The sequence below is a fragment of the Paenibacillus sp. 19GGS1-52 genome (assembly GCF_022369515.1).
GTDB lineage: Bacteria > Bacillota > Bacilli > Paenibacillales > Paenibacillaceae > Paenibacillus_AQ.
On sequence record NZ_CP059724.1, the window covers coordinates 461,374 to 692,059 of the forward strand.

A 230,686-nucleotide genomic window follows, 5' to 3' on the forward strand; every position below is an offset into this window, starting at 1 on the left:
TGGAGAGGAAACAGTGGACAAACCGATATTGGATGTAGCTTATGGAATGATTCTGGTGGGTCATAGAGAGGAATTATATAGATCAGTATTACGTACCTATATAAATGAGAATGAACATGTCGCTACTCAATTACAGGAAAGCTTACAAGTTAAAGACTATTCACAAGCTAAACAAATCGTTCATAAGATCATGGGCAGCTCTGGAAATATTGGCGCAAAAAAAATGTATGAAGTGGCTTCCGCATTACAAAAAGCTATTGTGGAGCAAAGTGAAAGCGAAATCCAGTATCTGCACCCTTTATTTAATAGTGCATTGAGCGAATTATTACAAGAGATGGATGGGTATATTAGGGCGTCCATTGATCGTGAATAATGCCTACGAGAGCATGATCCTCGCCGATTTTCTCAAAGACAAGGCGTAGACTGCGCCAGTCCATGCCTTCATTAAGCGGATCAATACCATCGATATGGTATTCAACGAAATCGTAGCTGTCCTCTGGATACACTTCATTCAAGTTATTGATTGTCGTGCCTTGTCCGAGTCCCTTATTTAACGCGATCTTGGCATCCTGGAAAAAGTCAGCATCGTAGACGAATTGTTTATAATATTGTGCAAAGGTCATCTCGATTAAATCACCCGAGCCCGCAAACGTTCGCCATACACGCTTCGTAGAATCCGCCATTAACCCTTCAAGCTCTTCCCGTGTAAACACGAGGTCAGTCAACGTGTCAACGTAAGCATAGGGAGAGAAGCGGACTCCTTTCTGCGGATGTGCCCAAGCTGCGAGCGTCTTCATATTGCCATCCTTAATCGCCCTCATGACCGTAGTGGCTGCTTCCAGCGCTGTAGGGGGCATTCCTTCTTCTATAGGCTGTTCAGTCGAGCCTGGTGTTTGGGCAACAACCGCTGTTGGTTCAGATGTGGCTATTTCTTGTGTCTGGCTTGGTGTTTGGCTTGGTGTTTGTTGCGGCTTTGTTGCCGCATTGGGCGCTCTATTACAGGCCGTGAGCAGGAATATTACGGAGATCAGGATGATCCATCTCTTATTTTTTGTGGTGTACATAGGCACGCTCCTTTCTTATACTTTCACCTTTTCAGACGTACATTAAACATGAAATGTTGCAAGGTCCAACCTTCCATGGCCTGAAGGGAAATAGCACAAAGCCCGCCTCAGACTAACCTGAGAACGGGCTTTCATATCCTATGGAAATGAAAGCCAGGCATGCTCTGCCCTCCTTCATAACTTGTCTTGTAGAAATTCTTTGATCTTCTCTATTGTAGCTGCCGGTTCAATATTTTGCAGCAGATACTCCGACTCTTTTTTATAGATCACTTGTTCCGTATAATTATGCAGATATTCTTCTACAAGCTCGTCCGGAGCTTCTTCCCGCTCGAGTCGAAGCCGAATATCGTCTTTGGTGACGTACAGGAAGATCCGAATGGCCTTATTTCCATAATGCTTCCGAAAGGCTTGCGCTCCTTCTCGGTTTACAACAACAATGGCTGATGGAGACAGTTCCTCCTCCGAAATTCCATAGTTGCCCCGCTCCAAATGTACAGTCTGGAAGAATACGTGCTTCTCCGCCATACTCTGAAATTGGTCCGTGGAGATGAAATGATAATGTACTCCGTCTTGTTCGTGGGGCCGAATGGCACGGGTTGTGTACGGAAGAATGTAGGGAATCCCCAGATCCGCACTTAGTTTTTTAGCCATCCCTTTGCGGCCCGAGCCGCTCGTTCCGGTAATCACGATCACCTTGAGTTTTGTAGCTTCGTTGTGTTCTGTTTCGAAGACCGCGTTATCCGGCTCCTGTTTGATCGCTAATGTTTTGGATGATTTTAGCCAGTTCCACATCGCTTCTCCCGTACGCTTGTCAGGAAGATTCCTGCCGTACGGGACTCACCTCCTCTACAAGCTAGCTTCTTACTAATTCGACAGGAATCAACAAAATCCCTGCGCAGCGAAGGAAGTAAGGTGAACAATGGGTAGGAGGTCTATCTAAGGGATTTTAGGCTAGTTGGTACGTTTTCGTATCCTCCCAGCTGTTCAATAATTGCTCCAAATTCTCAGCCGCTATCGGCTTGCTGAACAAATAGCCCTGAATTTTATCACAGCCCTGCTCCTGCAAATACTCCAGCTGTTCCTTAGATTCCACACCCTCGGCAATTACGGTCATATTCATTCGCTTGCCAATCATAATAATCTGCTCCACTAGTGTTGCTTGATTGTCTTTTGCGGGAATCGAATCAATAAAGGACTTGTCTATTTTTAAAGTGGAGATTGGCAAATGGGTCAGATAGCTAAGTGAAGAATAACCAGTTCCGAAATCGTCCAGCGCAATCTTAATGTTGTGATCTCTAAGTTGATTCAATTTAGTACTGACATGACTATAGGATTCGACTAATATCGTTTCTGTTATTTCCAATTCAAGGTGCTCAGGCGCAAGATCGAAGAGTTGCAGCGTATCCATGACCAGTGTATTAAAATCAGATTGCAGTAGCTGCAGCATCGAAATATTAACGGACATAGTTAAGTGCTCGAAGCCCTGTTCATGAAGATGTTTCAGAAACTTGCAGGCTTCGACGAGAACCCAGGTTCCCAACGGGATAATCAAATGGGAAGCTTCAGCGACTTTGATGAATTTGAGTGGAGGGATGTACCCCAAATCCGGGCAATTCCAGCGTAAGAGAGCTTCCAGACCCGTCACTTGGTTGGATTCCAAATCTACCTGAGGCTGATAAAAGAGCTCGAACTCATCCTGTTCCATGGCTGCATATAAGCGATGTTCAATCTCCATCCTTTCGGAGAAGGACTCTTTCAAATGATAATCAAAGACAACAAAGCTATCTTTTCCGGCTTCTTTCGCTTTGTACATTGCAATATCTGCACGTTTAACTAACTCCATAATCTCTCTTCCGTGATGTGGATAAATGCTGATTCCAATACTGATGCTAATATGTAGTAGACTGTTGTCTATCTCAATGACCTCTTTAAATCCGGCAAGAACTTGGCCGGCAAACCTGTCTATATCTGTTCTATCCTTCAGGGGACGCATGAGAATAATAAATTCATCGCCACCAAAGCGATATAGCACACCCGCTTGTCCCACGATGGAGAGCAGTCGTTCACTGGTCTTCACAATTAGACGGTCACCAAAGCTATGCCCCATCGTATCGTTGATATATTTAAAGTTATCAATATCAATTAGCATTAAGATCGCATTATGGCTTGAATCCGCAAGTGTTGTTTCAACCTCAGTTGCATAGAGAGCCCGCTTATTAGGTAGTTCTGTCAGAACATCGTGATAGGTCAAGTGCTGCAGCTTGTCCTCCATTTTCTTAACACGCTTGAGAGAGCGCAGCGAAAGAACAAAGATGAGGAGGGCTGTAATGAGCACAAAGGACCCTCCTTTAAACATACTAATGTTAGTAATTACTTTTATATCAGCTGAATATGCGCCTAAACCTTTATCGCTGAGTAAGATCCATAACCAGCCAGCAGTTAAATAAACAGCGGAAATTTTGCAGGCTCCCCAAAGTGGCTTAGAGGAAAACATGAGTATTCCTCCTTCTTATTTGAGTAACCCTAGCTCATGTAGAACAAGAATGAACTTATCTGTATTAATAGGTTTGGCAGCGTAAGCTTCGCATCCATATTCAAAGGATTGCTTAACATTATCTGCTTCTGCTAAGGCCGTGGTCATGATAACTTTGAGGCGATTCTCCGGACTGAATCCTTTTTGTGTCTCATAATCACGAATTACCTTAAGTACCTTCACACCATCTACCCGTGGCATCATAATATCCAGACACAATAGATCATAAGGGGCATTATCTTTCAGGGATAACAGGTACGCATCCAGCGCTTCCAAGCCATCCACAACAGTATCCACTTCCCCATAGGGGGCGAGGAACTTACTTAAAAATTTACGACTAACCAAATCATCTTCTGCAATTAGAATCTTCATCAATCCATCATTCCTTCTTGGTCTAATGATAATACCGAGCATACTCCAGCTGAGCTTGACTAACAAACCCTAATACCTCATCTATTTTCCCTCGTCGGGCCGCTAATTCAATCCGGAAAAAGGTTGCTTTAAGCTCTTCGTTTCCTAACAGAATACACTGATTTTTGATGCAATGAGCCAAATCTTCTATTTGGGTTAACTCAGGGGCCTGTACAATCAGCTCCAGTTCCTCGATACAGCGCTGTAATTCAAGAAGTGCTTCACCATCATTCATCATTTTGGGCGACAGATTTGCTTCGGCTAGGATTAACTCTCCGTCAGCAGAGATCTTTATGGTGGGGCCGGTCCATTTTTCCAGAGATAGCTGCAATTCTTCCATGCGAATCGGTTTGGGAATATAATCATCCATCCCTGCGGATAAGCATTTTTCACGGTCGCCATGTAATGCATAGGCGGTTATGGCGATAATCGGAGTATGGTGAACAGGGCCCTCCGATTGTCTTATCTTGCGAGTCACTTCAATACCATCCATAAGTGGCATTTGGACATCCATAAGGATTAAATCATAGTTCTTGTGTTCTAGATGCTTCAAGACTTCTATCCCATTCTCTGCGATTTCAACTTGATAGTTAAGGGATTTTAGCATTCGTGTTAAGACCAGCCGGTTTACAGGATCATCCTCGGCAACCAGAATAGATAATGAGTTGTGCGGAACGGTTAAGGCGGGCAACCTCGGCTGTTCAACAACAACGGAGAGAGCTGATTTGAACTGTATTGTAAAGAGAAAAGCACTGCCCTGCCCCTTAACACTTTCCACCCAAATGTGCCCGCCCATATTCTCGACAAGCTGCTTGGAGATAGCCAGGCCTAACCCTGTGCCACCATACCTTCTAGTTATAGAACTATCGACCTGACTGAATGTCTTGAACAGCTCTGTTTGTTCATGCTCAGCAATGCCGATACCTGTATCGGTTACTATAAACAACAGCGTTAATGAATCGCCCTGTACTTCCTGGCATTTTACGGAAAGAGAAATACGGCCATTATCCGTAAACTTAATCGCATTGTTCAGCAGATTATTCAGTACTTGCTGCAAGCGGTTTGGGTCCCCGTTCACAAAGGTGGGCACCTCAGAAGAAAAGGTATAATCAAAATTCAACCGTTTGGCGTGGGCCGTAGGAGAAAGCGACTTGATAATCTTTTCGATTAACTCTCTAAGTGAGAAATTGATCTGGTCGATTCGCATTTTACCTACTTCCAGCTTTGAATAATCGAGCACATCATTAATTAATACAAGGAGAGCGTTGGCACAAGACTTTGCCGCATGCAGATTCTCTGCTTGTTCATCATTTATCGGGGTAAGGAGAGTGAGATCGATCATCCCGATCATTCCATTTAGAGGTGTGCGGATTTCGTGACTCATGTTAGCCAAAAACTCACTTTTGGCCTTATTGGCCCGTTCGGCTTCATCACGAGTTACTTTCAACTCGTTTTCAACTTTTGTTCTCTCTGTAGTATCTCTCACCATGGAGAGCAGAACCTTTTTGCCCATGAGATTAAAGCAATGCACATTAATCTCAACAGGGATTTCCCTACCTGACTTAGTGACGTGTGCGGAATCATAGGTGAAATGAGCACCTACCTTCAAGGTGTCTCTCATATTTTTTAGCTTATCACGGTAGGACCCACTATTGATATCATAAGGAGACATGCCAATAAGCTCTTCTCTGGAATAACCAAGCCATAAACAAGCTACTTCATTTACATCAATAAAATGGCTGAATTTTGGGCTAGCCTCGATAATCTCATGCAGGAATATAGCCTCTGTGGAGTTATTGAAGAGCTGACGATATTTCTCTTCGCTATCCCGCAGAGCTACCTCGGAATGCTTACGCTCTGTGATATCCCGAATGATGCTCATAATGACTCGCCGACCACCTATGGTAGTGCCTGTTGAGCTCACTTCGACTGGAAACGAGCTGCCATCTTTTTTATGATGGATGGTCTCGTAAAATGCACTTTCCTGCTCTGCCATATTTAACTGGTCTATAATAATCGATTCATCAATACGCAGCTGAAATGCAGTGAGCTCTAGAAATTCCTGTCGGCTATACCCATATTTATGAGTGGCAGCCTCGTTAACATCTAATATTTGTCCTTTGGAATCCACAAAAAGTATCGTATCATGCGCCTCTTCAGACAATATTCTATACTTATCCAATAACTCCTCGGCCTGTTTCCGCTCAGTGATATCGAATACAGCTCCAATGAACCCGAGGAATACTCCATCCATATCATAGAATGGACTACCTGCATCTAAAACCCAACGATATTCGCCATCGTAACGGAGAAGGCGATGCTCATTTTCAAAGGATTGACGTTGTTCAAAGGCTTGCAGATAGGTATTTAAACTGGTGGACCGATCATCCGGATGAATCAGCTCTGCCCAACCAAAGCCAAGCTCCGTGCGTGGTTTGCGGCCTGTGAACTGACTCCATCTTTTATTGATATAATCATATTTCTTGTCTAAGCCTGATCTCCAGACCAGCGTGGGGAATTTCTCGAACATACTCAAGTAATAATCTTTGGCTTGAATCAGTTGTTCTTCTGTCTTTCGCTGTAGAGTAATATCATCCAGGATGACCAGCACCTGCTTCTCCTTCGGGGAGGCCATCGGTACGATGCTGATCTTATACCAATAGTGTTGAGCAATCCCATTCTCTAGCTGAGTATAGGGGATGACGAGATTTAGCCGGGATAAGCCTGTTTGCATGACCTGCCGGATACTTTTATTCAAATCGCAGTTGCCACAGGCAGTTGCCCTGCCACATTCGCTCTCAAAGCTATGGATACAACCCAGATGATCACCAATTCTCATCTTATTAGCCTCACTTAAGGGATTCCGCTTAACAAAATGTTTTGCGGCTGCATTCGCTTGCTTGAGGTTAAGGCTTCCATCTACCAAAATCATCCCAATAGGTGCAGATTCGAAATAAGCCTGGAAATTATTGCGCTCCAAAAGCAATTGATCTTCCATTTTCTTAATGGTTGTAATATCACGGAATACGACCACAGCTCCGGTTACTTGCTCATCAGAGGTCTTAATGAGGGCACAGCTTGCGGATACGTACATTCTTTTCTCTAGCTTATTGATTAGCATGGAATGTTTATGTAGCCCTTTGAAGGGTTCGTTCTGTTGAATTAGTACAATAGGAGAGATGCACGGTTCTTCGGTGAGCCCATTGATAAGCGGGAAGACATGATCAAAAAGGGCTCCAACAGCCTCTAGCATACTCCAACCCGTTAATTGTTCAGCGACAGGGTTCATATAGTTAATACAACCCGCTAAGTCAGTAGTAATGACTCCATCGCCAATACATGCTAATACAGCGGTAATTTGATCTATATTTAATGTGGATGTCGGTAGATCCGTAAGGTTGTTATCCATTATTATCACCATACTTCTGCATCAGATTAATTATCATTGCTGAACCAGCTTGTTAATGAGCTGGGGAATTTGCTGTAATGGAGCTTGTCGTTCTACAGCTCCAACATCGAAAGCAGCCTTAGGCATGCCATAAACAATGGAGGAATGAGCGTCTTGTCCAATCGTTCTTGCACCCTTGCGTCTCATCATCAATAGGCCCTTTGCGCCATCGTATCCCATACCTGTGAGAATGATGCCGATGGCTTTATTTCCTGCTGCTTTAGCTACGGAATCAAATAATACATCCACTGAAGGGCAATGTCCCGTGATTCTTTCCCCTTCATAGATCTCCACTTTGAAGAGATCTCCTATTCTATGGATTCGCATTTGCTGGTCTCCAGGAGCGATTAAGACAGTTCCAGGCAATACATAATCTCCTGTCTGCGCTTCTTTGACAGAAACCTTGCATAGCTGGTTTAAGCGGTCGGCGAACATTCGGGAGAACCCTGAGGGGATGTGCTGTACAATAACTACTCCAGGCACGGTAACCGGAAGGGTTGTTAGAATACTGCTAATGGCTTCAATTCCTCCAGTAGATGCCCCAATGGCAATGATCCGAATAGAAGAAGGAGTCCCTACCCCTGGTTCTATAGGCTTTATGGTACCTTGCTGCCGTCGTATTTCCTCGAGATGAATGCTTGAGGCTACGATTATCTTTTGAATCAGGTCATCGAAGAAAATATTCGCACTACCTGCTACCAAGTTTGAGGGTTTGGCTACAAAATCAACAGCTCCTGCCTTCAAGGCATCGAACACACTATGACTCATCGTACTAATCATAATGATGGGTATAGGATATTGCGGAAGCAATCTGCGTATGAATTCCAATCCATTCATCTTAGGCATCTCGACATCACAGGTCATCACATCGGGCTCGAAAGCTAATATTTTGTCACGTGCGTCAAAAGCGTCTGCAGCGGTTGCGACCACTTCAATACTTAGATGATTCGATAGCCCTTTTCTTAGCCATTCACGAAAGAGGAGAGAATCGTCTACGATCAGTACTTTTATTTTCTTCATCTACCTATTCCTTTCGATAAACAGCAGGCATCACATATTTAAACGGACTAGTTTCCCGGTTAATAGATTCGGAATGCCCGATGAAGAGATAACCCCCGCTTTCTAAGGATTGGTAGAGTTTCTGCAGCAGCGCTCTTTTGGTTTCCGAATCGAAATAAATCATCACATTTCTACAAAAGATCATATGGAACTTGCGCTTGAAAGGGTAGTGAGTTTCCATCAGATTAAATTTCCGGAAGATGATCTCTTTGCGGATTGAGTCAGTAAACGTAAAATTCCCATTTTCAATCTTCCTAAGATATTGGCTCCTCCAAAGCGCTGGGAGGGGAAGGATCTGATCATGAGTATACTCCGCAGTATTGGCTACTTCCAACACCCGATTTGAAAGGTCAGTAGCAAGAATTTGCTTATCCCAGCTTAGACTCTCATTCTGAAAAAAGTCACTCAGCAGCATAGCCAGCGTATAGGGTTCCTCACCAGTGGAACAGCCAGCACACCATATGCGCAAATCGCTCTCCATCAGCGTGTGTGAAAGCTGAGGAAGAAGGATATCTTTTAAGAATGAAAAATGTGCTGTTTCACGCATGAAATAAGTGTGGTTTGTCGTAATTTTATTTATTAAAGCATTGACTGTGATTCCTGTTCGATCTTCCAACAGCAAATCGATATACTCTCCAAACGATTTCACATGCATGTTAGCTAGCTCATTTTGCAGCCTGCCAACCACAAGGGAACGCTTCTCTTCACTTAGATAGATGCCGAAATGCGTATAAATATACGAACTGAGACGGCTGAACTCTTGATTACTTATAGGGATCACATTAGTACTTCCCGAAGTCATTATCACTTAATGATATTTTTGTAGGCCGTTTGGTTTTACTCGTAGTGTTGGCTCTACTGTAAGATTCGTTAGTCTGGCGTGCATTAGGTCGAGCATCACTGAAGTTTTCCCGAGCATAATCCATTTTTTTAAGCTGGAAGCGATTGACTTGTTCCTGAAGCATTAGCGCTTGATGAGTCAATTCCTCGCTGGAGGCTGCACTTTCTTCAGAGGTTGCCGAATTGGTCTGTACAACATGTGAGACCTGAAGAATTCCCTGATTGATTTGAGCTACTCCGATGGCTTGCTCATTGGATGAAATCGTGATATTGCCTATCAAATCAGCCACTTGGGCAACGTCGTTTACAATATTCTGTAGGGCAACTGCTGTATTATTAGCAATTTTTGTACCAATATCTACTTTTTTAATGGAGCCTTCAATCATTGCAGTTGTTTCCTTCGCAGCATTGGCCGATCTTGCAGCTAGATTGCGCACTTCTTCAGCAACTACGGCAAAACCTTTGCCATGTTGTCCGGCACGCGCAGCTTCAACTGCTGCATTCAGCGCCAGAATGTTGGTTTGAAAAGCGATTTCGTCAATCACCTTAATGATTTTTGAGATATTAATAGATGAATCATTTATTTCTTCCATTGCGCGAAGCATACTGCCCATCTGTTCGTTTCCATGGACTGCATTTTTCTGTGCGGCTTCAGCTAGCTGATTCGCATTATTGGAATGTTGAGCATTTAGTTTCGTTTGGGAGGAGATCTCCTCTAGGGATGCGGATAGTTCTTCCACGGAGCTAGCCTGCTCCGTTGCACCTTCCGACAAAGCGATGCTTGATTCGGACATTTGTCTGGCACCGGAAGCTACTTGATCAGCAGCAGAATTGATATTATTCATAACCTCATTCATATTATTAGACATTCTCAGGAATGCGGTAGCGAGAATACCTACTTCATCTTTAGTATTGGCTTGAATAGTTACATTAAGGTCTCCGTCAGCCATTTGTTCCGCCACAGCCACTAGACGATTGATAGGTTTACTAATGATACGGGAGACAAAGATGCCAATGGAGATCGCCAGAATCATAGTCACAAGAATGATTACGAGCATTGTCTTCACCGTAGTAGTAACGGTAACGGCGTAATCCTCCGACTTTTGCAGTCCTCCCGTTTCCATCAGTTTGATCAGTTTATCCAGATTGTCATTCGCTACAATAGATGGCTGCAGTGCATCGCCGTAGAATAAGGTCTTTGCTGCCTCAACTTTATTTTCTTGTGCCAAGCTGCTTACTTGCTCTCTCACCGTTTTATAATCTTTAAGGGAGGCTGTTAAAGTATTGAAGGCAGCGCGTACGTCCTCTGTTTGAATACTAGTTTCGAATTTGCTGAGATAGCTATCCATATCGGTATCTAATGTTTTGATCTTGGTTATGTAGGATTCTCGCTCTTTGTTGGTTGTCTTAATCAACACATCTCTGATCGCTGCGCGGATATTATGGAAGTCCATGCCTACATGCCCCAAGTCGCCAGAGGCAACACCATAATTTACATATAACTGTGAATAGTCTTTACTTACCTTGTTAATATTGGTGATTCCAACAAATCCAACTACACCCGCCAATAATGCAATCAGTATAAAAGCAGAAATCATCCGGGTACTAATTTTTAAATTGTTAATCCATCTCATTTGTATATCCCCCTTATTTCTCGCCGAGCTGATTAATTTCATCCCATGAAGCTTTTATCAAAAGTGTCTTACAATCGAGTAACAGCTTGACCTCTGCTCCGACTTTGCCAATTCCCTTAATGAAGTTGTTGCCGCCCTTATTCATCTCTGGGGGGGCTACGATTTCAGTGTCAGGTATCGAAAGCACCTCCGAAACGCCGTCTACAATTAGTCCTAACGATATATTTTCGATATCCACTACAATAATGCAGGTTCTGTCGTTATAGTCCCGAAACGTTTTCCCGAAACGCAAGCGAATATCCATGACTGGGATGATCTTGCCCCGCAGATTAATAATTCCCCGGAGATATTCAGGCTGATCCGGGACTTGTGTGATGGGTTGAATCCCAATAATCTCTCTAACATGATTAATTTCAATTCCATAGCAATCTTCACCCATCGTAAACGTTAAGAATTTTCCTTTCTGTGTATCTTCCTCTAGCTCGTCCTGAACTTCTGTGGACATGGACCCATCAACTCCTTTGTGAATGTTATATTGGCTTTATAGTTATCCTGACAATTTCGGAATATCTAGGATGAGACTAATACTCCCATCACCTAGCAAGGTGCAGCCGGCTAGTACCGAGACCTTATGGGAACCTTGAAAGAAGGTTGGAAGTGCTTTAACAACAACTTGTTTTTGACCCAGCAGCTCATCGGCCAGAATACAAAAGCTCTTATCATCATTTTCGAGAATCATAACAATTCCATCCGTTAAACTGCTGCGCACTGCCGAATGATGTAAGCGCTCGTGCAAGCGGATTAAGGGGTAAAAAAGGCCACGCACCATAATCATCTCATTGCCATTCGGGTCAACAATAAGATCCGAGGTTTTGGGTCTCAATGATTCTTTGATGTATGAGGTAGGTATAGTGTACTTAGATTGGCCCACCCGAATATTCATCGCATCAACAATGGCTAGTGTTATCGGAATCCGGATGGTAATAACCGTTCCTTTATCCTCGGTACTGTCCACTTGAAGGGAGCCGCCAATGGCTTCAACATTATTCGCCACCACATCCATGCCCACACCTCTGCCGGAAAACTCTGTGACTTGTTCTTTGGTAGAGAAGCCGGGATGAAGGATTAGATTGAAAATTTCTTTATTGGTATATTCACTTTCTGGTTTTCTTAGCAGACCGTTGCTTTGCGCTTTTTGTAATATTTTACTTTTGTTTAATCCTCTGCCGTCATCTTTAACAATAATGAGTACATCACTGCCGACATTTTTGGCCTCTAGAGTTAATGTGCCTGCTCGCGGTTTATTATTCTGCTCCCGTTCAGCAGGAGGTTCGAATCCGTGATCCATTGAATTTCGGATCAAATGCATTAGCGGATCAGAGAGGTGTTCGATAATATTCTTATCTACTTCGGTGTCCTCGCCAATGAGAGTCAACTTCACTTCTTTATTCAATTTCTTGCACATATCACGAACAGGCCGGTTCATCTTCTGGAAGGTCGTGGATAACGAAATCATGCGGATAGACATCACCATATCTTGAATCTCACTCGTGATCTTTTTGAGCTGGCGGGCTGCCTTTTGAAAGTTATCTAGTTCCAGATCCATTAGATCGGGGTTCTCGGTGACCATGGCTTCGGCGATGACCATCTCACCCACTAGATCCAGCAAACGGTCCAGCTTTTGAACTTGGACGCTAATGATGGTGGCCGCCGCATTTGTGGTCTTCTGTTCTTCTTGCCCAAGGAACTGCTTCACTGGTGGAGTGCTGCCAGGCTCCGACTCACTATCCTCAAGAACTAGCTCAGTTAATTCCAAATCCCGTAAGAAGATCGTTTGCGAAAAGAATTGAAACATCTCGTCATAGGTTCGATTCGTCTTGAAGGAAACCAAGAAACCCGTTTCTCTTATGATTTCTACGCTGTCCTCAGATTCAATGATGTCACTCGGCTCATACTGCAGGCCAGTCGTGAAATCTTTGAGATTATGAATGATCGTAAATGCCCTGATATTCTCCATCTCGCAACCCTCTTCAAAAAATACACGAGCTTGAAAAGTATGCTGATGGACGGTCTTTTCTACTTTTTTATTATTAGAGATATAGAATTGCTGTTTTTTTGGCGAATCTACTTTTGCCGCTGCGACAATTGCCAGACTTGGATTCAGTTCCTTCAATTGTTCTAGATAATGCTTGATACGTTGGATTAATTCAGAGGCATCGGCAGAGGCGTCAGCCCCTTCTTTGATTTTGAGGATTTCTATCTTGATGAAGTCAATTCCCTCAAAGACAAGGTCAGAGAGTATTGAATAATCGATCTGGACAGGTTTCTCCTCGCGGATCACATAGAAAAGATCCTCAATGGAATGTGCTAGTTTAGAGATCTCATTGAAAAGCATCATCGATGAGGCGCTTTTGATACTATGCATGTGTCGGAAAATTTCATTTATGACTTCCTCTTTATAGAAGGTGTCTTCATTCTCTAACATTTTTTGTTCCAATTGTTCAAGTTGGAGCGAAGTCTCATAAATGAATATTTCCAGCATGGGTTCGTTAATGTATTCCTCCGACATATTGCATCACCTTAACTCTCTTTTGCTATTGATGCTTCACGCTGAAAGCATCCAAGAACATACTTGTTGCTTCATGTACACGATCTCTTAGTGAGAACGCTAATTCACTTATACGCCACTGCATACAGATTTCCCGGAAATCTCCCCACATCATCGTGGCTAACTGTTCACTGTTTACATGAGGGTCAATCTCATTGTTAGTTATGGCATCATCAATTAGTCCCTTCATGAAATTCATGCGCTTCGCTATAAGGCTATCAATCTTGGTCCGCAATTCAGGTTCATAACGAAGAACTTCGTATATTTGTGTAATAGCTGTGATGGCGGAGTAGTTCTCGTAATAGGTAGCATAAGTATTGAAACAATAATGAATCGACTCTGCTGCAGTTAACTTATTTAACTGCACTGTAACAAAAACATCGGAATCATATTTTGAGTAATAATCCAGTACCGCCAGCAAGAGCTCATTTTTAGATTTATAGTGACGAAAGATGGCTCCTTCGGATACTCCTTGCTGCATGGCTACTTTTCGAATGGACAGATTATTAATCCCGATGTCATTGATTACCTCAATCGTAGATAACACTAGTCCTTCTTTTGTATGAATGAGAGATTTACCCATATTTAATTCGCTCCTAATAGAAAGTAAACACTCACTTACTTATACCTTACATGACGAAGTATACCCGACTTTATGGTTAGAAAGGACGATATTTGTCGAATAATGTGTGAACATATTGGGAAATTTTCTCTATTCATATGGAAATTCTAGTTCAAATGGCATAGTGAACGATGTTCTGCACTACAAGTTATATAGAAGAAGGAAATACCCGGGTCATATAGAATAAGTTTTAGTAATAAATCTGATTAGCGCGCTGTATGGGGGTCAAGAGGAATGGATGATTTTGAGCGGTTAATTGAGAAGGAATTTAGGGATAGCCTGCGTGCCTATTTTATCGTACCGCATTTGTACGAACTGGGAATTGCTTGTGTTGAGGAGAAGCTGCGGGAATCGATGCTGTTTGGCAAGCTGACCGTGCTTCACTATCGAATTTTTGAAGGAACCGGGGATGGGATATTCCGTGCGGCGGCGGCTGTAGAGCTGATGGTGCTTAGTCTTGATATTATTGATGATCTTCAGGACAAGGATAATAAGGGCATGGCCTGGAACCAGATGGCCCCGGAAATTGCGCTTAACATCGCACTTGGACTATTAACGTTGTCACAGCAAATGCTGCTAACTAGTAGATTTCCTCTGGAGCGGACGCATGAAGCTGTACAGGTGATGAGTAAACAGATTTTGACGGCGATAAATGGTCAAACGACAGATTTGCAGAATGATATAACGAGCGAAGAGGACTATTTGTGCATGGTTAGGCAGAAGTCAGCGGCACTGCTCGTTGCAGCCTGCATGATCGGAACGCTATTAGCAACCGGTGAATGGAACGCACAGGTAAGGGATTATGCCGAAGAGCTGGGGATCGCTGCACAGATCAAGAATGATATTCGTGATTTGGTGAATTGGGAGAACAAAAATGATTTCTGGAACCGCAAGAAGACGCTGCCTACACTGTATTTGCTGGAGTCCATCTCGGAGGAGGAGAGCTGGATTCTAGATTATTTCGAGCACCGCCTACAGCTGGAGGATGTGCTTCACCGCAAGGAAGAAATTGAGCGGATTCTAGAACAGTCGGGCACTCTTCTCTATACTTCCGTACGAATGAGAACACACTATTACAATTATCTGGATATGGTAAACAAGCTGGGTATTGATTCTTATTGGAAGGAGCAGATTATTGCGCTAGCAGAATGAATTCTGTATAACCCATCCATAAATCTTGCAAATGATGACCGCAATGATGTTTGCGGAAATTACAAGTCTCATTATCGTTTCTAGTGAAAGATGAAACTGTTATATTTGAATTAAGAGGAATATCTCTTATAAACCGATTGGGGGAATGTTACATGTTGAAGGAAATGATTCAGAAGATGATGAAAGATCCGAGTGCATATGTTGGTTTGCAGAGCGGCCAGCTTCAATTGGCGGGTATTAGTGATGTTGAACGCAGAGCATTAGTAGATGTGCTAGGAGACACCGAGGGCAAAATGGAGCCGATGAAATCACACTTTTGGACTATATAAATAGGTAGACTTGGAGGCAACTGGTTTGTCGAAACTATCAAGAGTTGTGGTGCTCCCGCTGCTGATTACTATACTTATGCTCTATTTATCTCGCAGCATTCTGGAGTACCGAATGATTGGGACGAATGTCGCGAAAGATGCAACGGGACAATACGTGGTGCAGCAAGATACTCCCGCCGGACTTTGGGGTTATAAACGTATTCTGGCGGGAGACATTATTGAGAAAGTAGATGGGAAGTCTCCATCTTCATTTTTTTATATCAAGAATTATAATGCTATAGAAGGGGCCTCTACCATAAGCTTAATCCGAATGGGTTTAGACGGCGCTCAGCAAGAAATTAATCTTGTAGTAGACAAAGGAATTGCCTCTGAGAATCTTATGCTGGAGTTTATTATACCCTTTTGCTCAGTATTACTGTTTGCAGGGTTTTCGTGGTTTGTTTACCGTCGGAAGCAGAAAGATAAAGCAGCCATTTATCTCATCTTGTTCTTCTTGTCGACTGGACTGGCTTATTTCAGCTCTTTTTCTTCAGGAAGATTGAACACGGTAGGAATCCTTACGTTCAATATCACCTTCTCGTTAGTCCCTATTTTTTTTCTGCAATTTCTAAATCAATATCTCAAGCGTTATGAGGAGCCATTAGTCCCCAGAGGACTATTTGTGGCTTTGTATTGCGTTGTCACTACGATCCTCTCGCTTCTAGTCATAAGAATGCTGACGGGCTTCGATTTTTATTTTTTTGCAGGCGTTCCGCTGATTCTACCATTTTTTATCATTGTAAATTTGTATATTATTTATAAGCTGATCGAGAAATTCGTTAGACATCGGCGGGATTACCTGAGGACGCTATTTAAGTTCACGTTAATTGGCCATATGATCGGCTTTCTGCCGTTTATTCTCTTGTTCGGTATGCCTCAGCTGGTGGGTGTAAACCTTATTCCTTCGCAGGTGGCCTCTATTTTTCTATTAGGAATTCCAATTGTATATTTGTACATGTTTATGAACCGACAGCTGTTCGATATTGATTTTCTATTAAATCGGTTTTTGTACTTTACGATCATTTCTTTTATTCCAACTTTGCTAATTGCCACCTTTGGTATGCTTATTTTGAGCCGGCATGATTTTTCATGGGTCAAAGGTATGCAGATGTTTCTGGTGGTTTACCTTATGCTCACCCTTTTTCTGTTTAGTAAGGAATATGCGGACTTTCGTCTAAGACCGAATTTCAATAAGGATCTGTATAACTTTCAGGGAAGTCTGGACCGTTTCTCGACCCGCATCTCACGTGTAATGAAGCGCGCAGATCTGGAGCGGGTATTGGAGCAAGAGATTCTTTCTACTCTATTAGTCAAAAAGATGGCCTTTCTGGAAGTGAGCAAAGAGCGCGTGTATGCTTCCCAGTCCAATACAGGGGCTAAGGGTATCCATCCTTCGGTAATATCTGCTCTGCAGAACTCTGTCCATCAGTTGACGGTCGGAGAACCAGTAACGGTTCCCTACGGGTTATGTATCGTCATGGGCCATAAAGGCTCAACCTTTCATGTGCTCTGGCTGGATGATAAAGAGAACCAGACGAAATATAATCTGGATGAGCTGGGCTGGCTGAAGACTTTGGCTAATTATACTGCTATCGTCTATGAGAACTTGTACCTGATTGAAAGCTTGATTGAGGATCTGGAACTGGAGTTCCAGAAGCAGAAGGGTGCCTCTCCATGGGTGATGCGGTTGATTTTTAATTTATCGGAGATTGAACGGCGTAGACTGGCTGCAGACCTGCACGATTCAGCGCTGCAGGACCAGCTTATCTGGTACCGTAAGCTTGAATCTGTCATGCTGGATCATGCCATCTCAGCCGAGCTATATCAGGAGCTTAAGATGATTCATGAGGGCCTGCTGGATGTGATTCACCAGATTCGTGAGACCTGCAACGAGATGAGACCGCCACTGCTCAAGGAAATGGGTATTGTGGAGGCGCTAGGGCATCTGTTCGAACAGACACAGATCCGTTCGAATTATGCCATTGATTTCCGTGTGAAGCAGTTCACCGCAGAATTGAATGATGAACAGACGTTAGCCCTATTTCGTATTGTTCAGGAGTTGCTGCGCAATGCAAGCAAGCATGCGAGTGCCTCAACCGTTATTATTGAGCTGGAGCAGAGGGAGACCATTCGGCTTTTGTATAAAGATAATGGAATTGGCATGGAGCTGGTCGAATTAAGCGACTCCTATCAGCACATGGGCTTATCGGGTATTAAGGAGAGAGTTCGCAGTCTGGAAGGGGAGATTGATTTCCAATCCGTGGTGGGCGAAGGACTGGAAATCAGCATTAGTCTGCCGCTAGAGTCTGTGAGTACGGCAATGGAGGGTAAGGATGAATCGGATGATAAATATCTTGTTGGTTGATGACCATCCTTCCGTAGGCGAAGGAACCAAGAATATGATTGAGCAGGATGCAGAGATGCAGGTGACCGTTATTTTATCGGCCATGGAAGCGCTGGAGCTGGTCAAGACGGAAACCTTCGACGTGATGCTGTTCGATCTGAATATGCCGGTAATCAGCGGTCTCGAATTGACCAAGAGGATGATGAGCGCTCACCCGGACAGCCGGGTATTAATCTATACGGGCTATGAGATTAGCCCTCATTTCAATCTGCTGATTGAATCTGGAGTCTCGGGCTTTGTGAGTAAGACGGTCACCCGGGTGCAGCTTCTTAATGCCATACGCTGCGCTCTCCGGGATGAAGCGGTTATTCCGGTATCGCTGCTGCGGCAGCTTCGTCGCCGGGAGATCCGCTTAAACGAGTCCAGAGAAGAGCGGGCACTGGAAGCTGTATCGATCAATGAGCGTGAGCAGGAGATCCTGCAGGAAGTAGCTAGCGGGAGCGCCAATAAGGATATTGCAGGCAAGCTATTGATGAGCCAACGGACGGTTGAGTATAACCTGACACGGATATTTGAGAAACTGGGTGTTCGTTCCCGGGCAGAAGCGGTAGTTGAAGCCAGGCGGCTCAACCTGATTCATTCCAGTGATTTTTTGTGAGAAGGGAATGAGTTGAACTTAAGAAAGTAAACAAGGGCTGAGCTGAGGAATAGATCCTCTGCTCAGCCCTTGTTTGGAGTATGAGCCAAAATAAATATATTCAGGACTTTTTAGCTGCCAAAAGACTGCAGAATACCCGAGAAGGCCTTCTTCTCGGGAGTAGCGAAGGTTAAGGCTTTGCTCGTCGTAACACCAAGCCCAACTAAGGCTTCACAGAATTTTACTGCTGCTAGAGTGCCATCGATTACGGGTATGCCGCAGGCCTCCTGGATATATTCGCGCTGGGCGGACATGGCGGCACAACCGAGAACAATAGCTTCTGCCTGATCCTCAGTAACGGCCTTACGGCATTCCTCGATAATCTGGCGGACGGAGGTCTCTTTATCATTTTGCACATCCAGCACATGCAGCGGGGTAGTGCGGATATTACGGCATTTGTGCTGCATTCCGTTATGAAGCACTACATGCTCACTCATCAAGCGGGTACGAGGCAAAGTAGTGACAATGGTGAAGGAAGCCGCGATCATGCTGGCCATTTGCATCGCGGCTTCCGCAATTCCTATAACGGGTGCACTTGTAATCTCTCTTGCTCCTAATAATCCTGGATCGCCGAAACAGGCGATCACATAGGCATCGATATCCTCTTCTTGATCCCCCTTGCGAATCTCTTCGAAAATACCAGGAATCGAAAGATAATCATCATAAAAGGACTCAATGGATGCCGGCCCAGACCTTGGACTGACCGAAATGATTTCAGTGGTGGGGAGGGCATACTTCTGCGCCTCGATCTGAAGATCATTTGTCAGTGACCAGGTCGTGTTAGGGTTAATAATCTTGATCTTCATAGCAAGACAATCTCCCTTCCTAACTATAATGAATTTCGATCCCCTTTTCGCTGGACTCATAGATGCCGCATAAGAGCTTCATGATTTCCACGCCATCCTCAACAGGGCACTTTGTCGCCGTTCCTTGCAGGCAGCATTCAACAAAGTGATCAATCTCATTCTGAAAAGCATGGAACATATCGAAGGTGAGATGGTCAATTTGCGGCGTCATATTGAGAATGGTGTCATGTTTCTCGGTCACGATACACAATGCGGGTTCAATTTCCGCACCACCCTTGTCTCCGAATACCTTAATCGATAGTTCATCATTTGCGGCATGAAGTGAATAGCTGACATCGATCAGGAGAGAGGAGCCATTCTCAAAGCGTATAAGTGCATTCGCTAGATCCTCGACGGTATTCATATTGTTAAGCGGATTATAATCGGCTGCTTCATACTTGCTTAGATTCTTGATATGGTCACGGTTGCCGAGCTTATTATACGTATTTCCACTAATCGATTTCACTTTCGGACGGCCCATCATATACCAGCAAAGATCAATAATGTGTACCCCTATATCAATAAGTGGACCCCCGCCAGACAGCTGTTTATCTGCAAACCAGCCACCAGGGTTGCCTAAACGTCTTAAGAACGAAGCTTTGGCATAATAGACTTCGCCCAGATCACCTGCTTCGATAAATTGTTGAAGCACCATGGCATTGGTGCCGAACCGGCGTACAAAACCTACTTGCAATGTTTTGCCGCTGCGTTTCACGGCTGCTTGAATCAGCAGGGCTTCCTCGACGGTCATGCATAAAGGTTTCTCTAGCAATACATGCTTGCCTGCATCCAGAGCGGCAATGGCAATCTCGGCATGGAGATGATTGATGGTACATATGCTGACCGCATCAATAACGGGGTCTGCCAACATTTCCTCGTATAACCTAAAGAAGTGGGATGCACCGTACTTTGTAGCTGCCGCTTCTGCTCTTTCCAGATTAATATCACAAATAGCATAGATTTCGACCTGTTTATTGTTCTGATAGGATTCCAAATGAAATTGAGAAATGGTGCCAGCACCGATAAGGCCAACCTTTAATGTATCCATATTTTAAACCTCGTTCCAAATTTTTCTGGCGTTCACAAGCCCAATTCTTGAGCCTAATCGGCAATCTTCTATACCTTCAAATTCAATCGTGATATAGCCGTCATATCCTGAATCCTTCACTAATTTAACGACCTCTTTCATCGGGATTTCACCCTGTCCGATAATGGCGCCGCGCAGAAAATTATTGTGAACTGTCTTGAAATAGCCTTCACCAGGATCAGCATCGTAGGGGCGGAAATAGAAATCCTTAAGATGAACAAGCGAAGCGTAAGGCAAGTTCTTCATCACTCCTACCAACGAAGGTTCATCTACGCACATAAAGTTGCCGATATCGAGCGTGGTTTTGAAATTGCTGCGATCAACTTCGGCGATTAAGCGCTGAACCCGATCGGCATTTTGGACCAGATGGCCATGGTTCTCCACACTTGTCGTAATCCCGAAATTAGCAGCGTAATCGGCAATTTGACGGCAGGCTTCAGCCATTTGCGGTAAATGCAGTTCAAAGTAGGAAATGGTCGTCTGTTCAACAGGCAAGGAGAAGGTATTCACATCGTGGCGCATATATTTGATGCCTAAGCGATTTGCTACATCGACATGAGATTTTACACGGGCAATTTCAGCGTCGAGTTCTTCTGGCGAGGGTTGGATGAAGTTAGCCGGCAACGAGTAATTGGACAACTCAATGCCTACCTCTTGCGCCTTTGCTTTTAACGCTTCAATTAGCTCGTCATCCCCTAGCAGTGTGTAGCCATAAGGAACAATCTCCATATGCTCCCCACCATGCTGAGCGATCCATTCTACGACATCAAGGATAGACATTTCCTTCTTTTCCAGAGCATCTAGCAAGCTGTATGAGCTAAGTCCTAATTTCATAATGATCTCCTTTGTGAATACGGGATTTGGTGAATCATAGATATACGTCATTTGAGTCCAGTCATCGTAATGCCTTGAATGAATACGCGCTGCATGAGCAAGAACAGGATGATAACAGGCAGCATGAATACCGCGGAACCAGCCATCAAGAGCGACCATTGCAGGCCGTGTGTTGTTAAGAACTGCATAAGCCCGATGGAGATGGTCCAGTGCACTTTATCCGTCAGATAAATTAAGGGACCGAGGAAATCCGTCCATACCCAGATGAAGGAGAACAAAGCAACAGTGACCAAGGCAGGTCGGCATAGCGGAAGTACAATATTCCAATAAATCCGGAACTCGGAGGCGCCATCCACACGTGAGGCTTCGGATAGCTCTTCAGGCAAGGTAAGGAAAAACTGACGAAGCAAAAATATCAAAAAAGGATTGCCGAAAAAAGCAGGGACGACGAGCGGTAGAATGGTATTGATCCAGCCCAATTTAACAAAAGTGGAATAGAGCGGAATCATCGTAACCTGGTAAGGCAGGATCATAGTAGACAACACAATCACGAACAGGGCATTACGGCCCTTCCAATTCAGCTTGGCGAACGCATAGGCAATCGCGGGGTTCACCAGCATCGAGCCAATCATGACCCAGAAGACAATCTCAAACGTATTAAACACATAATCAAAATAGGGGATAACCGTAAGCGCGTGTTTATAGTTAATAAGTTGAAAGGGATCGGGAATCCATTCGGTTGGCCTTTGGAAGATTTGGGTCTCTTTTTTGAGAGAGGTGGAAATCATCCATAATAACGGATAAACAAACAGAATACCCGTACAAATTAAGCAAAAGTGAGCAAATATCGCATATCGAAGCTTCCGGCTGCCCATTGTTATCTCCCCCCATAATGCATCCAGCTTTTAGAAGTTCTGTAGACGACATAGGTAATTAACATGACAATAATTAAGAGGACCCAAGCCAAAGCACTGGCATAACCAAACTTAAGGAACTGAAAGCCCTGCTGATAGATATACACGGAATAGAACAATAAGGAATTGCTAGGTCCGCCAACTGTAGTCTGTCCTGTGGTAAGTACAAAGGCAGGAGTAAAGATGCTGAAGGCTGCAATGATTCCGCTAATCAATTGAAAAAAAGTGACTGGCGAAATGATCGGCAGCGTAATATGGCGAAATTTATCCCAAGATCCGGCTCCGTCCATGTCCATCGCTTCATAATACATTTCAGGCACATCGCTCAAGGAAGCGAGGTAGATAATAGTTGTTGTACCCACCCCCCATAAGGACATCAGGATCAAGGCGGGTTTGGTCCATGCAGCGGATACTAACCAAAGCGGCTCTGGCAGATGCAAAAAATTTAAGAAATGATTGATAATCCCATACTTCGGATTCAGCAGCCATAGCCATAATAAGGATGTGGCTAGTGGAGGCATTACAGATGGCAGGAATACCAAAGTCCGATAAATGGCTTGGCCTCTAACCTTCATGTTAAGCATCAGAGCCGTACTTAACCCTATTAGCAGTTGCAGACCCACGCCAATAACAGCATAAAAGACGGTATTGTACAGAGCTTTATAGAATAAGGCGCTATGCAATAATTCGTTATAGTTCTGCAGCCCGACCCACCGACCAGGCTTGAATAAATTATATTCCGTGAAGCTATAGTAAAAAGAAGAAAGAATCGGATATAAGCTGAAGCCGAGAAATCCGATGATCCAAGGAGCAACGAATACCCAAGCTAATTTTTTTTGTTCAATCAGGACAGGGTTTTTAAGACGTTTGCTACTCATATAAGCCCCCCTTCCTTTCTATGGAATAACAAGGCACCCCGCATACTGGAGGATACCTTGTTACTATTTGAGTTATTTCACTAAAGGCTGGACCTTTTCAACAACGCCCTTCATGGCTTCTTCCGGAGTTTTCTCGAGATTGATAACACTGGTATCTCCTTCGGTCAGTGCTGCAAAGAACTCCGTCATGAATGGCACGGCAGGGAAGGCTTTAATGTTCGGGCCTTGGATATATTTCACAAAGGGTTCCAGCCCTGGATTCTGCTCAATCAATGCAGGATCATTGAGTGCAGATAACGTAGTAGGCAAACTTCCCTTGAGTGCAGAGAATTTAACGTAAGGGTCTTTGGAGACCAGGTAGCTAACGAATTCCCAAGCAGCTTCTTTGTTCTTGGACTGCTCTGGAATGACCAGCATCCCTGGTTGAGCTTCACCAGCGTCCTTCAGCTCTGGATGACCGTCCGGATAAGGAAGTGCAGCGACCCCATAATTTAAGTCAGGCGCATAATCTTTAATAAACGTCTGAAGCCATTGTCCTTCCACGCTCATTGCCAGCTGGCCTTGGAAAAAAGCGTTGTTAGGGGATTGGTAGTTCCCGAATCCGCTCTTGAATTTCAGGACGGCTTCTTTATCATAAGGATCACTATAAAAAGATTTATAGAAATTCATATCGGCGATATTCTCCGGGCTGTCTGCCGTAATAGTCTTTGTATCTGCATCATATAGACTGGCTCCGAATACATTTCGCCATACGACTACATCGAGCCATGGATAATCCGGAATGAATCCTAACTGGCTATAGTCGCTACCATCCTTGATAGTTAGCTTTAACGCGTCTGCTTGTAATTCGCTGATCGTGGTAGGTGGAGCTGTAATTCCAGCTTTTGCAAATAGATCTTTATTGTAATAGAGCATAAAAGTATCCATGGTATACGGAATGGCGAATTGCTTATCATTGTATTGGCCGATGTCCCATACACTTTGTACGACATCCGCAGTATCCATTCCGGTCTTGGCGATGCTGTCATCCAATTGACTCAGCGCACCAACCTCGGCCCATTTCGCTACATTTGAATATTGTGTATATCCGACATCGAATGAATTTCCGCCAGTAATTGCTGTAAGCTCAGTTTGGGTAGTTTGGCTACCCAGTGAATCCACGTGAATATTAGGATGAGTGTTATTGAATTCATCAACGATTTGTTGCATGTACGCATCTTCGCCACCAGCCCAAGTGTGCCAATAAGTGATGTTGACCTTTTCGGCCGGGGCTTCCGTAGCAGCTGGTGCTTCTGTTGCTGAGTTTGAAGGAGAATCCGTCGTACTTGCTGTGTTCGAGTTGTTATTACTGCTGCAGCCTGCGATTGCTAGAGAACTCATGAGGGATAGGGATAAAATAATGAACGCTGGACTTTTTCTCTCCATTTGAATCTCCTCCTTATGATTGTGTTAAAGATTGTCTCTCTATGTGTTATATTATATTACGTTAATATATAAATGCATTATTGAGATCTGCCAAAATACAGGTGATCTTTTGTGGTTTTGTCACAAATTTTAATTATATATATATTTAACCCCTTATATATTGGGATATATTGAAGAGTTTGGAGCTAAAGAAATAGAAATTTTGAAAAGCATGGTGAAGACAGTTGAATTTAGACATGTTAACATAAATAACATTTATCTCTCTTTATCAGGAGGTGGACCGATTATGGATGGCATATCAATGATAGATTTATTGCAAAGAAGAGGTCACTTATTCAATGAACATGCAGTAATAGCGGGAAACAACGGGATTGACCGAATTGCGACTAAGGTTCATGTCATCGAAGAGTGGGATCTTTATAATCAGGCGATAGAAGGGGATTTTCTGCTGACTACCTCTACGGCTTTTATGAAAGCTTTTGCCAAAGAGGGTGAATTGATGTCTGTTATATCTGCTAACAAAGTAACGGCGATTGGCATGCTTATGGATAACCGACATCTAAACATCCCCCGCAGATTCTCATTCAGGCAGACGAGTATCGCATTCCGATTATAGAATTAGCAGGTGATATTCACTTTCCTTATGTAACCTTTGAAGTACTGGACGAGATCCTGAATCAGAAAGCCAAGATGATCGATCTTGTCCATAATCAACTGCAAAATTTGACTTCACTGGTCTTGATGGGAGAGTCTACACTTACTTTTTTGCAAGAAGTATCGGCATACCTGAATTGTGAGGTAGGGCTAATGCTGGATAATGGGAGGAATCTCGGCTCTATACCGGAATGTAATTTTGTATGGCCGTTAAACATGGAGGTGCTTGGCAAACCGGTTGAGCACACCTACCATGGAGTTAACTTATACCAAACCGTGGAGCGCGAGTTGGTCCGCTTATGGATGCCAATAGAGAGAGACGAGCAGGCATTTGGGTACTTGGTGTGTTCTACCAACGAAATCGTTATTTCCACCGCAGATATTATGATTCTTCAGCATGCTTCGCAATTGTTGGTCCTCATTCTTTCCAAGCAACGGGGCCTTATCAATATCGAAGAGAAATATAAAGAGGAATTTCTGCAAAAGTGGATACTTGGTGAATGGAAAGATAAAGATACGCTGATGCTGCAGGCGATCTCAACCAGTCTCTCTTTGGCCGAACATTATGTCCTCTGCAGCTTTTCTGATATGGGGAAGTTGTCCTCCGAAGAATTCTTGCAACTTCGCACTTTTCTTACTCGCAAAGGTTATCTGCTTGCTACCTTGGGTCAGCAGCTGCTCTTTCTTATTCCGTCTAGAAGTAAGACAGGTATTCGGGAAACAGAGTGGACAGAGCTTTATGATTCCATCCGCAAGATTCTAAAGCGCAAGCCCTTTAATCTGGGTATTAGCTCAGTCAAATCGTTGGAGAGGGTATATTTGGCCTATCAGGAGGTCAAGGATGCGCTTGTGATCAACCTTAGCTTGAGACTTGAGCAAAGCCTGATCTTTTATGAGAAACTGGGGATTTATCCGATCCTCTATTCCATAGCCGAAGAAGGTGATTTATCCTCCAAAATGCTCAAGATTCTTGAGCCGCTAATGGGCGAGCAGGTCAAACAAGCGCCTGAGCTGTTAGAGACCCTTCGTTGTTACTTCCAACAGAACCGGAACATTAAGGAAACAGCCGCTGCGCTCTTTTGCCACTATAATTCAGTCGTTTACCGGATGGAACGGCTTGAGAATGTGCTGAATATCTCCTTTCGGAATTCGGAGGATATTTTCCAGTTGGATTTAGGGATTCGGGTTTATGATTTTATGAAAAAAAGCCACCCCCAGAAGTTAACTGAGATGTATAAGAAGCCTTCTCCTTAAACATCCTATAGAAGAACAGGAGCATTTCTGAAGGGAGAGATTCTTATTTATGAAACGCTATGATGCTACGTTGCAGGATAGCAGCACTGCGGCACAGACGAAGAATTCGGTCAATAAGCTGCACGACTCTGTCTCGCAGGCTTTGAGTCATCCGAATGAACAGACCATTGCCCAAGCCAAGAATAGCTTGGAACATGCCGAAGAAGCCGTTCGGGTAGCCGATCGCTCCTTAAGCGATCAAGGTGTAGAATTTGCGGAACAAATATTGGATGACGAGAAGACTAGACTAGCTGCGCTGGATAAGCAAGCTAGTCCACGTAACCGCTAAACTATCCTTACTGCAGCCTGTGAAGCCTAAGTGCTTCGCAGGCTGTTCTTTCTTTCGGCAGGCTGGCGTTGAAAAGGTGTAGTAATCCTAGCGCAATGTTATACTTTATTTAGGGCAAGACTGGCAAAAGATCAGGGAGTGAGCAGGGTGGATAGCAAGAATATTGAAGAGTTGGCCACTCAGGCAGAGGCATTCATCCAGCTTTGTTATGCGGAGCTGGAGAAGTCTGAAGTTGAAATAGAGCAACGGATTCTGGAAATACGCTCTGCGATAGATTCCTCGGGCACCTATCGCCATACAGAGGATGAGTTGATGCACGGCGCACGAATGGCTTGGCGCCATAATAGCCGCTGTATTGGCCGCCTGTTCTGGCACACGCTGGAGGTATTGGATGCACGCGAGGCACAAACGGAGGAGCAGGTGGCAGAGAAACTGCTGCAGCACTTGAAGCAGGCGAATAACGGGGGGCGCATCAGTCCCGTAATCACTGTATTCCATAGTGGTGAAGACGCTGCTCGGCGCATCCGCATCTGGAACCATCAGTTGGTTCGCTATGCCGGTTATCCAGAGACCGCTGATAAGTCCCGTTCCGGCGATCCGGCCTCGGACGCCTTCACTCGTGTCTGTCAGCAGCTCGGTTGGCAGGGAACAGGTGGGGATTTTGATGTGCTGCCGTTGGTTATTAGTATCGGGGATGGACAGCCTCGCTGTTTTCCCATTCCCAAACACCTTGTGCAAGAGGTGCCATTAAGTCATCCTGAGATCTCCCGTTTCCCAGAGCTGCAGCTGCGCTGGTATTCCGTTCCCATCGTTTCGGATATGCAGCTGGAGATCGGTGGAATTGCGTATCCGGCCGCTCCTTTTAATGGCTGGTATATGGAGACCGAGATCGGCTCCCGCAATCTGGGGGATACCGGACGTTACAACCGTCTGCCCGCTGTTGCCGATTTGTTGGGACTGGATCGTTCCACCAACACTTCATTGTGGAAGGACCGAGCCCTGCTTGAATTGAACCGTGCGGTGCTGCATTCTTTCAAACAGGCCGGTGTCAGCATTGTGGATCATCATACGGCAGCTGATCAATTTGTACGGTTCCAGCAACAAGAAGAGGAACGGGGTCGGCAGGTATCTGGCCGCTGGTCCTGGCTAATTCCACCGATGTCACCATCGGCTACTCCAATCTGGCATGACCGCACCTTAAAGGAACTGGATCTCAGCCCCCGCTTTCTTTACCAGAAGTCGGCCTATGCAGGTTGGTTGAAGGAGACAGACCCGCGGCAGGGTGAAGATGGCCTGGAGAAATCCGAGACAGACAACCAGCTAGTGGAAATGGCCTGTCCCTTTCACCATAAGACGGATACATAATAGTGTTCCTTTTGGGAATGAGATTGCTGAAGCATGATACAATGAAGCAAAATAGAATCTGGTGAGGAGAGCTACTTATGATAGGTCGCAGTGGAAATCCGGCTTTAAATGACAAAACCTTTGATCAGACAGATCGTTATTCCGGACAAGAGCAAATGACAATCAATGGAACTGTAAACAGAGCGTTTATAACACTTATTATGCTGCTCGGCGGTGCGTTTAGTATCTGGATGTTGTATTTTGAAGGTCAGAATGTATTTCCTTATGTAATAGGAGGGGCAATTCTCGGCTTTATCCTAGCTTTAATTATCAGCTTCAAGCCAACAGCTGCTCCTTATCTGGTGCCGATCTATGCAATAGCTGAAGGGGTATTTCTAGGCGGACTTTCAGCATCGTATGAGTCTTTATACAACGGGATCACTTTGCAGGCAGCGCTACTAACCATCTGTGTATTCTTCGCTTTATTATTGGCGTACAAGACTAGAGTTATTAAGGCCACAGAGAAATTTAAGCTTGGCGTATTAGCGGCTACAGGCGGAATTGCCTTGGTCTACCTGCTTAGCTTTGTACTTGGGATGTTCGGGGTGACTGTTCCTTATCTGCACGACAACAGTTTAATCGGTATTGGCATATCGGTGGTTATCGTGATCGTTGCCGCCCTAAATCTGGTATTGGATTTCAATTTCATTGAGACCGGAGCGGAGCAAGGTGCGCCGAAGTACATGGAATGGTATGGGGCATTTGGCTTGACGGTTACACTCGTCTGGTTATATGTTGAGATCCTGCGTTTGCTTTCCAAGCTGCGGAGCCGCAACTAAACTATGCTCCTCAATTAACAAAAAAGCCCTCTGGCCTTTGTGAAATATCTTTCACAGGGAGTCAGAGGGCTTTTGAACTTTAACTAGCTAGTATTAAGGCTACCGTACACCCTTCATAAAGCCTTGAATCTTAGAAGAAAGCATGAAGAGCAGTAGGCTCAGTAGGAGCGCGGCTCCGCCGATGACACCAAAGTACAGCATTTCAGTATCAGCGGTGTAGAATTTAACAATCTGGGCATTAATAGCCTGGGCCGCAGCATTGGATAAGAACCACAAACTCATCGTTTGGGCAGAGAAGGCTACAGGTGCCAATTTGGTAGTGACTGACAGTCCGACTGGGGACAGGCATAACTCTCCGATTACAACGATGAGATAGCTTAGAACGAGCCACATCGGATTAACCAACGAGTTATTACCGCCAAAGTAAGCTGGCACAAGAATGACCAGAAAGGATAAGCCAGCAAATAGCAGGCCTAGCGAGAATTTGGTGGGAACGGAGGGCTGTCTAGCCCCAAGCTTCACCCAAAGCCAGGCAAAGACAGGTGCGAGTATAATAATAAACAACGGATTAAGCGATTGGAACCAAGCGGGAGAAAGATGAATTCCAGCAAACTCTAGCTGAGTACGCTTGTCTGCATAATTAGCAAGAATGGTTGAGCCCTGCTCTTGAATCGCCCAGAACATCACCGATGCTATAAATAGCGGAATATAAGCGAGGATTCTTGAACGCTCAATAACAGTTGTCTTAGGGCTGCGGTACATGACAATGAAATATAGAGTCGGAATTAGAATCCCTAAGATACCGATAAGAGCGATAAAGGTATCAAAGGTTAATAATCCCATTGGAATAGCGATAGCGATCAGGATAATAATTACAGCTACACCGATTCCCATAAAGGTGAAGGTTTTTTTCTTTTCTGTGGCGGACAGCGGATTCGCTATGATAGTCCCAGCCAGACCCAGATTTTTTTTCTTAGTTAGGATAAAGATCAGCAATCCCGCAAACATCCCGACAGCAGCAATAGCAAAACCCAAGTGGAAGTTGTCATAGTTCATCCCTATAGTTCCTACAATTAAAGGAGCAAGGAATCCCCCGAGATTAATTCCCATGTAAAAGATGCTGAATCCTGAATCCCGTCGATGGTCCTTTTCACTGTAAATTTCACCTACTACGCTGGATACATTTGGTTTCAGTAGTCCGGTGCCCATTACAATCAAGAGCATGGACAGGAAGAACATCGCAGTGCCGGCAGGGATTGCCAAGGCAATATGCCCGAACATAATCAATATTCCACCGTAAAAAATCGATTTTGAAGGTCCTAATATTCTGTCGGCGAACCAGCCGCCGATAATACCAGACATATACACAAGTGATCCGTAGATGGACATAATTGCTAGAGCGGTATTTTCAGCAAAACCCAATCCGCCTTTTGACACTTCGTAATACATAAAATAAACAAGGATAGCTCGCATCCCATAATAGGAAAAGCGCTCCCAGAACTCTGTGAAGAAAAGAGTGAACAGACCTTTGGGATGTCCAAAAAATCCTTTTTGTGGCACACTCTCTACAATGGTTTGTCTGTTTATATCTGTCAATCGGACAACCTCCCTGTCGTAAATCGAAAAAAGACATCCCTAAAAGGATATGCCTTAGTATCATGTTACTGCCCTGTCAGCTTATCGTCAAGTTCGGTCCCCTTCCAGAAAGTGAATCTAATCCTAGTGTGGAGTGTAAAATAGGGTTGAATTATGAGGAAGCGGCGGTTATAATGAACCCAGATAGTGATTGATCAATAACTAAGTATTTATCCCTGTGAGGAGGATATGATGACTAAAGAAACAAACCTGGTGCAACCGAAAGCGGATGAAGTTATCGCAGTAAATCGTCGGGAGCAGATCCTAGAGGCTGCTGTTATTGTTTTTGCTGAACATGGTTATTTTAGGGCTACAACGGCACAGGTTGCCGAGAAAGTCGGCATTTCGCAGCCCTATATCTTTAAGCTGTTCAAGAACAAAGAAGAGTTGTTTGTCGCTACCCTGGAACGGGCTTTTGAGCGAATTATCCGCTCCTTTAAGGGAGTAAAGGCTCCCGCAGATCTAATCGTCTGGGAAGCGATCAGGGTATATGAACGATTGATGGAGACGCATCCCAATGAGATCATTTTGCAGGTTCAGGCTTTAGGCATCCGGGACGAAGCCATTCGCCAGGTGATGCAGCAGGGAATGCGGAATATAACAGAGCTTGTGCAAGAGATATTTGTATTTGCCGGGATGGAGCATCCAGAGGTGGAGGTAAGCACCTTTATGGCTAACGGCATGCTCTGTAACATTTCTATGGCGCTTGGAATGCCTGATCTGAAGCCCAAGCATTTGGATCGCGGGTAAGAGCTGCTAGGTTTATGTAATATCTAAGGAATATGACCCTAGATATTACTGCAATTTAGGTAGTGATTAATCAATAACTATAAAATGGAGGAATACATGATGATGAAGAAAGCTGTAGTGTTAGGTGCAACAGGAGGGACAGGAACGGTAATTATCGCGGAACTTTTAAGAAGGGGTATTGAAGCCGTAGCCTTTGGACGATCGCTTCACAAGCTGGAGGGGCTGGCAGCAACACTAGGAAATCCAGTGGGCCTTACCCTAAAGACCGGCGACGTATTTAAAGAAAATGATATTACCGCGGCCTCGCTCGGGGCAGATGTTATTTTTCATAGTGCCGCAATGCCGTATAACGAAATGACTACACGGTTGCTACCCATGGGAGAGGCGGTTATGCAGGCGGCGAATAATCTGGGAATCAAGGTCATCGCTGTAGATGGCATTTATGCTTATGGCAAAAGAACAAATGAGCACCCTATAGATGAGGACTATCCGAAGAATCCCCATACTAAGAAGGGAAAAATAAAGCTTGAGTTCGAGCGTATGTTCTTTAGCTCGCGCTGGGATCGGACGCAAAGGATGATCGTGCGCTTGCCGGATTATTACGGCCCTACCGCCAATGAAGCTTCGTATTTAGGTTCAACGCTGGAGTCGATCGCTGCCGGTAAACCGGCACTTTTCGTCGGGAATATGAAGGTTGCCCGTGAATATGTGTATCTGCCGGATGCGGCAGTCATGATTGTAGAGTTAGCCAGCAGAGACGAGGCTTATGGACAGAACTGGAATATTCCGGGAGGGGGCATCCTCTCCGGCCGTGAAATCGTCCACATCGCCCAACAGGCTAGCGGCAAGTCCAAGCTGGTTCTACCTATGGGCAAGATGGGACTGTCATTACTGGGTCTATTCCTCCCGGTAATGAAGGAAGTCGTTGAAATGCTCTATTTGACCGAAGAGCCTTTAGTGTTGAGCGGAAAGAAATATGAACGTTTAGTTGGCCCTATCCCGGCGACCTCCTTTGAGCAAGGGATAACAGAGACGATACAGGCGATTATGAGTCGGGGGGCAAATGCATAGCCTATTCATAATTAACGGCATATTTGTGAAAGATAGAAATAGTCATGTACTCCAATCTGTGATAATATTTAGTCCTATATACAAAGAGGAAGTGAGCTATAAATGATAAACATAACCATTCCCAAGCCGGATGTTAGTATGACCAAACAGGTTGCACCTGAGCTGAGCAATATTTACGGGTTCATTGATTTCCACCTGATCCCTAGAGATTTGGGCGGTATCTTTATGTTCTACAATGACAACGAAGAGCTATTGTTTGTCGGCAAGGCAAGAAAGCTAAGACCGCGCATTAAGAAGTGTTTTGAGGACAGCGTATCGGTCATGAAGATGCATCGAGACGAAGTCTACAAAATTGACGTTTGTCTCATTGAAGATCCGGTCCATAGAGAAATTTATGAGACCTATCTTATCAATACACAAAAGGCTAAATATAACGTAGATAAAGTGTTCTACAAGTAAATAGCTGAAACAGCAAAGAGCGCTATCCTTAGGGATTGCGCTCTTTGCTGTTTCAGCAGGTCAAGCGAATGATTTTGGCGGAATAGTCCATAATACAATAGGTTGTTTAATCCCCAGTTAAAGGAGTAGGAATTCATGAAAAGGATTATGAAGCTAATATGGATAGGGGCGTTCCTAATGGTCAGTTTGTTGCCGATCACGGCCCAGGCCGCAGAGAGTGGGTATGGCCACGTCCGTGAGATGAAAAAGCAATGTTTGAGTCCAGCAGGCGTACAACTACAGGGTGATCTTCGGAAACTCTGGATTGACCATGTGACATGGACGAGGATGTATGCCGTAAGCGCCCTTGCAGGCTTGGAGGATCAGAAGCAGGTACTAGCTAGGCTATTGAGGAATCAGCAGGACATTGGCAATGCTATTAAGCCGTATTACGGAGAGGCGGCAGGTAATAAGCTGGCTGAGTTGCTGCGAGAGCATATTCTTCTTGCCGGTAAGATAGTTGAGGCAGTGAAGACTGGAAATCAGGCAGATGTAGAAAAGTATAATAAAGAGTGGTATAGGAATGCCGATGATATTGCAATGTTTCTCAGCAAAGCAAATCCTAACTGGTCATATAAAGAATTGCAGGCAATGCTCTACAAGCATTTGCAATTGCTTACAGATGATCTCACAGCAAGAGTGAAGAAGGATTATGATGCAGAGAACATAGCTTTTGATAAAGGGGAAGAGCATATGATTAGGTTTGCGGATACCCTGACACAGGGGATCATCAAACAATTCCCAGAGCGTTTTAAATAATTTAAGGAGGGGCACCTGAAAAGGTGCCTTTTTTTTGGTTTTGGAGCCAAATTGTTAATGATATACTCATGCAAAATCGTTCTCAAGACATGGATAATACTTCCGTTAACGGTAAATTAGGCCTTCGGATACATTTGAAAAAGTTAGATATAAAGGCTCACTAACATATAGAATATATATTCTATAATAGACTCGTAAGAGTACTCGACATTTTTTGACATTTGTAACGAGGTGAGAGGATAGATGTCCTTTTTTAAGAAGAAAGAAACTGCTGAGAAACCATTGCAGCCTAATGTGTATCAAATGATACAAATGACAGAAGAACCTGTTCAAGAAGAAGATCATGCGGCGGCTGAAACGATCAGCGGTCTAATCTCCACAGGTAAAGCACAACTCGATAAGAAATCATTAGATTTGATCTTCTCTGTAGAGCAGATCATTCAGGCACGGCAGCATTCCGAGACCCATATTAATGAGCTTCAGGATCGATTGACCCATTCGAGCAGCCATGTTGAGCGATTGAATCGGGACTTGAAGAATCTTAACAAAGTTATTGAAGAGCGTGAGAAGAACATCTTAGAGCTTGAGCACAAATTGATCGAGAAGAACCTTAAAGTAGATCAAGTAATGGAGGATTATCGCGAAATCCAGACGACAATGTCACTTGAGGTCGAAGAATTAAAAAGCACTATTGATCTTGAACAGCAAAAGTACACTAGTCTGGTACAGAAGCATAATGAGGCACATGCAGAAAGAAATAAGAAGATGAATGATCTGGAAGAGAAGATTGGCCGGATAGAAATTGAGAATTCGCATTTAAGACAGAAGTACGATACGGTCCGGCAAGAAAAAGCATACCTCTCCAATATGATCAGTGACTTTACTAATCGGATGACTTTACCCTTTGCCAATACTCTGGCAGAGCGTAAAGGTGGAAACGGAGATACATAAGATTAATGCCATCTATTGAACCCAACACCATTCTGATGCTTGAGTTACTGTCGCTTGAGCATAAGTCAGTTGGTTATCAGCTTGAGGTAGGTCTGACCTGTAATGAAGGATATACTAAATGCGTTCTCACCATCGATGAATTTACATATGATCAGTTGAATCAGTTGGGCCCCTTTTTCGGGGAAAGAGTAAGATTATCGATCTATCCGAAGCGGGACCCTTTTCGACAAACGTATTACAGCACACTTGTCAAAATGAACAGAACCTTCAGTGAAACGTTGTATTTTGCCTGTTCTGAAGACTATGTAGCGCAACTTCTCCAATTCAAACAGTATGAATATACCCCCTTGGAGGACGAGAGGGAATATCAGGCTGTGATTCCTCCTGCAGTAGTTAAGCTTCGAAAGAATAAGTCGGCGTGGCGCGGGGGACATGTCGTTTGGCGCTGCTTAATGTTCAGTTTCCTGTTCTTTGTAATGAGTCTGCGTATGGATCAGAATTTGTTGATGGAAAGCGCTGATGCTCAAGACAATTCGGTGCTTGGAGTAAGCTCCAAAGTGATCAGTTCCAGGCTACTTCCTTATCTAGTCCAGACGGCCTCCATCCAAACCCAGCCCATACTTCCTTCCCTAGAACCTTCGACGCCCTCAAAGGAACAGTCTCAGTCGTATCATGATATTAATATAGATGAGGACAAATTTGAATATGGATTGCCAGATGGGTACGTGGCTTTATCCTTTGATGATGGTCCGTCTCAATATACGAAGCAGATCGTGGATATTCTGACAGAACACAAGGTGGCTGCAACCTTTCTGTTCGTTGGCAAGAATGTATTGAAGCATCAAGATGAGGTGAGATATGCGAACGAGCATGGGATGCCGATCGGAAACCACTCCTGGGATCACAGTGATATGACAGAGAATAGTAATGGGGAGAACGAGGAGAATCTTGCCAAGGCTAATGAGGCACTAGAACAAATTGTTCCTATGCCCATTACTATTTTCCGGCCTCCTTATGGTGCAATTAATGATAAGCTGGCCAATAAGGTGAAAGAGCAGCATATGAAGGTGCTGTTATGGAACCGCGACCCGCAAGATTGGAAAGCTAAGAATACGGAAGAGATTCTGCAATATTTTCAAGTAGAGGACCCTTCTGGCGGGATCTATCTCCTGCATGAGAAGAGTATTACCGTTAAAGTGTTGCCGGAAATCATCGAATATCTACAGAGTAAGAACATGAAGTTCGCAATTTTTAAATAGATTATTAATATTGGAATATCTAAGAAGCGTACCCGTTCAGGGGTGCGCTTTTTAGATATCGCAGCTAGAATACCGCGAACCCTCTTGTTTTAATAAAAAAAATTTGAGACAATAAGCAGAACTGAACTTTAATGTTTTGAAAAGAGGATATGAAATGAATAAACAATCCATTTATGGATTAACTTTAGAACAATTGACGACATGGCTTTTGGAATATGGACATAAAAGATTTCGGGCAACCCAGGTCTGGGATTGGCTGTACCGGAAGCGGATCACAGATTTCGCGGAAATGCTCGATGTAAATAAAGAGTGCATGCTATTATTAGCTGATCATTTCGTAATTGATACGATGGAAGAACATGTGAAGCAGGAATCCGAGGATGGAACTATTAAGTTCCTGTTCCGCTTAAAGGATGGCAACCTGATCGAAACGGTACTCATGAGACAGAAATATGGCTTGTCTGTGTGTGTCACGACCCAGGTAGGCTGCAATATCGGCTGTAGCTTCTGTGCAAGCGGATTGCTAGCCAAGAGCCGGGATCTGTCCAGTGGTGAGATTGTGGAGCAGATCATGAAGGTGCAGCAGTATCTGGATACGGTCAACCCTGAACACAAGGTCAGCCACGTTGTAGTGATGGGAATTGGCGAACCATTTGATAACTTTACGAACCTACTCAACTTTCTAACAATTATTAAGGATCATAAGGGATTAGCGATAGCTGGCAGAGGGATCACTGTATCGACGAGTGGACTTGCTGATAAAATTGTAGAATTCGCCGATGCTAATATGCAGGTGAATCTGGCCGTTTCGCTGCATGCACCTAATAATGAGCTGCGAACACGGATTATGAAGATCAACCGGGCTATTCCTATAGAGAAATTAATGTCAGCCATTGATTACTATCTGGAGAAAAGCAATCGGAGAATTACATTTGAATACATCCTGATGAAGGATGTTAATGACGGCAGGGAGCATGCTCTGGAGCTTGCGGAACTGATTGGCCATCGGCGGCAGCTGGTTAACGTGAACTTAATTCCATATAATCCGGTTGATGAGCACAGCCAATATCAAAGAAGTGAACTGGAATCTATACGGGCCTTTTTTGACACCTTGAAGAAGCAGGATGTGAGCGTGAGTACTCGTCTTGAGCATGGGGTAGATATTGATGCCGCTTGCGGGCAGCTCAGAAGCAAACAAATCAAGAAGTCCAAAGAGAACAGCTTGACTAAGGATAGTATGGTAGCAGGCTGAAATAAGTTCTAGCGACAGAAGCGTATCCCTAAGGATGCGCTTTTTTGCGAGTTCTTTTACAGAATATAGCTTTACAAAAAGATGCTAACCCGGCAGAAGCTCCAGCCATCAAAGAGCAGGCTAGGCAACCGACTGGAACGGAAAGGACTAGTGATTAAGCAACAAGTCCCTGCCAGTCAAAAGGAAGTATGCTTCACTTTAACCCCTATCGGGTATACATTGTGGGAGCTTCATGAAGAGGGTCATCAGAAACCCGTACAGCAGTTGTTGTAGCTCCTTAGCAGATATCGTCCCGATGAGCTTGAGGTTATTGGACGTTTTCTTGATGATTTAGTGAATCGGATAGAGTAGACATGACCGATACGAGGGATAAAGTAGGACTTCACTGGAAAAACTGGTTGATATCATGCTCCAAACCTACAGATTGCGAAGAAATCCTGGCTGTAAGGAATCATTCGCTTATCTTTTTGTGATACAATTACGTTTGGTAGTTATAAGGAAAAGAGGTTGATTGAAGCAATGCTGAAATTTACGAGTTATAAAGTGGACAATCTAAAGGACCCATTTGGTATTCTAACCGGTAAGAGATATGAATTCGTCATCAATCTGGACGTTCCAGAGGATGATGAACTGTACGTAGAGAATGGGGTATCCGCTCGTGTGATCGTTAAAGTGGAAGATGAGCAGACTAGTATCGTTAGCTACGATTTGCAGGAAACAACAACAGGTAATGTTCTGGAATTCGATTTTGAAGAAGACGAGGAAGCAGCACTGGTCCTTTTCTGTAAAGAGCATTTGCCGGAATAAAAAAATGTAAGAAAGCAACGGCTTCACCGTCCTATAGATAGGACGGCGAAGCCGTTGCTTTTGTATTACAGGCAGCTATCCACATAATGATGGATCTGTTTATTCCACCAAGGCCAGTCATGATCGACATCCTTGCCCCAATATTCTATGCGGGCCGGGATTTTTTTGTGGTGCAGCAGGTCCTGAAGGCGGCGAGTTTCGTGCAGCATCTCATCTTCGTAGGCTCCCTGTCCGACGCAAAGGATAATGTTGCTATGTCTGTATTGCTCTAGATAGTATTCATCATGCAGTTCAGGCAAGTAGTTTAGAGGTGAATTCAGATACACTTGTTCACTGACATAGTCACCAAAGAAATAATGGGTGGAATAAACGCCGCTAAGGGCGATTAAGGTATCAAAGTACTGCGGGTAACGGAAGAAGAAGCTGGCACCGTAATAAGCTCCCATCGAGCAGCCGGAGATTAGAATTTTCTGGTCGGCTCCACCATTGTTCCATTTACTTTGGTGAAGGATGCCAGGAATCAATTCCTGTGAGATATATTTATCATATTGCTCGTGCCGGTTGATCTTGTCTTCGACATTCCAGTGGGAAGAGAAGAATGTTTCCTCATCGATACTGTCACAGGCCCAGATCTGCAGCTTGCCTGCTTCGATGAAAGGCTGAAGCGTGTCTACCATTCCTGAATCCTCATACTGATAAAATCTCCCTAACGATGTAGGGAATACAAGCATAGGTTTTCCGGCATGACCATATATTTTATATTCCATCTCTCTATTTAAAAAGTGACTGTACTCTTTGTGGTAGCTGATCTTCATCCCTTAACACACCCTATCCCTCTTCTTGTTGAACATAATTCACGATGTTCCGAACCTCTTCTAATTGGCCTGAGCGGAATTGATATGCGCTATTCCCCATGGCTCTGCTAAATACTTCCTCAATTTCATTATAATTTACGATTTGTGGACCAAAGGTGTGAAGTATATCCTCGTGGCTATGGACATAATGCTTATGTTGTTTGCGGCTGGCATATCCGGTGTAATATTTGCCCTCATAAGGTCCGCCAACCTCATTATGTACGATCATACTGGCCCATTCTTTATAGATATCTACGTCATAGGTGAAATTGATCGCATCGGTCATCCAGGCTCCAGGGGGTCTCATATTAACCTCAAGGGCAATAATCCGACCGTCCTTATTCGACTTGAATAATTCGATATGGAAGAAGCGTTCTTTAATCTCAAAAGCCTTCAAAATGCCTCTGCCGGCGCTCTCAACCTCAGGACTGATGTCCTTCAGACAGTAATAGGTGAGGTGGTCATTGTTATTCACTACATCCATTACGCTGTTCTCGAACAGATGGCTTACTGCAAACCGCACCTCACCGTTAATATCCACCAGTCCGTCATAAGTAAGAATGATCCCGTCGATGAATTCTTCAATAATAAAGGCAACATCAGCTGGTTTTGTGTTGAAAAAGTGGTCTAACTCCTCAAGGTTATTAATCTTATAGGTCATGCTGGCCCCAGAGCCGAGATCCGGTTTGACGACTAATGGGAAACCGGTGTTCTGAATAAACGCCTCTACGCTTTCGCGAGTAGTCCCCGTCGAGAATTGGACTGTACTCACACCACTTTTATGAAAAAATTCCTTCATTTTAGACTTTTGCTTCAGATTATAGACAAAATCCGTTTTGGTGCCATAAATATTAAAGTCTGTACGAATTTGGGCATCCAGCTCCAGCCAATATTCATTGAGAGACTCGAATCGATCGATTTTGCCATATTTATGAGTGAAGAATCCGACTGCTCTCAGAATCTCCTCATAGCTCTCCAGATCATTAACTTTGTAATACTCTGTTAGTGAAGCTTTCAGCTTGTCCTCAAGATGTGTATATTCAATATCTCCGATTCCTAAAACCGTCGCTCCCTGTGCGTGTAAATGGTAACAAAAGTCGGCACTATTCTTAGGGAAATGAGGGGAAAAAAATATAAAGTTAATGCGAACCAGCCCCTTTGCTTAAATGTAATTCCGAGTTAATTTGTATGATTAATTTAATCTACCAGTTTCGTCAACATTCGTCAATCCTCTAGGCTGTTATTCAAGATGTGTTCGGTTTAGCCGGGCTAGCAAGGTTCCAAAGGTCTGACGTTCTTCGGCGGTCCAGTCGGCCAGTAATAGTTTATATCGTTCCAGTCTGACTTTTTTAGCTTCGCTGAGCTTCGCTGCACCTAACTCGGTAATCCGAAAGTTGCTGGATCTCCCATCCTGCGGGTCCGGCAGCCGCACTACGTAACCTTTAGATTCCAGAACACTGGTCTGTCTGCTAAGGGTAGATATATCTAAGCGGAATTCATCGGCTAGGGCCTTCACGCCCAGTGGCTGATGAATAGACAGATGATGGAGCAGGGTATAGGTAGAGCGGTCCAGACCCCCATGTTTCCGATCCAAAGAAGCACGGCGAATGAGCGAGATCAGTTCATTATTAATGAGTTCAAGATTCTTATCCTCCATATGAAAGTTTCCTCCATAATAAATTTCAGTGCTTGTCTAAACATTATAAATGAAGATCATAAATGAAAGCGCACAATGATGTAAAGCATATTGACTTTCATCATTGTGGTTGTATAATACAATTATATATAACTCATTGTATCATACAACTAATTTCAAATATATGTGGTTATTTATGCAGCGATGGAGTACAGAGGAGAGAATTTTGATGAATAAGCAAGCTGTGAAGAATCCGGCCTTTTGGCCGATTATCTTCGCCATCTTTTTTGGGAATTTCATGGCCATCTTAAGCACGACTACAATTAATGTAGCCTTTCCGGTATTTATGAAGGACTTTGATGCAGATATTAGTACCGTTCAATGGATGATTACCGGATATTTGCTGGCTACAGGGATCGTTGCGCCGGTCGTTGGCTATTTTGGTGATAAGTGGAGCTATAAACGACTATATCTATTTGCCTTATCGGGCTTTACGCTATTTTCCGCATTATGTACGATCGCCTGGAATATTGATTCTCTGATTACCTTTCGTATTCTGCAAGGGGTATTCGGCGGGTTAATTATTCCCACAACATTGACGATGATCTATCAATTTATTGGAAAAGGAAAACAGGCCTTTGCGCTGAGCCTATGGAGTCTCTCCTCGATGCTTGCTCCAGCTTTTGGACCTACGCTCGGCGGCTGGCTTACTGGTTATTTTGGCTGGGAATCCTTATTTATTATCAATCTGCCGATTGGCATCATTGCCATCGTTGTAGCATTTAAATGCTTGCCCAATCTCCGGGGTGCTATCGTACCCAAAATATTTGACTTGCCCGGCTTTGTCACTGTCGTGCTGAGCAGTGCCTTCATTATTCTGGCTTTTAGCAAAGGGAATGCTTGGGGCTGGACCTCTTGGAAGACGCTGGGTCTCCTATTTGTTGGAGCGGTTATACTAGCGTATTTCATACGCAGGGAGCTGTCCATTAAGGAACCACTGCTTAATCTGAAAGTGTTTCAACAGAAACAGTTTACGTATAGTCTGATCATTAACTGTATTATTACCATCGCTTTATACGCGGGGACCTTTTTGATTCCGATTTTCTTGCAGGATGTTCAGCAGTCTACTCCTTTAAATACAGCCTTGGTGCTGCTGCCAGGCTCGATAGTAATGGCTATATTGTCTCCCATTGTCGGCAAGCTTTATTCTAGAATTGGACCCTTTTGGCTTATTCTTAGCGGTATGGTGCTGCTGATTATTTCGACCTGGGAGCTAAGCCATATTACACTGAATGCTACGCATGTATATGTGGCGTCATGGATGGGGCTTCGGTCTGTAGGGATTGCTTTGGCCTTTATGCCGGTCACCAATGCAGGAATGTCTGCTATTCCCAAAGAGTATTCGGGTCATGCTTCTTCAGTCACAAGCTGGGTACGTCAGGCCACCGGAGCGTTGTCCATTGCCATCTTTAGCTCTTTGCTCGCCGCCAGAGCGTTGACCCATCAGAAGGAACTAAGCGAAGGTGCCGCCACCACATCAGCTTTTATCAAAGCTCAAGGGATGACCTTTAGTGTACAGGACGTGTTCCTTGTAGCTACGTTTATTGGCGTGGTTGCGATTCCGCTTACGTTCCTCCTGAGAGAGGGAAAGAAACAATCAATTCCGGTACTTAAGGTTACAACAGTAAGAAAGGTACAATGAATCAGGGAATCAGGGAATCAGGGCGATTATTTGAATAACCGTGCAATTGCTCTGGAATGCTAATATTTTGAAGATATTCTTAGATTCTACTTGATTTAGAGGATAAGAAGAGAGAATAGCGAGAAATATGGCGAAATATCGAATATTATGCATGTTTGATATTTAGCTATAATGCGTTATACTCTAGGCATCACCAATGGAACCGTATTCATTACGCTAAAGGCGGTTGCCGAGGTGGTTGTTTTGAAAGGAATAAGCTTTTCAAGCAAGAAACATCTTGCGGTCGAAGGAGCGTGATTCCGTTGCAACAGGTAAGCGAAGCGTACTGAAACGATTGTTCACACTAGGGGAAACGTCCGTGAAAACGTTTTTCGTGAGATCGTGTACGCGGGAACTCATCCCATATGCAAGACATGGAGCAATACTCCGGACAGGAGTGCACGGGTAATTCGAAAACGCACGGTTAACAAGATTAAGTTGAATAATGAATAAGGGTCACCATGTCAAGGATATGGATTGATGTTGGAGGAAATGATTGAATTGAATAGTGGAATGAACACATAAGTCCCCGTTGCCTTATAAATTATAAGGATAGCGGGGATTTATGCGTTTATAAGCATGAAAATAATAGCAGGTAATATATAACTACTCCTAATGCTGGAGTTTGATCTTATAATCTTTCTCTAAATATTTATTTATTCTCTTAAAGTCGGCTTGGTTCAAATCAACTAGGCGCTTATTCTTCTCTCGTCCAAGAATAATACCGATGGTCTGCGCTGCCAAAGCTGTAGTTGGCATAACACGTGCACTGCCATAGGCTTTGATGCTAGCTCCTACGTTTTTACCTACAACTAACACATTATCATAGGATTTGAGTTCAAATGAACGTAGCGGTAGGCCGTAGTGATCAGGTTTACCAAAGCCTATTCCATCTGGAATGGTTTTAGTTCCTTGTAAATCTATTTCATATCCACCAATGCTAACATTATCCCAGAACATTCGCGCTCCCATTAAGTCTGCATAATCAAGTATATACTTGGTTTCATAACGGTTATAGTCGCGGATATATAGGTATTCGGGGAATCCGTCAAGTTCTGCTTTGGCGAAGCCGGGTATATTTTTACGTAAAAAGGTTAAGATTCGGGGTATCTCGGCCTTAGATTTGGTAATTGCTATCTGTACTGATTTAGGGTCAGAAGGATTCACATCATAAATAAGCAGACCGTTAATGGTAACCTCTCCGTCCCTTTGATTGGTTACATTTAAGCCTCGCAGTCTTAACATCTTATCCCGAGTGATATATTTATTAGTGAAATTACTGAATCCAGTGGCGAAATTCCAATCCACATAAGTGGTGAAACCATATTTCTTTCGCACATTTGTTAGTGGGTAATCATCCAGAATGACCTGATGGAGCGTATTCCAATTTATTTTTTTGAAATTCATCATATAAGTAGCTGTCATATAATCTGGCCGTTTACCATGGTAGAGTGATTCCATTCCGGGAATACGTTTGTCACCCAGTTTAGCGCTCAGAGCATTGAAATCGGTATTTTCCACCCAGTACTTAGACTGAATTGTATAAGTTAAGCCATCTGTGGCTCGATAAGTCAGGGTTTGCAGAGATTTTCCCTTATCTGATTTTATGGTATTAACTGAATCAATAACGATTCCACTCTTAATCGGTATTCCTTTAATAAGCTTGTCATAATAGTTACTAAATTCCGCGATTTTTCGAATGGAACCTGCTTTATATTTGGTATAAAGGTTCTTGATCTCTCCTTGAACCAGATTGTTATGCTTATTGTCATTAACATCATCAAGAACCAACATTTGCCCCTGAATTAACTCCCCACCGGGCTTGCTGCGTGGATCGAGGATAATGACTTTGAGTCCTAAATTTCGTGCCTCCTTGGCTAATAATACACCCTGAATCTCACTTCCAATCACGACAACATCATAACTTGCAGCTGCGGATGAAGCTTTGGATTGCGCAATTACTGCGTGCGGATTAGGTACGAGAAACTGCAGGAAAAACATTAATATTAGAATCCCTTGAATACTGCGAAAACCTTTCTTCTTCGTCAACATGTTTGCTCACTCTACCCCTCACCTGTTGTTAGATTTAATAGGTACACGTTGAAAGAAACATACAAGATTGCTTTATGAGTATCATACAACAATTGGGTAAATTTACCTCGATAATTAATTAACTATTTAGTGAAATGATTTGTTCTAAAGCTTATTCAGGAGAAAACTACTAAAGTAATGTAGTTATTACGCATTCTTTTCGCATGTTTGTGTAATATAAGGTAAAATACAATAAAGGCGAGCTAAATAGGAGTTGTAAACATGTCTAACGAAGAAGTATTCTTGACCGAAGAGGGATTGGCAAAATTAGAGGCAGAGCTTAAAGATTTGAAGACTGTCAAACGTAAGGAATTAGCGGCTCGGCTTAAATTGGCAATCAGCTACGGAGATCTGAAGGAGAATAGTGAATACCACTCCGCCAAGAATGATCAGTCGTTCATGGAGACCCGAGTGATCATATTGGAAAAGATGTTAACCAAAGCTCGTGTGGTGGATGCAAAAAGCATAAGCAGTACCTCAGTCAGCGTTGGCTCCATTGTTATTCTGAATGATATTGAATATTCCGAAAAGATTGAGTATAGAATTGTAGGTCCTGCTGAAGCAGATGTTCTGGATAACAAGATTTCCTATGAGAGTCCGTTGGGCAAGGAATTGCTGAACAAAAAAGTCGGCAACATAATCAGTGTCAATGCACCTATGGGCGTTATCAAATATGAACTGCTTGAGATCAGAGCTCTTTAATACGCTATCTTGAAAATCCCTGTCCCCTTATTTCTAAGAGGACAGGGATTTTTTAGAAATATAAGAATTTATATGCTTCACACGATAACTTATCCTTATATTTCTCGAAGAAACTTGTTAAGTCAGGATATGACCACCCTCTACGTGAAGAACCGTTCCGGCTACGAACCCGTTATGAATCAGATAGAGTACACTCTGAGCGACGTCCACGGCTGTGCCAACCCGTTCTGCTGGCAGCTTGGCAGCAATTTTAGTGTAGAAGTCATTTCGCGCTGCTACCGGCATTTTCTCACGGGAGGGTGTATCAATGATTCCTGGAGAAACGATATTCACCCGGAGGGGAGCCAGCTCCAGAGCCAAGGTTTGGCCGAGATTGGAAACGGCCGCATTGACTGCACCGAGGGTGGAAGAGCCGATCATTGCTTTATAGGCAACAACACCGGAGAACAGTGTGATAGAGCCTTGCGGAGATATCTTCGGAGCACCGTATTTGGCTGCATAGTATTGGCCCCAGAATTTATTCTCAAACAGTTGACGCGCAGCGCTAGTAGGAGTTTCCAGAAAAGGCCCTCCACTTGTCTCCGCCGCACTTACTACCAGATGTTGGAATGTTCCTACTTTTTCAAAAAAAGAGTGTACCTGTTCTTCATCGGTTATATCCAGGATATAGGCAGTAATAGCTGCTCCTAACCCTTCTTTGGCCTTCTCCAGCTTATCTTTGGAACGACTGGCAATAATAACTTCCGCACCTTCAGCTGCCGCGAGTCTGGCCGTCTCCAGGCCGATTCCAGAGCTACCTCCAATAATAACAACCCTTTGCCCTATTAACATTAGGTTACCTCCTCCACAAAGTATAATGCTCTCTGGGAAGTAGTATATTCCTGTTACTTCCCTTAGGGAAGTAGTTACAATTAATACATATAGTGTCGAAAAGTATAGTTTTGTGTGGCTGTAGCAATTAAAGCGTGAGACCATAACGTTTTAATTCAATAAAAATCGCTTCCAAGCGCATACCCTTTTCAGTCAATGTATATTCTACTCGTGGCGGAACCTCGGGATAAACGGTCCGTTCCAGAATGCCATGACTTTCCAGCTCTCTAAGCCTTAACGCAAGCGTCTTAGGACTGATACCCTCCAGTGATCTCAAGAGATCACTAAAGCGCTTTGTTCCATCCATCAGTAGGTCGCGGATAATTAAAAAGGTCCATTTCGTCCCGATGACATCCAGAGTTTTGGCAATAGGGCAGGGTTCACCTGGGGTCCCCTTGGTTAGAATAACGGGCTCTACCATACAAGACATCCTCCTGTCCCAATTACGGATTTTCCTAATCATAACCATACTATCCTTGGGAAAGCCAGCGTCGGTCATAGGTAATCACTATTAAACATATTGCTTCCGTGTCTTAGACTTTTCCTTTCTGCTTTGGTTATAGTATGAAGTAACTACAGAACAGAGGGGTCCTGCTTCTTGATCCAGACCGTATTATTGACTTTATATCAAGTCATCGTGCCATTGTCCATCCCTGTTATCGCGGGAGCGCTACTCGGGCGGTTTAAGAATCTGGATACTAAGCCCTTGTTGACCTTATATTTATACTTTTTGAGTCCGGCAATCATTCTGGACACCTTGGCTACGGCGGATATTTCGTTTGATGATGTATATAAGACCTTGGCCTTTTCTCTTCTTAATCTGTTCCTATTGTGGGCGCTCGCGAATGTGTTGGGAACAATATTGAAGCTGGCTCCACCCGAACTAGCGGGGCTGACACTGGTCTCCACCTTTACCAACAGTGTGAATTATGGTTTGCCGCTTGTGTTGCTCGCCTTTGGACAGCTTGGACTAGATAAAGCCTCGGTTTATGTTATTGGACAGATGGTCATCGTTAATACGCTGGGGGTATACTTCGCAGCGAGATCACAGTTCTCTGTGAAAAATGCAGTTAAATCGGTGTTTTCCCTGCCTGCCATCTATGCGGCTATTCTAGCTTTGGGGCTCAGAGCCTTGCATTTGCATATGCCGCATGAGGTTGCGTCAGGGGTCGCTATGGTGGCAGGAGCTTACTCTCCTGTGGTACTGGCGATATTAGGCGCACAGATGGTCAAAGTCAGAGTGGCTCAGGTGGAGCGCAAGCTGCAGTCTGCTTTTTGGACAGGACTTACGGTTCGCTTATTTCTAGCACCGCTGATTGCCTATCTCGGGTTAACCCTCCTGCATATTACAGGGCCTTTATTCTCAGTGCTGCTAATTCTTGCTTCTATGCCTGTTGCGGTAAATGCGGTTGTGCTGGCAGAGCGGTTTAATGCCTCCGCAGATTTGGTCTCCAGATGTATTTTATGGACGACGCTGGCCTCTTTCATAGTACTGCCCATTCTCATTGCCTTGGTGGCGCTTTAGAAATCGAAGTTGTCAGGGTCTGGACCGACCCGTTGGTCTTGGTTAAGGCTGGCAATCAAGGTCATATCCTCTTCCGTTAACTGAAAATCAAACAGGGCAGCATTTTTGATGATCCGCTGCTCTTTGGTAGATTTAGGGATCGTTACAATGCCACGCTGCAAATCCCAACGCAGAATAACCTGAGCCACGGATTTACCGTGTTTAACAGCAATATCTTGTAATAGAGGCTGCTCCAGCAATTGGCCCTGCATCAGTGGGGACCAGGCTTCCAATTGAATACCCTGCTCCTTGCAGAAGCTGAGCAGTTCTTGCTGAGAGAGATACGGATGGAGTTCGACCTGATTGACCATGGGTACAATTTCGCTATCCTTCACAACATCCTCCAGATGATGGATCTGGAAGTTGCTGACACCGATGGCTTTGACCCGGCCTTCTTTATATAATGTCTCCAGCGCTCTCCAGGCTTCTTGGTATTTTTCCTTGACCGGCCAGTGAATGAGATATAAATCAAGATAGTCCAGACCAAGTTTCGCCAGGCTTGTCTCGTAGGCGGCAAGGGTTGATTCGTAGCCCAGATCCGCATTCCATACTTTTGAAGTGACGAAGAGTTCCTCTCTTAACAGCTTGTTCTCCAGCAGGGCTTCACGGATTCCCTGACCAACGCCGGTCTCATTCTCATAAATTGCTGCAGTGTCGATGCTGCGGTAGCCGTGGGCAATGGCCGACTTTACGGCCTCCACTAGCTCTGCGCCTTCTTTTACTTTAAATACTCCGAGTCCAAACCACGGCATCTCCACACCATTGTGCAGTGTAGTTGTATCCTGTAAATGCTTAGCCATATTAAATAACCTCCCAAGTTGTATTGAATAGCAATTCCAAATTTATATCAAAGACTACAGGTTTATAAATAAGCAGGTTCACTCTTAAGCTGAGTCTCATCTTTTCGTTCCAAAGCACGGCTCCAGGCCGTTAGGAATACAGCTCCCAGCACCATAATTCCCCCTACCCAAGCAGTATGAATCAATCCCATATGGTCGGTTACGACGCCTCCGAGGTAAGCGCCAATCGCAATACCTGCGTTAAACGCAGCAATATTAACAGCAGAGGCTATATCCCGGGCTCCTGGGGCAAATCGATCGGCCAGCATGACCACATAAACCTGCAATCCGGGAACGTTCATAAAGGCGAGCAGTCCCATAAAGAAGATAGTAATTAGGGCCGGACCCTTAAAAGGAGCTGTAAAAGCTAAGACGAATAACACGATAGCTTGCAGGGCAAACATGTAGAACAAAGCGTTCATCGGTTTGTGGTTGGCTGCTTTGCCACCTATAACATTGCCAATCGCAATGGCAATTCCATAAACCAGCAGAATGATGGCGACCGTCTGTTCTTGGAAACCACTGATATCATGGAGCAGAGGCGACAAGTAAGTGAAGACAACGAATGTACCCCCATAGCCCAGAGCAGTAATGGTAAAAGCCAGTAGCAAGCGTCCATTGGTCACAAGCTGAACCTGCTCACGTAGCGGTGTGCGGGTTCCTCTGCGCAGACCCGCCGGAATCAGGATCAAGTTAGCGATAAGTGCTACAATGCCTATTCCAACAATGGCCACAAAGGCAGCGCGCCAGCCTAGTTGTTGTCCAAGGAACGTACCCAGCGGGACTCCAGTAACGGTAGCTACAGTCAGCCCGGTGAACATAATCGAGATCGCACTGGCCCTACGATTCTCAGGAACGAGATCGGCTGCAATCGTAGAGGCGATCGACATGAAGAGACCGTGCGCTAAGGCGGATATCACGCGGGCTATCAGCAGTACGATAATTCCATTCGCCCCGGCGGCGAGACTATTGCCGACAATGAACACTAGCATAATCGCTAGTAATAATGTTTTGCGCGAGAAGGTTGTGGTCAGAGAAGTTAGGATGGGGGCCCCAAAGGTTACCCCCAAAGCGTATAAAGTAACGGTTAACCCGGCTGTCGTCACGGATATGTTCAAGTCATTTGAGATGAGCGGCAGCAGTCCAACACTGATAAACTCGGTTGTTCCTATTGCAAAGGCACTAACTGCTAGGGCAAGCAGCGCCAGTGTACTTCTTTTTTTATCCAAAGTCATTTTTCTCACTCCTACACTATGGTAATCATCGGCCGATAAGTGTTATTATGAGTTATAGGTATGACAATGAATAGTACGCACTTTTTGGTGCTGTAGGTACTAAAAAGTACCCATAGATCTAACTTGGATGATGATTACTTAGGAGGAACATAGATATTATGGCGAAGAAATATAATATTTCGGTAGAGGCAACCTTGGAAGTCATCGGCGGGAAGTGGAAATGTGTGATTCTCTGCCATTTAACGCATGGGAAGATGCGGACAAGCGATTTAAAGCGCCATATGCCGAATATCACGCAAAAAATGCTGACCCAACAGCTTAGAGAATTGGAGCAGGATGGCATCGTCAATCGGATCGTCTATAATCAGGTCCCTCCCAAAGTGGAATATGAGCTCAGCGAGTATGGTCAGAGCTTGGGATCCATATTGGATTCCCTCTGTGCATGGGGAGAAAAGCACATCATTAAAGAGTATGGTGATAAATCCAGCATGCTGGAGGATAATGTGCTCAATAACAAGAAGCTAGAGGTAGAAGCATCCAGCGTGGAATAAGCGAATATTGCGGACAAGCGAGTGCATTCACCACTTCAAGAATAGCCCGAGGATCTAGGCGATACTGCGTAGACCCTCGGGCTATTCTTGTAAAGATAAGACTTTATATGTTTCTGCTTCGTAAGGTTGTTTACGTAGACTGCAACTTTTCTAACGTTATTTCGTCTGGAAGAAAGTAGAAGAATTTAAGCAATATAAAAACTTACAAGAGGTGAACGAGATGAAACATACATTAAAAAAACTTACAGTTTCGGCAACAGCACTGCTAACCCTGGCCTTTGCAGGACAGAGCTTTGCGGCTTCGTTACCTTTTGCAGATCTGGCCAATATACCAGCAAAAGATAAAATCGTAGACTTACAGCAAAAGGGAGTTATACATGGTGTGAGTAGCGATAAGTTTCTACCAAATGTATCGATTACAGCCGCACAGGGGATTCAGCTGTTCGTTAATGCCCTGGATCTGAATATTGATCTATTGCGTTTTATTAAAGCGCCCCTAGCAACGGATTATTATGCGAAAGCCAATAATAAGGCTTGGTATGCGGAAGCTCTGATTATTGCTGCCAATAATGATATCGGCTTGCCTGCAGATTTGGACCCGGGAAAGAATTGGAGCCGTGAGGAATTTACGCACCAGCTTATCCAGGCTATAGAGAAACATAGCAATCTGCCCATGATCAAAATCATGCCGGTAGACATTGCGGATGTCTCCGAATTTACGAATGGGTATGACGGTTCCATCCAACTGGCTCTTGCTATCGGCATTGCCCACCTGGATGCTGCAGGTGATTTCAATCCTACGGATGATATTACCCGCGCTGATGCTGCGGAAATGATGTACAATGCGCTGAAATATATTGAAGCACATCCGGCACCGGCCGGTGGTTATCCGGAATAAAGACGGAGTAGCATCGTTCTATGTTCTAAACGGGCAACACTACAACAGCCATCCTCAAGGGATGGCTGTTTCTTGTTTGGAAGCTGAACGTATGGATTTGGCTCACGCTACCCTAAATTTATTGAAGTGATAAGGGCGTTTAAGCTGCAAAATAAACGTCTACCTACTCTTTATGATAACAGCGCTTATAGCAGGGCATTATTCTTAAAATTTTGCTTGTAAGGAGCGGACAGACCGTATAAGATAAACAAAGTATTTATTTTCGATTATTCATATAATCTCATATAATCTTGGGGATATGGCCCATAAGTTTCTACCGGATGACCACTGTAATTGTCCGACTATGAGTGAAATAGCGGGTCTTTGTAGCCCGGAAGGACAGATTCACTTGAGAGAAACGACTCAAGGGATCTGTCCTTTTTGTTTTTCTAACCAAGAAGGAGCGATCAGATTCACAATGAAAGTACTACAAGAACGCATTAGAACAGAAGGCCTCATCCTGTCGGAAACGGTGTTGAAGGTAGACTCGTTTCTGAATCATCAGGTTGATACGGAGCTAGCCTTACAAATCGGGCAGGAATTTAAGCGGGTATTTGGACATCTGCCAATCAATAAAGTGATTACAATTGAAGCCAGCGGGATTCAGTTTGCGATGGCTGTGGCGATAGCGCTGGGCGTTCCGTTTATTTATGCCAAGAAAAAGAAAGCAGTAACTCTCTCCGAAGCGGTATATTCAGCCCCGGTACATTCTTTTACCCGGCAAGAGGATTATCTGATCAGCATTTCACAAAAATACCTTGGACCTAACGATAAAGTGCTTATCGTCGATGATTTCTTGGCTACTGGCGCCGCCCTGGTAGGCTTGGTTGATATTGTGAATGAGGCTGGAGCAGAGCTGCTGGGGGTGGGTTGTGTGATCGAGAAGAGCTTTCAGGAAGGGCGCAGCCTGCTGGAGAAACGGGGCATTCCTGTTTACTCACTGGCCCGGATTGCTTCAATGGCCCCGGGAGAAGTCCACTTTATTGACAATGACCCCGTAGTTGATCCAATCCAGGATAAGGCGATTGCTGCGGTACAGGAAGTGTAATAATCGGCCAACCCGTTCCAGTGGTCATCAATATAGCATCCTACAAGATGAAACGGCTTCGCCGTCCTTTATATGGACGGCACCCGTTTCTTCGAGAAATATAAGGATAAATTCTTGCGTGAAGCATATAAATTCTTATATTTTAAAGAGGACCTGGCCGGTATGCGGTTCAGGTTCTTTTGGTGTAGGATGCTGTCAGAAAATACAGGCTATTTCAATTGCCAAGTTAATTCCAGTCAACTAGAATTAGTATAGTGATTATAGATAAATAGATAGGGATGGAGCAGGAATGAATGATAAAGTCGTAATGCCGCTATGGACCTTCTGTCTCTTTATTGTGGTCATGAACACAACGATGTTTAACGTATCGCTGCCAACCATTATTCAGGATCTGCATATTTCTGCTGATCTCGGCTCATGGGTGATTTCCAGCTACTCTATTGGTTATGCGCTGTCGACCGTTATTTACAGCCGATTATCCGACCTGGTGCCCATCCGGAGACTGCTGACCATCGGACTGACTACGCTTGGGCTATCATCGGTCTTTGGGCTATTTGCCCATGATTTTCAGGCTCTTTTGTTCACAAGAATTTTACAATCGGCTGGTGCCGGAGCTATGGCGGGATTGGGTCTCGTGCTGGCCAGCCGTTACGTCCCTGTTGCAAGACGCGGTGGAGCTATAGCTATGATCTCTGTAGGCAGCGCAATGGCTTTTGGTCTGGGACCGATTGTCGGCGGGATAATCAGCCAATATTTCGGCTGGAATGGATTATTTGGGATTACCTGTCTCGTGCTAATCGTTCTGCCAGTGCTGCTGCGATTACTTCCGAAAGAACAGCCCAAGGCTGGGAAATTTGATATTGTGGGCGCTGCTTTGACTGTTATCAATGCGGCAAGCCTGCTGTTGGCCGTAACTAGCCAGTCTCTGGTGTGGTTAGGCGTAAGTATAGTATCTTTCTTCACTCATGCCTGGCACCTGAAACGGGCCAAGGAGTCGTTCATTAATCCGCAGCTGCTGAGAATGCCCGGATATGGCAAGCTTGTGGCCATCGGCTTTTGCATTCTGGTGCTGAATTTGGGCAATTTGTTCCTAATGCCGCTCGCTTTGGCTAATCTGTTCCATAAATCGGCGTTAATGATCGGGCTATTTATCGCTCCGGGTGCGATTCTTTCTGCCTTTCTAACTAGGTTTGTTGGACACTGGATTGATCGGTATGGAAATCTGCGTTTCTTACTGATTGGCCACGGTATTCTGGTCTCTATTATGGCTGTTTTTGCCTTGAATTTATCTGCGTCTCCGGCCGTATTACTGTTTGGATACCTGTGCTTCTCGCCAGCCTTTTCGGCCACTATGGCCTCCTTGAATAATGAAACCTCAATGATTCTGCCCAGAACATGGATTGGCTCCGGGATGGGCTTGTTACAGCTGGTTCAGTTCTTCGGCGGCTCTGTATCTGTTGCGGTGTGTGGCTTGCTCTTACATGCAGGGCGGGATATTGAGCCGGCAAAAGCCTACAAGCATGTATACGTGCTGTTGTTCATAGTGAGTTTATGTTCTTTGGGCGTAGTATTCTTATATAGACGTTCACGTTCGCGGGAGCCTATTGGGCAATCCACGGAGGCTTGAGATATGAAACGAAACGGTGCTAATACCGTATCAGAAGCATAATAGTGTTGAGGGAGGATGGTAAAAGGTGGATAATGGGATGAGTGTCATCTTGTTCGAGAAAATGCCAGAAGGTGGTCTGCGGCTAATTGAGGAACGTACGTGGAGCATGAATATGATTACTGCACTCCAGCACGTCAATTATCTTGTAGTAGGCAGTCTTGAATATGAGACTGTTGAAGGGCGATTGAATGTAGACGAGGGCAAGCTGGAGCTTCTGCTTGTTCCGATGCGCAGCGAATAATTGATCTTAGGGAAGGAGGACCCCGAGTTGTCTAAAGAAGAGAAAGCTAAAGAACTGGCTGTATCGAAATTGTTCACCCCTGAAGGCAAGCCGCTTCGAGTATTATCTACTTCACTTGGCATTGCCCTATTGGCTAATGCCCTGTTTATTCCAGGGGGTGTAGGCGCCACTGGCAATACGTCAGGAGAGGAACCCAAGCTTGTATCTTGGTCGACTGATGAGGTCAAAGCTTATTTCGATAAAAATGTAGACTGGAACATTCCGTATCCGGATGAAGGGACCGAAGAGGTTGTAGAGCAAGGGCAGGGGGTAGTGACCACTAATGGAACGACAGTAATAAACAATTATGGTGGTTATAATTCCGGCTTCGGTTGGGATGATATGCTGTTGTACCACATGCTGTTTAATAGCGGCTCCAATTACTCTTCAAGAGGTTGGTATAACAACCGCCCAACCTATTATGGAGGGACCCGTACTACTTATAAAGCCCCAACCTATAGCAGCGACAAATTTCAGAACAAGAAGGTTGCTGGCTCTGTAGTCAAACCCAAGACATCGACCTCATCTACGGGATCGATTACTAGGAGATCGACTTCATCCAAGGCCGGAGGGATCGGAGGCACTTCCAGCGGACTTAGTTCCTCGAGCTCCAGCTCCAGCTCCAGTACAAAGTCAAGTTCAGCCTCTAAATCGAGCTCCAAGTCGAGCTCCAGCAAGAGTGGTTTTGGGGGATGATGCACAGCCAGAGTCAGAGTGTGTTCGAGATTCTGGATCAGTCAGCGCTTGAACGTTCACCTCGGGTAGCGCAGCTACAGGAGCTGGGGTTCACCTGGGCAGACCTTGGGGAGGAAGAGTACTGGCTGGATGCAGTGGCAGTGATGAGTGAGCAGACGTATAAAGAGCTCGAAGAAGCGTCCTCGAAGCTGTGGCTCATTCTCGACAAAGCTGTACGTTACGTCCACCGCAAGCATGACTTGTATGAGCTGCTTGGTATTCCCCCAGTGTTGTGGGAGATGCTGGATGAATGTCCTTTACCGGCACAGGGGTTCATTAGCCGTTATGCGAGATTTGATTTTGCCGTATCGGATGCAGGGGTAATCAAGCTGCTGGAGTTGAATGCAGATACGCCTACCGGTTATGTGGAGGCTTCTATCGCTACGCCCTGGATCTGTCAGCAGGCAGGTATATCCAGCCCTAACACGGCCATGCAGGAGCTTCTTGCAGCGGCCTGGCGAGAAGAAAGACCAGATACTGCAGCTTGTGTCGCTTATGGATCTCACTTAGAGGATTCTGGTACGATTGAAGCCTTGGTGAAACACAGCGGTCTGGATATTCAATGTGTGGACTGTCTGGATTTATGGGTTGATAACGGGATCGTGAAGGATGGCGATAGTCGCATCATTGAGCGGATGTTTGCCTTGTACCCCAAGGAATGGATGGCCGTTGACGAAGGTGGCGATGCCCTTGCCTTTGCGGTAGAACAGGGACATCTTCAACTGTTCAACGGGCCGCATAGCATACTCTTGCAATCCAAAGGGCTCATTGCGGCGGTGTGGGGGATGTACGAGCTTGGCCTTCTGTTTGATGAAGAGGAGCGTGCCGCGATCTCAAGTTATATTTTACCCACGTATAACAAGCCTGTATTCTCCGGAAACTTTGTGTCCAAGTCCGTATTTGGTCGTGAGGGAGGCTCTGTACGTCTCTTTGATGAACGTGGGGCGCTGGAGCTGCAGGATGAAGAAGGTTTTGACAGCAGTGTATTATTTCCTTGTGTGTATCAGAAAAGAGCCGAATTAGCCCGGATACAGACCTCAGAAGCTGAGCTTCATCTGTTGACCGGCATGTTCGTCATTAATGGGACGCCTTGCGGGCTGCTCGGCCGGGCAGGCGGACTGATAACAGGCAATGCCAGTCATTTTATCGCGGTGGGAGTGAGATAATTGAATATAAACAAAGGTAGAGAGCTGCGGATTGGCAGATTGGTGATAGCCCGGCTAGGGGCAGCCATAGCTATGATGCTTCTAACAGTGCTGCTGCTAAGCGCATGTTCGAACAATCAGCAGAGTGTATTTCATACCGATACCGCTACAGAAGCTACGGACAGCGTTTCACGGGTGCCGTGGGATTATCGGGTCGTAGAGAGTACGGTAGGTGATTTGATCGGCAGTGATATGACGGTTTTGCCGGATAATGATCTTCTGCCGAATGATGGTAACTATGCAACCGGGGACAAAATTTGGACGTTGCAGTTCATGGATGCCGAGCTTGTCACCGATGCCGATCAGCGTAACGATATCCGCCTGTCCTCATGGTCTACAATCAAATCGTACGGTGACCAGAAGACGGCAACTGAGGATCTGGAGAATCTAAAAGTATCGATCACAACCGATGTCGATCTTGTGGGTGTATATAAGACCCAGTATAAGGATAAGACCAGAAACTTTGCCGTGCTTGAGCTGCCTTCGGGCAACCGGATCAAGCAGCCGATTGACGACAAGCGTTATACGGCATTGGAGAAAGCTAAGACTGTATCAGTAGTGCTGGAGGAAGTTCATGATTTTGCCGATTATGATTCGGCCTATGCTAAATTTCGGGGGTGGGCTAATTGACGACGGTTGTAAATTTATTGGTAAGTGTTGTTGTAATTATTGTGCTGCAATTGTTGGGCGTGTTCATATTCAGCCTGATGACACCATTTAAGGATATGGAAGAACTCAAGAAGGGCAATGTAGCTGTGGCCTTGGCGTTAGGCGGCAAGTTTCTAGCAACGGCAATCATTCTTGGAGTAGCGGCTTATACGAATACATCGATCTGGTTTATGATGCTCTGGTTTGCGGTAGGTTATCTGTGCCTGGTAGCAGCTTATTGGATCTTTGAGCTAGTAACCCCCGGCTTCACCATTTCCGAGCACCTGCAAAAAGGGAATGTGGCCGTAGGGACTATGCTGTGCATGGTATTTATCGGAACGGCGTTTGCGATCAGCAGCTTGATTATTTAAATCCGGAAGAGGGGTGGGCAGGTGCATTTTCTGCTCAGAATATCCACGAGGATGATGCGTTTAAGAAAACAATCCATTGGGTTGATTATCCTGATGTTTATTGTAATTAGTGCAACCATAGCTTTTGTGCTTGAGCCAGATACCTTTCATAACTGGTTTAATGCCTTTTACTGGGTCATGACCACGATGGCTACTGTTGGATACGGTGATTATTTTGCAGAAACGGTAAGCGGTAAGATATTAACTATCTTTCTGTATATTTTCGGAATCGGTCTGCTCAGTTTGGTTATCGGTAAGATCATTGACTCTATCGCAGAGATGCAGAGAAGAAGGGGGGCAGGCACTTTGAGCTTTCGGGGTGGGAATCATGTCATTCTAATCAATTGGAGCAAAAAAACGCAGGCCGCCGTAGAGGAGATTTTGTGCTATTTACCGGACTGCCAGATCGTGATCATTGATGAGACGGGACGACATCCGCTGGAACAGATGGATCAGGTTCATTTCATTAGTGGGGACGCTTCCAGTGATGAGATTCTTCTTAAGGCTAATATTCTTGAGGCCAAGGCGGCGATCGTGTTCGGGGATACGCGGATTGACGAAGCTTCGCTGATCGACGGCAAATCACTGCTTATTGCTTCCAGCATTGAACGTATCGCGCCGCAGGTACATAGCACTGTAGAAATTATGCAGGAGAAGAATATTCGGAATTTCCAGCATATTCATGTCAACGAGTTCGTGCTGTCACATGATGCCATTTCCAGATTGGCTGTGCGGTCTGCTTTGCAGGAAGGAAACTCCGAGGTAATTACGCAGCTACTGAGCCGGCAGCATGGTGATGATATCTATGAAATCCCGCTGAATGCCGCATGGAAGACGTATGGAGAGGCCTTTCAGGATCTGCTGCTTCAAGGAGCCACCTTATTGTCCGACCGCAACGATCTAAGCATCAACCGGAAGCTTGACCAACCCATTCCTAAAGAGGCGAGATTGTATATTGTCACGGATGACGAGACGTATCGACGGATTAAAGGGTAGGGAAAGCTTGCGTACATGGTTTTATCATATTCTAAAGAGCTGTCCTTGGTCTGAAAGACCGAGGGTGGCTTTTTTTCTTTTTTTGAAAAGAAAATTTCTGGGTAAAATGAACATAAAAGAATTCATTGGTTATATTTGACATCAAACTTTCGGAAATAATGATTAACTTTGTGACTTATATTACCGTTATATAATATGATGACAAAATGCGACATTTTCTTTGGGGGTGAGGGGTTGGAAAGTAAGGGCAGTAAGAACAGCAAAGTCATAGTGCTCCTAATGAGCCTTGTCTTGCTGGCAGCCTGCAGCAGCAATAAGGCGGGACCTTCGCCTTCTTCAAGTAATGTCGTTACTCAAAGTGACGAGCAAGTGTTATATAACTTTATTCATACGAAGCTTACAGGCCCCTATGGGGTATATACAAATTTTCAGGAAACCGACCAGATCGGAGAGGCTGCAAGCGGTCATGAGATCTTAAGTGAGTCTGCGGGACTTATGATGAGAGTGGCAGTTCTTATCGGCAATAAGGAGCTATTTGCAGCACAATGGAAGCTTGCTAAGGAAACATTCGACATGAAGGAAGGCTTCAGTTACCGATACAGCCCTAAGCTGCAGAAGCAATATCCTGTGAATGCCGCTGTGGATGACCTGCGCTTGATCCGGGCTTTATATGAAGCGGGTGAGACTTTCGGGGAAGCTCAGTATATAGAGCAGGCAGATAAATATGGTCAAAGATTTTATAAGAATAATGTAAAAAATGGATATATGCATGACTTTTATGACAATGAATACAAAAATGTTAATGATTCAATTACTTTATGCTATATTAATTTAAGCACTTTGCGAAAATTGTCGATTTCTGACGAATTGCGCAGTATATTATTGGATAATATGGACGGAATTTTGCAAGGCGGTTATTTGTCCGATCAGTTCCCTTTCTATGAAACACGATTTGACTATAAGACTGACAAGTATAGTTCTGAGAATATTAATACGGTTGAATCGCTGCTGTCCATTCTATCTTTGGCAGAGGTCGATCAGCAGAAAGCCTCCAGCATTACATATATCAAGCAGCAGGTTGATGCCGGAACGCTGTATGGACAATACACGAAAGAAGGCATACCGACGAATGATATCCGCTCCACGGCTATCTATGCTATTACAGCGATGATTGGCTCGGAAATCGGGGATGAAACACTGTATCACCAAAGCATTGTCAGAATGAACGAGTTTAGAGTATCGGATTCCAGCAGTGTGCTGTACGGAGGATTCGGCGATGTACATAATAAACAGGCCTATTCTTTTGACAACCTTATGGCTTTATTGGCTTATTCCTACTAATTCCAACTGGAAGTAATGAAGGTGACCCGTATGACAGACAACCTTATAGAACCGTCCCTGCGGCCCGGCATAACGCTCGCTAACCTCCCGCTGTCACCCGCATTAATATCAGCCTTTGGAGTGCTGCTCATTTCGGTCATTGCCCTCTTTACTGCTCCTTATGTGGGCATGGCGGACAATGGTGACTTCTTCCGTAACATTTATAGCAACGGGCTCTATTTCAATCTGCCGGATTATGATAGTAAATACTTTGGTTATTTTGTGAAGCAGTATGGAATCTATCAATATTTTAACGAGAATAGCGCAATGCTGGCTTCCTCGCAATCGTTGTTTATCAAGCTGGCTATAGGGCTTAATACACTTTTGTTCAGCAGTAAGGTGTTCGATATTCGTTTTCAGGCGGCTATTTATACCGTTCTATATGTGATCGCTATTTATTTGTTAATAGAATCTATTACCTGGAAGATGTCCCGGAAGCAGGGGCTGGTTGTTGCAGTCATAGCTATTTTTATTTTCGGAGATACGAGCTATACGGCTTATTTCAATTCTTTTTACAGTGAGAGCGTCGTCTTGATTATGATGATCTTCGTGTTCGCTTCATGGCTGGCGTTATATCGCAAAAGATACAATGACTACGTTATGCTGGCTTTGTTCGTGGTCAGTAGTCTCATCCTCACTACCTCCAAACAGCAAAATGCTCCAGTGGGCATGATTATTGCTGTGCTTGCCATAATGCTCATTTGGATTCGCAAAGACCGTATATTCCGCTACCTTATGATCGGTTCTATTGCGCTTATGATGTTCGCCGGAGTGGCAACGTATTTGAACATTTCCAAGGAGTTTGTAGATATTAACCAGTATCATGCGATGACTCGGGGAATGCTGAACCAGTCGTCGAATCCAGAGACTACGTTGAAATCCTTCGGTATTAATGAACAATATGCAATTCTGCAGGGCAGTATTTATTACGAGCAATATGGCACAATTGATGTGAAATCTCCCATTCTTGAACAGGATTTCTACAGTCGCTATGGATTTGGTTCGATTCTCAAATATTATGTTGCTAATCCCGATCAACTTAGCTCCATTCTTAATATAGCTGCCCAAAGTGCGTTCACAATCAGACCCGCCGCTATGGGTAATTACGAGGAATCCGTGGGAAAAGAGTTCCGTGCCCATAGTCACTTTTTCTCTCTTTATAGTTTGCTTAAAGAAAAGCTGGCACCCCGAACATTTGCCTTTATCTTTATCTGGATGTTGGTAGTGATGGGGCTATATATGCCTTCTTTTGTGAGAGCAATGAAGTCGAGGGATTTCAGGGGGATGCAGAGAATGGTGCTGATCCTGGCCACAATAGGTGTCGGTCTATCCGGGATTTTTGTCTCCATTATCGGGGCAGGTGATGCTGATATCTCGAAGCATGAATTTCTGTTTACCTTATCCTTTGATTTGGTAACGTTCCTGACCCTTTCTAGTGTGATTAGCCGCAGATTGTCAAATAAACGCCAGCCTGTCAGCAGCACTACTACAAGTGATTATCCGGCAGAGGCGCAAAAGGGTGTGAGCGCTTGAACAGAGTGCAAGGTTTGCTGTTGCTTCTGGTCCTTGCTGTCTCGCTGCTTACAGCCTCACCTGTACATTCTGCAGCAGCACAAGAGCCGCAAGTTCTGCTGCTATTCGACAGCCTGGCAATAGGAACAAACAGTGAGGGCAATGTTAATGAGCTTCAACGACAACTCGCGGCCCTCAATACTAAGGTAACGCTTCAAAGTCTGGACCAGTACTTAAGGGGTTCCATGGCGTCTTACTCCAACGTAATTACAGTAATTAATCATCCGGAACTCACTATTACAAACAAATCTTATCTGGATGATGTAGCGAGCTATCAGGGACAGTATTTGCACGTCGGATATAACCCTCCTGCCACTTTGAAGAAAGCTTTACAGCTGACTACGGCTGTGATGTACGGTGCAAGTGCCGATCTCCAAATAGGGGAGTCCTTAGAGACAAGCTTGGGGGTCCAAGATATGCCCTATATTGTCGCAAGTAAGGCAACAAAGACCTACGGAACCTTATCGTTTCGGGACAGAAGCCTGCAGGTTCCATATGCCGTGAGCAGTGGGAGATATACCTATGTGCCGTATTTGGTACAAGGGGATGCTAGTACATGGGCCGCAGCCACTGTGCTGAAGGACTGGCTGCCTCCAGACATCGCACCTCAAATGTATTTGGTTATTAAAGAGATCTATCCATTCTCTGATCTGGAGCTGCTGAAGCAAGCCGCCGATCAGCTATACCAGGATGGCATTCCGTTTATAGCCAGTGTGCGGCCCGTGTTCAGCAATACAGACTTTCCAGCGATGCAGCGCTATCTGGAGGCGCTGAAGATTGTGCAATCCCGGAACGGCAGCATTATGGTTAACGTTCCTGTGGTGAGGCCGTCCATTAATAACAGTGACCATACGCTGCAGGAGAAAATGAATGGTTTTATTAATCTGCTAATCCAGAACGGCATTGCTCCGCTCGGTGTCGGTGCAGAATTCTACTGGAGCTATGATAAAGAGTATGCAGGAGCGGGGATGGGCTTTTTTGACTCAGCGGTTCTATATCCAGATGAAGAGATTCGATATCTGGAACAGACGAACACATCCAAGACATTCGCTTCATCCCTGTACAGTGTGCCACTGGAACTCTTGCAGAGCATACAACATAAGGCCAATAAGCCTATCCCGGTTTTCCCGCTGAATACAGCGATTACCGTCGATTTTCCGCAGGATAAAGGTGGACTTGAGGATATGCTGCACAGTCTGGAGCAGGACTGGATTTCTTTTGCCGACTATAAGCAGGGGGTTCATCGGGTAGTTACAGATACAAGTACTATCTCTTCGTTGCAAGGAGTTATTTCGATCAATGGGCAGGAACTGAACATAGACTACACGCCGGAAGTTGTGAATGACGACTTTCAATATACACAAGAGCAGAAGAAAAGCTTTACCAAGCTGTTCAATGTGCAGAATCAATTCTTCATTGTGGTTATTATTATCTCTTTGCTGCTCTTTGGCGGACTGCTGATTATCGGAAACCGGATGTATAGAAAGAAATATTTGAAGTGAGAAAAAGAATTGTGACTAGGAGAAAATGATGAACATACCAGACGTGCTAATGGTGATAGCTGTGATCTGCATTTGGTCCCTGCTGCTGGTGAATGTGACCCTCATTATAGCGGGATACTTGTACTACATTAAATCCGAAAATGAGGAGATGCCAGAGATTAAGGGGGAGTTGCCGTTTGTCACGATCATGGTTCCCGCTCATAACGAGGGTATTGTCATTAGCAAGACGGTAGAATCTCTGCTGGCCCTCGATTATCCGCATGACCGTTATGAGATCATTGTGATTAATGATAATTCCACCGATAACAGCGCTCTTCTGCTGGGTAATATTCAGAGCCGGTATAAGAACCGTAATCTGCTGATCATCAGTACAGATGCGATTACAGGCGGCAAAGGGAAATCGAACGCCCTAAATATAGGATTTGCCCGCAGTAAGGGTGAACTCATTGCCATTTATGATGCGGACAACACTCCGGAAAAAATGGCACTGCGTTATCTGGTGGCTGAGATTATGAACGATTCCAGCCTCGGAGCGGTGATCGGCAAGTTCCGAACCCGCAACCGTGATGCGAGCCTATTGACCCGTTTCATTAATATCGAAACCCTGTCTTTTCAATGGATGGCCCAAGCAGGCCGCTGGAAGCTATTCAAGCTATGCACGATTCCTGGAACCAATTTTATTATGCGCAGATCTATTGTCGAGAGCATCGGCGGCTGGGATGTTAAAGCCATTGCGGAGGATACGGAAATCAGCTTTCGCATCTACATGATGGGCTACCGGATTAAATTCCAACCGAAATCCGTGACCTGGGAGCAGGAACCCCAGACCTTAAAGGTCTGGTTCAAGCAGCGAACGCGTTGGGCTAAGGGGAATATTTATGTCATTGTCAAAAATATCCCCCTGCTTTTCGACAAGTCCGCTTCACGCATTCGTTTCGACATTCTTTATTATCTATCGATCTATTTCCTGCTGCTGTTGTCGCTAATTACCTCTGATACGCTGCTCGTTCTGCATGCACTCGGGTATGTGCATACCACGATAGCCGGACTTAGTGGATTTCTCTGGCTGCTAGCCATTATTTTGTTCGTCGTAGGTACCTTCATTACGCTAACTACCGAGAAAGGCGAAATGAGCTTATCTAATGTATGGATCATCTTATTAATGTATGTCTCTTACTGCCAGTTATGGATGCTCGTCGCCGCTTACGGATTATACAACTACATTAAGGATCTTATCTTTAAAAGAGAAGCAAAATGGTACAAGACCGAGCGTTATTAAAGTGCCAGCGGGAAAGAAAATGTAATTACAGGAGACACAGAACATGAAAAAACAATTGACCATGCTAGTACTCTGCCTCTCACTTTTCTTCATCCAAATCGATGGCGCTGCAGCAGCGGTTCTGCAGAAGGACAGCAGCCTAACGTATGAGACATTATTTACTGGAACGGATGTCTCCTTGTCGGGCTCAGGCTCCCAGCAGCAATATTTTAAAGTCATGGATTATTGGAATGTGGATGAACTAAGAATTAATCTGCATTTTCAAATCTCGCAAATTACCGCGGATCAGAACTCAAGCGTGACCCTCTCACTTAATGGTAGTCCGTTCTATACGTTCAGACCTTCGGTGCAGAACAATGGGGAGCAGCAGCTCACCATCACAGCACCCAAGGGATTTCTGAAAGAGGGCAGCAATACGCTCACCATTCAAGGTTATCTGCGTACAGCAAGAGTAGATAATCAAATCTGCTCCGTGGATAATTCACCTGATAATTGGCTGCACCTTTTTAATACGTCCAGTATCGCTGTACGCTATACGCCGAAAGCGTTAAGCGGAGGTATCAGTGATTTCAGTGAACGATTCTCCGGGATCGATACCCTAACGGACAATCACAGCCTGCTCGCTGTACCGGACAAGAGCAGTGCAGCCGAATTGGAAGCGGCAACCTATGCCCTTTCTGGGCTGGCGAGCAATAATACCTTGAGCGATAGGACAATACCGCTGCTTCCTTACCGCGGGGATACCGTTAAAGCTAAAGAGGCTGTTGTGCTGATCGCTAGGTATGATCATGTGCCAGCCCCGCTGAAGGCTCTACTCAGCCCCGCTGAAGATTTAGGAACCCATGCTTTGATTCAACTGGTGAATAAAGATACTCAGCCGACGCTCGTGGTTACCTCGAAGGATGAGAGCTTATTGATTAAAGCTGGGCGTCTGCTCGGCAATAGGGATTTAATCGGACAGCTCAGCAGTGATCTGTTGGTCATAGATGATGTTACAGAGGTTGCGACTCCAGCGTTTTCCCTCAGCTCTAATATTACCTTCACAGAGACGGGCGATAAACTGACTGGGCCGAATCATCAGGAGCAGACCTATTTTGTCTCGCTGCCGTCCAATCGTTCGATTGCAGATTCCGGCAAAATCAGTCTGGATTTCCGCTACGCCGAAAATCTGGACTTCGGTCGTTCCCTGGTTACAGTGAGCATCAATGGTACTCCGATCGGCAGCAAGAAGCTGACGCAGGAGTTGGCGAATGGGGATTCTCTAAATTTCTCCATTCCGGAAAATCTGAATGTTTCTGGTAACTTTTCAGTGAATGTTGCCTTTGATTTGGAGCTGCCAAGTGCTATATGCACACCTAATTCAGAGCAAATGCCTTGGGCGTATATCAGCAAAGATTCTGTGCTGCATTTGAATACAAAGGACCGGACGGATCTGCTGTTTAATAACTATCCTTACCCTTTCCTGCGTGATGAGGTCTACAACCACGTTGCCGTCGTTCTGCCGGAGGAGATGGATGATTACTCTTATCAAAGCTTGTCGAATATGTTCAATCTGCTGGGCCAATATGCCAGTGGCAATACAGGGGATGTCCACTTTTACACCGACAGTGTTATTGCAGATAACTTAAAGAATAATAATATTATTGCCATTGGTACCTATAAGAATAATAAAGTTATCCGAGATAATAATGAAAAGCTCTATTTTCAATATAACAGCGAAGGGACTACGTTCCACTCCAACGAGAAGATGAGCATTGAAGAGCAATATGGTGCGCAGATTGGCACCCTGCAGCTGATCGATTCGCCTTATGAGAGCGGGCATGGTCTGCTTGCTGTAACGGGCGTCAGCTCAGAAGAGTACTATTTGGCTTCTAAGCTGATCGCCAGCGAGAGTAGTAAGTGGAAAGTATACGGGGACGGTGTAGTTACGGATAAGAATGGCAATATCAATGCCTATCGTTTCAAAACTGCCAGTGGCGCAGCCAAGGACTCGGTGGTACAGAAAATTGTTGACCGCAGTGATGTGCTTGCTTTTGTTGTAGCCATTGTTTTGGTGCTTACCATGGTCATTCTATCGCTGCTGCTGCTGCTTCGTAAACATATGAAGAAACGTGGTGATAAAGAGTGAGACGCAACCGCAGCAACTTAATATCGGATGTCGCCTTTCTGTTATTTCTTGTGTTGATTTATATATGTATTGTCTTCATAGCCGGAACGCCGGACAGTTATATCCAGAATATCATCATTTTGAATGTCGCCTTCTTGCTTGCCATAGTTACCTATTTCACAACAGTAACCGCAGGACTGGTTCTTAATCTAGTATTTATCTTCAGCTATGGTTTCTTTATTCTGTATCAGACCGTATCACAGGGCGCGACAATTGGAGTCAATACGTATTTCTGGTTGCTGATGACTCCGCTGCTTACAGTGGTTGTCTGGATATTCACCTTAAGCGGCCGTCAACTGCAGACAGAGAATGAACGTTTGGAGAAAAAGACGGCCAATCTGGCCACCGTTGACGAGCATACGGACCTGCGGAACAGCTTCTCTTTTCAGAAGGATGCGCTTCTCTTTACCGGCATTTCGACCAGATATAAGATCCCGTTAACGCTGCTCGTCGTCAAAGTGAAATATTGGAACGAGATACGGCGCCTGATTCCGGAAGAGCAGCTTTCAGAGGCCATCTACGATGTCTCCCAGATCAACCAATCCAGTATTCGTACTAATGACGCTCTATATTTACTGGACAAAGAGGATGCCACCTGGGGCTTGCTGCTATTTACGGACAATGATGGGGCCAAAATCGTCATAGAGCGTCTTAAATACAAGCTTCAGGAGCTAAACGATACCGAGTTCTCCCGTAAATACAAAGTTAACCTCGGCCTAAAGATCGGAGCGGTGGAATATCAGTCGGATACCATCGAGAATCCATTTGATTTCATTGTTCAGGCTAAAAAACAATTGGAGTATGATGTATAGGTAAAGCTTCTATAAGGAGGAAGAATTTATGGATCTGGGCCTGACGAACAAATCGGTTTTTGTAGCTGCGGCAAGCAAAGGACTGGGACTCGCAACAGCGCTGGAGTTTGCACGTGAAGGGGCTAGAGTGACGATTGCCAGTCGCAGTCTGGAACAGCTGGAAGCTGCCCAGCAGGCAATTATGGAGGCTACCGGACAAAGGGTTGGCATTGTGCAGATGGATGTGACTAACCCGGAGGATACCAAGCGCGCCATACATGCAGCGGTTGAGCATAACGGCGGTCTGAATGTCTTGGTCACCAATGCAGGTGGTCCTCCCGGTGGAGGATTCGCTGATATGGAGGATGAGGATTGGCATGGCGGTTTTGAGCTTACGCTGATGAGTACCATCCGTCTGATTCGAGAGGCCCTGCCATATCTTCGCTCTGCTGGAGAAGGGCGTATTGTCAATGTGAGCTCAGTCTCCATCAAACAGCCCATTCAGGGGCTTATTCTCTCCAATGTATTCCGTGCCGGTGTAAATGCCTTGACGAAAAGTCTGGCAACAGAGCTTGCTCCGGATGGAATTCTGATCAATACGATTGCACCCGGCCGCATCGGCACCGACCGAATTATGCAATTGGACCGCAAGCGTGCTGACCTGCGTGAGATTCCCGTGGAGCAGATTCAGCAAGAGGCGCTTAGCCAAATTCCGCTCGGTAGAACAGGCACACCGGAGGAGTTTGGCAAAGCTGCTGTGTTCCTGGGATCTTTCGCCAATACGTATATCACAGGACAGGCGCTTCTGGTTGACGGGGGAATGGTCAAATCATTATAATTTCCACTGTATTTGATCTTGACTTTGGCAAGTGATTTAACATATGATGAAGTGGTGGCCTAAATCGTGAGATTTGCTTAATTTTCTACGTATAATAGGTTATACTTATAGATGAACCTAGAGATCCTTTGGTTAAGTTACCATAAAGAATCATTAATTTGTTAAGAAGGAGGACTATCAGAATGAGAGAAGGCATACATCCTAAATACAACCAGGTTATTTTTCTGGATGCAAGCGTAGGTTTCAAATTCCTGAGCGCATCTACTAAATCATCCGGTGAAACAATGGAATGGGAAGATGGCAACACATATCCAGTTATCCGTGTGGACGCTAGTTCCGCATCACACCCTTTCTACACAGGTAAACAAAGAGATTCCGAAACAGGCGGTCGCGTAGACAAGTTCAAACAACGTCTGGCACAGAAGAAATAGGTTTAATTCATTATGTTGAAAAGGGACAACCCCGTATGAAGCATTCGCTTCAAGGGGAGGTCCCTTTTTTTTATCTGGATTTACCAAGAATGATTCATTTGTAGGAAATAGTAGGATATAATGAGTCAAAGTCATCTGATAATAGGGGAAATTTGACATGCCGTGGATGCAAGGTTATCCGTACTATTTATTATTGGGCAGTGTTCTAACTCTCTATATGGGCGTCAGCTCGCACAAATACCGGAAGACACCAGGAAGACGCTATTTATGGATTTTAATGCTGCTGATCAGTTGTATATTTGCCGTAACAGCGGCAGAGATCATGTCCTTATCTTTTCATACCAAGCTATGGTGGAAGAACGTACAGCAACTTCCGCTTTTTTTGAGCACGTTATTTACCTATGCCGTCGTCAAGGAGTATGTTTCCCGTTCCAATGAGGGACTGTCAAGAAGGCTTATTTACTTTTCCATTCCTGTCGTTCTGGATGTTATCCTGATCTTTACAGACTCGTTTCACCACCTCATGCGCAGTGAAGTAGGTGTAGGATCCGTTGCTGGGATTAGCGGGATTGTTGTTCAGCCGACGCTCTTGAGTATGAGTTTCATCGCCTATGATCAGCTGTTTGGTCTATACGCTGCCTATCTGCTGCTGGTTTCCCTATTAAATGCCCCCAAGTATTATTTCAGACGAAATTCACTGCTGATGATCGGGCTGATGATTCCGGTTGTTTGTTCTTTTTTGCTGCCCGTTTTGAAAATCACAATTACAGGATTTACAGCATTCACCTATCTTCCAGCTGTTCTGGCTACTTATTTTTCAATATTCCGTGATTCTCGTCTGTCTATTTATCCTTTGGCTAAGAGTAAAATATTTGAGAATATGAAAGACGGCATCATTCTCACGGACCGTTATGACATCATCATTGATGTGAATGAGGCTGGACATATGATGCTGAGCGATATAATTGGTGAAATGCCAGATACTTGGCAAGGGAGGAGTATCCAGCCCCTGCTTGAGCTTCACCTCGAGATTGGCTACAATTACACCCAAAGATCTGAGGGCCAGTTTGAAATTGAGTCACCCCACTCAGAGGACACCTGCTATGGTGTATCTCTAATTGCGACGGACCAGACCAAAACGGAGACTAAGGGGATGCTGTTCGTCTTCAGTGATCATAGTGAGAAGAAACGTTATGAACGTGAGCTTTTGCATCAGGCAACTGTAGATGATTTAACCGGGCTGTACAACCGCAGGCATTTTATGCGAATGGTCCAAAATCATGGAATACAGGACGGGGCGGGAATGGCCCTGCTGCTGTTCGACATAGACGATTTTAAGTTGATTAATGATACATATGGACATTTGGCTGGCGATCAGGCGCTGGTTAATTTTTCTCAGAAAATACTTAAGGTTTACAAGAATAATGGTATTGCCGGAAGGGTTGGTGGTGAGGAATTCGCGGTCTGCTTCTTTGCCAGCAATGAACGAGCTGCGCTTGAAGAAGCGGAGAACTTTCGGGCGATGATGAGCGACCATGTATGTATCCTGGATGAGGGCCAAAGTATTCAGCTCACGGTAAGCATTGGAATTGCCTTCACAGAGCATAGAAATGTAACCTACGAGGATTTGTACCGGCAAGCTGATGAAGCGTTATATTTATCCAAGGCTACTGGGAAGAATAGAGTTACACTAGGCGGCCAACCCATTCCTAGAGAAGCAATAAAGAGTTAACTATACAAGACCACAGCGCTACATTTTGTAGCAGCTGTGGTCTTTTTAATAGATTGCTTGCTGATTTGTAGTATTATGAAAATAATAACAATACTTGACATTAGGAGGCGCTATGGAGCCATTCAAGGATCGGCTGAGGTATATGAAAATACAGCAGGATAATCTTGTTAAGGAGTACCAGGCTTTAATTGCTGAATATGAAAGCCATGATTTAGTGAATGAAAATGACTTTTTGAAGAAGCAATATGAGGAACATAAGCTGGCTCTTGCGGATTTAAGGCGAGAGGTAGAGCAACTTCGGAAAGAGAACTCAGAGCTAAGGACCACTCTGACGGAACAGATTCTAGACGAGAAGCTTAATATTCTGAGAATATCCCGCCAAAAGCTGCAGACCTATTTTGCCATGAATGGACTAGCCTATACGGATCGGTTGACGGCCTTTGAGCAGGAAGCGAAATACCGTATTAAGCGTCTGCAGACTACAGTTACTCGTCAGTTGAGTGATGATAAAGCGGAATTTGCCGGACGCCTTGGGGCAATTAATGCTGAATTAGATGAGGTTATCCTACTGCGCCGTCAGCAGCAAAAGGAAGCGGAGAAAGGCTTGTTGTCTGGGATAGACAGCCGCTTGAATGAATTCGCCACAGAGGAAGTCACTGAAGAGGTCATGCAGCGTAGACGAAAGCAGAACCAGATTGAGATGAAGATTGGCCTGGGCTGGATTAACCGGCTAGGTATTCTGCTTCTGCTCCTGGCCGTAGGTGCGGCATTCCGATATAGCTACTCCACTTGGTTCAATGGGTATATGAAGGGCAGTGCCTTTTTCCTGCTAGGAGCACTTATGCTGGGTGGTGGAGAGTGGCTATTCCGTAAGGGGAGAGAGACCTTTGCTTTAGGCTTGCTCGGCGGAGGGATTTCCGTGCTGTATGGTTCAATCTTCTACAGCTACTTTTTGCTGGATATCATCAGTATTTATGTCGGCCTGTCGTTATCTGTACTCGTTACACTTACGGCGGTACTGCTGTCGCTAAGATACGAGTCGCGGACGATCTGTTCACTCGGTCTTGTTGGCGGTTACTTGCCGTTATATTCTTACATATTCGCCTTTGGACTTACAGGTAATGCTGTTTATGTGGCAATGGGTTACTTATTTGTGCTGAATATTTTTATTCTGCTGATTTCCTTCCGGAAGCGCTGGAGCATCGTCAACTATATCAGCTTCCTGTTCAATACACCTTCGATGCTGGTGCTGATCTCCTTGTCCGATAATCACGCGCTCAACATGTCATATGCTGTTCTTACCTTTGGAATGTATCTCGGAATAACACTCTGGTATCCGTTTAAATACCGCTCAAAGCTGTCTTGGTGGGATTTTTCATTACTGGGTTGTAACACGTTAATCAGCTGTCTTACCTTGTACAGTTTATTCGTTGATGCAGGTTTGGAAGAGTACAAAGGGGCGCTTGCACTGCTCTTCTGTCTGATGTATCTGGGATTGGGACGGCTGCTTGAGAAGCTAATGCCGCAGGAGAAGCAGAGTATGCTGTTGTTCTATGCGACCTCGTTGACCTTTGCAGTTCTGATGATTCCATTCCAGCTTGGAACAGCATGGTGGTCCATCGGCTGGCTGATAGAGGCAGTGGTTCTAGTTGTTTATGGAAATCTCGGACGATTCAAAGGATTGGAACGGGCAGGTTGGGGGATCCTGCTGCTTTGTCTAGGGGTATTCTTTGGAATGAATGTGCCGCTGCAGGCAGCAGGAGGCAACAGCTTCCTGTATTACAATGATTCGTACTTTCCCTTGAAATATAGCTTCATTACAGCTGGAATGCTTATCGTAGCTGTATTATATGCAGTCCAACACAGTCGGAAAGATTGCCTGCTCTATAGTGGACCACTGGAGATTCAGTTGGCAGTTTGGTTCAAATATGCGGCACTGTTAAATTTCTGGACCTTTATTCTGTATGAATCGGGGCAACTGTACGATTGGGCGGTACCTCAGGATTTCTCTCATATCGTGTTCTATAATTGGCTTATGTACGCACTGGTATCAATACTTCTCGCTTATGTACTCCCCAAGGTGAAGGTACTATTTGACACAGTTGTTAGATATTTTGCGATGTTTCTGTATGGTATCGGCTACATCATTTGTCTCGCAATTACCGCTGGGTTGCCAAGTCTGCAAGGCGACTTCTCCCGGAATACAGGGGCTGATTATATTGCACTAGGTATACTGCTTGTCTTCAATATCTTTGTTTGGTTTAGCGGTCGAGATCTGCTGATCACCGTCATCAACCGGCAATACAAGAGCATTGAGCTGTATCCTGTTATTATGGGTGTCTATCTGCTGGGAATCATTACAGCTTTCCTGGGTGTTCAGCTGCAGCTGAACGATGCGGGCTTAATCTTCAGTCTCGCCTATCTGCTGCTGGCAGTGCTATTTATTATGTATGGCTTCGGCAAACGGTATGTATATATTCGACGCTTCGGCCTTGGTCTGACTCTGCTGGCAACAGGCAAGCTACTGCTCTATGATTTAGGTCTACTGAGTACAGGTAGCAAAATTATCGCATATGCCAGCTTCGGATTATGCCTATTGGGTATTTCATATTTGTATCAAAGGGTATCTAACAGAATGGAGGAGGCCAATGCAGCGGGGCCGAATGATACTAAAGGTTAATCTGTTGGCGTTGTTCTGCATGATCGCTTTGCTCCTTCCTGAACAAAACATTGCTGTCGCCGCTACGATTGATGGCAGTTCCCAGTGGAGGTTCGCGAAACCCATTGAGCTTGCAGGGAAAGCTCCCTATCATGCGGTATATTTGGATAAAGAGGTCTATAGGATGGCTGCCAATGATTTAAAGGACCTGCGTATTGTGGATAGAAACGGGAAATTTATCCCTTTTTATAAGGATAGTGGTATCACGGCTACGGAGGCGCAGACCCTTACGTATTCCTCTGTGTTGATCCATACCACCAAGAAGGGGTTGAATACATCCTTTGACTACAAGATTATCCCGATTCGGGAGGAGGCTGACATTCAGGCGAATAAGCTGGTATTCACGCTTCCAGATGAAGCATTTCTGAAGCATGTGCAGGTGTTTGGAAGCTATGACGGCAACGTATGGGATTTACTAACTAAGGGGGATTTATATTCTGCCAACGGGGAAGAGCAGAACAGTATCGAACTGGGCACAGTTTATAAATTCAGTTATTACCGTCTAGTAGTAACGAATAACAGTGAGAATCTTAACTTCAGCACATTGCTGCTGCTTCATAATAGTACAGAACTGAAGACAACAGACTATAAACGGCTGCGAACCCCTGCCTATGAGATTAAGGAGGTGGGAGATCAGACGCAGATCCTTGTTCATAACAGCGACCGCTTGAAGGTCTCCAAGATAATGCTGAATATTACAGGCAATTTTACCCGTAAGTATGAGTTGCTTGATAATAGTGGGCGGAAAATCGAAACACAAGGAGATGGAACGCTCTATCGGCTGGATTTCCAGGATGCTCAGATTACAGGCACAGTTATTGTGCCTTCCACAACGGTTGCTGCTCCTTCCTTTACAATTGTGATTAATAATCATGATGATGCTCCTCTTCCTATTTCCGGGTTATCAACGGAATATTTGATCGACAAGGTTGTGTTTGCAGAAGAGGGAGCGGGGCCTTACAAGCTGCTCTATGGCAACCCTGAAGCTTCTATACCACAATATGACATTGTTAATTTCAAAACCCATATTGAAGGTGAAGGTATGGTGCTTGCCAAGCTAGGCGCGGAAAGTATTGTAACTGAAGCTAGCGTGGATTCTTCTTCACAGCTTGGCTGGTTTCAGAGTCGAATTTGGTTTAATGGTGTAATAATCGCAGTATCTTTGCTGCTCATTATTATGCTGATACGGAAGATGAATCGGACGTAGGAAAAGAGGACGTTTGAATGTACCAGACCTATATTTTTGATCTGTACGGCACGCTCATTGATATTCAGACCGATGAAGAACACCCTGAAGTGTGGGAACGGTTGGCCCTTCATTTCAGTTATCAGGGGCTGCGCATCACTGGAGTGGAGCTTATGGCGCTTTTTCTGCAGGAAAGAGACAGCCAGCTCGCTGAAGCTGCTAAGACATGCCAATTCCCTGATTTCGTAATGGAGAAGGTCTTCTTGTCTGTGGCTCGGCAACTGGGAGGAGAACCAGCACTACCTTGGCTGCATGAAACCGTAAGGTGGCTACGAACATTATCTATGCAACATATCTCTCTGTATGACGGTGTTGTTGAGATTCTAAGAACACTAAGATCGCGCGGCAAAAAAGTATTCCTGCTCTCCAATGGTCAGAAGACCTTTATCGAGGCGGAGTTAACAATGCTGGGTATTTTGCATTTATTTGATGGCATTGCAATCTCATCAGTGGCTGGCATTAGCAAGCCTGATCCGCTCTTCTACCAATATCTAGCCAGTACTTATGGAGCAGATCTAAGCTCCGCGCTTATGATCGGCAATGATCCACGCACTGATATTGAAGGTGCTAGCGCGATTGGAATGGACTCCTGTTACATTCAGACGGCTTCCTCGCCCTCCAACATCCCGGTGAATAGTACTGTGCAAATATGGGATGGCGATTTGCGGAAGATTCCCGGTTGGAACCAATAGCTGATAGACAAGAGTCCCCCTATCCGGCTGAACAAGAAGCTGGATAGGGGGACTCATTTCATTGTAGACACTGGACTCTTCAGCCCTCTTATAAAGATTAAATAACACCCTCGGCGAGCATGGCCTCGGCTACCTTGATGAATCCGGCAATGTTAGCGCCGACGAGAAGATTGCCAGGTTGTCCGTAGGCCTCAGCCGCTTCGACTGCTTGGCGATAAATATTGCGCATGATTTCATGCAATTTGGCATCGACTTCCTCGAAGGTCCAGGATTGCCGCATGCTGTTCTGGGCCATTTCCAGTGCGGATACGGCTACGCCTCCGGCATTGGTAGCTTTGGCTGGGGCGAAGAGAACCTCCGCTTGTTGGAACAGAGCAATAGCCCCTAGAGTAGAAGGCATATTGGCCCCTTCGCCAACGGCTTTTACACCATTGGTAATCAAGAGCTTAGCTAGCTCCTCATTAATTTCATTCTGAGTAGCACACGGAAGCGCAATATCACAGGGAATCGTCCAGATTTGCGGGGAACCCGCAGTATAGACAGCTCCAGGATGTTCTAGTACATATTCGCTAATTCTCTTTCGTTCCACTTCCTTAATCCGCCGAACTGTATCAATATGAATACCATCCTCATCATGGAGATAGCCGTCAGAATCGCTGCAGGCCACTACTTTTGCTCCTAGCTGTTCTGCCTTCTGCATGGCATAAATGGCCACATTACCAGAGCCCGATACAATCACTCGGCTACCTTTAATCTCTATTCCCTTGGTCTTCAGCATTTCGTTAACAAAATAAACAGCACCGTAACCGGTAGCTTCTGTCCGTGCCTCACTACCCCCATATACAATGCCCTTACCGGTTAATACACCAGCAGGGTAGCCTCCGCGGATTCGTTTGTATTGTCCGAACAAGTACCCGATCTCACGGGCCCCTACGCCAATATCACCTGCAGGCACATCTTGCTCCGACCCGATGTAGCGCTGCAACTCGGTCATGAAGCTTTGGGCAAATCGCATGATTTCCCCATCCGATTTGCCCTTTGGATCAAAGTCTGAACCTCCCTTGCCCCCACCAATGTGCTGGCCGGTCAGAGCGTTCTTAAATATTTGTTCGAAGCCGAGGAATTTAATAATACTGGCATTAACGGATGGATGAAAGCGAAGTCCACCTTTGTAAGGCCCAATCGCACTGCTGAACTGCACACGATAACCACGATTAACTCTTATCTTGCCGACATCATCCGTCCAAGGAACGCGAAAGGAAATCATTCTTTCCGGTTCGACCAGCCGCTCCAGAATGGAATGCTTCTGATATTTCGGCTCTGTGGCAAGAATAGGGAGCAAGGTTTCCAAAAATTCTTTTACAGCCTGATGGAACTCAGTTTCCTGTGGATTGCGCGCAACAACCTCTAAATATGTATTTTCAATGTAACGCTGGGCCTCGCTGCTGTCTTTGTCTGGTTTCAGGGTAGGGACAGAACTCATGAAACTCATGAACGCAACCACCTTTACTTAGAGTGTAGGCTAGATTAGATCATTTCCTGCAGGTACACTTGGGTACCGAAGATACATATATAGCTTGGCATAAGTAGACGCTAGCTACAACTTTTGGCTTAAACAACCTTATTCAAGTGAAATGCTCCTGAAAATAACGTTAAATCAACGTTTGCCAAGTACCCAACTATCTCAACTATATTGTGAAATTGAAGATAAACCCTGTTCTGCCGTATAATGAATCCACACTCTTAATATAGCTAACGGAAAGAAGGGAATCTATGATGAGCTTAATCATCATTTTGGCATCCATCGTGGTCTTAATAGCTGCTGCATATACCATGATGACTTTTTACCCTTCATTTGGGGGTCAGGCATCCAAGAAGGATAAAGCGCTCATTAAGCAATCTGCTCATTATAACCATGGTAAGTTTATCAATCTGCTCCCGGAGGATACCATCAATAGCCTAGGCAGCAATATGTCCATCTTGAAGGACTTTATCAAAGGCAATCCGCGCGCTAAGCCTACTATGCCCTTGCTGCCAAAGTCCATGCTTCCTGCAGCTATCCAGCATAATAAGGAAACCAAGGTAACCTGGTTCGGGCATTCAGCTGTATTGCTGGAGATCAATGGAGTTACATTATTTCTTGATCCCATGCTGGGCCGCTCCCCGTCCCCGTTCCCCTTTATTGGAGGAAAACGTTTCAGCAAGCAATTGCCGATTGAAATCTCGGATCTTCCATTAGTTGATATCATACTGCTGTCTCATGATCACTATGACCATCTGGACTATGGTTCAATTAAGCAACTGATGCATAAAGCTTCTATGTTTATCGTACCGATTGGTGTAGGTGCCCATCTGGAGCGTTGGGGAGTACCGCGCGAGAAGATTCAGGAGCATGATTGGTGGGATGAGTTTCAGTATGCTGGGCTGACTTTTGCCAGCACGCCAGCCCGGCATTTTTCCGGAAGAAGTCTTCTAGACCGTAATTCGACGCTCTGGTGTTCCTGGGTGATTCAAGGAGAGAATACTAAGGTGTTCTTTAGCGGGGATAGTGGTTACGGCCCACACTTCAAGGAGATCGGCAATAAATATGGACCTTTTGATCTGACATTAATGGAGTGTGGCCAATATGATAAGCGTTGGTCTTCTATCCACATGATGCCAGAGCAGACGATTCAAGCGCATTTGGATGTGCAGGGCAAGCTGATGATTCCGATCCATTGGGCGGCCTTTACGCTCTCTATGCATGATTGGAACGATCCAGTGGAGCGTGCCTGGAAGGCTGCGAAGGAACGGGGAGCTTTATTGGCGACGCCTAGGATCGGTGAGACTGTCTATCTAGGTTCAATGGAATATCCCTCCTCAATATGGTGGCGATAAGCAATTAGGACGCAGGCACGGGACAAAGTGTGCTACAATGTTTTTGCAAAATGGACTTGAAGGAGCTGACAAAATGAGTGACGAAGTAAACGAGCAGGAAATGGTAACGGTGATCTCCGCTGAGACGAAGGTTGACCCGACACTGATTAGATTGGTGCTGAAGCATGAGCTGACTTTTATTAATAAGGCCAAGGCCAATGCTAAGGGTGAAGTTGATATCGACAATGATGATCTGGTTGATTATGTCACTTCCCAACGTGATGTACAGCTGGATGAACTGACTGTAGAGACTATACTTGATGCTGAAATGGATTATTTGATGGACAAAGGTTTGGCTGGTTATATCGATTAAACCCTTGCTGCATAAGGCTCATTGCCCAAATTTTAGGGACAGTGAGCCGAGCGTAATAATTAAATTATAAAATAGTTTGCCTTGTCCTTTGCTTTCGCAAAATAAGTGTGGTACAATGAAGTCAGTCATAAATAACCCTTAATTCACATATTGTAAAAGGTTATCATTGTGAGTATGAATCCTTTTCCAATGTGTGAATTTTTATTTGTTCGTACAATACGTAGGAATAAAAGGACATGTGTTAAATAAAATATTGGAGGTAATTATTATGCAAACAGGAACAGTGAAATGGTTTAACGCAGACAAAGGATTTGGCTTTATCGAGGTTGAAGGTGGAAGTGACGTATTCGTACATTTCTCCGCAATCACTGGCGACGGCTTCAAATCTTTGGACGAAGGCCAACGTGTTGAGTTCAACGTAACTCAAGGCGCTCGTGGACCACAGGCAGAAAACGTAGTAAAACTGTAATTTCAAATTCAAGCTGTCCTTAACTCAAGTTGAGGGCAGCTTTTTTTTCTCTGTAATTCTCATCGCAGCATGTCATGGCATCCTGTAGGGATGGTGAAATCGTCTCGATTCGAACCAAGGAGGGGTATTTATGTATTTTCGTAAAAAAGCGCTAGAGGATCTTCCGCAAGAGGACACAGCGATTTGGTCCTGCACAAAGGATGATTGCACAGGTTGGATGCGCGATAATTTTGCGTTCCAATATATTCCTACCTGCTGGCAATGTAACTCTCCTATGACTAGAAGTATGAAGATACTGCCTATGCTTGTGAATACGAATTTTGAAATGAAGGCTATTAAGAAGGGTATTACGATTAAGTAAACTTTTCTTACCCTTTAAAATAGAATTAGAACCTACAAATAGATCCTTCAATGGCCTGTCCCCTTAGTAACGGGCAGTCTTTTTTTTTGCTGTTTAATTGTTTTTTTTGATTGGATTAGCATCTAACCGTGAACCTTAAATAGACCACTTTGCAAAAGGTGCGCTGTTTAAGGTTTTTTTTCTGTTCTTCAATGCAACTAGGCAAGTTTCCCTTGACAATGGATGGTACTTCGGCACAATAGAGTTGGAAGCGCTAACAGTGAAAGAAGCAATTTAGGTGTACGAGAAGGTTAAGCAATTAAATACCTTGCGCCAAATATTTATCGGTTTTTTACTGGTTATGCTCATTATTATTTCTGTAGCGGGTGCTTTTGTGTACGATAGGGTAGCTTATTTGCTCAAAAATAATGCTGAACGGCATATTGAGCGATCATTCATTTAATCGCTATAGGTTCAATTCCCCGCAGCTTTCTGCGTACTAACTAAGTGTTTGAGCTATAATGAGCATAAAAAAGAAACGTAGAGGAAGAAGGACGGCGACGGGAGAAGCTGGAGAGAAGGGTTAACCCGAAGCTGCTAGAGATGGACCCTGAGCAGGTCGGATTCACCTCAATGCCAGTTACTTCAGCGTGCTGTTCAAGGAGCAGACAGGGGTAGCTTTTAGTGAATACCTATCACGGGCCCGGATACAAGGGGCGAAGGAAATGCTGCTGCAGACGCGGCTGTCCATCGGAGAAATTGGTGAGCGGGTTGGCTACAAGACTGACAAATATTTCATCAAAGTATTCAAATCCTTGGAAGATATCAGCCTGAGTCGTTACCGCCAACAGCTAAATGGCCAGCGAGAGGATATCCAATAGAAGTGGTGTTATAGCCATGATAGAACAACTGGGAGAGCGGTTACACAAAACGCACAACCTAAAAATGGGGGTTAAAGTAAATGTCTAAGAACAAATTGACTAAGGGTTTGGTCCTGTCTTTTGTCCTAGCGCTTGTTCTGTCCGGATGTGGCGGTGGAGCGAATAATAATGCAGCAGGAGATTCAACAGCTCCAGCAGCAAATGATGCAGCGAAGAAAGTAACCATTAATATGATGCACTTATGGCCGGCGGGAATTTCGGCTCAACAGAATAAATTGGTCAGCCAGATTCTGGATGATTACCAAAAAGAAAATCCTAACGTAACCATTAAGACAGAAGTTCTGGAGAATGAGCAATATAAAAATAAACTTAAAATATTGTCTGCTTCCAACGAGCTCCCCGATGTAGGGATCACTTGGGCAGCGGGATTCATGGAGCCTTATGTACAAGGCGGACTATTCGCACCACTCGATGATATTCTGAATGGTCCGGAGCTTAAAGATAAATTTGTTTCTGGTACTACAGAAGGCTTCCAAATTGACGGTAAAACTTATGGGTTGCCGATTGAGCTGAGCATCACCCCAATTTACTATAACAAAGAGATCTTCAAAAAATACAATCTGGAAGTACCCACAACGTATGAACAATTTAAGCAAGTTGTGAAAACGTTAACAGATAATGACGTAGCACCTATCGCACTTGGTAATAAAGATCGTTGGACAGGTTCCCTGTGGTATATGTATCTGGCTGACCGGATCGCCGGCACCGATACACTGAAGAAAGCTACTGACGGAACGGGCACGTTTGAAGATCCAGGCTTGATTCGGGCGGCGGCTGAAGTACAGAGTCTGGTAGACATGAACGCTTTCAACAAGGGCTTTAATGGTCTGTCCAATGATGAAGGCAAATCCGAATTCATGAATGAGAAAGCGGCAATGTACTTAACGGGTTCGTGGGAGCTCGCCAATTTCACTACCAATCCAGATATCCCGCAAGAATTTAAAGACAAGGTTGGCTTCTTCAAATTCCCTACAGTGGATGGCGGTAAAGGAAATATTAACAGCTGGGTTGGTGGTCCTGGGGTTGCCTTGTTCGTAGCTGAGAATTCCAAAGTAAAAGAAGAAGCAAAAGCTTTCGTAGAATACTTTGTATCCAAATGGGGCGAAGATGCGGTAACAACAGCAGGCATAATTCCAGCTACTAAAGTGGACACAACAAAAGCTGGTTTACCACAAATGTATGTAGATATTCTCAACGAGCTGAATAACGCTAGCAGCATTACCCTGTTTGCAGACGTACAAATGAAACCGAATGCTGCTCAGGTCCATCTGGATATGATTCAGGCGCTATTCGGCAAAGCGGTAACGCCGGAACAATTCGTAGCTAAACAAAAGGAAGCTGTAGAAAAAGAAAACTGATGAAATAAGAGAAAGTTTAAAGTGGAACGTACCCTGCAGCAGGATACGGAGCGTTCCGCTTCCTCTATAAAGGGAAGGGTAGGGAGTAGACGAGATTATGGATAAAGTAACGTCTAACAAGCTGGTAATTGCCTTATATGTGCTTCCATCCTTGTTGTACTTCATTCTGGCAGAGCGCGTACCATTCCTTGCTGCTTGCCGTATTCTCAGGGATTAGTCTTATCGGGTATTTAGCGATGCACTTGCATCTTGCCAATTCTCATCGTGTTTCTGCTCCTGAGTAACCGGATTGTAGAAGGAATAGCAGCCGGATCGGTTAAAGGATAAAGATAACATAGCAAACAGCCCGGCGCCGTGATGGCGTCGGGCTGTTTTTGGTCGCACATTATAGGCTAATTTACAGTTGCAGCTGGAGGACCACCTGGCTCTACAGTCTCGTGTTGAATAAGCCCGTGTTTCTCCCAAGCTCGGCTCTTCCAGCGGAAGAACATAATGACAGCTCTTACCCATTCATCAAACGCAGTGGCGATCCATACTCCGGCAAGGCCAAGGTGAAGCTGGAATACCAGTACATAGCCAAGTGGCAAGCTCATGCAGACCATGGAGATCAGACCCATATAGACAGGGAACTTGGCATCTCCGGAAGCGCGCAAAGAGTTGATGATGACCAGATTGCAGGTCCGGCCGGTTTCGAGGAAAAAGCTGAGCAGAATGACCTGAGAGCCCAACTTGATAATACTATCGTTATCAGTGAAGAGGCCGAACAACGGTACCCGGAAGAAGATTACTATTGCATCCATGATCACCGTGACCAGTAACGCCCACTTCACACTGGAGAACACACGTGTATAAGCTTCCTGTGGCCGCCTTGCTCCAACCAGATGACCGACGATAATGGAGGTTCCCATCGAAACGGCTACACTGAACAGAAAGATATAACTGGAGATGTTGAGCGCATATTGGCGTGTAGCCATCGCTTCAGCGCCTAAATACGTAATATATAGCGTAAATACTAGCTGGCAGGACTGGTAGGTTATCGATTCAAAAGCGGATGGGATGCCAATCTTGAGAATTTGCAGTACATATTTTCGGGTAAGATGAATGTAATAGCTCCACTTCACCCGCACCTCCAGAATTCTGTAGAGCAGCAGGAAAAATAAGATCAAGCAGATGAAGCGGCTGGTAATCGTAGAGATGGCCGCACCTTGCACACCGAGTGCTGGAAAGCCGAAATGGCCAAAGATTAAGGTGTAATTCCCGACCACATGAATGACGTTCATCAGCAGGGAAACTACCATAGTCTGTTTAGTGAAGCCATGAGTACGGATGGTGGTAGCCAAGGCATTAATCAAGGCCTGAAGAAAAATACCACCCCCGACGATATTTATGTACGCTTTGGCATGGACGAGAATATCACCTTTTACATTCATGGCGGTCAGCAGATTGCCCCCGAATGACAATAAAAATGTACTTAGAATAATACCAACCAACAGATTTAAGGTAATGGCATTGCCGGTCACCTGTGCAGCTTCCTGTGGTTTTTTCGAGCCGAGATATTGGGAGACAACAATGGCTGCTCCGTTTCCGATTACACTGAGTATCAGAATGGCTATGACAATAATCTGATTCGCCGCACCTACACCAGCTACGGCATCGTCAGACACGGAACTGATCATAAATGTATCTACGCTGCCCATGAGCATAAACAGGAACAGCTCCAGAAAAATCGGCCAGGTCAGTTTTAATAGATTAAACTCCTGAAGTTTGTTTTCCTCCATCGTACACCTTCTTATTTTAAAATATATAAATTTATATGCTTCACACGATAACTTATCCTTATATTTCTCGCAGAAACGGGTGCTCTCCATATAAAGGACGGCGAAGCCGTTTCATCTTGTATACTTTGATTTCTTTACTAAACAAATTGTAATGTAGCACAGCTTCTATAATAAATCAGCAAATTAAGCGAAATAATACAAAAAAATATTATAGTTTCCTATTCCCTATGGTGAAGCCTTTGGCAGCACAGTAGTATCCTACAGGTAACTACCTCACAATAAAGTGCCTACTTCCTTTATCGACTGTATAAACCTACAATAAGTATAACACTTACTAAAATACATTAAACGAGGAGATTATACTTAATATGAAATTGCAGTTAGCACTCGATCTAGTGGATATTGCCGGAGCCAAAGAAATTGTAGCTCAAGTAGCCGAATATATAGATGTTGTTGAAATAGGAACACCGATCGTGATAAACGAAGGGTTGCACGCAGTGAGAGCAATCAAGGATGCTTTTCCAGCGCTGACCGTTTTGGCTGACCTGAAAATAATGGATGCAGGTGGATATGAAGTGATGAAGGCTGTTGAAGCGGGCGCAGACATTGTTACTGTATTAGGCGTTTCCGCGGATTCGACCATTAGAGGCGCTGTTCTGGAAGCTAAAAAGACGAATAAATTGATTCTGGTTGACCTGATCAGCGTGAAGGATATTAAGACTAGAGCAGCTGAAGTGGACGCACTTGGCGTAGATTATATCTGTGTCCATTCTGGGTATGACCATCAGGCTGAAGGCAAAAACTCCTTCGCTGATTTGCAAGCGATCAAGAGTGTTGTCAAGAATGCTAAAACGGCGATTGCCGGCGGTATTAAGCTGAGTACGTTGCCGGAAGTTATCGCAGCAAATCCCGATCTTGTGATCGTTGGTGGCGGCATCACTGGCGAAGGTGATATCAAAGCGGCGGCAGCCGAAATGAAACGTCTCGTTAGCCAGGCTTAAAGCTAGTATGAATACGATAGAATACGCACAGGAGATAATAAATGAATTGCAGAGTTCAGTATCTCAGCTTGGTGAAGCAGATACAGAGCAAATGGCTGAGTTACTTCTGCATTCGGACAAGGTGTTCGTGGCTGGTGCAGGCCGGTCTGGATTGATGGGGCGGGCCTTCGCCATGCGGCTCATGCAGGCTGGCAAAGACGCCTATGTCGTTGGTGAAACCGTAACACCGGGCATTGCTGCGGAAGATGTGTTGGTGCTCGGTACAGGCTCTGGTGAAACACAGGGATTGGTCACTATGGCGGGAAAAGCCAAATCGCTGGGTGCAGCGGTTGTTGCGGTCACACTTACGCCGGAATCAACAATCGGGCAGTTGGCAGATTATATCGTGAAGCTGCCGGGTGCGCCCAAGGATCAGACTGGTGGCAGTTATATCACTATTCAGCCCATGGCCTCTTTATTTGAACAGACATTGCTGGTATTCTATGATGCAGTTATCCTACGGATGATGGAGAAGACCGGCCAGACTACCCAGCGAATGTTCGGTAAACATGCCAATCTGGAATAATGCAAAAGACGGATAACCTTCCTCATGGAGTGGTTATTCGTCTTTTGTAGTATGATGAAGTGTGAGAGGAGGTCACTATAATATGGCTACTGAGATTAAAGACCGTATCAATCTGAAGGAAATCAATTGTGAGAAGGAATTGACGCTTGCCGTAATCGGTGGGAAATGGAAGCTGATTATTTTGTGGCATCTCGGCCTTGAAGGAACCAAACGGTTTAGTGAACTCAAGCGGCTGATTCCACATATTACGCAAAAGATGTTAACGAATCAGCTGCGTGAGTTGGAAGAGGATCAGCTTGTGCTAAGGAAAGTATATGCGGAGGTTCCGCCAAAAGTGGAATATTCCTTGACAGAGTATGGTGACAGTTTGCTACCGGTTTTGCGCATGATGTATGATTGGGGTAAAAGCTATGGTGAGAATGTGATTTGGAAGGATGCACCACCCACTAATAAGTGCTGAGTGCATTTATATAAAAGCTTATTCATTCGAAAATGGAGGGATTTATTCAGATGTCGAAAACAGATTATACCCCACTCTTGGAGTCGTTCCAATTTAAGAACGGATTTACATTGAAGAACCGCGTGGTCATGGCGCCCATGACGAATTTCTCTTCTCTTCCTGACGGATCAGTATCCGATGATGAGGTTGCCTACTATATTCGCCGCTCTAAGGGCGCGGGCTTGGTTGTCACAGCTTGTGTATATGTATCCGCTGGCGGTAAAGGTTTCCCAGGTGAATTCGGTGCGGACAAGGATGAAATGCTTCCGAGTCTTCGTAAATTAGCTGCTGCAATTAAGGGTGAGGGAGCCAAGGCGATCCTGCAAATCTTCCATGGCGGCCGTCAATGTCCACCGGAGCTGCTGCCTGATGGACAGACAGTTAGTGCAAGCAACGTTCCGGCAGAATTGCCAAGTGGTGGGAACGGACCGGTTCCCCGTGCCCTAAGTGAAGCTGAAATCTTAAGCATCATCTCTGATTTCGGTGAGGCTACACGCCGGGCTATCACAGCTGGCTTTGATGGTGTGGAAATTCACGGAGCGAACGGTTATTTGCTGCAGCAATTCTTTTCTCCGCATTCCAACACCCGTGAGGATCGTTGGGGTGGAAGTCTGGAGAAACGTCTGACTTTCCCGCTTGCAGTTGTAGATGAAGTGAAACGAGTGGTGAAGGAGCATGCCAAGGTGCCATTTCTCTTGGGCTACCGCTTCTCGCCGGAAGAGCCGGAAACCCCAGGGATCACGATGGCCGAAACCTTTGCGTTGATTGATGCGTTGAGCGGTTATGGACTTGATTATCTGCATGTTTCACTGCAGGATTTCTGGTCTCTGCCCCGTCGTGGAACTGAAGATAGCCGACCGCGCATTGAACAGATTGTTGATCGTGTCGCAGGCCAGTTGCCGGTCATCGGAGTGGGATCGCTCTACAGTGCTGATGATGCACTTAAGGCTATGCAGACGGGGATCGCACTTGTTGCACTTGGTAGACCACTCTTGATTGATCCAGATTGGGTTCAAAAGGTTACTGAAGGACGGCAAGCCGAAATTCAGACTGCATTGGACCTCTCCGCTCAATCAACGCTGGTGATACCTGATCCGCTGTGGGGTGCTTTAACTCATACACCAGGCTGGCTGCCGATCAAGGCCTAAGATAAGTACTATAATAGGAGTTTAGACTCCAATTGCAAGCCAGAATAACCCCTGAATACCGCTGTACTAGGTATTCAAGGGTTATTTGGTCTGCACTCTTAAAGGGAAATAGCGGTATTAGGCTTTCTGTTCAAACAGCTTGGCAATTTCAACGATAACGTTGACGGCTTTAACCATATTATCTGCGGAGACATATTCGAACTTGCCGTGGAAGTTCTCACCACCGGTAAAAATATTAGGCGTCGGCAGTCCCATATAGGACAGCTGTGAGCCGTCTGTTCCTCCGCGAATTGGGCGGATAATCGGCGCTATTCCGAGGTTCTCCATCGCTTCATGGGCAATATCGACGATATGGCGCACCGGTTCTATTTTCTCGCGCATATTGTAATATTGGTCATTCATTTCAAGCACGATATTATTGTCGCCGTAGGTTGTCTTAAATTCATCAACGATAGCTGCGATGTGGCCTTTGCGTGTCTCGAATTGCTGGCGGTCAAAATCGCGGATAATATAATGCAGCTTGCTGTGTTCAGCAGTGCCCTGCATGGAAATCAGATGGTAGAAGCCTTCATAACCTTCTGTGAACTCCGGCGCTTCGCCAGCTGGCAGCCTAAGGTGGAAAGCCATGGCAATCTTCGCGGAATGGATCATTTTTCCTTTTGCTGTACCGGGATGTACGTTAACCCCGTGGAAAGTAATTTTGGCTGCAGCAGCATTGAAGCTTTCATACTCAAGCTCTCCGAGCGGTCCGCCATCCACAGTGTAGGCATAGGTTGCGCCAAAGGTAGCCACATCAAATTTATGCGGTCCGCGTCCAATCTCCTCATCAGGAGTAAAGGCGACTCTAATCTTGCCATGCTTAATTTCCGGATGCTCTAGAAGATAGACCATGGCTGTTATAATCTCAGCAATTCCGGCCTTGTTGTCTGCTCCAAGCAGGGTAGTACCATCCGTGGTAATCAGTGTATGCCCTTTATACTCCGATAGCTCCGGAAAGCTCTCTGTGGACATTATTACATTCAAATCTTTGTTCAAAACAATATCGGCACCGTCATAGTTCTCGATGATTTGCGGTTTTACATCCTTACCGGTAAAATCAGTTGCCGTATCCAGATGCGCCAGGAATCCGAGGGTCGGTACTTCTTTCTCACTGTTAGCCGGAAGAGTGGCCATGACATAACCATGCTCGTCCACTTGTACTTCTACCAGACCGATTTGTTTAAGTTCCTCAACCAGTTTATGCGCAAGCACCAGCTGTCCTGGAGTGGAGGGGCAGACTTCATTATCCTCATTCGATTGTGTATCCATTTGAGCATAGGAAATAAAACGTGCCATAACTTCTTGCTTCAATCTTGTCATCTCCTCTTCATCTTCGTATGTCTATAGTATCACGATCCAGGCAAGGTCTCATCCCTTCCAACCAGTTTAGCTGTAAGCAAATATCGATCCGGGGCTGAGCCCACATAAGAGAAGGGGTAACAAGTAATGAGGGTAAGAATCGGTTCAGCACTTTGCTTGATTGCACCCCGTTCATGCCCATCTACGATGTTGCTGCCTGTGACCTTGTATACAAATTTTCCGTCTATGGATTCTACCTCGATCAGATCATTTTTCTTCAACTCTCCCAAGCCGCGGAATACAGTATCGCGGTGACCAGCCAGCACGCTGTTGCCAATACCCCCTAAAGCTGCACTGCCTTTGTAGTGCCCGGCTCCTTTTTTTAGTTGTCGACTTGCAGTACCTTCCACAATTGCAACCTTCTTATGGATAGAGGGAAACGAGATCTCTCCTATAATTTCTCCTTCGGTATAGCTTGGTGTGGAGCTTGAGTTTTGTTGGATAGGACTGACCATCCCTTCGGGAAGAGGTGTTTCTTCGCGCGACAAGGTATGTGCAGAAGCTTCCTCCCTCTTTTTCGACCATTCATTCAAGGCATTATGTGCTTCTATAGGTGCTTTGATCACCTGAACCACTGAATATAACAACACAAACAAAGAGAGTATGAAGATGAGCTTCACGGCAATTAAGAGACCGGAACGCTTCTTCATACTCTCTCCTCCAGACTTTGAGCTACATGTTTTTTATCTTTTGGTTCTCAGCCTGCGCAGAATCATTACACTAATAATAGCTATTGGCAAGCTGATGAGAATCAGGTTATACCAAGGCTCAGCGGTGTTTGGTAGTTTATCTCCTGCATCAGAGGCACCGAGCGGAAGTTCATCATCGGGCACTGCGATTTCATGATCAGGTGATGGTGTTGTTATAGTGTCGGTAGTGGTGCTGCCTGCGACTGGTGTAGCCGTAGGTGTATTCCCTCCATTATTATCGCTGCCTCCCAGTGGGATTGGTGCGTCGGTGGCGACGATTTCACCTATTATCGGGGAAGCCGAAGGAGAGGGAGTTGGTGCTGGTGTTGGGGTGCTGATTACCGGCGTAACTTGTGGACTGGCCGAACTCCCCGGAGAAACGGTTGCTGTAGGTCCGGTACTAGGCGCTGTTGAAGGAACAGGTGATGCAGTTGCAGTTGGTACAGCACTAGGTTCGGTTGACGGGCCTGGTTCTCCAGAGGCTGAGAAATCAAACGCTACGGTTGCAGTCTTCCCCTGATACTCGTTGCCTGCCTCCGACGGGAAGATCACATTCATTTCGATTACGTTCTGTGCTCCTCCGGCCAAAGAACCAATGGCTACTCTACCGGCAGCCTTGCTCATAACTCCTGAATAGATGATTACTCCCTCTTTTTCAAGCGTCATCTGCAGAATATCGTACATTTCCACATCACCAGACAACAATTTGAAGTCCACGTAATAATTAAAGACCTTATTGCCTGCATTGATGACCGTGTATTCTGATTGCGTCTCGTCACCCGGTTCCATATTATTCATGGTTGCCGTACTTGTCGTATGCGAATTCACGGTAAGTTTAATGGTATCCTCTGCACTTACCCCGCTAGCGTGCCAAATGAGGCCTGCCAGAACGATCAGGACATAAGCGAATATTATCGCCGAGCGATATTTCTTCTTCACTCCCCGCTCCTTTCTGCTGCGGCCCCAAATCCTGCGGGCTTCTGGCAAAATACTCTGTTTAATACAGACGTTTCTGCACACTTTGTCGAAAGGTGGTTCCTACCGGAACTACTATAAATACCAAGTATTATTATTCGCGGCGGAACAGAAGGCGAGTAAGATAGACAAAGGTGAAGATTGTTCGTTATAACGAATACCTCCAGTATAATCAAAATGTAATATAAAGAAAAATAGCATATATGCAAAAAAATAAGCAAATTCAACGATCCTACGGGCAAAATATAATGTTTACTGAAGAATGCTCCGAATTAATCTTTATTTTTACATTTTTATATTATGTATGCGGTTTATAAAGAACACATTCTGGAAGTGGGATTTCAGAAAAAAAGGCAAGACAGATTCCGGAAGCGAAGGCAAACCTTCGCGTTCCATATATCGTCTTGCCTGAACCTTTAGTTGGAAAATAAACTCAAAAATCCTAGCTTTCTTTAATAGCCTCTGCTACCAGCTCATAAGAGCGCAAACGGGCAGAATGGTCATAAATCTGAGAAGCTATAATCCATTCATCGGCATCCGTTTCCTCTTGGATCTGTTGGAGTCTCTCTTTAACAGCAGCCTTATCGCCGGAAATGGAGTACTGCTGCTTCTCCAGCATGATCGCTTTCTCCTGCATAGTCCATAGCCCATCCATGCTATCTACCGGAGGCTGCAGCTTACCAGTACGGCCACGGATAATATTAAGGAATTGCTGCTGCTGGGAGGTAGCTAATTTGCGAGCCTCCTCCGTAGTCTCTGCTGCTGTAATTCCCAGTCCGACCATGACATGCGGTTTAGCAAGAGCTGCTGACGGCTGGAAGCTATTGCGGTATAAATCTAGCGCTGGAAGCAGGTACTCAGGCGCAAAGTGGCTGGCAAAAGCAAACGGCAAGCCCAGTTGACCAGCCAGACGGGCACTGAAGCCGCTGGAGCCGAGCAGCCAGATCGGCACATTCAACCCTTCCCCAGGAACCGCTCGTACACCTGGAGGGCGTGAACCGGCACCTTCAGGGTCGAAATAAGCTCTAAGTTCACTGAGCTGCTCGGAGAATTCACCACCGTCGTGTCCAAGGCCACGACGGAGTGCTCGTGATGCCGGCTGATCAGAACCCGGCGCTCTGCCCAAGCCAAGGTCGATGCGGCCTGGATATAGGGATTCGAGTGTGCCGAACTGTTCAGCTATGACAAGCGGCGCATGGTTGGATAACATGATGCCACCGGAGCCGACGCGTATGCTGCTTGTACCGGCAGCTATATGCCCGATAACAAGTGAAGTGGCTGAGCTGGCTATTCCAGTCATATTATGATGCTCCGCCAGCCAATAACGGTGATAGCCCCACCCTTCGGCATGTCGGGCCAAGTCTAAAGAGTTATGAAAAGAGTCCGCTGCTGTTCCACCTTCCACAATTGGAGCCAGGTCCAGCACGGAGATAGGAATGTCCCGTAATTGTTTCAATGTAATCCCTCCATTAATGATGCGTCCGCATCTTTAATTAGTATTTGCAGACAAATATAGATCTACCCAGTAATTATACCATGTTATTTAATTATTTACACACTTTAAGTAAGCTGATAGTACTTTGAATGTGGATTGATAAGCTTTTCAAATGATCAGTAAAAGTTGGATTTATGTTCAAAAAGGAAAGGTTTTTGAACATCATCGATCCATAAAAATAAAATTGTAAGCGGTTTATATATACTCTTGTCATTTTCTAAAGGCCTTGCTATAATTATTTTGAAAAGGTTTTCTAAAAAGGAAGTTAACATTATGAAGCCAACAATAAGAGATGTCGCCAAAATGGCAGAGGTATCTATCAGCACCGTTTCTCGTGTAATGAACGCACCGAATACAGTAGTGGAGAGCAAGAGAAGTCGTGTAATGGAAGCGATCGAGCAACTGCAATATCAACCGAATGCGTTCGCGCGCGGTCTGATTTATAAGAAGTCTTTTACACTAGGCTTACTTATACCGGATATCGAGAACCTCTATTTCGCGGGTCTGATCCGGGGAATGCAGGATGCATGTATCAAGCTGGGCTATAGTCTAATGATATGTAATACAGACCGTGACAAGGAACGGCTGCTGTCGTACATCGATACCTTCCATGAGAAGCAGGTGGATGGAATTGTGTTCGCTAGTGATGTCCTTTATCCGGAGTACCATGATAAGCTAGTTGGCTGCCGGATTCCTTTTGTGCTAGTATCCTCGCATTCGGATGAGTTCGACATTCCTTCTGTAGAGATTGATGATGAGATGGCTGCGTATGACGCTGTTCGGTTTCTGATTGAACTGGGGCACAAGGAGATTGGCATGATTGGCTTCAATCATGATAACTCTGTTTCAGGTCCACCCCGTTATGACGGATTTAGAAGAGCCTTAACTGAATACGGTCTTCAGCATAATATTGAGAAGATCAGATATGCCAATCACCGTTTTGAACATGCCTATCAAGCTGCTCATGAGTTGTTCACTGCGTATCCTGAATTGACTGCTGTTTTCTGTGTGGCTGATGAGTTTGCGATGGGTACGATTTCTTATTTGAAAGATCGTAACGTTCTTGTTCCAGGGCAGGTGTCAGTTATCGGCTTTGATAATCTGCGGATGTCGAGCATGTTCATTCCAAAGTTAACGACCATCGCACAGCCGATGTACGAATTAGGCTACCGCGCTGCAGAGAAGCTGCACGAGCTGCTAACTACAGGCAAAGTTGGAATACAGCAGGAAAATTTGGAACATAAGCTGATTGTAAGAGAGTCAACACGGGAAAAATGAGATCAACTCATTTTTCTCACTCTAATCTGAAAAGCTTTTCAATAATTCTTGAATAATAGTTTTTTTGGTGCATACTAATATTTCTAGAAGGATAAAATCAATAAAATTTATTCGTAACAATCATAATATTGTAGTTGAAACATGAAATTTATATGATATGATGGAAATGTAAGCGTTATTATTGTATTATTTTGTCGGACTGACTAATGATTAATAGTTTGATTGATCTTTTTGTGAAAAGCTTTGCAAGGGGGTGATCACTAGCCAACCGGAGATTAAGCCTTGATGCTCAGAAGAAGATGTAATTCTCTATTACAAATGATAAGGGGATGTATGAAAAGATGAAAAAAGCTTCAAGACGTACAATGTCATTGGCTTTGGCGCTAGGTTTATCCTTCTCAGTAATGCTGAGTGCATGCGGCGGGGGTAATAATAATAATACTGCTGCAGCGACTGATCCACCAGCAGCAACTAATACACAAACAGCTGATAACAACCAAGCATCGACTGATACTGCGGGTACTCCACTGGAACTAGCGATGAAAGGTGACTATAAAGGAACAAAGGTAACCATGTTCGGACCATTCGTAGATGCCGACCAAGTGAAATTTGAGAGCAGCATCAAAGACTTTGAAGCAAAAACAGGAATTGATATTCAGTATGAAGGCTCCAAAGAGTTCGAAGCTACAATCAACATTCGGGTTGATGGTGGCAATGCGCCTGATATCGCGGATTTCCCACAACCGGGACTGTTAGCCTCTATTGCTAAGACTGGCAAGGTTGTGGATCTGACTAGCGTATTGGATCAAGCAAAACTAAAGGCTAATTACAATAAGAGTTGGCTTGATATGTCGACAATGGATGGCAAAGACGGCAAGATTATGGCCGGTATCTGGAACCGCAGTAATGTGAAGAGCTTAGTATGGTATCCGAAGAAACAATTTGAAGCAGCAGGCTACAAGGTTCCTGAAACTTGGGATGAAATGATGGCTTTGACTGAACAAATTGCCAAAGACGGTGATCCTGCCTGGACGATTGGTATTGAAAGCGGCGCGGCAACAGGCTGGGCAGCAACGGATTGGGTAGAAAACATTATGCTGCGTACAACTACACCAGAGAATTATGACAAATGGGTTAAAGGCGAATTGTCATTTACCTCTCCTGAAGTGAAAAACGCGGTTGAAATCATGTCCAAAATTTGGCTCAACAAGGATTATGTATATGGCGGTACTAAATCAATCGTAACTACAGCATTTGGGGATGCTCCGAAACCGATGTTCGAGAATCCACCTAAAGCTTGGTTCAACTTGATGGGTAACTTCATTACAAGTTTCTTCCCAGAAACGGCGAAGGTTGATGAAGATTATGATTGGTTCTACCTTCCACCCATTGATGCACAATATGGCAAGCCAGTGCTTGTAGCAGGGGATATTTACGCTATGTTCAATGATCGTCCTGAAGTTCGTGCGGTCATGGAATACTTCACAACGGGTGAATCCATCAAGACTTGGGTACAATCCGGTGGTGTAATCGCGCCAATGAACGATGCATCCCTAGACTGGTACAGCTCTGAATCTGACCGTCGGATGGCGAAGCTGGTACAAGATGCCTCTACCCTTCGTTTCGACGGATCTGACTTGATGCCAGGTAAAGTAGGCGCAGGTACGTTCTGGAAAGGTATGACCGACTATGTAAGTGGTACAGCTACGTTGGATCAGGCACTTGAACAAATTCAATCAGGCTGGAAAAACTAAGCGGTAGAAGTAGAAGTTAGAACACTTTATTCAAAAAGAGGGGCAGCGAGCAGCGATGGTAATCCGCCCCTCTTTTTGTTTTTTAAAGATTATCTTCAATGCTTATTTCGAAGAGAGTTTTGCTCTGCAAAACTTAAGTAGATGCTTACGAGGAAAGTTTTGAGAAGCAAAACTTAGAGGAGGAAGCTAATATGGCACAAGCAAAGCAAAGAGTCAGCATTAGGGCGGTGCTGATATCTATTGGAATATTGTTAGCCAATATCGTTGTTAATGGCCTGATCTTTATGTTTTTTCGTGATTCGACCATAAATCCGCTACTGACAGCGGTGCTTGCTGTTCTTTGGGGCGTTCTGGGAGTATATCTGATTTACTATACCCTTACCTGGGCGGTAGAGCAGTACCCTGATTATATCCGCAAAAGGGTTCTTCCTTATGTCTTTATAGGGCCGGCGGTAATAATATTGGGCTGGTTGCTGGTGCTGCCGGCGCTGCGCACCCTGTATTTGAGTTTTTTCGATGCCTCTTCAGAGAAATTTGTAGGCCTCAGCAACTATGCGGCTATCTTCACTGATCATCTGATGGCGACGTCACTGCGTAACAACCTGCTCTGGGTATTCGTAGGAACGTTTTTCTGTGTAGCCTTTGGGTTATTAATTGCCATTCTTGCCGACCGCAGCAGTTATGAGAAACTGGCCAAGTCCATTATTTTCATGCCCATGGCGATCTCCTTTGTAGCTGCGGGTGTAATCTGGAAATTCATTTACTACTATCAACCAGGTGATGAACAAATCGGACTGCTTAATGCAATCGTTACTTATTTCGGTGGTGAACCACAGGCCTGGACAAGTATGATTCAGCCTTGGAATAACTTCTTCCTCATCATTATTCTGATCTGGATGCAGACGGGTTTCGCAATGGTTATCTTCTCAGCAGCAATTAAAGGAGTTCCCGAAGATATTATGGAAGCCGCCCGGGTAGATGGCGCTAAAGAAGTATCCATATTTTTCAAGATTATGATTCCATATATCTCAGCTACAATTCTGACGGTCACAACGACGATTATCGTCTTTACGTTGAAAATATTTGACGTCGTCATAGTGATGACGGGTGGTCAATACGATACAGAAGTGGTAGCGACCCAGTTCTACCGGCAATTCTTTATGTACCGTAATTTCGGTTATGGTTCGACGCTGGCTATCGTTCTGCTGATCGCAGTCTTGCCGGTAATTATTATTAATCTGCGTCAGTTCCGCAAGCAGGGGGGATTCTAATGGTCGGCAAAAAGAAGAAAAAGGGCAGTAAGACGGTTGTTAATATCGTACTTGGAATCATCTGTGTGATCTGGCTGCTTCCGACACTTGGGCTGTTTATCTCTTCCTTCCGTCCAGCGGCTGATATTCTGCAAACGGGTTGGTGGAAAGTATTCCCTCATCAGGAATGGAAGGCCGGGGATACGATCCAGCTGTCCAAGGATGTGGATTTGCGGGGGCCGATTGAAGTTAAGGGCAAGACTTATACAGACGATCAGCTTAAGGCCGGCGTTAAGGCAGACGGTAGCCGTCTAATCTGGGAGAACCGCAGAGCACGAACGGTTAACTCCCAAGTGGAGGGCTGGAAGGTGAAGCCCGATCTTACGCTGGACAATTACAATAATGTGCTGACGGGCAAGGAATACAAACTCAAGGAAGCTGACGGCAGTGAAACTATACAGAAGGGCACAGGGTTGTCGCAAGCCTTCTGGAACACACTCACGATTGCCGTTCCAGCAACGGTTATACCGGTGCTGATCGCCTCTTTTGCCGCATACGCATTTGCTTGGCTGCGTTTTCCAGGCCGCAAAACCTTATTCGTCATCATTATCGCTATGCTGGTAATCCCGATTCAAGTTGCCCTTATTCCGGTGCTTAAGGATTATACCGCGCTAGGACTCAACGGAAGTTATTTAGGGATCTGGTTAGCGCATACCGCCTTTGGTTTGCCGCTCGTTACGTACTTTATGTATAACTTTATTAGCCAATTGCCGAAGGATCTGTTCGAATCGGCATTTATGGACGGTGCCAGTCATTTCACCATCTTTAGCAAGCTGATTCTTCCGTTGTCTGTGCCTGCACTAGCTTCCATCGGGATCTTCCAGTTTCTCTGGGTATGGAATGATTATCTGGTGTCGCTCATTTTCATCGGCAATCAACCGTCCGTGCAGGTCATGTCGATGAAAATCGCCGATCTCGTCGGTTCACGCGGCAATGACTGGCATTTGCTCACTTCGGCTGCATTTATTTCCATGTTAATGCCGTTGGCTATTTTCTTCCTGCTGCAAAAGTATTTCGTCAGAGGCCTTATGGGCGGATCGATCAAAGGCTGATTTCAACTGATTATGTATAAAAGATGTCCGCTATCAGGAGGAGCGTTATAGAGATGAAGATGAAACCATACGACCATCCGGCAGCATTATACCCTTACCGGGAGTGGAGCCTCGGTGAAGATGCCTATGATGATAAGAACAATCAACGAAGCGAGAGCGTGTTCGCTCTCGGCAATGGATATATCGGCCTGCGCGGTAATTTTGAAGAAGGTTATCACGGTCAGGCAGGGTCATCTGTTACAGGGAATTATTTGAATGGGTTTTTCGATTCTGAACCGATTGTATACCCGGAAGGAGCCTATGGGTATCCCTCCCGTAACCAAGCGATGCTTAATGTTACTAATGCGCAGATTATCGAGCTGAGCATTGAGGGCCAGCCTTTTCATCTGAACAGCGGGTGGGTACATCGGTTTGAGCGAACGCTGGATATGAAGAGCGGTATTCTACACCGGGTGATCGAGTGGGAATCGCCTGCGGGTCACCGCGTGTTGCTGCAGATTCGGCGCATGGTGGCGCTGCAGCATAAACATTTGGCTGCGATCCATTATGCGGTAACCGCGCTGAATTTTGCGGGAACCATCACGTTTACCTCGGCAATGGACGGTCATATTGAAAGACCGGAGGTTACGGATGATCCCCGTCTTGGAGCGGGTAGTTCTGAACCCAGCCTGCTGCTTGAAGCTACAGGACTCGGGGATGGCAATTCATTAGTATGGATGAAGCAGCGAACACGGCATACCCAGTTTGCACTGCTAACAGCGATGAATCACCAGCTGCATTCTACTTCCGGTTATGAAATAAGTAAGCACCAGGAGGAAGAACGGCTGTCTGCGCAGTTTGCTGTTTCGGTAACAGGTGGTGAGACCGTCTCGCTAACCAAATACATTACTTATCATACATCCAAGGATTATGGCGAAGAGGAGCTGATGGAGCGGAGTGCAAATGTGCTGCGTCTGGCAGTGGAGAACGGTTTCGAAGCCCTTGCCAAAGAGCAGCAGGGTTATCTGGATACCTTCTGGAGCCATACGGATGTGGAGATTAACGGTGACCCGGCACTTCAGCAGGGGATTCGGTTCAACGCCTTCCAGTTGCTGCAATCGGTAGGACGCGACAGCGTTACGAACATCGGAGCCAAAGGTTTAACTGGTGAAGGTTACGAAGGACATTATTTCTGGGATACAGAAATGTATATGCTGCCCTTCTTCACCTCTACCCAACCAGAGATCAGCCGTTCGCTGCTGGACTTCCGTTATGCTACGCTTGGCAAGGCAAGGGAACGGGCCGTAGTGATGTCACAGAAAGGCGCACTCTATCCTTGGCGTACGATTGACGGGGAAGAGAACTCATCGTATTTCCCGGCAGGCACAGCGCAAGCGCATATCAATGCCGATATCGCGTATGGAATTAAGCAGTATGTGCTTGCTACGGGTGATAATGAATTTCTCGTGACTAAAGGTGCGGAGATGCTATTCGAAACCTCCCGCTTCTGGGCTGATCTGGGCCATTTTAATCCGGCCAGAGACGGAGCCTTTTGCATAGATGCCGTAACGGGTCCTGATGAATACACGGCTATTGTCAACAACAATGCCTATACTAATCTAATGGTACAAGATCAGTTCAACTACGCATATGAGACGGCAAAATTACTGCGACATCAGTACCCGCAGGATTATGAACGCCTGCAGCGTGAACTCGGTCTCACAGAGGAAGAAGTAGAGGGCTGGTTAGAAGCCGCCGCAAAGATGTTTATTCCCTTTGATGAGCAGTTGGGAATCTATGCACAGGACGATACCTTTCTGACCAAGAGAAAATGGGATTTCGACAACACGCCAGCTGATAAATATCCGCTGCTGTTGAACTACCACCCTCTTGTAATCTATCGTCATCAGGTACTGAAGCAGGCGGATTTGGTGATGGCGATGTTTCTGTTGGGTGATCAATTCAGCTTAGCAGATAAGATCCGTAATTATAATTATTACGAGCCGCTTACAACACATGACTCTTCATTATCACCTTGCATCCATAGTATTATGTCTGCGGAAATAGGTGATTTGGAGGGAGCTTACTCCTATTTCGATCGCACGGTACGAATGGATCTGGATGACATTAACCACAATGCCAAGGACGGATTGCACATGGCGGCGATGTCAGGCTCATGGATGTCCATCGTGAATGGCTTTGGGGGCATGCGCCTTTATGATGGACAATTGTCCTTTAATCCAGTGCTGCCTTTACAATGGGATAGCTACCGTTTTAAGATTACCAATCACGGTCAACTGCTCGATATCTTTGTGGACCGGCAGGCAGTAGTCTATACGCTGCTGGAGGGTGACGGATTGGAAATCAGCCATAAGGGACATCCGATTGTGCTATCGCAAGCGGAGCCGATACGATATCCAATTACCAAGCAGCTGGAAGCCGTTATCTTTGATCTTGATGGTGTTATCACTGATTCTGCGGAATATCACTATCAGGCGTGGAAAGCGTTGGCTGACGGGCTGGACGTGCCTTTCGATCGGGACAAGAATGAAAGGCTCAAAGGCGTTAGCCGAATGGAATCACTGGAGATCATTCTGGAGAATAGCGGTCTCAGCTTTACCAAGGCAGAGAAGGAACGGCTAGCGAAGCAGAAGAATGATAACTATAAGCTGATGATCCAGCGCATCACTCCGGCTGATCTGCTGCCAGGTATCGGCGAACTGCTAACTAGCCTTCAGGAGCAGGGCATTGCTGTCGGATTGGCTTCGGCCAGTCAGAATGCAACATTGATCCTGGAACGTCTGGAAGCCGGACATTGGTTTCAGGCGGTAGCAGACCCGGGGGACATTCGTAAGGGCAAGCCTGATCCGGAGATTTTCTTGAGGGCAGCAGAGATGCTGGATGTTCCGCCTTGTAACTGTATCGGAATTGAGGACGCAGCGGCAGGTGTTATGGCGATCCAAGCCGCCGGAATGAAAGCAGTCGGTATTGGAAGCGTTGAGCAGTTGGGAGCTGCAGACTTGCTGCTAGCCTCCACGATTGAATTGAGTGTGGCCAAGCTGCAGAAGCTGCTAGTCTAGTCGAATACCCCGTCTCTTCATCCGACAAGGGAAGAGGAGACGGGGTATTTATGATGTGTCAAATACTAAGCATTCTGCGGGAATATCTGTCCCAGATGGTGCTTCATATGCTGAATATAATCTTCAATTAGCCATTCGAGCGTGACTATATCTCCTTGGGGGAACTGAGAGACCAGGGATAACTGAGCGGGTGTCAGATTTGAAATCACTCTCAGAACCGTTTGATTCAGACTGACCCAAAGATTTAAGATGTCGTCGGGAGAAGCATTGCCATACTGCTGAGCTTCCATCCATTTATTCTGATCATATGGAGTGAGGGGGAAAGGTTGGGGCTCGTACTGTATCTTTATGAAGCGGGATAAATTGTTAATGGCAGAATCGCACAGGTGGCCAAGAATTTGCAGTTTGGACCATTTTCCTTCCGCACGTGGTTGATTTACCTCAGCATAAGTCAAGCTACAAAAGGAAGCGGGTAATTCCGATAATAATAAGTATAGATCGTCGATAGGGGGCATAAACAGCACTACCTCTCTTTTAAGAAATAATTTATTTAAGCAACTATACCTCAAATAAACACATTATTAGAGATGTGAAGCTTTCAATCTATAAAATTTCTTCATATAATTAAATGAAGAGGTACCGAATGAATAGGATGTCGAAACTTCCCGTTTTATACGATAAAAGCATGACTTTGAGCATAGATGAATGGGAGTGTGCTTATGGGTTTAGAAAGAACACATCAGGGGATAACAAAAGTTTGGCTGATACTACTACTAATTTTGCTCAGTGTGACACTCTATCAGCCAATGCCGGCTAGAGCAGAGGAGAACTCTTCCTCCACCCAGAATGTGTTGATTCTTAATTCGTATCACAAAGGTTTTGCCTGGACAGATGATCAGAGTAACGGGATAGAAGAGCAGCTTAAGAGCGCTAACAAGATACCGATTATTTACACTGAATATATGGACTGGAAACGGTATCCGAGCGAAGCCAGCTTGGAGCAGTTCTACGAAATGATCAAATTCAAATATGCAGCTATACATATTGACGTTATCATGACCACAGACGACAGTGCTCTGAATTTCGCCATAAAATACCGTGAAGATCTTCTGGACAATGCGCCTATTATATTTAGTGGTGTTAATCAACTTGGCTATGACGCTATTAAAGACCAAAGTAATATTACTGGGGTCATTGAAGAAGTTGATCCTACTGAAACCATAAGAATGGCGCGGGAGATCAATCCCTCCATCCAGAATGTTTATGTTGTATTTGATAGTTCAGAAAGTGGAATAACTACGGGTAAAATAGTTACAGATAAGCTCTTGTCTCTGAATCTTGGGCTGCAGGTCTTCCCCATGAATCGTTTCTCCAATGAACAAATTATGCAGAAAGCGTCCACACTTACTTCGGACAGCATTATTCTCATGACTACTTATTATAGTGACTCTACCGGTAGAATTACTGAATTCGACCGTTTCTCAAGTGAGCTTGGCAAGAACAGCAGCGTCCCAGTCTATCACATTTATGATTTCGGCTTGAACCATGGAGCCTTTGGCGGGAGCATGATCAGCGGAAGAATTCAAGGACAGACAGCTGCTAACATGGCACTGCGTGTCCTACAGGGCGAAAGTTCCAACAACATCCCTATAGTTACAGACAATATAGTGCGGAAGGTATTCGATTATCGTGAGTTGCAGCGTTTTGGTATTTCACTCCAACAACTGCCAGAGGGAAGCGAAGTAATAAATAAGCCCTTTTCTTTTTATGCGACCTATAAAGGACTAGTACTTAGCATCATCGGCGCCTTTACTGTACTTTTGGCCTTTATCCTCATTTTGCTATTCTATGTACAGTTGGTCAAGCGCATGCGCAAAAATCTGGAAAGAAGCAATGAACGCTTCAGCTTGGCTGCGTTTGGCGCTGATGCGGTAATCTGGGATGTGGATATGTCGACGATGATCTACTATTTCTCGGATAGCTGGTACGAGCTGCTGGGCTACGAACGGGATGAGATTGACGAAAGCCATAAGGGCTGGAAGGATATTATTCATCCTGAAGATGCCGATCAGGACGCCCGTATGAGAAGCGATCATTTGCAGGGTCATTCTATTGATTATTACAGCGAGTATCGGCTGCGGAGCAAGTCGGGTGAATATAAGTGGTTCCAGGCTAGAGGCAAGATTCTGCGGAATGCAGCTGGTGGTTATATCCGCTTCGCCGGCTCCATGACGGATGTAACCGATCGCAAGGGTGTTGAGAACAAGCTGCAGATGAGCTATCAGGAACTGGAATCGACCTACGAGGAGCTTACGGCTCTGCAGGATGAACTGGTGGAGCAGTACAACAAGGTAGTGGAGAACCAGGAGCTACTGCAGAACAGTGAAGAGAAATATCGGGTGCTGGCGTATAATGACGTGGTAAGTGGCCTGCCTAACCGGCTTTCGTTAACCGAGGTATTGAAGAATTTTGTACAGGAGCATTCCGGTGGACACGGCGCTTTGTTCTTTCTGGATATTGATGATTTCAAATATATAAATGATACGATGGGTCACAGCTTTGGCGACGAACTGCTGGTTAAGGTTGGGGAGCGGCTGCTGGAGCTGTCGGATGGAAGATGCAGTCATTTCCGTTTCGGCGGTGATGAATTTGTGATTTTACTAAAAGATTTAAATAATTCGGTCGAACTCATTACCTATGCGGAGTCCCTGGTTCAGGGCTTTAAGGAGCCCTTCCGGCTGCATGAGAGTATTGTTCATATCTCAACGAGTATTGGGATTTCCCAATATCCTGAGGATGGAGATAACGCAGAAGAGCTGCTGAAGAATGCAGATATCGCTATGTACAAAGCAAAAGAGGCGGGAAAAGGCTCTTACATTCTTTATGGAAAAGCAATGCAGCAGCATTTTGATGACCGGATGATCATTGAGAAGAATTTAAGAAATGTGATTTCGAATAATGAGCTTTCCTTGCATTATCAACCGTTAGTTGATGTCAGTTCCGATGAACTCTGGGGATTTGAAGCTTTGTTACGCTGGCATAGTCCGGTGCTTGGGTTTGTGTCGCCACTATCTTTTATCAAAATTGCGGAGGATAGCCGCTTGATCGTACCTATCGGAGAATGGGTGTTGCGGACCGCCTGCCAGTTCATTAAAGATTTGCATGGAAAAGGGTATGAAGGTTATCATATCTCGGTCAATATCTCGGTGATTCAGCTGATGCTGGAGAACTTTACGGATATGGTAATGGCCGTTCTGCAGGAAACGGGATTAGCACCTGGATACCTCGAATTGGAAATTACTGAGTCGATCTTTATGGAATCGTTTGAGATCATCAGCACTAAGTTGGATTTCCTGAAGAAAAAAGGGATCGGGATTGCGCTAGACGATTTCGGAACAGGATATTCCTCCCTTAGCTATTTGAAGCAGTTGCCAATCACCACGCTGAAGATTGATAAATCCTTTATTGACAGCATTGACTCACCGAACAGTATGTCTTTGGCCCGATCAATCGTAACGATTGGACATGATATGGGTCTAAAGGTTACGGCAGAAGGGGTGGAAACGCCAGAACAGTTGGCCTTCCTCGAGCGAACCAGCTGCGATAAGATTCAAGGTTACTTTATCAGCAGACCTATCCCGCAGAACGATGTTATGGAATGGGTTGATGGGAGAAAGGTGAGCTAAGACAATCGGGGTAACGTGGCAAAAGAAACGGGTATTCCTACAGCCAGTTCAGTTATGGCTTAGGGGACACCCGTTTATTTTTGTTGAAATATCCTTATTTCAACAGTCTCCGCACCAACTTTACTTTGTTGCCGCAGGGTGGGTAAACGATGCCGAAGTCTATTCTAGTGCTTCTCTCCACGATGCTTTTGCAAGGGGGAAATACAGCAAAGCTATGTTGCCCATGGTATCCGCCGATGCCCGAATGGCCAACGCCGCCAAAGGGCATATAAGTGTTTGAAACATGCGAGATCGTATCGTTGATACACCCTCCTCCGAAAGAAACCCGGCCAAGCACCTCCTGCTCCACCTGTCTATCCTCTGTGAATAGATATAGTGCCAGTGGTTCGGGTGATCGTTAATACTCTGATTAATAGCGTTCCTTATTCATTGTTCTCCAACCAGTTCTGCATCTGCTTCCGGTCCAACAGAGTAATGATACGACCGCGAAAATCAATCCAGGCGCTATCGCGCAGATGCCCGATTTCACGGGAAAGAGAGGGGCGTGCCGTGTTCAGCTGCTCCGCCCATTCCTTTCGGCCGAAAGGAAGCCTGATCGAGTCAGAGGCTTGGGATTTCGCTTGCTCTAGCAGATAAAAGACAATCCGCCGCCGTAGGGTCCCAGCGGAGAGAATTTCTATTTTTCGATTGACCATCACCAGGCGCTCCGACAGGTTCTCTATATAGTGAGACAGCATATCTGTATCGGCCGTGAACAGTCGCAGCAACTCTTGCTTGCTGATGAACATGACGTGGCACGGTTCCGCTGCAGTTACTGTAGCCGGAAAAAGGTTCTCTTTGCGAAACAATACAGCCTCGCCAAAAGTCTGGCCCTCACCCAAGCGGGCAATCGTTACACTATTGCCGTTAGGATAGATTTTCTGGACTTCTACTCGACCGGATAGCACGATACCCAGCCTATCGGCTGTTTCACCTTCAGAGAGGATCAGCTCCTTCTTATTGTAGGATTTAATATTGTAACTCATGCTTTGCAGCAGAGCTTGAATCTCTTCGACCGACTTTCCGCGGAATAGAAGACAGGCCTGCAATGTGGTGGGGTTAGGGCTCATATATATCCTCCGAGTTTATCCTCTTTGGTAACAACTGTTACCGATTGTTTGACGCCAGTCTACTACAATGGATAACAGATGTAAACATTAGGTTAACAGAGGAGCGAACGTACAATGAGCAGCATGTTTTGTTTTCAATGTCAGGAAGCAGCTAAAGGAACAGGCTGTACCATTCAAGGAGTCTGCGGCAAGACCAGTGAGGTTGCTAATCTGCAAGACCTGCTGCTGTATACGCTGAAGGGGATCTCCATTTATGCAATGCAAGGAAGAGAGCTCGGCATAACAGATTTGGCAACGGAAAGATTCATCGCTGAGAGTATGTTCGCCACGATAACCAATGCTAACTTTGACCGTGAAGGCTTTATTGTAAGAGTAAGAGAGGGTATTGCTCTACGAAACCAGTGGAAGTCCAGATTGGACGGCACGGAAGCAACGATTGCTTTGGGGACTCACGATGCTGCATTATGGACTCCAGGAACCGATGCGGAGCTGGAAGCTAAAGCGGCAAACATAGGTGTTCTGTCCACAGGCGATGAGGATATCCGTTCCTTACGCGAGCTGTTGACCTATGGGCTGAAGGGTATGGCAGCTTATATGGAGCATGCGGCAGTACTAGGCTATCGCGAAGACGGCGTACATGTGTTTATGGAAAAAGGATTAGCTGCCACTTTGGATAACGATTTGGGTGTGGCCGAGCTGATCGATCTTGTTATGGAATGTGGTAAATTTGGTGTTGATGTGATGGCGCTGTTGGACCGGGCCAATACAACCACTTACGGAAATCCGGAAATTACAAAGGTCAACATCGGGGTAGGTAGTCGTCCGGGTATTCTGATCAGCGGGCATGATTTATTGGATATGGAAGAGCTGCTGAAGCAGACGGAAGGCACTGGAGTCGATGTATATACACACAGCGAGATGCTGCCTGGACATTATTATCCGGCTTTCAAGAAATACGATCATCTCGTAGGGAACTACGGCAATGCCTGGTGGAAGCAGACGGAAGAATTCGCAAGCTTTAATGGACCGATTCTGATGACTACGAATTGTATCGTTCCGCCGAAGGATAGCTATATAGACCGCCTGTATACAACAGGTCATACCGGGTTCCCCGGCGTGAAGCATATTCCAGCAGGTGCCGATGGCGTGAAAGATTTCTCTGCTATTATAGAGCAAGCTAAAGGTTGCCTCGCACCAACCGAAATCGAGACCGGCGAAATTATCGGTGGATTTGCCCATGCAGCTGTCATAGGTTTGGCAGATCAGGTCGTGGAAGCCGTGAAGACCGGAGCTATCAAACAGTTCTTTGTGATGGCAGGGTGTGACGGCCGGATGAAGAGCCGGGATTACTACACAGACTTTGCTTCTGAACTGCCGGAAGATACAGTGATTCTTACAGCAGGCTGTGCGAAGTATAAATATAATAAGCTGGAGCTTGGGAGTATCGGTGGCATTCCGCGTGTGCTGGATGCTGGCCAATGTAACGATTCCTACTCCCTAGTCGTCATTGCGATGAAGCTGAAGGAGGTTTTCGGCCTGGAGGATATTAACGAACTGCCGATTTCCTACAACATTGCCTGGTATGAGCAGAAAGCAGTTATTGTATTGCTGGCGCTGCTGCATCTGGGTGTGAAGAACATTCATCTTGGCCCAACTCTGCCAGCCTTCTTATCTCCTAACGTGGCTAAAGTGCTGGTCGATAACTTTGGAATTAGCGGCATTGGTAGCGTAGAAGAGGATATGAAGCAGTTTATGGCTGTGGTCTAACCGTATAACTATAACGAAATCGGCCTGTATTTCTGTACGCTCCCTATTGGAGCTGCAGATCACAGGCCGATTTTTGGAACTATAGGAGCGATAGCGATCGCCTGAAAGCTTTCCGAAGGAAAGCTCGCTTTGAAAGCATAGGCAGTCTCCGGATTTCATCCGCTAAAGCGGAATAAATCAAGGAATCGGGAGACAACAGCGGCCGGAAATCCAAACATTCACCGCAGTTACGATTAAAGCCGATTCTGGAAAATCTTAAGTTAAACTTATATAGCTTATTCCTTAGGAAGGCGGTAGACTGCGAACGGTTCGCCGTGACGGAAAGGTTGGCTGGCTTCATCCAGCTTGTTCATGGTTTCAGTACTTAGAGTAAGCGAGCTGCTCTGCAAATTCTCCTTTAGCTGTTCTACGCGTGTAGCGCCAACAATAACAGTGGAAACAGCGGGCTGATTCATTAGCCAGGCTAAAGATAATGCTGTAGAGGAGGTACCCAGTATCTGGGCCATTCCGCTAACTCTGTCTCCAAGCTCTATTCGGTCAGCACTCAGGAATCTGTTGAAATTAGGGTCGGTATCGGCTCTGGACCCGGCAGGTGCTGTACCGTTAATCGAATATTTCCCTGTAAGAATCCCGCCAGCCAGCGGGAAGTAAGGGATCATACCTACTCCTTGATCAAAGCATAGTGGGATCAGCTCATTCTCTGGTGTACGATCAGCAAGGGAGTAGCTGCACTGAATGGAAATGAATCTGGCGAAATTCCGTGCTTCCGAAATTCCGAGTGCCTTCATCAACTCCCATGCGGCGTAATTGGAGGCACCGATATAGCGTACTTTCCCCGCAGAAACCATATCGTCGAGCGCGCGCAGTGTTTCTTCCAGCGGGGTATTGGGATCAAAGGTATGGATCTGGTATAGATCGACATAGTCCGTCTTCAGACGACGAAGACTGTCCTCCAGTTCATGCAGTAGATGATGGCGGGAGGCGCCACTTCCGTTAGGACCAACACTACGTACCAAGCCTGCTTTGGTGGTCAGAACCGTATGTTGCCGTTTGCCCATAAGGGCCAGACCTATAATCCGCTCCGATTCGGTACCTGCATAAATATTGGCGGTATCGATGAAGTTAATTCCGTGCTCCAGCGCCGCATGAATAATTCCGATTGAAGTCTCCTGATCCGCTCGTTTGCCAAAAGCATTCGTACCCAGACCTAAAGCAGAGACCTGCAGTCCACTATTTCCAAGCCGATGAAATTTCATAGTGTCCACTCCTTTTTTTAAAATAGGGTTCTACTTATTGGTGAACAGCTGCAATGCGGTCTCTATGAACAACTTAACAGCAATCGACGACTCGGCCAGTGAATTTACCGCGAGATGGATATCTCTATAGGCTTCAGGCTCCAGCTCCCGGACCACTACATTAGGGGGCAAGGATAACAATGACAGCTCAGACATCACACCAACAGCCAAGCCCTCCTGGATCATATTAAGCGCTGTAGCGTAATTATTAACCACATATTTCACACTCAGAATGCTGCCGGCTCGGTTGAATAAATCCACAACTGGCGTTTCATAGCCTGCCCTGCAGAGCAGCATCGGTTCATTCGCCAAATCCTGTACACAGACGACAGAGTGGTGCTGCAAGGGGTGATCGTCTCTTATTACCGCATAAAGCTTCTCTTTATATAAGGGAACAGTTTCGAATTCCCCATGCGGGGGAATGATTAAGCCAATATCAATCATGCGGGATTCCAGCCATTCCTTGACCTCGGAGATGGAGCCTTCATGCAATTGGATCTCAATATGCGGATATCTCCCGGCAATCGCGCTGATAATTTTCGGGAAAAAATGAGCGGATGCTGCTGGAAACGCACCAATCCGGATCAGCCCCTGCTCAAGGCCTTTCTCCGCGCAGATCTCCTGATGAACCTTATCGAAGCCCATGAGAATTTCCCGAAAAACAATAAGGATGCGCTTGCCGATATCAGTCAGTATCAGGCCATTGCGACGATCACGCAGCAGCAGCTTCACCTCAAGCTCGGATTCGAGGGAGAGAATAGCCCGACTGACTGCGGGCTGGGTCATATTCAATTCCTGGCCGGCTTTGGTGAAGCTGCCGCTCTCAGCAATTTTGACAAACAAGCGGATTTGATTGTTGTTCATATCAGAAATGGTATGCCCCTTATGAATATAATTCATTTTATTTATGAGTACATTTATTGTATCATTTGAAATGAATCATAGACAAGGAGTGAACACATGTCTCAGCGACAGAAATCCGTTATGCTTCTTATCTTCTTGGTAGTAGTATGGGGCATTAACTGGCCTCTTTCCAAAATTGCTCTGGACTACTCTCCGCCCTTGTTATTTGCAGGAATCCGTACGGTTATTGGCGGTCTCATTTTAATCCTGATCGCACTGCCGAAGCTACAAGCGCTTCGCTTGAAGGAGCTTTGGCCGATTTATCTTACCTCAGCAGTATTAAGTATTGTTTTCTATTATGGTTTTCAGACTATTGGTTTGCAATATGTGCCTGCAGGGCTGTTCTCGTCGATCGTATTTCTGCAGCCTGTGCTGCTTGGTATCTTCTCTTGGCTCTGGCTGGGGGAAAGTATGTACGGGCTCAAAATGACCGGTCTGCTGCTAGGTTTCCTCGGGGTAGCCTCACTCAGTATCGGAGGCATTACCGGCAGCATCTCACTCTCCGGGATTATACTAGCTCTGGCTAGTGCCTTGAGTTGGGCTTTAGGTACGATCTATCTGAAAAAGAACGCAGCAAGAGTGGATATGTTATGGATGACAGCGATGCAGATTACAATCGGTGGGGTAATCCTGCTAATCTTCGGCTCGGCTACAGAGCAATGGACGGATATTACCTGGAATTCTTCATTTGTATTAAACACGCTGTTTATTGCCATTTTCGTTATTGCTTTGGGTTGGCTGGTTTACTTTAAACTGATTAATGAAGGGGAAGCCGGTAAGGTAGGCTCGTTCACTTTTTTGATCCCATTGATTTCCATAGGTGCAAGCGTAGTATTATTAAATGAACAGATCACCTGGAATCTTGTGCTTGGCCTACTGCTGATAGTCAGCAGTATTATTATGGTAAATGTGAGAATAGGACGGACTGCCAAGCAGTCTGTATAAGTTGAACTAAAAACATTCACCGCAGTTGCGATTAAAGCCGATTTAGGAGAATCTTAAGTTTATATAGTTATTAAAAAGGGGGAGCTTCCATGTTTATTCGCACGGACGAGCAAACAGTACATGACAACTACAAGCTGCTAATCGGCAGCATTGTGCCAAGACCGATAGCTTTTGTAACTTCACTAAATGAAGAGGGGGTGGTCAATGCCGCTCCGTTCAGTTTTTTTAATATAGTGAATGATGATCCAGCGATGGTTATGTTCTCTTGTGTGCGGAAGCCAAATGGAGAAATGAAGGATACTGCCCGGAATATTATGGCCAGCAAGGAGTTTATTGTCCATATCGTGGACGAGGATAATGTCGCCGCTATTAACCATACCTCCATTAATGCGCCTAGCGGAATTAGTGAAATTGAACTTGCCGGACTAACTACAACTCCCGGAGAAGCGGTAAAGGTTCCGCGGGTTCTGGAATGCAAAATAGCCATGGAGTGCCGCTTGGCACAGCACGTGGAATTAGGTCACTGCGATATGATTATTGGTGAGGTCATTGGCTTCTATATTGATGAGGAGCTATATGAGAATGGCCGCATCGATATTGGCAAGCTGAAGCCGGTAAGTCGTCTGGCGGGTGCTTCCTATGCTGCGATTGGACGAATCTTTGATATGGACAGACCGCAGTTCAAAGCTTGAAGGAGTCGGACGCTTGATGGTGAAGGCCAATAACTATTTATTGGCAAGATAAAAGACGCTCCCAAGCTATAGATTGGGAGCGTCTTTTGGTTGAAATATAAGAATTTATAAGTTTCACACGATAAAGTCTTCTTCTTACTTCTCTGAGAATCGGGTGCGCCGAGCGAACCCCTTTCTTCTTGTGAAACGTAAGGTGCGTGCGGCTTCAGCCTTAGCTTTTGCTTGCTGCGGTGCGGCCGAAAGTGCAGCGAAATCAGCCTGTTCAACCTCTTCAAGCACGCGGTTCAAGTGAGAGAAGACGGCGCCCAGGTCGCGGATGACACTCAGCGAGCATTGTCCTTGCAGCTCTGAGAAGCAGGCCAGCTGCAGGTCACGGGCACGGTGCAGACATTCTGGCAGGGAACGTTGGCATTCAGCGTCAGACAAGGTTTTGGTACCGAAAAGGGCAATACAATCAGCGGTAGCCTCTACGACCTCAGCCATCCAATCCGTAGCGGCATAACGCGCCGGCAGAAGCTGAAGCTCTGTGGCGATTTCCTTGACATAGGAATGGATCACCTTTAGATGTGTCGTGGCATGTGTCAAGCGGTGTAGCTCACCACGATACTGGTAATGGGACACGGTATAATGCATTTCTTTCTGTTGTTGGCCGCTGCGCGCCAGTCGTTCTCCCGAGCGTTCCAAGATTGCGGAAGCCTGAGCGAACCCACGTCCGCCAGGCACCAAGCCGCTTAAAGCATCGGCCAGCAGCAGACTTCCTTCGAATGCCAGTCCTTTGATCTTGACGAATCCTTTAGGAGGTACAATAATCATATTAATAATGAGGGCAATTGCTACACCGATTAAGGTCTCAGCCACTCTCCACAGTACATAATTATCTTGATAAAAGGTAAGAGCCAGCACAGAAGTCACACCAATCTGCGAGACAGCTTGCATATTTAGACGGCAAGCTGTGGCGATCCCGATTCCGATCAGCAGGATCAGCAGAATGGATAGCCCCCCTACATGGAGAAACTGGCCCACGACCAGGCTGACGGTACCGCCGAGAATGATGCCAAGCAGTCGGTAAACCCCTTTTTCCAGTGAAGCTTTAACGCTCCCTTGGGTGATGAGAATGGCCGCAAGGGGTGCGAAGTATAAAAAGCGGTCGCCATAAAGGCTGTGTACCGCCACCCATGAGAGAGAGGCAGCTAGTGTAACCCGTATCATATAAAGTGAGAATCCATATTTTTCAAGGCGGTCTTGTAACCCCTCGTTCATAACTTTCATCTTCTTTCACAAAAATAAGAAAACACCATCTACTTTCATTCATTTTCATTATAGCACTGCAAATCATGTTGTAAGGACTGAAGTTTTTACGAAGTTGTTAAGTTTCCGGGTTCATTTTAACAATGTAAACTATGGCATAAAAGGGTCTCATCCTATATGCTATAAGTATTGAAGTGTGTCGAATGAAGGAAGCAATTGTCGCTTATCAGCGCTCTGTATGCTCTTGTTCGATTGTTCCCCGCTAGAAACGGGTAAAATAGTTAGTACTACATAAGGTAAGGGAGGTCGTTAGCTATAACTACCCTGGAAGGCACTATTATTTCATTTGACGAAGTTATCAAGCAATATGACGATGAAGAGGCCGTATTAAAAGGAGTCAGTTTCGAGATTGAGCGTGGAAAATTTTATACGCTGCTAGGCCCATCCGGCTGCGGAAAAACGACTATACTGCGTCTGATCGCTGGATTCGCCGAGCCGACTGCCGGCTCTATTTATCTAAACGGTAAAGTCATTAACCACATTCCCGCCAACGAGCGGCAGGTCAATACGGTGTTTCAGGATTATGCGTTGTTTCCGCATCTGAACGTATTCGAGAATGTGGCTTTCGGCCTGCGCATTAAGAAACTTAAGAAGGATGTTATCACGCAAAAGGTGCAGGAAGCGCTGCGCTTTGTTAACCTTGTCGGTTACGAGCAGCGTGGTGTAAGCGAAATGTCCGGTGGACAGCGGCAGCGCGTCGCGATTGCCCGGGCTATCGTCAACGAGCCGCAGGTGCTGCTGCTCGATGAGCCTTTGTCTGCGCTTGATCTGAAGCTGCGCACGGAGATGCAGTATATTTTGCGGGAAATGCAGCAGCGTCTGGGAATTACGTTTATCTTCGTAACTCATGATCAGGAAGAGGCTTTGGCTATGTCGGACTGGATCTTTGTCATGAATGAAGGCCGGATTGAGCAAAGCGGTACACCAAACGATATTTATGATGAGCCCATTAACCGGTTCGTAGCGGATTTCATTGGGGAGTCCAACATTGTACCAGGCGTAATGATTGAAGATTATGTGGTAGAGTGGGGCGGCCACCGTTTTGAATGCGTCGATGCCGGACTTAAAGCTAATGAAGCGGTGGAGGTTGTGATCCGGCCGGAGGATTTGGAGATTGCCACACTTGAGCAGGGCAAACTGAAGGTGCGTGTGGATTCCCAGTTGTTCCGGGGCGTGCATTACGAGATCTGCTGCTATGATGAATCCGGGCATGAATGGCTGGTTCATTCCACACGGAAAGCAACGGTAGGCAGTGAAATTGGTCTCTATTTTGATCCGGAAGCCATTCATGTCATGCGTTTTGGCGAAACGGAGGAAGAGTTCGACAGACGTCTGGAAGCTTACGGCGAGGTGGAGAGTCATGAAGAATAAGGGCCGGTCGTATTATCTCATCCCTTATTATTTATGGATCGCCTTGTTTGTAATTGCGCCGGTGCTGCTCATTATCTATTATTCTCTATTTGATCTGGATGGGCATCTTACCATAGACAATTACGTAAACTTCTTCACACCCGTCTATCTCAAAATGACGCTTAACTCGTTTTGGTATGCGTTTCTGATCACGGCGTTCTCCTTGCTGATCGCTTATCCGGCAGCTTATTTGCTAACAAGAACCAAGCACAAGCAGCTATGGCTGCTGCTGATTATTTTGCCTACATGGATTAATCTGCTGCTGAAGACATATGCATTCATTGGGATCTTCGGCAAATTCGGACCGGTTAATAATTTTTTTGACCTGCTCGGGCTTGGGGAACAACAGATTCTGTTCACGGGCTTCAGCTTTGTATTTGTATCGGTCTATATCTTTATCCCATTCATGATTCTGCCGATTTATAGCGCACTCGAAGAACTTAATTTGTCGTTGCTCGATGCCGCGCGCGATCTGGGCGCTTCCGGTTGGACAACGTTTCGGCGAGTGATTGTGCCCCTGACGATCTCGGGGGTGCGTTCGGGGTGTATGGCGGTATTCATACCGGCACTTTCTCTGTTTATGATCACCCGCCTCATCGCGGGCAGCCAGGTAATTACGCTTGGCACCGCCATTGAGCAACACTTTCTGGTCACACAGGATTGGGGCATGGGCTCCACGGTTGCGGTATTCCTGATTGCCATTATGGCGTTGTTCATGATTGTTACTGGCGGCTCGCGGAAAGGGGTGCAGAAATGAGAAATAAAAATGGATTCTCCAATCTGTATCTGGTTCTGGTATTTGCCGTTCTCTATGCGCCTATCTTCTATTTAATGTACTATTCGTTCAACAGCGGTGGGACCATGCATGAATTCGAAGGCTTTACACTGGATTATTATCGTGAGGTGATTCAGGATACGCGGCTGATTATTATCGTAATAAATACGCTAGTGATCGCACTGTTGTCTTCTGCTATAGCAACCTTGATTGCCATTGTCGGAGCGCTGGCCATTCAACGTACCCGTAGCCGACGGGCCAAAAATAGTCTGCTGTCGCTAAACAACGTGTTAATCGTCAGTCCGGATGTCATTATTGGGGCATCCTTCCTGATTCTGTTCACTATTGTCGGCATCAAGCTTGGATTCGTATCTGTACTGCTCTCGCATGTGGCATTTAGCGTGCCGATTGCAGTACTGATGATTCTGCCGCATTTGCAGGATATGAGTCCAACATTAACCGACGCTGCACATGATCTTGGGGCCAGTCGTCGCGATGTGTTGACCAAAGTCATCCTGCCGATTATTAAGCCAGGGATATTTAGTGGGTTCTTTATGGCACTAACCTATTCACTGGACGACTTTGCGGTTACGTTCTTCGTGACAGGCAACGGCTATTCGACCTTGTCGGTGGAGATTTATTCCCGAGCGCGGCAAGGGGTTTCCTTATCAATCAACGCACTCTCGACGATGATCTTTCTGTTTACGATTCTGCTGGTTGTCGGTTATTACTTTCTGACACGTCGGAAACATCGCCCCCGCATCGCAGAGCCTGTCGCTGAATTGGGGGTGCCAAGATGAAACAACTGGTAAATACTTTTCTGGCGATCTTAGTCGTGGCCTTTGCCTTGATGTATCTGGGGTCATGGATGAACTCCAATGAGGGTTATTCGGGAAGCAATACACTGACTATCTATAATTGGGGCGATTATATCGAGCCTGAGCTACTGAAGGAATTCGAGGCAGAGACCGGCATCACGGTCATCTACCAGACCTTTGATTCCAATGAAGCGATGCTGACCAAAGTAGAGCAGGGTGGAACGACATTTGATGTCGTCATCCCTTCCGACTATGCTATCGCCAAGATGAGAGAAGAGAAGCTCTTGCTGCCGCTGGACCATAGCAAGCTTCCAAATCTGGTCAATATAGATCCACGGTTCATGGACCTTTCGTTCGATCCCGGTAACGAGTATTCGGTACCTTATTTCTGGGGAACGGTAGGTATTATCTATAACCCTGAAATGACCAAGGGGATGAACTTCGACAGCTGGGATTCTCTATGGGACAGCAGGCTGAAGAATAATATCCTGCTGGTTGATGGCGCGCGTGAGGTGATGGGCATGGCACTGAACAGCCTGCATTATTCAGTGAATGACCAGAATGAAGCTCATCTGCAGGCAGCACTTACCAAGCTGAATAAGCTGTCTCCTAACGTGAAGGCAATCGTCGGCGATGAGATCAAAATGCTGCTGGCTAACGAAGAAGCCGCTGTAGGTATTGTCTGGTCGGGTGATGCCGCCGAAATCATGGATGAGAATGACAAGCTGGATTATATCGTGCCCCAGGAAGGCTCGAACAAGTGGTTCGACAATATGGTCATTCCACGCACGGCAGCTAATGTAGATGGGGCGCATCAGTTCATTAACTTTATGCTCCGTCCGGACGTAGCCGCGAAAAATGCCGAATATGTCGGTTATTCTACGCCTAACGTCCCTGCGCTGAAACTGCTGCCAGCAGAGGTCTCCGAGGACACACGCTTCTATCCGCCTGCTACGCTTACAGATCGGCTTGAAGTTTACGACAATCTCGGGAAACGGATGCTTGCCCATTACAATGAGCTGTTCCTAAAGTTCAAGATGAATAAATAATGAGTGTCTGAGTCAAAAAGCGTCTAATTTGCGGGCTTCCGCAGTTGGGCGCTTTTGTTCTGTTCTGCTATTCACCCTGCCACACTATCATCTCAATTCCCGAATACTGGCGCGTCGGACATCGAGCACCGCGAATACTGTGAACGCATCGAACGCCGACGCCGGACCCCGAACGCCGAACGCCGTCAGATTCGCTTTGCTGGGATTATTGACTTTGAATTTAACATGAATTTCTGCTGTTAATTGTGTTGGTTTGGGCTGAGTGACAGGATTAACAGCATTTTGTGCCTCTAAATCGACGTTAAACAGAGTAATCAGCTATTATGGGTAGAATTAGCGGCATTAAATGCCTGTATATGCTCGAAAATCGTGGAAACGAGCGAAATAGAGGCACTAATTGATGCTAATCAAAATAGTCGAATACTCCACGTGCTAACTCGTAGCGGACGATTCTTTTCTGATTGCCACGATAGGAGGGTAACAGCCAACCTTTATCACACATTTTGTGTAGCAGTTGGACTGCGGTTCTATGATGAACCTCAAAATGCAACTCGACATCCTTAGGGCGAAGCGGGTGGGCTAGTCCAAGGGCTAGACGGATGACTTCTTTCTCCTTCAATAGCAAGGGCAATACCGGCACTTGTGAGGTTTGATATTTGCTCAAAACCATGCGCAGCAAGGTGATACAGAGGTCGGGGTGTTGTTCGACATCATCGTAAGCAAAGGAAATGACCTGATATCCCATGGCGTATAGAAAAGTTTCACGATTTAATTCATTGCAATATTTCTGCCGATCCATGTCACGTACGTGCGTGGCAAAGCCTTTTATTTCAATTAAAATCTTAATGTGTCCAGGCAACCAGGCGAAATCAGCGAAATATGATCTGCCTCGCCAATCAGCAACTTCGTATTCGGGATGAAGATCTTCAAAGTCCCCTCGGAGCGGCCACCAAACATTGCGTAGAAACAGTACCTCAGCGTGTCGATGTCCTCTTTCCAGCCGACCCAGCCGCTCACCACTCCTCTTAGCAAGGTGTTTTTCGATGAATTCACTATGTACTTCTTCAAATACCAAATCACTCACCCTCTTCCCCAAAAATAGAAAACGCCCCGACTCTCCTCACTAGAGGAAAATCGGGACGTTCTTCGTCTCATAATTGCCAGTATAGGATAAAATAGAGGCTATGACTAGCCTTGAAATTATTTTATTCCGAGTCTCATTCGATAACTAATCAGAACCTGCAAGGTCCGTCCCTGAAAATATTGCCCCACCGCAGTTGTGAAAGCGGCGATATCCTGAACCAGGCTAGACGGGTCGAGCTTTAGTACAGTTTGTATTCCCCCTTGGCTGAGGGTCAGACCGACATAACGTTCCGCATTACAGGACTCGGTATTGTGGAATACAATTTCTCTGGCGAAGGAGAAGGCTTGACTGGCTTTGATCTGGGTCAGATGTTTCTCTTTGTCCCATTTATGCGCTCTCTCCGTTTCGGGCAGCAGGACAGCTAGAAGTTCATCAGCTTTGCCAATCAGTCGATTGTATTGATCTTCTATATCTTGCTGGAGCACCAGCGGCCAGTCGCAATCATAGGCGGCAAAGACTCCGCCTGGCCGCAAGCAGCGTGCTATTTCCTGCAGTGTACTTACCGGCTCCATCCAATGAAAAGACTGCGAGCAGGTTATAATGTCTACACTTTCGGATACGAGTGGAAGCTGATTGGAATAGCCCTGTACAAAAGATAAAGAAGCAGCAGCCTGTGGATCTTGGCTTAGCTTCTCAAGTGCTTTTCCCAGCATGTCCGTGTTGGGCTCTATACCGATTACAGAGTCGGCAGCCTCCTTCCACAAAAAGGTGGATAGGCCAGTTCCACAGCCAATATCGGCAACACGCGAAGGTCTGCCTCCCAAGTAATTCGTCAGCACTTCTATAACAAGTGCTGGAGCCGTGGGGCGGTAGCGGTCATAGTCATTTTGAAATCCCAAGAAGCGGTCGATGTTCTGCTTTCTGTTTCCTTGTGGCAGCATATTATCCTCCTTTATTCTTCATACAAACCGAAAATAGAATTCATCCTTATATAGTATGAGATATATGCAGTGGAATAAGTAAAAATCCCCAGGGCCCTTTAATAAGGCAGCCTGGGAACTTTTTGAAGGTGAGGGGGTGGGAAAATTGCTTATCTATCTATCGCAGCAGCGCGGGATCAACGGCAGGGACTAATCCAACTGCAGCCGCACGATCCAGCAGAGCTGATATAGCTGCATAGCCGTCCTCGCCCAAATTCATGGAGAAATCATTCACATAAAGATCAATATGTGATTTGGCTACTTCAGGCTCAAGCTCCTGTGCATGGCTCAGGACATACTCTCTGGATTCCAGTGGATGGTCCCAAGCGTATTGCAGAGAGCTGCGAATCCAGCCGGTAATGGCTTCTGTATCGAGATCGCGGCGGGCGATAATAGCGCCAAGCGGTATCGGCAGTCCGGTATCACTCTCCCACCAACTGCCAAGGTCGGTTAGCATGTGTAGTCCATAGGAATGGTAGGTGAAGCGGGCTTCATGGATCACTAGTCCAGCATCGATATGACCGTCCCGTACGGCAGGCATGATCTCATCAAAGGGCATAACGACGATTTCGCCGATGCCACCCGGCACATGCTGGGCGGCCCAGAGCCGGAATAGCAGATAAGCGGTAGAACGTTCACTTGGTACCGCAATCCTGCGTCCAGTTAGTCCTGCTGGACGTTTCACAGATGTTGGTCCGCCAGCGGTCAGCAGCAGAGGGCCACAGCCTCGACCTAGCGCACCGCCGCACGGGAGCAATTTATAGCGATCAAGCACCCAGGGTAGGGCGGCGTAGGAGATTTTGAGCACCTCCGGTCCGACACCCTCAGCAGCGAGGTTATTCGTAATATCAATGTCGGCATAGGTTACATTAAGCTTGGGAGCATTAGGTACAAGACTATGCACCAAAGCGTGGAAGACGAAAGTATCATTAGGGCAAGGCGAGAAAGCGATATTCAGCTCAGTTGTCATTACAGCACCTCCAGTAATATTGCGGCGGCAGCCTCTAAGGCTTCCAAGGCTTCGCCGATCTTCCAAGCTGCGCGGTCGCGTGGTCCGACCGCATTCGAGATCGCGCGGAGCTCCAGCACCGGGAGCCCCAGCGCCATGGCGGCCACGGCTACTCCGTGGCCTTCCATCGCTTCAGCCGCCGCGCCTGGGTGGCGCGCGGCGAGTGCGGCGGCCGTCTCCGCTGTGCCGGTCGCCGTCGAGACGGTCAGCACGGGGCCCGTGCTGACGTTAAGTCCGGCCGCTGCCAGCGCGGCCGTTACCGCCTGCACCGTGCCGGAGTCAGCCGGCACGGACACGCTGCCGAAGCCGAGCTCGGCAGCGGAGCGGAAGCCCTCCGGCGTCTCCGCCCCGAGGTCGGCGGCAATCATCTCGCTGGCTACGACCAGCGAGCCTACGGGTGCCACTCCCGGGAATCCGCCGCCGATCCCGGCGCTGATGACGCAGCCGTAGGCGCCGGCTGCCAGTGCAGCGGCGGTACCCGCCGCTGCTGCGGCTGTGCCAGCGCCAGCCGCCACAACATGGAACCTGCCGCTGCCCTGAAGGCCGCGCAGGACCGCGTCCCGCTCGGCGGCGACCGCAGTCACGATCAGCACTCGCGGCGCCGCGGCTTGTTCCTCCAAAGCTTCGCCGGTGGAGGTATAATGGAATGCTCTCATCGTCCAACCTCCTTCTATCGTATAGAGACGTGCTTCTAGCTGAAAGCTTTCCCCATAGTGAGGACATGCCGACGTGAAGAAATAACAGTTAGCTACTTTCATTGCAGAAAGTACAGTAGAATCCTCCAATTTGACCTGAAAGAACAATTCTGTTGTATTTCATACATTAGATTCTTGCAAATAATGTGTATAAGAGCGATTCTGATTCATTCTACTGTAAGAAATACATTAGAATCATAATTCCTGCTCTTTTGGGTATATTCTACTGTACAAAATACATTAGAATGGGGGCTCAATCGCAAAATGGGGCTCAATCGCAAAATCAGGGATTGACCCAGCGGACCTCAGAAAAGATAAAGTGGCTTATTGAGCTTAAAGAGAGCACAAGACAGGACCGGACTGAGAAGCCGCTATTTGCTCGAAATCAGGCGATTTGGGAGTTTGGCGGACTCGAGGGACGCTATTGCCCCAATTTCTTCCCAAAAGATTCTGTTTCTAATTCAATAGCGTATTCTGAGTCCGCTTCCTATCCCGTAATCCCTTTCGAAAGTGAAATAGCGGATCTACAGTCCGCCTGGGTTGATCTGCAACTATTCAGGCTTTGTATATTTGCCTCGGTATTCGTTCGCTCGAATGCTTCAAACACTAATATTGGTTTTGAGCCAGAAAGGCAGTAGCTCCTTAAGCAATAGCTCCCTGATCACAGCAGCAGCTCCCTGATCTAAGCAGCAGCTCCCTGATCACAGCAGTAGCTACCTAATCACAGCAGTAGCTCCCTGATCTGAGCACTAGCTCTCTGATCTGAGCTGTAGCTCCCTGATCTAAGCAGCAGCTCCCTGATCACAGCAGTAGCTACCTAATCACAGCAGTAGCTCCCTGATCACAGCAGCAGCATTCTTTTCCTAGCTCCCTCAGCAGATCTCCCTAGTAAATGAAGACGCTTGCGAAACCAGTATCGCAAGGAAAAGAATACGCCGTTTTGGAGGTCAGGTCAATTCACGCTTTTTTTTGCAGAAGCTGTTGACAAAGATAGCATTATAGATTATATTTATCTTAACTTAAAGATACTTAACTTAAAGACAAATGGAAGTGGAGCGGAGGTGTGAATGATGAGCGAATTCAAGGAGACATTAAATAAGGCTGGCAGTCCTGCTGATGAGGATAAAGCAGCATCACTGAAATTGTTCGTTGTGTTATCCAAGGCCTACAAGAGCCTGATGGATCACGCGGTTAAGGATATGAAGAGCCACGGATTAGCCTCCGCTGAGTTCATGGTGCTTGAGGTGTTATATCATAGAACGCGTATTCCACTGCAGCAGATTGGCGAGAAGATCCTCGTTACCAGCGGAAGTATTACGTACAATATTGATAAGTTGGAGAGTAAGGGACTGCTGAAGCGTGTACCATGCAGCGATGATCGGCGCGTGACTTATGCAGAGATTACTGAAGCGGGCCGTGCGCTTTTTGATGAAATATTTCCCCAACACGTATCTTCCATCCATAATCTGATGGGCGGGCTGAACAACGATGAGAAGAATCAGGCCATAGAATTGCTGAAGAAACTTGGCAAAGGCGTGTAGAATCGCTAAGTTTGTAAGTTTAAGTGCACAATGGTATTTTAAAAGTATCGAACAGTAACGTATCTATCGTATCAGATGGTTGTCTATTCAATTTATCGGTGTTCCAAATAGTAGCTAACGTGTATCTATAACTTATCGGAATTCATCTCGACAGTATCCAACCAGCACAGAGTAATTTGTAGTTTGTTACTACAGGCTTCTCGCCAAGTACAATAAACTCTGAAGGAAACATAAATTTTTTTACCTAATATCTTAACCTTAAGATAATTAAATCGAAGAGAATGGAGAGTGTTTAAAATGGTTAGTGTAGCATTGTTGTTGTTAAGAGTGGTTATCGGGGTTGCGTTCGTAGGGCATGGGGCACAAAAGCTGTTCGGTTGGTTTGGTGGATATGGTCCAAAAGGGACCGGCGGATATATGGAGTCGATTGGCATGAAACCCGGAGTCGCTATGGCGGTGCTGGCCGGACTGATGGAGTTGGTTGGAGGAATCCTATTTGTAGCGGGTCTGTTTACTCCGGTGGCAGCCGTACTGATTATAGCTACTATGCTTGGAGCAATTATCAAGGTTCATGCACCTAATGGCTTCTGGTCTACATCTAACGGCATTGAATTTCCGCTGACTGTGCTGGTGATTGCACTTGCTGTAGCGCTGGCGGGTCCAGGTTCGATTTCACTCGACGCACTGTTTTTTAACTAAGAAGAAACGACTATGTCGTCCTTTTTAGGAGACAGAAGTTTCTCGTAAAAATATAAGGAGGATTAATAAGGTACAACATATAAATTCTTTTATTTAAGAAAGGGGATTATACTAATGACATTACAAACTTCAGGAATACATCATATTACGGCCTTTGTTGGAGATGCACAGCGCAACGCGGACTTCTATGCAGGGATTCTTGGGCTACGTTTGGTCAAAAAAACGATTAACTTCGACGCTCCAGAGGTCTACCATCTGTATTTTGGTAATGAACAGGGTGCGCCAGGCACGATTATTACCTTCTTCCCTTGGTCCACTGGGCGCAAAGGCAGAATTGGCGGCGGGCAGGTTGGCGTAACCACATACGCGGTACCGGTGGGCTCATTGGACTTCTGGGAGCAGCGGCTTGCTACGTACCGGATACCCGTTACCGAAGTAAGCAGAATCTCGGAATCCTATCTTTCCTTCGCCGATTATGACGGCTTGCGGATAGAACTGGTGGAACGTGAGGAAGGTGCTCCTAGCACGTGGTCCTTCGCCGGAGTACCTGTAGAGCACGCGATCAAAGGTTTCGGTGGCGCGGTTCTCTACAGCACGGACCCGCTGAAAACAGCGGATACTCTTGGTCATACACTGGGCATGGAGCGTATCGCTGAGGGCGACGGGTATATACGGTACAGATCAACTGGAGATATAGGCAATATTATTGACCTAAAGGCTACTCCAGTTCCGCAGGGAGCGGGAGGCACCGGAACGGTACATCATATTGCTTGGCGGGCAATAGATGATGCTGAACAACTGGAGTGGGGCATCCTGGTGCAAAGCCATGGTTATCAGCCTACACCGGTTCAAGACCGCCAGTACTTTAACGCGATCTACTTCCGCGAAGAAGGTGGAATCCTGTTCGAGATCGCTACCGATCCTCCGGGCTTTGCTAATGATGAAGAGCCGGATGCACTGGGTCTGAAGCTGATGCTTCCAGCTTGGTTTGAGCCGCACCGCGCGGCTATCGAAGAGAATCTCAGTCCTTTTCAAATTCGTGAAATTGAGGTGAAGCAGGGATGATCCATGTATTCCGTAAGGGTACAGACGAAACTAAGCCAATCTTAGTATTATTCCATGGCACTGGCGGCAATGAGAACGACCTGCTGCCGCTGGCTGATCTGTTGTCGCCTGAATCCTCCGTGTTAGGCATCCGGGGGAATGTGCTGGAGAACGGGATGCCCCGTTTCTTCCGGCGGTTAGCTGAAGGTGTATTCGATGAACCGGATCTGATCTTCCGCACACATGAGATCAAGCAGTTTCTAGATGAGGCAGCGGCACAATACGGCTTTGACGCTACTAAGCTAGTTGCCGTCGGCTACTCCAATGGCGCGAACATTGCCGGCAGCCTGCTGTTTCATTATAAGGATATCTTCCACGCTTCTATTCTGTTGCATCCGATGGTGCCACTGCGAAATGTGGAGATTCCTTCTCTTAAAGGCCACGCCATCTTCATCGGAGCAGGTAAGAATGATCCGATTATTGCCACTGCGGAAACCCAGGAACTAGAGACCCTATTGCAGGGTGCCGGTGCTGAGGTGACTACACACTGGGGCAATCAGGGCCACCGCCTGAGCGCTGAAGAAGCTGAGGCGGCCAGAGTTTGGCTGCAGCGCGCTTAAGTTGAATGTATAGCACGATGCCCCCTAAGGCAGGCACTTTGTTCAAAGTGTCCGCCTTAGGGGGCATTTTTGTGCAGTGGTAGCAGTAGGTTTGTACTGTCGGATGACAGTCGTTTCTTCTTCCGTTTCTCGTTTCTACTTATTTAGCTGGCGACGGCTGTAGCCGCAGGTAGCTGCGTTCCAGCAAGCTCTTTTTTGCGCGAGAGATCCCACATGATCTTTACCAACAGTACGCACATCGCGAGATTTAGCAGAGAAGCGGCAAACATTGTGAAATTGTAGGCACTTCCACGGCTGAGAGTGCCGTAATAGACGGCATAGGTATTGAGAAAAATCGTTGTACTGAACCCGAATACCAACCATAGTAGGCGTTTATCTCGCCAATAGGTGTAGGCCAGCAAGGCAAGTGCAGCGGCTGGGAATAAATAGCGTTCATGCATGCTGGACGATAGTGTGAAGACACCGGCAATCTGCAGCAGAGCTCCAAGAGCGGCTATGGCCGCATTTTTGCTCCGCAGGTACATCCATCCGGTAAATAACGTAGTCAGTACGATAAATATCATCCCCCAGGTATGGTAGCTGAAGAAGGCCAACATGGAGGAGGATTCGGTATAATTGTCTCCCAGCAAGGCAAATAGATTATAGGCATTAACTGAGGCAAAAGGATATTCATTGACCGTACCCGTATAGAGGTTATACAGCCATAATGGACTCTGCCCGGAAGAGAAGGGCAGGACGACGATCAGGAGGGTCACTATGCCTGCGCCCGCTGCTTTAAGCCACGATTTGAGCGATCCCGAGCGCACTAGCGCGAAGAACAGAACAGGCACATAGATGATTCCTTGCGGCTTCATGAGAACAGACAAGGTCAGCACAGCGGTTGCCCAGCCATATTTGCGTTGACAGAGCAGCCATATGGCCGAAACTACGATCAGCGTGAAGAAGGAATCAACCTGTCCCCAGAAGGTCGCATTGATGAGCACAGCCGGATTAAACATGTAAAAAGCAGCAATGAGCAAGCCCGTCTCGAACGAGAAGTATCGGCGTGCCGCCTTGTAGAGCAAATAAGCGGTTGCCGTATCGGCGAGAATGGAGGGCAGTTTGATCAGTGGCATAAAATAGGGAGCTGCCGCCGGTAGCGTGACGATTTTGCCGGTCAGATAAAGAACATACATATAGAGAGGCGGATAATCGCTTGTGCTGTTCAGATAAAAGCCATTCAGGCTATCCGCAGCCTGCGTTGCCCAGGTCTTGAAGAAATTGATGTCGCTCTGATACCCGCTGATCCATGGAGCTGCGGCTATTTTCAGACAGAGTCCGATAGCGAGAAGCAGACCGACAAGCACTGTTTTGCGATACTCTTTAATCTGAAACTTGCCGCGCAGGGTATAGTAGAAGGCTGCGATAAATAATACGGCAAAAACAACGGCATACCAGGCCAGCGGTGTTCCGTAATCCCTGCTTGCTGAGGCGCTGCCAAAGCTATTGCCACCCATGCCACCACCCATGCCACCGCCGCCCATCTGTCCACCGCCGGATGGACGGGTGAAGCCTGCGCCGCTGCTATCCGTGGTGCCTTGACCACGAGCAGGACGTCCACCGCTACTGTCGGAAGCAGACGTACCGTCCTGCGCTGCGCCGGATGGCGTGGTGCCACCAACTGCGGAAGACGTGCCGTCCTGTGATACTCCGGGTGACTTAGAGGCGCTGCCAGCCGCATCAGGAATTGTTGTGCTTCCGTTCTGTCCTGCGGTTCCCTGTGTCGCGGCTTTGCTGTCTGCACCGGGGGCAGCCATACCGGCAACTCCACTCTCTCGCTGGTTAAAGCCTCCGCCGCTATTTCCCCATTGAGTATCGAGAGTGGCAGAGGTATTCGTTGTATCAACATTCGCTAAGGAGTAGATGCTTAATCCAAGCGAGAGCAGCAGGGCCAAGCCAAGTATGATTTTGAGTTTGTGATTGTTGATAAAAGACAATGGATGCACTCCTCTCTTACATATGATTTTATTATGAACAGCCCACCTGAAGATACACTGAAGAGGTAGGGAAGAGAGTTGTTCATAAAGAAAAAGAGCATACAGTCCTCCACAAAAGCATTGAAAATTCCAGTTCCTTTCAGGTAGTATGAAGAATACAAAAAAAGCCCCAAGGGTTGCAACAGAAAGGTTGACATAAACTACAGTGATTAACAAACTTAGCAATAATAATATTCTTGCCGCTACGGGTCCAACACGGAAGCAGAGATTGCAGCTGGCACTTATTCTGGGTGCTATTGCTACGATCGGCCCTCTGTCGATTGACATGTATTTGCCGGCGCTGCCTGCACTTGCCGTGTATTTTGGGACAACGGCTGCTTTTGTGCAGCTTAGCCTGACCCTCTTTTTGCTAGGATTAGCCTCGGGACAGCTGGTGGCGGGACCACTCAGTGATGTATACGGCCGCCGCCGTCCGCTACTGATTGGAATGTTGATTTATGCTATCTCCTCGTTGCTTTGCGCTTTTAGCCCTTCGATCGGACTGCTAGTCGCGTTGCGCTTTATTCAAGGGCTGGCGGGTTCGGTAGGTGTGGTTATCTCGCGCGCTGCCGTCCGTGACTTGTATAGTGGCTCAGAATTAACAAGGTTCTTCTCTCTATTGATGATTGTTAACGGTCTGGGTCCAATCGTGGCGCCAGTCATTGGTGGCCAGTTACTGCGGCTGACTACATGGCAAGGTGTGTTCATCGTATTATGTATTGTTGGAGTTGTCTTTTTCGTGACGATTCTGCTGCGGCTCCCAGAGACACTGCCGAAGGAAAGGCGCTCCAAGAGTGGAATTAAGGGCACTTTGTTAACCTTCCGGATATTGCTCGGCAATCGGAGATTTATGGGATATGCACTCTCCCAAGGTTTTGTTACTGCGGCTATGTTCGCATATATATCCGGTTCTTCCTTTGTACTGCAAAATATTTTTGGTGTCTCACCGCAAATCTACAGCTTGATCTTTGCCATGAATGGACTGGGCATTATATTCTCGGGCCAATTAGCAGGCAGATTGTCTGGAAGACTGGGTGAGGAAAAATTGCTCGTTAGCGGTCTTCTCCTCAGTACACTGGGTGGTATTCTGCTGTTGGTTACCATTCTGGCTGGAGGAGGCCTGCTGCCCATCCTGTTCTGCTTGTTCGCTGTTGTTTCCAGCGTGGGATTAGTTGGAACAACCAGCTTCTCGCTGGCCATGCAGGATCAAGGGGAAACGGCAGGGAGCGCCTCGGCGTTACTAGGACTACTGCCACTACTGCTCGGTGGTTGCGTAGCTCCACTCGTGGGCCTAGGCGGTGGAGAGACAGCGCTGCCGATGGCGATTGTTATCGCGGCGGCAGGAATCTGCTCTATTTTATCCTATAAGCTGCTTGTTAGAGGAGGAAAGTCATAGAATGAGCCGTAAAGATCTCTCAATGCTGCTGCTGCTCGCTCTAGTCTGGGGCGCTTCCTTCTTATTCATGAGAATCGCTTCCCCTGAATTTGGACCGGTCTTTACAACAGAACTTCGGGTCAGCCTGGCTGCGGCTGCGCTGCTTCTCTACGCTAAGATTACCAGACGGCAGCTGGGTCTTTGGCGACACTGGAAGAAATTCCTCATCCTCGGAGGTCTCAATGCTGCATTGCCCTTTACGCTAATCTGCATGGCGGAGCTGAACCTGAGCGCTTCGCTGGCAGCGATTCTGAACGCGACTACACCGATGTTCACAGCCTTGGCTGCATGGGGCACTCTACAGGAAAGACCTGGCTTTGCCAAAACCATCGGTCTTGGCATTGGGTTGTTCGGAGTTGTCGTTCTCGTCGGCTGGAGTCCGGTACCTATGGAGGGCAAAATCCTGCTGTCCGTGTTCTTTTCACTAGGAGCTGCGTTGTCCTATGGATTTGGCGGGCTGTACGCTTCCCGTGCCAGTCAAGGCTTAGAACCGTTGACACTAGCCGTAGGTCAGCAGCTCGGAGCGAGTGTACTGCTGCTGCCGCTGGCCGTTATTTTTGCTCCCCGGCATATGCCGTCCTCTGCTGCAGTTTTTTCCGTAATTGGCCTCTCGCTCATATGTACTTCCATCGCCTATCTGTTGTATTTCCGTCTCATTCGTAATGTAGGCGCCGTGAAGACGGTAAGTGTAACTTTCCTCGTGCCCATCTTCGGCATACTGTGGGGGGCTATTTTCTTAAATGAAAGGATCTATCTGAACACAATCATAGGACTCATTATCATTCTCCTGAGTGTAACGCTCGTTAACCGCAAGACCCGTCCCAAGGGCGGGAATAGAGTGGAACTGGCGGACTAGGGGATGGTGTAAGTGGCTATTTTCCTGCAACTCTTCCCAACATACTTTCAGCAAACTTTCAGCGGGCATTAACGTTCCTTTCCTGCAAAAGGATTATAGTGGAAGTATGAAAGGGGGGTTAATTATGAATGTATCATCAGTAGCAAGTACTACAACTTATACAGCTTCCAGTGCAACCGACACCAGCGCGCTTGAGAAACAAAAGGCAAAGCTGGAATCCGAGTTAGAAAAAGTGAGTTCTAGCAAGGACGATGAGAAGACCAAGGCAGCAAAGACTAAGCAAATTGAGGCACAGATCAAGCAGATCGAAGCACAAATTGCCCAGAAGGCCCAAAATAGTTCATCCTCGGCCAGCAGTACTGGGAAAGCGCCGGAGAAACCTGTGAATAACAATGCCATTGTCGCAGCGAGTGCTCAAGACATAGCTACCGCAACTACGGATAGTGAAGGAAGATTTGATATTCGGGTATAAGCGGGGTTGTAATTAGTATTACATAAAAAGAGGACATCCTTTGCCGTGAGGGGTGTCCTCTTTTTATGTAATAAAATTGCAGGTATAATGGACAAAGCTGGAATTTGTACACTAACCCTCCAAGTAGGCCAGAATAGCTGACGGTGAATTAATTTCGCTATGCGGGATGTGTGCCAGTAGTAAAGGCAGGTATATAACATGCATTCAATGAAACAGTCATTAGAACGATTCAGAATTGTAAGACTAGTCTTATTCATTTACCGGATACGTGCGGTTAGAGCTCTTTTTCCGCTGGCAATAATAGCTCTTGTGTACTGGGAGGGACAGCATGAGCTGAAGCAGATTCATTTGAGTCGTACTGTACATGAACTAAGAAGCGTACCTGCGTCCGCCATTTTGCAGATGATGGGCATCGCGCTGCTGTCGGTGGCAGTAATGAGTGCCTATGACTATTTAATCCGCTTTCATTTTCGTTTAAAAATAGGTCTATGGAGCACCTTCCGCTATGCATGGATTGCGAACACGTTCAATAATCTGATTGGCTTTGCCGGGTTGGCAGGTGTTGGGTTGCGGACACTTCTATATAAGAAGAGTGGTGTGCCAACCTCGGTGCTGACACCAGCTATAGTCTTTCTTTCACCGTTAATGATTACAGGCTTGTCCCTGCTGTCTTGGGGTAATATCTTCGGTATCCTTCCGGCAACGGAGCTTCTGCATGAGCATCACTGGCTGGTGTTTGCCGTATGGGGCATGGCCCTTTATTTACCTGTATTTGTATTTATCCAGCGCTCATCGCTATATGCGAAATGGATTAACGGAGGGCAAGGGAGAACGCCTTGGATTACGGTAGCCGCTTCAGTCAGTGCCTCATTTCTGGAGTGGAGCTTTGCCGGGTTGACGTTCTGGATGATCGGTCACCACCTGCTGGGTGGAGCCGATTTCGTGACGCTTTTCAGCATTTATACAGTGGCCGCGATTGCTGGCATCCTGAGCATGGCGCCCGGTGGAATTGGTGCTTTTGATCTGATTGCGCTGCTGGGACTTACCCAGCTAGGGCATGGAAGTGACCAGGCGATGGCGGTATTGGTCATTTACAGATTGTTCTACTATGTCATTCCATGGCTCATCGGGCTGGTGCTGGCGGCACTGGAGATCGGACTGCAGGGAAAAAAACAGCTGGATCGAAATGCAGCGGGGCTAGAGCCTTCGCTCAATGTGTGGCAAAGAATTTGGGGATGGCCGGAACAGTATTCCTTCCTGAGCGATCTTGGGATGTGGGCGCTCGGCAAGCTGGTACTGGCCAGCGGTCTCATCCTGCTGCTGTCAGCAGCTACACCTGAACTTCTCTACAGGCTTCGTATCACGGAGGAACTGTTGTCGCTGCCCGTGATGAAGCTCTCGCATCTGCTGTCTGTATTGATCGGCTTTATGCTCATTCTTTTATCGCGAGGGATTTCACTGCGGATTCGCAGGGCCTATATATGGACCAGTATTTTGTTGTTCGGCGGAGCTATATTTACGTTCACCAAAGGCTTCGATTACGAAGAGGCTCTGTTCTTGCTCTTAGTAGCCCTGATCTTGTGGATATCGAAAGCCCGTTTCTATCGGATCAGTGCACCAGTCAGCAAGCAAAGCACGGTCTGGTGGTTTGTGCTGTCCTCTGTTATTGCACTCAGCTACTATTTGCTGGGAAACTATGCGCATCGCGGTTTTATGAAGCATCTTCCTCCGGGTGTGCAGCCCGAGTGGCTGCAGCAGCATAGCAATGTTGCTTTTACGGCAGTAGGAGGACTGGTCTTCTCTTGGTTACTGCTCACGATGCTGCTCACCCTCAGACCCCAGCACAAAGTTGAGGAGCTGTTCGGTACTGCGGATATGGAGAGACTGAGGCTTTTCTTGAACGATGTGCCAGGCAATCCCTTGACCCACATGCTGTTTCTGGGTGACAAAAGCTTCTACTGGGCGCAAGGTGGAACAGTACTTTTTGCTTTTGCCAGAGTAAGGGACAAACTTGTCGTACTGAGTGATCCGTTGGGACAGAAGAGCCTGATAAATGAAGGCATTAGTGAGTTTCGACAGACTGCTGACAATTATGGTTTGTCTGTAGTTTTTTATCAGGCTACACCAGCTCTTTTGCCGATCTATCACGAGCAAGGCTACCGTTTCTTTAAACTGGGTGAGGAGGCCTTGGTGCCTTTGGATACTTTTACGCTTAGCGGTAAGAAGTTCAGTGATTTTCGCAGTATAAGCAAGCGTTTTGAGCGGGAGGGCTACCTGTTTGAGGTTTCAGAAGCGCCGCATGCGGAGAGTTTATTGCGCGAGCTGCGTTCGATCTCGGATGAGTGGCTGAACGGACGTACGGAAAAAGGCTACTCGCTCGGCTGGTTTAAGGAAGCCTATCTGCAGTTAGCACAGATAGCGCTGCTGCGCAGCTCTGAGGGTGCAGTGCTGGCTTTTGCCTCCATTGCACCGGGATATGACGAGCGGCTGACCGTCTCCATTGATCTGATGCGCCACCGGAAGGTGACACCAAACGGAACGATGGATTATTTATTTGTTCGTCTTCTAGATTGGGCGAAGTCGGAAGGTTATCACAGATTTAATCTTGGCAATGCCCCGCTGTCCAGTGTGGGTCAGAATTCGGGCGCGCTGCGCGAGGAGAAGCTGGCCCACCTTGTGTATAAACGGGGAGGACATTGGTACGGCTTCTCCGGTCTGCGCAAGTATAAGGAGAAGTTTGCTCCAGACTGGGAGCCGCGTTATTTGGCTTATCCCGCTACGCTAGCGCTGCCGATCCTGACGCTGGATTTGGTAAGACTTGTATCCCGTCATCCGGAGGCGGAGGAATAAGAACTTATAATGCAAGAAGAGAGGAGTATACGGATATGAGTAGCTCAGTGATCGAAGTGATTGAGAAGCGTAAATCTGTACGTACTTATGAACCGACACCGCTTGATGAGGTTGTGCACAAGTCCCTCATGGATTACCTGAACAATGAGGAGAAGCTGGCTGGACCCCTTGGCGGAAGAGCAGATATCGAATGGATATGGGCTAAAGGGGAAGGGAATGACAAGGGGATTAAGCTGGGGGCTTATGGAATCATTAAGAACCCGCAAGCCTATTTGGTGGGCAGAATAAAAAATGATGAGCAGTCGCTATTAGAATTTGGTTATATATTTCAGAAGCTGATTCTGTATGCGACCAGCCTTGGCCTTGGCACCTGCTGGATCGGTGGAACATTTAACCGTAATTCCTTCGCGCGTGAGATTAAGCTGGGAGACGATGAGCTCATTCCCTGCATTACACCCGTGGGTTATGCCCGGGAGAAACATAGTATGGTGGAATCCACCATGCGCTTTGTAGTAAAGGCGGATCAAAGGAAACCGTGGTCAGAGCTATTTTATGATTCTGAATTCAAAGTGGAATTAACCCGTGAAGAAGCTGGGAATCTGGCTGTTCCGCTGGAGATGGTCCGGCTCGGACCTTCGGCCTCCAATAAGCAGCCATGGAGAGTAGTGCTGTCTCCCGATCGCAAGCATGCACATTTTTATTTAGTGATGACTCCGAACTACAGCGGCAACAAGGTGGGCTTTGAGATGCAGCGGATTGATGTTGGGATTGCGGCCTGTGATTTTGAACTGGCTTGTCAGGAGCTGGGTATTTCAGGCTCATGGGTCATTAATGACCCGCAGATTGAAGCTCCACAAGCTGAATATATGATAAGTTACGCCATTAAGTAGCTAGGGAACACCACCAGAGTAGGCCAGTTACTAGCAAAATGCAGATTAGAACCCTAGTATCGTTTCTTCGCCAGACCAGGACATACGTTGGAGTCCGGTCCTTCTTGGAGTCATAACCACGGGATTCAATCGCTGTCGCCAGCTCATCGCCCATGCTAATGACAAGGATGAGCAAAGGCACAAGGAGCAGGTAGATCTGGCGAGGCGTCCATTGCTTTAGCTTGCTCTGTTGTCCTCCACGTGAGCGCAGCGCTAACTGTAGCTGTGACAGCTTGCCGAGTATCCAGGGGACGAATTGCAGCGTGATCGATACGGCCAGCGACACATTGCGGGTGCGGATACCGAGTTTCTTGAGGGGGGCGATAGCCCATTCCAACCCTTCGCGCAGCGGGGCACCTGTAGTAGTCTCCGTAAAAAGGAACCCGATGGCGACCAGCAGCAGAAACCGGAGCACACTTAAGCCACCCAGAATAATGCCCTCGTTGGAGAATCCAACCGGACCAAGACTGTAATCGGGAGAATTCCAGGATATCGCGGACAGGATCCAGAGAAACAGGAACATCAGGAAGAACGGCTTGAAGAACCATACCGTTCTTGCCCAGGAAAGGCCGGCGGTGCCTAGGAGTCCGGCGATAATACCGGCGGTGAGCAGTAAAGGCAACAAAGAATGCATTCCCAGAATGATAAAAGAGCCCAATACCATCCCCAGCCATTTGACACGGGGGTCCCGCTCCTGCCACCTTGATCTGAGGGTGGCCGTTTTGCTGTGTATTACCTCGCTGTACACCTGAAAGCGATTGTCCTCAGTGGGAAGAACGTCAGCACCTTCAGTTGGAATAACCTCCAGTGTAACACTGGAAAGGACGGGTACAACAAGTGGCTGAGCTTGAAGTTCTTTGAGTACATCCTCCAAGGAAGCGGGCGTATTCTTGAGCAAGCCTTTATCCCGAAGGGCAGCCCCGATTCGCACGTATGCAGGAGCCTCCAGTCCAACTGCGCTGAGTTTGGCGGGATCAGTGGTTAATGAGTGGATGGGGCCGCTGTAATAAACAGTACCCTGAGACATGACAACAGCTTGGTCGGCTATCGGGATGAACGCATCCAAATCATGGGTCCCAATGACAATCGTCAGCCCGCTCTGCTGCAGTTCCTGCACCAAGTTCAAGAGAGCCTGGGCAGCTGGAGGATCGAGACCCGCTGTGGGTTCATCCAGAATAAGCAACCTGGGCTGTGCGGCAATAGCCCCAGCGATACAGAGCCGCCGTTTCTCGCCACCGCTCAAGAGGAAGGGCGAGCGTTCGCTATATTCCTCAAAAGGAAGGCCCACCTGTGCCAGCGCACTCTGAATAAGTCCGGGCCGACTGGATTTCGGAACTCCACGCTGTTCCAGACCATATTCAATATCCTTATAAACACTACTCGCAAATAACTGTGTTTCCGGCTGCTGGAAGACCATGGAGATGTGTTGAGGATTAACGTCTTCCCCATACGAAATACTTCCAGTCGAAGGTTTAACCAGACCTGAAAGTAGACGCAGCAGCGTAGATTTGCCGCTGCCGGTAACTCCGCAGAGGACGGTGAGGCTTCCCTGTGGAATCGCCAGTTGGATATCGTAGAGTGCGCGTGTCTTCTCGTATAGATAAGAAACATCCTTCATCTGAACGATCATAGGATGCCCTCCAGATCAGCCTCTGTCAACGGCAATAGATGAGCAGGCCAATCCTGTGTCTGTAGCAGCCGCCCGATACGGACAACCGGAGGAGATTGCCATCCCAAAGTTTCCGGGAGCGCCGAGCTATAGAAGAGAGTCCTTGGGTCTCCATCATAGATGATCTTCCCGGACTCCATGACCAGGATGCGTGGGCTTTCTGTCAGCTCCTCCATACGTTGGGTAACCCAGAGCACAGTGGTACCCTGCTGCCATAGTTCCTTGGCAAGAGTGAGAATATCCCGCCTTCCGGCAGGGTCCAGCATAGAGGTAACTTCATCGAACAGGATCATCTCTGCCTCCAGAGCAAGACAGCTGGCTATAGCCAGCCGCTGCCGCTCGCCACCGGAAAGGGAAGAAACCTCATCCTCTGCTTTATGAGCTAATCCCACCTGCTGTAAGACACGCTTAATGCGCTCGCCCATCTCAGCGCGAGAAAGGCCCCGGTTCTCCAGGCCAAAGGCGATATCCTCGAACGGAGTAGAGCCAACAGTCTGAGACTCGGGATTCTGGAACACGAGCTGAATCTTCTGTTTGACCGTGGAGCGGTGGGACGGAGAACGCAGATCAAGTCCGGCCGCGAGCAGGCTGCCTCCAGATGGAACATTCAGACCATTAAAGGTACGGATTAGGGCTGATTTACCACAGCCGTTGGGTCCTGTAAGTGCCACCCATTCGCCCGGCTCTATATGTATTGTGACACCTTGCAGCACCGGTAGCCTACGCTGGCCGTCTCGGAAGGACAAGGTCAATTGCTGTGCCTGAATCATTCTCATGCCTGCTTCCCTGCCAGTTTTCTTAACATTTGTAATCGATTATAACAAATATTTAAAGATTGATGTATGTGAAAAGGGATGTTATAGTGATCCTAAAAAATGGGGGTAAGCCTGCAAATGAAGAAATGGACGACTAGAGGCCTGATATTCAGTGCATTATTCGCTGGTATTATGATAGCCATGAGCTATTTGAAATTTATATTACCATTCTCGACGGTGCCAATCACGCTTCAGACCCTGGCCGTTATGCTGGCTGGATCCATCTTGGGAGCACGCTATGGCACACTGGCGGTACTCATAGTAATTGGACTTGCTGCTGTTGGCTTCCCTGTCCTGGGTGGAAGAGGCGGTATCTCTCTGCTGGTAGGGCCGACTGGTGGTTATATTTTCTCCTGGCCATTTGCAGCCTTGTTCATTGGCCTGTTCGCTCAGCGCATGAAGCAGACTAAATATACCTTTGTGAAGCTGTTAGTGGTTAATTTTATCTTCGGAGCGCTGCTTGTCTATCCAGGGGGAGTAAGCTGGCTGGCCTATAATACGGGGATCGATTCTCTAGCCAAGGCACTGACTGCGGGTATGTGGCCCTTCCTGCCAGGAGATTTCGTCAAGGCTGTGTTATGTGCAGCTGTCGTATCTGCGGTATGGAAGGTATATCCTATCGAGCGTATATTAGGTCGGGACAGCGGAGTCTGGCTTGACGAGGAGAAAGCAACGGTCTGAATCCAACAGTCCATTTAAGCAAAAAAGAGTACTCCATGAGCCACGTTGGCCTTTTGGAGTACTCTTTTTGTTTCATGAACTAGAAGTGTGTCGTTATTTCTTATCCTCTGCATCCGGAAGGGCCCAGACCGAAACGCTTCCGCCTTTTACCGGGAAGGTAGCCCAACCATCTTTTTCAATCGTTATCGTTCCTTCATGATTATGGGTGAAATCCACCCAGGCTTCCCCAGCCCGTTGCTCTCCGACAAGCATTCTTTTATTGCCATCATCGCCATTAGAGACCACTACTGCGCAACCGGAATGCTCGATCTCCTCAATGCCGCGGCGCACCCAGCCAATGGTATTAGGGTGATCAAAGTAATCGTCCTGTTCCCCATAGGCTTTGTGATTTCGGGCATACAACAGGGGATCAATCGCCTCTTTTTTACCCGCAATAGGTGTGGGGCCTGCTATTCCATAATAATCTCCGTAAAAGATAACTGGATATCCGTCCCGACGCAACAGGGTGAGCGCATACGCACTTTGCTTGAACCAGTCACCTACCCATGACTCCAACGCTTCATGAGGCTGGGAATCATGATTATCCACGAAGGTCACCGCATTGGCCGGATGTGTCTGTACCAGAGTATCATCAAAAATCTTAGATAGATCAAAGTCCCTGCCCCCCAAGGAAGCAGAATAAAGCTTGTAATGGAGAGAGACATCGAATAGATCAATTTTATAATCGATCGTATTTAAAAACTCCTGGCAGGCCTCCAGATTGGAATTCCAGAATTCTCCGACAATGTAAAAGTCCTCTCCGCGCTTCTTGAGCATCTCCGCCGCGAATTCTTTGATGAAATCATGGTTAATATGCTTGATGGCATCCAGACGGTAACCACTGCACTGAAGGGTATCCACCAGCCATCCTCCCCACCGCAGCATCTCTTCCTGGACTTCCGGCTCACTATAATCAATATTGGCGAACATTAGATAATCATAGTTCCCGAATTCATCATCGACATTTTTGTTCCAGGTCTTATTCTCGCCCGCAATCCGGAATACACCGCTGCGAGCTCCCTTGGCATCATAATCGGTGCCATTAAAATGATTAAAGTTCCACTTAAAGGAGGAATGTTCATCCCCCCGGCCTGGAAAGGTGAATTTGGTCCAGCCCTCAATTTCGAATGGCTCCGAGATTTCCTTCATACGATCATTAGGATCGACCTCGATAACCGTGAACACTTCAGTCTCATCTGCGCCCGCCTTATGGTTCATCACAAGGTCGACATAAACGGCGATGCCGTTTTTTTGACATTCGCCAATCGCATCGATCAGCTCCTGTTTGTTGCCGTATTTAGTGCGTATGGTGCCCTTTTGATCGTATTCGCCGAGATCATAGAGATCGTAGACACCGTAACCGGTATCGTCATCCGAGACTGCTTTGGTAACCGGTGGAACCCACACGGCATCAATTCCAAGTTCCTTTAATTCCGGCGCCATCTCTGCCAGGTGTTTCCAATGATTCCCATCTGCGGCCAAATGCCATTCAAAAAACTGCATCATAGTATGGTTTCTCTTCATGCCCAACTGCCTCCTTCAACATCATGCGTGTATCTGTTCTCTAATGTGTTGTTATGTACACAAATAAAATTTCGTTTCCTAATATACTAATACCCCCAGGGCAGCCTCTTTAAATCATGATGGTAGAAACATTATTCCATCATTGGGTAATATGCATAACCCTGGGAGTCTACCTATTGAAACATATCAAGTTGTAGAGGGGCTAGTCCACCATCAATGCCAAGCAAAGTCTGCAGTTCCTTGGCATTGGCTGTAGCATCGCCACCGGAATTATTATTGAAGACCACGTAGAGCTCGCGACAGGTCTTCTCAAGCTCGAGCAGCCGGTCCCGCCACTCGGTCAGCTCTTCAGTAGTATAACGATAAAGGTAGCGCAGCTTGCGCCAATCCGGGTGATTGCTCTGCTGCCAGCCGCCGATATTGCGGCCATGCAGACGTACGTAGGTAGCTTCTGCTGAGGTGGATATGGCAACTATGGGAATAGAGCCCGTTCCTGCTTGAGGTTCATCGGCCACCGTATGAATCCACCCTTCCCGCTCCATGAACTGTAAGGTCTTCTCTCGCAGTTCGGGGCTATACCAGGAATTATTGCGGAATTCAATGGCACAGGGAACATCCAACATTCGTTCCTTGGTATCGCGCAGCAGTTCAACGTTTTCTTTGGTGCAATCAAACCAAGGCGGAAACTGAAATAAGGCCATGGCCAGCTTGCCGGATTCCCGGACAGGCTGGATGGAGGTATGGAACGCGCTGAACATTTCCTCTGTGGACGCAAAATAATTCTTTTTGTCGCGCAGGTGTCCGGTCATTCCTTGATAAGCTTTAACAATAAATTCAAATCCATCAGGGGTCTCATTGACCCATTTGGCATAATTCTTGACTGGCTGTACTGCGTAAAAAGAACTATCGATCTCTACAATTGAGAAATGCGCACTATACGTGGGCAGGCGCTCGGCGGGTTTGATTTTGCCATACAGCTCTTCATGGTCACCGAAACCGGTTAGCCCAATCTTAATCATAGGACCTCCTCCTTCTTAAGACTTATTGTAAACGACGACTTGGTGCTAAGAGTTGCTTAATGTTCCGATTTGATGCAACATAAAGAATAGATAAAAAGCTGCAGATACGCAGCAAAAACTCCCAAACTGATTGTCCTGTCTGGGAGTTGCTGTGATACAAAGAATGGAAGCTTCTCTTATCAATAAGCTATTCCTTCAGCTTGCCGATTTTTTGTTGAATTGCACCCTTCAGCTTGTCCTTTTTGCCTTCAGCTTGAAGCGATGTATTGTCAGTGGCGTTTCCCACTTGGTCTTTAATTTCACCCTTAACTTTGGATACTCCACCTTTGATCTTGTCGCTAAGTCCGTTTGTATCTGCCATTAGTATTCAGCTCCTCTTAGTAGAATTAGTGTAAACCAAGTTCTAATTACAATTTACCCCCTGTGCTAATAAATTAAACAACCGGGTGGAAGCGGAAGGCATGAAAGCCGCTAGGACAGTCAGTGGGAAAGGAGCTACATAAATGAAGCATAAATTTCAGCTACTTAGTCCGCATATTTTGATTATGCATGCAGAACCTGAGACAGATCGACCCATTTTGGCAGCCATCTTGGGGGAACGACGTACACTCTTGCTGGATGCGGGGAATTCACCTGCCCATGCTGAACTGTTTCGCAAAGAACTGTCTGAATATGGCTATCGGCAGCCAGATATGATTGCCCTGACTCATTGGCATTGGGATCATACCTTTGGGCTGTCTGCTTGGGACTTGCCCACAGTCGCGCACGAGGGAACCGCCGAGGCTTTGACGCGGCTTAGTGGACTGGATTGGTCTGATGAAGGTCTTGAAGGTCTTGCCGCCCAAGGGATAATCAGTGATGAGAGCATCCTGCATATCCGCAAGGAATACGGCAGTCGTAGAACGATCCGCTTTATGAAACCTGATATTGTGTTCGCTGACAGGATCACGATTGATCTAGGCGGAATTACGTGTGAGCTGAACCATGTAGGTGGTGATCATTCCGCAGATTCGTGTGTTCTTTATGTTAAAGAAGACAATGTGCTATTTCTTGGCGATGCGCTAGGTCCTTCCATTTACGGGGGCCCGCGGCAATACAGCAGCACTGGCTTTCTCAAGCTGCTTAACTTAGCCTATAGATATGATGCTCAGTGGTATGTAGAGTCACATGGAGTACCCATGAGCGGGGTGGAATTCCGCGCTGATCTGGCTTCTTGGGAGCGGCTTGCCCGGGTCGTGGATGTTTTCGGGCAAGATCGTGAACGGGTTATGCTGGAAATGAAGACGTACCTGAAGCTTGAAGAGCTCCCGAAGGACTTGCAGCAGGGCGTCGAATATTTTATAGCGGGTACGAAATAAAGAGTATGGCTATCAGCTAATAAAGGCCATCTAACCTAACACCGCAGATGGGCATTAAAAAAGATGACTCCTGATTAATTCAGAAGTCATCTGTTCACTACTAGTTAATTCAAATCCTCATTTAATAGAATACGAAGTTATCGAAGCTTTACCAGATGCGTAATCTAGGAAATAGGCAGTTTTTACACTTGAGTTGTAACTTAAAAATTTAGAAGTGCTATCTTTAGGCCAAGTTTGATTAGCCAAGATTTGACTTCCTTTCTGAGAATATAAAGACCAAGTATGCTTCAATAAGTTCCCTACAAACACTTGGTCATTAATAAACTCCGTTTGCCATCCCGAAATATCGCCTTCTTCTTTGTAAATATCCTTTAACGATGCAATTTCTACTCCACTTACATTATTGATTAATCTAAATACCTTTTGCGAATCAGCAGCTATAGGACGACTTGCGTTACCGGGAGTGGCTTGGTAAGTATACGATGTAAATAAGGCAAGGTTGCCTCCATTATATTTAAGTTTAATGTCAGTATTGAAGTCTTTGATCAGCTGTTCTTTCTTAGTATATAGATTAACTGTTTTTACGAAGAAATCATCACTCATAACGCCTTGCGCCTGATATTTTATAGCTAAATAAGGGTATCCCACAAAATCCCAATCCTGCACGCTAACACTTTCGTATCCTTTATCAATGATTGTAGCATTATAGCTTACACTTGGTTTGCTCCAAGGATACTGATAAAGGTTAAATGAGTTATTGGATTGAACCATTATTCGTTCATTTACTGTTCCAGTAGGAGCAACCCATTTGATTCTATTCCCTGTATTTTTAAGGGCTATTTTAGCTTTGCTAATAACCGTTCCCTTATAAGAAAGGACTGTTTTAGAAATTGTAGTACCATTATCTTTTTTTAGAAGAACAATTTTCTGAGGATTTTTCATAACGTTTAAATCTAAAATAGTATTTGCATCATTAGAAATATTTGTAATCTTATTTGTTGTTAAATCTACTAAATCTGCTTTGTTATTAGCGTAGTCAATTAATACCACTACATTTTCACTAACATAGACTACATCCGTTCTTTCATTACTTGGAGGTAAATAATTCGGACTGGCATAGGACGTATTAGAAAATATCAGTATCCCTATTAGCATAGAAAAAATAAGCATTAATTTCTTACTCATAACAACATTTCCCCTTTTATACAATTTTGTAATCATTTATAAAGACGTTGTAATAAAAAAAAAGTTGCAGAAATACCTTTTCTGCAACTACAGAGAAAATATATTTTAATAAATTTTGTATTGCTCGTCTCTGTCTGTTGTGCTTATTACATTTTTAATATAATCTATTACGCCGCCGTGACTCCATGTATTTTCAACTAACCCACTTACAACGCCTGGATAAACAAAATCGCTTCCATTTTGTTTTAAGAATCTATAATTCCCCCAATTGGCATAAGAGGTGAATCCATTTTTGAATTTTCCTGCAGTTCCCTTTGGCATAGCGATAGCGGTAACACGTTTAACAGCTTTATTATTTGAATCGTAACCGTTAAACCGAACAATGTATATTGTGTTATAACCTAATTGATAAGTAATAGTTAGATATTGATCTCCCGTTTTGTAATAAACCTTATATCCAGTAATAGTTTTATTTCCAGATCCATAGTTTTTCGTATAATCAAAATAATATTCTGCATCATTAGCTACAGTTCCTGGTTGTTGAGTTACAACATGAGTAGCTCTTGCATGGAAAAGTGGGAACCATCCTTGTCCTCCTGATCCATTGTATGTACCAAAACCAACTTCAGCTATTCCAACACCATCTTGATCAATCCCTGTGTACATATATGCGGATTCACCATTCGTATTAGCAAAGTTAAAGCCAGGTAGAGTAACATCGTCTGCGACACCACCTGTATAATTCAAGGCGCTAGTGCTCGCTGGAGTTACTAATCTATGAAAAGCGCCAGTATCTGACCCAGCAGGTGCTGGAGACGTATCACCGAGTATAGATTGAATTGAAGCATTAGAATTAGTAGCAAGTGATGTTTCCCCAAATGATGATTTACTAGTTAATGTCCCTATCCCCTTTTCTAACTCTAATTCTTGAGTATCGCTATCGTTTTCTCGTGTCTCTTTGACAAATCGATTAGTGACTTCCCCACTTTCAGAGCTTTCAGCAGAAGCAAGTGTTCCTAATTCATCAAAATTCATAATGACTATTTCAGCATTTTGAAGCTGTTCAATATGTTGATTAGTAACTTTGTCAATCGTGCTCGACAGTGATGACCTTGCAGAATTTTGACCAAAATAACCTTGTTGAAGTAATTCTTGATTAATAGCATCAGCTCTGTAAGCTTCAAAGTCATTAGAAGCTCTCTCAGTTGCAAATACATTAATAGGGGAAACAGATACTAGTAAAGCTGCGGCTACAGAAACTCTTAAAAATTTTTTTAACAAAAAAATACACTCCTCAAGGTATGGGATATTATTACAAGGTACTTTATATCATATATGGATTATTTTTAATATAGTTCTTTATTTTAATTTTTTGTTATAAAATGACGTTAATTATCTATTTAATATATATAATGTTTAATAATGTCGAATTATGTATTTAAATATTTATTTTTCACAATATGTACATATTATAAATTAGATATATTAATGGGTGGAGTTCTAATTATAGTTCCTTTTATATTATTCCTATAATGGTTTAAAGAGTTTAGAGGTGTGCTTATGAATAAAGAAGTAAGGGAAGACTTACGCACTACTATTCAAAAGAAAGAATGGATCATAGTGTTTTTATCTTCTACTGGCGAATGTATTGAGGGACTCACAAAGCATTCGAATGGTTTAGAGAGAGTCGAAATTTAATAGAAGATGGAGGAGCATAGATGTTGATCAAGGGCGAAAAGTGCATAACGGTACTGAGGTTAAGGATCAAGAAAACTACCTGGGAATGGCAAATGAGGGTCTGTCAATAATTCTGTGTAAACTCTTTTAAGCACAGATTCCCCCGAGGGGGAGTCGCGATTTATCGCAAGTGTTGACCGACCCGATCCGGGAAAAATACCGAAAGCTGAAGGAGCATTTGCCCCCAGTTTTGAACGCGCCCCGTCCATTTGCGAGTCACGTCGACGCTGGCGAGATAGAGCATTTTTAGCAGCGCCTCATCCGTGGGGAAGATACTTTTTCCCTTCGTCACTTTACGTAGCTGGCGGTGGTAACTCTCAATCATGTTTGTCGTGTAGATGAGCTTGCGGATCTCAGGTGGGTACTTGAAAAAGGTTGCTAATTCGTCCCAATTATTCCGCCAGGAACGGAGGAAGAGCGGGTATTTGGTTCCCTACATCTCTTCAAAACGGTCGAGTTCAAGTAAGGCTCCTTCTTCGGTAGCGGCCTTGTAAATGGGCTTTAAATCGGCAGTGACCTTCTTCAGATCCTTGTACGAAACGTACCGTGTGGAACTGCGGATTTGGTGAATAATGCACTTCTGGATTTCTGTTTGGGGGTAGCAGGCCGCAATCGCTTGAGAGAACCCCGACAGGTTGTCCACACAGATGATGAGGATGTCTTGAACTCCCCGATTCTTCAGTTCATTCAGGACACTAAGCCTGTACTTGGAGGATTTGTTCTCGCCAATCCATATGCCCAGCACATCCTTGTTTCCATCCAGATCGATGCCAATGACCATGTAGGCTGCTTTGTTGATAATAGCCCCGTCCTGCTTGACTTTGAAGTGGATGGCATCCAGCTAGACTACTGCGTAGACACCTTGTAAGGGGCGATTCTGCCACTCTTTAATGAGGGGAACAATCTTGTTGGTAACATTGGAAATGAGTGTGGGCGAGACCTCAATCCCGTACATATGCTGTAGATGATCTTGGATATCTCTCGTGCTGACGCCATTGGCATAGAGCGCCACAATCTGCTCCTCGATGCCCGTTACATTCGATTGATGCTTCTTGACCACCAAAGGCTCAAACTCGCCTAAATGGTCTCGAGGGATAATGATTTCCTGTTCGCCGTACTCACTGACTACGGTTTTTCGGCTTTTTCCATTGCGACTGTTTGGAGTGAGTTTCGCCTTCACTTCATACTTTCCATAACCCAGATGGGTATCCATTCGGCTTCTAGCATCTCCTGAATCGTCTCAGCAAATAAATCCTTTAAGGCATTTTGCGCATCTTTTGCGCTGACCAAGTTGTTTTCCTTAAGACGGATTGTAAAATGAAGTGCGACAGGTAAACAGAGAAAGCCCATGGGAGATTCGTGTAGAATGAAGCTACCACACACCATTCACACAAGGAGAATCACACCATGGGTTACAGTCATCTTAGCATAGTCGAGCGTGGACAACTAGAGGCCTTGCATCGGCTGGACTGGTCAGCTCGGGAAATCAGCCGTCAGCTCAATCCCCATCATAGCACCATTGCCCGTGAAATCAAAAGGTCATATTTGAATGCTCTACCTGCTCAAAGAGCCTATCAACAGCGCAGATTCTCCAGCGTACCTACCGGAAAGTTCACTGCTTTACTTGCTGAGGAACTTTAGGAGAAGCTACGACAAACGTGGTCCCCCGAGCAGATCGCAGAGAAGCGAAGGGTAGGCGGTAAGACTTTTGTGTGCTTAAAGACGATTTATAGATGGCTCTATGCTGACCTTCTTGTAGCTGGGGAAGTCACGCCCCTACGCCACAAAGGGAAACGGCGTAAACCCGTGGAAACACGAGGGCGATTCCTCGTTGGAACCCCCACCAATCAGCGCCCAAAAGAGGTTCGTAAACGGGAAACTTTTGATCATTGGGAGCTCGATACGGTGGTTTCTAGTCGTGGTAAAAGCAAGGTTTGTGCGGCTACTTTTATTGAACGGAAGACAAGAATGTACGTAGCCATAAAGATGCCAGACCGCACCGCTCACTCCATGGAGACTGCCTTTGGTAATATCCGCATGCAACTTTTCAGAGTGCTACAACGGATCGAGGAAGGAATTTGCCTGTTATACCGCCCTAGAGAACGTTCATACGATAAAGGTCTACTTCGAAGACCCTTATTCTTCTTGGCAACGCGGGTCGAATGAAAACGGAAACGGGCTTCTACGGGAGTTGTTCCCCAAGGAGCATGACTTCACAGGGGTCACGGATGAAGATCTGGCGAATGCAATTCGCCTCATTAACGACCGTCCTCGAAAATGTCTAGGTTGGAAGTCTGCTCACGAACCTTTTATGGAACAGGTGTCGCACTTAGCTTGACAAACCGTCTTAATAAAAACCATCAGTTGCTGTTTTGTCCAAAGTCCCATGTGTTCTCCCCAGCCTTCCTCTTACTTCCATTTAATGGGTTTGAGAGGTTGCACAATATATTTTACAGACTCGCAAATGACCCTGTCGACCAATTCTTTTGAATTATTGTATTATAAACCTGCAGTTATATCGTTTTGAACGGAGCAATCTTAGAGCCTTTCGACAGATGCACCGTGTTGCGCCCGCTCCGTTTGGAGGTGTAGAGCGCGTGGTCGGCCTCTGAAAGCAGTTCTTCGAGTGAAGTATCGCGGCTGACAGCTTCAACTACTCCAAAACTGGCTGTTACTTTAATGGAGCCAACCAGAGTATGCAGACCGCTCTGCTCAATATCAGCCCGGATGATATCAGACAGCTGCCCAGCCTGCGTAAGCGTGGTGTTGGGCAGACTCATCACAAACTCCTCGCCGCCATAACGGCCGAATATATCCCCATCCCGTAAATTCCTGCTGCAGATCTCAACAATATGTTGAAGTGCTATATCTCCATATTCATGACCATAGCGATCATTGATACCTTTAAAGAAGTCAATATCAAGCAAAATAATCGAGAATGGAGTCTTGTTGTCTACAGATTGTGTGAGCAGGTCGTTGCTCATTTCCAGAAAATGAGTCCGGTTATAAATGCCTGTAAGGCTGTCGATCGTAGCCAACTGCTGTAGCTTCTCCTGAAGCAATGTCCGCTCGGTCACATCAATCAGCATAATCATCCGACCCGCTAAGTGGTCACCCTGCTTCATCACCGGTGAGGAACGAACCTGATAATAGCAGACCTCGGTACCCTTGAGCCAAGGCACTTCCCGTTCTTCGTGTTGAAGTGGATCAGAATCCATCACATATGAGACCGCCTCTTTGCCTGCGGGAAGAAACAGCTGGGCTAGTGGTTTACCGATCGCTGCGGAGTCAAGGCCCTGCATCATTTCTGCGGCGGCCCGATTATAGTCGACGAGCATATCGGACAGGTCTGTGACCAGTACGCCGTCTCGCATGCTCTCGAATAGATTCTCACGGGCAATAGGAGCAGCGGTCAGCATTCCTCTAGAGAGAATTGCCCAAATATACAGTAGAGAGGTCAAACTCATAATTACCGGTACAGGATCCATGCCATATGGAGTTTTGCCTATCAGATACAAAAAGGAACCCAGAGTGGGCATGCAAAGACCGATGAGAAAAGTCGTTAATTGTCTGCGGTATACCCGTTTCATCCGATTCCATTGCCAAAGAATAAGACAAATTGCCGTGAACAAACAGCCAAAGGTGAAGCTGCCATGCACAATATACCAAGGGCCTATTATCACATCAACAAGTGGAGAGGGAGTGCCCTGACGTAAATAAATGGATTGGTAAAATAAATGGTGGTATTCGTTAGTCCATACCATCAATGTTGTGATTAATGGAATCGCAAATAACACGCTCCGCATCCCTCTTTTGATCAACCTCTCCAGTCCCACAAAGTGCAGTACCATAATCAGACTCGCCGGTGCAATGAAGGGTAGACCCAGATACTCCACCTTAATCCAAAGGCTTATTTCCTGCAGTGTATTTCCCGACAACTCTAGCGCAAAGCCAAACGTGTATATGGCAGAAGCCCAGGAGCTCAGTATAAAAGCCTTGATTCCGGCAAAATCCGTTTCTTTATAGTAGGCGAAGAGGGCAAGCAGGGCACTCAGCACACCGGATATAGTAACGATTACAATATAATTCGAGATTAGAGTATCAAACATAAACTTATGGTCTCCTACTTAAGGAAAGATGTAGTGGAATATTATCACAGTGCTCAATACATTACATCTTTATCGGCAGAAATCACAATTCTTAACAATAAAAGCGCAACCCTAGACAAAATGACGGAATTTCACGAGAGCTATTTTACTATTTGTCTAGTGTGAGTCTGAAGAGCAAAGTGTAACATGTTAGTTAATACTACATCGAAGAAGAATATGTATCGAATGACACTCATATATGTTATGTTATATAACATTAAGTAATTTATTCGGGAATCGAGGAGGGCTTTGGAATGTCATTATTAGCGACTAAAATTCCTGAAATACTACTGGAAAATGTTGAGATGCGCTATCAGACTGATACGGCTGATGTGCTTGCACTGCATAATGTGAGTCTTGATATCGCGAAGGGAGAGTTTGTCTCTCTGCTCGGGCCTTCCGGTTGCGGCAAAACAACGCTGCTCAGACTGATGGCAGATCTTATAACACCAACTGGCGGCAACATTACCGTGGCTGGCAAAAGCGCACGAGAAGCCAGGCTAGCTCAGAAGTATGGAATTGTATTCCAGAGTCCAGTGTTATACGACTGGCGGAAGGTGAAGCATAATATCACCTTGCCACTTGAGCTGTTGGGAGTGAAGAAGTCTATCCGCGAGGACAAAGCGATGGAACTACTGGAACTGGTGGGTTTGCAAGGCTTCGCGGACAAGTATCCATGGCAGCTAAGTGGAGGCATGCAGCAGCGGGTAGCTATCGCCAGAGCACTGTCGATGGAGCCGGAAATACTACTAATGGATGAACCGTTCTCCGCGCTTGATGAATTTACACGTGAACGCTTGAATGAAGAGCTGTTGTCTGTCTGGTCCAAGGTGAAGAGCACGATCGTATTTGTAACGCACAGTATTCCTGAATCTATTTTTCTATCGGATCGGGTCTTCGTGCTTTCCCCTCATCCGGGACGATTGTCTGCGATTGTAGATATTCCTCTGCCGCGTCCGCGTACGGCGGAGATGAGAAACAGCCCGCAGTTTTTCGAACTGATCGCGCGTATTCGCGACAGTTTCGAAGGGGTGTAAGGATGAAGGGCAACAGTGTATTTTTGCGGGACCGTGTACTGCCGCTCTTGGTTTGGGTATTTGGACTGCTTATATTATGGGAGGCGGCATCCTGGATGTTGCTGCATGTGGCGAAAGCCCCGCTGGCTCAGTCCAAGCTGCCTTATGTTCATGAAGTAATATCTACCCTCTGGAAGTATGGAGGTACGCTGCTGAAGGAAGGTTCAGCCACCTTCGGCAATGCTGGAGTCGGGTTCTTAATCGGTGCTGTGGCTGGCGTTGTGCTAGCCGTACTGATGAGTCTGTCCAAGACGATAGAACAGTTGACCTTTCCTTATGCCGTTGCCTCACAAATGATTCCGATACTCGGTCTTGCGCCAATTATTTACGGCATTGTGCGTGACGAGCAAATCTCGCGGGTCATTATCTCCGGATATATCACGTTCTTCCCGGTTTCCCTTAATATGCTGCGTGGTTTGCGCAGTGTTGATCTCTCCGCGCTGGAATTAATGCACTCTTATGCCGCCAAACCTTGGGCAGTTTACTGGAAGCTACGTTTTCCTGCTGCATTGCCTGGTTTGTTCAGTGGACTCAAGATTGCTGCTCCGCTCGCTGTAACAGGTGCAATTCTGGTGGAACTCATGGGTGCACAGCATGGGATTGGTGTCATTATGCTGCGCAATCTCTATTATGGTCCTTCTAATACCTACATGTTCTGGTCTACGGTGATTGTAAGTGCTTTGCTCGGTATTGTGAGCTATGGACTGATGACTTTAATAGAACGTCTGGTGGCACCTTGGCAGCCGGAATTCCGCCCGAAAGGAGGTAGCCACTAATGGAAAGCAATGCTGTACGGGAATCCTCACTTCTAGCTGCTTCCGGTAAAGAGGTGCTGCATACTCCCTCCGTAACTGCGAATGAGAAGCATTCTATGGGGCCGGGGCTTGCCGCAGGTCCTGATAAACAAGGGAAAACGCGGCGTCCCTTGAAATGGCTGAACACCGGTGTGATTTTACCTTTGCTCGCTGGCATTCTGTTTCTTGTCTTGTGGGAGGAGCAAATCTTTCATAAAATTTTTGATCTGAAGAAATATCAGTTGCCTATACCGTCAACAATAGCGGCGGCGATGAGGGAAAATTTTAGCTTGCTGTTATCCTTTACGGGTTACACGCTAACAGAAGCTGTACTGGGAATGCTGGTCGGTTCCACCTGTGGCTTCCTGATTGCTTTGGCAGCTACAGCTTGGCCCCGTTGGGGAGGTGGCAGCCTGACAATGGTCGCGGCGTTGAATGCCGTGCCTATCGTTGCACTGGCCCCCATTATGAACCTGTGGTTCGGGGACGGGATTGGGTCGAGAGTGGCAATAGTAACCGCAACAACCATGGCTGCGATGGCAATTAATGCTTACAAAGGGATGGCGGCTGTTGATCCGCTGGCTCTTGACCTAATGCATTCCTACGCTGCGAATAAACCGGCAGTGTTCCGCTACTTGCGTATTCAGAACAGTCTTCCTTATGTCTTCACGGCATTGAAGATTAATGCTACAGCCAGTATGATCGGGGCCATTGTTGGAGAGTTCTTCTTCTCTTCACGCGGTCTTGGGTATTTGCTCTCCAACTCCATCAAAGTAGCCAAAATGCCGCTCGGCTGGTCTTGCATCGTTCTAGCCGCTATTGCCGGAGTAATCTTCTACCTGATCGTTGAACGGCTGGAGAAAGTGTTTATTAAATGGCACCCGTCTCAGCGGGCATAAATCCATAACCTTATTACATCCGGTCACAGTGGATAGGGAATAGAGAAACCTCCCACAGCCGTATGCATAGATCACCACGATGGTAACCATACTGTGCTTTCATCATTACACACTTAAATTTACGGTAGGGGGAGTTCGATTGATGAACGGGAAAAAAAGAAATTTTCGTGGTGGGCTGTTGGCGGTAACAATGATATTGGTGGTCTCTTTGATGGCAGGTTGTGGAGGAAATAATAACAATTCGGCGGCTGAAGCTACGGCTGCTCCGGCAGCGAATGCTACTACTGAACCTACTGCGGCGCCAACGACTGAACCTGCGGCTGATCCAGTGACGGTTAAGCTGCAGCTGAAATGGGTGCCACAGGCGCAATTCGCTGGTTATTTTGTCGCTCAGGATAAAGGTTATTACAAGGATGAAGGGCTTAATGTAGAAATCTTGCCCGGCGGTCCGGATATCGTACCTGAACAACAGGTGGCGGGCGGATCTGCAGACATCGGTGTGGACTGGGTTGCGAGCTTGCTGACCAGCCAAGAACAAGAGATGCCGCTGGTACAGATCGCTCAAATCTTCCAAAAGAGTGGACTTGTCCTGGTTTCCAAGAAGGCTACTGGCATCAGTACACCTGCTGACCTGAAAGGCAAAAAAGTCGGCAACTGGATGGGCGGCAATGAGTTTGAAATTCTGGCTCTCTTTGATAAATACAAGCTGGATTCCAATAAAGATATCAAGTTTACAAAACAAGGCTTCACGATGGACCAGTTCCTGGGTGGCGACATTGATGTAGCTTCGGCAATGACCTATAACGAATATCAGATCGTACTTGAGTCTGGCATCAAGGCTGAAGACCTGAATGTCATTGATATGAATGACGAAGGTGTCGCTATGTTGGAGGATAATCTGTTCGCCAATAAGGAATGGCTTGCTGCCAACAAAGAGACGGCTGCGAAGTTTGTCCGTGCATCCCTGAAAGGCTGGAAAGATGCCATCGCCGATCCGGCAGCGGCTGTGGACAGTGTAATGAAGCTAGCTGAAGCAGGTAGCACGACGAAAGAGCATCAGTTGACCATGATGAATGAAGTCGCTAAGTTGATTTTGCCAGAAGGCTTTGACAGTGCCAAGATGGGCTATACCGATGCTGCTGCATTTAAGCAGACTGCAGACATTGCTCTCCAGTTTGGTGTAATTAAAAAGGCTTCGAATGTGGATGAAGCCTATACGAATGAAATTGTAGAGATGGCGGCTAAATAAAGGGTTTCGCTCATAGGCATAAGGGATGGCCGCCGGTTTTGGCGGTCATCTATTATAATCAGTCCATTCCAGAAGTTTGGTGGCTTATCAGGCTTCTCAGAATATAGAAAGAGGTGCGGACTATGTCCCTATTGGTGACGCAGACCGAAAGGGTTAAGAATTTCGTGAATGGAGTCTGGGTAGAATCTTCGTCTGGACGGGATGAGGAAGTGTTTAATCCGGCAACTGGTGAAGTTATTGCTTATGTACCCATCTCCAGTCGGGAAGAGCTGGATGCCGCGGTAGAAGTTGCTGCACTGGCTTATCAGTCGTGGAAAAGAATAGCCGTACCCCGGCGCGCGCGTTATTTCTTCCAGTATCAGCAGCTGTTGGTGCAGCACTGGAACGAGCTGGCAGCGCTGATTACGCTGGAGAATGGCAAAAGCTTGGAAGAAGCGCAGGGCGAGGTGCTGCGCGGTATTGAATGTGTTGAATTTGCCGCAGGTATTCCTACTCTGATGATGGGTAGCCAACTGCCGGACATTGCCACCGGAGTTGAATCCGGGATGTACCGCTACCCCTTGGGTGTGATTGGTGGGATTGCGCCGTTTAATTTCCCAATGATGGTGCCGTGCTGGATGTTTCCACTGGCCATTGCCTGCGGAAATACCTTTGTGCTGAAGCCTTCAGAACGTACACCGCTCTTGGTAAATCGGCTGGCAGAACTATTCGCGGAGGCAGGTTTTCCGCCTGGTGTCCTGAATGTGGTCCACGGGGCGCATGATGTTGTGAATGGAATGCTGGAGAATGAGGATGTGAAGGCCATCTCCTTTGTGGGCTCACAACCGGTTGCGGAGTATGTATATAAGCATGGAACATCGCAGGGTAAACGTGTTCAAGCGTTAGCTGGAGCCAAGAATCATTCTATTGTACTTCCCGATGCTGATCTCGAGAATGCGGTGAAAAATATTATTTCCGCCGCTTTCGGCTCTGCAGGTGAACGTTGTATGGCTTGTTCGGTGGTTGTTGTGCATGAGGATATCGCTGACGAGCTAGTGGTTCGTCTGAAGTCTGCTGCAGATGAACTCAAGATTGGCAATGGCATGGATAAAGGCGTGTTTCTGGGGCCGGTGATCCGCCAGTCCAATAAGGAACGCACACTCTCTTACATTGAGACAGGCGAACGTGAGGACGCTCTGCTGGTAAGAGATGGAAGGGAAGATGAAGCGGTAGCTGGGGCAGGGTATTTTATCGGGCCTACAATCTTCGATCATGTACAACCGGGGATGACGATTTGGCGTGATGAGATCTTCGCACCGGTGCTGGCGGTGATTCGTGTCAAGGATCTGGGTGAAGCGATTGCGGTAACGAATCAATCGCCATTCGCGAACGGAGCCTGTATCTATACAGATAGTGCCAAGGCGATCCGGGAGTTCCGCGAGGAGATCGACGCGGGGATGCTGGGTGTGAATCTGGGTGTTCCTGCACCTATGGCCTTTTTTCCCTTCTCGGGCTACAAGAAATCGTTCTATGGTGATCTGCATGCTAATGGTCGCGATGGTGTTGAATTTTATACCCGCAAAAAGATGATTACTGCCCGTTACTAGGCAGATATAGGAGTTTGAGAGGAGAGAGTGCTGTGCTCAACCTGGGGACGGATAGCGAACTTGCCATTAAGAAGGATCAGCAATATTTATGGCACAATATTACACCTTACAGTGAAACCAATCCGCCGATGATTGCCACTTCGGCAAGCGGCTCGTGGGTGACAGATATTAATGGTGATAAATTTCTGGATGGCATGTCCGGATTATGGTGTGTGAATGTCGGTTATGGCCGTAAGGAACTGGCGGAAGCGGCTTATAATCAGTTGCTGACCTTGCCATATTTCCCGCTGACGCAGAGTCACTTGCCTGCGATTGCACTGGCGGAGAAGCTGAATGAGTGGCTGGGAGACGACTATGTAATCTTCTTCTCCAACAGTGGCTCGGAAGCGAATGAAGCAGCTTTTAAAATGGCGCGCCAATATCAGCAGCAGATCGGCCAGCATTACCGGCACAAGTTCATTGCCCGCTACCGCGGCTATCACGGCAGTACGCTCGGTTCCCTCTCGGCAACAGGCCAGGCTCAGCGTAAATATAAATACGAACCACTCGCTGGCGGTTTTCTGCATGTTGCTCCACCAGACAGCTACCGCCGTCCGGCAGGCATGACTGTTGAGGAATTCAATCTCCAATGTGCGCAGTCGATAGAGGATACAATTGTCTGGGAGGGCGTAGAAACGGTGGCGGCAGTGATTATGGAACCTGTGATTACGGGCGGTGGTGTGATCGTCCCTCATCAGATTTATCTGGATCGGGTCCAAGAAATCTGTACCAAACATGGTGTGCTGCTCATTATTGATGAAGTGATCTGCGGGTTCGGGCGCTCCGGGCGCAACTTCGGACACCATAATTACAATGTGAAGCCTGATATTGTGACCATGGCTAAAGGACTGACCAGCGCCTACCTTCCATTGTCTGCAACTGCAGTCCGCAAGGATATTTATGAGGCTTTTAAGGATAACAGTGATGACTATGGGCACTTCCGTCATGTGAATACGTTCGGGGGCAATCCGGCGGCATGTGCACTTGCTCTGCGCAACCTCGAAATTCTTGAGCAGGAGAATCTGGTGGAACGTGCGGATATCCTCGGCGAAAGAATATATAGTGAATTCTCCGAGCTGCTCGGTCACAAGCTTGTTGGCGATATTCGCCGCTTCGGGCTGGTGATTGGCATCGAGCTGGTTGAAGATAAAGTGAGCAAGAAGCCTGCTGATCTGGGCACAGTTAAAGGGATTATTGCCGAGTGCAAATCGAAGGGGCTTATTATCGGCAAGAATGGAGATACAGTAGCGGGCTTCAATAATGTACTTACCTTCGCTCCGCCGCTATCCTCCACCGATGAAGATGTGCAGTTTATCGTAGATACCTTTAAATCTGTGCTGAACGGGAGCTGGGCAAAGTGAATTTCTCAGGGTACAGGAACTGGTAAGCGCGGAGTGCGACCTGGATGGAGATGCGGTTCTCGGGCAGCATGAAGTCTTCGCCTAGCAGTTCGGTAATTTTGTCCAAGCGATAATAGAGCGATTGTCTGACAATGAACAGGTTTCGGGCAGCAATCTGCTTGGAGCCGTCATGGTCCAGATAGACGCGCAGGGTGAGCATTAGCTCACTGCCTTTGGACTGATCGTGATCGATCAGTGGACCGAGGTAGCTGCGGATGAAGTTCTCCAGAGTTTTTCCGTCATTCAGGTTCAAGAGCAATTGAAAGACACCAAGCTCTTCGTAGAATAGCAAGGATTTCTGGTAACAAGAGTAGAGGGATAACGCTTGAACGGCCTCCTGATAACCGGCATAAGCGTGCTTCAGACCCCGCTGGGACTTGCTGACTCCGATGATGAGCTGCAGGTCCTTCAGTTTCTCATCAGAACGAATATGCTGCAAGGCATCCAAAGCCTGCTGCAAGCGGAGTTTGCCAGGTAGCTTGGACTGGATATCCAATGCGATGACGGTTAAACGGTTGTTTTTCAACGTGATCAGCGGACGTAGGGAATATTTCTCGAAGATGGAACGCAGAATGAGCGACAGGTGAAAGGTAATGGACTCCCAATCGTTTTCTGAGCTGTTCCATTTGACGTCACGAGGGTTCTCAATCTCTATAAGGCAGACACGGTAAGGCAACTCATTTACAACATTGAAGTCGGGGCCGATCAGGCTTTTGAGACGGTTGTCATCTTCAATTCGGCCATTGATCAGCTCATCCACCCACAGATTCTCGGAAAAGAGCTTGCGCTCTTCCATATATCGTGTGCGCAGCAGTTCCTGGGCAATAGACAGGGAAGCTGAATCGAGCAGCATGCAGTCGAACTCCTGTGGCTTGTGATTACAGACCATCAGGATATAGGCCCAGGTCTGATCCAAGGCGCCTACAGGCTTCACGGCGATCGTCTTATTCCCGTATTCACGGAAGTGAGGAGCGGCATCGGGTTGAGCACCTTCCATCTCTTCACTGAAGGAAGCGAAGAAATTCAGCAGTGGCCCTTGCTCCTCGGGCGAGATAGCTGGAAAGAACAGCGGTTTGCCTTGCAGCTGCATGTAGACAATCTGCGTGCGGGTGCTTTTGCACAATAATTGCAGCACCTTCAGTGTTCCTTGTGAGGTCAGTGTTAGACGGTGGAATTCGCGGGAGATGCTCTCTAGCTCCTGCAGCATCCGGTGATGGCGGTTGATGATAAGGGAGTGCAGGTCGAGTGTGATATCCACAAAACGTACGGTACGCGGGAAGATAATCAACGGGAAATCGTGACTGTTAGCCAGATCGATCATTTCTTGCGGGACAATATTGAAATATACACCTAGCTCAATGCATAGGCAGGCAGCATTCTTATCGATCAGATTCTGCATGAACGCCAAAGAAGAAGGCAGATCCATGCTTACACCGATCCCGGTAGTTAAGATCATCTCTTCCCCGTGGATCAGACTTTCGAAGCTTGCGCTCTCTAGCACATGCACCCAACGAATGGCCCGGTTTAGACCGCTTTTTCCTCCGATGACTTCCGATTCCGCAAACAGTGGTCTCTTCAGTGCATCGCGAATTGTAAATACTAGCTCCCAATCCATTGCTCTTCCCCCCTCGCTCTTCGTTATTGCACAGGCGCCTTGGATTTAGTCCATTCTCGGCCCATTCTCACACGTAAAAAATACAGTTTTGAAATTAGACAAAGTGTCTAATGCAACGAAAATTCGAATTGACTATAGTTTGAATATAATATGTCAGGATATATGACCTAAATAGATAGAATTTAACTATAATTTTTGTATTGATTCTTATTTTACTACATTAACCCTTAGAAGTAAGTAAAATATTAAGGCAATTCTCGTAATAATGTTATATTATATAACATAACACGAACATGAGTAACTTGCCCAGAGGAGGACAACCGATGGATCACACTTCTCCATTAACAACATTTACACCAGATATGTTCATGCGTAACTTTGCCGAGGCTGAGCCAGGCTTGACCCGCAAAGGTGCAATCGAAGAGTCTAATCGATGTTTGTATTGTTATGATGCTCCTTGCATTAAGGCTTGCCCGACTAGCATTAATATTCCTTCCTTTATTAAACGGATTGCCACCGATAATATGAAGGGTTCGGCCCAAACCATTATGGATTCCAATCCCGTAGGTGCGAGCTGTGCACGTGTCTGTCCTACAGATGAATTATGCGAAGGAGCATGTGTACTGAATGATGCTTCGGCACCGATCCAAATTGGATTGCTGCAGCGGTATGCGACCGATTGGGCGATCAATAGTGGTGTGCAATTATTTAAAGCGGGTGTGCCTAATGGTAAGAAAGTGGCCATTATAGGTGGCGGTCCAGCCGGACTGTCCGCAGCAAGAGAGCTGGCGCGTGAAGGCTTTGGAGTGGTGATCTATGAAGCGAAATCGCTGGCTGGAGGTCTCGATACGCATGGTATTGTGTCGTTCCGACTGCCACAGTCGATCTCACTCTGGGAAGTAGAGCAGGTAGAGAAGCTGGGCGTTGAGATACGCACAGGTGTGAAGGTTGGTATTGATATTACTGTAGAAGAGCTAAAGTCTAACTATGATGCCATTGTACTGGCGGCTGGTATGGGTTATGTTCCTCCGATCGGTATCGAGGGCGAGAAGCTGGCAGGCGTGTACGACGCAATTGAGCTGGTAGAGTCCACTAAGACAGGTATTCCAACCCTGGAGCTTATGGGTCAGCGGGTGGCTGTCATCGGTGCAGGCAACACGGCCATTGATGCGGCTACCTGTTCTGTAAGGCTGGGAGCTTCTAATGTGAAGATGGTTTATCGCCGGACCCGCGAAGAGATGACGGCTTATGACTTTGAATATGAATTCGCTAAACAGGATGGTGTGGAATTTAGCTGGCTTACCTTGCCTAAGCGTATCGTTGGCGACGAGCTGGGCCATGTGACCGGACTGGAATGCGTACAGATGAAGCTGACAGGAGAGACCGGGAAGGACGGCAGACTTGTGCCGATGCCGGTAGAGGGTTCCGAGTTCATCATGCCTCTAGAGGCAGTAGTAGTGGCTATTGGACAAAAGCGGCGCACCGATCTGATCGATGCTCTCGGCCTTACGCATAACTGGGGTATCGTGGATATTGACGAAGCCACCTATAGAACCTCCGACCCGCAGATCTATGCTGCCGGCGATATTGTCTTTGGCTCCGGCAAAGGTGAAGCGATGGTAGTATCCGCAGCCCAGCAGGGCAAGGAAGCCGCTTATGCGATCGTTAAGCAATACTTGGGGCAGCAGGATAGCGTTGTTGGATCAGCAGTCTAGGCAGTTAGACCATGAATTTAAAAGTCTGGTGTCTTCATACAGACTTTACATGATAGGGAGGGAACATCAATGGCAGATTTGAGTATTAATCTCGCAGGAATCAAGTCACCCAATCCGTTCTGGCTGGCCTCAGCGCCACCTACCAACACAGGTTATCAAGTGCAGCGGGCATTTGAAGCCGGTTGGGGAGGTGCTGTATGGAAGACGCTCGGTGAGCCGATCATTAATGTCTCTTCCCGTTTTGCAGCAGTACATTTCAATGGTCAACGGGTAGCAGGCTTCAATAATATTGAACTGATTACGGATCGCCCGCTCGAGGTGAACCTGAAGGAAATATACGAAACGAAGAAAAAATTTCCCAATCATGCGATTATCGCTTCTCTGATGGTGGAACCCACTCAGGAGAAATGGCATGAGATTGTCAAGCGTGTAGAAGCTATCGGGGTAGATGGGCTGGAGCTGAACTTTGGCTGTCCGCACGGTATGGCAGAACGCGGGATGGGGGCGGCCTCAGGGCAGCAGCCCGATCTGGTCCAGGCGCAGACGACCTGGGTGAAGGAAGTGGCAACGACACCTGTTATTGTGAAGCTTACCCCGAACATTACGGATATTACGGTTGTTGCCCGGAGCGCTGTTCAAGGCGGCGCCGATGCAATCAGTATGATCAATACGATCAACAGTCTGGCAGGCGTTGATATTCATAGCTGGAATACACTGCCTAATGTTGGGGGTCAAGGGGCGCATGGCGGTTATTGTGGACCTGCTGTGAAGCCGATTGCACTAAGTATGGTAGCAGAGTGTGCGCGCGATCTTGGTGTGGGCGTACCCATTTCTGGAATTGGCGGTATTTCCACTTGGCAGGATGTGGTGGAATTTATGCTGATGGGTGCCACAGGTATTCAGGTATGTACAGCAGTTATGCATCACGGTTTCCGGATTGTGGAGGAAATGATCGATGGGTTGAACAACTATCTGGATGATAAGGGCTTAGCCTCCGTGACTGAGTTGATCGGAAAGTCTGTGTCAAGATACTCCAATTGGGGCGATCTGGATCTCAACTATAAAGTGGTAGCGCGGATTAATGAGGATAACTGCATCAATTGCAACAAATGCCACATTGCTTGCGAGGATGCTTCGCATCAATGTATAGATATGTTAACGAATGCCGAAGGCAAAGCTATTTTGCAGGTGCGTGAAGAAGACTGTGTGGGTTGTAATCTCTGTTCTATTGTCTGTCCGGCTGAGGGTGCGATTGATATGATCCCGCTGGAAAATGGGGCTGCACCCTTAACTTGGAATGAGCGCCAAAAGGTGATCAGCTCGTTGAATGGCTCTTATTCAGAAGCGGAGGTGGTGTAAGGATGAAGAAGATCATCAAGAACGGAATTATTGTTACTGCAGCAGACACTTATACAGGGGATGTAGCCCTAGAGGACGGTATTATTACAGAGATCGGTCTCAACCTGATGGCCGAGGGTGCAGAGATTATTGATGCGTCTGGGTGTTATGTATTTCCTGGAGGCATTGACCCGCACACGCATCTGGATATGCCCTTTGGCGGAACGGTTACTGCAGATGATTTCGAGACCGGGACCATTGCCGCTGCTTACGGCGGAACGACAACCGTTATAGATTTCTGTCTGACCACCAAAGGCCAACCGCTGCAACAGGCCGTGGATACTTGGCATCATAAATCGCAGGATAAGGCTGTCATTGATTACAGTTTCCACCTTATGGTCTCCGAGTTGAACGATACGGTGCTTGGGGAACTTCCGCAGATCATCGAGAAGGAAGGCATCACCTCGCTCAAGGTGTTTATGGCCTATAAGAACACCTTTCAAGCGGATGATGGAACACTCTTTAAGACCTTGCAAGTTGCCAAAAGAGAAGGTGCACTGGTCATGGTCCATGCCGAGAACGGCGATGTGATCGAGTATTTGGTAGAGCAGGCTTTAGCTGCGGGCAATACTGACCCTATCTACCATGCGTTAACCCGCCCACCGGAGCTGGAAGGCGAAGCTACCGGCCGGGCTGCCTATTTGACAGAGCTGACCGATTCGCAGTTGTATGTTGTGCATGTGACCTGCGCTGAAGCAGTAGGGAAGATTGCTGAAGCGCGTAAAAAAGGGCTGCGTATTTACGGCGAGACCTGCCCACAATATTTGGTGCTGGATCAGACGGCATTAGAGAAGCCTAACTTCGAAGGTGCAAAATATGTATGGTCTCCACCGCTACGTGAGCAGTGGAATCAGGATGTACTCTGGGATGCACTATGGAGTGGAAGTCTGCAAACGATCGGCTCTGATCAGTGTTCTTTTAACTTCAAGGGACAGAAGGATCTTGGGCTGGGCGATTTCTCCAAAATTCCGAACGGCGGACCGACCATTGAGGACAGGTTCAGCATTTTATATTCGGAAGGTGTGCAAAAGGGTCGGATTTCATTGAATAAATTCGTAGATATCATTTCAACCTCCAGTGCCAAGCTGTTTGGTCTGTTTCCGCAAAAGGGAACTATCGCCGTAGGCAGTGACGCTGACATCGTCATCTTTGATCCGTCCATAGAAAGAATAATTTCTGCCGAAAGCCATCATATGAACGTCGATTATAATGCCTTTGAAGGCTTAGAAGTCAAAGGTGAGCCGGTCTCCGTGCTGAGCCGGGGTGAATTTGTGATCCGCAACAAGGAATTTGTCGGCAAAGCAGGCTCCGGCAAATACCTGCAACGGAAACGGTTTGCAGCGGAGGCTCCTCGTCCGTCCAAAACAGCAATTAGTGGAGGAGTGGTATAATGTCCGCGTTCGCTGAGTTTGCCAAGGAACAGCAGGAAGTTGATGGGCTACTGTTCAAAGGATATACTATTGCCGGTATCCTGGAGGATCTGGACGGTGCCAGAATTAAATTCGTTCGCGCCGAACCTGCGAAGAGCGCGGTGGAACTTCTGCTCCTTACTGCAGATGCACGAAAGTATGTGACTACACTTATTTTTGCCGGGCATGGAGCTTCAGGGAAATAAAGGGACTAATCTGAATTTACACTTCTATCTGTACAAATGGACAAAGAAACGTCTATCGCCCTCAAAGGACGACAGGCGTTTCTTCTTGTTGTGTCTTTGAAACATTCAGAATGGTGATGCGAAAAATACGATTGACAGTTATCTACAAGTGTCCTATATTAATCCTATGTATTTAATCGGAATAAAATTGATTGACCAGAAAGCTGGAGATCAAGTCCTACCGTCGTATGCGGTGAGGCTTGATCTTTTTTTTATTGAAATATAAGAGATAGCGCAAGCGGGTTGTAGTATCCAATGGAGGATGGAGTGAGTGGGCATATGATTGTTGTTAAACATTTGACCAAAAGTTACCTTTCTCGGGATGGGGCAGTATCTGCCTTAGAAGATGTTAATCTACATATCAAAAAAGGTGAGATATTCGGCATTATCGGTTCCAGCGGGGCCGGTAAATCCTCCTTAATTCGTTGCCTTAACCGTCTGGAGGAACCAGATTCAGGCAGTATTGAAATAGGAGGCACCGTAATTACAGACTTAAAAGGAAAAGACTTGCGGTTAGCCCGACGCAGAATCGGCATGATCTTCCAACAGTTTAATCTGCTGGATTCCAAGACAGTGTATGGAAACGTAGCGTTCCCGCTAAAAGTAGCTGGTTATTCTAGGCAGGATATTCAGCGGCGTGTGTATGACATCCTTGAATTGGTACAGCTAAGTGACAAAGCGAATGCCTACCCGTCACAGCTCAGCGGAGGCCAGAAGCAAAGAGTAGGCATTGCCCGTGCGCTCGCTGTTGAGCCAGACGTATTGCTCTCCGATGAGGCTACGTCTGCGCTAGATCCGCAGACAACCTTTTCCATTCTAGAGCTGCTGCAGGATATTAACCGAAAGCTGCAACTTACCATTGTACTCATTACGCATGAAATGGATGTGCTGCGGCATATTTGCAGTGAAGCGGCTGTTATTGAGGGTGGGCGTATTGTGGAGACGGGTTCGGTAGAACAGCTATTTCACCGTCCTGAGAGCGAAACGGCCAAGCAATTTGTGAACATATTCAACTACTACAAGGCTGGGAGCGAAGCGGAGAAGGTGGTGATGCTGCGATGAAGGAGGATATGGTTGAACTGCTGTGGGGAGGGCTGCTGCAGACGCTATATATGGTGTTATGGTCTTCTGTATTCGCACTGTTACTTGGCCTTGTGCTCGGTGTTACTTTAGTAGTCACCGATAAGGGCGGTGTTCTGCCTGCTTCACAGATCAACAGAATACTTAGCACAGTAATCAATGGCGTGCGCTCCATTCCGTTTATTATTCTGATCGTGCTGCTTCTCCCTCTGTCGCGTCTGATTGTGGGGACCTCGCTCGGACCGACTGCGGCTATTGTCTCCCTTTCCATTGGGGCAGCGCCCTTCCTGGGCCGAATTATTGAGAATTCACTCCGGGAAGTGGAGGCGGGGAAGATCGAAGCTGCTAAATCTGTGGGCGCCACTCCCTTTACCATTATTTTTCAGGTGATTATTCCAGAGGCGTTACCAGCATTAGTGCGGGGCATAACGATAGCTGTGATCTCTATTACGGAGTTTACTGCGGTTGCCGGTGCAATAGGTGCTGGTGGGCTAGGCAGTCTTGCTATTCGCTTCGGGTATCAGCGTTTTCGTACAGATATTCTGCTGGGCACAGTCCTCCTGATTATTCTTATTGTCCAGATCCTGCAGTGGTCCGGTGATCATATTGCCAGATCTATAGATAGGAAACGCTGTAAAAGTGAATAGACCAAGCTTTACTTAATGTAGCGAATTCTACAGTTTCTACGGTTTCAATGTTATGAAATATATATATTTTAGGGAGAGGCAGGGGATTAGGGTGAAGAAAAAAGGAAGCTTGTTGATGGCAGTAATGATTATTCTAGCGGGGGCGCTAGCCGGATGCAGCTCTGACAAAGGGGATAACTCTGCTGCTGCAGAGGGTGCGAAAAGTGGGAATGCCGTAAAAGAAGTTACGCTCAAAGTTGGCGCTGCTGCTGTCCCGCATGCGGAAATATTGGAGTTCATCAAACCAAAACTGAAGGAAGAAGGAGTTAATCTGGATATAGTTGTTCTAGATGATGAGGGTCAGCTTAATCCGGCGCTTCAGGAGAAACAAATAGATGCCAACTATTTTCAGCATGTGCCTTATCTGGATTCGATCAAGGACGAAAAGGGCTATGATTTTGTCGTCACGGCTAAAGTGCATGTAGAGCCGATTGGCTTTTATTCGGAGAAGCTGAAATCTAAGGAAGAACTGCCGGACGGGGCCAAGATCGGCATCCCAAACAACCCATCCAACGAATACAGAGCACTGGTTCTGCTGCAGCAGCAGGGATTAATTAAGCTCAAGGATGGACTGACCACCTATGAAGCAACACCGAAGGATATCGTGGACAATCCGCATAAGTTTGAATTCGTTGAAGCAGATGCTGCTACATTGCCGCGTGCACTGCCCGATCTAGACGGAGCTGTAATTAATACGAACGTAGTGCTTGAGGCAAAAATCGATCCAAACTCGGCCTTGTTCCGCGAGGATGCCAATTCACCCTATGCAAATATCGTAGTTGTCCGCAAAGGGGATGAGAACCGCGATGAGATTAAGAAGCTTGATGCAGCGCTCAACAGCCCTGATGTAAAGAAATTTATTGAGGACAAATATGGGGTAGCTGTAGTTCCAGCATTCTAACGTAAGGCTATATTAAAGCTATAATTAAAAATAGACTGTCCATGTAAGCCTGATTTTCAAGGCATGGGCAGTCTTTTTTTGATACCTAAAGCGATGTCGAGTAATTCCACTCATACCCGCTCCAGAAACTCCTGCCGTAGGATAGACATCATTTGCAGGGATTCGAAGGATTCTCCTACCTTTACGCACTCACGCAGTGTACCTTCAAGTGTAAAGCCAACACCTTCATACACGTGGCGTGCTCTAAGGTTATGATCCTTGACATCCAGCCACAGCCGATGCGTCTCGGTATGGACAAAGATCCAATCGATCAGTAGTCGTAACGTCATGGTGCCGTAGCCGCGCCCTTTGGACTGGATGACGATTCGTTTAATGCAAACGGTAAGATTTGGGTCCTGAAGCCCTGTTAGAATAACATATCCCGTCTGTTCTCCTGAAGTCTCCTGAATAATGAAATGTAGGATGTCCTCGTCATCAATGGCAGCCGCGTGCTCCTCCCTGCTCCATTGACCAATAAAGCTGCGGTTAGGCTCACCCTGCTCAGCTGCGAGCACGAAATCCAAATCCTGCTTGGTAGTACTTCGTAAATCCAGACCCACTGAATGCAGTATCATAATGCGCCTCTTTCTTAGACGTTTTATTACATATTATACGGGTTCAAACCTAAATTGTAGTTGATGAATTCGAGTAAACGAACAAAGAGGCAAAATACAAAGTCTGAATAGTTGCAGATTAAGACTGGCGGACTGTATAGCTGCTATTTCACTTGAAAGGCTGGGGGAAAGCAGGAAGCGGACTCAGGAGACGCTATTGAGGTGAAAACAGGTTTTATTAGGAAAGAATTTGGTTAATAGCGTACATGGAGTCCGTCAAACTCCCAAATAGCCCGATTTCGAGAAAATAGAGGCTTCTCAGTCCGGTCCCGACTTTACTCTCTTTACTTCTTATCATTTCAAAAAAACCGACCAGTAAATTAGTCGGTCTTACAAATGAAGTCTATTATAAAGACTTAGCTCTTAGGCCACTGGGTTGTTAGGTAAATATTGTGAATAAGTTGAGACTGTTATCGAAGGAAGGATGCTCGTAGGTTCTGAAGAAATGGATGTAACGTCAGGTGAGTACAGATAGACGCTGCTATTGGATATAGACGTTCTAATTCTTGTGAATTCGTTGGCCAGACTGATCAGTGATGTGGAAGCGAGTGTATTCTCTTTGATGCGCAGCTTGAAGGTTACCAGCGTCTGATCGACTGCTGGGATGTAGGATTGTTTATTATTGGCTTCAACCTGAATATCAATTCCGCGCATACTGGTATTTTTGCCGAAATATATACTTCCGTCGACCGGACTGATGAAATTAAATTCAAATGAATTGTCAACCTCATTCCCAGCAGTGTAGCAGTCCTCTTTATAGCAGGATTGATGAAGATATTCGGAATTGTCGAATATATTGCTGTCATATTGTACTATGAAATTCAAATAACTGTAGCCATGGTCATTTGCTGAGAAATTTTTTAAATGAACCTGCACAGTTACTTCCTCTCCGGGGGTGTAAGCAGGTTTATCTGTAGTCACCTCAACGGACATGGCAGGAGGTGTGGTGTCTGCGGTTACTTCGTGCATCGTAGTGAACATGAGGGTAAGAAGCCTCGAACTTCTAAAATAATTTTTGAAATTAAATAATTTTATCATGTTACTACCTCCGTATAATATGAATACAATCAGGTATGTGATCTTGTTGTCTATGTCTATAGTAGCGGGTGTCACTGATAGATCGCTGATAAAATGTCGAAGATTAGCAAAAAAAGAAAGAAATAAAAACTCAAAAAAGCCCGAAAAGCCCTGTAAACGGCTTTCAGGGCTTTTTTTAGACTTTTTTTAGACTTTTTTTATTTTAAATTAGTGATTTGGTGCAACTATATACCTAGCCGGCTATACTCTACCTGAAACCGTTCTGGCAATTTCTCACCCAGCTCTGCCTCATAGATATCTCTGAACTGAGTAAACCTACGCTGTGCTTTGAAAGGCTTTCCGATACGATAATAAATCGAGATTAACTGCAGACAATATCCCTCTTCAAGTGGTTCCAGCTCAGCAAGGCGTATAGCATACTCTTCAGCTTCATAAGTGCGTCCATGCTGCAGAAGGCTTAGTGTAAGCTGTTCCAATAGATTGATGTAGAGTGTGCGGAATTTGTCACGGATGGAATAAAGCCACAAGCTGTCATTGGATAGCAGAAGTTCTCCTGCATATAGAGCGGCTGCAGCCTGCAGCCCATCAGTGTGGTTGTCATGAAGGGCGGTCGTTGCAGCCTCCAGAAATATCTCAGTATCGCTTATAATTCCTTTGGACTCCAGTCTGTAGTTCTCTCTGTCAAAGATTAGCTCTATATTCTCACCAAGATTTGCATTCTTAAGTGTTTTACGGATCTGATAGACGGTGGTATGCAGATACTGCTTGCCCTTCTCGTAATTAGATTGAGGGAATAAGTCATTCAGGATTACGCCTACATTTCCTTGTCTATGGATCCATAAGTAAGCAAATAATTCACCTGCTTTATGTGTACTCCACTTCACTACACCATGAGGGCCGGTTAATTCATAACCTCCCAGGAGTTGAAACTGAATTTTAGTATTTTGCTGCTCCACAGATTCGATCGGCAATCTCTTGGCCAAGAATTTAGTCCATGTCTTCAGTAGACGTGAGGGGTCGACAGGCTTGAGTAAATAGTCTACAGCCGACAATTCAAAGGCTTCGACAGCATAATTCCGATATGCAGAAACGAACACAATGTCAGTTGCCGGAGAGAACGGTAGCAGCTTCTCGGCAAAAGCTAAGCCTGAAAGCTCAGGCATTTGGATATCCAGAAATAGAATATCCGGCTTCAGCTCAACGGCGGCTATAAAAGCCTCCCGTGGGTTATCGTGTATATGCACGAAGGAGATCCCTTCACACCGCAACAGTAACTCCTGCATTTGTTCAAGCGCAGGCCATTCGTCATCTACTACCATTACTGTATAATTCAGGAGAGATCATCCTTCCATGGAATTGTAATTTTCACCTCTATGCCGCCATTTCCCCTCCGGGCAATCTGTAATGGCTGGCCAAACTGCTTCAATAATCTACGATTAATATTCTTGAGACCAATTCCCGTCCCGTCCCCTTGAGTGGAAACATAGCCGTCTTTCATCAAGGAGGTTAGCTTGTCGTCGCTCATTCCCTTTCCGTTATCTGAAACCGTAATAATCGCCTGATCTCCCACCCGCCTCGTTGCCAGAGTCACCGTACCTCCGTCCATCTTCTCCATGAGGCCATGCCGAACCGCATTCTCGACAATAGGCTGGACGATTAACGGAGGAAGGGAGAATTCAGAAATTCCAATATCGTATTGAACCGTGAGTCTTTTACCGAAACGAGCCTTCTCCAGTGACAAGTAAGCCTCAATCAACTCAAGCTCCTTCTCGAACGGGACCGCCGTCTCCTGATTGCCGAAATCGAAGCTTCCCCGCAGAAAATGACTAAGATCATAGAGTAATTGCTGTGTTTTATCGTTATCTCGTGAGCTCATCCAAATAATGGTATTGATTGCATTATAGAGAAAATGTGGTTTGATCTGCGCGCGCAGCATGGAAATTTCGGAGTCGAGACGATCGGATACGGATCTTCTCAACTGCACAAGTGTCTTAACCCGACCCTTAAGATCGCTCCAGGCATAGGGCTTATGGATAAAATCATTTGCTCCTGCACTGAAGGCGGCTTCATTAAAGTGAAGCTGCTGTCCTGCCGTAGCCATAAGAATGGGCAGATCCAACGGACTATAGGTCCGGCGGATGATCCGGCATAATTCAAGACCAGACATTTCGGGCATCATTACATCCAGAATACAGAGATCGAAATCACGTTCGTCGGTGAGGATAGTAAGTGCCTCTTTGCCGCTTCTTGCACTTGAAATTATATAATTTTCCAATGACAACAGATTGGTCAAAGCCTTCAAGTTGGCATAATCGTCATCTACAATGAGAATTCGTGGAGCATAATAGTTCACGTCTTCAGTCCGCGCCGTTGTAGCCGCGCTCTCCTGGAATGCTACGCCATCGACTAGAGCTTCCATTGGTAATATTACCGGAGTTAGAAGCAACTGGCGGTCTTCCGGCTCCTCCCAGTAGGTCCCCTGTTGTGAGAAAGGTATGGTAAAGGTGAAGCAGCTGCCCCGGCCTAAGGCGGAAGAAACTTCGATCGTGCCTCCGTGCAGTTCAATCAGCTTCCTCGAAATGGCAAGTCCAAGGCCAAGTCCACCGTTTTCCAGCGAATCGGCTTCATTGACCTGTTCATAGTCGCGGAAGATACTCTCCAGTCGTTCTTTAGGAATGCCCCGTCCGGTATCTGTGACGCTAACGTGGACGTAATCATCAATCTGCTCGGCTTCGAATACTACGCTGCCGCGATCGGTGAATTTGAGTGCATTATCCAGCAGATTATATAAGACCTGCATTAGCCGATGTTCGTCTGCTTCGACAATGAAGACGCCGGGTGGGATGCGGTTTTTAATGCGTATTTCACCCTTTTTGTTCAGGAATTGAAAGACCTCAATCACGATGTTGGCGACGCCCTGAATATCAATCGGCTTCCAGTAAAGCTTGATGCGCTGTCCTCGAATCTGCTCATAATCCAGAATGTCCCGCACCAGAAAGGCAAGCCGTCTTCCGGTACCAAGAATGAGCCTAATGTCGTCACGCTGTGACGGGCTCATAGCGGCGTTAGCATCTTCAAACAACGATAATGAAATATTAATAATTGCATTTAGCGGAGTGCGCAGTTCATTTGAGATTTTGAGCAGGAACTCATCCTTGTCCTTATCCTTGCGCTCCAATTGCTGTGACAATTCCTTGATTGTCTCATAGGCATGAGCGTGGCGGGTGGAAATAAACAAGCCTTGGGTCAAGACGAAAATCGGTCCTGCTACAGGTAAGGTTGAATATAGATCAGTGCCATAGGCTAGGTTGGCAAATAGGGAAAATGAAAATACCCCTAAAGCAAAGATACTTATGAGCAGATAAGAGGAGCCTATTTCTTTGTGCAGAGTGGCCCGAATCATCACGTAAATAGCGTACCCGATGGGCAGCATGTAAAGAGCAAGGAAATATTCGAATGGCTGGGAGTAATAGTGGATTTGGCTGAGTAAGGTAAAGATGCAAAAGATAAAGGAAGTGCCAAGTGCGATTCTCAGCATCCAACGGGAGTACAGCTTAGGAAATAGAGAATAGGTATAGCTGCATAGCGAATAGCATCCTATAAGGGTAGAGAGGATTTGCAGTTTACTGAACCATTCATAGGAGATCGCAGGAATAAGGTTAAAAAGCAGTTTTTCACTATGTGTTATTAGATACACCGCTAAAGCGATACAGAACAAGGCAAGTTCTAAAGAAGGGCGGTCTTCTTTGCGCTGAAGGCCCTGACCTAAGAAATAGAATCCCATGAAGGCAAAACCGGATAAACGGATCGTATCGTATGTTCTATTTCGTTGTTCAAGACGCAGGATAGCTTTTGAGGTTCCGACCTGAATGGAGTTGGCAATACCTCCATTTGTATAAGTGAAATTGGAGGCCTGGATAACAATTTCAGCCCTTCCTTCGGGAGCTTTAAACTGGACGACGTTAGGAGCATTTTTAGGATTAGTATTTTGTCGGGATAACCCTGGCTGACCGCTTCCTCCAAGCCGCTCTCCATTCACATAGACAATACTTGCCGTACGGACGCTGCTCACTTTGAGTGCGTAGTCTTGGGCTCCTGAGGGCAGGATAAGGAGAAGCTTATAAGTGGCGGCTCCATACTTGGGATAGTCTTCCCCGTGTGGGAGAGAGGACCAAACTGCGGGTACGGGGATATAATTGATATCCTGTTTAACCGCAGAGTCAATAGAGGAGGGGGACAGCAGCTGATTCCAATAGAACTCCCATTTTCCGTCCAGATTGACGTTCAGAGAGTCATTGAAGGGACATCCCGTCAAGTCTATTATACCTGGGTTATTACGGGAACAGGCTGCGGATGAGCGCAGTAGAGGCAGCAGCAAGGTAACGGCAAGCAAGCAAATACAAACCAAGCCAAAGCTCCGTTTAGCTAGCATTCTATAATTGAAGAATTTCATAGAGACCTCTCTTTGGTGATGCTCAACATAAATTTTGTCAGTATTCATCATAGCCTTCACAGCTTCTGCTTGTCTAGGCTTATTACAGCTGCTGCTTCGAGCTTTGGGTAAAAAACTATTGTATAATCGTGATTAGATGTTAAGAATTTGGAACCAGATAGGGAGAACGCCAAGCTATGTACCTTTTAGATGTAATGTCATGGCTGACTGAGGACAAGCTACGGCACATGCTGGAACAATATCGTTCTCTTGGACCGCTGCCTGGTATCGGGCTGGCCTTTATGAAATCTTTTGTGCCACCACTGCCTACAATCGCTATTGTGGGTTTGAACGCAGCTGTGTATGGATTATGGCTGGGCTTTCTGTACTCCTGGATTGGCTTGTTGGCTGGTTGTGTAACCACCTTCCTGATTATCCGAAAAATAGCTTCCCATCCGTATCTACGGAAATGGGCCTTGCGCCCAAAGGTTGCCAAGAGTATGACTTGGGTACGTCAGAGTGGCTTTAGCTATGTTTTTCTGCTTAGTCTTTTTCCTGTGGGGCCGTTTGTGGTCATTAATATGGCTGCTGGACTTGCTAGAATGAAGTTGCGTTCCTATTTAATAGCACTATTTGCAGGCAAAGCCATCATGGTATTCGCAGTTTCATATATTGGGAATGATGTTGAACGGTTTATCCGCCACCCGGGTGAAGTGATCTATGTATTACTGTTTATTGGATTGTCACTTTGGGGAGTTAAGGCCATCGAGGCCCGCTTTGCCAAAGCGGCAGCGGATAGTGATAAAGTTAATCTGTAACGGTTAGAACAGTATGTATGAACTAGAGCTGAATATAAATTTTGCGGAAGAGGTGTTCTATGAAATATCGTAAGCTCGGAAGTACAGGGATGGATATATCGGTTATTGGTCTGGGAACTTGGCAGTTTGGTGGCGAGTGGGGCAAGGATTTTACGCAAGTCGAAGTGGATGCCATGCTGGATAAGGCAGGGGAGCTTGGTATTAATCTGTTGGATACTGCAGAGTGCTATGGGGATCATCTGTCGGAAAGCTTCATCGGTAACTATCTGGCCCGGCGGAAGCGCGCGGACTGGAAGGTAGCTACGAAATTCGGACACCATTTCGAGGGCCATCTGCAACGCGGGCAACTGTGGAGTGCGGCAGATGTGTTGAAGCAGCTGGATGACTCCTTGCGAGCACTCCAGAGTGAATATGTAGATCTGTATCAATTCCACTCTGGAACGGATAATGAGTTTGACAATGACAAACTATGGAGCATGCTGGACAGACAAGTGCAGGCCGGTAAGATCCGCCATTTGGGAGTGTCCATTAGTGCCTCCAACGATGGTGTATTTCAGACGGGTTCGGCGCCTGACGTCAAGGCAGAGGCGATTCAGGTAGTCTATAACCGTTTGGATCGTAAGCCGGAGGAAAACATATTTCCGCTGTGCATCGAGCATAACTTGGGAGTGTTGGCTCGTGTTCCCCTGGCGAGTGGTTATTTAAGTGGCAAGTATAAACCAGATGCGGTCTTCCAGCCGGGCGATGTGCGGGCTAACCATAATGCCGATACGAGAAACAAGCAGTTGAAGGCTGTGGCTGAGATTGCTGCTAATGAGGTGCCGCGTGATATTCCTATGGCACAGTGGGCGCTGGCTTGGTGCCTTCAGCATCCTGCAGTAACCAGTGTAATTCCGGGCTGCAAAAATGTGGAGCAGGTTATCTCCAACGCTGAGGCTGCTGATTTGGTAGGAAGTCTCTAAAAAGTGAACATGCTGCGAACCTGCGCTTCGGTTTCATCCCTGCTGCGCGTATGAACCCAGCTATTGGTTGAGGGATTATAACCATAATCTTGTTGCCAATCTTTAATATGGCTGACGATGCAACGGACGGCCATTACAATCCGTTCCACTTCTTTGTTAGTCATAATCGGATGAAGCGAGAGGCGGACCCATCCTGGTTTTAGGGATTGGTTACCGGCATTCAATGCATCTACGAAGAGTGAGGAGAACTCTGGACTAAGTCCCAGCAGATGATGGCCATATGGACCAGCGCAAGAGCAGCCTCCGCGGGCCTGAATGCCGAAACGGTCATTCAGCAGCTTGACCGCGAGGTTGTAATGGATATTTTGCAGGTTGAAAGATACAATTCCGTGACGTTGGGTTTGGTTGCCGGCCAATAGCGTTAGGCCGGGTATCCTGCGGAGACCACTTAATAAAGTCTGGCACAGCTCCTGCTCACGGAGCGTCATATAATGTCCAACCCCATTCATTTGCTCTTTCAGATTCAGGCACAGTGCGGTCCGGAAGGCTTGCATAAAGCCAGGTGTTCCTCCGTCCTCACGGATCTCAACAGTATCTATGTAACGGCGCCCACCCCATGGGTTTACCCATACCACCGTACCTCCACCAGGTTCATCCGGTAGTTGATTTCGGCAAAGGGCAGCATCAAATAACAGGACTCCACCTGAACCTGGGCCACCGAGGAATTTATGCGGAGAGAAGAAAATGGCATCCAGCTTCTCAAGTGGAGCAGCTGGATGCATGTCAATAGGTTCATAGGGAGCACTGGCAGCGAAATCGACAAAACAAACCCCACCATGCCGATGCATGGCTGCAGCCAGCTTAGGATAAGGGGTTTGAATCCCGGTAACGTTGGAGCAGGCGGTAAACGAGCCGATCTTAAAGCGGCGGTGCCGATAGGCGACCAGCAATGCCTCCAACTGCTGAACATCTATATTTCCCTCCGCATCGGGAGGTACGGTGACAACATCGCCCAACCCCTCCTGCCAAGGCAGCAGATTGGAATGATGCTCCATATGGCTAATGAAGATTACCGGACGTTCTTCTGCAGAGGCAGCTTGATCCTCTGTGAGCCATTCCGGCAACTTTAAACCCATTAGGCGCTGCAGCTTGTTCACGGCCCCAGTGGTCCCATTGCCGCAAAAGAGCAAAACGTCCTGCGGTCTCGCATTGACATGCTTTTTGATGATACGGCGAGCTTCGGCGTAAGCCAAGGTTATGGTTAATCCAGTAGTATTGGACTCTGTATGCGGATTGCTAACATAGGGACCAAAGCTCTCCTGCAATCTGCGCTCAATCGGCTCATATAAGCGACCACTTGCCGTCCAATCAGCATACAGCAGCGGTTGTCTGCCATAGGGAGTGGTAATATATTGGCCGATGCCGATGGTATGTTCACGAAAAGTTTCAAAGTGCTCTTGCAGTGAAGCTGGCGTCTCTTCCGAAGAGGCGCGGATGATACTCAGCACGGACAATCCCCTCCAGCCGTTTCTTTCTTGAATATAAGAAAGAAGAAGGTACACGATATCCTTTATCCTTATATTTCTCGAAGAAATGGGAGCCGTCCTTATAAAGGACAGCAAAGCCGTTTCTCCTTGCCTCAGTATATGCAAGCAGGGAGGAATAGGTTAAAGCCCATGACAGGGATCTAAATGAACAGCTGCATATCGCTTTCCAGCGCATCTTTCAAATACGTAGCAGCATCAATGATTTCTACCTCAGGCAGCAGTTCCTCGGGCTTGAAGCCCATAATCTCTACGGATAGCTTGCAGGCGTAGAACTTGATGTTCTTTTTGCGAGCGCCTTTGAGAAAATGAATGAGCTTGGGTGCGCCTTGATCCTCCATCATTTCCTCCAGCATCATCCGTCCCAAGCCACTGAAATTCAGATGTGAGAGTGGCAACTGCTGAGGACCCTTCGGCGTGATGACGTCCATCAGCTTTTCATAAATAGTCTTGTCCTCCAATGACATCTTCTCCGGATCACGGACGAGAAACAGCCCCCAGAAAGAGAAGAACATCGTCACCTCCACATCAATATCCCGTGCTGCATTGGCAAGGATCAGCCCGGCCATCGCTTTGTCATATTCCCCACTGAACATCAGCAGATTGATTTTTTTGCCCACATTAAGTTCCCTCCATGATCATTATGGAATGTACATAGTATGGTTGGTGCATCTGAGAAGTATGCTTCGATCGATCTAGTGAACTTTTGAGGGGTTCTATTGAAAAAAAGCCCCCTTGCGGGAGCTTAAATATTCGCTGCTATTCGTGTTTAGTTATTTAGTTATTTTAATGTATTTTCGGAATCGGTTGACTCCAGATCAGTAGGGCGGAGGCGATCATAGTGGCGGGCTGCATACCAGACGCTGCCAGTAAACAGCACAATGAGTCCCAGGATAATAGCAAACCGCCAATCGCCTGCTTTGAAATTCAGCTGGAGTACTGTCAGTACGAGCGCAACCTGGGTCCACACAAGCGTTCTTTTGCGAAAAGCCGAAATATCTCCAGTCATCTTTGGCATGCCGCGGATAACACGATAAGCAATAAGGGCCAGGATCAGCGCAAATATCGCGGTTCCAGCTAATTCTGCAGGTGATAATACATTCATCGTCTCAAAATCCTTTCAGGTTATCTAATCTTTATTATAGCGATCCTATGGTGTTTTACCAACTCGCTCTAGTGTCAATTATGAGACTAGTTTCCGAATTTCTGCCGGAGGGAGCCCTGGGTAGAATAGAAAACCCTGAATATAAGGGCAATTATGCTGAATTAAGAAATCAGCTTGTTCCACAGTCTCCACACCTTCAGCAATAAGATCATAGCCTAGCTGTGAGGCAACATAGACGATCGACTTAATAATGGTCTCATCAATCGTGCTGACTCCAATGCCTGTAATAAACGTTCGATCAATCTTAATTTTGTTGACTGGAAAATGCTTCAAATAGTTCAAAGAGGAATATTTGGTGCCAAAATCGTCAATGGACACCACAATTCCGCGATCGCGCATTTGCTGCAACAGCGGATAATGCTCTTCCAAAAGGGCAGTGCTTTCCGTAATCTCAAACTCCAGTACTTCCGTCCCTAATTGATATTGATCGAGTACGGCGAAGAGGTTCTCCAGGAGATTGCGATTGTAGAACCAGCTGTTGGAGATATTGATGGATGTACGCAGCAGGGTCATTCCATCTGCTCTCCACGCACAAAGCTGTCTGCATACTTCACGCAGCACCCAATCTGTAAGCTGAATCATTAATCCAGCTTCTTCTACGGCAGCAATGAAGGTTCCTGGTCCGATCAGCCCCTTCTCCGGATGATTCCAACGGATCAGGGCTTCCATACCAATCATTTCTCCGGTTATGGCATTGATCTGCGGTTGATAATGGAGCACGAACTCGTTACGCTCGAGCGCAAAATGCAAGTATTTAGAAATCATCGTCCGCTGCAGCAGCTTTTCCCGCAGTTCCCAGTTGAAGAGGAAATAATCGGCATCTTCCTGAGATTTGGCCTGATACATGGACATGTCGGCAAATTTCAATAGATCATCCTTATCTAGCGAGTGCTCCGGGTATAGAGAAACTCCTATACTGGTAGACAAGTTAAGCTGGGCCCCGGCGATATTCAGCGTTTCCGAGATGAGGACACTAATCTTCCCGGCAATATCAGGGATACTCTCTGGAGGGATATCTTCAAACAGCATGATGAATTCATCACCGCCTGTGCGTGCGAACATGGTGAAGGGCAGATTTCCATTTGCCAGTCGTCCAGCCAATGCTTTAATCACCTGATCGCCAATGGAATGGCCGAGAGTATCGTTAATTTCCTTGAATCGATTCAGATCGAAGAAGAACAAGGTGTAGGTCTGAGTGGGTTCGGCAGACTGCAGAAGGCGCTCAAATTCCTCCATAAAATAACGTCGATTCGGTATATCTGTCAGAGAGTCATAGTGAGCCAGCTTCTCATATAATCGTTTGGAAATACGCAAATCCCGGGTGCGAATACTGACTATACGCTCCAGATCTCGGTTAAAGCGATTCTGATGCCACAGGATATAGAGGATGAACGCAATGATAAGCAGGCAGGCAAGGTCGATCAAGAGAAGGCTTCTCAGTACCTCCCATTTCTTATGCGTATTCAAGGCGACGCCCATCAACCAATGTTGATTATAAATTTCGAGAGGCGCGGTAAGCTGTTGCTCGGGGTTATGGTTCTGGTTGCCGAACAGGAAGGTGTGATCCACTTTAGTCACATATACCTCAGAACTGGTGAGCAGGAAGTCCACGATATCATCTATCCGCATAGTAACCGACACGATGCCCTTAAAGGAGTCGCCGTTATACAAAGCCTGCCTGATCACCATGCCATAATCACCCTGAGCTAGCGTCCGGGGACCATCCACTGTTATTTTACGAGAGCGGAGGGTCTCTTGGATCAAGCCCGGTGAGGATAATGTAGAATCCAGAAACAGACTTTTATTCAGAATCGCAGTATTGCCTGCGAGGGGATACACATAGTGGATGAGACCGTCCGGAGCGATCATAATATTCATGATATCGCTTGAATTGCCGTAGGCTGCGGCGAGATATTGATTAATAACAGCAGGATCAGCATCAAAGCCGACCGCCTGGATAAAAGCACTGACGCCTTTTACAATCGAGACTCTCTCTTCAATGTTCGATGTTAGCATAACCGCCTGAGCCGACAGGTCAGCTTGTTCAGCCCGGTATTCACGATCTACCGATAAAGAATAGTAGTAAAAAAGTGAGAGCTGAAGCGCAACTATGAAGCCGAGGATGATTGTTAAGGGCTTTTTACTAATAAAAGCCATGGAGTGCCTCCGATATCGGAAAAGTTCAACATGAGTACTGGAATGAATAGAGGATAGATTACCATGCTGGTGTAAAATATGTCGAGAAATGTCGTAGGTGTTGTTATAGCATGTCATTTTTATGGGCTTTGCGCAAGGGAAATCATACTAAATATAGATTAGAATTAAAAACGGATAAACACATTCCGCCAAAGGGCGGTGTTGCGCTTATCCGTCGCTCATGATATATGCAATTTCTTAAGATTACGACAAGACAGTTACCTACTTCTTGAAAATACCAAGTGGAGCTCCAACAGGCAGGAAGGTACGTCCAAAATGGGCGTTAAGTACAGATGCACCACAGCCGTAAAGTGAAACAATACCAATCGCAAGCTCGGCACAAGCAGCAAGTTTATGGAATGCTTCAGCAGCAATACCAAAGGAATCGAAAGTCAGGCCAAGGAAGAGCAGATCGATTAGTGCAAAGATGATGAGCAGTACTTTATTGGCCTCTACCGCGCCAAGCGTCATAAATAGCGTAAAGACCAGATAACCTAGAAATACAAAGCCAAGCTGCTTGGGGTCAATACCAGCGGCCAGGGTTGCACCGAATACGCCGAGTTTGATTAACCAGCTAGCCGCCATACCGAACCAGAAGAAGGCATAAGCGGAAAATGCGGTCATTCCGAAAGTGTTATTGTGTTTGGCATCCTGGATCGCAGCGAACAGTTGGGCAAAGGCGCCAAGGAAAATTGCCCATGGAATCGCATAGCTGAGACCTGTAGTGATTTCGAGCTTTTGTGAAGAAGCGACCAAGGTGACGATAGCCAGTCCGAATAGGCCGATGGCACTGGGATCCGCAGTGATGATTTTGACGGATTGAGTAGATGGGGATTGCGCTGACATGACAGTTAAAGCCTCCAATATTTAAAAGTGTTCGCTCATAGCAACAGCACCCTGAGGGTGCTGTATAAGCTTGGCCTATCATATCATATCGCTAAGAACTTGCCTATAAATTTGGAATCATTTTTTGTCATGAAATAGAGCATCTTGTGACAAAAAAGCAGGAATGGCCGATGAGTTAATCGGCTTGCTAATATAGTAACCTTGTAGCTCATCGCTGCCCAACTGGCGCAGCAGGTCAAATTGTTCCTGCAGTTCAATGCCTTCGGAGATAACCTTGAGGCCAAGGTCATGACTTAGCTCAATAATAGCCTTGACTAGCACATCACCCTTAGGCTCCGATGTAATTTCGGATACGAAGGATCGGTCGATCTTGATAACGTCAACTGGGAAGCGTCGTAGATAACTTAGAGAAGAAAAGCCAGTGCCGAAGTCATCCAATGAAATGCGGAATCCATGCTCTCTAAGCTGCTGCAGCGACTGGAAGATATTGTCCCCGGATACCAATACACTTTCTGTGATTTCCAGCTCGAGACAGGAGGAGGGAAGATTATATTCCTGAAGCAGCTTCAACAGGATTTCTAAGAGTCCAGGCTGCATCAGCTGCCTAGCCGAAATATTGACCGCAGCACTTAACTCAAGACCCTGGAGTCGGAACTCGCGCATATCGGAGCATACCTGAGCGAGCACCCAATTGCCAATGCCGATAATGGAGGCACTGGTTTCGGCCAGTGGGATGAACTCTGAGGGAGGCACTGCACCATAAGTTGGACTTGTCCAGCGAAGCAGCGCCTCTACCTTGACTATCTTAAGTGTGTCTGAGGATAAAATCGGTTGGTAATGAACTTCAAATTCGTTGTTTGCTATGGCGGATAGCAGCTGCTGCACGATTACCTTTTTACGTCTTACGCTTTCCTCCAGCACCGTTGAGTACTGAAATATATTGTTGCGGCCTGATTCTTTAACATGGAACATCGCCAGGTCTGCCTGCTTGACGAGTAAGTTAGCATCCTCACCATTCTGAGGATAGACGCTGATACCAATACTGGCCGTATTATACAGGAGATGCCCATGAATCTGATGTGGCACAGCTAATGCTTCTTGAATTCGCGACAGCTGTTCGGTAACCTCACCATTCTCCGAAATGTCTGCTAAAAGAATAGTGAACTCATCGCCGCCAAGGCGGGAGACCACATCATTCTGACCAATGACGCTTGAGATTCGGGTGGCTATTTCCCTTAACATCACATCACCAAAATCATGTCCCAAGGTGTCGTTGACGGTCTTGAAATGATCAAGATCAATAAAGAGCAGCACAATTTGTTGCTGTTCTTCTTTTGCTACCGCAATGGCTTGATTTAGCTTTGTGAAAAAGAGGGAGCGGTTAGGTAAGTGGGTCAGCGGGTCGAGCATCGTTTGTAGTCGCAGTTCTTCCTGCGCTTCCTCGAGGGACGAGAGCATGCGATTGAATTCATGCTCCACATCGCTAAATTCATCATTACCCTTGCTGCGGATACGGATGGATAAATCCTGACTGCTGCCGATGCTGCGGATATTTCTTACTAATGAAGACATCCGCTGCAGAACGAATCGGTTGACAAAGACCAGGCTGGCGATACACATCAGCAATGTTGTTCCTAGAAAGAACAGGCGGAAGTTAATGATAGATCGCATACCGTTGTTATAAATTTCACGTGGCTGTTCCACTGTAATGACTATACCGGGATTGCCGAATAGGTCATAAATAACAGTATGAATAGAATTGAAATTCTTAGAAGCGGTGGTAATCCATGTATCTTTTCCCTCGCTCTTGGCAAGCGATAAGGAGGTAGCCGGAACCATCGTGGCTCCGTACCCGATTCGAATAATTTCTTCCTGGTTCAGCATTCTTCCGGCAATGGCCGTTCCTCCCAGCGGTAGCACCTTCTCATTATTTAATATAGGTGTAAGGGTGATCAGCATGGGACCCTCGTCTAACATCACAATTCCTGTCCTGCTATCCTCTGATCCCGCAAAAGGCGGCAAATGGCGGTTGATCAAGGAAATTTGATTTAGAAGCTCGGGGGTTAGTGGAGAAATAACTCCGGAATGTTGATTATATGTACCTCCATAGACCGGCTGCCCTAACTTGTTCAACAGCGCAATCATATCGAAATGATTAATTTCATAGGTGAGCCCGTCATAATTACTTTTAATGTAGGGAGCGTTATTAACTCAACTTTCGCAGAGTCAAAATTGAGTTGACCCCAAGCTGGGGTTAAGGTGGAGTCGGTTTAAGTAAGGATCTTGCCAACATAGAAAAACACCACTTCGTTTGGTAAAGTGAGATTGTCGAGATCCACTAAACCACAGAAGAGGTGTCCCTTCTATGATAAATCAAAAGTCGTCCCTAGATCAACTCCCACCTGAAATGAGACCTGCTTTTCAAGAGCTCGGTGTGCTGAAGCATCTGAGGAATGCCGGGTTCAAAAAGACGTTTGGCTATACCTGTTCCCATCTGTTCATGCTCGTTTTTGTCTTGCTCTTTCATCAGAAGAATTGGTTTCGTCTGCTCGAAAGTGCCAAGGGTGAAGCCTTTCCTGGCAAAGATGCCGTCTATCGCTTTCTCAATCACAGCGGATTCGCTTGGCGGCGTTTCTTGTCTTCTCTAAGTAGTGACACTGTGCAGCGAGTCGAAACCTTGACCTCCGTCACGCGGACCTCCGTATTCATTGTGGATGATTCCATGTTTGAGCGGAATCGGAGCAAAGCTGTGGAATTGTTGGCTCGCTTTAAGGATCACGCGACGGGGGCTTACTATAAAGGCTTTCGCATGCTCACCTTGGGCTGGTCAGACGGTCATACGTTTCTCCCTTTGGACTTCGCCTTGCTGAGTTCCGTGAAGGCTGGACTCACCGGCATACATCCGGGAATCGACAAGCGATCCTCTGGATACAAACGCCGGAAAGAAGCTCTGCTTTCTGCTCCGCATCTGGTTTCTGAACTGCTGGATCGAGCCATTACTTCCGGGGTTTCTGCGGCTTACGTACTTATGGATAGCTGGTTCACGCATGCCCCCCTGATTCAGCGGATTATAGATCGCAAACTGCATGTGATTGGCATGGTGAAAAACGACAACAAGCGATATCTCGTTCACGGTCAACGGGTGGATCTTAAAGGTCTTTACCGAGCTGCTTTGCGCGTCGAAGGAAAGCACCGGAACCTCTTGCGTCAGATTCACACCGAACTTGTTCCTGGCATTCCAGTAGTCGTGGTCTTTGTTCGCCATCGCTCCAAGAAAAACGAGTGGCTCGCGATTCTATCGACGGATCTAACGCTGACGGCACCGGAAGTCATTCAAATCTACGCTCTTCGCTGGGACATCGAAGTCTTTTTCAAATGCGCTAAATCCTTGCTGCGCCTGCAAAAAGAGTTTCAAGGCCGCTCCTATGATTTGCTCATTAGCCATACAACGATTGTCTTTTCCCGCTATATTCTGCTGGCTTGGCAGCATCGACAAAGCACGGATCAGCGGACGCTCGGTGGACTCTTTTATTTGCTTTGCGATGAAGTCGGTACCTTGGACTGGGCCGTAGCATTACAACAATTGGTGGAATTGATGAACGAAATCGCCAATCAAGTCGGTAAGAAACTATCCGCTATGATTAAAAGTCAACTCCAGCACTGGATCTCTGCTTTGCCCAGCTACATCAAGGCTTATCTGCCGATTTCATGCTGCGAAAGTTGAGTTATTAATATCTTTTTTAGGGATGGATGATTCCACGAAATGGTAGGTTTCATCCCAAACTGAATAATTGAGCAGGTTGGACTTCATAGTCTTGAGTTCATTCTGGTAGGAAGAGACTGCAGTTGTCATCTTGTCCTCTAATAGGACCTTATCAAGCTTATCGAAGCGGTTTAATAATATAAAATGCACCAGTATGTAAATCACGCTTATTCCAAAAAAACCCACAATAGAGATGAATATCAGTATCTTTTTGCGCAACTTCATGATGCTCTCCTTAAAATTATTTAGATTCAATAGGGAAAAAGTTCCAACTAGGACAGTGTACCATGATTAGGGAACAATTTGTATCGTGAACTCACCCCCAAATTGTCGAAATTTGATGTATAATAATAGCTATTAATAATCATTATTAAATGATAATAGGAGGCGTTAAGCTCAATATGAAGAAGTGGATGTTATTTAAGAATGCCTCCCGGTTTGGAGTAATTCCGGTTATGCTCATACCCATTGTCCTAGGAACCGTTGGAGCATATGTATGGGAAGGAACATTCCATCCGTTGTTGTTCATCATAACCTTTGTAGGTGGGGCAGCCGCACATTTATTCTCCAATATGGTGAATGATCTTTGGGATTTTCGCAATGGAGCAGATGTAGAGGCTCATAATACACCAGATGTAATCACAACAAACTCGGGCTTTCTGTCTGGTGGAGTGCTCTCTGAGTCCATATTCGCGTTTATGACGTGGAGTTTGCTTGCTATTGCTGTGCTTTGTGGTGCAGTCCTTAGTATATATAGCGGCTTAGAGCTTCTCTGGTTTGTAGCTGGCGGCGCATTAATCGCCTATTTCTATGTAGCCCCACCGTTGCGCTTTGGCTATCGGGGCAAAGGATATAGCGAGTTGTCCATCTTTATCGCCTTTGGCTTGATGCCTGTTCTTGGTGCTTATTTCGTACAGACAGGGGAGTTCAGCATCAAGCCTGTACTTTTGTCGTTTCCTGTAGGTCTTCTGACCACTTTGCTGCTGTTCAATCATCATTTTTTACACTGGAAATCGGATAAACAGGCTGGCAAGCGCACGTTGGTTGTGGTCTGGGGAGAGCGGAGAGCACTGGTCTTCTCGCATGTACTGCTCTATATCTCTTATGCTTCCTTGGTAGCCTGTGTAATTCTCGGGGTGCTGCCGGTCTATGCCTTGCTTGCTCTGCTTACAGCGATTGCACCGGTGCATGTCTACCGCAGTCTGCAGCCGCAGAATGCCTCTCCAGCCTATTTACCGCTAATGGGGGCGTCTCTGCAAGCGTCTGTACGCTGTGGCGCGATTATGGCCGTGGCTTTGCTGATCCAGGGATTGATTTGATGTAGTGCTCATTTGACAGATAAGGGTGAATGCTGTGAATGTACGAAGTTTTCTGAGGTTTGTTGAGCTCCCCACGAAGGTTGCCAGTATTATACCATTACTAATGGGAACGTTGTATGCCCTGTACCGGTTCGAGGATTTCTATGTTCTGCGCTTTATTCTGATGTTCGTTTCGCTGCTAAGCTTTGATATGGCCACAACGGCCATTAACAACTATTATGATTTCAAAAAAGCAAGAAAAACCAAAGGCTACGGCTATGAAACTCATAACGCGATTGTTCACTTTAAGCTGAAGGAAAGCGTTGTGGTTGCGACTATAGTAATTCTACTGGTGCTAGCGGTGGGCTGTGGAATCGCACTCGTTGCCCAGACGGGGCTGCTGGTATTTTTGCTGGGAGGACTGTCGTTCCTGATTGGCATTCTATACTCATTCGGACCGATTCCTATCTCGCGGACGCCCTTGGGTGAGCTGTTCTCGGGCTTATTCATGGGCTTTGTCATCATCTTTATCTCTGCCTACATTCATACGGATGATACTGTCGTAGCGTTGTTAATTCAAGGTGGCTGGGTTAGCCTGCACATTAATATGGTAGAGGTACTGTATCTCTTCTGGTTCTCGGTTCCGGCAATTCTCGGGATTGCAGGCATTATGCTGGCCAATAACATTTGCGACATAGAGGATGATATGGAGAACCACAGATATACACTACCTGTTTACGTCGGACGCGAAAATGCGCTTCTGCTGTTCAAGCTGCTCTATTATGCCTCTTATCTAGATCTTGTTGTATTGCTGATGTTGGGTATGAATCCGCTGCTAGTGCTGCTGATATTGCTCACCCTGATTCCGCTCCGTCGCAATATCGCTTTATTTACTGGAAAGCAGGATAAGGCAACTACCTTCATTCTAGCCGTTAAGAATTTTGTGCTGATGAATGCAGCACGCATACTGATCCTGGGTGTAGCTGTCTTTCTGAAGGCGTTAGGGTGACGAATAGAGATCCCATGCATTTTGTGATAATGTGTCAGTATTGAATAGTGACCTATACTAAGAAAGAGGTGCACCTATGACGCAAAAGCTTCGTTGGGGAATAATGGGCTGTGCACAAATCGCGACAGGCGCAGTTATGCCGGCTATTGTAGATTCAGAGACTGGTATGATTAAGGCGATAGCCAGCCGTGGAATAGAAAAAAGCACTGCGGTAGCCGCAGAGTTCGGTGTGGAAAAGGCTTATGGCAGCTATGAAGAGCTATTGGCCGATGCTGAGATTGATGCTGTTTATATTCCACTGCCCAATCATCTCCATCGAGAGTGGGTTCTTCGAGCAGCTGAAGCAGGCAAGCATGTCCTGTGTGAGAAGCCAATTGCACTGAACAGCCGTGAAGCGGCAGAAATGGTAGAGGTCTGCATCAAGGCGGGCGTTCATCTGGCTGAAGCCTATATGTACCGGCATCATCCACGGATAGCGGAGCTTAGAGCAATAATCGCCGCAGGTGAAATCGGGGAGCTTCGCTCAATCCGGGGCACTTTTACATATAATGATGCTGCTGACAACACTAATATTCGCTTCAAGTCAGCCTGGGGTGGCGGTTCGCTGTTCGATGTTGGCTGTTATCCGCTAAGTGCAGCACGTTTGCTGTTTGATGCTGAGCCGGAAGCAGTAACCGTACAGGCGATTTTTTCACCGGAGCATGATAATGTCGATATGATGGCATCTGGACTAGTAGAGTTTCCGGGGGGCGTAAGTCTGATTTTTGACTGCGGCATGTGGGCGTATAACCGCCAGCTGTTGGAGATTCTCGGCACAGAAGGACGGATTGAAGTCCCTATGCCGTTTAATGCCCGAGAAGACGATGCTGAATTCTTCGTCTATACCGGTGACGGGACAAGACGCGTTGAAGCAACTGGCGCTAATCCCTATGTTCGACAGGTGGATAATTTTGCAGCCGCTGTGTTCGAAGGGAAACGGTCTATTACCTCGGAGGACCCGGTACACAATATGAGACTGATTGAGGCCTGTCTGGCCTCGGCCAAGCGGCGGGAGCGAATTAGTCTGCTATAGAAAGAAATAAGTTTGCAAATACGGTTCTGGAGGGTGGCCAATGGTCACCCTTTTTTTGATATTTTGGCGTGCCCAGAGGCACGCATTATCTAGTTGGTGAAAGTCCAACCCAAGGAGGGGCCAAGCCACCTTGGTAGCTAGGATGCTTGCACATGGCGAAATCTGTGTGTAAAAGCGCATCGACAAAAGTACCTGTCTGAGACAGGGCGAGCGACAATCCAGGCCGCAACATGAAGTGAATCCTGCCGCGTCGTCAAAAAGGCCCTGCAAGGGGGAAAAGAGGGAGCCGAGTCTCGCGAACATAGACGAAGGCCAAGGAAACTGTGCAGAACTTGGGACAACAGTGAAGAACCCTCCGGCGTAGAGGGAACGGCATGGGTTGAAAGATAATGCAGTGAACTGGGGAGACCCTCCCCCACACGGAATTTTTTTCGGAATCCGTAAAGAGACGCTCTATAAGCCCAAAAGACGAAGTGAACCGTCTGTGGGAAGGGAGTCCGAGGGGCTCATAGTACCGAAGAACCTAAGGACAACATAACCTTAGGGAGGGAAGGAGCCCTGCTTTGTTTATGCTTTTGGAGGAGGTACGAGTGAGTGAATGCCAACCGGCTAACGACACCCAAGGAAAAAGTTCAACAACTCCAAGAAAAGCTAGGTCATGCGGCCAAGGCGAACAAAAAGCGTAAATTCCATGCATTGTATGACAAGATCTATCGGTGGGATGTACTGTGCGAAGCGTGGAAGCGAGTGAAAGCCAATAAGGGTGCCGCAGGAGTAGATGCCGTGACGCTAGCAGATATTGAGGAACAAGGAGAAATACCGTTTCTCAAGGCCTGTGAGCGAGAGCTTAAAGAAGGCAACTACCATCCGCAACCTGTACGGCGACACTATATCCCGAAGAAGGATGGCAAGCAAAGGCCATTAGGTATACCCACTGTGCGCGATCGAGTCCTACAGATGGCAACCAAACTAGTAATTGAGCCCATCTTTGAAGCCGACTTTGAGGAAGTATCCTTCGGTTTTCGCCCGAAACGAAGTGCTAAAGGGGCGTTGGAACGTATTCGTAAAGCCTGCAACCGCAAAGGAAATTGGGTAGTCGACGTCGATATCCAAGGCTACTTCGACAACATTAATCAAGAAAAGCTTATGAAATTGGTGCAAATGCGTATCAATGACAGGAGGATACTGAAATTAATGAGGAAGTGGCTACAAGCGGGAGTTATGGAAGAAGGAACGGTAAGACGCTCGGATTTAGGGACTCCGCAAGGAGGCGTGATTTCACCGCTCCTTGCGAATATCTATCTAAATTACTTCGACCAATTGTGGGAGAAACACGGGAAAGGAGTAGGGGAGCTCACGAGGTATGCAGACGACTTTGTAGTGGTTTGCAAAACGAAAAAGGACGCCGAACATGCGTATGAGCTCATACGCAAAATCATGGAGCGTTTGGAGTTAACCCTACACCCGACCAAAACCCGCATTGTAGGATTATGGACGGGAGACGAAGGATTCGACTTCTTGGGGATGCATCACCGAAAAACGAGAGCAGAAACATCCCAAGGCAAGGTGTACTACACCACACAACAGTGGCTAACGAAAAAGGCAGAGGAACGCATTCGAGAGGTGGTCAAAGAAAGATTGGCTCCCCCGAGCATGCGCTCGAAATCGTTTGCGGAACAGGTGAAATGGCTCAATCCAAAGATCCAAGGATGGAGAAATTATTACTACACGAACTACAGCCAAAAGAGATTAGCCAAGTTGGACTGGTATATTTTGCAGCGATTAACCCGGTGGTATGCCAAGAAAAGACAACGTAGAAGATGGATGGGTTCACTGAAAGAGGTTAGATATATTGCCGTCCAGTATGGACTTAAAACGCTATTGTAAACTGTATGCCCATGAATGACGAACATCGGAAAGCCGTATGAGGGAAAACCTCACGTACGGTTTGATGAGGAGGGGCTGGTCAGGCCAGCCCTTTACTCTAGGCGAGCAATACTTTTGTGTTAATTGAGCAAAAATTTGATAAAATAGGAATTGACTTGAAAATGAAGCTAGCATTAGATTTCGAAGGGAGATTATGATATGGGGCTCGTAGAAGAACCAGTTATTTCAATTTCCGGCCTATGGATGAACTACTCAGACAGGATGGTACTTCGGGGGATTGATCTGGAGGTATTTCAGGGACAGATTATTGGCTATATCGGCCCTAACGGGGCGGGCAAGAGTACAACGGTTAAGATTATGCTTGGTCTTGTTGAGGGGTATAACGGCAAAGTGGAAATCTTCGGACGGGATATTGCGGATGGAGATACTGCCTACAAGCGACGGATTGGTTATGTGCCTGAGGTTGCTGAATTATATGACAGCCTGACTGCGAGGGAATATTTGACCTTTATCGGTGAGCTGTACGGCTTGAAACGGAGTAGTGCCGATAATAAGGCGGAAAGGCTAATGACGCTGCTGGGTCTGGAGAAGTCTTATGATATGCGGATTGCCTCGTATTCCAAAGGAATGAAGCAAAAGGTGCTGCTGATCTCCAGCATGCTGCATGATCCTGATATTTTATTTCTGGATGAGCCGCTCAGCGGACTGGATGCCAATAGTGTAATGATCGTGAAGGAAATCTTTGCCTCACTGGCCGCAAGAGGTAAGACTATCTTCTATTCATCGCATATTATGGATGTGGTTGAGAAGATTAGCAGCCGGATCATTCTGATCGACGGAGGGAGTATTGTAGCGGACGGAAGTTTCGCGGAACTAAAGGAGAAGAGTGCTGAGGGTTCGCTTGAGGAGATCTTTAATCAATTAACAGGTTTTGATAAGTACCGGGATATTGCCGGTGAATTTGTCGCTTGTATGCAAGAGGTGTCTCCACTATGAATGATTTTCTTGTACTTAAGCTACTGGATAAGCTGCGGGGTGGATTCAGGAGAATCGGCGTAGATTACGACATGATGCGGAGTATCCTGCAGGTCAAGCTGACGATGGACGGAAGAAGAACGCCCACAGTACTCGCAGGAGCGCAGAAACGTGAGCAGAACAAGGATAGCTCTCCGATACGTGTGCATTGGTTATATTTGCTGCTGGGGCTTATGCTGATCGCTCTTATCGTGCAGAAAGATCACTACATGATACAGATGAGCCTGATATTTGGTGTAGTGATGTTTATGATTACGACGACGCTAATCTCGGATTTCTCATCAGTCATGCTTGATCTGCGGGACAAAAATATACTGTTCTCCAAGCCGGTGAATCGTATTACCCTGAATATGGCGAAAAGTATCCATGTCCTGATTTATTTATTTACCATTACCTTAACATTAACCGGCCCGTCACTGGTAGTCTCCTTGTTCAGACAAGGAATACTATTCTTCGTGATATACGGGATCGTAATTATCTTGATGGACTGCCTCATTCTTGTGATTACAGCGCTGCTCTATTTGCTGATCATGAGGTTTTTCGACGGAGAAAAGCTAAAAGATATTATTAATTACGTACAGATCCTGCTGACCATCGGAATCACGGTCGGTTATCAGCTCATTTCCCGGTTATTTAATATCACTGAGCTGGGCTTATCATTCCAACCAGCATGGTGGCAATATTTTATCGCACCGGTTTGGTTCGCTGCCCCCTTTGAGCTGCTGGTTGGTGGAGGGAGGGCAACTTACCTCATTGTGCTTACAGTAATGGCTGTAGTCATTCCACTCTTGCTGATTGCCGTGTATATTAAGCTAATACCACTCTTCGAACGGAGTCTGCAAAAGCTTGCAGAGCAAGGCTCCAGTGGTAGAGACAGCGCACGCCTGGCAGACTGGCTATCCAACGTGTTCTGTAAGAATCAGGAAGAGGGAATGTTCTTCCGATTTACCTGGTCGATGATGAAGAATGAGCGGGATTTCAAGCTGAAGGTATATCCATCCATTGGCTTTTCCATCGTCTTTCCATTTATCTTTTTGTTTAATATGGTCTGGGGTGGAGGCTCAGGGATAGCCAAGGATTCTAAGGCCTATCTTTTTATTTACTTCAGTGCAATGCTGATGCAGACGGTTGTACTAATGCTGAGATATTCGGCAAGCTATAAGGGCGCTTGGATTTATAAGCTCATTCCACTGCCGGGAACAGTTCCTATTTATCGCGGGATGCTCAAAGCAGCGTTGCTGAGGCTGTTGCTGCCGCTGTTTGCCGTGGAGGCGGTGTTGTTCATATGGTTATTCGGTATACATATAATCCCGGACTTGGCAGCGGTGTTATGCGCACTGCTAATCTATTCGGTTATATGCTTCCGCTTGCTGCCACAGGCTTTGCCCTTCTCCGAGCGTTTTGAGGCCGCTAATCAGAAGGAATTCACGACAAGTTCGTTTATCTTGATTGCTATTTTGCTGGCTCTGGCAGGCATTCATTATCTCTTTACAACATTCTCGGCTGGAATTTACATCTATGTGGTAATTTTGGTTATTGCCAACACGTTAATATGGCGAATAACCTTCCCGCAGAGTGATTCACACACAGGTCATATTTCGCATTTTCAAGGATGAACCTAACGGCAAATATGGACATTTATTGCCGACATTCAAAAAAGGCGACAAGTTCCAGTATTTACTTAGACAGTCCGCCAAATACAAGGTAAAATACACATTAACGTTGCTTTTCAGGGATAGCCTATAATCTTTACGCACTCTTCCTTTTATTTGATATTTGTGTACTGATTTTTACTTGAGAAATGCACTCTAGCAAGTAGATATATCATAACGAGTGAAGAGGTTGACTATGGATCAAATGGGAATCCACTATAATATTTGGATTGTTTTGTTATCTTTCGCGCTGGCGGCGACCGCTGCTTATTCAACTCTTAATCTTACTTCTCAAGTATATCGTTCTACAGGCAAGGTTCGCAGGTTATGGCTGCTGTCGGGAGCCTGTGTACTCGGAAGTGGGATATGGGCAATGCACTTCTTGGGCATTATGGCAAGTCGCCTTCCATTTGAAGTTAGTTACCACCCTGGTAGAGCTATTCTATCCCTATTAATTAGTATATTATCCTGTTATATTACCCTCTGGGTAGCTGCTGAATCCCGCCAAGGAATATGGCGAATGATGGTCAGCGGTTTATTCCTCGGAGTTGGTATTTCCTTGATGCATTATGTCGGAATGTCCTCCATGGAGATGAAAGCGACTATTCATTATGATTGGCTGGCTCAAGGGCTGTCCGTCATACTCGCCTTGTTATCCTCTTATATTGGAGTGTTACTGTTCCGCAAGTTTAAGGAATTCCCTAGCTTCGGCCGCTGGAAGCTTTATTCTGCACTCTTCATAGGGACTGCTGTCACTGGAATGCACTACATCAGTATTAGGGCGAGTCATTTTGAATTTAGCAGCTTGAATGGAAGCAAGCCCTTTTTGATGGAGACTGACGTTATTCTACTTACGGGTGTTTCACTCGTTACCGTATTAATGCTCGGTATTTCTGGTGGGGCAGTGTTCTTGGATCGCCATGTGCTTGAGCGTATGGCCTATCACGATCCGCTTACCGAGCTGCCGAATCGTCATGGTCTGGAACGGTATTTCAAAGGTGATTTCTTCGGCGGTATTTCTGGAGCTGTGTTTTTTGTGGATCTGGACCGCTTTAAGTCGATTAATGATACGCTTGGTCATGACATCGGAGACATGCTTCTGCAGGAGGTTGCTCGGAGATTAAGGCGTTCTGTAAGCGATAAGGGGAAAGTCTTCCGCTTGGGAGGCGATGAATTCCTGATCGCTCTCCCAGAATGTACTGTGGAAGCAGCACAGGAAGCTGCAGAGCATATTTTGGATGAGGTCAAGAAATCCTACAGCATCCAGGGAAATGAGTTATATGTCACCGCAAGTGTGGGAATCAGCATGTCTCCGGAGCATGGAACGGACCGCTCAGCTCTAATGAAGGCCGCGGATACTGCACTTTACACCTCAAAGGATTCTGGTAAGAATAAGTTCAGTGTGTTCGATCAGGAGATGAATCGACACCAGCTTCGCCGGATGTCACTGGAGAAGGATCTTCGCAAAGCACTAGCTCTCTCGGAGTTTATGGTTGTATATCAGCCCAAATGGGATTCTCTGATGAATGTTACCGTTGGTCTTGAGGCATTGCTGCGCTGGAGACACCCGGAGCACGGTATTATTTCACCGGTGGAGTTCATTCCGATAGCAGAGGAGACCGGACTCATCGTCCCCATCACGAACTGGATGTTATATGTGGTATGCAGTCAGAATATGCACTGGCATAAGGAAGGGGTGGCTAACGTTGCTGTCTCCATTAACATGTCTGCGCGGATGTTCGAAGGCGGAAGCTTATACGAGGTTGTAGAGGAAGCGCTCACGCGCTCCGGTCTCCCGCCTCATTTTCTAGAACTGGAGATTACAGAATCCATTGCTATGAATAACATGGAGGAGACGGTGGCGCAGCTCACCAAGCTCCGAAAGATTGGAGTCAGAGTATCACTCGATGATTTTGGAACGGGGTTCTCATCCCTTGGCAATCTGGATGAAATTCCCGTCAATACACTCAAGATTGATCAGGTGTTTATTCGCAAGAGCAAGATGCATTCCAAGAAAGCCATTATTAGCAACATCATTGCTATTGCCAGCAACCTCAATATGGAGGTGGTTGCCGAAGGTGTGGAGACTACCGAACAGATTGAATTGCTGCAATCCCTGGGCTGCCGGGTCATGCAGGGCTACTATTATGGACGACCTATGCCGGTGCATGAACTAGGCCAGTGGTTTATCGAGAATACAGCTTCTTGAATTGAAATGAAATACATAGAAGATTGGGCAGCGGCATAACAAGCAAATGGCAGGTCAGGGGATCATTCCCTTGACCTGCCATTTGTTTTAAACGTGATCTTAAACCTTGAAGTTCTCGACAAGAACCTGCAGCTTCTCGGCCAGTGAGGACAGGAATGTTGCAGAGGACTCAACTTCTTCCATAGCGGCAAGCTGCTGCTGTGAGGAGGCAGATAAAGTCTCGGCACCTTCTGCTGTTTGATTGGAGATGGAGACGATATGTTGGATGGATGTAACCAACTTGGTGGCTAAATCCCCCAATTCACCTACAGTAACGGAGATTACCTGGCTCTGCTCCGCCATGCCGGATACCGACAGCTCAATTTCAGCAAAGGAGGTACCGGCTGTATCGATCATTTCTGAACTTTGTTCCATTTCCTTGGTGGAGGATGTCATCATCTCGGTAGCTTTATCCATCTGATTAACGATTAAATTAATCAGCTGGCCAATCTGGGCAGCTGATTGGGACGAACGTTCGGCCAGCTTGCGCACGGACTGGGCAACAACAGCGAAACCACGGCCTTCATCGCCGGCACGAGCTGCCTCAATAGCTGCATTTAGTGATAATAGATTCGTCTCTTCGGCAATACTGGCTATTACCCCGACAATACTCTCAATTTCTTTCGAATGGCTGGAGAGCCGATTGATGATGCCGGATAGCATACTGATGCTGCCGCTCATGACCATCATCTGCTCTGTAGTGGAATCCATGGATTCCCGACCGACCCGGGCCTTCTCAGCGTTCACATTTGCGTGGTTTAGTGCGATGCCAGCACTGGAAGCAATCTCAGAGATGAAGCGGGACATGTCCTGCACAGCCTGATAGCTTCCCTCCAGATTCTGTAACTGTACGTTTGCTCCATCAGCAAGCTCAATCGTAACATTGACGCTATGCTCACCCGCCCGATTCGTTTCTTGGGCGCTGGCGGAGAGCTCCTGGGAAGAGGATGCGACCAGCATTGAGGTATCGTTCACTTGTGTGATGAGCGTGCGCAGGTTGAGTGTCATCTCATTGAAGTCACGTGCCAGAGTACCAATCTCATCCTTGCTTTTAAATAAAATGGGGTCATGGGTAAGATCACCCTGTGCCACGAGGTTAACCGAACTAGACAGTCTGGTCAGTGGACTAATCATGCGGCGAATCAACAGATAGGCAGCAATAATAGCAATCACCAGAATGGAAGCACCGATTATAAAAGGCTGAATAATGATATCATTCGTCCGTTTCTGAATTAAAGGGCCGTCAAAATTAATGGCCATTAATGCTATGATAGGCTTGGTAGGGTCATGATCCTGGTAGATAGGGCCGTAACCGGTCTTGAGGGAAGTACCCTCGTATGTATAAACCTTGGAGTATGCTGAATGCTGCATTTTAATAATCATTTCTTTATCTTCTTTACTAAAATAGAAGGAGTCTCCTGCTTTATAGCCCCTTTTCTTAAAGCTGGCATCCGCCGCCAAAACCTTGCCATCTAGAGATAAAATAAAGGCTTCTTTAAAAATGGGTTTATGCTCAATAATCCAACCAATCCGATCTTCTATAGCTGAAAGCTTACTATTATCTCCTGCAACCAAGGCAGAGATATCTGCCGGATCTATAAGGCCGGTAGTAATATTGGCACAACCCACCAATTCGATTCCAGCTGCTTCATCAATTTGCTGATATGCAGCACGATATCCGAAGAAACCAATGGATGAACCTACAACCAGTAATACGACGAGCATCATCCAAGTTAATTTTGTTGCCAATTTCATCTTTTCACCAACCTCGGAAAATAGTTTTGACGTGACTCCTGCTGTCACTGCTACGATTATAGCTTATCGGTGACAATGAAGCATTAGCTAGAATATATTTATTTTGTGTCGGATAATGCCGTATTATGACAGGGAATATTACTTTCGCAATGTCTAATTGATGTGCTGGACAAATCCATTGAATCATGACCTATTAAAATGGTACCCTTGTATTAGGACAAACGGACTGGGAGCTGAGTGGAATGACGCAACAAATAGATCCGTTAGTAGAAGAGATTGGAATGTCCATGTGGAGAGTACAGCGCAAAATAATCTCACAAATGTCATTACATAAAGAAATTGGCCTTACTGTGCCTCAATTTGGCTTGCTTCATATGATTGCTCAAGAAAAGAAATCCCGAGTGGTGCAGTTGGCGGAGAAGATGGAAGTGAAGTCCAGCGCGGTTACTGTAATGCTGGATCGCCTAGAGATGCTTAATCTAATCAAACGTGTGCAGGATGAGAATGATCGACGCGCTGTAGCGGTTACTCTTACAGATAAGGGCGAAGGTGTGCTAAAAGAGGCAAAGTATCGTTCGAATCTATTGATTGCCGATTGCTTGTCCATATTGGAGCCGGAGGAACTTCAAGCCTTTGCCAAATACTTTCGAATGTTGGAGAAGCAGGAAAGATAATTACAGTTCCCTATAAAATGTAAAGAAGCCACGCTCCGCATCGGGAACGTGGCTTTCTTGTGGTTCTATTTAGAAACTTTTTCAGGTAGCTGAGTTACATAGTTATCGGACAGCAACAGCAATCTTAACGCTCGGTTATATTCATCCTCTGTTGCGGTGGGTTTCTGTCCACCCGTAGCGAGCTGGAATTGTGTGTTATCCTCAAAGCTGTTACCGGGAATCAGCAATCCGGAGTTGGCAATGAAGGAGCCGGAGGGCAGATAATAACGTTCGGGCAACAGATTATATTTCTCACTGAGCAGATCCTGGCCGAAATGCAGATTGTTCTCCATGGAAACACCCAGCAGTCCAGCTGCGGTTGGCATAATATCCACTTCTCCACCTACTTGTTCCAACGTTTGCGAATCCGTATTGCCTCCACCATGGATAATAAGCGGAATATTCAGCATATTAGCGTAGCTGTAATCATGGCCGTATATTTCCGTCATCAATTCCTTATCATCGTGATCCAGCGAATAAATCGGCAATCCCATATGATCGCCGTAGATCATAATCACACTATTATCCCATAGACCATTAGCTTTCAGCTCTTCTACGAATTGCCCAAATGCGACATCGGCGTAATTCTGGGCCCGGATATAATCACCGACAAAGGTCCCCTCGTAACGTTCCGGCAGCTTCATCCGGTACTTCTCCTCAGGTATGGTGAACGGGTGGTGGGCGGACATGGAGATGATCTGAGCGTAAAAAGGTTGACCTCCCGCACTCATATCCTTCAGCTTATCCGCTGTCTTACGATAGAGCACTTCATCTGAGGCTCCGAAGAAAAAGGTGTCTTCATCACCAAAGAAATCATGATCGTAATAATGCTCCCAACCGAGTGAGCTGTACAGTTCATTCCGGTTCCAGAATTTCACATCATTGGTGTGAAAGGTGGCAGTCTGGTAACCATTCTCCTGTAACAAGCGGGGCAGACTCGGCAGCACCCTGTCTACATAAGACGTTGTAGCTGCTCCACGCGGAGGAATGTAGAAGGAAGTGTTCACTACGAACTCGGCATCTGAAGTATTTCCCTGACCCACCATCTGATAGAAGTTAGGGAAGTACAGGCTCTTATCCCCTAACAGCCGATTCAGGTTTGGTGTGATCTCTTGGCCATCGATCTTAAGCCCCAGCAGAAAGTTCTGAAATGCCTCCATCTGGAGAATAATCAGATTCTTGCCTTTAGCCGCACCCTGAAACGAAGAGCTGTCGGTTATGCCGATACCTTTTAGTTTATCTACAACATCCTGTGTAATCTCTTTGGCATTAACAACCTCTGGTTTGCCTTGAGCAAAAATAGTATAAGCCTCATAATTGAGAATACCCATTTCCTGTGCTTTCTTGATCTCATTCATACTGGCTTTGTTGGGTAAAATATTGAATAGGCATAATCCTAGAGAAACGGCGAACAAAAGGCTGTATTTCAGCTTTGCGCCACTGCGATTAATTTTTTCCTTTTTATAATTCCGGCCTTTTTTGTTGAAAAAGAAATAGAAACCGAGGCCAATAATATCTATGAAGATCAGCAGATAATAAGGATCCATGAGGGAGAATACACTGTCGCCGACCTCCGTGACCTGACCTACCTGTTCTGCTGCATGATAAGTGACAATAACTCCGAAATATTTGAAATACATAATGGCGGCAAAAAAGATTGCGGTTACGACAAAATTGACCGTCATATAATAACCAAGTTTACGTTTGGAGGCAAAGCGCTCAATAATACAAAAGAGAGCCCAAGCAAAAGGGATTTCTGTCAATAATGATTTCCAAGGCAGCAGGTCTCCAAAAATGACACCCCAAGCCAAGAAGCTTTTGAGTATGAATACAATTGTAAAAAATACAAATGGTTTAACAATCCACCGTTTAATATTTAGGGAGGACACAGCTTCGCCTTCTTTCTACATGATGAAACGCTTGTTTCTCGGCTAGGAAGAAGCAGCGTAAAGACAAGGAAATTCCATAGTAATAGAATTTATTATGCAGCGCTAGCCAGGGAATGTCAAAAAACAGAATAGGAAGTAAAGTCTTTGTGGAAAGCGTAAACTCAATGAAGCGGGGTTAAAGCTGTTGCTCCTGTCATCAGATGGGATTATATAGTGCAATGAGAACGGAAATGCTCATTGAAAGAAAAAAGGATGTCCAGAAAATACATGGGGAGGGCATGAAATGAAGCATGAGGTTGCTATATCCGTGAGAGCTCTTGTGGAGTATGCCTTTCGCAGTGGCAGTATCGAGCCGGGGTTTCACAGTGCTGCATCAATGGCAGAAGGAACGCGTATCCATCAAAAAATACAGAAGCAGTACAAAGAGGAGGACCAAAAGGAGGTCTATTTAAGGATCGAAATCCCTCACAAGGAACTGTTGTTTATTGTCGATGGACGTTGTGACGGTTTACTCGTATCGGAGGCTGGAGAGCTTATCGTTGAGGAGATCAAATCAACCTTTGGACCACTGGATCTGCTGGGTGAGGGGCGTGAGGTGCATTGGGCACAAGCGCTGATGTATGCCTTTATGATCTCGCATGAGCAAGGTCTTTCTTCTATACAAGTAAGGCTTACATACGTTCGTCGGGATGGGGAAGAGCAGAGAAGCTTGCATAGGAGGCTCTCTATAGAAGAGCTTAGCGCCTTTGCCGCTGATACGGTAGCCAAATATGCACCTTATGCGGAAATGCTGCTCGCGCATGAGATGCGAAAGGAAAGCAGCATCCGAGAGCTTTCTTTCCCATTTCCTGCCTACAGGCAGGGACAACGTCATTTAGCTGGAGCGGTCTATAAGACCGTTTCAGAAGGAGTCAGTCTGTTCGCTCAGGCACCAACCGGGATCGGCAAGACGATGTCCACCCTGTTTCCGGTAATCAAAGCGATGGGGGAAGGGCGGGTCCGCAGTCTGTTTTACTTAACGGCTAAGACGGTTACCCGACTTGCTGCTCAGGAAGCTGTAACGCAGCTGTTGGGACAAGGTCTTCAACTGCATGTCATTACGCTGACTGCCAAAGATAAAGCCTGTTTTCGGGAAGAAGGACTCTGCAGTAAAGCTGCCTGTCCATTGACGGACGGGTATTATGATCGGATTAACGGTGCACTGATGGACATTCTGGAGCAGGAGACGCTGATGACCCAGGAGATTATTGCAAGGTATGCCTTGAAACATCAAGTGTGCCCCTTTGAGTTCTCATTGGATGTTGCCTATGTCAGCGATGCGGTAATCTGTGATTACAACTATATCTATGATCCCCGGATCAGCTTGAAACGGCTGTCGGAGGTGCAGAAGAAGCAGACGGTACTGCTTATTGATGAGGCACACAATCTGGTCGACCGGGGACGGGAGATGTTCTCCGCTTCTTTGCAGAAGGCTCCATTTCTAGGGCTGCAGCGTCAATACAAGGTAGTGAACAAGACCTTAAGTGCCGCTGCCAAGGCGATAAACACGTTCTTTATTACTTTGCGCAAAACCTGTAACGAAGAGGGACAAGGGAAATGGACTCTTTTCCCAGATGAGCTGCCATCCCTGTTAGAGACGTTTACCGCAGAAGCGGAACAGGAACTGGTAAGTCCTTCACAATCCCTAATTATTCCTGAAGGGGAAGGTGAGGAGAGTCTGCTTGATACTTATTATGCAGCGCAGGGGATGCTGCGTACATTCAAGATCTATGATGAGCGCTACCTTACTTATGCGGAGGTTCGGCGCGGCGATGTGTTGTTGAAGCTGTTCAATCTGGACCCTTCTTATTTGTTGCAGCAAATGGCGAAGAGTTTTCGCAGCCAGATTCTATTCTCCGCGACGCTCTCCCCGCTGTCCTACTACAGAGATATGATTGGTGCAGCAGAGGAGGATTACAGTGTGGTTGTGGCGTCACCCTTTCATAAGGAACAATGGGAAGTGTCTATCCTGCCTGTGTCTACAAGGTATCGTGACCGGGCGGACTCTCTGCTGCCGTTAAGTGATGCTCTGAAGGGGATGGTCGCTAGGAAAGGGAATTATCTTGTGTTTTTTCCTTCTTACTTGTATTTGCAGAGTGTATACGAGGTGTTTGTCGAGAAGTATCCTGAAATAGTGACACAGGTGCAAGGGACCGGCATGAGTGAGCGGGAAAGGGAGGATTTTCTGGCTGCCTTTCATACGGAGAATCCCGAAACCTTGCTTGGTTTCGCTGTTCTAGGAGGGATTTTCTCCGAGGGCGTAGATCTACCAGGCAACCGTCTGAATGGCGTGATGGTCGTGGGGGTTGGCCTGCCACAGCTTGGATTAGAACGTAATTTGCTCCGTGGGTATTTCAATGCGCAAGGCAAGAACGGATTCGATTACGCCTATGTCTACCCAGGGATGAGTAAGGTGCTTCAGGCCGGAGGACGGCTGATTCGCAGCGAGAATGATACAGGAATTATTGTATTGGCTGATGATCGTTTTTTGCAAAGCCCCTATCTGCAGTTGCTTCCTGAGGAATGGGGGAATTTCCTTCTTCGCAGATAACATCGTATACTTAATGAAAAGGCATACATTACAGAGTCGCAGGAGGTAAGAGAATGACATTAAATATCGGAATTATTGGGACAGGCTGGTTCTCCAAGGTACATGCAGATTTGCTGGCAGGTATGGCGGATGTTTCTTTGACGGCTGTTTGTGGCAGCAGTAAGCAAAAGGGAGAAGAAATGGCCCGGCCTTATGGTGCCGCTGGATATGGTGATGTAACAGAGATGCTCGATGCCCATAAGCTGGACGCTGTTTATATTTGTGTGCCTCCACAGTCGCATGGAGCTATTGAACGTGCACTCATTCGCAGGGATATTCCTTTTTTTATAGAAAAACCACTAGGCTCCAGCACCGAAATTCCCGCGAGTCTGCTGCAGGAAATTAAAGAGCATAACTTGCTGACCTCGGTAGGTTATCATTTCCGGTATCAGGAAAATATACGACGGCTGAAGGATATTCTGAGCGGTGACAAGGTGGGGATGATTGTCGGCCAATGGATGGGCGGCATGCCGGGAGTGGCATGGTGGCGCAATCAGGAGCAGTCAGGCGGACAGTTCACAGAGCAGACCACTCACATTGTAGACTTACTGCGTTACTTGGCTGGTGAAGTGAAGGAAGTTTACGGCATGTTTGGCAACCGTATTGTACATGAGCAGCATGAAGGCGTAAGTGTTGCCGATGTAGGCACCGTATCCTTGAAGCTTGAGAACGGCATTATTGCCAATATCTCCAACACATGTGTATTGCCAGATGGTGTAGGCAGTGCAGGTCTCAGTTTCTACAACGACCGAGGTCTGCTCGACTGGAATCCGGAACGCCTCTTGGAGGTACGCAGTGGCAATAGCAATGAATATGCCAATACAGGCAATCCTTACTTAGTTGAAAGTGAAGCCTTCCTGTATGCTGTACGGACGGGTGACCGCTCACGTATTCTCAGTGATTATGAGGATGGCTATAAGACGCTTAAAGTCACTTGTGCAGCGTATGATTCCGCCCAGAGCGGACAGCCAGTGAAACTCTAACGCTCAAGATAGAGTAGAGTACTATATTACAAGATGAAACGGCTTCGCGGTCCTTTATATGGACGACACCCGTTTCTTCGAGAAATAAAAGGATAAATTATTGCATGAAGCATATAGATTCTTATATTTTAAAAAAAGACATGACCGCCCAGTTAAACTGCAGCGATCATGTCTATGGCCCAAGCCGGGTCGGCCTAGTGGAGGAAAACCGCGAGCATTGCCGGAGCTACACCTATTGTGAATAGCGCCGTCAGGATCATCGCGATACTGGAGATGGTTCCGGTCAACGAACTTAGCTCGAAAGCTTTGGACGTGCCCGTACCGTGCGCAGCGGTTCCCAGCGATACACCGCGTGCGATTTCATTGTCAATGCGGAAGAGGCGAAGCACACTAGGACCCATCATCGTACCCAGTACTCCGGTCATAATGACGAAGACTGCCGTAATGCTGGGTACGCCGCCGATACTTTGCGATATGCTCATAGCGATCGGAGTCGTAACCGAACGCGGTACCAGGCTAGCCGCCAGATCGCTGCTGAGATGCAGCCATTTCGCGAGAAACATGGATGAGATTACTGCAACTACCGTACCAGAAAGCACGCCTGCCGCAATTTCGGCAGCGTGCTTTTTGAGTACCTTGAAGTTTTTATGCAGAGGGATCGCAAAGGCGATGGTTGCTGGTTGCAGCAAGTCCGTCAGCCATTTGCCTCCCGCATTGTAAGATGCATAGGGAATTCCTGTCATCAGCAGGAAGCCGATAATAAGTAACGGCGTAATGATTAGCGGTGAGGCATACATTTTGGTGCTTGAAGTATAAATACGTTTCGACAGTAAGTAAACACCGATAGTAAGCGCGAGAAATATCAGGCCGATCATCATGACACTCTCCGCTCTTTCGCTTTAGATATAGCACCTGTAAGTAGACCGGAGCTAGCCATGACTACAAAAGTACCCACGAGTACAACCGCCAGCACACGCAGGCCATCCGTTTCCAGCAGTTTGGAATAATTCATAACACCTATAGCAGAAGGAATAAAGAACAGCAGCAGTTCAGCTAGCAGCCAGGATGCACCAAGCTCTACCCAATGGAGAGAAATGACCCCTGACTCTAGTAATAGAAACAATAGGACCATACCAAGAATGCTTCCGGGAATGGGAATATGCATCAATGAAGTTACAGTATTAATAAGTAGTGAGAACAGTGTAAGCCCCGCCACCTGCAGCAAGCCTAAAGTAATCTTTTTCATAAGGCTTCGCTCCTTTCATGGTAATGAAAGTTTACATCTATTTCTTTCATAGGTAAAATGAATAGATCGAATAGCTAACATTCTATCTATCTATACATTGGAGGCAGAGCTATGGATATCCGGCAATTGCAATATTTCGTTCAGGTAGCAAGACTAAATAGCTTTTCTAATGCAGCCAAATCGTTGTATATTTCTCAACCCACAATAAGCAAAATGATCCGCAACCTTGAGGTTGAGCTGGGGGCAGATTTATTTTATCGTGAAGGTAAAAGTATCCGGCTGACGGATGCAGGACAAATTCTGCTGACCAAGGCGCAAAATATTGTAGAATCCTTTGGCAGCTTGTCCTCGGAGCTTGATAGTTTACGTAAATTGAAGCAGGGTCATATCCGCATCGGGTTGCCACCAATGGTAGGTGCAAGCTTCTTTCCAGCCGTCATTGGCCAGTTTCACAAGCGGTATCCGGAGGTCACCATTCGGCTGCATGAGGATGGTGCGAAGAAAGTGGAGAACGATGTAGAAACCGGTTTAATCGACATTGGCGTAGTTGTATTGCCGGTGAATATGGCCAAGTTTCACTGCTTCACCTTTATTGAAGAGAAGCTGGAGCTCTTGGTGCCAGCAGGGCATCGTTTGGCAGGAGCGAACAATGTTCGTTTGGGAGAATTGGCTGATGAGGAGTTCGTGTTGTTTCGTGAAGACTTTGCGCTGCATGACCGGATTATTACGGCTTGCGTGAAGGCTGGATTTCAACCGAACGTAGTATATGAGAGCTCGCAGTGGGACTTGATCAGTCGGATGGTTGCCGCGGGCCTGGGAATTGCGCTGCTTCCAGAGACCATCTGCCGTGATATGGACCGTTCACGGATCGAGATTATTCCTTTGACAGAGCCCGCTATTCCCTGGCAGCTTGGGATGATCTGGCGCCGGGACCGCTATCTGTCCTTTGCGGCACGCGAATGGATTTCTTTTGCAAAAGGGCTGCTGGGCGAACAGTTTCTCCCCTCGGACTACATTGATATTTCTGATAAATAAAGAACTGTATTTTTTACTCTAGGATCGACATATTTTTCTTTTTTTTCAAAATATGTTTTTTGGCATCATGAATTATGATAGGGAAGAAGTGATAGAGAGAAGGTGAGTGGAAGTGATACTTTACCAAGCTTATTCCCAGGATGATCATAGGAGCGATTATAGAGAAGACGAGTTGTTTATGACTATTGAGAGTCTTAGATGTGAATTGCTTGAGGTAGCGCAACAGCGTAGTCTCAGTGACCGCACAGTATTAGAGCTGAGTGAACGGCTGGACGGTTATATTCTATTGGCCCAGAATAAGATGATGGAAAGTTTGCGCAACCGTAATGAAGGGGCTGACACTCGCACGAGGCCAATTATAGGAAACAAAACAACATTTAAGCAATAAAAATTAGAACTAAGATGATAAATGGAATATCCAAGAGGAGGACTGAATCTCCTCTTTTTGTTGTGCTTTCTATAAGGTTCACCTATAATGTCAATTAATAGAAGCTTATTAATAACAATTGGGGGGTGCCGGGTGGAGGCGAAGCTGACAACATTACGATCAGAAATAGAGAAGAATCTGTCCCGCTCGGGCCATAATCTCGCCTCGTTTGCCAAAGTCTCTGGGCTGAACCGCGGTAGTCTTAGCGCAATACTCCATGGCAATCCGCCTAAGCCTGTTTCTTTGGGACAATTAGATTCGATCACCAAGGCTTTTGCTTTCCCAGAGGGCTGGCTGTATCCCCTTTATGTGGAAGAATGCTTTAGCGAAGAACGGGTATCGCGCCGTAGGGTAGAACCTTTTTTAGTTCGCTGCGCCGAAATCGGCAAGCAGCAATGCATAGATGAAATATTAAGCAGAATATTAGAATATTCCAAATCATTGGAAATTATATTTTCAGTAGCTGAGAAGTTATTCAGAAATGGAAAAGTTCAGGAGTCGCTAATCTTTTACAAAATTATAGCCGCAAATGAGCCGGACAATTATTCTGAACGACTAGCAATCAGCCAGTATCGCATTTTCAATTCGCTGCAAGCCGTTGTCGATGCTGAGGATAACTTGCGCGCAGTGATCACCTTTGAACCGTTTCGCGGCCGTCTCCCAGAAGCTATGCAACTGGATGGTCTGTTGAAGCTGGCTAAGGTATGTTTTCTTCTGAATATGTGGAAGGACGTTGAGAAATATGCGGACGAGCTGCGAGCGCTAGCGAATGGCGTGTACCGCGAAGAACTGCAACTGCGCAAGAAGAATGGCAGACGTAGTGAGGAATTGCAGACGGAGCGGCCTTTGGTAGTTTATTATGGACATGGTTATCTGCTCAAAGCCTCTGCTCTCACAAAGCTGAGACGATACGAGGAAGCGAAAAAGTATACGGCTGGCTACTCGGATTTGAGCTGGTTTGAAATGATGGATGAGGTAGGCCGCCAAGCCGTAGAAACCTTTCGTCTGTACGCCATAGCGAATAGCTACACCCTGGAAATGCTTGTTGGCAATATTAAGGCTTTGCCAGCTTATATTTCTTTTTTGGCAGAGCATCCCGGTGAAATTCTGCCGGGCATGCTTATCATTATGGAATCAGCCAATCGATATGGATTTTCTGCGGATGCTGCACTTACGCGATTTTCACGGGAAATACTCCGGTTTGGGCAATTTCAGGACCCGATTAACGTGGATCGGTTATTCAGATTGAATTATGAGGTAGCCATGTACTTAATAGATCGGCAGGAGTACTCTAAGGGCATCGAGCATACGATACAAAGTCTCCAACTTTCCATGAAATTAAACACCGAAAAAGGTATTATTAAATGTGTAACTTTATTTGAGATTAATAGAGTTCACGCCAGCGACAAACAGCAGCAACTGTATACAGACCTTATGAAGGAGATGAGACAAAATGAAAAAGATGTTACTGATGACGACCGCAGTTTTGGTATTGTTTAGCTTCATCCTCATTGGAAACTCGGTAGATCGGGCTGGTACTGGTGGAGGAATGACACCTCAGGAGCATGGAGTTGAATTTTAGGGGGATCTGAGGCGGTCCGGCTTAAGAAAATAATATTTATATGTATAATGGACTCCTTTGCCTGTGGGCAAGGGAGCTTTTTTTATAAAAGATAAGAATTTATATGTTTCACCCGAAAAATTATCCTTATATTTCTGCATGTGACGTTCTGTATTTCGTAATAATTGATAACGTATTCATAATTTGACAAAGTCATGTACGGAAAATATAATTAGGTTACCTAATTAATATACTATTTAATTATTAGTAAACCTAACTAATCTTGGAGGTGAATAAAATTGGGATGAATCCAAAAAATCCGGAAATTCCAGGAACCTCAGCAAATTTTGAATCCACAGAAAATCCAGTCGCCCATCAGCTTTTTGCAGCGCTGAGACAGCTGCGTAAATCTCATTGGCAGCATTCGGTGGAAGGACACAAGCCGAGTGAGATGACTTTATTGATAACTATCGCAAGGCGATGCCATTCTACAAAGGAGGGACTTAAAGTATCTGAAATCAGCCGAGCTCTAGGGCTGACTCCTCCAACTATTACACAATTGATTAACAGTCTTGAGGCTAAGAATATGGTGGTAAGACAAGCAGATCCAACGGATCGTAGGGTCGTGCGCATCACGCTTACGGAGCAAGGGAAAGCCGTTACACGCAAAGCGAAAGGCTATATGGACGTTATGCTGAATAAGCTGGTAGAATATTTGGGCGAAGATGAGAGCATCCTGCTTGCAGAACTGCTGCTGAAGATGCATGCGTTCATAGAGGACAATCCGCCGCCTAATTTGGACCGGTTACAAATGAACGGAGATGAGAAACTTTGATTAAACTAATGAAACAATTGCAGCCTTTTAAGCTAGCTGTTGCAGCTGTATTGATACTTGTGTTCCTCCAGTCGATGGGCGACTTATATCTGCCAACTTTAATGTCCGACATTGTGGATAAAGGGATTGTGCAGGGAGACCGCAGCTATATTTGGAAAATCGGTGGGTTCATGCTGCTGGTAGCGGGCGGCGGCGCATTATGCTCCGTGATTGCCAGTTATCTGTCTTCCAAGGTCGCTGCAGGCTTTGGTAAAAATACCCGCTCGCGTGTATTCAACCATGTTGAGAATTTTACACTACATGAGTTCGATAAGCTAGGTACAGCTTCCCTAATTACACGGACAACAAATGATATTACACAGGTCCAGACCGTGCTTACCATGATGCTGCGCATGATGATTGGCGCTCCGATGATGATGATCGGTGGTATCATAATGGCGGTCTCGGAGGATGCTAAGCTTTCCCTGATCTTTGTCGTCGTTATTCCTGTGCTTGTCGGTGCCATATTCTTCATCGGTATGAAAGGTTTGCCGTTGTTCAAGGCGATCCAAATTAAGCTGGATAAATTGAATCTTGTGCTGCGTGAGCATTTAACCGGTATTCGGGTTATCCGTTCATTCAACCGGATTGGTCATGAGAATAAACGCTTTAGTGAAGCAAATCGTGATTTGACAGATACGGCCATTAAAGTTAACAAAGTTATGGCTGGACTGATGCCTTTAATGATGATTGTGATGAACTTTTCTATGATTGCCATTCTGTACTTCGGTGGCATACGAATAAATGAAGGTAACATGCAGGTTGGTTCTTTGATGGCATTCATTCAATATGCCATGCAGATCATGTTCTCCCTGATTATGGTATCCATGATGTTCGTACTTATTCCCCGTGCTTCGGCGTCGGCTCTGCGTATTAATGAAGTGCTGGATATGCAGCCAGAGTTCTCAGATCCAACGCAAAGTGAACTTCAAACAACTGCTACAGCTACCCATAAAGATGGACGGGATACTATGCGCGGTTTTGTCGAGTTCGATAACGTATCCTTCTCCTATCCTGGTGCGGAACAACCTGCTCTGTCCAGAATCAGCTTCAGTGCAAGACCGGGTGAGATTACGGCTATTATTGGCGGTACCGGCTCAGGTAAATCTACACTGCTTAGCTTGATTCCAAGATTTTACGATGTGAACGAAGGTGCAGTGCGTGTAGACGGAGTTGATGTGCGTGAGATGACACAGGAAGAGCTGCGGAGCAAGATTGGCTATATTCCGCAAAAAGCAGTGTTATTCACCGGAACGATCAATGAGAATATCCGCTACGGCAAAGAGGATGCAACAGATGAAGAGATTCTTCATGCAGCCAGAGTTTCTCAATCCTACGACTTCGTGACTGAGATGAAAGAAGGCTTTAACTCGGAGATCGCTCAGGGCGGTAATAATGTCTCTGGGGGTCAGAAGCAGCGTCTATCTATTGCCCGTGCACTGGTTAAGAAACCTGAAGTGTATTTGTTCGACGATAGCTTCTCTGCACTTGACTTCAAGACGGATGCCAAGCTCCGCGCTGCACTCAAGGGTGAAACGACAGAATCTACCGTTCTGATTGTAGCCCAACGAGTTAGTACGGTTATGGATGCAGACCGGATTATCGTTATAGATGATGGGGAAATCGTCGGAATGGGCACTCACCGCGAGCTGCTGGATAACAATGAAGTCTATCGCGAGATCGTATCCTCGCAGCTGTCAGAGGAGGAAATAGCATGAGTGAAGAAAAAGAGTACAAACGCCCTGATCCTGCTCCGCGTCGTAGAGGACCCGGAGGTCCAGGAGGTCCCGGGGGCCCTGGAATGATGATGCCTGCGGAGAAAGCTAAGGATTTCAAAGGCACACTTCGCCGCTTGATCCGCTATTTACGTCCGCGTCAGGTGCAATTGTTCTTCGTAATCATTTTGGCGATAGCTAGTACTGTTTTCAGTATTTTCAGCCCCAAGGTTATGGGTAAAGCGACTACCGAGCTCTTTAAGGGTGCTTACGCTAAAATGACAGGCGTACAGGGTGCAGCCATTGATTTCGGATATATTAATGAAATTCTGATTATTCTCGCTGGTTTATATTTATTCAGTGCTCTATTCAGCTACATTCAGCAGTATGTGATGGCCGGCGTAGCCCAGAAGGTTGTTTATGATATGCGTGAGCAGATCAATAGCAAGCTGGAGCGACTGCCTCTGAAATATTTTGACTCTCGGACCCATGGCGAAATTCTTAGCCGTGCGACCAACGATGTGGATAACATCAGCACCACGTTGCAGCAGAGCTTAACGCAGCTGATTACGGCTATTATCACGATTATTGGGGTCATTGTTATGATGTTGACCATCAGTCCGTGGCTGACCCTGATTACAGTGATTACCTTACCACTGAGCTTTTTGGTTATTATGGCCATTTCGAAGCGTTCACAGACCTACTTTATTAACCAGCAGAGATCGCTTGGACAACTGAACGGACATGTAGAGGAAATGTATACCGGACACCGGATTATCAAGGCGTTCGGGCGTGAACGGCAGTCGCTTAAGGATTTCAACGATATTAACGACAAGCTTTATGATTCCGGCTGGCGGGCTCAATTCATGTCCGGGATGATTATGCCACTGATGATGTTTATTGGTAATATCGGGTATGTGCTCGTCTGTGTAGTTGGGGGTATTTTTGTAACTAAAAAAGTAATTGAAGTTGGTGATATTCAGGCCTTTATTCAGTATTCACGCCAGTTCACTATGCCGATTACGCAAACAGCTAATATCGCCAATATTATTCAATCCACGATTGCTTCCGCTGAACGGGTGTTTGAGCTTCTCGACGAAGAGGAAGAAGTTCTGGAAGTCAGCAATTCCTTGATCAAACAGGAAACGGTTGCTGACGAAGGATCGGTTGAGTTCCGTCATGTGAAGTTTGGATACAAAGCGGATGCTATCCTGATTGAGGATATGAATATTGAGGTCAGCCCTGGGCAGACCATTGCTATTGTAGGGCCGACCGGTGCCGGCAAAACAACGCTGATCAATCTACTGATGCGCTTCTATGAATTAAACAGCGGACAAATCATCATCGATGGTGTGAATATTACCGATATGAAACGCAGCGAGCTGCGCAGTAAGTTTGGTATGGTGCTGCAGGATACCTGGCTCTTTAACGGTACGATTCGTGACAATATTGCTTATGGTCGCGAAGGAGCAACCGAAGCGGATGTAGTGCGGGCTGCCAAGGCCGCGCATGCGGATCATTTTATCCGCACCCTTCCACTGGGCTATAACACCGTACTGAATGAAGAGGCTTCCAATATCTCGCAAGGCCAGAAGCAGTTGCTTACAATCGCTCGGGCGATCCTGGCAGATCCAGCCATCCTGATACTTGATGAAGCAACGAGCAGCGTTGATACACGGACAGAAGTGTTGATCCAGAAGGCGATGAATACGCTGATGAGTAACAGAACCAGCTTTGTTATCGCACATCGCCTATCCACCATTCGTGATGCGGATCTCATACTTGTAATGAATCATGGTAGTGTAATCGAGAAAGGCAACCATGAAGAACTGCTGGAAAAGGATGGGTTCTATGCCGATCTCTATAACAGCCAGTTCTCCGATGAAGGATTGCCGGATGTAGGCTAAAGTACGACAGGATAGCACAATTTAATATGTTTTCGGCTAACGCCCCTCTGTTCACAGCTTGCTTAAGCATATCTGTGAACAGAGGGGCGTTTAGTATGTTTTTATGTGAGGTTTTGCGGGAATAATAAAAAAGATTTGATTAAAAATAAAAGGAAATATATGATAAGAGCATGAAATGACCCACGGCTCATTATTTAGACGCTGGGTACAAAAGAGAGGGTGAAGGGGATGTCAGGCTACGGTAAATGGGTGGCAGGCAGCAAAACGAAGTGGATTACACTTCTTGTATGGATTGCAGTAGTTGGAGCACTTACGATGTTATGGCCTGCTGTAAATTCACAGGTGGATAATAATGCTGCAAACCTTCCAGAAGATTCACAGTCCGTGCAGGCAGCAAAGATTGCCGCAAGAGAATTCCCAACCGGGAGCGGTATACCGGCACTGCTCGTATGGCATAGGGAAGGTGGGCTTACGGAGAAAGATCTGACGCAAGTCGGAGCCGTATACAACAAGCTTACACAAACGCCCTTGCCACATCAAAATTTTGTTCCACCACTAGGGAGTTTGCCGCCACAGGCACTTCAGGCTTCGTTGTCTGAGGATCGCAGCACGCTAGTGACTCCGGTTCTTTTCGATAAAACTGCAGATAGTGAACAACTAGGTGTTGCTGTTACGCAACTGAAGAAAATGATCAGCACCGAGACAGGTGGAGATCCTACCGCTGCTAAGGTGGATGGCAGTGACTTAAGCTTGCGCGTTACGGGTCCTGTCGGCATTTCTATTGACGCTACAGGCTTATTCCAGAACGCAGATGTGGCCTTGCTTATGGCGACTGTAATTCTGGTACTGGTGTTTTTGTTACTTATATATCGTTCCCCCATTTTGGCCGTTATACCACTCATTGCGGTTGGCTTTGCTTATGGGGTAACAAGCCCATTACTTGGAAAAATGGCGCAGGAGGGCTGGATCACCGTTGATTCCCAAGCGGTCTCGATTATGACGGTACTCCTGTTCGGCGCAGGTACGGACTATTGTCTGTTCCTGATTTCACGGTTCCGCCAGATGCTGAAGATAGAGGACAGCAAGAGCCGTGCCCTGCTACGCTCCATTACAGACTCGTCAGGCGCTATCGCCATGAGCGGATTCACAGTAGTGCTGGCTTTGTTTGCACTGCTGCTGGCCCAGTCGGGTGCTTACCATCGCTTTGCGATTCCGTTTAGCCTTGCTATCTTTATCATGGGTATTGCCAGTCTGACCCTAGTACCAGCCTTGCTGGCGATCTTCGGACGGACCTCATTCTTCCCGTTCATTCCACGGACCCCGCAAATGGAGGTTGACCGGGCCAAGGCTAAAGGCAAACCAGCTCCCAAGGTGAAGACTTCCCATATTCGCAATAAAGGGATCGGCGGACTGGTTGTCTCACGGCCTTGGGCTATTGTAGGGGTGACAGTTGTGGCGCTGGGGATTCTGGCTTCTTTCTCCAGTGGGATAAAATTTACGTATGATATTCTCTCCTCCTTTCCAAAGGATATGGAGTCACGTCAAGGATTTGATCTTATTGGCAAGCAATTCTCCCCCGGAGAGCTGGCTCCGGCCAAGCTGATCATTGATACAAAGGGGAAAGCCGATGGAGCGGACCTTAAGGTCATGCTTGGCGGAATTTCTTATGTGGATACCGTTTCCGATCCGCAGCAGGGAGCCGTTGACAAGAATATTCTAGGCTTTGATATTGAATTCAAAAACAATCCGTATTCGCTTGAAGCTATGAGTCATATTCCGGCGCTTCTGTCCACAGCAGAGCAGGCACTGCTGGATGTTGGGATTGAGAATCCTGCAGATAGCGTGTGGGTAAGTGGCCAAACGGCAACGCAGCACGATACCAAAAAGGTTGGCGAGCGAGACACTGATCTTATTATACCGGTCGTTATCGGGATGATTACCTTGCTGCTGCTGCTGTACTTACGCTCCGTGATCGCAACGGTATATCTGGTGGGAACGGTGATCCTGTCTTTCTTCTCGGCCCTTGGCATAGGGTGGATTATTATTCATTATGTACTCGGTGCAGAGGCCATTCAAGGTGCTATCCCGTTGTACTCCTTCGTTTTCCTGGTAGCGCTGGGCGAAGACTATAATATATTTATGATCTCAAATATCTGGAAGAAGCGAAAGAAAATGCCGTTGAAGCAAGCGATTGCGGAGGGCGTAAATGAGACCAGCTCGGTGATAACCTCTGCTGGCCTCATTCTGGCCGGTACCTTTGCCGTATTGGCATCATTGCCGATTCAGGTGCTTGTGCAATTCGGTATCATTACCGCTATTGGTATTTTATTAGACACTTTCGTAGTTCGCCCGTTCCTCGTGCCCGCGATTACGATGCTCTTTGGACGGCTTGCGTTCTGGCCGGGTAAGCATCAAGAAGTGGAAGAACCTTTGCCTATTCATGAGAGTAGCAGAGACTAAGAGAGTTTAGCACAACAGGGAAGTCCATGCTGCCAGATTTGGCTGCATGGACTTCCCTGTTTTTTTGAAATATAAGAATTTATATGTTCACACGGAGTTCAGTTCTCTGGTGTACGGCTAAGCAGCAGCTCGTACTTGTCGAGTGAGGCACCCAGAATGGCTTCGTTGCCGCCGGCACCCCGATGCGACTGGCGGAAGGAATCGCTTGAGGTCCAGCCTTTGAAGGCTTCTTCATTCTCCCAGACTGTACAAATCTTCAATTCTTCGACGCCCTCTTTAGGGCTGCCATGCCAGACCTCCATGCGAACAAAGCCGGGCATTTCTTGTACGCCGTTAGTTCCGCCGAAACGCTGGGCTATAGCTTCCCCATGACCTTCTTTAACCTTGATAGTGTTCGTTACTACTAGCATACTCATCGAACCTCCAATCAGTGTGATATACAAGTGATGCAGTTCATTCGAGTATGTGCTTCTTTCCGTATCTTATTGCGGATTAGTTGTCCAGATGCCCGCAGTTTTCAGGAAGACCCGATCCGGAAGCTTCAGTGCTGTCAGCGCTAGTTCAGCAACATCCTCAGGCTGCATCATCCGGTCTTCATCACCAATCGTAAGACCGGCATCGACAGCCAATCCCGTATTGACGGTGCTTGGAGTCAAGGCCACCACACGGATATTGTGTTTCCGTACCTCCTGTGCCAGTGCTTCGGTCATGCCCATCAAGGCAAACTTGGAAGCGCAGTAGGCAGAGCCTGTCGCGAAGCCGCGTTCTCCGGCTGTAGATGAGATATTAATAATATTGCCGCTGTTCTGCTCAATCATCGCGGGCAGAGCTGCACGGGTCACATAATAAGTACCGAACAGATTGATATTGATGTGGCGTTCCCAGTCAGCAGGGTCCATTTCTACAAGGGTACCGAACTGAGCAATGCCGGCATTATTAATCAGCGCATCAAATGCACCTAGGTCATTTTGCAGGGAGGCGACAGCCCGTTCGGCCTCTTCGCGTACAGAGACATCGGCTACGGCTATGCTTACCTTTACGTCATAGACTTCGGTCAAGGCTGATTTCAAAGCTTCGAGATCGGCTGAAGTTCTGGAAATCAGGCCCAGATTAGCGCCTTCTTTAGCCAACGCCAGTGCTAGGGCTTTTCCGATTCCTTTGCCTGCGCCGGTAATTACAACACTTTTCCCTCTTAAATCCATAACTTATCGTCACTCTCCCTTGAACTATTCTGAAGCAAAACTTTCTTCAGTCCTATTATAACCGAGTGGGCGTAGACAATCACGTCACGAGCGATGAGAACTAAAATGATCGACCTCCGTTTGGGGTTGGTGGATGGCAGCGCAGGTCTGGCCTTTAAGGCTGGGATTTAGCATATCGCGACTCAGATTTTCGCGTCGAGCTGGGTCAGGGGCAAGGTCGCCGGACCCTCCATTACCTCTCCATCGAAGGAGTAGCGGGAGCCGTGGCACGGGCAATCCCAGGAGCGGTCACCGTCATTCCATTCACACTCGCAGCCCATATGGGTGCAGGTTCGGTCTACTAGGTGCAGCTCGCCTTCTTGATCTCTATAAGCGCCCACACGTTTGCCGTCATGCAACACGACAGCCCCTTCATCCCGCTGCAGATCACGTGTCTTCTTGTGAATGATTTCGACTTTTCCTGCTACGAGTTCTTTGACGACATTAGCATTCTGAACGATGAAATTCTTGATGCCGGGAATAGCTTTGAAGCGGGAGGGATCGTACAGTTCTGTATAAGGGTGCTCTTTGCGCTGAATTTGGTCGGATATCAGATGGGCTGCTAATGTGCCGCTGGTCATTCCCCATTTTCCAAATCCAGTCGCGATATAAATTTCTTCATCTTTAGAGACCTTGCCGATATAGGGGACCTTGTCGAGTGTAATTAAATCTTGGGCTGACCAGCGATAAGGAAAAGACTTAATCCCGAGTAGTTGACCAGCGAACAGCTCCAGATTCTCGTAGTGACCTATCGTACAGATGCCTTGGCCTGTCTTGTGATTGTCGCCCCCCACAATGACCAGTTTTCTTCCTTCCCATTCCACAGCCCGCAGAGAGCGGGTAGGTTCTCCGGCGCTTAAATACATGCCACCCTCAAAGTCGGTCTCCGGCTGAATCGCCAGGCAATAGGAACGTTCGGCATGCAGACGCGAGAAATATAATGCTCCGCCATCATAAAAGGGGAAGTGGGAGGCAGAAACTACATGATTACAGGAAATCCGGTGTTCCTTCTGTTCCGTAAAGAGGGTGAGTCGGCCGCCCTGCTCCACCTTTTCACTAATCATCGTATGCTCGTAGATCACTCCGCCTTCCGCAAGAAAGACCTTAAGCAAGCCCGACAGATATTGCAGTGGATGAAACCGAGCCTGCCCAGGCAGCTTAATGACTCCCCTTGCTGTCAAGGGCAGCGATAATTGTTCCAGCCATTCACCGGGCAAACCTAATTTCTCATAAGCCTGGTACTCCTCTTCCAACTGCTTCAGCGTTTTCTCATCCCCGGCGTCAGCGTAGAGATAAGCATGTTCCCTTTGCATGCCGCAGGATAGCTTTAGCTCTTGGGCTGTATTTATCATCCATTCCATTGCTTCACTGTTCGCCTGAAAGTAAAGTCGGGCCTTCTCCACGCCAAAATGCTTCACAAGATCCTGATAGATCAGGCCGTGCTGGGCTGTGATTTTGGCACTTGTAAATCCGGTCGTACCGCTGAGAAGTTCACCTGCCTCCAACAGTGTGACCTTGTATCCGGCCTTGGTTAGCAAATAGGCTGTTGTAATTCCCGTAATTCCGCCTCCGACTACTGCGACATCCGTAGAATGATCTTCGGCGAGTCGTGGAAAAGCCGGCAATTCCGTGGTATCCCTCCAAAGGGACTCCGGAAAGTGCGGAAGATGGTACGACTGCTTATTCTTTGTATTCATCCTGAATATTCCTCCTCTTGTACAACCCTCCTTCTATTTATTACCACTGTCCAGTCAAAAGAAACGCTGTGGATAGGGTTCTAAATATTCGAGGATTCGGAGTCTGTTAATACTCGGAGTCAGAGGCAGGGGAATTGATAGATACTTTGTTGCGGCCAGTGTTCTTAGCATGGTAAAGGGCCTGATCCGCAGACTGGACCAAGAGCCTGCCATCTGCCCCAGGTACCGTCTCAGGGTAGCAAGCAAGCCCGATGGAGACCGTAATGGTTATACTATTGTCAGAAGGCAGCAGAAAAAGTTCGTTCTCCACAGCTTTTCTAAGCCGCTCGGCGGCGCTCTTCGCTTGAAGCAGCGGACAATCGGGCAGCAGCACTGTAAACTCCTCTCCGCCATTGCGGGATACTATATCATGGGAGCGGGAGTGTTGGCAGAGCCGGCGGGTAAGCTGTCTTAACACCTCGTCTCCAGCAGGATGCCCGTAGGTATCGTTGATAATCTTGAAATGATCAATATCAATGGCTAGCAGGGATAAACATTCCTGATGGCGCTCGGCCTGAGTCATTTCTATCTCCAGATGCCGATGAAACTGCTGCAAGTTATTCAATCCAGTCAAATAATCAGTGGTTGCCCGAACTTCAAGCTGGGTGAACACATCGTTGGAACGCTGGATATGCTCAGCAATGTAATAAACAATTAGCACAGCGCTGATTGAAATAATGAATTGTATTGGATAGAAATATATAGAAAGGCTTCCCAGAGTGTGTAGCAGCAAGGCGAGAAAGAGTCCCATCCAGAGCAGGTTTCCCACCATCATCTTGCGCAAGCGCGACCAGGGAAGCACAGAAATCCAGCTGCAAAGAATTCCATATAACAAAAGAGCGATTGCTGTAACGACGGAGTTATAGGAAGAATCATAAAAAATAACCCTGCAGATAGCCAGAATAAAGGCACAGACAAGTGTAGGCAGCCAGCCTAGATAGGAGGCCATAATTACAATGGTTAAATGGAGTAAGTTAACGTAGGTCCCAGGTCCGGCAAGATAAGAATAGCTCATCAGGATCAAGCCAAACAGGCCGAATAGAATCCCAGCACTCACACCAGCAAGTGGTGTCACCTTCGTCCCATTTAAAAAAGCATACTTCTTGGCAAGTCGACCGGAAAAAAACACAAAAGTCACCAATATGCAAAAGTTAGCAAATAAGCTGGCGATTAGATCAATCATCATCATGAAAATTTAAAACCCCTTACTAAAGTATTAGCGTAGTCAGCTAAACTGGCTTCATTCAGTTTAGCTGGAATTATAGTAATGATATAGAGGGAAAAATGAATCTTTCATGGATTTAATGAAATAAAAGTGCTTTTTAGTGCTTTATGACTATTTAATTGACGCCATTATACTCAAGACTTATACTTGATCTAAAAATAAGTTAAAGGGTGATAAAGATGAGAAACCTGAATTTGACTTCTCAGCGTCAAGCCGTTTATGATATCGTCCGGAGTTCGCATGATCATCCTACCGCAGCAGAAGTGATGAATCGGCTGGTTGAGCAGGGACATAACTTAGCATATGGCACTGTATATAACTCACTGCGATACCTTTCGGATAAACAAATGATTCGTGAGCTGAAGCTCGGTGAAGCCGCCAGTAGGTATGATGCCCGAATGGATGATCATCAACACATTATTTGTGAGGCGTGCGGCAAAGTGGATGAGGTCATGAGCCAGGTTCCACAGGATTGGATGAATACGGTAGCCAAAGAGACCGGCTATACTATTGGGCATGCCCATGTCGTATTCGGCGGAGTCTGTCCGGCCTGCAAGAGCAAGCTTCTGAACTAGGACAAACCACAATCATATAAGAAAAGACCGTTTTCAATAAACGGTCTTTTTTGACGTGTATATTATAATTATCTAGAAACACAGGAGAATAATGAAGAAACTTAGGAGAAAAATGGGTTTTCAAAGATGATATATAATTATATATTTAGGCTGGAGAATATATTGTACTGAAGACCTGAAAGAAAGCGAGTGATAACACCCATGCACAAAAAAACGCGTATGAACATCCGTTCGAAGCTAGTTCTTACATACCTTCTCGTCTTGTTGGTACCTAGTTTGATTATCGGCTGGCAGACCTATCAAACAGCCAGTACTGAGGTGGGAAATCAGCTCATGAACAATGCTACTGAAAGCGTATCGGCCGTTAATGGAATCATCAATGCTAATATTCAAGCTAAAATAGACGATATTAATTATTTTGCTGCGCAGATATCATCCGATGCAGTGAACAGTGAGGCCAATGGCGAATCCTCTGCTGCTCTGAAGGCCAGATTAAAGGAGTATGCCACGCTGCATCCTGATGTCCTGGATATTTATGTGGGGACAAGCCGGGGAAAAACAATCCATGCAACAGATACCAAACTTCCGGAAGGGTATGACCCGCGCAAAGATAATTCTTATGTTGATGCGCTTAAGCATGGTAAGGGGATTGTGATCTCACCTGCGTTTCAAACGGTTAATAATGAAATCGCTATCGCAATCTCATCTGTGCTTGAGGGTGGAAACGGAGTCATGGCGATGAATCTCAACCTTTCCAAGCTGAGTGAGCTAACCAGCCTGAAGGTAGGTAAGAAAGGATATATTTTTATTATTGATAGCAGTAAGAAATTTCTTGTTCATCCCACTGAGACTATCGGCAAGGAGAGCAACCTGGATTTTATAAAGAAAATGTTCGAGAAAGAAGCTGGAACATTTGATTATGTCTATAAGGATGCTCAGAAGAAGATGACCTATGAACAAAATGCTCTAACGGGCTGGAGAATTGCGGGAACCATCAGTAAGGATGAGGTTCTAACTGCGACAGACGATATCCGTAACAAAGCATTCATCGTCATTGCTATCTCTGTGCTCTTCGCACTGGTGCTGATTTATATCAATGTTCGTTCCATTCTGCAGCCGATCCATCGATTGGGGAAAGCGACAGAGGTTATAGCTAAAGGGGATCTGTCAGAGGATATTGGGACTTTCCGCAATGATGAGATCGGTATGCTGGCGGAGAATTTCCGGATTATGGTTTCAAATCTCCGCGAGATGATTATTGGTGTACAAGAGATGACAGACAATGTGTCTTCTTCCGCTGAGGAACTGACTGCCGGTGCTGATCAGACAACGCAGGCTATTGAGCATGTCACCATCGCTATTCAAGAGGTGGCGGCAGGTACTGAACGGCAGGTTAACAGCGTGCAAAAAGGGATGGACAGTACAGCGGCTACAACTAATGAAGTAGGGCAAATTTCCGAATTGATGCAACAGGTATCAGCAATGATGGACAAAACCTCGCTATCCGCTGCGGAAGGTAACGAATCGGTCATCAGCGTTGTGGACAAAATCAACAGCATCCATCAAACGGTGGAAGAGCTTGGTGGTGTAATTGATAATCTCAATGACCGCGCCAGCCATATTGTCGGAATCGTCGATGTGATTACGGGTATCGCACGGCAGACTAATCTGCTGGCACTGAATGCTTCGATTGAGGCTGCCAGAGCCGGGGAGCATGGACGTGGGTTTGCTGTAGTCGCTACAGAGGTGCGCAAGCTGGCAGAAGAATCGGAGAAATCAGCAAGGCTGATCTCCGAGCAAATTGCTTCGATTAATGGGGAGATGAAACAGGCAACAGCAACCATGGAGAATGCGAAGGAGCGGGTATCCGAGGGGATTATAGCAGTCGATTCCACTGGAAGATCCTTCTCCCGAATCCGCAGAGCGGTTAAGGGTGCTGCAGAGAAGATCGTAGATATGGGTGGAGCTGTACACACATTAACAGTCGAGGCCGATAGTATGGAAAAAGCTATTCAGGAGATTCGCAGTATTACCGAGGAATCGGCAAGCAATGCGGAGACAATATCAGCCGCGGCTCAGGAGCAACTGGCATCTGTAGAAGAGATTGCTTCTTCGTCAGCAGACCTCAGCCATCTAGCAGATGAACTGCAGAAGTTGGTCGGCCGTTTCAAATTGTACGCTGTGAATGGTGATGCTGAAGCATTACCTATTCCACTGCCAACAACAGAGCAGGAGCCTGAACGCGAGTCTACGTTCTGAAAATATACTTCATCATCTGCGAGAAACGGTTCCTGTCCATCAAAAGGACGGCGAAGCCGTTTCTTCTTTATATGTAAATGTCTTACTCTGGCTTTCCTTTTTTACCCCTTTGCAAGTATACTGATAAGCAACAATAAGGGGTTCCGGAAAAGGAGAGAGACGATTACATGGCAGAACAATTAAAAGGTATGATTATCGCCCTTGCGGGTCCACGTAAATCGGAGGAAATGGTCAAGCTAGTGCAGAACATGGGTGGAACGGCCGTATGCCGCCCTGCACAAGGCACTGTATTTCTGGATGATGAGGCGCTGCGTGAAGGCTTAACCTCCTGGATAAACAATCCGCCACATTGGACCATTCTGACAACTGGAATGGGCTTTAACGCTTTGTTCGAAATGGCCGAAAAAATGGAGATCGCCGAACATTTTCTGGAGGTTCTTTCGGGGTCCCTGATTGCAGCAAGAGGCTATAAAACAGTCAATGCGCTGAAGAAACGTGGACTGGCTCCAGAGGTTCGTGACGACGATGGCAGTACAAGTGGATTAATCCGCGGACTGCAGCCTTTTGATATGCAAGGCAAAGAGGTAGTGTTGCAGTTGCATGGTGATCCGGCTCCGCGCATGGTCTCTTGGCTGAGTGAGGTTGGCGCGAATACTCGCCAGATTTTGCCGTATCGCCATACACCGCCGGAGCCAGGTCAACTGGAAAGATTGCTTGTGGAAGTCATAGAAGGCCGTGTGGATGCTGTTGCTTTTACAAGCGCACCACAGTTTCGGTTTCTCGTAGAGTTCGCCCGAGAGCAAGGGAAGCTCGCAGAGTTGCTGAATTCTTTTGAAGAAAAGGTATTAGCCGTTTCGGTAGGCAGAATTACCTCGGAAGCACTTAAGGAAGAAGGCGTTCAGCGGATTGTTATGCCAGAGCATGAACGAATGGGCAGCATGTTCGTAGAGCTGGGTCGATATGTGGCTGCGAATCGCTAAGAAGAACCCTATTGGAGGTATGCTGGCGGACGGTATCTGAAAAAAGTATGCCCGCTCTGAGCTTGGCGTGAATGGACATCTGCAGCAGTTTTACTTAGAATATAAACAATGTGTAACTACTAATGATAACGAAATAAGGAGGAGGACACCTATGGACAAGCGAAAATGTCTGTTACTTGGTGACTACACCCATCCCCGGTTTCATCCACTGCAGGGAGTGGACCAACAAATTAGCGAAATACTAAATGATTTGCTGATAGTACAGTGCTCGGAGAATAAAAAATTGCTGCACAGTGAGCATTTGGCCGGCTATGATCTATGCATTGCCTATAACGAGTTATGGAATGAAACGGTATCGCCTCAACAGACAGCCGGGCTGCTTAGTTATGTGAGTGGAGGTGGAGGTTTGATCGTGCTGCACACAGGGATCTCACTGGCCAAGCGTTATGAACTGGCCCATCTGATCGGCGGTCGCTTCACGGGCCATCCAGCCTACACTACCTTGAACTTTAAGGTGCTGGAACATAACATTACGGAAGGTATAGAGGACTTCCAATTGGACGAAGAGCCTTATCGCTTTGAATTCGATCCGTTTACGGAGAAGACTATTCTGCTTGAGTATGAGGAAGACGGAGAAAGACGCCCCGCAGCCTGGTGTCATAGTTACGGACTTGGCAGGGTTGTTGTCCTTATGCCTGGTCATCATGAGCCATCCTTTCGCCATCCGGCGATACGGAAATTGATTCTGCAGGCTGCGACTTGGGCTGCGCGTATTCCAAGATAAAAATAAATCAGGCTATGAAACGTGTAACTTTGGAAAAGCAGGGTTAGTGGGGTATACTTTAACCATAACTTCTGTTTGTAACGAAACGGAATCTTTGGGAGGAAAGTGCCATGAGTGATTTGTTTAAAAAAGCGATCTCTTTAGGATTGGGCCTCACCATTGTCAGCAAGGAAAAAGTCGAGAAGGTTGTTGAAGAACTGGTTAAACGCGGAGAGCTTGCTCCCTCTGAATCCAAAGCGCTAGTTGACCGTCTGGTTGAGCGCGGTGACGAGGAACGCGGAGTCTTTAAATCTGCGGTGCAGGAGCAGGTTCAGCGTGTGTTAAAGGAGTTAAAGGTACCTGTACAAAGTGATATAGCCGAGCTGGAAGTACGAATTGCAGGTTTGGAACGTCGTGTGGCTGAGCTGGAGGGCAGTGCTCCCCTAGAGGGAACATTGCCGGAAACGCGTACGGAATAAATGGCGGTCCGCATCAGACATGCCGGACGTTACCAAGCAATTGCCATGGCGCTTATGCGTCATGGCTTCGGTTATATGGTCGAGGAGCTGGGGCTCTATCATCTTTTATCCCTTCCACGCCGGCTCGTGACGCAGGAAGTTCACTTAAGTCTTACACTTGGGGAGCGCATTCGCCTTGTACTGGAGGAGTTGGGCCCAACCTTTATTAAACTGGGCCAGCTTGCTAGTACAAGGTCTGATCTGCTGCCTGATTCCATAATTCAAGAACTGGTGAAGCTGCAGGATAATGTGCCGCCGTTCTCTGCGGAGAGTGCGCGTGCAATCGTCGAGCAGGAATTGGATCAGCATCTGGAGGAGATCTTCGCTTCCTTCGATAATAAACCGCTTGCCGCAGCCTCAATCGGTCAGGTCCATCGCGCCGTACTGCATAACGGACAAGCTGTCGCGATCAAAATTCAGCGTCCCGGTGTTCTGCGGACGATGAGCCGTGATTTGGAGATTCTGCGTGACCTAAGCGCTCTTGCCGAGAGAAGAATGGACTGGGCGAAGCAGTATGGACTATCACGAATGACAGAAGAGTTCACGAAGTCGCTGCTTGCTGAGCTTGATTACAGTCAAGAAGGCCGCAACGCGGAGAAAATTGCCCAGCAGCTAACGGATCAAGACGGGATCTATATTCCGTCGATCCATTGGGACTACACCTCCACGCGGGTTCTGACGATGGATTTCGTGGAGGGCATTACCTTAAACCGCCGTGATGAGCTGATCAGCAAAGGCTTTAAGCTTAAGGAAGTTGCCCAGAAACTCGTGGAGATGATGCTGAAGCAAATCTTTATTCACGGCTTCTTTCATGCTGATCCTCATCCCGGGAATGTAATGCTGATGGATAATGGCAGGCTGGCACTGATTGATTTTGGCATGGTGGGACGGCTGAGCGAGGAGATGAAGGATCATCTATCTGCGCTCATTATCGCACTAATGCGTAAAAATACAGATTCTATGGTGCGGGCGATTCTACGGCTTGGAGTTATTAGTGAGGACGCTGATCGAGCTGCGTTGCATGATGATATGGACCGGATGCGGGAAGAATATTATGATGTCCCTTTCCATAAAGTTAGCATCGGCAAGGCGCTGAACGATCTTTTTGGAATTGCACGCAAGCATCGGCTCGTCATCCCGCCGGATTTGGCTATGCTAGGCAAAACAATGCTGACCTTAGAAGGCGTTGTCGGGAATATGGACCCATCCTTCAGTATTGTGCAGATGGCTGAGCCCTTTGGCCGCCAACTGGTGAAGCAACGCTTCAGCAGCAATAGGCTGCAGCGCAAGCTTTGGGGTGGTGTAGCGGATCTCGTGGAAAGTCTGGTAGAGCTTCCGGCACAGGCAAGGCAGTTGTCTTCATTGATCAGCAAGGGGAAGCTTAAGGTAGAGGTTGGCGTGCCGGAGCTGCAGAGTCTTATGCGCAAGATCGACCGGGTGGGGAACCGCTTGTCCTTCAGCATAGTGCTGCTGGCGTTCAGCATTATTATGGTGGGTCTGATTATAGGTTCCTCGCTGCGCGGCGAACCTTCGCTAATCTGGGACTTCCCTTCGGTAGAGATCGGTGGTGTAGTGGCGCTGCTGCTGTTCCTGTGGCTGCTATTCTCGATTTTTAAGTCAGGGAGGTTCTAGGAACTGAGGGATTTAATAATAATTCTTCGGCAGTTACACACAAATGACATTGTATCAAGTACAATATAAAGGATGACTTTCACTTCTATACGTATAAAATGTTGCAGAATCTAGAATTCTCTATAAAAGCCCCATTTGAATGGATTGTAAGTCTGAATGTCCGGTGGATCGCTGCCCCAGAAACCGAACTTTGACCGCAACTTTCAATGGGTCAAGGATAAAATGGGACGGAAGGACTCCTGTGGGGTTCTTCCGCTTTTGTTTGAATATACGCTGTACTTGCTTATATTAATCCGGGAAATGGATACTTATAAGTTATGCCTTGCATAGCTGCATCGGAAGCATACGCTTTATAAGGAACGCCAGGCTCTAAGGCATGGAGCAGGTCTTTTGTGGAAGACGGAAAGTTTGGGGAAAGTAATAATCAAATTAAAATGAGGAAAAGCGAGGTGGACAATTTGCCGGGTTTTAAAGAATTAGGAGTTTCAGAATTATTGAGCACGTTGCTTCAAGGTCAAGGTATCGTTAAGCCTACACCAGTACAGGAAGAAGCGATTCCGCCATTGGTACAAGGACTGGATGTTATTGCCAGAGCAAAGACGGGAACAGGTAAAACGTTGGCTTTCCTGCTGCCAATTATGGACAAGATCTATATCGAGCGGGCCTATCCGCAAGCACTGATCTTGGCTCCAACACGCGAGCTTGCGCTGCAGATTACGGAAGAGGCACGCAAACTGGCACGGCACACTGAGGTAAAGATCTTGGCTGTTTATGGTGGACAGGATGTAGAGAAACAGCTGCGCAAGCTTGAAGGTGGCAGACATCTTATTATCGGGACACCAGGCAGAATTCTGGACCATATGCGCCGGGGAACGCTTGATTTGGATAACGTCAAAATGCTCGTTCTGGATGAAGCCGACCAAATGCTGCATATGGGCTTCCTGGAGGATGTAGAGACGATTATAACGGCCGTTCCTTACCGCCGTCAAACGATGCTGTTCTCGGCTACGATGCCTGATCCGGTTAAGCGCCTTGCTGCTAATTATATGAAAGAGCCACTGGATATCGTCATCAAGAGCGGTTCACCGATTCCACTGGACAATATACAACAGCAGGTCATTGAATGTTCTGACCGCAATAAAGAGGAAGCTCTTAAAGGATTAATCGAACGGGATCGTCCCTATTTGGCGATTGTGTTCTGCCGGACGAAACGTCGGGTATCCAAGCTGAATGAAGCGCTGCGTGAAGCTGGTTATGATTGTGACGAGCTGCACGGCGATTTGTCACAGGGTAAACGCGAAGCAGTGATGAAAAGATTCCGCGAAGCGAAGCTGCAAATTCTTGTAGCGACCGATGTAGCGGCTCGTGGCCTAGATGTTGAAGGAATTACCCATATTTTTAACTATGACTTGCCGCTTGATGCGGATAGCTATATTCACCGGATTGGCCGGACAGGCCGTGCCGGTGGCAAAGGATTGGCCATCACTTTCGTCTCCCCACGGGAGCAAGGCGGTCTGGATTTGATCGAGCATGGCATTTCGCAGCGGTTGGATCGCCGTCGTTACGAGAAGGATGAATTCGGAGTCGGCGAATTCAGCAACGTGCAGGTCGGCGGTGGCCGTCATGGCGGAAGTCGCCAAGGCGCGGCTCCCGAGTCGGCGCGGGCCGGTCGTGGACCGAAGACCGCTAGCCGTGGTCAAGGACGCAGCGGCGGAGCGCCGCGTGCAGATGGCAGTGCGCGTCAGGGTGGACGCGGCCGTGGCAAGGATGCAGGCGGCTGGGCAGCGCCTGCGGAGCAGGGACAACGCAGCCGGCCAGAAGCGGCAGCGGGCGGCAAGCGCAGCGCTTATAGCGCAGCTAGCGCACCACGCGGCGGCGGCGCAGGCGCAGCCAAAACGGGTGGACAAGCCAGCGGTAAAACAGCTGGTGTACCAAGAGTAGGCGGCGGCTACGGTGCTTTTGCTTCCAGAGGCGATAGCCCGGCAGCAGCAGCTAGTGCTGGCGGACAGCGCGGTGCGAACAGACCAGGAGCTTCCTCAAAAGGTGCACCAAGCAGCGGCTATAGCGAGAATGTAACCAGAGGAGCAGACGGTGGCGCTTATGCTGGAGGCACACCACGTGGTGGCTTGGGCAGCGGTTACGGCACCGGCCCATCCAAAGGTAAAGGTAAAGGCGGAAGCTACAGTTCCGGTGGTCCCTCAAAGGGTGGCAGTAAAGGCGGCTACGGCGCTAAGGGCGGTTCAGGTGCAGGTAAAAGCACTCGCAATAGCACTGGCGGCGGCGGTGCTTCACGCAGTACGCGCAGCACGGGTTCCGGTGGTTTTAAGAGCGGCGGACGTGGCACATCCAGATAAAGGCGCTAGACATAGATAGATCAAATGGTTACCATAGGGCAGTTAGCAGAATGCTAATGACCTATGGTAACCTTTGTTTAAAGATAAGAATTTATAGGTTTCACACGGCAATTATCTGATTAATGCTGAAACATTTTGGGCCTAAAGCCTGTCTAATAGCTAAATAGAAGTAGTTAACTATGCTTACGAAGCGAGTTTTGTACGAAGTAACTCAATGTTGTAATACTAACAAAACTTTTAGGAGGAATACGTTTACCCATGTCCAAAAAAGCTAGAATTCTCATTTTGTTCATTGTTGTGATCGCCATCGGTTGGGGAATAGGAAAGTATGCGACTCCTTCTGCCTCGCAGGAAGAAGGAACTAGTATAAGTGAACAGAACGATCTCCAGGGTCAGCCTGTGGCAACTCCGGACTCCTCGACTGTTATGGGTGAAGCATCGGCCGAGCCGGATCCTACTGTGACAACTAGTGCTGCTCCAGAAGAAACGGCTACGCCTCATGAAGCTTCTCCAGTACCAGCAATAACAGTAAAAGCAACTGCAACAAGAGCACCAGCAACAAATAAGCCAACTAATCATTCCGGGAATGATGCAGAGCAGACGGCTGCTGAGCCGGATAGTATAACGGTGATGGTAAACAAGCAGTACAAGCTGCCTAATCACTATAAACCGACTGATCTGGTTTATCCGAATGTACCCTTTACCTTCACTGAGAAGATTGAGAAGCGCATGATGCGCAGTGCTGCTGCTAAGGCGTTGGAGAAAATGTTCGCAGGTGCAAAGTCTGGCGGCATTTATTTGGCCGGTGTTTCCGCCTATCGTTCCGAAGCGACGCAGACCACGTTATTCAACCGTTATGTAGCGAAGGATGGAGAAGAGAAGGCTCGCACCTACAGCGCAGTGCCTGGCCATAGCGAGCATCAGACAGGATTATCTATCGATGTCTCGGGCAGTACTGGCAAATGTGCCGCAGAAAGCTGCTTTGGCGGAACAAAGGAAGCCAAGTGGCTAGCCAAGCATGCTTCAGAATATGGATTTATCATTCGTTATCCAGAAGGTAAAGAGGCTATAACGGGATATATGTATGAACCATGGCATATTCGTTATGTCGGCAAGGATATTGCAACTTCAATAGCTAAGAGCAACAGTACGCTGGAAGAATATTTTGATGCAATACCAGTATCTAAATAAACCATACAGCCTAGTTAGGCAAGCAGTCCTGAGAAATTGACGGGGCTGCTTATTTTTGTCCACTCATCGTCTAGGAATGAGAGGCCCGTGATATAATATTGGGGATCTATATCCGGAAACGATCTTTCTTAATGGAGAGCTGTCCTAATGATAAAACTAAGTGTGCTTGACCAGTCGCCGGTATCGGAGGGAACCTCTCCCGCTGAGGCTTTAGCCCAGACAGCGATATTGGCGCGGGAAGCCGAACGGCTTGGATATCACCGCTTTTGGGTATCTGAGCATCATTCCGCTGTGGGTCTGGCGGGTTCAAGTCCAGAAATATTGATGGCTCACCTAGCTGCAGTAACCACAACGCTTCGCATCGGTTCAGGCGGTGTTCTGCTTCCGCACTACAGTGCTTATAAGGTAGCCGAGAATTTCCGCGTGCTGGAGGCGCTATATCCGGGCCGGATTGATCTGGGTGTCGGACGAGCACCGGGTGGAGCGGCTTTGGTGACTAGAGCTCTTCAGGAGCAGCATCAGCTCCGCAGCTCGGGCCACTACGAGCAGCAGGTTGAGGACCTGATCACCTATTTATACGACAAGGAGGATCCGGCTCACCGCTTTGCGGGGCTTACTGCTACTCCTGCGATTGCTACGGCACCGGAAATTTGGCTGCTCGGCTCCAGTAAAGACAGTGCTGCCCTTTCTGCTAAGCTGGGAACCGGCTTTGCCTTCGCCCAATTTATTAATGGCGCCGGTGGTAGTGAAGCCGTAAAGGCCTACCAGCACAGCTTCCAGCCTTCTTCAATCACGCAGAATTCTCGTTCATTGGTTGCTGTATTCGCAGTATGTGCCGAGACCTCAGAGCAAGCGGACCAACTGGCCTCCAGCATGGATCTTTCCCTTGTTTTGTTGGAGAAAGGACATGTCTCAACCGGTACTCCCTCTGTGGAGAAAGCGCGCAGCTATCCTTACACGCCTTATGATCTGTTCCGCATTCAAGATAATCGGAGGCGAATGGTTATTGGTTCGCCTGAGGATGTAAAGGCGCAGCTTGAAGCTCTAGCAGAGCAATATCAATGTGGAGAGATTATGATCGCGAGCATCATGCACAGCTTTGCCGACAAGCTGAAATCACTCCAGCTTATTGCAGAGGTCTGCGGCCTGCAACAACGGAATACAACGTCTCTATAGCTGTGGATGAATATCGCCATAATTTGCATTCCGGTGGGGATAAGGTAAGATGGAAATGAATTGCAGCAATATTGCTTCAAGGCTTACCACTTACAGAAGAGAGAAGGGAACAAGGATGTCGATCTACAGTTTCGCCGGAGTTACACCTTCGGGCAAAGAAGTTTCTTTTACAGAATATGAAGGCAAGGTGCTGCTGATTGCCAATACAGCCAGCAAATGCGGACTTACGCCGCAATACGGTGATCTCCAGAAATTGTACGAGCAATATGGAGAGCAGGGACTTGTGATCTTAGGATTTCCTTGTAACCAATTTGCCAGCCAAGAGCCGGGGACAAGTGAAGAAGCAGAAGAGTTCTGTAAGATCAATTACGGAGTTACCTTTCCGGTATTTGCCAAAGTTGATGTTAATGGACCAGATGCCAGCCCTCTTTTTGAATATTTGAAGGGTCAGCAGCCGGGTTCAGAAGAGAGCAGTGATATTGCTTGGAATTTCACTAAATTTCTCGTTGATCGCACGGGCAATGTTGTGGCCCGCTTCGAACCGAAGCAAGCACCAGAAACAATGAAGGAAAACATTGAGTCACTATTATAGAGCACTAACCTCCCATGAATAGTTAAACAATCCTTTCAGGTCCGCTATAGACGCGGCTTGGGAGGTTTTTTTCTGAAAATAATACTTGACGCTTTTCAAAGACCTTGTATCCTTTGAATAGAGCGATATGAATTAGGATAATAACGGCAGGAGGGTTCTTTTCAAGCATGAGGTTAATTACAGAGATCGCATCAGAAGCAGGGATTGATGAGCAACATCTGGAACTGTACGGCAAATATAAAAGCAAACTGTCACCATCCCTATGGGAGGATCTGAAGCATAAGCCCGATGGTAAGCTGGTATTGGTCACTGCGGTCAATCCGACGCCAGCTGGGGAAGGCAAGACGTTAACGACGATCGGATTGGCCCAGGCCATGAATGCGGCGGGCGTTAAGACTGTTGCAGCTCTGCGTGAGCCATCCCTCGGCCCATGCCTTGGCATGAAGGGCGGCGCTACCGGCGGCGGCAAATCGCAGATCGTGCCTGCGGATGAGATTAACCTGCACTTTACGGGTGATATTCATGCGGTTACGTCTGCACATAATCTGTTGTCGGCCATGATCGATAATCATATATTCCAAGGCAATGAGCTGGGTCTTGATCCGCAGCGCATCGTATGGAAACGCGTGATGGATATGAATGATCGCAGCCTGCGCAGCATTGTGACCGGACTTGGTGATGGCAATGGAACGGTACGTGAGAGTGGATTCCAGATTACGACCGCATCCGAAATTATGGCTGTACTCTGTCTCTGTGATAACCTCGCTGATCTGAAGAAGCGCTTGAGCCGGATGCTGATCGGATATGATCAGTTGGGGCGGCCGGTGGCTGCCAAAGAGATAGGGGCTGTTGAAGCTATGACTGCGCTGCTTAAAGAAGCGGTTAAGCCCAATTTGGTACAGACTTTAGAGGGAACTCCGGTCATCGTCCACGGTGGACCTTTTGCAAATATTGCCCATGGCTGTAGCAGTGTTATTGGTACCCGTTATGCATTGAAGCTGGGAGATGTTGTGGTCACGGAAGCAGGATTCGGTGCTGACCTTGGGGCTGAGAAGTTCATGGATATTAAATGCCGTCAAGCTGGGCTGGCACCTTCGGCAGCGGTGCTTGTCGTAACGGTGAAATCGCTGAAGTATAACGGTGGCGTTCGCAAGGATGAGCTGCAAACCGAGAATCGGGAAGCCTTGCTGACCGGATTGTCCAATATGGAGCGCCATATTGAGAATCTCGGTAAATTTGGCGTACCTGTGCTGGTCGCCATTAATCATTTTGCCGGGGACAGCGAGTTAGAGATTCATGATATTCAGGAAGCTTGCCGCCGCCTAAATGTGCCTGCTGCTGTATCTAAGGTATGGGCCGAAGGTGGAGCCGGTGGATTGGAGTTGGCTGCGGAATTGAAGAAGCTGCTGGATCAGAGCGACACGGAGAGTTTTACTCCTTTATATGAGAATAGCCTGGATATTCCGTCTAAGATCAACAAAATAGTCCATGAAATCTATCGCGGTGCGGACGTGGCCTTCTCTCCTGCGGCGAAACGCAGCTTAGCAATCATTGAACGGCTTGGACTGCATGATCTTCAGGTGTGTATGGCGAAGACACCGTATTCCTTCTCCGATCAGCCACGGTTGCTTGGTGCACCAGTAGGCTTCACAATGGGTGTTCGCGATATTACCTTATCGCTAGGTGCTGGGTTTGCAGTTGTGATTACAGGTAATATTGTAACCATGCCAGGTCTTCCAGCAAAACCAGCCGCAGAGTCACTGCGGATCGACGAGGATGGAGAGCTGCACGGGCTCGTGTAAATCTGTCTGATCAATCTCTTCCCCGGGTTGTCATCGTGATGTTCTAACGGTGAGACCGGGGATTTTTTGCTTTTTTCTGATAAACATAATGTCCTGATGATGTGGAAAAGCTAACAAAGTCGCAAGTTGTAGAACTGGCATCATCTACTTTAAGTTGTGAACAATTTGGGAATATAGCGTAAAAGACTTGCAATGTGATATTAATCACAATATAATCAGCGTATGAAGTGAAATAAATCACATACAAAGCGAAGATAAGAGTATACGAACAGCTAGTCAAATTGGAGGAGGAAGAAATCATGAAAGTAGCAGTCATTGGATGTACCCATGCCGGAACCGCCGCAATTGTAAATACCGCCCAGTTATACCCTGATGCCGAAATCACCGTATATGAGCGTAATGATAATATTTCCTTTCTATCGTGTGGAATTGCCTTGTACGTAGGTGGAGTAATCAAAGACCCGCAAGGATTGTTCTATTCCTCGCCAGAGCAACTGGCGGAGCTGGGTGTGAAGACGAACATGCGCCATGAAGTAATCGCCGTTGACACGAAACGCAAAACCTTACGCGCCCGAAATTTGGCTACTGGCCTCGAATTTGACGATACGTATGACAAGCTGATCATGACTACCGGTTCGTGGCCGATTGTTCCGAAGCTCGAAGGCATGGAACTGGATGGTATCCTGCTGTCCAAGAATTACAGCCACTCCAACACCATTATTGAAAAAGCACAGCAGGTGGACAGAATCACTGTTGTGGGTGCCGGATATATCGGGGTGGAGCTGGTCGAGGCTTTTCAGATGAACGGTAAACAGGTGACGCTGATTGATGGAGAAGAGCGCATCCTGAGTAAATATCTGGACGAAGAATTCACTGCACCTATACAACAATCGCTGCAGGATCATGGAATTAAATTGGCTTTGGGTGAGAAGGTCAGCTCTTTTGCAGGTGCTGGTGGAAAAGTAACGAAGGTGATTACGAGCAAAGGTGAGCATGAGACAGATCTGGTCATTCTCTGCATCGGCTTCCGCCCGAATACAGATTTGCTGAAGGGTCAAGTGGACATGCTGCCAAATGGCGCCATTATCGTCAATGACTATATGCAGACCAGTACCCCGGATGTTTATGCAGCTGGTGACAGTTGCGCCATTCATTACAATCCTACAGGCAAGCATGCCTATATCCCGCTAGCTACTAACGCTGTCCGGATGGGAACCTTGGTCGCACGCAATCTGGTTGCCGAAACGATTCCTTATATGGGAACTCAAGGCACTTCGGGCATTAAGATTTATGAAGACAATATTGCAGGCACCGGACTTACTGAAGATGCGGCTAAGGCTGAGGGAATGGATGTAGAAACCGTCCTGATCAACGATAATTACCGTCCGGAATTCATGCCGACATTCGAGCAGGTTCAGCTAAAAGTTGTATTTGACCGGGCAACCCGCCGCATTCTCGGAGCGCAGATTATGTCCAAAATGGACCTGACGCAATCGATCAACACCGTATCGGTATGTATTCAGAACAAAATGACCATAGATCAGCTGGCTTTCATTGATTTCTTCTTCCAGCCACACTACAATAAACCTTGGAATTTCCTGAACACGGCCGGACTTCAAGCACTGCCGAAGACAATCGTTCGCAAAGAAACAGTAACTGTATAAACTATTTGGAAATGACGGTATAATAATATAGCATTGGGGACTGAGGCCATTTTTAGTGCTTCAGTCTTTTTTGTTGATTTCTACTTGTACAATAAATTTGACATGTCAGTGAAAATTTTCACTTAGGTTTTCTGAGAGTGATAATTGTCACGTTATTGTGTTTTGTGACACGCTACAATGGCATAAAGGAACAAATTTGAAGTAAATAGACGAAGGAGATAGGAACCATGGCTTATAACAAACCGCAGCAGATTGCCGAAGTAACCGTAGAGAACGGAATTAAGAAGGCTCATAATCCGTTGAGTACCGTGCTTATTCTGGGCTTTCTGGGAGGAGCGTTTATCGCGCTCGGATTTTTACTGGATATTCGTGTCATCGCAGGCGCGCCTAAAGAATGGGGCTCCATCGCCACTTTTATCGGGGCTTCTGTATTCCCAGTGGGGTTGGTGCTGGTCCTGCTGGCAGGAGGAGAACTGCTCACGGGTAATATGATGGCAGTGCCGCTAGCATTCATAGCGAAGAAGATTTCTTTTTGGGAAGTCATCAAGAATCTTGTCCTGATCACACTTAGTAATTTGGCGGGTGCCTTATTTGTTGCTTATTTCTTCGGCCATATCGTGGGGTTGACGGCAGATGGAGTATATTTGGACAAATTGGTTGATATGGCAGGGCATAAGATTGACGCGACTTTCTTACAAGCTTTTATTTCCGGTATTGGCTGTAACTGGCTCGTTGCACTGGCTGTTTGGTTATCGTATGGTGCAGATAATTTCAGCGGTAAGATTCTTGGCATCTGGTTTCCGACTATGGCTTTTGTTGCCATTGGCTTCCAGCACGTTGTTGCGAATATGTTTCTTATTCCGGCAGCTATATTTGAAGGCCATTTCACTTGGGGCCAATACTTTAACAACTTTGTTCCGGTCTGGCTTGGTAACTTGGTAGGAGGAGCAATATTCGTCGGTGCGGCTTATTATATATCGTTCTTGCAAAAAGCACCTTCAGCCGTTCAATCCGTGGACACCATGGCTTCGGCCAGTGTGAAGAAACACGCTTAATTAGCCCTCATACTATGTAGAAACCATTGGTATCATTAGTTTAATGAGCACTCCTTAGAACATTTATTTCCAAGGCCTTCGGGTAAGTGGAGATGAAGTTTCTGAGGGGTGTTTTTTCGTTCAGACATAAGAAAATTCGCCGTGCAGATCCGACTCGGGGGAACGAAATCGGGCTCACGACGAATGAAAGAATAGGGAGTGTTTCATAGTAATGATTACCCGGACTACTCAGGATCGAATCAGCACATTTCATACTCCGCCTTTACGGACGACTCCAGCATCTATAAAATATAAATATCTAGGGAAACGAGGGAGGACTGCGGTTATGAGCCAGAATGGGGACGGGATATTTCAGGCGGTGTGTCCGCTGGATTGCCCCGATACATGTGGACTTTTAGTGCATAAGCAAGCTGGGAAGATTATAAAAGTAGAAGGTAATCCGCAGCATCCGGTAACCCAGGGAGCTATTTGCAATAAGGTGCGGCATATGGCCGAGCGGGTTCAGCATCCCGAACGGCTGATGCATCCACTCAGACGTGTGGGTCCCAAAGGGGAAGGCTCGTTTGAAATTATTAGCTGGGAGGAAGCGATCCGTGAGATTGCTGGCAAGTTCAGCCAGCTGTCTACGGATTATGGAGCGGAGAGTATTCTACCTTATAGCTTCTATGGAAATATGGGTGTACTCAGTGTAGACGGAATGGATCGGCGGTTCTTTAATGCGCTCGGGGCAAGTCGTCTGCAGCAGACGATCTGCAGTGCGGCAGGTACCGTTGGTTGGAATTATACGATGGGCTTCAACGGGGGCACAAGTCCCGAAGATACGGTAAACGCTGATGTGATCATTATTTGGGGTGGGAATATTGTCAGTACCAATATGCACCAGGTAGTCTTGGCTGAGAAGGCCCGCAAGCGCGGCGCACAGGTTATCGTTATCGACGTGCACCACAATAAGACGGCACAGTGGGGTGACTGGTTCCTGCCGCTGTATCCAGGGACAGATACGGCGCTGGCGCTGGGTCTGATGCATATTCTATTTCGGGACGGTCTAACCGACGAGTTGTTCATGGAACGGTATACTGTGGGCCATCAGGAGCTGCGGGAGCATGTTGAAGCGTATCCTCCTAAGGTAGTCTCGGATATTACGGGTATTCCTGCTGCTGATATTGAGAAGCTGGCTAAATTGTATGGTGAGGCCGCAATTTCGCATATTCATATTGGCAACGGGCTACAGCATCATGACAACGGTGGGATGAATGTGCGGACAATTGCCTGTCTGCCAGCGCTGACCGGACAATGGCAGAAGATCGGCGGCGGTGCGTATAAGTCTAATGGTGGTTATACCTCCATGAATTCACGCGCCTTGACCCGTCCGGATTTGCGTCCAGATTCAAAGGTGCGCAGCATTAATATGAATAGGATTGGCGAAGCGCTGGAAATGACGGAACGACCAGTGAAGGCGGTATTTGTCTATTGCAGCAATCCAGTCGTTGTCGCTCCGGATGCGGAGCGGGTACGGACGGGCTTTGCTCGTGAGGACCTGTTCACAGTGGTCCATGATTTGTTTATGACGGATACGGCGCGGTATGCAGATATTGTACTGCCGGCGACTTCCTCTTTTGAGAATACGGATGTCTTTGGCTCGTATTGGCATCATTACATTCAGCTTCAAGAGCCTATTATGGAGGCGCCTGGGGAATGTAAGAGCAACGTGGAGCTGTTCTCCCTGCTGGGCCAAGCTATGGGTTTTGACTCGGATATCTTCAGCCAGTCTGAGCAGGAGATGATCCGGGAAGCGCTAGACTATCCGCGTAATCCCTATTTAAAGGGTGTGACACTGGAACGGCTGATGGCCGAGCGCTACGTGAAGCTGGATATGACGCCTAAGGAATCCTTTCTGGATCGTCTGCCTACCGAGTCAGGCAAGATCGAGCTGTACTCCAAATCGATGGAGCGGGCAGGCTTGCCTCCGCTGCCTACCTACATGCCGCTGAAGGAA

At 46.5% G+C, this 230,686-nt stretch carries 196 protein-coding genes, 4 pseudogenes and 1 riboswitch (2 of these 201 running past the window's edge); of the genes and pseudogenes, 127 read left to right on the forward strand and 73 right to left on the reverse strand.

Annotated features, from left to right (window positions below; all coding sequences use genetic code 11):
• A protein-coding gene (locus tag H1230_RS02170; protein ID WP_239714024.1) for a response regulator crosses the window boundary here: on the forward strand, positions 1–373 show its 3' end. It extends 2,546 nt beyond the left edge of the window; the window shows 373 of its 2,919 coding nt (coding positions 2,547–2,919); its start codon lies off the left edge, out of view; its stop codon occupies positions 371–373.
• Here the strand turns inward: H1230_RS02170 and H1230_RS02175 are convergent.
• From H1230_RS02175 to H1230_RS02225, 11 genes are all read right to left on the reverse strand, one after another.
• A complete protein-coding gene (locus tag H1230_RS02175; protein WP_239714025.1) occupies positions 348–1,064 on the reverse strand; it encodes a hypothetical protein in 717 nt (238 codons plus the stop codon). The genes H1230_RS02170 and H1230_RS02175 overlap by 26 nt on opposite strands.
• 174 nt (positions 1,065–1,238) lie before the next feature.
• Positions 1,239–1,856 (reverse strand): guanylate kinase, encoded by a 618-nt coding sequence (locus H1230_RS02180; RefSeq protein WP_239714026.1) that lies wholly within the window; start codon positions 1,854–1,856, stop codon positions 1,239–1,241.
• Between the two features lie 154 nt (positions 1,857–2,010).
• Positions 2,011–3,558 carry a putative bifunctional diguanylate cyclase/phosphodiesterase gene (locus tag H1230_RS02185; protein ID WP_239714027.1) on the reverse strand — a complete coding sequence of 516 codons (1,548 nt, stop codon included), beginning with the start codon at positions 3,556–3,558 and terminating at the stop codon, positions 2,011–2,013.
• Positions 3,559–3,573: 15 nt separating this feature from the next.
• Entirely contained in the window at positions 3,574–3,969 is a 396-nt protein-coding gene (locus H1230_RS02190; RefSeq protein WP_154119045.1) for a response regulator, read from the reverse strand.
• A 22-nt stretch (positions 3,970–3,991) separates the two neighbouring features.
• Positions 3,992–7,417: a PAS domain-containing hybrid sensor histidine kinase/response regulator gene (locus tag H1230_RS02195; RefSeq protein WP_239714028.1), complete on the reverse strand. Its 3,426-nt coding sequence runs from the start codon at positions 7,415–7,417 to the stop codon at positions 3,992–3,994.
• A gap of 33 nt (positions 7,418–7,450) precedes the next feature.
• Complete coding sequence (locus tag H1230_RS02200; protein WP_239714029.1) at positions 7,451–8,476, reverse strand: protein-glutamate methylesterase/protein-glutamine glutaminase; 1,026 nt, start codon at positions 8,474–8,476, stop codon at positions 7,451–7,453.
• Between the two features lie 4 nt (positions 8,477–8,480).
• Positions 8,481–9,296, reverse strand: coding sequence for a CheR family methyltransferase (locus H1230_RS02205; protein ID WP_239714030.1), 816 nt, complete (start codon positions 9,294–9,296; stop codon positions 8,481–8,483).
• Between the two features lies 1 nt (position 9,297).
• The gene (locus H1230_RS02210; RefSeq protein WP_239714031.1) at positions 9,298–10,989 is read right to left on the reverse strand and encodes a methyl-accepting chemotaxis protein; all 1,692 of its coding nucleotides are present in this window, start codon (positions 10,987–10,989) and stop codon (positions 9,298–9,300) included.
• A gap of 13 nt (positions 10,990–11,002) precedes the next feature.
• Positions 11,003–11,494 (reverse strand): chemotaxis protein CheW, encoded by a 492-nt coding sequence (locus H1230_RS02215; RefSeq protein WP_239714032.1) that lies wholly within the window; start codon positions 11,492–11,494, stop codon positions 11,003–11,005.
• 42 nt (positions 11,495–11,536) lie between these two features.
• Positions 11,537–13,558, reverse strand: a complete 2,022-nt coding sequence (locus tag H1230_RS02220; protein ID WP_239714033.1) for a chemotaxis protein CheA — start codon at positions 13,556–13,558, stop codon at positions 11,537–11,539.
• Positions 13,559–13,583: 25 nt separating this feature from the next.
• Positions 13,584–14,180 (reverse strand): TetR/AcrR family transcriptional regulator, encoded by a 597-nt coding sequence (locus H1230_RS02225; RefSeq protein ID WP_239714034.1) that lies wholly within the window; start codon positions 14,178–14,180, stop codon positions 13,584–13,586.
• Between the two features lie 273 nt (positions 14,181–14,453).
• Between H1230_RS02225 and H1230_RS02230 the strand changes: the two genes are divergently transcribed.
• The 4 genes from H1230_RS02230 (at position 14,454) to H1230_RS02245 (ending at position 18,741) form a co-directional block, all read left to right on the forward strand.
• Positions 14,454–15,371, forward strand: a complete 918-nt coding sequence (locus H1230_RS02230; protein WP_239714035.1) for a polyprenyl synthetase family protein — start codon at positions 14,454–14,456, stop codon at positions 15,369–15,371.
• A 152-nt stretch (positions 15,372–15,523) separates the two neighbouring features.
• On the forward strand, positions 15,524–15,700 hold the full coding sequence (gene comX / locus H1230_RS02235) for a competence pheromone ComX (RefSeq protein WP_239714036.1): 177 nt from the start codon (positions 15,524–15,526) through the stop codon (positions 15,698–15,700).
• A gap of 25 nt (positions 15,701–15,725) precedes the next feature.
• The gene (locus H1230_RS02240; RefSeq protein ID WP_239714037.1) at positions 15,726–18,104 is read left to right on the forward strand and encodes a sensor histidine kinase; all 2,379 of its coding nucleotides are present in this window, start codon (positions 15,726–15,728) and stop codon (positions 18,102–18,104) included.
• Positions 18,082–18,741: a response regulator transcription factor gene (locus tag H1230_RS02245; protein ID WP_154119427.1), complete on the forward strand. Its 660-nt coding sequence runs from the start codon at positions 18,082–18,084 to the stop codon at positions 18,739–18,741. The genes H1230_RS02240 and H1230_RS02245 overlap by 23 nt, the downstream gene beginning before the upstream one ends.
• 110 nt (positions 18,742–18,851) lie before the next feature.
• On the opposite strand, the gene H1230_RS02250 is transcribed toward H1230_RS02245, so the two are convergent.
• The 6 genes from H1230_RS02250 to H1230_RS02275 all read right to left on the reverse strand — a co-directional run bounded on the left by H1230_RS02250 (position 18,852) and on the right by H1230_RS02275 (position 24,763).
• Positions 18,852–19,586: an aspartate/glutamate racemase family protein gene (locus tag H1230_RS02250; protein WP_239714038.1), complete on the reverse strand. Its 735-nt coding sequence runs from the start codon at positions 19,584–19,586 to the stop codon at positions 18,852–18,854.
• 19 nt (positions 19,587–19,605) lie between these two features.
• Entirely contained in the window at positions 19,606–20,673 is a 1,068-nt protein-coding gene (locus H1230_RS02255; RefSeq protein ID WP_239714039.1) for a Gfo/Idh/MocA family protein, read from the reverse strand.
• Positions 20,674–20,676: 3 nt separating this feature from the next.
• Positions 20,677–21,546 (reverse strand): sugar phosphate isomerase/epimerase family protein, encoded by an 870-nt coding sequence (locus H1230_RS02260; protein WP_239714040.1) that lies wholly within the window; start codon positions 21,544–21,546, stop codon positions 20,677–20,679.
• A gap of 47 nt (positions 21,547–21,593) precedes the next feature.
• A complete protein-coding gene (locus H1230_RS02265) occupies positions 21,594–22,421 on the reverse strand; it encodes a carbohydrate ABC transporter permease (protein ID WP_239714041.1) in 828 nt (275 codons plus the stop codon).
• Between the two features lie 2 nt (positions 22,422–22,423).
• A complete protein-coding gene (locus tag H1230_RS02270; RefSeq protein WP_239714042.1) occupies positions 22,424–23,338 on the reverse strand; it encodes a carbohydrate ABC transporter permease in 915 nt (304 codons plus the stop codon).
• A gap of 72 nt (positions 23,339–23,410) precedes the next feature.
• A complete protein-coding gene (locus H1230_RS02275) occupies positions 23,411–24,763 on the reverse strand; it encodes an ABC transporter substrate-binding protein (RefSeq protein WP_239714043.1) in 1,353 nt (450 codons plus the stop codon).
• A 286-nt stretch (positions 24,764–25,049) separates the two neighbouring features.
• Between H1230_RS02275 and H1230_RS02280 the strand changes: the two genes are divergently transcribed.
• The 5 genes from H1230_RS02280 (at position 25,050) to H1230_RS02300 (ending at position 29,182) form a co-directional block, all read left to right on the forward strand.
• Positions 25,050–25,379, forward strand: coding sequence for a PucR family transcriptional regulator ligand-binding domain-containing protein (locus tag H1230_RS02280; protein ID WP_239714044.1), 330 nt, complete (start codon positions 25,050–25,052; stop codon positions 25,377–25,379).
• Positions 25,380–25,453: 74 nt separating this feature from the next.
• Positions 25,454–26,671, forward strand: a complete 1,218-nt coding sequence (locus tag H1230_RS02285) for a PucR family transcriptional regulator (protein ID WP_239714045.1) — start codon at positions 25,454–25,456, stop codon at positions 26,669–26,671.
• A 49-nt stretch (positions 26,672–26,720) separates the two neighbouring features.
• Positions 26,721–26,999 (forward strand): hypothetical protein, encoded by a 279-nt coding sequence (locus H1230_RS02290; RefSeq protein WP_239714046.1) that lies wholly within the window; start codon positions 26,721–26,723, stop codon positions 26,997–26,999.
• A 147-nt stretch (positions 27,000–27,146) separates the two neighbouring features.
• The gene (locus H1230_RS02295; protein ID WP_239714047.1) at positions 27,147–28,364 is read left to right on the forward strand and encodes a nitric oxide synthase oxygenase; all 1,218 of its coding nucleotides are present in this window, start codon (positions 27,147–27,149) and stop codon (positions 28,362–28,364) included.
• Between the two features lie 77 nt (positions 28,365–28,441).
• Complete coding sequence (locus tag H1230_RS02300; RefSeq protein ID WP_239714048.1) at positions 28,442–29,182, forward strand: Bax inhibitor-1/YccA family protein; 741 nt, start codon at positions 28,442–28,444, stop codon at positions 29,180–29,182.
• Positions 29,183–29,281: 99 nt separating this feature from the next.
• Here the strand turns inward: H1230_RS02300 and H1230_RS02305 are convergent, their stop codons facing one another.
• Positions 29,282–30,778, reverse strand: a complete 1,497-nt coding sequence (locus H1230_RS02305; protein ID WP_239714049.1) for a peptide MFS transporter — start codon at positions 30,776–30,778, stop codon at positions 29,282–29,284.
• Positions 30,779–31,006: 228 nt separating this feature from the next.
• On the opposite strand from H1230_RS02305, the gene H1230_RS02310 reads away from it, so the two are divergent.
• From H1230_RS02310 to H1230_RS02345, 8 genes are all read left to right on the forward strand, one after another.
• Positions 31,007–31,567: a TetR/AcrR family transcriptional regulator gene (locus H1230_RS02310; protein WP_239714050.1), complete on the forward strand. Its 561-nt coding sequence runs from the start codon at positions 31,007–31,009 to the stop codon at positions 31,565–31,567.
• Between the two features lie 96 nt (positions 31,568–31,663).
• The gene (locus H1230_RS02315; RefSeq protein WP_481857110.1) at positions 31,664–32,638 is read left to right on the forward strand and encodes an NAD-dependent epimerase/dehydratase family protein; all 975 of its coding nucleotides are present in this window, start codon (positions 31,664–31,666) and stop codon (positions 32,636–32,638) included.
• Positions 32,639–32,740: 102 nt separating this feature from the next.
• The gene (locus H1230_RS02320) at positions 32,741–33,097 is read left to right on the forward strand and encodes a nucleotide excision repair endonuclease (RefSeq protein ID WP_154119062.1); all 357 of its coding nucleotides are present in this window, start codon (positions 32,741–32,743) and stop codon (positions 33,095–33,097) included.
• A gap of 135 nt (positions 33,098–33,232) precedes the next feature.
• A complete protein-coding gene (locus H1230_RS02325; RefSeq protein ID WP_239714051.1) occupies positions 33,233–33,895 on the forward strand; it encodes a glycosyltransferase in 663 nt (220 codons plus the stop codon).
• Between the two features lie 243 nt (positions 33,896–34,138).
• Positions 34,139–34,846 carry a hypothetical protein gene (locus tag H1230_RS02330; RefSeq protein ID WP_239714052.1) on the forward strand — a complete coding sequence of 236 codons (708 nt, stop codon included), beginning with the start codon at positions 34,139–34,141 and terminating at the stop codon, positions 34,844–34,846.
• Positions 34,847–34,851: 5 nt separating this feature from the next.
• Positions 34,852–36,105, forward strand: a complete 1,254-nt coding sequence (locus tag H1230_RS02335) for a polysaccharide deacetylase family protein (RefSeq protein ID WP_239714053.1) — start codon at positions 34,852–34,854, stop codon at positions 36,103–36,105.
• Positions 36,106–36,259: 154 nt separating this feature from the next.
• Positions 36,260–37,357, forward strand: a complete 1,098-nt coding sequence (gene rlmN, locus H1230_RS02340; protein ID WP_239714054.1) for a dual-specificity RNA methyltransferase RlmN — start codon at positions 36,260–36,262, stop codon at positions 37,355–37,357.
• Between the two features lie 519 nt (positions 37,358–37,876).
• Positions 37,877–38,164, forward strand: a complete 288-nt coding sequence (locus H1230_RS02345; protein WP_154119068.1) for a DUF6509 family protein — start codon at positions 37,877–37,879, stop codon at positions 38,162–38,164.
• Between the two features lie 65 nt (positions 38,165–38,229).
• Here the strand turns inward: H1230_RS02345 and H1230_RS02350 are convergent, their stop codons facing one another.
• From H1230_RS02350 to H1230_RS02360, 3 genes are all read right to left on the reverse strand, one after another.
• On the reverse strand, positions 38,230–38,979 hold the full coding sequence (locus H1230_RS02350; RefSeq protein WP_239714055.1) for an esterase family protein: 750 nt from the start codon (positions 38,977–38,979) through the stop codon (positions 38,230–38,232).
• Positions 38,980–38,992: 13 nt separating this feature from the next.
• A complete protein-coding gene (locus tag H1230_RS02355) occupies positions 38,993–39,817 on the reverse strand; it encodes an ATP-grasp domain-containing protein (protein WP_239714056.1) in 825 nt (274 codons plus the stop codon).
• 441 nt (positions 39,818–40,258) lie between these two features.
• Positions 40,259–40,675: a MarR family winged helix-turn-helix transcriptional regulator gene (locus tag H1230_RS02360; RefSeq protein WP_239714057.1), complete on the reverse strand. Its 417-nt coding sequence runs from the start codon at positions 40,673–40,675 to the stop codon at positions 40,259–40,261.
• Between the two features lie 208 nt (positions 40,676–40,883).
• On the opposite strand from H1230_RS02360, the gene H1230_RS02365 reads away from it, so the two are divergent.
• The gene (locus H1230_RS02365; protein WP_239714058.1) at positions 40,884–42,356 is read left to right on the forward strand and encodes an MDR family MFS transporter; all 1,473 of its coding nucleotides are present in this window, start codon (positions 40,884–40,886) and stop codon (positions 42,354–42,356) included.
• Positions 42,357–43,007: 651 nt separating this feature from the next.
• Here H1230_RS02365 and H1230_RS02370 read toward each other — a convergent pair.
• Positions 43,008–44,447 carry an FAD-dependent oxidoreductase gene (locus tag H1230_RS02370; RefSeq protein WP_239714059.1) on the reverse strand — a complete coding sequence of 480 codons (1,440 nt, stop codon included), beginning with the start codon at positions 44,445–44,447 and terminating at the stop codon, positions 43,008–43,010.
• Between the two features lie 261 nt (positions 44,448–44,708).
• Here H1230_RS02370 and greA point away from each other — a divergent pair, with 261 nt between their 5' ends.
• Positions 44,709–45,188, forward strand: a complete 480-nt coding sequence (gene greA / locus H1230_RS02375) for a transcription elongation factor GreA (protein ID WP_239714060.1) — start codon at positions 44,709–44,711, stop codon at positions 45,186–45,188.
• 117 nt (positions 45,189–45,305) lie between these two features.
• On the opposite strand, the gene H1230_RS02380 is transcribed toward greA, so the two are convergent.
• Together H1230_RS02380 and H1230_RS02385 are read right to left on the reverse strand one after the other, a co-directional pair.
• Positions 45,306–46,019, reverse strand: a complete 714-nt coding sequence (locus H1230_RS02380) for an SDR family oxidoreductase (RefSeq protein WP_239714061.1) — start codon at positions 46,017–46,019, stop codon at positions 45,306–45,308.
• A 127-nt stretch (positions 46,020–46,146) separates the two neighbouring features.
• The gene (locus H1230_RS02385; RefSeq protein WP_239714062.1) at positions 46,147–46,479 is read right to left on the reverse strand and encodes a winged helix-turn-helix transcriptional regulator; all 333 of its coding nucleotides are present in this window, start codon (positions 46,477–46,479) and stop codon (positions 46,147–46,149) included.
• Positions 46,480–46,656: 177 nt separating this feature from the next.
• Here H1230_RS02385 and H1230_RS02390 point away from each other — a divergent pair, with 177 nt between their 5' ends.
• Positions 46,657–47,583, forward strand: a complete 927-nt coding sequence (locus H1230_RS02390) for an AEC family transporter (RefSeq protein ID WP_239714063.1) — start codon at positions 46,657–46,659, stop codon at positions 47,581–47,583.
• Here the strand turns inward: H1230_RS02390 and H1230_RS02395 are convergent.
• Both H1230_RS02395 and H1230_RS02400 read right to left on the reverse strand, forming a co-directional pair.
• Entirely contained in the window at positions 47,580–48,422 is an 843-nt protein-coding gene (locus H1230_RS02395) for an aldo/keto reductase (RefSeq protein ID WP_239714064.1), read from the reverse strand. The genes H1230_RS02390 and H1230_RS02395 overlap by 4 nt on opposite strands.
• Before the next feature lie 62 nt (positions 48,423–48,484).
• Entirely contained in the window at positions 48,485–49,696 is a 1,212-nt protein-coding gene (locus tag H1230_RS02400) for an MFS transporter (protein WP_239714065.1), read from the reverse strand.
• Between the two features lie 158 nt (positions 49,697–49,854).
• Here H1230_RS02400 and H1230_RS02405 point away from each other — a divergent pair, with 158 nt between their 5' ends.
• The 22 genes from H1230_RS02405 to H1230_RS02510 all read left to right on the forward strand — a co-directional run bounded on the left by H1230_RS02405 (position 49,855) and on the right by H1230_RS02510 (position 74,524).
• Positions 49,855–50,247, forward strand: coding sequence for a winged helix-turn-helix transcriptional regulator (locus H1230_RS02405; RefSeq protein WP_239714066.1), 393 nt, complete (start codon positions 49,855–49,857; stop codon positions 50,245–50,247).
• 220 nt (positions 50,248–50,467) lie between these two features.
• Positions 50,468–51,145, forward strand: coding sequence for an S-layer homology domain-containing protein (locus tag H1230_RS02410; RefSeq protein WP_239714067.1), 678 nt, complete (start codon positions 50,468–50,470; stop codon positions 51,143–51,145).
• 260 nt (positions 51,146–51,405) lie between these two features.
• Positions 51,406–51,509: riboswitch (purine riboswitch) on the forward strand.
• 93 nt (positions 51,510–51,602) lie between these two features.
• Positions 51,603–52,232, forward strand: coding sequence for a xanthine phosphoribosyltransferase (locus tag H1230_RS02415; protein ID WP_239714068.1), 630 nt, complete (start codon positions 51,603–51,605; stop codon positions 52,230–52,232).
• A gap of 289 nt (positions 52,233–52,521) precedes the next feature.
• Positions 52,522–53,859, forward strand: coding sequence for an MFS transporter (locus tag H1230_RS02420; RefSeq protein ID WP_239714069.1), 1,338 nt, complete (start codon positions 52,522–52,524; stop codon positions 53,857–53,859).
• 67 nt (positions 53,860–53,926) lie between these two features.
• Entirely contained in the window at positions 53,927–54,142 is a 216-nt protein-coding gene (locus H1230_RS02425; RefSeq protein WP_239714070.1) for a hypothetical protein, read from the forward strand.
• Between the two features lie 27 nt (positions 54,143–54,169).
• Positions 54,170–54,877 carry a hypothetical protein gene (locus H1230_RS02430; protein ID WP_239714071.1) on the forward strand — a complete coding sequence of 236 codons (708 nt, stop codon included), beginning with the start codon at positions 54,170–54,172 and terminating at the stop codon, positions 54,875–54,877.
• Entirely contained in the window at positions 54,874–56,082 is a 1,209-nt protein-coding gene (locus H1230_RS02435) for a glutathionylspermidine synthase family protein (RefSeq protein WP_239714072.1), read from the forward strand. The genes H1230_RS02430 and H1230_RS02435 overlap by 4 nt, the downstream gene beginning before the upstream one ends.
• Before the next feature lie 72 nt (positions 56,083–56,154).
• Positions 56,155–56,751, forward strand: a complete 597-nt coding sequence (locus H1230_RS02440) for a signal peptide protein (RefSeq protein ID WP_481857156.1) — start codon at positions 56,155–56,157, stop codon at positions 56,749–56,751.
• Entirely contained in the window at positions 56,748–57,140 is a 393-nt protein-coding gene (locus H1230_RS02445; protein ID WP_239714073.1) for a DUF350 domain-containing protein, read from the forward strand. Before H1230_RS02440 ends, H1230_RS02445 begins: the two co-directional genes overlap by 4 nt.
• Before the next feature lie 51 nt (positions 57,141–57,191).
• Positions 57,192–58,175, forward strand: a complete 984-nt coding sequence (locus H1230_RS02450; RefSeq protein WP_345773393.1) for a potassium channel family protein — start codon at positions 57,192–57,194, stop codon at positions 58,173–58,175.
• A 234-nt stretch (positions 58,176–58,409) separates the two neighbouring features.
• The gene (locus tag H1230_RS02455) at positions 58,410–59,516 is read left to right on the forward strand and encodes a glycosyl hydrolase family 8 (protein WP_239714074.1); all 1,107 of its coding nucleotides are present in this window, start codon (positions 58,410–58,412) and stop codon (positions 59,514–59,516) included.
• Positions 59,517–59,546: 30 nt separating this feature from the next.
• Entirely contained in the window at positions 59,547–61,088 is a 1,542-nt protein-coding gene (gene wsfD / locus H1230_RS02460) for a glycan biosynthesis hexose transferase WsfD (protein ID WP_239714075.1), read from the forward strand.
• Positions 61,085–62,629 (forward strand): hypothetical protein, encoded by a 1,545-nt coding sequence (locus H1230_RS02465; RefSeq protein WP_239714076.1) that lies wholly within the window; start codon positions 61,085–61,087, stop codon positions 62,627–62,629. The genes wsfD and H1230_RS02465 overlap by 4 nt, the downstream gene beginning before the upstream one ends.
• Positions 62,630–62,657: 28 nt before the next feature.
• The gene (locus tag H1230_RS02470) at positions 62,658–63,908 is read left to right on the forward strand and encodes a glycosyltransferase family 2 protein (RefSeq protein ID WP_239717038.1); all 1,251 of its coding nucleotides are present in this window, start codon (positions 62,658–62,660) and stop codon (positions 63,906–63,908) included.
• Between the two features lie 43 nt (positions 63,909–63,951).
• A complete protein-coding gene (locus H1230_RS02475) occupies positions 63,952–66,036 on the forward strand; it encodes a cellulose biosynthesis cyclic di-GMP-binding regulatory protein BcsB (RefSeq protein ID WP_239714077.1) in 2,085 nt (694 codons plus the stop codon).
• Positions 66,033–66,887, forward strand: coding sequence for a diguanylate cyclase domain-containing protein (locus H1230_RS02480; protein ID WP_239714078.1), 855 nt, complete (start codon positions 66,033–66,035; stop codon positions 66,885–66,887). The genes H1230_RS02475 and H1230_RS02480 overlap by 4 nt, the downstream gene beginning before the upstream one ends.
• 28 nt (positions 66,888–66,915) lie before the next feature.
• Positions 66,916–67,704, forward strand: a complete 789-nt coding sequence (locus H1230_RS02485) for an SDR family oxidoreductase (RefSeq protein WP_239714079.1) — start codon at positions 66,916–66,918, stop codon at positions 67,702–67,704.
• A gap of 182 nt (positions 67,705–67,886) precedes the next feature.
• Positions 67,887–68,135 carry a type B 50S ribosomal protein L31 gene (locus H1230_RS02490; protein ID WP_154119093.1) on the forward strand — a complete coding sequence of 83 codons (249 nt, stop codon included), beginning with the start codon at positions 67,887–67,889 and terminating at the stop codon, positions 68,133–68,135.
• Positions 68,136–68,292: 157 nt separating this feature from the next.
• Entirely contained in the window at positions 68,293–69,867 is a 1,575-nt protein-coding gene (locus H1230_RS02495; RefSeq protein WP_239714080.1) for a sensor domain-containing diguanylate cyclase, read from the forward strand.
• Between the two features lie 112 nt (positions 69,868–69,979).
• Positions 69,980–72,547: a DUF2339 domain-containing protein gene (locus H1230_RS02500; RefSeq protein ID WP_239714081.1), complete on the forward strand. Its 2,568-nt coding sequence runs from the start codon at positions 69,980–69,982 to the stop codon at positions 72,545–72,547.
• Positions 72,516–73,793 (forward strand): DUF3999 domain-containing protein, encoded by a 1,278-nt coding sequence (locus H1230_RS02505; protein ID WP_239714082.1) that lies wholly within the window; start codon positions 72,516–72,518, stop codon positions 73,791–73,793. Before H1230_RS02500 ends, H1230_RS02505 begins: the two co-directional genes overlap by 32 nt.
• Positions 73,794–73,810: 17 nt before the next feature.
• Positions 73,811–74,524 carry an HAD family hydrolase gene (locus H1230_RS02510; protein ID WP_239714083.1) on the forward strand — a complete coding sequence of 238 codons (714 nt, stop codon included), beginning with the start codon at positions 73,811–73,813 and terminating at the stop codon, positions 74,522–74,524.
• Positions 74,525–74,621: 97 nt separating this feature from the next.
• On the opposite strand, the gene gdhA is transcribed toward H1230_RS02510, so the two are convergent.
• The gene (gdhA, locus tag H1230_RS02515; protein WP_481857157.1) at positions 74,622–76,007 is read right to left on the reverse strand and encodes an NADP-specific glutamate dehydrogenase; all 1,386 of its coding nucleotides are present in this window, start codon (positions 76,005–76,007) and stop codon (positions 74,622–74,624) included.
• A gap of 290 nt (positions 76,008–76,297) precedes the next feature.
• Between gdhA and H1230_RS02520 the strand changes: the two genes are divergently transcribed.
• The 8 genes and pseudogenes from H1230_RS02520 to H1230_RS02555 form a co-directional block, all read left to right on the forward strand.
• The gene (locus H1230_RS02520; protein WP_345773394.1) at positions 76,298–77,401 is read left to right on the forward strand and encodes an MBL fold metallo-hydrolase; all 1,104 of its coding nucleotides are present in this window, start codon (positions 76,298–76,300) and stop codon (positions 77,399–77,401) included.
• Positions 77,402–77,474: 73 nt separating this feature from the next.
• Positions 77,475–77,753, forward strand: coding sequence for a hypothetical protein (locus H1230_RS02525; RefSeq protein WP_239714085.1), 279 nt, complete (start codon positions 77,475–77,477; stop codon positions 77,751–77,753).
• Between the two features lie 268 nt (positions 77,754–78,021).
• Positions 78,022–78,222, forward strand: coding sequence for a cold-shock protein (locus H1230_RS02530; protein ID WP_019914790.1), 201 nt, complete (start codon positions 78,022–78,024; stop codon positions 78,220–78,222).
• Between the two features lie 130 nt (positions 78,223–78,352).
• On the forward strand, positions 78,353–78,583 hold the full coding sequence (locus tag H1230_RS02535) for a cold-shock protein (protein WP_154119101.1): 231 nt from the start codon (positions 78,353–78,355) through the stop codon (positions 78,581–78,583).
• 277 nt (positions 78,584–78,860) lie between these two features.
• Positions 78,861–79,025, forward strand: coding sequence for a hypothetical protein (locus H1230_RS02540; protein ID WP_239714086.1), 165 nt, complete (start codon positions 78,861–78,863; stop codon positions 79,023–79,025).
• 151 nt (positions 79,026–79,176) lie between these two features.
• Positions 79,177–79,443: pseudogene (locus H1230_RS02545) on the forward strand (helix-turn-helix transcriptional regulator); the annotation flags it as partial.
• An 80-nt stretch (positions 79,444–79,523) separates the two neighbouring features.
• A complete protein-coding gene (locus tag H1230_RS02550) occupies positions 79,524–80,861 on the forward strand; it encodes an extracellular solute-binding protein (RefSeq protein ID WP_239714087.1) in 1,338 nt (445 codons plus the stop codon).
• Between the two features lie 97 nt (positions 80,862–80,958).
• Positions 80,959–81,115 (forward strand): annotated as a pseudogene (locus H1230_RS02555) (carbohydrate ABC transporter permease); the annotation flags it as partial.
• Positions 81,116–81,253: 138 nt separating this feature from the next.
• On the opposite strand, the gene H1230_RS02560 reads toward H1230_RS02555, so the two are convergent.
• Positions 81,254–82,639, reverse strand: a complete 1,386-nt coding sequence (locus tag H1230_RS02560) for an MATE family efflux transporter (protein ID WP_239714088.1) — start codon at positions 82,637–82,639, stop codon at positions 81,254–81,256.
• 368 nt (positions 82,640–83,007) lie between these two features.
• Between H1230_RS02560 and hxlA the strand changes: the two genes are divergently transcribed.
• From hxlA to H1230_RS02580, 4 genes are all read left to right on the forward strand, one after another.
• Positions 83,008–83,640, forward strand: a complete 633-nt coding sequence (gene hxlA, locus H1230_RS02565; protein WP_239714089.1) for a 3-hexulose-6-phosphate synthase — start codon at positions 83,008–83,010, stop codon at positions 83,638–83,640.
• A 7-nt stretch (positions 83,641–83,647) separates the two neighbouring features.
• Complete coding sequence (gene hxlB / locus H1230_RS02570; RefSeq protein WP_239714090.1) at positions 83,648–84,205, forward strand: 6-phospho-3-hexuloisomerase; 558 nt, start codon at positions 83,648–83,650, stop codon at positions 84,203–84,205.
• 82 nt (positions 84,206–84,287) lie between these two features.
• A complete protein-coding gene (locus H1230_RS02575; protein WP_239714091.1) occupies positions 84,288–84,665 on the forward strand; it encodes a winged helix-turn-helix transcriptional regulator in 378 nt (125 codons plus the stop codon).
• Between the two features lie 50 nt (positions 84,666–84,715).
• Complete coding sequence (locus H1230_RS02580) at positions 84,716–85,852, forward strand: NADH-dependent flavin oxidoreductase (RefSeq protein ID WP_239714092.1); 1,137 nt, start codon at positions 84,716–84,718, stop codon at positions 85,850–85,852.
• 117 nt (positions 85,853–85,969) lie between these two features.
• On the opposite strand, the gene pepT is transcribed toward H1230_RS02580, so the two are convergent.
• The 4 genes from pepT to H1230_RS02600 all read right to left on the reverse strand — a co-directional run bounded on the left by pepT (position 85,970) and on the right by H1230_RS02600 (position 90,370).
• The gene (pepT, locus tag H1230_RS02585) at positions 85,970–87,202 is read right to left on the reverse strand and encodes a peptidase T (protein WP_239714093.1); all 1,233 of its coding nucleotides are present in this window, start codon (positions 87,200–87,202) and stop codon (positions 85,970–85,972) included.
• Between the two features lie 38 nt (positions 87,203–87,240).
• Positions 87,241–87,900: a sortase gene (locus tag H1230_RS02590; RefSeq protein WP_239714094.1), complete on the reverse strand. Its 660-nt coding sequence runs from the start codon at positions 87,898–87,900 to the stop codon at positions 87,241–87,243.
• Positions 87,901–87,933: 33 nt separating this feature from the next.
• A complete protein-coding gene (locus H1230_RS02595; protein WP_239714095.1) occupies positions 87,934–88,878 on the reverse strand; it encodes a hypothetical protein in 945 nt (314 codons plus the stop codon).
• Between the two features lie 478 nt (positions 88,879–89,356).
• Complete coding sequence (locus H1230_RS02600; protein ID WP_239714096.1) at positions 89,357–90,370, reverse strand: LLM class flavin-dependent oxidoreductase; 1,014 nt, start codon at positions 90,368–90,370, stop codon at positions 89,357–89,359.
• Positions 90,371–90,682: 312 nt separating this feature from the next.
• Here H1230_RS02600 and H1230_RS02605 point away from each other — a divergent pair, with 312 nt between their 5' ends.
• From H1230_RS02605 to pgmB, 5 genes are all read left to right on the forward strand, one after another.
• Positions 90,683–91,687: a LacI family DNA-binding transcriptional regulator gene (locus H1230_RS02605; RefSeq protein WP_239714097.1), complete on the forward strand. Its 1,005-nt coding sequence runs from the start codon at positions 90,683–90,685 to the stop codon at positions 91,685–91,687.
• A 341-nt stretch (positions 91,688–92,028) separates the two neighbouring features.
• A complete protein-coding gene (locus H1230_RS02610) occupies positions 92,029–93,441 on the forward strand; it encodes an ABC transporter substrate-binding protein (protein WP_239714098.1) in 1,413 nt (470 codons plus the stop codon).
• Positions 93,442–93,632: 191 nt separating this feature from the next.
• Entirely contained in the window at positions 93,633–94,712 is a 1,080-nt protein-coding gene (locus tag H1230_RS02615; RefSeq protein ID WP_239714099.1) for a carbohydrate ABC transporter permease, read from the forward strand.
• Positions 94,712–95,803, forward strand: coding sequence for a carbohydrate ABC transporter permease (locus H1230_RS02620; RefSeq protein ID WP_239714100.1), 1,092 nt, complete (start codon positions 94,712–94,714; stop codon positions 95,801–95,803). Before H1230_RS02615 ends, H1230_RS02620 begins: the two co-directional genes overlap by 1 nt.
• Before the next feature lie 53 nt (positions 95,804–95,856).
• The gene (gene pgmB / locus H1230_RS02625) at positions 95,857–98,862 is read left to right on the forward strand and encodes a beta-phosphoglucomutase (RefSeq protein ID WP_239714101.1); all 3,006 of its coding nucleotides are present in this window, start codon (positions 95,857–95,859) and stop codon (positions 98,860–98,862) included.
• 65 nt (positions 98,863–98,927) lie between these two features.
• On the opposite strand, the gene H1230_RS02630 is transcribed toward pgmB, so the two are convergent.
• Positions 98,928–99,377, reverse strand: coding sequence for a DinB family protein (locus H1230_RS02630; protein ID WP_239714102.1), 450 nt, complete (start codon positions 99,375–99,377; stop codon positions 98,928–98,930).
• A gap of 204 nt (positions 99,378–99,581) precedes the next feature.
• Here H1230_RS02630 and H1230_RS02635 point away from each other — a divergent pair, with 204 nt between their 5' ends.
• Positions 99,582–102,548, forward strand: a complete 2,967-nt coding sequence (locus tag H1230_RS02635) for an ABC transporter substrate binding protein (protein WP_239714103.1) — start codon at positions 99,582–99,584, stop codon at positions 102,546–102,548.
• Between the two features lie 94 nt (positions 102,549–102,642).
• On the opposite strand, the gene H1230_RS02640 is transcribed toward H1230_RS02635, so the two are convergent.
• Both H1230_RS02640 and H1230_RS02645 read right to left on the reverse strand, forming a co-directional pair.
• A complete protein-coding gene (locus H1230_RS02640) occupies positions 102,643–102,930 on the reverse strand; it encodes an aldehyde dehydrogenase family protein (protein WP_275591236.1) in 288 nt (95 codons plus the stop codon).
• Positions 102,931–102,970: 40 nt separating this feature from the next.
• The gene (locus H1230_RS02645; protein ID WP_239714105.1) at positions 102,971–103,657 is read right to left on the reverse strand and encodes a Crp/Fnr family transcriptional regulator; all 687 of its coding nucleotides are present in this window, start codon (positions 103,655–103,657) and stop codon (positions 102,971–102,973) included.
• Between the two features lie 114 nt (positions 103,658–103,771).
• On the opposite strand from H1230_RS02645, the gene hcp reads away from it, so the two are divergent.
• On the forward strand, positions 103,772–105,424 hold the full coding sequence (gene hcp / locus H1230_RS02650) for a hydroxylamine reductase (protein ID WP_239714106.1): 1,653 nt from the start codon (positions 103,772–103,774) through the stop codon (positions 105,422–105,424).
• A 275-nt stretch (positions 105,425–105,699) separates the two neighbouring features.
• Here the strand turns inward: hcp and H1230_RS02655 are convergent, their stop codons facing one another.
• Both H1230_RS02655 and H1230_RS02660 read right to left on the reverse strand, forming a co-directional pair.
• Positions 105,700–106,680 (reverse strand): aldo/keto reductase, encoded by a 981-nt coding sequence (locus H1230_RS02655; RefSeq protein ID WP_239714107.1) that lies wholly within the window; start codon positions 106,678–106,680, stop codon positions 105,700–105,702.
• 30 nt (positions 106,681–106,710) lie between these two features.
• Complete coding sequence (locus H1230_RS02660; protein ID WP_239714108.1) at positions 106,711–107,583, reverse strand: LysR family transcriptional regulator; 873 nt, start codon at positions 107,581–107,583, stop codon at positions 106,711–106,713.
• A 96-nt stretch (positions 107,584–107,679) separates the two neighbouring features.
• Here H1230_RS02660 and H1230_RS02665 point away from each other — a divergent pair, with 96 nt between their 5' ends.
• Together H1230_RS02665 and H1230_RS02670 are read left to right on the forward strand one after the other, a co-directional pair.
• The gene (locus tag H1230_RS02665; RefSeq protein ID WP_239714109.1) at positions 107,680–108,567 is read left to right on the forward strand and encodes a DMT family transporter; all 888 of its coding nucleotides are present in this window, start codon (positions 107,680–107,682) and stop codon (positions 108,565–108,567) included.
• An 89-nt stretch (positions 108,568–108,656) separates the two neighbouring features.
• A complete protein-coding gene (locus H1230_RS02670) occupies positions 108,657–109,259 on the forward strand; it encodes a flavin reductase family protein (RefSeq protein ID WP_239714110.1) in 603 nt (200 codons plus the stop codon).
• Positions 109,260–109,394: 135 nt separating this feature from the next.
• Here H1230_RS02670 and H1230_RS02675 read toward each other — a convergent pair whose 3' ends face one another.
• Positions 109,395–110,519 carry an FUSC family protein gene (locus H1230_RS02675; protein ID WP_239714111.1) on the reverse strand — a complete coding sequence of 375 codons (1,125 nt, stop codon included), beginning with the start codon at positions 110,517–110,519 and terminating at the stop codon, positions 109,395–109,397.
• A gap of 312 nt (positions 110,520–110,831) precedes the next feature.
• On the opposite strand from H1230_RS02675, the gene H1230_RS02680 reads away from it, so the two are divergent.
• From H1230_RS02680 to H1230_RS02695, 4 genes are read left to right on the forward strand one after another with little or no spacing between them, the layout of a single operon-like run.
• Positions 110,832–111,938, forward strand: a complete 1,107-nt coding sequence (locus H1230_RS02680; RefSeq protein ID WP_239717042.1) for an ABC transporter ATP-binding protein — start codon at positions 110,832–110,834, stop codon at positions 111,936–111,938.
• Positions 111,928–112,734: an ABC transporter permease gene (locus H1230_RS02685; protein WP_239714112.1), complete on the forward strand. Its 807-nt coding sequence runs from the start codon at positions 111,928–111,930 to the stop codon at positions 112,732–112,734. Before H1230_RS02680 ends, H1230_RS02685 begins: the two co-directional genes overlap by 11 nt.
• Entirely contained in the window at positions 112,731–113,552 is an 822-nt protein-coding gene (locus H1230_RS02690; protein ID WP_239714113.1) for an ABC transporter permease, read from the forward strand. Before H1230_RS02685 ends, H1230_RS02690 begins: the two co-directional genes overlap by 4 nt.
• On the forward strand, positions 113,549–114,619 hold the full coding sequence (locus H1230_RS02695) for an ABC transporter substrate-binding protein (RefSeq protein WP_239714114.1): 1,071 nt from the start codon (positions 113,549–113,551) through the stop codon (positions 114,617–114,619). Before H1230_RS02690 ends, H1230_RS02695 begins: the two co-directional genes overlap by 4 nt.
• Before the next feature lie 403 nt (positions 114,620–115,022).
• On the opposite strand, the gene H1230_RS02700 is transcribed toward H1230_RS02695, so the two are convergent.
• The 4 genes from H1230_RS02700 to H1230_RS02715 all read right to left on the reverse strand — a co-directional run bounded on the left by H1230_RS02700 (position 115,023) and on the right by H1230_RS02715 (position 118,348).
• Positions 115,023–115,694 carry a DUF559 domain-containing protein gene (locus tag H1230_RS02700; RefSeq protein ID WP_239717044.1) on the reverse strand — a complete coding sequence of 224 codons (672 nt, stop codon included), beginning with the start codon at positions 115,692–115,694 and terminating at the stop codon, positions 115,023–115,025.
• 125 nt (positions 115,695–115,819) lie between these two features.
• Positions 115,820–116,644: a class I SAM-dependent methyltransferase gene (locus H1230_RS02705; protein WP_239714115.1), complete on the reverse strand. Its 825-nt coding sequence runs from the start codon at positions 116,642–116,644 to the stop codon at positions 115,820–115,822.
• A 157-nt stretch (positions 116,645–116,801) separates the two neighbouring features.
• The gene (locus H1230_RS02710) at positions 116,802–117,641 is read right to left on the reverse strand and encodes a 1,4-dihydroxy-6-naphtoate synthase (protein ID WP_239717046.1); all 840 of its coding nucleotides are present in this window, start codon (positions 117,639–117,641) and stop codon (positions 116,802–116,804) included.
• Positions 117,642–117,652: 11 nt separating this feature from the next.
• Positions 117,653–118,348 carry a futalosine hydrolase gene (locus H1230_RS02715; RefSeq protein WP_239714116.1) on the reverse strand — a complete coding sequence of 232 codons (696 nt, stop codon included), beginning with the start codon at positions 118,346–118,348 and terminating at the stop codon, positions 117,653–117,655.
• A 1,109-nt stretch (positions 118,349–119,457) separates the two neighbouring features.
• Here H1230_RS02715 and H1230_RS02720 point away from each other — a divergent pair.
• The 4 genes from H1230_RS02720 to H1230_RS02735 all read left to right on the forward strand — a co-directional run bounded on the left by H1230_RS02720 (position 119,458) and on the right by H1230_RS02735 (position 122,291).
• Positions 119,458–119,928 carry a MarR family winged helix-turn-helix transcriptional regulator gene (locus H1230_RS02720; protein ID WP_275591237.1) on the forward strand — a complete coding sequence of 157 codons (471 nt, stop codon included), beginning with the start codon at positions 119,458–119,460 and terminating at the stop codon, positions 119,926–119,928.
• Between the two features lie 297 nt (positions 119,929–120,225).
• Positions 120,226–120,627 carry a DoxX family protein gene (locus H1230_RS02725; protein WP_239714117.1) on the forward strand — a complete coding sequence of 134 codons (402 nt, stop codon included), beginning with the start codon at positions 120,226–120,228 and terminating at the stop codon, positions 120,625–120,627.
• Between the two features lie 114 nt (positions 120,628–120,741).
• Positions 120,742–121,692 (forward strand): ring-cleaving dioxygenase, encoded by a 951-nt coding sequence (locus H1230_RS02730; RefSeq protein ID WP_239714118.1) that lies wholly within the window; start codon positions 120,742–120,744, stop codon positions 121,690–121,692.
• Positions 121,689–122,291: an alpha/beta hydrolase gene (locus H1230_RS02735; protein WP_239714119.1), complete on the forward strand. Its 603-nt coding sequence runs from the start codon at positions 121,689–121,691 to the stop codon at positions 122,289–122,291. Before H1230_RS02730 ends, H1230_RS02735 begins: the two co-directional genes overlap by 4 nt.
• Before the next feature lie 143 nt (positions 122,292–122,434).
• On the opposite strand, the gene H1230_RS02740 is transcribed toward H1230_RS02735, so the two are convergent.
• Positions 122,435–124,267 carry a glycosyltransferase family 39 protein gene (locus H1230_RS02740; protein WP_239714120.1) on the reverse strand — a complete coding sequence of 611 codons (1,833 nt, stop codon included), beginning with the start codon at positions 124,265–124,267 and terminating at the stop codon, positions 122,435–122,437.
• A 208-nt stretch (positions 124,268–124,475) separates the two neighbouring features.
• Here H1230_RS02740 and H1230_RS02745 point away from each other — a divergent pair, with 208 nt between their 5' ends.
• The 5 genes from H1230_RS02745 to H1230_RS02765 all read left to right on the forward strand — a co-directional run bounded on the left by H1230_RS02745 (position 124,476) and on the right by H1230_RS02765 (position 130,809).
• Entirely contained in the window at positions 124,476–125,702 is a 1,227-nt protein-coding gene (locus H1230_RS02745; protein ID WP_239717051.1) for a multidrug effflux MFS transporter, read from the forward strand.
• A gap of 1 nt (position 125,703) precedes the next feature.
• Positions 125,704–126,597 (forward strand): DMT family transporter, encoded by an 894-nt coding sequence (locus tag H1230_RS02750; protein WP_239714121.1) that lies wholly within the window; start codon positions 125,704–125,706, stop codon positions 126,595–126,597.
• 124 nt (positions 126,598–126,721) lie between these two features.
• Positions 126,722–127,069 (forward strand): FlxA-like family protein, encoded by a 348-nt coding sequence (locus tag H1230_RS02755; RefSeq protein ID WP_239714122.1) that lies wholly within the window; start codon positions 126,722–126,724, stop codon positions 127,067–127,069.
• Between the two features lie 198 nt (positions 127,070–127,267).
• Complete coding sequence (gene mprF / locus H1230_RS02760; RefSeq protein ID WP_239714123.1) at positions 127,268–129,919, forward strand: bifunctional lysylphosphatidylglycerol flippase/synthetase MprF; 2,652 nt, start codon at positions 127,268–127,270, stop codon at positions 129,917–129,919.
• Positions 129,920–129,954: 35 nt separating this feature from the next.
• A complete protein-coding gene (locus tag H1230_RS02765) occupies positions 129,955–130,809 on the forward strand; it encodes a nitroreductase family protein (protein ID WP_239714124.1) in 855 nt (284 codons plus the stop codon).
• Here H1230_RS02765 and H1230_RS02770 read toward each other — a convergent pair.
• Positions 130,802–132,478 (reverse strand): ATP-binding cassette domain-containing protein, encoded by a 1,677-nt coding sequence (locus tag H1230_RS02770; RefSeq protein ID WP_239714125.1) that lies wholly within the window; start codon positions 132,476–132,478, stop codon positions 130,802–130,804. The genes H1230_RS02765 and H1230_RS02770 overlap by 8 nt on opposite strands.
• Positions 132,475–133,293: an ATP-binding cassette domain-containing protein gene (locus H1230_RS02775; RefSeq protein ID WP_239714126.1), complete on the reverse strand. Its 819-nt coding sequence runs from the start codon at positions 133,291–133,293 to the stop codon at positions 132,475–132,477. Before H1230_RS02775 ends, H1230_RS02770 begins: the two co-directional genes overlap by 4 nt.
• Before the next feature lie 117 nt (positions 133,294–133,410).
• On the opposite strand from H1230_RS02775, the gene H1230_RS02780 reads away from it, so the two are divergent.
• Positions 133,411–134,013, forward strand: a complete 603-nt coding sequence (locus tag H1230_RS02780) for a biotin transporter BioY (protein ID WP_239714127.1) — start codon at positions 133,411–133,413, stop codon at positions 134,011–134,013.
• A gap of 93 nt (positions 134,014–134,106) precedes the next feature.
• Here the strand turns inward: H1230_RS02780 and H1230_RS02785 are convergent, their stop codons facing one another.
• From H1230_RS02785 to H1230_RS02795, 3 genes are all read right to left on the reverse strand, one after another.
• Positions 134,107–135,576, reverse strand: coding sequence for an alpha-amylase (locus tag H1230_RS02785; protein WP_239714128.1), 1,470 nt, complete (start codon positions 135,574–135,576; stop codon positions 134,107–134,109).
• A 173-nt stretch (positions 135,577–135,749) separates the two neighbouring features.
• Positions 135,750–136,595, reverse strand: coding sequence for a DUF72 domain-containing protein (locus H1230_RS02790; RefSeq protein WP_239714129.1), 846 nt, complete (start codon positions 136,593–136,595; stop codon positions 135,750–135,752).
• A 187-nt stretch (positions 136,596–136,782) separates the two neighbouring features.
• Positions 136,783–136,956: a CsbD family protein gene (locus H1230_RS02795; protein ID WP_239714130.1), complete on the reverse strand. Its 174-nt coding sequence runs from the start codon at positions 136,954–136,956 to the stop codon at positions 136,783–136,785.
• 142 nt (positions 136,957–137,098) lie between these two features.
• On the opposite strand from H1230_RS02795, the gene H1230_RS02800 reads away from it, so the two are divergent.
• Positions 137,099–137,953: an MBL fold metallo-hydrolase gene (locus tag H1230_RS02800; protein ID WP_239714131.1), complete on the forward strand. Its 855-nt coding sequence runs from the start codon at positions 137,099–137,101 to the stop codon at positions 137,951–137,953.
• A 117-nt stretch (positions 137,954–138,070) separates the two neighbouring features.
• Here H1230_RS02800 and H1230_RS02805 read toward each other — a convergent pair whose 3' ends face one another.
• The 3 genes and pseudogenes from H1230_RS02805 to H1230_RS02815 form a co-directional block, all read right to left on the reverse strand.
• Positions 138,071–139,138, reverse strand: coding sequence for a hypothetical protein (locus H1230_RS02805; RefSeq protein ID WP_239714132.1), 1,068 nt, complete (start codon positions 139,136–139,138; stop codon positions 138,071–138,073).
• Between the two features lie 105 nt (positions 139,139–139,243).
• Complete coding sequence (locus H1230_RS02810) at positions 139,244–140,419, reverse strand: hypothetical protein (RefSeq protein ID WP_239714133.1); 1,176 nt, start codon at positions 140,417–140,419, stop codon at positions 139,244–139,246.
• 577 nt (positions 140,420–140,996) lie between these two features.
• Positions 140,997–142,225: pseudogene (locus H1230_RS02815) on the reverse strand (IS256 family transposase).
• Between the two features lie 57 nt (positions 142,226–142,282).
• Between H1230_RS02815 and H1230_RS02825 the strand changes: the two are divergent.
• Positions 142,283–143,213, forward strand: a pseudogene (locus tag H1230_RS02825) (IS30 family transposase).
• A 175-nt stretch (positions 143,214–143,388) separates the two neighbouring features.
• On the opposite strand, the gene H1230_RS02830 reads toward H1230_RS02825, so the two are convergent.
• Positions 143,389–144,984 carry a histidine kinase N-terminal 7TM domain-containing diguanylate cyclase gene (locus H1230_RS02830; RefSeq protein WP_239714135.1) on the reverse strand — a complete coding sequence of 532 codons (1,596 nt, stop codon included), beginning with the start codon at positions 144,982–144,984 and terminating at the stop codon, positions 143,389–143,391.
• Between the two features lie 293 nt (positions 144,985–145,277).
• Here H1230_RS02830 and H1230_RS02835 point away from each other — a divergent pair, with 293 nt between their 5' ends.
• The 6 genes from H1230_RS02835 (at position 145,278) to H1230_RS02860 (ending at position 152,027) form a co-directional block, all read left to right on the forward strand.
• Complete coding sequence (locus H1230_RS02835; RefSeq protein ID WP_239714136.1) at positions 145,278–146,060, forward strand: ABC transporter ATP-binding protein; 783 nt, start codon at positions 145,278–145,280, stop codon at positions 146,058–146,060.
• Positions 146,061–146,062: 2 nt separating this feature from the next.
• Positions 146,063–146,875, forward strand: coding sequence for an ABC transporter permease (locus tag H1230_RS02840; protein WP_239714137.1), 813 nt, complete (start codon positions 146,063–146,065; stop codon positions 146,873–146,875).
• Positions 146,875–147,792 carry an ABC transporter permease gene (locus H1230_RS02845; RefSeq protein ID WP_239714138.1) on the forward strand — a complete coding sequence of 306 codons (918 nt, stop codon included), beginning with the start codon at positions 146,875–146,877 and terminating at the stop codon, positions 147,790–147,792. The genes H1230_RS02840 and H1230_RS02845 overlap by 1 nt, the downstream gene beginning before the upstream one ends.
• Before the next feature lie 142 nt (positions 147,793–147,934).
• On the forward strand, positions 147,935–149,041 hold the full coding sequence (locus H1230_RS02850) for an ABC transporter substrate-binding protein (RefSeq protein ID WP_239714139.1): 1,107 nt from the start codon (positions 147,935–147,937) through the stop codon (positions 149,039–149,041).
• A gap of 122 nt (positions 149,042–149,163) precedes the next feature.
• On the forward strand, positions 149,164–150,627 hold the full coding sequence (locus H1230_RS02855; RefSeq protein ID WP_275591091.1) for a CoA-acylating methylmalonate-semialdehyde dehydrogenase: 1,464 nt from the start codon (positions 149,164–149,166) through the stop codon (positions 150,625–150,627).
• 32 nt (positions 150,628–150,659) lie between these two features.
• Positions 150,660–152,027: an aspartate aminotransferase family protein gene (locus H1230_RS02860; RefSeq protein WP_239714140.1), complete on the forward strand. Its 1,368-nt coding sequence runs from the start codon at positions 150,660–150,662 to the stop codon at positions 152,025–152,027.
• On the opposite strand, the gene H1230_RS02865 is transcribed toward H1230_RS02860, so the two are convergent.
• Entirely contained in the window at positions 151,993–153,681 is a 1,689-nt protein-coding gene (locus H1230_RS02865) for a PucR family transcriptional regulator (RefSeq protein ID WP_239714141.1), read from the reverse strand. The genes H1230_RS02860 and H1230_RS02865 overlap by 35 nt on opposite strands.
• A 323-nt stretch (positions 153,682–154,004) precedes the next feature.
• Here H1230_RS02865 and H1230_RS02870 point away from each other — a divergent pair, with 323 nt between their 5' ends.
• From H1230_RS02870 to H1230_RS02900, 7 genes are all read left to right on the forward strand, one after another.
• The gene (locus H1230_RS02870) at positions 154,005–155,396 is read left to right on the forward strand and encodes an NAD(P)-dependent oxidoreductase (RefSeq protein ID WP_239714142.1); all 1,392 of its coding nucleotides are present in this window, start codon (positions 154,005–154,007) and stop codon (positions 155,394–155,396) included.
• A 69-nt stretch (positions 155,397–155,465) separates the two neighbouring features.
• Positions 155,466–156,755, forward strand: a complete 1,290-nt coding sequence (gene preA / locus H1230_RS02875; RefSeq protein WP_239714143.1) for an NAD-dependent dihydropyrimidine dehydrogenase subunit PreA — start codon at positions 155,466–155,468, stop codon at positions 156,753–156,755.
• 2 nt (positions 156,756–156,757) lie between these two features.
• Positions 156,758–158,185: a dihydropyrimidinase gene (gene hydA / locus H1230_RS02880; RefSeq protein ID WP_239714144.1), complete on the forward strand. Its 1,428-nt coding sequence runs from the start codon at positions 156,758–156,760 to the stop codon at positions 158,183–158,185.
• Entirely contained in the window at positions 158,185–158,409 is a 225-nt protein-coding gene (locus H1230_RS02885; RefSeq protein ID WP_239714145.1) for a hypothetical protein, read from the forward strand. Before hydA ends, H1230_RS02885 begins: the two co-directional genes overlap by 1 nt.
• A 318-nt stretch (positions 158,410–158,727) precedes the next feature.
• A complete protein-coding gene (locus H1230_RS02890) occupies positions 158,728–159,510 on the forward strand; it encodes a methionine ABC transporter ATP-binding protein (RefSeq protein ID WP_239717057.1) in 783 nt (260 codons plus the stop codon).
• Positions 159,507–160,175, forward strand: coding sequence for a methionine ABC transporter permease (locus H1230_RS02895; protein ID WP_239714146.1), 669 nt, complete (start codon positions 159,507–159,509; stop codon positions 160,173–160,175). Before H1230_RS02890 ends, H1230_RS02895 begins: the two co-directional genes overlap by 4 nt.
• A 115-nt stretch (positions 160,176–160,290) precedes the next feature.
• On the forward strand, positions 160,291–161,115 hold the full coding sequence (locus H1230_RS02900) for a MetQ/NlpA family ABC transporter substrate-binding protein (RefSeq protein ID WP_239714147.1): 825 nt from the start codon (positions 160,291–160,293) through the stop codon (positions 161,113–161,115).
• 110 nt (positions 161,116–161,225) lie between these two features.
• Here the strand turns inward: H1230_RS02900 and H1230_RS02905 are convergent, their stop codons facing one another.
• From H1230_RS02905 to H1230_RS02920, 4 genes are all read right to left on the reverse strand, one after another.
• On the reverse strand, positions 161,226–161,729 hold the full coding sequence (locus H1230_RS02905) for a GNAT family N-acetyltransferase (RefSeq protein ID WP_239714148.1): 504 nt from the start codon (positions 161,727–161,729) through the stop codon (positions 161,226–161,228).
• A gap of 402 nt (positions 161,730–162,131) precedes the next feature.
• Positions 162,132–162,806 (reverse strand): cohesin domain-containing protein, encoded by a 675-nt coding sequence (locus H1230_RS02910; RefSeq protein WP_239714149.1) that lies wholly within the window; start codon positions 162,804–162,806, stop codon positions 162,132–162,134.
• A gap of 224 nt (positions 162,807–163,030) precedes the next feature.
• A complete protein-coding gene (locus H1230_RS02915) occupies positions 163,031–164,125 on the reverse strand; it encodes a response regulator (RefSeq protein WP_275591092.1) in 1,095 nt (364 codons plus the stop codon).
• Positions 164,126–164,136: 11 nt separating this feature from the next.
• Positions 164,137–167,259 carry an ATP-binding protein gene (locus H1230_RS02920; protein ID WP_239714150.1) on the reverse strand — a complete coding sequence of 1,041 codons (3,123 nt, stop codon included), beginning with the start codon at positions 167,257–167,259 and terminating at the stop codon, positions 164,137–164,139.
• A 176-nt stretch (positions 167,260–167,435) separates the two neighbouring features.
• Here H1230_RS02920 and H1230_RS02925 point away from each other — a divergent pair, with 176 nt between their 5' ends.
• Together H1230_RS02925 and H1230_RS02930 are read left to right on the forward strand one after the other, a co-directional pair.
• Positions 167,436–168,056: a TVP38/TMEM64 family protein gene (locus H1230_RS02925; RefSeq protein ID WP_239714151.1), complete on the forward strand. Its 621-nt coding sequence runs from the start codon at positions 167,436–167,438 to the stop codon at positions 168,054–168,056.
• Positions 168,057–168,115: 59 nt separating this feature from the next.
• Positions 168,116–169,018, forward strand: a complete 903-nt coding sequence (locus H1230_RS02930; protein WP_239714152.1) for an aldo/keto reductase — start codon at positions 168,116–168,118, stop codon at positions 169,016–169,018.
• On the opposite strand, the gene H1230_RS02935 is transcribed toward H1230_RS02930, so the two are convergent.
• The 6 genes from H1230_RS02935 to H1230_RS02960 form a co-directional block, all read right to left on the reverse strand.
• Positions 169,015–170,532 carry an aminotransferase class V-fold PLP-dependent enzyme gene (locus tag H1230_RS02935; protein WP_481857158.1) on the reverse strand — a complete coding sequence of 506 codons (1,518 nt, stop codon included), beginning with the start codon at positions 170,530–170,532 and terminating at the stop codon, positions 169,015–169,017. The genes H1230_RS02930 and H1230_RS02935 overlap by 4 nt on opposite strands.
• Positions 170,533–170,705: 173 nt before the next feature.
• The gene (locus H1230_RS02940) at positions 170,706–171,182 is read right to left on the reverse strand and encodes a DsrE/DsrF/DrsH-like family protein (RefSeq protein WP_239714154.1); all 477 of its coding nucleotides are present in this window, start codon (positions 171,180–171,182) and stop codon (positions 170,706–170,708) included.
• 161 nt (positions 171,183–171,343) lie between these two features.
• Positions 171,344–171,667: a hypothetical protein gene (locus H1230_RS02945; RefSeq protein WP_239714155.1), complete on the reverse strand. Its 324-nt coding sequence runs from the start codon at positions 171,665–171,667 to the stop codon at positions 171,344–171,346.
• A 78-nt stretch (positions 171,668–171,745) separates the two neighbouring features.
• Complete coding sequence (locus tag H1230_RS02950) at positions 171,746–173,884, reverse strand: bifunctional diguanylate cyclase/phosphodiesterase (protein WP_239714156.1); 2,139 nt, start codon at positions 173,882–173,884, stop codon at positions 171,746–171,748.
• Positions 173,885–174,145: 261 nt separating this feature from the next.
• Positions 174,146–174,769 (reverse strand): acetate uptake transporter, encoded by a 624-nt coding sequence (locus tag H1230_RS02955; RefSeq protein ID WP_239714157.1) that lies wholly within the window; start codon positions 174,767–174,769, stop codon positions 174,146–174,148.
• A 117-nt stretch (positions 174,770–174,886) separates the two neighbouring features.
• Positions 174,887–176,962 (reverse strand): bifunctional diguanylate cyclase/phosphodiesterase, encoded by a 2,076-nt coding sequence (locus H1230_RS02960; protein ID WP_275591238.1) that lies wholly within the window; start codon positions 176,960–176,962, stop codon positions 174,887–174,889.
• A 172-nt stretch (positions 176,963–177,134) separates the two neighbouring features.
• On the opposite strand from H1230_RS02960, the gene H1230_RS02965 reads away from it, so the two are divergent.
• Entirely contained in the window at positions 177,135–178,493 is a 1,359-nt protein-coding gene (locus tag H1230_RS02965) for an IS4 family transposase (RefSeq protein ID WP_239711655.1), read from the forward strand.
• Here H1230_RS02965 and H1230_RS02970 read toward each other — a convergent pair.
• Complete coding sequence (locus tag H1230_RS02970) at positions 178,476–178,757, reverse strand: hypothetical protein (protein ID WP_239714159.1); 282 nt, start codon at positions 178,755–178,757, stop codon at positions 178,476–178,478. The two genes, H1230_RS02965 and H1230_RS02970, sit on opposite strands and share 18 nt — an antisense overlap.
• A gap of 176 nt (positions 178,758–178,933) precedes the next feature.
• On the opposite strand from H1230_RS02970, the gene H1230_RS02975 reads away from it, so the two are divergent.
• The 3 genes from H1230_RS02975 to H1230_RS02985 all read left to right on the forward strand — a co-directional run bounded on the left by H1230_RS02975 (position 178,934) and on the right by H1230_RS02985 (position 181,911).
• Positions 178,934–179,851: a prenyltransferase gene (locus H1230_RS02975; protein WP_239714160.1), complete on the forward strand. Its 918-nt coding sequence runs from the start codon at positions 178,934–178,936 to the stop codon at positions 179,849–179,851.
• Positions 179,852–179,885: 34 nt separating this feature from the next.
• On the forward strand, positions 179,886–180,839 hold the full coding sequence (locus H1230_RS02980) for a 1,4-dihydroxy-2-naphthoate polyprenyltransferase (RefSeq protein WP_239714161.1): 954 nt from the start codon (positions 179,886–179,888) through the stop codon (positions 180,837–180,839).
• Between the two features lie 76 nt (positions 180,840–180,915).
• Complete coding sequence (locus H1230_RS02985; RefSeq protein ID WP_239714162.1) at positions 180,916–181,911, forward strand: Gfo/Idh/MocA family protein; 996 nt, start codon at positions 180,916–180,918, stop codon at positions 181,909–181,911.
• An 85-nt stretch (positions 181,912–181,996) separates the two neighbouring features.
• On the opposite strand, the gene H1230_RS02990 is transcribed toward H1230_RS02985, so the two are convergent.
• Positions 181,997–182,143, reverse strand: a complete 147-nt coding sequence (locus H1230_RS02990; RefSeq protein ID WP_239711337.1) for a hypothetical protein — start codon at positions 182,141–182,143, stop codon at positions 181,997–181,999.
• A gap of 362 nt (positions 182,144–182,505) precedes the next feature.
• Between H1230_RS02990 and ltrA the strand changes: the two genes are divergently transcribed.
• From ltrA to H1230_RS03010, 4 genes are all read left to right on the forward strand, one after another.
• Positions 182,506–183,798, forward strand: a complete 1,293-nt coding sequence (gene ltrA / locus H1230_RS02995) for a group II intron reverse transcriptase/maturase (RefSeq protein ID WP_239713220.1) — start codon at positions 182,506–182,508, stop codon at positions 183,796–183,798.
• Positions 183,799–183,996: 198 nt separating this feature from the next.
• Entirely contained in the window at positions 183,997–184,794 is a 798-nt protein-coding gene (locus H1230_RS03000; RefSeq protein ID WP_239714163.1) for an ABC transporter ATP-binding protein, read from the forward strand.
• Entirely contained in the window at positions 184,791–186,449 is a 1,659-nt protein-coding gene (locus H1230_RS03005; RefSeq protein ID WP_239714164.1) for a hypothetical protein, read from the forward strand. Before H1230_RS03000 ends, H1230_RS03005 begins: the two co-directional genes overlap by 4 nt.
• 232 nt (positions 186,450–186,681) lie before the next feature.
• Positions 186,682–188,694 (forward strand): bifunctional diguanylate cyclase/phosphodiesterase, encoded by a 2,013-nt coding sequence (locus tag H1230_RS03010; protein ID WP_239714165.1) that lies wholly within the window; start codon positions 186,682–186,684, stop codon positions 188,692–188,694.
• Positions 188,695–188,793: 99 nt separating this feature from the next.
• Here H1230_RS03010 and H1230_RS03015 read toward each other — a convergent pair whose 3' ends face one another.
• Positions 188,794–190,488, reverse strand: a complete 1,695-nt coding sequence (locus H1230_RS03015) for a methyl-accepting chemotaxis protein (RefSeq protein ID WP_239714166.1) — start codon at positions 190,486–190,488, stop codon at positions 188,794–188,796.
• A 242-nt stretch (positions 190,489–190,730) separates the two neighbouring features.
• Between H1230_RS03015 and H1230_RS03020 the strand changes: the two genes are divergently transcribed.
• On the forward strand, positions 190,731–191,162 hold the full coding sequence (locus H1230_RS03020) for a MarR family winged helix-turn-helix transcriptional regulator (RefSeq protein ID WP_239714167.1): 432 nt from the start codon (positions 190,731–190,733) through the stop codon (positions 191,160–191,162).
• 65 nt (positions 191,163–191,227) lie between these two features.
• Here the strand turns inward: H1230_RS03020 and H1230_RS03025 are convergent, their stop codons facing one another.
• Positions 191,228–193,090 carry an LTA synthase family protein gene (locus tag H1230_RS03025; protein ID WP_239714168.1) on the reverse strand — a complete coding sequence of 621 codons (1,863 nt, stop codon included), beginning with the start codon at positions 193,088–193,090 and terminating at the stop codon, positions 191,228–191,230.
• Positions 193,091–193,373: 283 nt separating this feature from the next.
• Here H1230_RS03025 and H1230_RS03030 point away from each other — a divergent pair, with 283 nt between their 5' ends.
• Positions 193,374–195,680, forward strand: coding sequence for an ATP-dependent DNA helicase (locus tag H1230_RS03030; protein WP_239714169.1), 2,307 nt, complete (start codon positions 193,374–193,376; stop codon positions 195,678–195,680).
• Positions 195,681–195,733: 53 nt separating this feature from the next.
• Positions 195,734–196,702: a Gfo/Idh/MocA family protein gene (locus tag H1230_RS03035; protein WP_239714170.1), complete on the forward strand. Its 969-nt coding sequence runs from the start codon at positions 195,734–195,736 to the stop codon at positions 196,700–196,702.
• Between the two features lie 194 nt (positions 196,703–196,896).
• Here the strand turns inward: H1230_RS03035 and H1230_RS03040 are convergent, their stop codons facing one another.
• Both H1230_RS03040 and H1230_RS03045 read right to left on the reverse strand, forming a co-directional pair.
• On the reverse strand, positions 196,897–197,577 hold the full coding sequence (locus H1230_RS03040) for a CidB/LrgB family autolysis modulator (RefSeq protein WP_239717062.1): 681 nt from the start codon (positions 197,575–197,577) through the stop codon (positions 196,897–196,899).
• Entirely contained in the window at positions 197,577–197,948 is a 372-nt protein-coding gene (locus H1230_RS03045) for a CidA/LrgA family holin-like protein (protein ID WP_239714171.1), read from the reverse strand. Before H1230_RS03045 ends, H1230_RS03040 begins: the two co-directional genes overlap by 1 nt.
• A 111-nt stretch (positions 197,949–198,059) precedes the next feature.
• Here H1230_RS03045 and cidR point away from each other — a divergent pair, with 111 nt between their 5' ends.
• The 7 genes from cidR to H1230_RS03080 all read left to right on the forward strand — a co-directional run bounded on the left by cidR (position 198,060) and on the right by H1230_RS03080 (position 207,927).
• Positions 198,060–198,983 (forward strand): cidABC operon transcriptional activator CidR, encoded by a 924-nt coding sequence (cidR, locus tag H1230_RS03050; RefSeq protein ID WP_239714172.1) that lies wholly within the window; start codon positions 198,060–198,062, stop codon positions 198,981–198,983.
• A 112-nt stretch (positions 198,984–199,095) separates the two neighbouring features.
• Complete coding sequence (locus tag H1230_RS03055; protein WP_239714173.1) at positions 199,096–199,371, forward strand: aspartyl-phosphate phosphatase Spo0E family protein; 276 nt, start codon at positions 199,096–199,098, stop codon at positions 199,369–199,371.
• A 132-nt stretch (positions 199,372–199,503) separates the two neighbouring features.
• On the forward strand, positions 199,504–200,910 hold the full coding sequence (locus tag H1230_RS03060; protein WP_239714174.1) for a DNA-binding protein: 1,407 nt from the start codon (positions 199,504–199,506) through the stop codon (positions 200,908–200,910).
• A 365-nt stretch (positions 200,911–201,275) separates the two neighbouring features.
• Positions 201,276–201,806 carry a MarR family winged helix-turn-helix transcriptional regulator gene (locus H1230_RS03065; protein WP_239714175.1) on the forward strand — a complete coding sequence of 177 codons (531 nt, stop codon included), beginning with the start codon at positions 201,276–201,278 and terminating at the stop codon, positions 201,804–201,806.
• 8 nt (positions 201,807–201,814) lie between these two features.
• Positions 201,815–203,563, forward strand: coding sequence for an ABC transporter ATP-binding protein (locus H1230_RS03070; protein ID WP_481857159.1), 1,749 nt, complete (start codon positions 201,815–201,817; stop codon positions 203,561–203,563).
• Positions 203,560–205,467, forward strand: coding sequence for an ABC transporter ATP-binding protein (locus H1230_RS03075; RefSeq protein ID WP_239714177.1), 1,908 nt, complete (start codon positions 203,560–203,562; stop codon positions 205,465–205,467). Before H1230_RS03070 ends, H1230_RS03075 begins: the two co-directional genes overlap by 4 nt.
• Before the next feature lie 228 nt (positions 205,468–205,695).
• Positions 205,696–207,927, forward strand: a complete 2,232-nt coding sequence (locus H1230_RS03080) for an MMPL family transporter (RefSeq protein WP_239714178.1) — start codon at positions 205,696–205,698, stop codon at positions 207,925–207,927.
• A 98-nt stretch (positions 207,928–208,025) separates the two neighbouring features.
• Here H1230_RS03080 and H1230_RS03085 read toward each other — a convergent pair whose 3' ends face one another.
• From H1230_RS03085 to H1230_RS03100, 4 genes are all read right to left on the reverse strand, one after another.
• A complete protein-coding gene (locus H1230_RS03085) occupies positions 208,026–208,337 on the reverse strand; it encodes an antibiotic biosynthesis monooxygenase (protein ID WP_239717064.1) in 312 nt (103 codons plus the stop codon).
• Between the two features lie 72 nt (positions 208,338–208,409).
• Positions 208,410–209,129, reverse strand: coding sequence for a 3-ketoacyl-ACP reductase (locus tag H1230_RS03090; protein WP_239714179.1), 720 nt, complete (start codon positions 209,127–209,129; stop codon positions 208,410–208,412).
• Between the two features lie 182 nt (positions 209,130–209,311).
• A complete protein-coding gene (locus H1230_RS03095) occupies positions 209,312–210,865 on the reverse strand; it encodes an FAD-dependent oxidoreductase (protein WP_239714180.1) in 1,554 nt (517 codons plus the stop codon).
• A gap of 106 nt (positions 210,866–210,971) precedes the next feature.
• Positions 210,972–212,093, reverse strand: coding sequence for a diguanylate cyclase (locus tag H1230_RS03100; RefSeq protein ID WP_239714181.1), 1,122 nt, complete (start codon positions 212,091–212,093; stop codon positions 210,972–210,974).
• A gap of 215 nt (positions 212,094–212,308) precedes the next feature.
• On the opposite strand from H1230_RS03100, the gene H1230_RS03105 reads away from it, so the two are divergent.
• From H1230_RS03105 to H1230_RS03170, 14 genes are all read left to right on the forward strand, one after another.
• Positions 212,309–212,704 (forward strand): Fur family transcriptional regulator, encoded by a 396-nt coding sequence (locus H1230_RS03105; protein ID WP_239714182.1) that lies wholly within the window; start codon positions 212,309–212,311, stop codon positions 212,702–212,704.
• 333 nt (positions 212,705–213,037) lie between these two features.
• The gene (locus tag H1230_RS03110; RefSeq protein ID WP_239714183.1) at positions 213,038–214,963 is read left to right on the forward strand and encodes a methyl-accepting chemotaxis protein; all 1,926 of its coding nucleotides are present in this window, start codon (positions 213,038–213,040) and stop codon (positions 214,961–214,963) included.
• 167 nt (positions 214,964–215,130) lie between these two features.
• Complete coding sequence (locus H1230_RS03115; protein ID WP_239714184.1) at positions 215,131–215,943, forward strand: uroporphyrinogen-III synthase; 813 nt, start codon at positions 215,131–215,133, stop codon at positions 215,941–215,943.
• 151 nt (positions 215,944–216,094) lie between these two features.
• The gene (locus tag H1230_RS03120) at positions 216,095–216,727 is read left to right on the forward strand and encodes a ThuA domain-containing protein (protein ID WP_239714185.1); all 633 of its coding nucleotides are present in this window, start codon (positions 216,095–216,097) and stop codon (positions 216,725–216,727) included.
• Positions 216,728–216,837: 110 nt separating this feature from the next.
• Positions 216,838–217,185, forward strand: coding sequence for a phasin family protein (locus H1230_RS03125; RefSeq protein WP_239714186.1), 348 nt, complete (start codon positions 216,838–216,840; stop codon positions 217,183–217,185).
• Positions 217,186–218,856, forward strand: a complete 1,671-nt coding sequence (locus H1230_RS03130) for an ABC1 kinase family protein (RefSeq protein WP_239714187.1) — start codon at positions 217,186–217,188, stop codon at positions 218,854–218,856.
• A 434-nt stretch (positions 218,857–219,290) separates the two neighbouring features.
• Positions 219,291–221,210, forward strand: a complete 1,920-nt coding sequence (locus H1230_RS03135) for a DEAD/DEAH box helicase (protein WP_481857160.1) — start codon at positions 219,291–219,293, stop codon at positions 221,208–221,210.
• Positions 221,211–221,468: 258 nt separating this feature from the next.
• Positions 221,469–222,401, forward strand: a complete 933-nt coding sequence (locus tag H1230_RS03140) for a D-alanyl-D-alanine carboxypeptidase family protein (protein ID WP_239714188.1) — start codon at positions 221,469–221,471, stop codon at positions 222,399–222,401.
• 147 nt (positions 222,402–222,548) lie between these two features.
• Positions 222,549–223,577 (forward strand): LLM class flavin-dependent oxidoreductase, encoded by a 1,029-nt coding sequence (locus tag H1230_RS03145; RefSeq protein ID WP_239714189.1) that lies wholly within the window; start codon positions 222,549–222,551, stop codon positions 223,575–223,577.
• A gap of 115 nt (positions 223,578–223,692) precedes the next feature.
• The gene (locus H1230_RS03150; protein WP_239714190.1) at positions 223,693–224,169 is read left to right on the forward strand and encodes a glutathione peroxidase; all 477 of its coding nucleotides are present in this window, start codon (positions 223,693–223,695) and stop codon (positions 224,167–224,169) included.
• Positions 224,170–224,336: 167 nt separating this feature from the next.
• The gene (locus H1230_RS03155; protein ID WP_239714191.1) at positions 224,337–225,971 is read left to right on the forward strand and encodes a formate--tetrahydrofolate ligase; all 1,635 of its coding nucleotides are present in this window, start codon (positions 224,337–224,339) and stop codon (positions 225,969–225,971) included.
• Between the two features lie 299 nt (positions 225,972–226,270).
• Entirely contained in the window at positions 226,271–227,635 is a 1,365-nt protein-coding gene (locus H1230_RS03160; RefSeq protein WP_239714192.1) for an FAD-dependent oxidoreductase, read from the forward strand.
• Positions 227,636–227,862: 227 nt separating this feature from the next.
• Positions 227,863–228,690, forward strand: coding sequence for a formate/nitrite transporter family protein (locus H1230_RS03165; protein ID WP_239714193.1), 828 nt, complete (start codon positions 227,863–227,865; stop codon positions 228,688–228,690).
• Positions 228,691–229,015: 325 nt separating this feature from the next.
• A protein-coding gene (locus H1230_RS03170) for a molybdopterin-containing oxidoreductase family protein (protein WP_239714194.1) crosses the window boundary here: on the forward strand, positions 229,016–230,686 show its 5' portion. The gene runs 396 nt beyond the window's last position; only the first 1,671 of its 2,067 coding nucleotides appear in the window; the start codon lies at positions 229,016–229,018; its stop codon lies beyond the right edge, outside the window.

Bases quoted from the DNA above. Each gene is read 5' to 3' on its own strand.
- H1230_RS02175 (WP_239714025.1), bottom strand. From the start codon at position 1,064: ATGTACACCACAAAAAATAAGAGATGGATCATCCTGATCTCCGTAATA.
- H1230_RS02180 (WP_239714026.1), bottom strand. From the start codon at position 1,856: ATGTGGAACTGGCTAAAATCATCCAAAACATTAGCGATCAAACAGGAG.
- H1230_RS02185 (WP_239714027.1), bottom strand. From the start codon at position 3,558: ATGTTTTCCTCTAAGCCACTTTGGGGAGCCTGCAAAATTTCCGCTGTT.
- H1230_RS02190 (WP_154119045.1), bottom strand. From the start codon at position 3,969: ATGAAGATTCTAATTGCAGAAGATGATTTGGTTAGTCGTAAATTTTTA.
- H1230_RS02195 (WP_239714028.1), bottom strand. From the start codon at position 7,417: ATGGATAACAACCTTACGGATCTACCGACATCCACATTAAATATAGAT.
- H1230_RS02200 (WP_239714029.1), bottom strand. From the start codon at position 8,476: ATGAAGAAAATAAAAGTACTGATCGTAGACGATTCTCTCCTCTTTCGT.
- H1230_RS02210 (WP_239714031.1), bottom strand. From the start codon at position 10,989: ATGAGATGGATTAACAATTTAAAAATTAGTACCCGGATGATTTCTGCT.
- H1230_RS02215 (WP_239714032.1), bottom strand. From the start codon at position 11,494: ATGTCCACAGAAGTTCAGGACGAGCTAGAGGAAGATACACAGAAAGGA.
- H1230_RS02220 (WP_239714033.1), bottom strand. From the start codon at position 13,558: ATGTCGGAGGAATACATTAACGAACCCATGCTGGAAATATTCATTTAT.
- H1230_RS02225 (WP_239714034.1), bottom strand. From the start codon at position 14,180: ATGGGTAAATCTCTCATTCATACAAAAGAAGGACTAGTGTTATCTACG.
- H1230_RS02230 (WP_239714035.1), top strand. From the start codon at position 14,454: ATGGATGATTTTGAGCGGTTAATTGAGAAGGAATTTAGGGATAGCCTG.
- comX (WP_239714036.1), top strand. From the start codon at position 15,524: ATGTTGAAGGAAATGATTCAGAAGATGATGAAAGATCCGAGTGCATAT.
- H1230_RS02245 (WP_154119427.1), top strand. From the start codon at position 18,082: ATGATAAATATCTTGTTGGTTGATGACCATCCTTCCGTAGGCGAAGGA.
- H1230_RS02250 (WP_239714038.1), bottom strand. From the start codon at position 19,586: ATGAAGATCAAGATTATTAACCCTAACACGACCTGGTCACTGACAAAT.
- H1230_RS02255 (WP_239714039.1), bottom strand. From the start codon at position 20,673: ATGGATACATTAAAGGTTGGCCTTATCGGTGCTGGCACCATTTCTCAA.
- H1230_RS02260 (WP_239714040.1), bottom strand. From the start codon at position 21,546: ATGAAATTAGGACTTAGCTCATACAGCTTGCTAGATGCTCTGGAAAAG.
- H1230_RS02265 (WP_239714041.1), bottom strand. From the start codon at position 22,421: ATGGGCAGCCGGAAGCTTCGATATGCGATATTTGCTCACTTTTGCTTA.
- H1230_RS02270 (WP_239714042.1), bottom strand. From the start codon at position 23,338: ATGAGTAGCAAACGTCTTAAAAACCCTGTCCTGATTGAACAAAAAAAA.
- H1230_RS02275 (WP_239714043.1), bottom strand. From the start codon at position 24,763: ATGGAGAGAAAAAGTCCAGCGTTCATTATTTTATCCCTATCCCTCATG.
- H1230_RS02280 (WP_239714044.1), top strand. From the start codon at position 25,050: ATGGATGGCATATCAATGATAGATTTATTGCAAAGAAGAGGTCACTTA.
- H1230_RS02285 (WP_239714045.1), top strand. From the start codon at position 25,454: ATGATCGATCTTGTCCATAATCAACTGCAAAATTTGACTTCACTGGTC.
- H1230_RS02290 (WP_239714046.1), top strand. From the start codon at position 26,721: ATGAAACGCTATGATGCTACGTTGCAGGATAGCAGCACTGCGGCACAG.
- H1230_RS02300 (WP_239714048.1), top strand. From the start codon at position 28,442: ATGATAGGTCGCAGTGGAAATCCGGCTTTAAATGACAAAACCTTTGAT.
- H1230_RS02310 (WP_239714050.1), top strand. From the start codon at position 31,007: ATGATGACTAAAGAAACAAACCTGGTGCAACCGAAAGCGGATGAAGTT.
- H1230_RS02315 (WP_481857110.1), top strand. From the start codon at position 31,664: ATGATGATGAAGAAAGCTGTAGTGTTAGGTGCAACAGGAGGGACAGGA.
- H1230_RS02320 (WP_154119062.1), top strand. From the start codon at position 32,741: ATGATAAACATAACCATTCCCAAGCCGGATGTTAGTATGACCAAACAG.
- H1230_RS02325 (WP_239714051.1), top strand. From the start codon at position 33,233: ATGAAAAGGATTATGAAGCTAATATGGATAGGGGCGTTCCTAATGGTC.
- H1230_RS02330 (WP_239714052.1), top strand. From the start codon at position 34,139: ATGTCCTTTTTTAAGAAGAAAGAAACTGCTGAGAAACCATTGCAGCCT.
- H1230_RS02335 (WP_239714053.1), top strand. From the start codon at position 34,852: ATGCCATCTATTGAACCCAACACCATTCTGATGCTTGAGTTACTGTCG.
- rlmN (WP_239714054.1), top strand. From the start codon at position 36,260: ATGAATAAACAATCCATTTATGGATTAACTTTAGAACAATTGACGACA.
- H1230_RS02345 (WP_154119068.1), top strand. From the start codon at position 37,877: ATGCTGAAATTTACGAGTTATAAAGTGGACAATCTAAAGGACCCATTT.
- H1230_RS02350 (WP_239714055.1), bottom strand. From the start codon at position 38,979: ATGAAGATCAGCTACCACAAAGAGTACAGTCACTTTTTAAATAGAGAG.
- H1230_RS02355 (WP_239714056.1), bottom strand. From the start codon at position 39,817: ATGAAGGAATTTTTTCATAAAAGTGGTGTGAGTACAGTCCAATTCTCG.
- H1230_RS02360 (WP_239714057.1), bottom strand. From the start codon at position 40,675: ATGGAGGATAAGAATCTTGAACTCATTAATAATGAACTGATCTCGCTC.
- H1230_RS02365 (WP_239714058.1), top strand. From the start codon at position 40,884: ATGAATAAGCAAGCTGTGAAGAATCCGGCCTTTTGGCCGATTATCTTC.
- H1230_RS02370 (WP_239714059.1), bottom strand. From the start codon at position 44,447: ATGTTGACGAAGAAGAAAGGTTTTCGCAGTATTCAAGGGATTCTAATA.
- greA (WP_239714060.1), top strand. From the start codon at position 44,709: ATGTCTAACGAAGAAGTATTCTTGACCGAAGAGGGATTGGCAAAATTA.
- H1230_RS02380 (WP_239714061.1), bottom strand. From the start codon at position 46,019: ATGTTAATAGGGCAAAGGGTTGTTATTATTGGAGGTAGCTCTGGAATC.
- H1230_RS02385 (WP_239714062.1), bottom strand. From the start codon at position 46,479: ATGGTAGAGCCCGTTATTCTAACCAAGGGGACCCCAGGTGAACCCTGC.
- H1230_RS02395 (WP_239714064.1), bottom strand. From the start codon at position 48,422: ATGGCTAAGCATTTACAGGATACAACTACACTGCACAATGGTGTGGAG.
- H1230_RS02400 (WP_239714065.1), bottom strand. From the start codon at position 49,696: ATGACTTTGGATAAAAAAAGAAGTACACTGGCGCTGCTTGCCCTAGCA.
- H1230_RS02405 (WP_239714066.1), top strand. From the start codon at position 49,855: ATGGCGAAGAAATATAATATTTCGGTAGAGGCAACCTTGGAAGTCATC.
- H1230_RS02410 (WP_239714067.1), top strand. From the start codon at position 50,468: ATGAAACATACATTAAAAAAACTTACAGTTTCGGCAACAGCACTGCTA.
- H1230_RS02415 (WP_239714068.1), top strand. From the start codon at position 51,603: ATGAAAGTACTACAAGAACGCATTAGAACAGAAGGCCTCATCCTGTCG.
- H1230_RS02420 (WP_239714069.1), top strand. From the start codon at position 52,522: ATGAATGATAAAGTCGTAATGCCGCTATGGACCTTCTGTCTCTTTATT.
- H1230_RS02435 (WP_239714072.1), top strand. From the start codon at position 54,874: ATGATGCACAGCCAGAGTCAGAGTGTGTTCGAGATTCTGGATCAGTCA.
- H1230_RS02440 (WP_481857156.1), top strand. From the start codon at position 56,155: ATGATGCTTCTAACAGTGCTGCTGCTAAGCGCATGTTCGAACAATCAG.
- H1230_RS02450 (WP_345773393.1), top strand. From the start codon at position 57,192: ATGATGCGTTTAAGAAAACAATCCATTGGGTTGATTATCCTGATGTTT.
- wsfD (WP_239714075.1), top strand. From the start codon at position 59,547: ATGACAGACAACCTTATAGAACCGTCCCTGCGGCCCGGCATAACGCTC.
- H1230_RS02470 (WP_239717038.1), top strand. From the start codon at position 62,658: ATGAACATACCAGACGTGCTAATGGTGATAGCTGTGATCTGCATTTGG.
- H1230_RS02475 (WP_239714077.1), top strand. From the start codon at position 63,952: ATGAAAAAACAATTGACCATGCTAGTACTCTGCCTCTCACTTTTCTTC.
- H1230_RS02485 (WP_239714079.1), top strand. From the start codon at position 66,916: ATGGATCTGGGCCTGACGAACAAATCGGTTTTTGTAGCTGCGGCAAGC.
- H1230_RS02490 (WP_154119093.1), top strand. From the start codon at position 67,887: ATGAGAGAAGGCATACATCCTAAATACAACCAGGTTATTTTTCTGGAT.
- H1230_RS02495 (WP_239714080.1), top strand. From the start codon at position 68,293: ATGCCGTGGATGCAAGGTTATCCGTACTATTTATTATTGGGCAGTGTT.
- H1230_RS02500 (WP_239714081.1), top strand. From the start codon at position 69,980: ATGGAGCCATTCAAGGATCGGCTGAGGTATATGAAAATACAGCAGGAT.
- H1230_RS02505 (WP_239714082.1), top strand. From the start codon at position 72,516: ATGCAGCGGGGCCGAATGATACTAAAGGTTAATCTGTTGGCGTTGTTC.
- H1230_RS02510 (WP_239714083.1), top strand. From the start codon at position 73,811: ATGTACCAGACCTATATTTTTGATCTGTACGGCACGCTCATTGATATT.
- gdhA (WP_481857157.1), bottom strand. From the start codon at position 76,007: ATGAGTTCTGTCCCTACCCTGAAACCAGACAAAGACAGCAGCGAGGCC.
- H1230_RS02520 (WP_345773394.1), top strand. From the start codon at position 76,298: ATGATGAGCTTAATCATCATTTTGGCATCCATCGTGGTCTTAATAGCT.
- H1230_RS02525 (WP_239714085.1), top strand. From the start codon at position 77,475: ATGAGTGACGAAGTAAACGAGCAGGAAATGGTAACGGTGATCTCCGCT.
- H1230_RS02530 (WP_019914790.1), top strand. From the start codon at position 78,022: ATGCAAACAGGAACAGTGAAATGGTTTAACGCAGACAAAGGATTTGGC.
- H1230_RS02535 (WP_154119101.1), top strand. From the start codon at position 78,353: ATGTATTTTCGTAAAAAAGCGCTAGAGGATCTTCCGCAAGAGGACACA.
- H1230_RS02550 (WP_239714087.1), top strand. From the start codon at position 79,524: ATGTCTAAGAACAAATTGACTAAGGGTTTGGTCCTGTCTTTTGTCCTA.
- H1230_RS02560 (WP_239714088.1), bottom strand. From the start codon at position 82,639: ATGGAGGAAAACAAACTTCAGGAGTTTAATCTATTAAAACTGACCTGG.
- hxlA (WP_239714089.1), top strand. From the start codon at position 83,008: ATGAAATTGCAGTTAGCACTCGATCTAGTGGATATTGCCGGAGCCAAA.
- hxlB (WP_239714090.1), top strand. From the start codon at position 83,648: ATGAATACGATAGAATACGCACAGGAGATAATAAATGAATTGCAGAGT.
- H1230_RS02575 (WP_239714091.1), top strand. From the start codon at position 84,288: ATGGCTACTGAGATTAAAGACCGTATCAATCTGAAGGAAATCAATTGT.
- H1230_RS02580 (WP_239714092.1), top strand. From the start codon at position 84,716: ATGTCGAAAACAGATTATACCCCACTCTTGGAGTCGTTCCAATTTAAG.
- H1230_RS02590 (WP_239714094.1), bottom strand. From the start codon at position 87,900: ATGAAGAAGCGTTCCGGTCTCTTAATTGCCGTGAAGCTCATCTTCATA.
- H1230_RS02605 (WP_239714097.1), top strand. From the start codon at position 90,683: ATGAAGCCAACAATAAGAGATGTCGCCAAAATGGCAGAGGTATCTATC.
- H1230_RS02610 (WP_239714098.1), top strand. From the start codon at position 92,029: ATGAAAAAAGCTTCAAGACGTACAATGTCATTGGCTTTGGCGCTAGGT.
- H1230_RS02615 (WP_239714099.1), top strand. From the start codon at position 93,633: ATGGCACAAGCAAAGCAAAGAGTCAGCATTAGGGCGGTGCTGATATCT.
- H1230_RS02620 (WP_239714100.1), top strand. From the start codon at position 94,712: ATGGTCGGCAAAAAGAAGAAAAAGGGCAGTAAGACGGTTGTTAATATC.
- pgmB (WP_239714101.1), top strand. From the start codon at position 95,857: ATGAAGATGAAACCATACGACCATCCGGCAGCATTATACCCTTACCGG.
- H1230_RS02630 (WP_239714102.1), bottom strand. From the start codon at position 99,377: ATGCCCCCTATCGACGATCTATACTTATTATTATCGGAATTACCCGCT.
- H1230_RS02635 (WP_239714103.1), top strand. From the start codon at position 99,582: ATGGGTTTAGAAAGAACACATCAGGGGATAACAAAAGTTTGGCTGATA.
- H1230_RS02645 (WP_239714105.1), bottom strand. From the start codon at position 103,657: ATGAGCCCTAACCCCACCACATTGCAGGCCTGTCTTCTATTCCGCGGA.
- hcp (WP_239714106.1), top strand. From the start codon at position 103,772: ATGAGCAGCATGTTTTGTTTTCAATGTCAGGAAGCAGCTAAAGGAACA.
- H1230_RS02655 (WP_239714107.1), bottom strand. From the start codon at position 106,680: ATGAAATTTCATCGGCTTGGAAATAGTGGACTGCAGGTCTCTGCTTTA.
- H1230_RS02660 (WP_239714108.1), bottom strand. From the start codon at position 107,583: ATGAACAACAATCAAATCCGCTTGTTTGTCAAAATTGCTGAGAGCGGC.
- H1230_RS02665 (WP_239714109.1), top strand. From the start codon at position 107,680: ATGTCTCAGCGACAGAAATCCGTTATGCTTCTTATCTTCTTGGTAGTA.
- H1230_RS02670 (WP_239714110.1), top strand. From the start codon at position 108,657: ATGTTTATTCGCACGGACGAGCAAACAGTACATGACAACTACAAGCTG.
- H1230_RS02675 (WP_239714111.1), bottom strand. From the start codon at position 110,519: ATGAACGAGGGGTTACAAGACCGCCTTGAAAAATATGGATTCTCACTT.
- H1230_RS02685 (WP_239714112.1), top strand. From the start codon at position 111,928: ATGAAGAATAAGGGCCGGTCGTATTATCTCATCCCTTATTATTTATGG.
- H1230_RS02690 (WP_239714113.1), top strand. From the start codon at position 112,731: ATGAGAAATAAAAATGGATTCTCCAATCTGTATCTGGTTCTGGTATTT.
- H1230_RS02695 (WP_239714114.1), top strand. From the start codon at position 113,549: ATGAAACAACTGGTAAATACTTTTCTGGCGATCTTAGTCGTGGCCTTT.
- H1230_RS02705 (WP_239714115.1), bottom strand. From the start codon at position 116,644: ATGCTGCCACAAGGAAACAGAAAGCAGAACATCGACCGCTTCTTGGGA.
- H1230_RS02715 (WP_239714116.1), bottom strand. From the start codon at position 118,348: ATGAGAGCATTCCATTATACCTCCACCGGCGAAGCTTTGGAGGAACAA.
- H1230_RS02720 (WP_275591237.1), top strand. From the start codon at position 119,458: ATGAGCGAATTCAAGGAGACATTAAATAAGGCTGGCAGTCCTGCTGAT.
- H1230_RS02725 (WP_239714117.1), top strand. From the start codon at position 120,226: ATGGTTAGTGTAGCATTGTTGTTGTTAAGAGTGGTTATCGGGGTTGCG.
- H1230_RS02730 (WP_239714118.1), top strand. From the start codon at position 120,742: ATGACATTACAAACTTCAGGAATACATCATATTACGGCCTTTGTTGGA.
- H1230_RS02735 (WP_239714119.1), top strand. From the start codon at position 121,689: ATGATCCATGTATTCCGTAAGGGTACAGACGAAACTAAGCCAATCTTA.
- H1230_RS02750 (WP_239714121.1), top strand. From the start codon at position 125,704: ATGAGCCGTAAAGATCTCTCAATGCTGCTGCTGCTCGCTCTAGTCTGG.
- H1230_RS02755 (WP_239714122.1), top strand. From the start codon at position 126,722: ATGAATGTATCATCAGTAGCAAGTACTACAACTTATACAGCTTCCAGT.
- mprF (WP_239714123.1), top strand. From the start codon at position 127,268: ATGCATTCAATGAAACAGTCATTAGAACGATTCAGAATTGTAAGACTA.
- H1230_RS02765 (WP_239714124.1), top strand. From the start codon at position 129,955: ATGAGTAGCTCAGTGATCGAAGTGATTGAGAAGCGTAAATCTGTACGT.
- H1230_RS02770 (WP_239714125.1), bottom strand. From the start codon at position 132,478: ATGATCGTTCAGATGAAGGATGTTTCTTATCTATACGAGAAGACACGC.
- H1230_RS02775 (WP_239714126.1), bottom strand. From the start codon at position 133,293: ATGAGAATGATTCAGGCACAGCAATTGACCTTGTCCTTCCGAGACGGC.
- H1230_RS02780 (WP_239714127.1), top strand. From the start codon at position 133,411: ATGAAGAAATGGACGACTAGAGGCCTGATATTCAGTGCATTATTCGCT.
- H1230_RS02785 (WP_239714128.1), bottom strand. From the start codon at position 135,576: ATGAAGAGAAACCATACTATGATGCAGTTTTTTGAATGGCATTTGGCC.
- H1230_RS02790 (WP_239714129.1), bottom strand. From the start codon at position 136,595: ATGATTAAGATTGGGCTAACCGGTTTCGGTGACCATGAAGAGCTGTAT.
- H1230_RS02795 (WP_239714130.1), bottom strand. From the start codon at position 136,956: ATGGCAGATACAAACGGACTTAGCGACAAGATCAAAGGTGGAGTATCC.
- H1230_RS02800 (WP_239714131.1), top strand. From the start codon at position 137,099: ATGAAGCATAAATTTCAGCTACTTAGTCCGCATATTTTGATTATGCAT.
- H1230_RS02805 (WP_239714132.1), bottom strand. From the start codon at position 139,138: ATGAGTAAGAAATTAATGCTTATTTTTTCTATGCTAATAGGGATACTG.
- H1230_RS02830 (WP_239714135.1), bottom strand. From the start codon at position 144,984: ATGTTTGATACTCTAATCTCGAATTATATTGTAATCGTTACTATATCC.
- H1230_RS02835 (WP_239714136.1), top strand. From the start codon at position 145,278: ATGTCATTATTAGCGACTAAAATTCCTGAAATACTACTGGAAAATGTT.
- H1230_RS02840 (WP_239714137.1), top strand. From the start codon at position 146,063: ATGAAGGGCAACAGTGTATTTTTGCGGGACCGTGTACTGCCGCTCTTG.
- H1230_RS02845 (WP_239714138.1), top strand. From the start codon at position 146,875: ATGGAAAGCAATGCTGTACGGGAATCCTCACTTCTAGCTGCTTCCGGT.
- H1230_RS02850 (WP_239714139.1), top strand. From the start codon at position 147,935: ATGAACGGGAAAAAAAGAAATTTTCGTGGTGGGCTGTTGGCGGTAACA.
- H1230_RS02855 (WP_275591091.1), top strand. From the start codon at position 149,164: ATGTCCCTATTGGTGACGCAGACCGAAAGGGTTAAGAATTTCGTGAAT.
- H1230_RS02865 (WP_239714141.1), bottom strand. From the start codon at position 153,681: ATGGATTGGGAGCTAGTATTTACAATTCGCGATGCACTGAAGAGACCA.
- H1230_RS02870 (WP_239714142.1), top strand. From the start codon at position 154,005: ATGGATCACACTTCTCCATTAACAACATTTACACCAGATATGTTCATG.
- preA (WP_239714143.1), top strand. From the start codon at position 155,466: ATGGCAGATTTGAGTATTAATCTCGCAGGAATCAAGTCACCCAATCCG.
- hydA (WP_239714144.1), top strand. From the start codon at position 156,758: ATGAAGAAGATCATCAAGAACGGAATTATTGTTACTGCAGCAGACACT.
- H1230_RS02885 (WP_239714145.1), top strand. From the start codon at position 158,185: ATGTCCGCGTTCGCTGAGTTTGCCAAGGAACAGCAGGAAGTTGATGGG.
- H1230_RS02890 (WP_239717057.1), top strand. From the start codon at position 158,728: ATGATTGTTGTTAAACATTTGACCAAAAGTTACCTTTCTCGGGATGGG.
- H1230_RS02895 (WP_239714146.1), top strand. From the start codon at position 159,507: ATGAAGGAGGATATGGTTGAACTGCTGTGGGGAGGGCTGCTGCAGACG.
- H1230_RS02900 (WP_239714147.1), top strand. From the start codon at position 160,291: ATGGCAGTAATGATTATTCTAGCGGGGGCGCTAGCCGGATGCAGCTCT.
- H1230_RS02905 (WP_239714148.1), bottom strand. From the start codon at position 161,729: ATGATACTGCATTCAGTGGGTCTGGATTTACGAAGTACTACCAAGCAG.
- H1230_RS02910 (WP_239714149.1), bottom strand. From the start codon at position 162,806: ATGATAAAATTATTTAATTTCAAAAATTATTTTAGAAGTTCGAGGCTT.
- H1230_RS02915 (WP_275591092.1), bottom strand. From the start codon at position 164,125: ATGGTAGTAGATGACGAATGGCCTGCGCTTGAACAAATGCAGGAGTTA.
- H1230_RS02920 (WP_239714150.1), bottom strand. From the start codon at position 167,259: ATGAAATTCTTCAATTATAGAATGCTAGCTAAACGGAGCTTTGGCTTG.
- H1230_RS02925 (WP_239714151.1), top strand. From the start codon at position 167,436: ATGTACCTTTTAGATGTAATGTCATGGCTGACTGAGGACAAGCTACGG.
- H1230_RS02930 (WP_239714152.1), top strand. From the start codon at position 168,116: ATGAAATATCGTAAGCTCGGAAGTACAGGGATGGATATATCGGTTATT.
- H1230_RS02945 (WP_239714155.1), bottom strand. From the start codon at position 171,667: ATGAATGTATTATCACCTGCAGAATTAGCTGGAACCGCGATATTTGCG.
- H1230_RS02950 (WP_239714156.1), bottom strand. From the start codon at position 173,884: ATGGCTTTTATTAGTAAAAAGCCCTTAACAATCATCCTCGGCTTCATA.
- H1230_RS02955 (WP_239714157.1), bottom strand. From the start codon at position 174,769: ATGTCAGCGCAATCCCCATCTACTCAATCCGTCAAAATCATCACTGCG.
- H1230_RS02965 (WP_239711655.1), top strand. From the start codon at position 177,135: ATGATAAATCAAAAGTCGTCCCTAGATCAACTCCCACCTGAAATGAGA.
- H1230_RS02970 (WP_239714159.1), bottom strand. From the start codon at position 178,757: ATGAAGTTGCGCAAAAAGATACTGATATTCATCTCTATTGTGGGTTTT.
- H1230_RS02975 (WP_239714160.1), top strand. From the start codon at position 178,934: ATGAAGAAGTGGATGTTATTTAAGAATGCCTCCCGGTTTGGAGTAATT.
- H1230_RS02985 (WP_239714162.1), top strand. From the start codon at position 180,916: ATGACGCAAAAGCTTCGTTGGGGAATAATGGGCTGTGCACAAATCGCG.
- H1230_RS02990 (WP_239711337.1), bottom strand. From the start codon at position 182,143: ATGTTGCGGCCTGGATTGTCGCTCGCCCTGTCTCAGACAGGTACTTTT.
- H1230_RS03000 (WP_239714163.1), top strand. From the start codon at position 183,997: ATGGGGCTCGTAGAAGAACCAGTTATTTCAATTTCCGGCCTATGGATG.
- H1230_RS03005 (WP_239714164.1), top strand. From the start codon at position 184,791: ATGAATGATTTTCTTGTACTTAAGCTACTGGATAAGCTGCGGGGTGGA.
- H1230_RS03010 (WP_239714165.1), top strand. From the start codon at position 186,682: ATGGATCAAATGGGAATCCACTATAATATTTGGATTGTTTTGTTATCT.
- H1230_RS03015 (WP_239714166.1), bottom strand. From the start codon at position 190,488: ATGAAATTGGCAACAAAATTAACTTGGATGATGCTCGTCGTATTACTG.
- H1230_RS03020 (WP_239714167.1), top strand. From the start codon at position 190,731: ATGACGCAACAAATAGATCCGTTAGTAGAAGAGATTGGAATGTCCATG.
- H1230_RS03030 (WP_239714169.1), top strand. From the start codon at position 193,374: ATGAAGCATGAGGTTGCTATATCCGTGAGAGCTCTTGTGGAGTATGCC.
- H1230_RS03035 (WP_239714170.1), top strand. From the start codon at position 195,734: ATGACATTAAATATCGGAATTATTGGGACAGGCTGGTTCTCCAAGGTA.
- H1230_RS03040 (WP_239717062.1), bottom strand. From the start codon at position 197,577: ATGATCGGCCTGATATTTCTCGCGCTTACTATCGGTGTTTACTTACTG.
- H1230_RS03045 (WP_239714171.1), bottom strand. From the start codon at position 197,948: ATGAAAAAGATTACTTTAGGCTTGCTGCAGGTGGCGGGGCTTACACTG.
- cidR (WP_239714172.1), top strand. From the start codon at position 198,060: ATGGATATCCGGCAATTGCAATATTTCGTTCAGGTAGCAAGACTAAAT.
- H1230_RS03065 (WP_239714175.1), top strand. From the start codon at position 201,276: ATGAATCCAAAAAATCCGGAAATTCCAGGAACCTCAGCAAATTTTGAA.
- H1230_RS03070 (WP_481857159.1), top strand. From the start codon at position 201,815: ATGAAACAATTGCAGCCTTTTAAGCTAGCTGTTGCAGCTGTATTGATA.
- H1230_RS03075 (WP_239714177.1), top strand. From the start codon at position 203,560: ATGAGTGAAGAAAAAGAGTACAAACGCCCTGATCCTGCTCCGCGTCGT.
- H1230_RS03080 (WP_239714178.1), top strand. From the start codon at position 205,696: ATGTCAGGCTACGGTAAATGGGTGGCAGGCAGCAAAACGAAGTGGATT.
- H1230_RS03085 (WP_239717064.1), bottom strand. From the start codon at position 208,337: ATGCTAGTAGTAACGAACACTATCAAGGTTAAAGAAGGTCATGGGGAA.
- H1230_RS03090 (WP_239714179.1), bottom strand. From the start codon at position 209,129: ATGGATTTAAGAGGGAAAAGTGTTGTAATTACCGGCGCAGGCAAAGGA.
- H1230_RS03095 (WP_239714180.1), bottom strand. From the start codon at position 210,865: ATGAATACAAAGAATAAGCAGTCGTACCATCTTCCGCACTTTCCGGAG.
- H1230_RS03100 (WP_239714181.1), bottom strand. From the start codon at position 212,093: ATGATGATGATTGATCTAATCGCCAGCTTATTTGCTAACTTTTGCATA.
- H1230_RS03105 (WP_239714182.1), top strand. From the start codon at position 212,309: ATGAGAAACCTGAATTTGACTTCTCAGCGTCAAGCCGTTTATGATATC.
- H1230_RS03110 (WP_239714183.1), top strand. From the start codon at position 213,038: ATGAACAATGCTACTGAAAGCGTATCGGCCGTTAATGGAATCATCAAT.
- H1230_RS03115 (WP_239714184.1), top strand. From the start codon at position 215,131: ATGGCAGAACAATTAAAAGGTATGATTATCGCCCTTGCGGGTCCACGT.
- H1230_RS03120 (WP_239714185.1), top strand. From the start codon at position 216,095: ATGGACAAGCGAAAATGTCTGTTACTTGGTGACTACACCCATCCCCGG.
- H1230_RS03125 (WP_239714186.1), top strand. From the start codon at position 216,838: ATGAGTGATTTGTTTAAAAAAGCGATCTCTTTAGGATTGGGCCTCACC.
- H1230_RS03130 (WP_239714187.1), top strand. From the start codon at position 217,186: ATGGCGGTCCGCATCAGACATGCCGGACGTTACCAAGCAATTGCCATG.
- H1230_RS03135 (WP_481857160.1), top strand. From the start codon at position 219,291: ATGAGGAAAAGCGAGGTGGACAATTTGCCGGGTTTTAAAGAATTAGGA.
- H1230_RS03140 (WP_239714188.1), top strand. From the start codon at position 221,469: ATGTCCAAAAAAGCTAGAATTCTCATTTTGTTCATTGTTGTGATCGCC.
- H1230_RS03145 (WP_239714189.1), top strand. From the start codon at position 222,549: ATGATAAAACTAAGTGTGCTTGACCAGTCGCCGGTATCGGAGGGAACC.
- H1230_RS03150 (WP_239714190.1), top strand. From the start codon at position 223,693: ATGTCGATCTACAGTTTCGCCGGAGTTACACCTTCGGGCAAAGAAGTT.
- H1230_RS03155 (WP_239714191.1), top strand. From the start codon at position 224,337: ATGAGGTTAATTACAGAGATCGCATCAGAAGCAGGGATTGATGAGCAA.
- H1230_RS03160 (WP_239714192.1), top strand. From the start codon at position 226,271: ATGAAAGTAGCAGTCATTGGATGTACCCATGCCGGAACCGCCGCAATT.
- H1230_RS03165 (WP_239714193.1), top strand. From the start codon at position 227,863: ATGGCTTATAACAAACCGCAGCAGATTGCCGAAGTAACCGTAGAGAAC.